This is a genomic window from Sphingomonas sp. Leaf5, assembly GCF_001421155.1.
In the GTDB taxonomy this organism is placed as follows: Bacteria; Pseudomonadota; Alphaproteobacteria; order Sphingomonadales; family Sphingomonadaceae; genus Sphingomonas.
Genome location: NZ_LMJZ01000001.1, coordinates 394699 through 624537 on the forward strand (window position 1 = coordinate 394699; position 229839 = coordinate 624537).

Annotated in this window: 210 protein-coding genes and 1 pseudogene (1 of these 211 only partly in view); 122 read left to right on the forward strand and 89 right to left on the reverse strand. The window is 66.6% G+C overall.

The window, feature by feature from the left end:
• The first annotated feature begins 51 nt into the window (after window positions 1-51).
• The 11 genes from hsdR to ASE50_RS01885 all read left to right on the forward strand — a co-directional run bounded on the left by hsdR (window position 52) and on the right by ASE50_RS01885 (window position 13609).
• Window positions 52-3453 carry a type I restriction-modification system endonuclease gene (gene hsdR, locus ASE50_RS01835; protein WP_200909440.1) on the forward strand — a complete coding sequence of 1134 codons (3402 nt, stop codon included), beginning with the start codon at window positions 52-54 and terminating at the stop codon, window positions 3451-3453.
• Window positions 3454-3486: 33 nt separating this feature from the next.
• Complete coding sequence (locus tag ASE50_RS01840; RefSeq protein ID WP_056394802.1) at window positions 3487-4968, forward strand: class I SAM-dependent DNA methyltransferase; 1482 nt, start codon at window positions 3487-3489, stop codon at window positions 4966-4968.
• Window positions 4965-6302 (forward strand): restriction endonuclease subunit S, encoded by a 1338-nt coding sequence (locus ASE50_RS18930; RefSeq protein WP_200909441.1) that lies wholly within the window; start codon window positions 4965-4967, stop codon window positions 6300-6302. The genes ASE50_RS01840 and ASE50_RS18930 overlap by 4 nt, the downstream gene beginning before the upstream one ends.
• A 15-nt stretch (window positions 6303-6317) precedes the next feature.
• On the forward strand, window positions 6318-7238 hold the full coding sequence (locus ASE50_RS01850; RefSeq protein WP_056394804.1) for a restriction endonuclease: 921 nt from the start codon (window positions 6318-6320) through the stop codon (window positions 7236-7238).
• Window positions 7239-7297: 59 nt separating this feature from the next.
• A complete protein-coding gene (locus ASE50_RS01855; protein WP_056394807.1) occupies window positions 7298-7621 on the forward strand; it encodes a helix-turn-helix transcriptional regulator in 324 nt (107 codons plus the stop codon).
• Window positions 7621-8868: a type II toxin-antitoxin system HipA family toxin gene (locus ASE50_RS01860; RefSeq protein ID WP_056394809.1), complete on the forward strand. Its 1248-nt coding sequence runs from the start codon at window positions 7621-7623 to the stop codon at window positions 8866-8868. The genes ASE50_RS01855 and ASE50_RS01860 overlap by 1 nt, the downstream gene beginning before the upstream one ends.
• Before the next feature lie 716 nt (window positions 8869-9584).
• On the forward strand, window positions 9585-9917 hold the full coding sequence (locus tag ASE50_RS01865; protein ID WP_056394811.1) for an ArsR/SmtB family transcription factor: 333 nt from the start codon (window positions 9585-9587) through the stop codon (window positions 9915-9917).
• An 11-nt stretch (window positions 9918-9928) separates the two neighbouring features.
• Window positions 9929-10357 (forward strand): arsenate reductase (glutaredoxin), encoded by a 429-nt coding sequence (arsC, locus tag ASE50_RS01870; protein WP_056394813.1) that lies wholly within the window; start codon window positions 9929-9931, stop codon window positions 10355-10357.
• Window positions 10357-11643: an arsenic transporter gene (locus ASE50_RS01875; protein WP_056394815.1), complete on the forward strand. Its 1287-nt coding sequence runs from the start codon at window positions 10357-10359 to the stop codon at window positions 11641-11643. Before arsC ends, ASE50_RS01875 begins: the two co-directional genes overlap by 1 nt.
• Window positions 11643-12383, forward strand: coding sequence for an arsenical resistance protein ArsH (arsH, locus tag ASE50_RS01880; RefSeq protein WP_056394817.1), 741 nt, complete (start codon window positions 11643-11645; stop codon window positions 12381-12383). The genes ASE50_RS01875 and arsH overlap by 1 nt, the downstream gene beginning before the upstream one ends.
• A gap of 359 nt (window positions 12384-12742) precedes the next feature.
• The gene (locus tag ASE50_RS01885; protein ID WP_327196511.1) at window positions 12743-13609 is read left to right on the forward strand and encodes a serine hydrolase; all 867 of its coding nucleotides are present in this window, start codon (window positions 12743-12745) and stop codon (window positions 13607-13609) included.
• 11 nt (window positions 13610-13620) lie between these two features.
• Here ASE50_RS01885 and ASE50_RS01890 read toward each other — a convergent pair whose 3' ends face one another.
• The gene (locus ASE50_RS01890; RefSeq protein WP_056394819.1) at window positions 13621-14514 is read right to left on the reverse strand and encodes a hypothetical protein; all 894 of its coding nucleotides are present in this window, start codon (window positions 14512-14514) and stop codon (window positions 13621-13623) included.
• Window positions 14515-14629: 115 nt separating this feature from the next.
• Between ASE50_RS01890 and ASE50_RS01895 the strand changes: the two genes are divergently transcribed.
• From ASE50_RS01895 to ASE50_RS01905, 3 genes are all read left to right on the forward strand, one after another.
• The gene (locus ASE50_RS01895; protein ID WP_056394821.1) at window positions 14630-15931 is read left to right on the forward strand and encodes an SLC13 family permease; all 1302 of its coding nucleotides are present in this window, start codon (window positions 14630-14632) and stop codon (window positions 15929-15931) included.
• Window positions 15932-16111: 180 nt separating this feature from the next.
• Window positions 16112-17047: an endonuclease/exonuclease/phosphatase family protein gene (locus ASE50_RS01900; protein WP_056394823.1), complete on the forward strand. Its 936-nt coding sequence runs from the start codon at window positions 16112-16114 to the stop codon at window positions 17045-17047.
• Window positions 17048-17155: 108 nt separating this feature from the next.
• Window positions 17156-18535 (forward strand): alginate export family protein, encoded by a 1380-nt coding sequence (locus ASE50_RS01905; protein WP_162236147.1) that lies wholly within the window; start codon window positions 17156-17158, stop codon window positions 18533-18535.
• A gap of 81 nt (window positions 18536-18616) precedes the next feature.
• Here the strand turns inward: ASE50_RS01905 and ASE50_RS01910 are convergent, their stop codons facing one another.
• Entirely contained in the window at window positions 18617-19486 is an 870-nt protein-coding gene (locus tag ASE50_RS01910; RefSeq protein ID WP_056394828.1) for an MBL fold metallo-hydrolase, read from the reverse strand.
• Between the two features lie 71 nt (window positions 19487-19557).
• Between ASE50_RS01910 and ASE50_RS01915 the strand changes: the two genes are divergently transcribed.
• The 3 genes from ASE50_RS01915 to ASE50_RS01925 are packed head-to-tail and all read left to right on the forward strand — an operon-like array spanning window position 19558 to window position 21182.
• Window positions 19558-19872: an ArsR/SmtB family transcription factor gene (locus tag ASE50_RS01915; protein WP_056395636.1), complete on the forward strand. Its 315-nt coding sequence runs from the start codon at window positions 19558-19560 to the stop codon at window positions 19870-19872.
• Between the two features lie 4 nt (window positions 19873-19876).
• A complete protein-coding gene (locus ASE50_RS01920; RefSeq protein WP_056394829.1) occupies window positions 19877-20395 on the forward strand; it encodes a rhodanese family protein in 519 nt (172 codons plus the stop codon).
• A 7-nt stretch (window positions 20396-20402) separates the two neighbouring features.
• Window positions 20403-21182: a sulfite exporter TauE/SafE family protein gene (locus ASE50_RS01925; RefSeq protein WP_056394831.1), complete on the forward strand. Its 780-nt coding sequence runs from the start codon at window positions 20403-20405 to the stop codon at window positions 21180-21182.
• Between the two features lie 709 nt (window positions 21183-21891).
• Here the strand turns inward: ASE50_RS01925 and ASE50_RS01930 are convergent.
• Together ASE50_RS01930 and ASE50_RS01935 are read right to left on the reverse strand one after the other, a co-directional pair.
• Complete coding sequence (locus ASE50_RS01930; RefSeq protein WP_056394833.1) at window positions 21892-23241, reverse strand: sigma-54-dependent transcriptional regulator; 1350 nt, start codon at window positions 23239-23241, stop codon at window positions 21892-21894.
• The gene (locus tag ASE50_RS01935) at window positions 23238-24980 is read right to left on the reverse strand and encodes a sensor histidine kinase (protein ID WP_056394834.1); all 1743 of its coding nucleotides are present in this window, start codon (window positions 24978-24980) and stop codon (window positions 23238-23240) included. Before ASE50_RS01935 ends, ASE50_RS01930 begins: the two co-directional genes overlap by 4 nt.
• Before the next feature lie 162 nt (window positions 24981-25142).
• Between ASE50_RS01935 and ASE50_RS01940 the strand changes: the two genes are divergently transcribed.
• The 5 genes from ASE50_RS01940 to ASE50_RS01960 are packed head-to-tail and all read left to right on the forward strand — an operon-like array spanning window position 25143 to window position 28148.
• Complete coding sequence (locus tag ASE50_RS01940) at window positions 25143-25466, forward strand: hypothetical protein (RefSeq protein WP_056394835.1); 324 nt, start codon at window positions 25143-25145, stop codon at window positions 25464-25466.
• Window positions 25467-25480: 14 nt separating this feature from the next.
• Complete coding sequence (locus ASE50_RS01945; protein ID WP_056394838.1) at window positions 25481-26758, forward strand: SDR family oxidoreductase; 1278 nt, start codon at window positions 25481-25483, stop codon at window positions 26756-26758.
• Window positions 26751-27224, forward strand: coding sequence for a DUF2269 family protein (locus ASE50_RS01950; RefSeq protein ID WP_056394840.1), 474 nt, complete (start codon window positions 26751-26753; stop codon window positions 27222-27224). The genes ASE50_RS01945 and ASE50_RS01950 overlap by 8 nt, the downstream gene beginning before the upstream one ends.
• The gene (locus tag ASE50_RS01955) at window positions 27218-27754 is read left to right on the forward strand and encodes a DUF4166 domain-containing protein (protein ID WP_056394842.1); all 537 of its coding nucleotides are present in this window, start codon (window positions 27218-27220) and stop codon (window positions 27752-27754) included. Before ASE50_RS01950 ends, ASE50_RS01955 begins: the two co-directional genes overlap by 7 nt.
• Complete coding sequence (locus ASE50_RS01960) at window positions 27747-28148, forward strand: thiol-disulfide oxidoreductase DCC family protein (RefSeq protein ID WP_056394844.1); 402 nt, start codon at window positions 27747-27749, stop codon at window positions 28146-28148. The genes ASE50_RS01955 and ASE50_RS01960 overlap by 8 nt, the downstream gene beginning before the upstream one ends.
• A 168-nt stretch (window positions 28149-28316) precedes the next feature.
• Here the strand turns inward: ASE50_RS01960 and rtcR are convergent, their stop codons facing one another.
• Window positions 28317-29903: an RNA repair transcriptional activator RtcR gene (gene rtcR, locus ASE50_RS01965; protein WP_056394846.1), complete on the reverse strand. Its 1587-nt coding sequence runs from the start codon at window positions 29901-29903 to the stop codon at window positions 28317-28319.
• Between the two features lie 337 nt (window positions 29904-30240).
• Here rtcR and ASE50_RS01970 point away from each other — a divergent pair, with 337 nt between their 5' ends.
• From ASE50_RS01970 to ASE50_RS01995, 6 genes are all read left to right on the forward strand, one after another.
• On the forward strand, window positions 30241-31776 hold the full coding sequence (locus ASE50_RS01970) for a vWA domain-containing protein (RefSeq protein ID WP_056394847.1): 1536 nt from the start codon (window positions 30241-30243) through the stop codon (window positions 31774-31776).
• Between the two features lie 408 nt (window positions 31777-32184).
• Window positions 32185-33411, forward strand: a complete 1227-nt coding sequence (locus ASE50_RS01975) for an RtcB family protein (RefSeq protein ID WP_056394849.1) — start codon at window positions 32185-32187, stop codon at window positions 33409-33411.
• A 134-nt stretch (window positions 33412-33545) separates the two neighbouring features.
• Window positions 33546-33995, forward strand: a complete 450-nt coding sequence (locus ASE50_RS01980) for a hypothetical protein (RefSeq protein ID WP_056394851.1) — start codon at window positions 33546-33548, stop codon at window positions 33993-33995.
• Window positions 33996-34013: 18 nt separating this feature from the next.
• Window positions 34014-35027 (forward strand): RNA 3'-terminal phosphate cyclase, encoded by a 1014-nt coding sequence (gene rtcA / locus ASE50_RS01985; protein WP_056394853.1) that lies wholly within the window; start codon window positions 34014-34016, stop codon window positions 35025-35027.
• A 150-nt stretch (window positions 35028-35177) separates the two neighbouring features.
• Entirely contained in the window at window positions 35178-35498 is a 321-nt protein-coding gene (locus ASE50_RS01990; RefSeq protein WP_056394855.1) for a hypothetical protein, read from the forward strand.
• A 90-nt stretch (window positions 35499-35588) separates the two neighbouring features.
• A complete protein-coding gene (locus ASE50_RS01995) occupies window positions 35589-35861 on the forward strand; it encodes a hypothetical protein (protein ID WP_056394857.1) in 273 nt (90 codons plus the stop codon).
• A gap of 131 nt (window positions 35862-35992) precedes the next feature.
• Here the strand turns inward: ASE50_RS01995 and ASE50_RS02000 are convergent, their stop codons facing one another.
• Window positions 35993-38992, reverse strand: coding sequence for a glycosyl hydrolase family 28-related protein (locus tag ASE50_RS02000; RefSeq protein ID WP_056394859.1), 3000 nt, complete (start codon window positions 38990-38992; stop codon window positions 35993-35995).
• 51 nt (window positions 38993-39043) lie between these two features.
• Window positions 39044-39289, reverse strand: a complete 246-nt coding sequence (locus ASE50_RS02005) for a helix-turn-helix domain-containing protein (RefSeq protein ID WP_056394861.1) — start codon at window positions 39287-39289, stop codon at window positions 39044-39046.
• Window positions 39290-39550: 261 nt separating this feature from the next.
• On the opposite strand from ASE50_RS02005, the gene ASE50_RS02010 reads away from it, so the two are divergent.
• Window positions 39551-40903 carry a gluconate:H+ symporter gene (locus ASE50_RS02010; protein ID WP_056394863.1) on the forward strand — a complete coding sequence of 451 codons (1353 nt, stop codon included), beginning with the start codon at window positions 39551-39553 and terminating at the stop codon, window positions 40901-40903.
• Window positions 40904-40935: 32 nt separating this feature from the next.
• A complete protein-coding gene (locus ASE50_RS02015; protein WP_056394865.1) occupies window positions 40936-41613 on the forward strand; it encodes a FadR/GntR family transcriptional regulator in 678 nt (225 codons plus the stop codon).
• A gap of 124 nt (window positions 41614-41737) precedes the next feature.
• Here the strand turns inward: ASE50_RS02015 and ASE50_RS02020 are convergent, their stop codons facing one another.
• Complete coding sequence (locus ASE50_RS02020; protein WP_200909442.1) at window positions 41738-42253, reverse strand: gluconokinase; 516 nt, start codon at window positions 42251-42253, stop codon at window positions 41738-41740.
• Window positions 42254-42526: 273 nt separating this feature from the next.
• Between ASE50_RS02020 and ASE50_RS02025 the strand changes: the two genes are divergently transcribed.
• Window positions 42527-45502, forward strand: coding sequence for a TonB-dependent receptor plug domain-containing protein (locus ASE50_RS02025; RefSeq protein ID WP_056394867.1), 2976 nt, complete (start codon window positions 42527-42529; stop codon window positions 45500-45502).
• Window positions 45503-45542: 40 nt separating this feature from the next.
• Here ASE50_RS02025 and cobA read toward each other — a convergent pair whose 3' ends face one another.
• From cobA to ASE50_RS02070, 9 genes are all read right to left on the reverse strand, one after another.
• Window positions 45543-46337, reverse strand: coding sequence for a uroporphyrinogen-III C-methyltransferase (gene cobA, locus ASE50_RS02030; RefSeq protein ID WP_056394870.1), 795 nt, complete (start codon window positions 46335-46337; stop codon window positions 45543-45545).
• Window positions 46327-48915: a nitrate reductase gene (locus tag ASE50_RS02035; protein ID WP_056394872.1), complete on the reverse strand. Its 2589-nt coding sequence runs from the start codon at window positions 48913-48915 to the stop codon at window positions 46327-46329. Before ASE50_RS02035 ends, cobA begins: the two co-directional genes overlap by 11 nt.
• 151 nt (window positions 48916-49066) lie before the next feature.
• Window positions 49067-49405: a nitrite reductase small subunit NirD gene (gene nirD, locus ASE50_RS02040; protein WP_200909443.1), complete on the reverse strand. Its 339-nt coding sequence runs from the start codon at window positions 49403-49405 to the stop codon at window positions 49067-49069.
• Entirely contained in the window at window positions 49402-51888 is a 2487-nt protein-coding gene (gene nirB / locus ASE50_RS02045) for a nitrite reductase large subunit NirB (RefSeq protein WP_056394874.1), read from the reverse strand. Before nirB ends, nirD begins: the two co-directional genes overlap by 4 nt.
• 29 nt (window positions 51889-51917) lie before the next feature.
• Window positions 51918-53156: a nitrate/nitrite transporter gene (locus tag ASE50_RS02050; RefSeq protein ID WP_056394876.1), complete on the reverse strand. Its 1239-nt coding sequence runs from the start codon at window positions 53154-53156 to the stop codon at window positions 51918-51920.
• A 332-nt stretch (window positions 53157-53488) separates the two neighbouring features.
• On the reverse strand, window positions 53489-54700 hold the full coding sequence (locus ASE50_RS02055) for a CmpA/NrtA family ABC transporter substrate-binding protein (protein WP_056394877.1): 1212 nt from the start codon (window positions 54698-54700) through the stop codon (window positions 53489-53491).
• Window positions 54700-55278, reverse strand: coding sequence for an ANTAR domain-containing response regulator (locus tag ASE50_RS02060; RefSeq protein WP_056394879.1), 579 nt, complete (start codon window positions 55276-55278; stop codon window positions 54700-54702). The genes ASE50_RS02055 and ASE50_RS02060 overlap by 1 nt, the downstream gene beginning before the upstream one ends.
• A gap of 61 nt (window positions 55279-55339) precedes the next feature.
• Window positions 55340-56899, reverse strand: a complete 1560-nt coding sequence (locus tag ASE50_RS02065; RefSeq protein WP_056394881.1) for a family 43 glycosylhydrolase — start codon at window positions 56897-56899, stop codon at window positions 55340-55342.
• Between the two features lie 23 nt (window positions 56900-56922).
• Window positions 56923-59766: a TonB-dependent receptor gene (locus tag ASE50_RS02070; protein WP_056394885.1), complete on the reverse strand. Its 2844-nt coding sequence runs from the start codon at window positions 59764-59766 to the stop codon at window positions 56923-56925.
• Between the two features lie 230 nt (window positions 59767-59996).
• Here ASE50_RS02070 and ASE50_RS02075 point away from each other — a divergent pair, with 230 nt between their 5' ends.
• The 3 genes and pseudogenes from ASE50_RS02075 (at window position 59997) to ASE50_RS19340 (ending at window position 62461) form a co-directional block, all read left to right on the forward strand.
• On the forward strand, window positions 59997-61376 hold the full coding sequence (locus ASE50_RS02075; RefSeq protein ID WP_156347247.1) for a pectate lyase: 1380 nt from the start codon (window positions 59997-59999) through the stop codon (window positions 61374-61376).
• A 41-nt stretch (window positions 61377-61417) separates the two neighbouring features.
• A pseudogene (locus tag ASE50_RS19335) lies at window positions 61418-62074 on the forward strand (ThuA domain-containing protein); the annotation flags it as partial.
• A gap of 144 nt (window positions 62075-62218) precedes the next feature.
• A complete protein-coding gene (locus ASE50_RS19340; protein WP_321163359.1) occupies window positions 62219-62461 on the forward strand; it encodes a cupin domain-containing protein in 243 nt (80 codons plus the stop codon).
• Here the strand turns inward: ASE50_RS19340 and ASE50_RS02090 are convergent.
• Together ASE50_RS02090 and ASE50_RS02095 are read right to left on the reverse strand one after the other, a co-directional pair.
• A complete protein-coding gene (locus tag ASE50_RS02090; protein WP_056394889.1) occupies window positions 62458-63990 on the reverse strand; it encodes a carboxylesterase/lipase family protein in 1533 nt (510 codons plus the stop codon). The two genes, ASE50_RS19340 and ASE50_RS02090, sit on opposite strands and share 4 nt — an antisense overlap.
• A 148-nt stretch (window positions 63991-64138) precedes the next feature.
• Window positions 64139-65176, reverse strand: coding sequence for a LacI family DNA-binding transcriptional regulator (locus tag ASE50_RS02095; RefSeq protein ID WP_056395648.1), 1038 nt, complete (start codon window positions 65174-65176; stop codon window positions 64139-64141).
• 118 nt (window positions 65177-65294) lie between these two features.
• Between ASE50_RS02095 and ASE50_RS02100 the strand changes: the two genes are divergently transcribed.
• Together ASE50_RS02100 and ASE50_RS02105 are read left to right on the forward strand one after the other, a co-directional pair.
• A complete protein-coding gene (locus tag ASE50_RS02100; protein ID WP_056394891.1) occupies window positions 65295-66083 on the forward strand; it encodes a 2-keto-4-pentenoate hydratase in 789 nt (262 codons plus the stop codon).
• 450 nt (window positions 66084-66533) lie between these two features.
• Window positions 66534-67814, forward strand: a complete 1281-nt coding sequence (locus ASE50_RS02105) for an MFS transporter (protein WP_056394893.1) — start codon at window positions 66534-66536, stop codon at window positions 67812-67814.
• 228 nt (window positions 67815-68042) lie between these two features.
• On the opposite strand, the gene ASE50_RS02110 is transcribed toward ASE50_RS02105, so the two are convergent.
• Window positions 68043-68441: an EVE domain-containing protein gene (locus ASE50_RS02110; protein ID WP_056394895.1), complete on the reverse strand. Its 399-nt coding sequence runs from the start codon at window positions 68439-68441 to the stop codon at window positions 68043-68045.
• Window positions 68442-68581: 140 nt separating this feature from the next.
• Here ASE50_RS02110 and ASE50_RS02115 point away from each other — a divergent pair, with 140 nt between their 5' ends.
• Window positions 68582-69028 (forward strand): hypothetical protein, encoded by a 447-nt coding sequence (locus tag ASE50_RS02115; protein ID WP_056394898.1) that lies wholly within the window; start codon window positions 68582-68584, stop codon window positions 69026-69028.
• A 75-nt stretch (window positions 69029-69103) separates the two neighbouring features.
• Window positions 69104-69394 (forward strand): DUF3297 family protein, encoded by a 291-nt coding sequence (locus ASE50_RS02120; RefSeq protein WP_056394900.1) that lies wholly within the window; start codon window positions 69104-69106, stop codon window positions 69392-69394.
• 118 nt (window positions 69395-69512) lie between these two features.
• On the opposite strand, the gene ASE50_RS02125 is transcribed toward ASE50_RS02120, so the two are convergent.
• The 6 genes from ASE50_RS02125 to ASE50_RS02150 all read right to left on the reverse strand — a co-directional run bounded on the left by ASE50_RS02125 (window position 69513) and on the right by ASE50_RS02150 (window position 79530).
• Entirely contained in the window at window positions 69513-70445 is a 933-nt protein-coding gene (locus ASE50_RS02125) for a rhodanese-related sulfurtransferase (RefSeq protein WP_056395651.1), read from the reverse strand.
• A gap of 137 nt (window positions 70446-70582) precedes the next feature.
• Entirely contained in the window at window positions 70583-71395 is an 813-nt protein-coding gene (locus ASE50_RS02130; RefSeq protein WP_056004324.1) for a LytR/AlgR family response regulator transcription factor, read from the reverse strand.
• Window positions 71392-72492, reverse strand: a complete 1101-nt coding sequence (locus tag ASE50_RS02135) for a sensor histidine kinase (RefSeq protein WP_056394902.1) — start codon at window positions 72490-72492, stop codon at window positions 71392-71394. The genes ASE50_RS02130 and ASE50_RS02135 overlap by 4 nt, the downstream gene beginning before the upstream one ends.
• A 146-nt stretch (window positions 72493-72638) precedes the next feature.
• Entirely contained in the window at window positions 72639-75131 is a 2493-nt protein-coding gene (locus tag ASE50_RS02140) for a TonB-dependent receptor (protein WP_056394904.1), read from the reverse strand.
• A 152-nt stretch (window positions 75132-75283) separates the two neighbouring features.
• Window positions 75284-77422, reverse strand: a complete 2139-nt coding sequence (ligA, locus tag ASE50_RS02145; protein ID WP_056394906.1) for an NAD-dependent DNA ligase LigA — start codon at window positions 77420-77422, stop codon at window positions 75284-75286.
• A 59-nt stretch (window positions 77423-77481) separates the two neighbouring features.
• The gene (locus ASE50_RS02150; RefSeq protein WP_162236148.1) at window positions 77482-79530 is read right to left on the reverse strand and encodes an EAL domain-containing protein; all 2049 of its coding nucleotides are present in this window, start codon (window positions 79528-79530) and stop codon (window positions 77482-77484) included.
• A gap of 117 nt (window positions 79531-79647) precedes the next feature.
• On the opposite strand from ASE50_RS02150, the gene ASE50_RS02155 reads away from it, so the two are divergent.
• A complete protein-coding gene (locus tag ASE50_RS02155; protein WP_056395654.1) occupies window positions 79648-81168 on the forward strand; it encodes a fumarate hydratase in 1521 nt (506 codons plus the stop codon).
• Between the two features lie 230 nt (window positions 81169-81398).
• On the opposite strand, the gene ASE50_RS02160 is transcribed toward ASE50_RS02155, so the two are convergent.
• Genes ASE50_RS02160 through otsB form a run of 3 tightly spaced genes read right to left on the reverse strand, consistent with a single transcriptional unit; the run spans window position 81399 to window position 85314 of the window.
• Window positions 81399-82781, reverse strand: a complete 1383-nt coding sequence (locus tag ASE50_RS02160; RefSeq protein WP_056394910.1) for an alpha,alpha-trehalose-phosphate synthase (UDP-forming) — start codon at window positions 82779-82781, stop codon at window positions 81399-81401.
• Window positions 82778-84574 (reverse strand): glycoside hydrolase family 15 protein, encoded by a 1797-nt coding sequence (locus tag ASE50_RS02165; protein WP_056394912.1) that lies wholly within the window; start codon window positions 84572-84574, stop codon window positions 82778-82780. The genes ASE50_RS02160 and ASE50_RS02165 overlap by 4 nt, the downstream gene beginning before the upstream one ends.
• Window positions 84571-85314 carry a trehalose-phosphatase gene (gene otsB / locus ASE50_RS02170; protein ID WP_056394914.1) on the reverse strand — a complete coding sequence of 248 codons (744 nt, stop codon included), beginning with the start codon at window positions 85312-85314 and terminating at the stop codon, window positions 84571-84573. The genes ASE50_RS02165 and otsB overlap by 4 nt, the downstream gene beginning before the upstream one ends.
• 175 nt (window positions 85315-85489) lie before the next feature.
• Between otsB and ASE50_RS02175 the strand changes: the two genes are divergently transcribed.
• The 6 genes from ASE50_RS02175 (at window position 85490) to ASE50_RS02200 (ending at window position 94186) form a co-directional block, all read left to right on the forward strand.
• On the forward strand, window positions 85490-85792 hold the full coding sequence (locus ASE50_RS02175; protein ID WP_056394916.1) for a GIY-YIG nuclease family protein: 303 nt from the start codon (window positions 85490-85492) through the stop codon (window positions 85790-85792).
• 105 nt (window positions 85793-85897) lie between these two features.
• Window positions 85898-86773 carry a bifunctional methylenetetrahydrofolate dehydrogenase/methenyltetrahydrofolate cyclohydrolase FolD gene (gene folD, locus ASE50_RS02180; protein WP_056394918.1) on the forward strand — a complete coding sequence of 292 codons (876 nt, stop codon included), beginning with the start codon at window positions 85898-85900 and terminating at the stop codon, window positions 86771-86773.
• Window positions 86770-87390 carry a MarC family protein gene (locus ASE50_RS02185; protein ID WP_056394923.1) on the forward strand — a complete coding sequence of 207 codons (621 nt, stop codon included), beginning with the start codon at window positions 86770-86772 and terminating at the stop codon, window positions 87388-87390. The genes folD and ASE50_RS02185 overlap by 4 nt, the downstream gene beginning before the upstream one ends.
• Before the next feature lie 171 nt (window positions 87391-87561).
• Complete coding sequence (locus tag ASE50_RS02190; protein ID WP_235512094.1) at window positions 87562-90573, forward strand: TonB-dependent receptor domain-containing protein; 3012 nt, start codon at window positions 87562-87564, stop codon at window positions 90571-90573.
• 458 nt (window positions 90574-91031) lie between these two features.
• A complete protein-coding gene (locus tag ASE50_RS02195; RefSeq protein ID WP_235512097.1) occupies window positions 91032-93911 on the forward strand; it encodes a TonB-dependent receptor plug domain-containing protein in 2880 nt (959 codons plus the stop codon).
• A 56-nt stretch (window positions 93912-93967) separates the two neighbouring features.
• Window positions 93968-94186: a hypothetical protein gene (locus tag ASE50_RS02200; protein WP_156347248.1), complete on the forward strand. Its 219-nt coding sequence runs from the start codon at window positions 93968-93970 to the stop codon at window positions 94184-94186.
• A 34-nt stretch (window positions 94187-94220) separates the two neighbouring features.
• Here the strand turns inward: ASE50_RS02200 and clpB are convergent, their stop codons facing one another.
• Window positions 94221-96797 carry an ATP-dependent chaperone ClpB gene (gene clpB, locus ASE50_RS02205; RefSeq protein ID WP_056394928.1) on the reverse strand — a complete coding sequence of 859 codons (2577 nt, stop codon included), beginning with the start codon at window positions 96795-96797 and terminating at the stop codon, window positions 94221-94223.
• Between the two features lie 95 nt (window positions 96798-96892).
• On the opposite strand from clpB, the gene ASE50_RS02210 reads away from it, so the two are divergent.
• From ASE50_RS02210 to ASE50_RS02240, 7 genes are all read left to right on the forward strand, one after another.
• Window positions 96893-98086, forward strand: coding sequence for an MBL fold metallo-hydrolase (locus ASE50_RS02210; protein WP_056394930.1), 1194 nt, complete (start codon window positions 96893-96895; stop codon window positions 98084-98086).
• Between the two features lie 200 nt (window positions 98087-98286).
• On the forward strand, window positions 98287-99447 hold the full coding sequence (locus ASE50_RS02215) for an acyl-CoA dehydrogenase family protein (RefSeq protein WP_056394932.1): 1161 nt from the start codon (window positions 98287-98289) through the stop codon (window positions 99445-99447).
• Complete coding sequence (locus tag ASE50_RS02220; protein ID WP_056394934.1) at window positions 99444-101039, forward strand: carboxyl transferase domain-containing protein; 1596 nt, start codon at window positions 99444-99446, stop codon at window positions 101037-101039. The genes ASE50_RS02215 and ASE50_RS02220 overlap by 4 nt, the downstream gene beginning before the upstream one ends.
• Before the next feature lie 682 nt (window positions 101040-101721).
• Complete coding sequence (locus tag ASE50_RS19345; RefSeq protein WP_235512098.1) at window positions 101722-102627, forward strand: DUF3088 domain-containing protein; 906 nt, start codon at window positions 101722-101724, stop codon at window positions 102625-102627.
• Between the two features lie 112 nt (window positions 102628-102739).
• Window positions 102740-104599 (forward strand): acetyl/propionyl/methylcrotonyl-CoA carboxylase subunit alpha, encoded by a 1860-nt coding sequence (locus ASE50_RS02230; RefSeq protein ID WP_056394936.1) that lies wholly within the window; start codon window positions 102740-102742, stop codon window positions 104597-104599.
• Window positions 104596-105045 carry a MaoC family dehydratase gene (locus ASE50_RS02235; protein WP_056394938.1) on the forward strand — a complete coding sequence of 150 codons (450 nt, stop codon included), beginning with the start codon at window positions 104596-104598 and terminating at the stop codon, window positions 105043-105045. The genes ASE50_RS02230 and ASE50_RS02235 overlap by 4 nt, the downstream gene beginning before the upstream one ends.
• Window positions 105042-105905: an HpcH/HpaI aldolase/citrate lyase family protein gene (locus ASE50_RS02240; RefSeq protein ID WP_056394939.1), complete on the forward strand. Its 864-nt coding sequence runs from the start codon at window positions 105042-105044 to the stop codon at window positions 105903-105905. The genes ASE50_RS02235 and ASE50_RS02240 overlap by 4 nt, the downstream gene beginning before the upstream one ends.
• A 12-nt stretch (window positions 105906-105917) precedes the next feature.
• Here ASE50_RS02240 and ASE50_RS02245 read toward each other — a convergent pair whose 3' ends face one another.
• The 8 genes from ASE50_RS02245 to ASE50_RS02280 all read right to left on the reverse strand — a co-directional run bounded on the left by ASE50_RS02245 (window position 105918) and on the right by ASE50_RS02280 (window position 114404).
• The gene (locus ASE50_RS02245) at window positions 105918-106586 is read right to left on the reverse strand and encodes a hypothetical protein (RefSeq protein WP_056394941.1); all 669 of its coding nucleotides are present in this window, start codon (window positions 106584-106586) and stop codon (window positions 105918-105920) included.
• 70 nt (window positions 106587-106656) lie between these two features.
• Window positions 106657-108423, reverse strand: coding sequence for a diguanylate cyclase (locus ASE50_RS02250; RefSeq protein WP_056394943.1), 1767 nt, complete (start codon window positions 108421-108423; stop codon window positions 106657-106659).
• 47 nt (window positions 108424-108470) lie between these two features.
• Entirely contained in the window at window positions 108471-109373 is a 903-nt protein-coding gene (locus ASE50_RS02255; protein WP_056394945.1) for an RDD family protein, read from the reverse strand.
• Window positions 109357-110343, reverse strand: a complete 987-nt coding sequence (locus tag ASE50_RS02260) for a stage II sporulation protein M (RefSeq protein ID WP_056394947.1) — start codon at window positions 110341-110343, stop codon at window positions 109357-109359. Before ASE50_RS02260 ends, ASE50_RS02255 begins: the two co-directional genes overlap by 17 nt.
• Window positions 110340-111569 carry a DUF58 domain-containing protein gene (locus tag ASE50_RS02265; RefSeq protein WP_056394948.1) on the reverse strand — a complete coding sequence of 410 codons (1230 nt, stop codon included), beginning with the start codon at window positions 111567-111569 and terminating at the stop codon, window positions 110340-110342. The genes ASE50_RS02260 and ASE50_RS02265 overlap by 4 nt, the downstream gene beginning before the upstream one ends.
• Window positions 111566-112522, reverse strand: coding sequence for an AAA family ATPase (locus ASE50_RS02270; RefSeq protein ID WP_056394951.1), 957 nt, complete (start codon window positions 112520-112522; stop codon window positions 111566-111568). The genes ASE50_RS02265 and ASE50_RS02270 overlap by 4 nt, the downstream gene beginning before the upstream one ends.
• Complete coding sequence (locus ASE50_RS02275) at window positions 112519-113730, reverse strand: hypothetical protein (RefSeq protein WP_056394953.1); 1212 nt, start codon at window positions 113728-113730, stop codon at window positions 112519-112521. Before ASE50_RS02275 ends, ASE50_RS02270 begins: the two co-directional genes overlap by 4 nt.
• Window positions 113727-114404, reverse strand: coding sequence for a DUF4129 domain-containing protein (locus tag ASE50_RS02280; RefSeq protein ID WP_056394955.1), 678 nt, complete (start codon window positions 114402-114404; stop codon window positions 113727-113729). Before ASE50_RS02280 ends, ASE50_RS02275 begins: the two co-directional genes overlap by 4 nt.
• A 127-nt stretch (window positions 114405-114531) precedes the next feature.
• On the opposite strand from ASE50_RS02280, the gene ASE50_RS02285 reads away from it, so the two are divergent.
• The 26 genes from ASE50_RS02285 to ASE50_RS02410 all read left to right on the forward strand — a co-directional run bounded on the left by ASE50_RS02285 (window position 114532) and on the right by ASE50_RS02410 (window position 133137).
• The gene (locus tag ASE50_RS02285) at window positions 114532-115356 is read left to right on the forward strand and encodes a hypothetical protein (protein WP_056394958.1); all 825 of its coding nucleotides are present in this window, start codon (window positions 114532-114534) and stop codon (window positions 115354-115356) included.
• 40 nt (window positions 115357-115396) lie between these two features.
• A complete protein-coding gene (locus tag ASE50_RS02290) occupies window positions 115397-116806 on the forward strand; it encodes an amidohydrolase (protein WP_056394960.1) in 1410 nt (469 codons plus the stop codon).
• Window positions 116803-118104 carry an amidohydrolase family protein gene (locus tag ASE50_RS02295; protein ID WP_056394962.1) on the forward strand — a complete coding sequence of 434 codons (1302 nt, stop codon included), beginning with the start codon at window positions 116803-116805 and terminating at the stop codon, window positions 118102-118104. Before ASE50_RS02290 ends, ASE50_RS02295 begins: the two co-directional genes overlap by 4 nt.
• 80 nt (window positions 118105-118184) lie before the next feature.
• A complete protein-coding gene (locus ASE50_RS02300; protein WP_056394964.1) occupies window positions 118185-118535 on the forward strand; it encodes a hypothetical protein in 351 nt (116 codons plus the stop codon).
• Between the two features lie 419 nt (window positions 118536-118954).
• Window positions 118955-119602 carry a flagellar hook-basal body protein gene (locus ASE50_RS02305; RefSeq protein WP_056394969.1) on the forward strand — a complete coding sequence of 216 codons (648 nt, stop codon included), beginning with the start codon at window positions 118955-118957 and terminating at the stop codon, window positions 119600-119602.
• The gene (locus ASE50_RS02310) at window positions 119599-120372 is read left to right on the forward strand and encodes a flagellar hook-basal body protein (RefSeq protein WP_056394970.1); all 774 of its coding nucleotides are present in this window, start codon (window positions 119599-119601) and stop codon (window positions 120370-120372) included. Before ASE50_RS02305 ends, ASE50_RS02310 begins: the two co-directional genes overlap by 4 nt.
• 21 nt (window positions 120373-120393) lie before the next feature.
• Window positions 120394-121338, forward strand: coding sequence for a flagellar basal body L-ring protein FlgH (locus ASE50_RS02315; RefSeq protein ID WP_056394973.1), 945 nt, complete (start codon window positions 120394-120396; stop codon window positions 121336-121338).
• Window positions 121338-122462: a flagellar basal body P-ring protein FlgI gene (gene flgI / locus ASE50_RS02320; RefSeq protein ID WP_082438731.1), complete on the forward strand. Its 1125-nt coding sequence runs from the start codon at window positions 121338-121340 to the stop codon at window positions 122460-122462. Before ASE50_RS02315 ends, flgI begins: the two co-directional genes overlap by 1 nt.
• Window positions 122463-122472: 10 nt before the next feature.
• Window positions 122473-122817: a flagellar basal body rod protein FlgB gene (locus ASE50_RS02325; protein ID WP_056394975.1), complete on the forward strand. Its 345-nt coding sequence runs from the start codon at window positions 122473-122475 to the stop codon at window positions 122815-122817.
• Entirely contained in the window at window positions 122817-123203 is a 387-nt protein-coding gene (locus tag ASE50_RS02330; RefSeq protein WP_056394977.1) for a flagellar basal body rod protein FlgC, read from the forward strand. The genes ASE50_RS02325 and ASE50_RS02330 overlap by 1 nt, the downstream gene beginning before the upstream one ends.
• Window positions 123200-123505: a flagellar hook-basal body complex protein FliE gene (locus ASE50_RS02335; RefSeq protein WP_056394980.1), complete on the forward strand. Its 306-nt coding sequence runs from the start codon at window positions 123200-123202 to the stop codon at window positions 123503-123505. Before ASE50_RS02330 ends, ASE50_RS02335 begins: the two co-directional genes overlap by 4 nt.
• A complete protein-coding gene (gene fliF, locus ASE50_RS02340) occupies window positions 123502-124692 on the forward strand; it encodes a flagellar basal-body MS-ring/collar protein FliF (RefSeq protein ID WP_056394981.1) in 1191 nt (396 codons plus the stop codon). The genes ASE50_RS02335 and fliF overlap by 4 nt, the downstream gene beginning before the upstream one ends.
• Entirely contained in the window at window positions 124679-124969 is a 291-nt protein-coding gene (locus ASE50_RS02345; RefSeq protein WP_056394983.1) for a hypothetical protein, read from the forward strand. Before fliF ends, ASE50_RS02345 begins: the two co-directional genes overlap by 14 nt.
• 1 nt (window position 124970) lies before the next feature.
• On the forward strand, window positions 124971-125588 hold the full coding sequence (locus ASE50_RS02350; RefSeq protein ID WP_056394985.1) for a hypothetical protein: 618 nt from the start codon (window positions 124971-124973) through the stop codon (window positions 125586-125588).
• Window positions 125585-126880, forward strand: coding sequence for a FliI/YscN family ATPase (locus ASE50_RS02355; protein WP_056394987.1), 1296 nt, complete (start codon window positions 125585-125587; stop codon window positions 126878-126880). The genes ASE50_RS02350 and ASE50_RS02355 overlap by 4 nt, the downstream gene beginning before the upstream one ends.
• The gene (locus tag ASE50_RS02360) at window positions 126873-127316 is read left to right on the forward strand and encodes a hypothetical protein (RefSeq protein WP_056394989.1); all 444 of its coding nucleotides are present in this window, start codon (window positions 126873-126875) and stop codon (window positions 127314-127316) included. Before ASE50_RS02355 ends, ASE50_RS02360 begins: the two co-directional genes overlap by 8 nt.
• Window positions 127313-128002, forward strand: coding sequence for a hypothetical protein (locus tag ASE50_RS02365; RefSeq protein WP_056394991.1), 690 nt, complete (start codon window positions 127313-127315; stop codon window positions 128000-128002). Before ASE50_RS02360 ends, ASE50_RS02365 begins: the two co-directional genes overlap by 4 nt.
• On the forward strand, window positions 128002-128436 hold the full coding sequence (locus ASE50_RS02370) for a flagellar hook assembly protein FlgD (RefSeq protein WP_056394993.1): 435 nt from the start codon (window positions 128002-128004) through the stop codon (window positions 128434-128436). The genes ASE50_RS02365 and ASE50_RS02370 overlap by 1 nt, the downstream gene beginning before the upstream one ends.
• The gene (locus ASE50_RS02375; protein ID WP_056394995.1) at window positions 128436-129602 is read left to right on the forward strand and encodes a flagellar hook-basal body complex protein; all 1167 of its coding nucleotides are present in this window, start codon (window positions 128436-128438) and stop codon (window positions 129600-129602) included. The genes ASE50_RS02370 and ASE50_RS02375 overlap by 1 nt, the downstream gene beginning before the upstream one ends.
• A 5-nt stretch (window positions 129603-129607) precedes the next feature.
• Window positions 129608-130306 carry a FliM/FliN family flagellar motor switch protein gene (locus ASE50_RS02380; protein WP_162236149.1) on the forward strand — a complete coding sequence of 233 codons (699 nt, stop codon included), beginning with the start codon at window positions 129608-129610 and terminating at the stop codon, window positions 130304-130306.
• A 2-nt stretch (window positions 130307-130308) separates the two neighbouring features.
• A complete protein-coding gene (locus ASE50_RS02385) occupies window positions 130309-130581 on the forward strand; it encodes a FliM/FliN family flagellar motor switch protein (protein WP_056394999.1) in 273 nt (90 codons plus the stop codon).
• Window positions 130569-130880, forward strand: coding sequence for a hypothetical protein (locus ASE50_RS02390; RefSeq protein WP_156347249.1), 312 nt, complete (start codon window positions 130569-130571; stop codon window positions 130878-130880). The genes ASE50_RS02385 and ASE50_RS02390 overlap by 13 nt, the downstream gene beginning before the upstream one ends.
• Entirely contained in the window at window positions 130877-131530 is a 654-nt protein-coding gene (fliP, locus tag ASE50_RS02395) for a flagellar type III secretion system pore protein FliP (RefSeq protein WP_056395003.1), read from the forward strand. Before ASE50_RS02390 ends, fliP begins: the two co-directional genes overlap by 4 nt.
• Window positions 131527-132258, forward strand: coding sequence for a sigma-70 family RNA polymerase sigma factor (locus tag ASE50_RS02400; RefSeq protein ID WP_056395005.1), 732 nt, complete (start codon window positions 131527-131529; stop codon window positions 132256-132258). Before fliP ends, ASE50_RS02400 begins: the two co-directional genes overlap by 4 nt.
• Before the next feature lies 1 nt (window position 132259).
• Entirely contained in the window at window positions 132260-132805 is a 546-nt protein-coding gene (locus ASE50_RS02405; RefSeq protein ID WP_056395008.1) for a hypothetical protein, read from the forward strand.
• On the forward strand, window positions 132802-133137 hold the full coding sequence (locus ASE50_RS02410; RefSeq protein ID WP_056395010.1) for a hypothetical protein: 336 nt from the start codon (window positions 132802-132804) through the stop codon (window positions 133135-133137). Before ASE50_RS02405 ends, ASE50_RS02410 begins: the two co-directional genes overlap by 4 nt.
• Window positions 133138-133187: 50 nt before the next feature.
• On the opposite strand, the gene ASE50_RS02415 is transcribed toward ASE50_RS02410, so the two are convergent.
• Genes ASE50_RS02415 through fliQ form a run of 5 tightly spaced genes read right to left on the reverse strand, consistent with a single transcriptional unit; the run spans window position 133188 to window position 138428 of the window.
• Window positions 133188-134288, reverse strand: a complete 1101-nt coding sequence (locus ASE50_RS02415; RefSeq protein ID WP_156347250.1) for a tetratricopeptide repeat protein — start codon at window positions 134286-134288, stop codon at window positions 133188-133190.
• The gene (locus tag ASE50_RS02420; protein ID WP_056395013.1) at window positions 134288-136333 is read right to left on the reverse strand and encodes a flagellar biosynthesis protein FlhA; all 2046 of its coding nucleotides are present in this window, start codon (window positions 136331-136333) and stop codon (window positions 134288-134290) included. The genes ASE50_RS02415 and ASE50_RS02420 overlap by 1 nt, the downstream gene beginning before the upstream one ends.
• A 6-nt stretch (window positions 136334-136339) precedes the next feature.
• Entirely contained in the window at window positions 136340-137404 is a 1065-nt protein-coding gene (locus tag ASE50_RS02425; RefSeq protein WP_056395015.1) for a flagellar biosynthesis protein FlhB, read from the reverse strand.
• A complete protein-coding gene (locus tag ASE50_RS02430; protein ID WP_056395017.1) occupies window positions 137404-138159 on the reverse strand; it encodes a flagellar biosynthetic protein FliR in 756 nt (251 codons plus the stop codon). The genes ASE50_RS02425 and ASE50_RS02430 overlap by 1 nt, the downstream gene beginning before the upstream one ends.
• Window positions 138159-138428 carry a flagellar biosynthesis protein FliQ gene (fliQ, locus tag ASE50_RS02435; protein ID WP_056395019.1) on the reverse strand — a complete coding sequence of 90 codons (270 nt, stop codon included), beginning with the start codon at window positions 138426-138428 and terminating at the stop codon, window positions 138159-138161. The genes ASE50_RS02430 and fliQ overlap by 1 nt, the downstream gene beginning before the upstream one ends.
• A gap of 177 nt (window positions 138429-138605) precedes the next feature.
• Between fliQ and ASE50_RS02440 the strand changes: the two genes are divergently transcribed.
• Window positions 138606-149906, forward strand: a complete 11301-nt coding sequence (locus tag ASE50_RS02440) for a LysM peptidoglycan-binding domain-containing protein (protein WP_162236150.1) — start codon at window positions 138606-138608, stop codon at window positions 149904-149906.
• Between the two features lie 5 nt (window positions 149907-149911).
• Window positions 149912-150370 carry an Imm30 family immunity protein gene (locus tag ASE50_RS02445; RefSeq protein ID WP_156347529.1) on the forward strand — a complete coding sequence of 153 codons (459 nt, stop codon included), beginning with the start codon at window positions 149912-149914 and terminating at the stop codon, window positions 150368-150370.
• Between the two features lie 858 nt (window positions 150371-151228).
• On the opposite strand, the gene mutS is transcribed toward ASE50_RS02445, so the two are convergent.
• Window positions 151229-153799 (reverse strand): DNA mismatch repair protein MutS, encoded by a 2571-nt coding sequence (gene mutS, locus ASE50_RS02450; RefSeq protein WP_056395026.1) that lies wholly within the window; start codon window positions 153797-153799, stop codon window positions 151229-151231.
• Between the two features lie 168 nt (window positions 153800-153967).
• On the opposite strand from mutS, the gene ASE50_RS02455 reads away from it, so the two are divergent.
• From ASE50_RS02455 to ASE50_RS02465, 3 genes are all read left to right on the forward strand, one after another.
• A complete protein-coding gene (locus tag ASE50_RS02455) occupies window positions 153968-156223 on the forward strand; it encodes an NADP-dependent malic enzyme (RefSeq protein WP_056395028.1) in 2256 nt (751 codons plus the stop codon).
• Window positions 156224-156260: 37 nt separating this feature from the next.
• The gene (locus tag ASE50_RS02460; RefSeq protein ID WP_056395030.1) at window positions 156261-157016 is read left to right on the forward strand and encodes a hypothetical protein; all 756 of its coding nucleotides are present in this window, start codon (window positions 156261-156263) and stop codon (window positions 157014-157016) included.
• Window positions 157017-157131: 115 nt separating this feature from the next.
• On the forward strand, window positions 157132-157842 hold the full coding sequence (locus ASE50_RS02465; RefSeq protein ID WP_056395032.1) for an SDR family NAD(P)-dependent oxidoreductase: 711 nt from the start codon (window positions 157132-157134) through the stop codon (window positions 157840-157842).
• Between the two features lie 141 nt (window positions 157843-157983).
• On the opposite strand, the gene ASE50_RS02470 is transcribed toward ASE50_RS02465, so the two are convergent.
• The 3 genes from ASE50_RS02470 to aceA form a co-directional block, all read right to left on the reverse strand.
• On the reverse strand, window positions 157984-158766 hold the full coding sequence (locus tag ASE50_RS02470; protein WP_056395034.1) for an SDR family oxidoreductase: 783 nt from the start codon (window positions 158764-158766) through the stop codon (window positions 157984-157986).
• A 126-nt stretch (window positions 158767-158892) separates the two neighbouring features.
• Window positions 158893-159042, reverse strand: a complete 150-nt coding sequence (locus ASE50_RS19085; RefSeq protein WP_200909444.1) for a hypothetical protein — start codon at window positions 159040-159042, stop codon at window positions 158893-158895.
• 23 nt (window positions 159043-159065) lie between these two features.
• On the reverse strand, window positions 159066-160346 hold the full coding sequence (aceA, locus tag ASE50_RS02475; RefSeq protein ID WP_056395035.1) for an isocitrate lyase: 1281 nt from the start codon (window positions 160344-160346) through the stop codon (window positions 159066-159068).
• Between the two features lie 145 nt (window positions 160347-160491).
• Here aceA and ASE50_RS02480 point away from each other — a divergent pair, with 145 nt between their 5' ends.
• From ASE50_RS02480 to ASE50_RS02490, 3 genes are read left to right on the forward strand one after another with little or no spacing between them, the layout of a single operon-like run.
• A complete protein-coding gene (locus ASE50_RS02480; RefSeq protein ID WP_056395037.1) occupies window positions 160492-161868 on the forward strand; it encodes a helix-turn-helix domain-containing protein in 1377 nt (458 codons plus the stop codon).
• A 56-nt stretch (window positions 161869-161924) separates the two neighbouring features.
• Entirely contained in the window at window positions 161925-163166 is a 1242-nt protein-coding gene (locus ASE50_RS02485) for a TIGR04063 family PEP-CTERM/XrtA system glycosyltransferase (RefSeq protein ID WP_056395040.1), read from the forward strand.
• Window positions 163163-164134 (forward strand): hypothetical protein, encoded by a 972-nt coding sequence (locus ASE50_RS02490; RefSeq protein WP_056395042.1) that lies wholly within the window; start codon window positions 163163-163165, stop codon window positions 164132-164134. The genes ASE50_RS02485 and ASE50_RS02490 overlap by 4 nt, the downstream gene beginning before the upstream one ends.
• Window positions 164135-164260: 126 nt before the next feature.
• On the opposite strand, the gene ASE50_RS02495 is transcribed toward ASE50_RS02490, so the two are convergent.
• The 23 genes from ASE50_RS02495 to ASE50_RS02605 form a co-directional block, all read right to left on the reverse strand.
• Window positions 164261-164587 (reverse strand): hypothetical protein, encoded by a 327-nt coding sequence (locus ASE50_RS02495; protein ID WP_235512101.1) that lies wholly within the window; start codon window positions 164585-164587, stop codon window positions 164261-164263.
• A 3-nt stretch (window positions 164588-164590) separates the two neighbouring features.
• Window positions 164591-164800, reverse strand: a complete 210-nt coding sequence (locus tag ASE50_RS02500) for a hypothetical protein (RefSeq protein WP_056395045.1) — start codon at window positions 164798-164800, stop codon at window positions 164591-164593.
• Window positions 164797-165150 (reverse strand): hypothetical protein, encoded by a 354-nt coding sequence (locus tag ASE50_RS02505; RefSeq protein WP_056395047.1) that lies wholly within the window; start codon window positions 165148-165150, stop codon window positions 164797-164799. Before ASE50_RS02505 ends, ASE50_RS02500 begins: the two co-directional genes overlap by 4 nt.
• Entirely contained in the window at window positions 165150-165575 is a 426-nt protein-coding gene (locus ASE50_RS02510) for a hypothetical protein (RefSeq protein WP_056395050.1), read from the reverse strand. The genes ASE50_RS02505 and ASE50_RS02510 overlap by 1 nt, the downstream gene beginning before the upstream one ends.
• Window positions 165572-166144, reverse strand: coding sequence for a glycoside hydrolase family 108 protein (locus ASE50_RS02515; protein WP_056395052.1), 573 nt, complete (start codon window positions 166142-166144; stop codon window positions 165572-165574). The genes ASE50_RS02510 and ASE50_RS02515 overlap by 4 nt, the downstream gene beginning before the upstream one ends.
• A 53-nt stretch (window positions 166145-166197) precedes the next feature.
• Window positions 166198-166959, reverse strand: coding sequence for a hypothetical protein (locus ASE50_RS02520; protein WP_056395054.1), 762 nt, complete (start codon window positions 166957-166959; stop codon window positions 166198-166200).
• Complete coding sequence (locus ASE50_RS02525; protein WP_056395055.1) at window positions 166959-167315, reverse strand: hypothetical protein; 357 nt, start codon at window positions 167313-167315, stop codon at window positions 166959-166961. The genes ASE50_RS02520 and ASE50_RS02525 overlap by 1 nt, the downstream gene beginning before the upstream one ends.
• A gap of 2 nt (window positions 167316-167317) precedes the next feature.
• Entirely contained in the window at window positions 167318-167779 is a 462-nt protein-coding gene (locus ASE50_RS02530; protein ID WP_056395057.1) for a hypothetical protein, read from the reverse strand.
• A complete protein-coding gene (locus ASE50_RS02535; protein ID WP_056395059.1) occupies window positions 167779-168210 on the reverse strand; it encodes a hypothetical protein in 432 nt (143 codons plus the stop codon). Before ASE50_RS02535 ends, ASE50_RS02530 begins: the two co-directional genes overlap by 1 nt.
• Window positions 168210-173165, reverse strand: a complete 4956-nt coding sequence (locus ASE50_RS02540; protein WP_056395061.1) for a hypothetical protein — start codon at window positions 173163-173165, stop codon at window positions 168210-168212. The genes ASE50_RS02535 and ASE50_RS02540 overlap by 1 nt, the downstream gene beginning before the upstream one ends.
• Window positions 173165-176866 (reverse strand): hypothetical protein, encoded by a 3702-nt coding sequence (locus tag ASE50_RS02545; protein ID WP_056395063.1) that lies wholly within the window; start codon window positions 176864-176866, stop codon window positions 173165-173167. Before ASE50_RS02545 ends, ASE50_RS02540 begins: the two co-directional genes overlap by 1 nt.
• Window positions 176863-177117: a DUF1799 domain-containing protein gene (locus tag ASE50_RS02550; RefSeq protein WP_056395065.1), complete on the reverse strand. Its 255-nt coding sequence runs from the start codon at window positions 177115-177117 to the stop codon at window positions 176863-176865. The genes ASE50_RS02545 and ASE50_RS02550 overlap by 4 nt, the downstream gene beginning before the upstream one ends.
• 80 nt (window positions 177118-177197) lie before the next feature.
• Window positions 177198-177659: a hypothetical protein gene (locus ASE50_RS02555; RefSeq protein WP_056395067.1), complete on the reverse strand. Its 462-nt coding sequence runs from the start codon at window positions 177657-177659 to the stop codon at window positions 177198-177200.
• A gap of 11 nt (window positions 177660-177670) precedes the next feature.
• Window positions 177671-178603: a hypothetical protein gene (locus tag ASE50_RS02560; RefSeq protein ID WP_056395069.1), complete on the reverse strand. Its 933-nt coding sequence runs from the start codon at window positions 178601-178603 to the stop codon at window positions 177671-177673.
• The gene (locus ASE50_RS02565; RefSeq protein ID WP_056395071.1) at window positions 178603-178818 is read right to left on the reverse strand and encodes a hypothetical protein; all 216 of its coding nucleotides are present in this window, start codon (window positions 178816-178818) and stop codon (window positions 178603-178605) included. Before ASE50_RS02565 ends, ASE50_RS02560 begins: the two co-directional genes overlap by 1 nt.
• Before the next feature lie 3 nt (window positions 178819-178821).
• The gene (locus tag ASE50_RS02570; RefSeq protein WP_056395073.1) at window positions 178822-179244 is read right to left on the reverse strand and encodes a hypothetical protein; all 423 of its coding nucleotides are present in this window, start codon (window positions 179242-179244) and stop codon (window positions 178822-178824) included.
• Entirely contained in the window at window positions 179241-179786 is a 546-nt protein-coding gene (locus ASE50_RS02575) for a phage virion morphogenesis protein (protein WP_056395074.1), read from the reverse strand. The genes ASE50_RS02570 and ASE50_RS02575 overlap by 4 nt, the downstream gene beginning before the upstream one ends.
• The gene (locus ASE50_RS02580; protein ID WP_056395076.1) at window positions 179786-180514 is read right to left on the reverse strand and encodes a DUF1320 domain-containing protein; all 729 of its coding nucleotides are present in this window, start codon (window positions 180512-180514) and stop codon (window positions 179786-179788) included. Before ASE50_RS02580 ends, ASE50_RS02575 begins: the two co-directional genes overlap by 1 nt.
• Window positions 180511-180693: a hypothetical protein gene (locus ASE50_RS02585; RefSeq protein ID WP_056395079.1), complete on the reverse strand. Its 183-nt coding sequence runs from the start codon at window positions 180691-180693 to the stop codon at window positions 180511-180513. The genes ASE50_RS02580 and ASE50_RS02585 overlap by 4 nt, the downstream gene beginning before the upstream one ends.
• Window positions 180690-181451: a hypothetical protein gene (locus ASE50_RS02590; protein WP_056395082.1), complete on the reverse strand. Its 762-nt coding sequence runs from the start codon at window positions 181449-181451 to the stop codon at window positions 180690-180692. Before ASE50_RS02590 ends, ASE50_RS02585 begins: the two co-directional genes overlap by 4 nt.
• Window positions 181452-181500: 49 nt before the next feature.
• Complete coding sequence (locus tag ASE50_RS02595; protein WP_056395083.1) at window positions 181501-182424, reverse strand: hypothetical protein; 924 nt, start codon at window positions 182422-182424, stop codon at window positions 181501-181503.
• Between the two features lie 36 nt (window positions 182425-182460).
• The gene (locus ASE50_RS02600; RefSeq protein WP_056395085.1) at window positions 182461-182805 is read right to left on the reverse strand and encodes a capsid cement protein; all 345 of its coding nucleotides are present in this window, start codon (window positions 182803-182805) and stop codon (window positions 182461-182463) included.
• A 27-nt stretch (window positions 182806-182832) separates the two neighbouring features.
• A complete protein-coding gene (locus ASE50_RS02605; protein ID WP_056395086.1) occupies window positions 182833-183777 on the reverse strand; it encodes a hypothetical protein in 945 nt (314 codons plus the stop codon).
• Window positions 183778-184152: 375 nt separating this feature from the next.
• Here ASE50_RS02605 and ASE50_RS18440 point away from each other — a divergent pair, with 375 nt between their 5' ends.
• Window positions 184153-184989, forward strand: coding sequence for a hypothetical protein (locus ASE50_RS18440; protein ID WP_156347251.1), 837 nt, complete (start codon window positions 184153-184155; stop codon window positions 184987-184989).
• Window positions 184990-185005: 16 nt separating this feature from the next.
• On the opposite strand, the gene ASE50_RS18100 is transcribed toward ASE50_RS18440, so the two are convergent.
• Window positions 185006-185320 (reverse strand): thermonuclease family protein, encoded by a 315-nt coding sequence (locus ASE50_RS18100; protein WP_082438732.1) that lies wholly within the window; start codon window positions 185318-185320, stop codon window positions 185006-185008.
• Window positions 185317-185817 (reverse strand): hypothetical protein, encoded by a 501-nt coding sequence (locus ASE50_RS02610; RefSeq protein WP_162236151.1) that lies wholly within the window; start codon window positions 185815-185817, stop codon window positions 185317-185319. The genes ASE50_RS18100 and ASE50_RS02610 overlap by 4 nt, the downstream gene beginning before the upstream one ends.
• A 39-nt stretch (window positions 185818-185856) precedes the next feature.
• Here ASE50_RS02610 and ASE50_RS02615 point away from each other — a divergent pair, with 39 nt between their 5' ends.
• Window positions 185857-186081 carry a hypothetical protein gene (locus ASE50_RS02615; RefSeq protein WP_056395090.1) on the forward strand — a complete coding sequence of 75 codons (225 nt, stop codon included), beginning with the start codon at window positions 185857-185859 and terminating at the stop codon, window positions 186079-186081.
• 47 nt (window positions 186082-186128) lie between these two features.
• Here ASE50_RS02615 and ASE50_RS18105 read toward each other — a convergent pair whose 3' ends face one another.
• Together ASE50_RS18105 and ASE50_RS02620 are read right to left on the reverse strand one after the other, a co-directional pair.
• On the reverse strand, window positions 186129-186848 hold the full coding sequence (locus ASE50_RS18105) for a DUF4145 domain-containing protein (protein WP_082438733.1): 720 nt from the start codon (window positions 186846-186848) through the stop codon (window positions 186129-186131).
• 34 nt (window positions 186849-186882) lie between these two features.
• Window positions 186883-187515 carry an XRE family transcriptional regulator gene (locus ASE50_RS02620; protein ID WP_056395094.1) on the reverse strand — a complete coding sequence of 211 codons (633 nt, stop codon included), beginning with the start codon at window positions 187513-187515 and terminating at the stop codon, window positions 186883-186885.
• 89 nt (window positions 187516-187604) lie between these two features.
• Here ASE50_RS02620 and ASE50_RS18110 point away from each other — a divergent pair, with 89 nt between their 5' ends.
• From ASE50_RS18110 to ASE50_RS02740, 26 genes are all read left to right on the forward strand, one after another.
• A complete protein-coding gene (locus ASE50_RS18110) occupies window positions 187605-187910 on the forward strand; it encodes a helix-turn-helix domain-containing protein (protein ID WP_082438734.1) in 306 nt (101 codons plus the stop codon).
• Window positions 187910-189715 (forward strand): Mu transposase C-terminal domain-containing protein, encoded by a 1806-nt coding sequence (locus tag ASE50_RS02625; protein WP_235512103.1) that lies wholly within the window; start codon window positions 187910-187912, stop codon window positions 189713-189715. Before ASE50_RS18110 ends, ASE50_RS02625 begins: the two co-directional genes overlap by 1 nt.
• The gene (locus ASE50_RS02630) at window positions 189712-190467 is read left to right on the forward strand and encodes an AAA family ATPase (RefSeq protein ID WP_056395098.1); all 756 of its coding nucleotides are present in this window, start codon (window positions 189712-189714) and stop codon (window positions 190465-190467) included. The genes ASE50_RS02625 and ASE50_RS02630 overlap by 4 nt, the downstream gene beginning before the upstream one ends.
• Complete coding sequence (locus ASE50_RS02635) at window positions 190467-191090, forward strand: hypothetical protein (protein WP_056395100.1); 624 nt, start codon at window positions 190467-190469, stop codon at window positions 191088-191090. The genes ASE50_RS02630 and ASE50_RS02635 overlap by 1 nt, the downstream gene beginning before the upstream one ends.
• A 2-nt stretch (window positions 191091-191092) precedes the next feature.
• Window positions 191093-191470, forward strand: coding sequence for a hypothetical protein (locus tag ASE50_RS02640; RefSeq protein WP_056395102.1), 378 nt, complete (start codon window positions 191093-191095; stop codon window positions 191468-191470).
• A gap of 1 nt (window position 191471) precedes the next feature.
• Entirely contained in the window at window positions 191472-191744 is a 273-nt protein-coding gene (locus tag ASE50_RS02645; RefSeq protein ID WP_056395104.1) for a hypothetical protein, read from the forward strand.
• On the forward strand, window positions 191744-192019 hold the full coding sequence (locus ASE50_RS02650; RefSeq protein ID WP_056395105.1) for a hypothetical protein: 276 nt from the start codon (window positions 191744-191746) through the stop codon (window positions 192017-192019). Before ASE50_RS02645 ends, ASE50_RS02650 begins: the two co-directional genes overlap by 1 nt.
• On the forward strand, window positions 192019-192291 hold the full coding sequence (locus ASE50_RS02655) for a hypothetical protein (protein WP_056395108.1): 273 nt from the start codon (window positions 192019-192021) through the stop codon (window positions 192289-192291). The genes ASE50_RS02650 and ASE50_RS02655 overlap by 1 nt, the downstream gene beginning before the upstream one ends.
• Window positions 192288-192479, forward strand: a complete 192-nt coding sequence (locus ASE50_RS02660) for a hypothetical protein (RefSeq protein WP_056395110.1) — start codon at window positions 192288-192290, stop codon at window positions 192477-192479. Before ASE50_RS02655 ends, ASE50_RS02660 begins: the two co-directional genes overlap by 4 nt.
• Before the next feature lie 3 nt (window positions 192480-192482).
• Window positions 192483-192743: a hypothetical protein gene (locus ASE50_RS02665; protein WP_056395113.1), complete on the forward strand. Its 261-nt coding sequence runs from the start codon at window positions 192483-192485 to the stop codon at window positions 192741-192743.
• Entirely contained in the window at window positions 192740-193138 is a 399-nt protein-coding gene (locus ASE50_RS02670; protein WP_056395114.1) for a helix-turn-helix domain-containing protein, read from the forward strand. The genes ASE50_RS02665 and ASE50_RS02670 overlap by 4 nt, the downstream gene beginning before the upstream one ends.
• A 153-nt stretch (window positions 193139-193291) precedes the next feature.
• Window positions 193292-193957, forward strand: coding sequence for a regulatory protein GemA (locus ASE50_RS02675; RefSeq protein ID WP_162236152.1), 666 nt, complete (start codon window positions 193292-193294; stop codon window positions 193955-193957).
• A complete protein-coding gene (locus tag ASE50_RS02680; RefSeq protein ID WP_056395118.1) occupies window positions 193950-194450 on the forward strand; it encodes a hypothetical protein in 501 nt (166 codons plus the stop codon). Before ASE50_RS02675 ends, ASE50_RS02680 begins: the two co-directional genes overlap by 8 nt.
• A gap of 107 nt (window positions 194451-194557) precedes the next feature.
• Window positions 194558-194944 carry a hypothetical protein gene (locus ASE50_RS02685; RefSeq protein WP_156347252.1) on the forward strand — a complete coding sequence of 129 codons (387 nt, stop codon included), beginning with the start codon at window positions 194558-194560 and terminating at the stop codon, window positions 194942-194944.
• Window positions 194941-195249 (forward strand): hypothetical protein, encoded by a 309-nt coding sequence (locus ASE50_RS02690; protein ID WP_056395122.1) that lies wholly within the window; start codon window positions 194941-194943, stop codon window positions 195247-195249. Before ASE50_RS02685 ends, ASE50_RS02690 begins: the two co-directional genes overlap by 4 nt.
• Window positions 195249-195791: a phage protein Gp27 family protein gene (locus ASE50_RS02695; RefSeq protein ID WP_056395124.1), complete on the forward strand. Its 543-nt coding sequence runs from the start codon at window positions 195249-195251 to the stop codon at window positions 195789-195791. Before ASE50_RS02690 ends, ASE50_RS02695 begins: the two co-directional genes overlap by 1 nt.
• A complete protein-coding gene (locus ASE50_RS02700) occupies window positions 195788-196159 on the forward strand; it encodes a hypothetical protein (RefSeq protein WP_056395126.1) in 372 nt (123 codons plus the stop codon). The genes ASE50_RS02695 and ASE50_RS02700 overlap by 4 nt, the downstream gene beginning before the upstream one ends.
• Window positions 196156-197757, forward strand: coding sequence for a hypothetical protein (locus ASE50_RS02705; protein ID WP_056395128.1), 1602 nt, complete (start codon window positions 196156-196158; stop codon window positions 197755-197757). The genes ASE50_RS02700 and ASE50_RS02705 overlap by 4 nt, the downstream gene beginning before the upstream one ends.
• Complete coding sequence (locus tag ASE50_RS02710; protein ID WP_056395660.1) at window positions 197757-199334, forward strand: DUF935 domain-containing protein; 1578 nt, start codon at window positions 197757-197759, stop codon at window positions 199332-199334. Before ASE50_RS02705 ends, ASE50_RS02710 begins: the two co-directional genes overlap by 1 nt.
• On the forward strand, window positions 199331-199501 hold the full coding sequence (locus ASE50_RS19090) for a hypothetical protein (RefSeq protein ID WP_200909445.1): 171 nt from the start codon (window positions 199331-199333) through the stop codon (window positions 199499-199501). The genes ASE50_RS02710 and ASE50_RS19090 overlap by 4 nt, the downstream gene beginning before the upstream one ends.
• Window positions 199501-199689, forward strand: a complete 189-nt coding sequence (locus ASE50_RS02715) for a conjugal transfer protein TraR (RefSeq protein WP_235512105.1) — start codon at window positions 199501-199503, stop codon at window positions 199687-199689. Before ASE50_RS19090 ends, ASE50_RS02715 begins: the two co-directional genes overlap by 1 nt.
• 118 nt (window positions 199690-199807) lie before the next feature.
• On the forward strand, window positions 199808-201109 hold the full coding sequence (locus ASE50_RS02720; protein WP_235512107.1) for a phage minor head protein: 1302 nt from the start codon (window positions 199808-199810) through the stop codon (window positions 201107-201109).
• A gap of 132 nt (window positions 201110-201241) precedes the next feature.
• The gene (gene dnaG, locus ASE50_RS02725; protein ID WP_056395132.1) at window positions 201242-202933 is read left to right on the forward strand and encodes a DNA primase; all 1692 of its coding nucleotides are present in this window, start codon (window positions 201242-201244) and stop codon (window positions 202931-202933) included.
• 2 nt (window positions 202934-202935) lie between these two features.
• Window positions 202936-203193, forward strand: coding sequence for a spike base protein, RCAP_Rcc01079 family (locus ASE50_RS02730; RefSeq protein WP_056395134.1), 258 nt, complete (start codon window positions 202936-202938; stop codon window positions 203191-203193).
• Window positions 203193-205100 carry a sialate O-acetylesterase gene (locus tag ASE50_RS02735; RefSeq protein ID WP_056395137.1) on the forward strand — a complete coding sequence of 636 codons (1908 nt, stop codon included), beginning with the start codon at window positions 203193-203195 and terminating at the stop codon, window positions 205098-205100. Before ASE50_RS02730 ends, ASE50_RS02735 begins: the two co-directional genes overlap by 1 nt.
• A 225-nt stretch (window positions 205101-205325) precedes the next feature.
• On the forward strand, window positions 205326-206087 hold the full coding sequence (locus tag ASE50_RS02740) for a hypothetical protein (protein WP_056395139.1): 762 nt from the start codon (window positions 205326-205328) through the stop codon (window positions 206085-206087).
• 2 nt (window positions 206088-206089) lie between these two features.
• On the opposite strand, the gene ASE50_RS02745 is transcribed toward ASE50_RS02740, so the two are convergent.
• Together ASE50_RS02745 and ASE50_RS02750 are read right to left on the reverse strand one after the other, a co-directional pair.
• On the reverse strand, window positions 206090-206269 hold the full coding sequence (locus ASE50_RS02745) for a hypothetical protein (protein WP_056395141.1): 180 nt from the start codon (window positions 206267-206269) through the stop codon (window positions 206090-206092).
• Window positions 206270-206716: 447 nt separating this feature from the next.
• On the reverse strand, window positions 206717-206902 hold the full coding sequence (locus ASE50_RS02750; protein WP_056395143.1) for a hypothetical protein: 186 nt from the start codon (window positions 206900-206902) through the stop codon (window positions 206717-206719).
• A 98-nt stretch (window positions 206903-207000) separates the two neighbouring features.
• Here ASE50_RS02750 and ASE50_RS02755 point away from each other — a divergent pair, with 98 nt between their 5' ends.
• Window positions 207001-207615: a helix-turn-helix transcriptional regulator gene (locus tag ASE50_RS02755; protein WP_056395146.1), complete on the forward strand. Its 615-nt coding sequence runs from the start codon at window positions 207001-207003 to the stop codon at window positions 207613-207615.
• Window positions 207616-207783: 168 nt separating this feature from the next.
• On the opposite strand, the gene ASE50_RS19095 is transcribed toward ASE50_RS02755, so the two are convergent.
• Window positions 207784-207954, reverse strand: a complete 171-nt coding sequence (locus ASE50_RS19095; RefSeq protein ID WP_200909446.1) for a hypothetical protein — start codon at window positions 207952-207954, stop codon at window positions 207784-207786.
• A gap of 168 nt (window positions 207955-208122) precedes the next feature.
• Here ASE50_RS19095 and ASE50_RS02760 point away from each other — a divergent pair, with 168 nt between their 5' ends.
• The 3 genes from ASE50_RS02760 to ASE50_RS02770 are packed head-to-tail and all read left to right on the forward strand — an operon-like array spanning window position 208123 to window position 214457.
• Window positions 208123-208347 (forward strand): hypothetical protein, encoded by a 225-nt coding sequence (locus ASE50_RS02760; protein ID WP_056395149.1) that lies wholly within the window; start codon window positions 208123-208125, stop codon window positions 208345-208347.
• A 45-nt stretch (window positions 208348-208392) separates the two neighbouring features.
• Window positions 208393-210312, forward strand: coding sequence for an autotransporter assembly complex protein TamA (locus ASE50_RS02765; protein WP_056395152.1), 1920 nt, complete (start codon window positions 208393-208395; stop codon window positions 210310-210312).
• Window positions 210309-214457 (forward strand): translocation/assembly module TamB domain-containing protein, encoded by a 4149-nt coding sequence (locus tag ASE50_RS02770; RefSeq protein WP_156347253.1) that lies wholly within the window; start codon window positions 210309-210311, stop codon window positions 214455-214457. The genes ASE50_RS02765 and ASE50_RS02770 overlap by 4 nt, the downstream gene beginning before the upstream one ends.
• A gap of 242 nt (window positions 214458-214699) precedes the next feature.
• Here ASE50_RS02770 and ASE50_RS02775 read toward each other — a convergent pair whose 3' ends face one another.
• The 4 genes from ASE50_RS02775 to map form a co-directional block, all read right to left on the reverse strand.
• Window positions 214700-215653, reverse strand: coding sequence for a metallophosphoesterase (locus ASE50_RS02775; RefSeq protein ID WP_056395153.1), 954 nt, complete (start codon window positions 215651-215653; stop codon window positions 214700-214702).
• A gap of 686 nt (window positions 215654-216339) precedes the next feature.
• Window positions 216340-217752 carry a type I glutamate--ammonia ligase gene (glnA, locus tag ASE50_RS02780; RefSeq protein WP_056004512.1) on the reverse strand — a complete coding sequence of 471 codons (1413 nt, stop codon included), beginning with the start codon at window positions 217750-217752 and terminating at the stop codon, window positions 216340-216342.
• Between the two features lie 90 nt (window positions 217753-217842).
• Window positions 217843-218181: a P-II family nitrogen regulator gene (locus ASE50_RS02785; RefSeq protein WP_055759592.1), complete on the reverse strand. Its 339-nt coding sequence runs from the start codon at window positions 218179-218181 to the stop codon at window positions 217843-217845.
• Window positions 218182-218377: 196 nt separating this feature from the next.
• Window positions 218378-219205 (reverse strand): type I methionyl aminopeptidase, encoded by an 828-nt coding sequence (map, locus tag ASE50_RS02790; protein ID WP_056395155.1) that lies wholly within the window; start codon window positions 219203-219205, stop codon window positions 218378-218380.
• Window positions 219206-219269: 64 nt separating this feature from the next.
• On the opposite strand from map, the gene ASE50_RS02795 reads away from it, so the two are divergent.
• Window positions 219270-220025: a competence/damage-inducible protein A gene (locus tag ASE50_RS02795; protein ID WP_082438766.1), complete on the forward strand. Its 756-nt coding sequence runs from the start codon at window positions 219270-219272 to the stop codon at window positions 220023-220025.
• A 68-nt stretch (window positions 220026-220093) separates the two neighbouring features.
• A complete protein-coding gene (locus tag ASE50_RS02800; RefSeq protein WP_082438737.1) occupies window positions 220094-221023 on the forward strand; it encodes a Gfo/Idh/MocA family protein in 930 nt (309 codons plus the stop codon).
• A 204-nt stretch (window positions 221024-221227) separates the two neighbouring features.
• Here the strand turns inward: ASE50_RS02800 and ASE50_RS02805 are convergent, their stop codons facing one another.
• From ASE50_RS02805 to ASE50_RS02835, 7 genes are all read right to left on the reverse strand, one after another.
• Window positions 221228-221983: a lysophospholipid acyltransferase family protein gene (locus ASE50_RS02805; protein WP_056395159.1), complete on the reverse strand. Its 756-nt coding sequence runs from the start codon at window positions 221981-221983 to the stop codon at window positions 221228-221230.
• A gap of 4 nt (window positions 221984-221987) precedes the next feature.
• A complete protein-coding gene (locus ASE50_RS02810; RefSeq protein WP_056395161.1) occupies window positions 221988-222410 on the reverse strand; it encodes a Fur family transcriptional regulator in 423 nt (140 codons plus the stop codon).
• 117 nt (window positions 222411-222527) lie between these two features.
• Window positions 222528-222941 carry a MucR family transcriptional regulator gene (locus ASE50_RS02815; RefSeq protein ID WP_056395163.1) on the reverse strand — a complete coding sequence of 138 codons (414 nt, stop codon included), beginning with the start codon at window positions 222939-222941 and terminating at the stop codon, window positions 222528-222530.
• A 103-nt stretch (window positions 222942-223044) separates the two neighbouring features.
• Window positions 223045-223557: a GNAT family N-acetyltransferase gene (locus ASE50_RS02820; protein WP_056395165.1), complete on the reverse strand. Its 513-nt coding sequence runs from the start codon at window positions 223555-223557 to the stop codon at window positions 223045-223047.
• Window positions 223554-224171: a tRNA (adenosine(37)-N6)-threonylcarbamoyltransferase complex dimerization subunit type 1 TsaB gene (gene tsaB / locus ASE50_RS02825; protein ID WP_056395167.1), complete on the reverse strand. Its 618-nt coding sequence runs from the start codon at window positions 224169-224171 to the stop codon at window positions 223554-223556. The genes ASE50_RS02820 and tsaB overlap by 4 nt, the downstream gene beginning before the upstream one ends.
• Before the next feature lie 7 nt (window positions 224172-224178).
• Entirely contained in the window at window positions 224179-224769 is a 591-nt protein-coding gene (locus ASE50_RS02830; RefSeq protein ID WP_056395169.1) for a malonic semialdehyde reductase, read from the reverse strand.
• Window positions 224769-225344 carry a NifU family protein gene (locus ASE50_RS02835; protein WP_056395667.1) on the reverse strand — a complete coding sequence of 192 codons (576 nt, stop codon included), beginning with the start codon at window positions 225342-225344 and terminating at the stop codon, window positions 224769-224771. Before ASE50_RS02835 ends, ASE50_RS02830 begins: the two co-directional genes overlap by 1 nt.
• Window positions 225345-225479: 135 nt before the next feature.
• Here ASE50_RS02835 and ASE50_RS02840 point away from each other — a divergent pair, with 135 nt between their 5' ends.
• Together ASE50_RS02840 and ASE50_RS02845 are read left to right on the forward strand one after the other, a co-directional pair.
• Window positions 225480-226199, forward strand: a complete 720-nt coding sequence (locus ASE50_RS02840; protein WP_056395669.1) for a Crp/Fnr family transcriptional regulator — start codon at window positions 225480-225482, stop codon at window positions 226197-226199.
• A 104-nt stretch (window positions 226200-226303) separates the two neighbouring features.
• Entirely contained in the window at window positions 226304-229207 is a 2904-nt protein-coding gene (locus ASE50_RS02845) for a M16 family metallopeptidase (protein WP_082438738.1), read from the forward strand.
• Between the two features lie 349 nt (window positions 229208-229556).
• Here the strand turns inward: ASE50_RS02845 and ASE50_RS02850 are convergent, their stop codons facing one another.
• Window positions 229557-229839 carry the end of an MFS transporter gene (locus ASE50_RS02850; RefSeq protein WP_156347255.1) on the reverse strand. 899 nt of this gene lie beyond the right edge of the window, so 283 of the gene's 1182 nt are visible here — the last part of the coding sequence; its start codon lies beyond the right edge, outside the window — the gene reads right to left on this strand; it ends in the stop codon at window positions 229557-229559.

Genomic DNA, 229839 nt, shown 5'->3' on the forward strand with positions numbered 1-229839 from the left:
TCGCATTTCGTTGATGATTGAAGACGATGCAGGCCATGCTAACAAGCGAGCGTGGATATTGAGCAGGGCGGCAATTTCGGCTTTCTGGCGGCGCGCGACAGCCAGTTGGCGCGGCTGGGCGCATTGGCCGAGAGCTATTTCCGTTCCGATCCGCCGGCCGCATTGCTAAAACTGCGACTGTTTGGCGAGGCGCTGTCGAAACAGGTTATGGCGCGGCATGGCCTGCCGTCTTCGTCGTCGGCAACCTTCGACGAGGTGCTGCGCGAAGGGAAGGCTCGCAATATATTCCCGCAACAGGTCGCGGACTTGCTGTTCCAGATCAAGCGTTGGGGAAATGCCGCCGCACATGAGGACCGAGGCTCCGCAAGTGATGCCCTGAACGCGCTGAAATTCGCAAGCGCGATCGGCGTCTGGTACCATCGCACCTATCGGAACGCGCCGTCGTTCGATCCCGGCCCCTTCGTACCGCCGATGGCTCCTGCCGATGCCGATATTGCCTTGCGCGAACAGCTTGAAAAACTGCGCAAGACGGTCGCCGACAGCCACGACGCGGAGGCGCAGGCCCGGCTGCGCGCGCAGGATGCCGAGGCGGCGCGCGAACGTCTGTCAGCGTCGATCGACGAGCAGCAGCGGCAACGCGCGTTCTGGGAAAACTATGCGGCGGAGACCGAAGCCGCGTTGGCGAAGGCTCGTGAAGAACTGGCCGCGATCCGCGTCGAGGCGCAGGCGGCACCGACCCAGGATCTGCAGTTGCTATCCGCTGCCGCATCGCGCGCGGCGGAGAAGGTCGAGCTGGACGAGGACGCCACCCGCGTCCTCATCGACGCGAAACTGCGCGCGGCGGGCTGGACCGTCGACAGCGACACGCTGACCCATGCCGCCGGCACCCGGCCCGCTTATGGCGAGGCGATGGCGATCGCTGAATGGCCGACGAAGAAAGGGCGGGTCGACTATGCGCTGTTCATCGATGGCCGTTGCGTCGGGGTGGTTGAGGCGAAGAGGAAGAAGATCGACGTTCCCGCCATGCTGGGACAGGCGCGGCGCTACGCCCAGGATATTACCCTGACGCCCGACGAATTGCCGGGTGGCGGTTCGTGGTTGGACGGCGGGCAGCGCTATCGCGTGCCGTTCCTGTTCGCGACCAATGGCCGCGCCTATGTAAAGCAGCTGGCGACGAAATCGGGTATCTGGTTCTGGGACGCCCGCACCCCGGGCGCGGTGCCGCGCGCGTTGCCCGAATGGTTCAGTCCGCGCGATCTGGAAGAGCGGCTGGCGCAGGCTATCCTGCCCATTGACGCGCATCTCGCCGAGCAGGAACTGGGCGTCGCCGGCCTGCGCCCCTATCAGCGCGACGCGATCGTAGCGGTCGAAGACGCGATCCGCGCCGGGCGGCGGGACATGCTGGTGGCGATGGCGACCGGCACTGGCAAGACCCGCCTCGCCATCGCGCTGATGTACGAGTTGCTGCGCGCCAATCGCTTCCGTCGCATCCTGTTCCTGGTCGATCGCAGCGCGCTGGGTCGCCAGACGCTTGACGCCATGAGCGTGACCGACACCAGCGGCTTCCTGAAATTCGACCAGGTGTTCGGCGTTGCCGATCTAGAGAAGAAGCTGCCAGAAGCCGTCGACCGGGTGCAGGTCGCGACCGTGCAGGCGATGATCCGCCGCCTGTTCGACGATCCCGATGCAGCGCGCCCGACGCCTGGCACCTATGACCTCATCATCGTCGACGAGGCCCATCGCGGCTACACGCTGGACGCCGAGCTGCGCGAAGAGGATCTCGGCTTCCGCAATCTCGACGATTATCTGTCCGCCTATCGCCGGGTGCTCGACTATTTCGACGCGGCGACGGTGGCGTTGACCGCGACGCCCGCGCTGCACACGACGCAGATCTTCGGCCTGCCGGTCTATCGCTATGGCTATCGGCAGGCGGTGATCGACGGATGGCTGATCGACCATCGTCCGCCGCGCCGGATCACCACCGCGCTCAGCCAGACCGGGATCCGCTTCGACGCGGGCGACGAGGTAGAGATCGTCGACCGCCAGACTGGCGAGATCGAGCTGATGACGCTGCCCGACCAAGTCGATTTCGAGGTCGCGGCGTTCAATCGCAAGGTGTTAACCCAGGCGTTCAACCGTGCAGTGGCGCAGGCGGTGGCGCAGGAATGCCCGCCCGACCAGCCGGGCAAGACGCTGATCTTTGCGGTCAGCAACGACCATGCCGACATCCTGGTCGACGAACTCGCCAAGGCGTTGACCGAGGAATATGGCGCGCTGCCCGGCGGGCTGGTCGAAAAGATCACCGGCACGGTCGATCGCCCGCTGGAGCGGATCAAGGCGTTCAAGAACGACCCGCGCCCCAAATATGTCGTCACCGTCGATCTGCTGACCACCGGCATCGACGTGCCCGCGATCACCAACCTGGTTTTCGTGCGGCGGGTGAACAGCCGTATCCTCTACGACCAGATGATCGGCCGGGCGACCCGGCGATGCGACGAGATCGGCAAGACCCATTTCCGCATCTTCGACGCGGTCGACATCTACACCGATCTTCAGGATGTGACCGACATGCGGCCGGTGGTGGTCGATCCGGCACTGAGCTTTGCCACGCTGCTGGGTGATCTGGCGCGCGCTACGCAGGAGGATCAGGCCTTCGTCCGCGACCAGATCGTGGTGAAGCTGCGCCAGCGGCTGCCTCGACTCGCTTCATCTGCGCGGGAGCGGATCGAGCAGTTGCTGGGGTCGCCAGACGCCTTGCCCAATCGCCTGCGCGACGCGACGCCCGCCGAGGCGCTGGCGCTGTTCGAGCGGCATCCCTTGCTGATCGACATTCTGGACCAAGGGCCACGCGAGCGAACCGATCCCGGCGTCTTCATCTCCGGCCATGACGACGAACCGGTCAGCGTCGAGGATGTCTTCCCCGACCATGCCAGCCCGGCCGATTATATCGAGAGTTTCGAGGCCTATGTCCGGTCCCAAATGAACGTCGTGCCCGCGTTGATCGCCGCGACGCAGCGGCCGCGCGACCTGACCCGCGCCGAGTTGAAGGAAATCGCGGTCCTGCTCGACGCGCACGGCTTTTCCGAAAGCCACCTGCGCGCCGCCTATGGCCGCGTCCGCAATGCCGACATTGCCGCGCATATCATCGGATTCGTGCGACAGGCGGCACTCGGCGATCCGCTGGTCCCATATGCCACGCGCGTCGAGAGCGGGGTCGAGCGTATCCTGGCGAGCCGCGACTGGACGCCGACCCAGCGGCGCTGGCTGCAGCGCATCGGCCGCGCGCTGAAGGAGCAGCCGGTCGGCGATCCCGCGATCTTGTCCGACCCGCTATTCGCCCAGAATGGCGGGTTCGATGCGATCGACCGTGAGTTCGACCATCACCTGCGCGATGTGCTGATGGACCTGAACGTCGCCATCTGGGATAGCCGCGATACCGACCAGGCGGCCTGATCCGCCCCAATTGACGACAAAGGACGACGCCCCGTGAACCCCTCCGCCGAACTGGTGAACAAGCTGTGGCGGCTCTGCGCCATGCTCCGCAAGGACGGCATCACCTATCAGCAGTACGTCACCGAACTGACCTACCTGCTGTTCCTGAAGATGGCGTCGGAGCAAAAGGACGAGAGCCGCATTCCCGAGGCCTATCGCTGGTCGCGGCTGAAGGCGGCGAACGAGGCGGAACTGCTGACCGTCTACAAGCGCGCCCTGATCGATCTGGGCGATCCCGCCAAGGTGCCCGATCGCTCGGTCGTCGCCATCTTCCAGAACGCGTCGACCATCGTGCGCGAGCCCGCCAATCTGCGCCGCTTGATCGACGCGATCGACGGGCTGCACTGGTTTTCCGCCGAGCGTGACGCATTCGGCGACGCCTATGAGGGCCTGCTCCAGAAGATGGCGGAGGAGACCAAGCGCGGGGCAGGGCAGTATTTTACCCCGCGCGTCCTGATCGACGTGATGGTTGCGCTGATGCAGCCGCAGCCGGGCGAGGTGATCCAGGACCCGGCGGCGGGCACCGGCGGCTTCCTGATCGCCGCCGACCGCCACATGCGCGAAGGCACCGACGACTATTTCGAGCTGTCGCCCAAGCAGCAGGCATTCCAGCTGCGCGAAGCGTTTCGCGGCGTCGAGAACGTCCCCGACACCTTCCGCCTGCTGCTGATGAACCTGCACCTCCATAAGATCGACCCGACCGATCTGGTGCTGGGCGACACGCTGTCGCCGCGCGGCGGCGAGGCGGCGTTCAAACGCGCCGACCTGATCCTGAGCAACCCGCCCTTCGGCCCGGCGGGCGGGCCGCCGACGCGCGACGACCTGACCATCACCGATCGAGTCTCGTCCTATCAGCTGCCCTTTGTCGAGCACATCATCCGCGCGCTCGCCCCCGGCGGCCGGGCGGCGGTGGTGGTGCCCGACAACGTCCTGTTCGACGATGGACGCGGCAAGGCGCTCCGGCGGATGCTGATGCACCGCTGTGACCTGCACACCATCCTGCGTCTGCCAACCGGCATCTTCTATGCACAGGGGGTCAAGACCAACGTCCTGTTCTTAACCCGATCCGCCGAAGCCGACCCGGCCGAGGACGCGACGCAGGCGGTATGGATCTACGACATGCGCGCGGGCGCGCCTGCCTATGGCAAGACCAACCCGCTGAAGCGCGCGGACTTCGCGGGCTTCGTGGCGGCGTTCGGCGACGATCCGCATGGCCGCGCGGAGCGCAAGGACGAAGGCGAAACCGGCCGCTTCCGCCGCTTCGACCGTGCCGCGCTGGAGGCGCGGGGCGACAATCTCGACATCAGCTGGCTCAAGGACACCATCGCCGAGGCCGAGGATGGTCTGGACACGCCCGAGGACATTGCAGCGGCGATCGAAGGCCATCTGATGGCCGCGCTGGAGGAAATCGGTGCTCTGGTGGCGGGATTGGGCAACGAGGCAGAAGAACCGATCTTGGCGGAGGCGGCGGAGTGACGTTGCCGAAGGGGTGGGTTGAGACGACGTTGGGGGAAGTCGTCACTACGAAGCTCGGCAAAATGCTCGATGCGAGCAAGAATAAGGGTGAGCTCGTTCCATATCTTCGCAACGTAAATGTGCGGTGGGGGGCGTTTGACCTCTCAGATTTGCTAGAGATACGCGTCACCGCTCAGGAACGTGAGGAATTGTCGATTCGCGACGGTGACTTATTAGTATGTGAAGGTGGTGAGCCAGGCCGGTGCGCTGTCTGGCGCGGAGGTGCGCGTGATCTGGTCTTTCAAAAGGCTATTCATCGAGTGCGGCCCCTCGATGGGATTGATACTGATTACGTAGCAGCGTTCTTTAATCATCTTGCCGTCGTGGATGGATTGTCTCATCTTTTTACCGGGACCACTATCAAGCACTTGCCGCAGATAGCACTTCAACGGATCACCCTTCCATTACCCCCTGCGGTCCAACAGCGTGGCATCGTAGCGAAGCTAGGCCGCCTGAATGCTCGACTTTTCTCAGCGCGCGCCGAACTGGAACGCGTGCCGAGCTTAGCGAAACAGCTTAAGTCCCAAATCCTCCGCGATGCGTTTGACGGTCGAACCCAAAGTTCACGCCTTCCGCGCGCGCAATGGGAATCGCATTCCGCCGCTAAAATCTGCGCAAAAGTACAGAGCGGCGGTACGCCCAGAGCCGGATTTGCGGAATCGGGCATCCCATTTTTGAAAGTCTACAATATCGTGGCGCAGCAAGTCGCCTTCGATCATAAGCCTCAATATGTCGCTGCGTCAGTGCATGAAAAAGAATTGAAGAAATCTATTACATGTCCCGGCGACGTTTTGATGAACATCGTTGGGCCCCCTTTGGGCAAGGTGGCGATCGTTCCGGACGCTATCGGCGAGTGTAATATCAACCAAGCCATTACGCTTTTTCGTCCCGGCGACCGCGTTGTATCGAAATGGCTGTATTATTTTCTTTGCAGTGGCCAGAGTGTGGCGAGCGTGGTGAACGACACGCGTGGCATAGCCGGACAAGTGAATATTTCTCTTTCACAATGTCGCGCCTTCCAGATTCCGATCCCCCCGGTTGACGAACAAGAGCGGATCATCGGCGACATCGAAGCAGCCTTTGCCCGCGCCGACCGCCTCGAAGCCGAGGCCGCCCACGCCCGCGCGCTGCTCGACCGGCTCGAAGCCGCGATCCTCGCCAAGGCGTTTCGCGGCGAGCTGGTGCCGCAGGACCCGAATGATGAGCCGGCGAGCGTGCTGCTCGACCGCATCCGCGCCGAACGCGCCGCCGCGCCGAAGCCGAAGCGCGGGCGTGCGCGCAAGGCCATGGGCTGAGCGAGGAGGGGACATATGGCCATTCCCGACTATCAGGCGCTGATGCTGCCTGTGCTGCGCCTCGCCGCCACCGGCGTCACACGCGTGCCCGATGCAGCGGCGGCGATCGCAGACCAACTCGGCCTGACCGAGGCGGAGCGCGAGGAGATGCTGCCCAGCGGGCGGCAGCGCGTGCTGCACAACCGCATCCACTGGGCGAAATTCTACATGGCTAAGGCGGGATTGATCGACAGTCCCGAACGCGGCCGCTTCGTCGCCAGCGCAGAAGGAAAGGCGCTGCTCGCGACCCAGCCGGCGACGATCACGGTCGAAACGCTGAAGGCCTATCCCGCCTTCGCGCAATTCTATGCGGGGGACGCGCAGGCCTCCCCCGCCGAGGCACAGGTCACCGAAGCCGCCGCCACCGCGACCGCCACGCCGGAGGAGCAGATCGACGCGGCGCACGGCGTCCTCCACGCGGCACTGAAGGCCGAACTGCTACAGCGCGTGCTGGCGCAGAGCCCGGCCTTTTTCGAACGCACGATCATCGATCTGCTGGTGGCGATGGGCTATGGTGGCAGCCATGAGGGCGCCGCGCTGAGCTTGGGGCGCAGCGGCGACGGCGGCGTAGACGGCGTGATCGACGAGGACCGCCTCGGCCTCGACCGAATCTACATCCAGGCGAAGCGCTATGCCCCGCATGTCGGGGTCGGGCGGCCAGACGTGCAGGGCTTCGTCGGCAGCCTGGTCGGCTTCGGCGCGACCAAGGGCGTGTTCGTCACCACCTCAAGCTTCAGCGCGCCAGCGATCGACTTCGTCCGACACCTTCCGCAGCGCGTGGTCCTGATCGACGGCGCGCGCCTCGCCGAACTGATGATCGAACATGGCGTCGGCGTTCGCGTGAGCCGGACGATCGCGGTGAAGCGGCTGGACGAGGACTTCTTCGCGGATGAGTGATGGATCAAATATGCGACATATCAGTAGATATGACGCATATTTGATGCTAAATATCCGGAATGGTAGCCCAGTCGCGATATGCCGAAAATGCGCTCAAGTTAATGGCCGACACGCTACGCGCCGCGCGAACAGAGCAGCGCCTATCGCAAGCAAACCTCGCCGGTCGGGCGGGAATATCAAGATCCCTGCTCGTGCGGGTCGAACGCGGGGAACCAGGTTGTGCGATCGGTACCGTGTTCGAACTGGCGGCGATTCTGAAGGTGCCGCTGTTCGGCCTCGACGAAAAGGAAGTGGCGCGCGAGGCTAACCGCGTGGCCGATCGGCTCGCTCTGCTGCCCGCCGCTGTTCACAGCCGCCGGATTCCCGTGGACGACGATTTCTGATGGCGGATCAGGCGTTCGTCTGGGTCTGGCTGCCCGGACACACCGAGCCGGTCGTGGCGGGCCGTATCTTTCGCGACGGGCAGCGGCTGTCGTTTAATTATGGCCGCAGCTATCTTGCGCGCGAGGACGCGGTCCCGCTGTACCTGCCGGAACTGCCGCTCGTCCCGGGCGCAATCGTGCCGTTGCCCGGTCTTTCGATGCCGAACAGCCTGCGCGACGCCGCACCGGATGCCTGGGGACGCCGGGTCATCCTCAACCGTTTGTTAGGGCGGCAGGCGCGGGATGGCGATGTCGATCGCATTGACGAGCTGAGCTATCTGCTCGAGTCCGGGTCCGACCGGATCGGCGCGCTCGATTTCCAGGCCTCGGCGACCGACTATGTTCCGCGCGCTGCGATCGGCGCGACGCTGGGCGAACTGATCCAGTCGGCTGAGCGGGTCGAAGCCGGCATCCCGCTGACGCCCGAACTGGACCGGGCGCTGCACCATGGTAGCTCGCTGGGCGGTGCACGGCCCAAGGCGCTGCTGACCGACGGGACGACGAAATATGTCGCCAAATTTCCCGCAGCCGGCGACGTCCATAATGTCGTGAAGGCCGAATATGTAGCGATGCGGCTCGCCGCCGAGGCCGGGTTGAACGTCGCGCCGGTACGGCTGGTGCAGACGCAGGGTAAGGACGTGCTGCTGGTCGAGCGCTTCGACCGTGTGGCAGTCGGTGAGGACTGGTCGCGCCGGGCGATGGTGTCGGCGCTGACGCTGCTCGAACTGGACGAGATGATGGCACGCTACGCCAGTTATGAGGTGCTGGCCGAGATCATCCGCCACCGCTTCGCCAGACCGCGCGAGACGTTGCGGGAGCTGTTCGGCCGCCTGATCTTCAACGTGTTGTGCGGCAACACCGACGACCACGCGCGCAACCACGCGGCGTTCTGGGACGGCGCTTCGCTGTCGTTGACGCCAGCCTACGACATCTGTCCGCAAGCTCGCGCGGGTGGTGAGGCGGGGCAGGCGATGCTGATCCATGGCGCGCGCCGCGACAGTCAGTTGGGGCTCTGCCTCGACGCGGCTGGCGCTTTCCTGCTGACCCGCGAAGCGGCCGACGCCATCATCGACCACCAGATCGCCATTATAGGTGAGCGCTATGACGCCGTCTGTGATGAGGCTGGCCTTTCCGTTGTCGGACGCGACCTGATGCGCGGGCGGCAGTTCCTCAATCCCTATGTCTTGCAGGACTATCGCAAAGCGTAGGGGCGACCACGCCCCGCCCGAGGCGGCGAAGCCGCAACCCCGCGTTAGCGCTGGCAACGCGTGAGCGGTGTCACCTCGGCGCGCAAGCGCCGATCCAAGCGGCGCCGAAGGCGACGCCGCATACAATCTTACGCGCTCCATAGCGCGTAAGATTGTAGGTATTGCGCCTAAAAAACCGATAACCCTAATTTCGGCGTTTTTTAAGGAAAGCAGCCTTTTCCTGGCAAAGTTCACAGGTCGCGGTCAAAATTTACCCGAAAACCCGAATAACTCTCGATAACGTAACTATATTCTAACAATAAAACACTAAATAATAAAAATTTTAGGCTTAAATTAATGAACTACGTGTTCTTTCAAGCTGATTTACCGCCACGGGAGAGGCAAAATTAGGGTTATCGGGGAAAATCCCTGCAATAATATTTCGCAAAAGAGCAACCTTAAGGCATAATGCTGCGTTCGCCATATCTATTCGGGTTTTCGGTTTTTTTAGTACGGAGGACTTCCTACCCGGCATCGGCGATGCCGACCTCCGGCACAAATGGCATTCGGGTAATTTGTGCTTCGGTGGGCTACGGAATCAGATGCGGCGCTGGTGGTTTCCGGCTTTACGGCCATCATTTTCATCATGCCCAGGTTCGTCATGCCCCGGCCGCAGGTCCGGTTGCGGCAGACAAATCAACCCTAGTTCTAGCCCGCATATCTACTATGCTGGATATATGGAAACCTATTCGGCTATCGCTGCGCTTGGTGCGCTAGCACAGGGAACGCGTCTCGATGTGTTTCGCTTGCTGGTCCGCCATGAACCAACCGGACTGGCGGCCGGTGAACTAGCCCGTCAGCTCGACGTGCCGCAAAACACCATGTCGGCGCACCTCGGCATTCTCGCCCGTGCCAGCCTGGTCCGCTCCGAACGCCATAGCCGGTCGATCATCTATCGCGCCGATCTGGACGGCCTGCGCGCGCTGACGCTGTTCCTCGTCAAAGACTGCTGCGCCGGCTCGCCCGACCTGTGTGCGCCGCTCCTCGCCGAACTCGCCCCCTGCTGCTGAAAGGACGCCCCGTGGCCGTCGATATCGTCATCTATCACAACCCCGCGTGCGGCACGTCCCGCAATACCGTCGCCATGATCCGCAATGCCGGCATCGAGCCGCATGTGGTCGAGTATCTTAAAACCCCACCCGCACGCGCGCTGCTGGTCGAGCTGATCGACCGCGCCGGCGTGACGCCCCGCGAGTTGCTGCGCGAGAAGGGGACGCCCTATGCGGAGCTGGGCCTGGGCAACACGTCGCTGTCCGACGAAGCGCTGATAGATGCGATGATGGCGCATCCCATCCTCATCAACCGACCGCTGGTCGTCTCGCCGCTCGGCGTGAAGCTGTGCCGCCCGTCCGAAGCTGTCCTCGATCTGCTGCCGAGCGGCCAGCTCGGCGCGTTCGCCAAGGAAGACGGCGAACAGGTGGTTGATGCTTCGGGCCAGCACGTCGCCTGATGCTTCTTACCGTCCTGATCTTCGTCGCGACGATCGCGCTCGTCATCTGGCAACCCAAAGGCCTTGGCATCGGGTGGAGCGCGATGGGCGGGGCCGTCGTGGCGCTGCTCGCGGGCGTCGTCACGCTGTCCGACGTGCCGGTGGTATGGGGCATCGTCTGGAACGCGACCGCCGCCTTCGTCGCGATCATCGTCATCAGCCTGTTGCTGGACGAAGCCGGGTTCTTCGAATGGGCGGCGCTGCATGTCGCCCGCTGGGGCGGGGGGCATGGTCGCCAACTGTTCGTCCTGATCGTGCTGCTCGGTGCGGCGGTATCCGCGCTGTTCGCCAACGATGGCGCGGCGTTGATCCTGACGCCGATCGTCATCGCTATGCTGCGAGCGCTCGGGTTCAAGGACAAGGCGACGCTGGCATTCGTCATGGCGGCGGGGTTCGTCGCTGACACCGCCAGTCTGCCGCTGGTCGTCTCGAACCTCGTCAACATCGTGTCGGCCGACTTTTTCAAAATTGGGTTCGGGCAATATGCGTCCGTGATGGTCCCGGTCGACCTGGTGTCAATCGCCGCTACGCTAGGGGCGCTGCTGATCTACTTCCGGCGCGATATACCGCAGGATTACGACGTGGCCGCGTTGCGCGCTCCCACTGCCGCGATCCGTGACGCCGCGACCTTCCGCGCCGGATGGATCGTCCTCGCGTTGCTGCTGGCAGGGTTCTTCCTGCTCGAACCGCTCGGCGTGCCGGTCAGCGCGGTCGCCGCTGCTGGCGCAATCCTGCTGCTGGTGATCGCCGGGCGGGGACAGGTGATCCAGACTGGCAAGGTGCTACGCGGCGCACCGTGGCAGGTCGTGATCTTCTCGCTCGGCATGTACCTGGTCGTCTATGGCCTACGGAACGCGGGCCTGACCGATCATCTGGCGGCGCTGCTCGATCGCACCGCGCAAGGCGGCGTGTGGGGTGCGGCGCTGGGAACGGGCGTAATCGCGGCCGTCCTGTCGTCGGTGATGAACAACATGCCTACCGTGCTGGTGGGCGCGCTGTCGATCGACACCACGCACGCGACGGGGGCCGTCAGGGAAGCGATGATCTACGCCAACGTAATCGGTTGCGACCTCGGCCCCAAGCTGACGCCGATTGGCTCGCTCGCAACCCTGCTGTGGCTCCACGTCCTCGGGCAAAAAGGCGTGCGGATCGGATGGGGCTATTATTTCCGGGTCGGGGTCACGCTCACCGTGCCCGTCCTGCTCATCACCCTTGCAGCGCTCGCGCTGCGGATCGGACTTACCTGATGCCCCTTCGCGACCTTGTCGACCCCGAATATTTGCCGGCGCTCAATACCGCCTATACCATTCAGCGGCCGGCGCTGGGGCTAGGCGCAATCGATCCGGCACCGCGTATTCTCCTGCTCTATGGCTCGCTGCGCGAACGATCCTATTCCCGTCTGTGCATCGAAGAGGCGGCGCGACTGCTCCGCTTTTTCGGCTGCGAGACGCGCATCTTCGATCCGTCCACCCTGCCGCTACCCGATCAGTACGCTGGCGACGATCATCCGGCCGTCCATGAACTGCGCGAGCTATCGATGTGGTCGGAGGGGCAGGTGTGGTGCAGCCCCGAACGCCATGGCCAGATTACCGGCATCATGAAGCTGCAGATCGATCATCTCCCGCTCAACATCGGCGGGCTGCGCCCGACGCAGGGCCGCACGCTGGCGGTCATGCAGGTGTCGGCCGGATCGCAGTCGTTCAACAGCGTCAATACGCTGCGCGTTCTCGGCCGCTGGATGCGAATGGTGACGATCCCCAACCAGTCGTCGGTCGCCAAGGCGTTCGCCGAGTTCGATGATGCAGGGCGCATGAAGCCGTCGAGCTATTACGACCGGATCGTCGACGTGATGGAGGAACTGGTGCGTTTCACCGTCCTGCTGCGCCCGCATACCGCCCAGCTGGTCGATCGTTATTCGGAGCGAAAGGAAGCCGGCACGGTGATCGACACCGCCACCGACCTGTCGAGTACCGCCACGAAACCTTGATGCGGGCGGCTGCGACCGGAACGGAACGAACCTTCCCTGCGCTGGACGGAGCGGCGGCTGCGTCGAAGGCGGCTTGAGCAGGTTTTCGCTTTATCGTCAGTTCGTTACAAGGCCGAAAAAGGGAAGCCCTGTTGACGATCCGATTGTTGTTTCGCTGCGCCAGTGCAGTTTCTGTCCTGGCGGTCCTGCCCGCCTGCGTTCCTGCCGGTCGACCTGCCGCCCCGCCGCCTCCTGTCCCGGTCGCCAATCGTACTCCCGCATCTGTCATTCCCGAAGCACCGTTGGTCGTCGCCCGGCCGCAGCCATCGGCGGACCTGCTGAACGCCGTGCAAGCACTGGGCGCAGGTTTCGAGGGCCAGGTGGGCATCAGCGTGCGCGATATCGACGAAAACTGGGTCGTCGACTGGCAGGGCGACACCCCGCGTCCACAGCAGAGCGTCAGCAAGCTATGGGTCGCCATCGGAGTCATGGATGCGGTCGATCAGGGGCGATTGTCGCTTGCCGATCCGGTGACCGTCACTCGCGCCGACCTGACCCTGTTCCACCAGCCGATCCGGACGCTGGTCGGAAAGACGGGCTACAAGACGACGGTCGGCGATCTGCTGCGCGGCGCCATGTCGCGCAGCGACAACACCGCCAACGACGTGCTCCTGTGGCGGATCGGCGGTCCTGCGGCCGTCAACCGGATGTTGAAGGACAAGGGTGTTGCCAGCGTCTGCTTCGGTCCCGGTGAGCGGCAGTTGCAGGCGCGTACCGCCGGACTGGCATGGCGTCTCGAATGGGCCGGTGGCTGGGGGTTCCTGCAAGCGCGCGCCGCGATGTCCTATGCAGCGCGCGACAAGGCGCTGCGCCGCTATCTCGACGCGCCGCTGGACGGCGCATCAGCCAATGGCGTGACGCTTGGGCTGTCGTTGCTGGCGCAGGGCAGGCTGCTGAGCGACCGGTCGACCGCATCACTGCTGACGCTGATGCGAGCCAGCAAGACCGGTCCGCTACGTCTCAAGTCCGGTCTGCGTCCCGGCTGGACGCTCGCCCACAAGACCGGGACCGGGCAGGATCTCGGCAGATTGTCGACCGGCTATAACGACGTCGGTCTGCTCGTGGCGCCGGACGGGCATCGTTATGCGCTCGCCGTGATGATCGCGAGCACGCGCCAGCCCATTCCGGCGCGGATGCGCCTGATGGGCGATGTCACGCGCGCGGTGATCGCCGCGGCCAGCCGGTAACCCGCGACGCCCTATCGATCGGGCAGGCTGGCCCGGTCGGCGCTCCAGGTGGCCAGCGTCTTGCCGGTTTCCGGGTTGTCGATCGCTACATCGTCGAGCGTCACCGCGATGATGCAGATCGGGCGTTGTTCGGGGCCGGCAGGCTGTCGGCAGGCCACGGGCGATCGATCCGCCGTTCCGCCGATCCTGCCGCGCAGGCGAAGCTGCAGGCCCTGATCGGCGGGCACCTCGTCCGGGGCCGCGCGCACCACGGTCTCGTAGGGCTTTCCATCGCGCAGCCCTTGCCCGGCTCCATCGGCAAATTGGGCGATGGCCAATGTCTGCCCTGGCAGGGTGACGGCATCGGCACCGGTGGGAGCAGCACTGTCCTGCGCAGCCGGACAGGTTTCGCTCACCGTCCACGGGCGGCGAATCCAGAACCCTTCCGCGATCGTGCCGGTCGCCGATCGATCCTCCGACGCGCCCAGATCCGCGCCGTTCCAGAGGACCGGCGCGACATGGACCCGCAGCGCCTTTGCCTCAGCATCGTAGCGCCAGCGCATCGGGCTGTCGCTGTCCGCATCGGAAGGCCCGCGACATCCGAAGGGAAGCCGCAATTCGAACCGCTGCCCCGCCAAATCGGCCGCCGCCTTCGGCAGGGACCGGCCCGATGCGAACGCATCCGCTGCCTGCGATGCCAGTGCGATCAGGTCGGCACGGGTTTTGACGATATCGCGCGGGTCGGGCAGCGAGGGCGCGGGTTGGACAACCGCAGGTGCCGTCGCGATCGGGGCAGCGGCGGGCGGCGCGACCTCGCGCGGGGATGTGCCCCGCCCGATCAGGAACCCCGTTCCGCCGACCGCCAGGGCAATCGCCAGACCGCCTGCCAGCGCAAGCCGGCTGTTCCGCAAGGTTGGCTCGTTCATACACCATCGATAGCAAAGCCCGCCAAATTGGCATACCCAAGGCCATGACATCCGACGATATAATCCCGGACGTGCTGCCCGATCGCGGTATGTCCTCTGCCCGGGCGATAGCCGCGTGACGTTCGATCAGGTGCTGACGCTGCTGGTGCTGGTGCTGGTCGTCGCGGCGCTGATCTGGGACAAGGTACGCTCGGACGTCGTTGCGCTCAGCGGTGCGGCCGTCCTGCTGATTGCCGGCGTCGTGCGGCCGATCGACGTCCAGAGCGCCTTCGCCAGTCCGGCGATCATCGCGCTCGCCTCGCTGTTCGTCATCGCTTATGCCCTCGAACTGTCGGGCCTGCTCGATCGCGCGATCGAGGCTGCGGTCAGGATGTGCAAGCGGCTGGGGTCGGCCGGTATCTGGCTGATGCTGGGTGCGATCGGGGTCGCATCCTGTTTCCTCAACAGCACGCCGATCGTCGTGCTGGGCGCGCCGGTCGTGCGCGATGTCGCGACCGCGCTCAAATTGCCGCCCAAACGCTATCTGATGCCGCTATCGTACATCACGGTGCTGACCGGCTGCTGCACCCTGATCGGGACGTCGACCAACCTGCTGGTCGACGACATGGCGCGAAATGCCGGGCAATCGCGCTTCGGCATCTTCGAGATTACTCCCGTGGGTCTGCCGATCGCGCTGGCGGGCGCGATCTACCTGTTCCTGTTCAGCGGAAAGCTGATGCGCGGCAGTATCGCAGATGACAGCCCGGTTCCCGACCGACGCGACGTCGACGTACCGAACGCCCAGGTCGGCGATCCGACATTGTTCGCGGAACATCGCGTCTTTCAACCTGCCAAGGCGGCGATTGCGTTCGCCGTCTTCGCCGGCGCGATCGCCGTGGCCGCCGCCGGCATTGCGCCGATCGCCGCATCGGCCTTTGCCGGGGCCGTGCTGCTGATCCTGCTGCGCGTCATCACCGCCGACGAAGCCTATGGCGGGCTGCGGCCGCAGATACTGATCCTGATCGCCGGCATGGTCGTCATCGGGCTGGCAATGGAGCAAAGCGGCCTCGCCGCGACGGCGACCGGGGCGCTGGTGGGATCGATGCAGGAGTTCGGACCGCTGACCGCGCTGATCGTCCTGTACGGCGTGACAATGGTGCTGACCGAGCTGCTGTCGAATGCGACCGTGGCCGTTCTGGTCACGCCGATCGCGGTCGCGCTGGCGGAGAGCCTTGGCGTCGGCCCCCGCCCGTTCCTGGTCGCGGTGATGATGGCGGGCAGCGCCGCGTTCGCGACGCCGTTCGGATACCAGACCAACGTCATCGTCTACCAGATGGGCGGCTATCGCTACATGGACTTTGTGAAGGTCGGCTTGCCCCTGAACCTCATCACCTTCGCCGTTGCGATCGTGACGATCCCGGTCTTCTTTCCGTTCTGAACGATGCTGCGGCCCGATCGCCGATCGACCGCGCCACCTCCTTGGAATCCTGCCATGCGCATTCTCGTCTATCTCGTCCGCGCCCTTGCCGGATTGCTGGTCCTGGTCACCGCGCTCAGCATCATCGAATCGAATGAATAGTGGATCAGGATCTGGGATTTCCCGCGGGTCCAGATCCTCGTGGCACTGCTGTTCGCCGGAGGGACGGCACTGTGGCTGGATCGACGGGTCGGGCGTTGGGTCGCGCTGTGCTGCGCGGTCGCGGCCGGGTGGCAACTCTATCGCATCTATCCCTATACGCCGCTCGCCCGAACGGAATTGGCGTTCGCGAAGGCCGGTTCCGCCTCAACGGATCGGTGCTTCAGCATACTCTCGCTGAACGTCCTCGAATCCAACCGCGACTATCGCCGGACGGCACAGCTGATCGATCGGGTCCGCCCCGACCTCCTGTTGCTGATGGAAACCGACAAGCGCTGGGCAGCGGCGCTGGCACCGCAACTGGCACGCTATCCGAACCGGCTCGAACGCCCTCTCGGCAACACCTATGGCATGATCCTGGCGACACGTTTGCCGATACGCGACGCCAACATCAAAACGATCGCCGAAAAGAACACACCATCGATGCATGCCGAACTGACAGCGGGGGACCCGTTCCGGTTGATCGCATTGCATCCCCGGCCGCCCTTGCCAGGACAGGATACCGAGGCACGCGACGCCGAAATAGCGATTGCGGCACGGCGCGCTGCCCGCACCAGACTGCCGGTTCTGGCGATCGGCGATTTCAACGATGTGGCGTGGTCGCACACGTCGCAGCTGTTCAAGCGTGTCGGCGGCTATCTCGACCCGCGTATCGGGCGCGGCACGTTCGCAACCTTTCCGGCGCGAACGCCGCTGCTCGGTTGGCCGCTCGATCACCTGTTCGTGACGCCGGAATTCGCCGTGCGCGATCTTGCGGTGCTGGAGGATGTCGGTTCCGACCATTTGCCGGTCCATGCCCGCCTGTGCCTGACCGGACGGCCTGCGGACAGCAAACGCCCCGAACCCGTATCGCGCGAGGACCGCCGCGATGTGCAGGAGGTGTTGCAGGAATATCGTGAGGAGCAACGTCGCCCCTGACATGCGCTGTACGGGGGATCGATCGGCCCGGTCGATATTTCAAGCCGGATGGCGGGGCGGGACTTCGAAGAAGCGCCGCATGGAACCAGCTCGCCGACGGGAGCAGGCGTGCGCAAACTGGCCAACATCACATCCTTTGCATTGCTGACGGTAGCCATGCCTTCCGCCGCGGTGGCGCAGATCACCGACGACGGATTGCTGCACAAAGCGGTCGGCGCGCCCGATAACTGGCGCCTGTCGGGCAGCGTCCGTGCCCGGTTCGAGGCGATCGATGGTCAGTTTCGCGAGGAGGCGGTCAACCGTGATCGGGTGGTGGCACTGCGCACGACACTGTTCGCCGAATATGACGCCGGGCCGGTGCGACTGGGCACGGAATTCCACGACGCGCGCGCCTATTTCCAGCGGCGCGGATCGTCGGTCGGGACCGATGTCGTCAACGTGCTCGAGTTTTCGCAATATTATGCCCAAGGCGACCTTGGCGAGGCATTGGGGAGCGACAGTGCCAGCTATCTGAAGGCCGGGCGGATGACGATGCAGTTGGGGTCCGAACGGCTCGTCGCGCGGCAGGGGTTTCGAACCTCGGTAACGTCGTTCACCGGGCTGCGGCTGACGCGCGAGGGAGACGACGATCGTGCCTTCGTCGCTTTCTGGACCATGCCTACCGTCCGGTTGCCGACCGGCACCATCGCGATCCGGCGCAACCGGCCGCAATGGGATCGTGAGAATACCAATCTGCAACTGTTCGGTGCCTTCAACCGCATGCCTCTCGGTGGAGAAACGCGTCTCGAAACCTACGTTTATGGCCTGATCGAACGCGGCAAAAGCCAGGCGGATCGCAGCGACCGGCGGCTGGTCACGCCGGGGGCGCGACTGTTCGTCCGTCCCGACCAGGGCATGACGTTCGAGGTCGAGGCGATGGCGCAATATGGACGTGGGCGCGATGGCAGCCCGGACAGCGGCAAACCGGTCGTACCGGTCGCGGCTTATGGTTTCCATGGCGATGTCGGCTATCGCTTCGCAGGCGGATGGAAATTCGAGCTGACCGCATTCTTCGACTATTATACCGGCAACAGGCGGGAGGATCGGATCGGCCGGTTCGACACGCTGTACGGCGCACGGCGGTTCGAATTCGGGCCGACCGAATTATTCGGCGCGGCGGACCGGTCGAACATGCTCTCCCCCGGCGTACGGCTGAAGGCTGCCCCTACAGGCGGGCTGTCGGTGATGGGCGATTACCGCCTGCTCCGCCTCGCCAGTGCGGTCGATCGTTTCAGCAACAGCGACGTGCGCGACGCCACCGGGCGTGCCGGGCGCAATGCCGGACAGCAGGTGCAGCTGCAGGTCGAATATGATCTGGTCGCGGATATCTTAGCGCTTGATCTCGGCTATGCGCGGCTGTTCAAAGGCCGGTTTCTGCGCGAGGCGCCGAATGCACCGGACCCGCGCGATGTCAGTTACGGCTACGTTTCGATCATGTTCTCCTTCTAGCCGCCAGCATATGGCTGCACGGGCAGGTAGCGCTTTTCCTTCCACCACTGATCCGCCGACGGGACACTGGATTGCGGAACCTCACCCCGCCTTCCACTTCACCGGTATACGCAGGTAAGTGATGCCGTTCGCCTCGGCCGGTTCGAAATGGCCCGCGCGGATATTGACTTGGATCGAGGGCAGCAGCAGCTTGGGCACGGATAGTCCGGCGTCGCGCTGCTCGCGCATGGCGACGAACTCGTCTTCGCTTACGGCGTCATGGACGTGGACACTCGACCGGCGCTGCTCACCCACGGTCGTCTCCCAGCGATAGTTGTCGCGACCCGGCGCCTTGTAGTCGTGGCAGAGGAACAGCCGCGTTGCGTCGGGTAGCGCCAGCAGGCGGCGGATTGAGCGATAGAGCGTCCGCGCGTCGCCGCCGGGGAAGTCAGCGCGGGCGGTACCATAGTCGGGCATGAACAACGTATCTCCGACGAACGCCGCATCACCGATTAGGTATGCGACATCGGCGGGGGTGTGGCCGGGGACGTGCAGCACCTCGACCTCTAGCGCGCCGATCGCGAAGCGGTCGCCATCCTCGAACAGTCGGTCGAAATCCGATCCGTCCGTCTTCAAGTCATCCATCGCGAAAACCGGGCGAAAAATCTTCTGCACGTCGCGGATATGCGCGCCGATTCCGATCCATGCGCCGGTATGCGCCTTGATGAAGGGGGCGGCCGACAGGTGATCGGCATGGGCGTGCGTTTCCAGCACCATCACGATTCGCCAGTCCTGCTCTCGGGCGAAGGCGACGATGCGTTCGGCCGAACGGGTATCGGCGACGCCGCTCGCCATGTCGAAATCGAGCACCGGATCGACCACCGCCGCGACCCGCGTCGCGGGATCGCCCACTAGGTAGCTAATCGTGTTCGTCGGTTCGTCGAAGAACGCCTCGATGAAGGGCTGGGTCATACTTTCCTCCGTTAGCGCTTGCTAATATATTAGAGGATGCTACATAAGCAAGACCTAATGGAGTGGCGACGATGCTCAAACCACCGATGGACCGGGCAACCTTCGAAGCGAAGGCCGGACAGGTCGCCGACACCCTGAAAGCGATCGGCAATGCGCGGCGGCTAATGCTGCTGTGCAAGCTGGTCGAGCATGGCGAGGTGACGGTCGGCGATCTGGCGCGCGATGTGGGACTGTCGCAATCGGCCTGCTCGCAGCACTTGGCCAAGATGCGCGACGAAGGCCTCGTCACCTACCGGCGGGAGAGCCAGACGCTCTGGTACGCGATCGCGGATGCGCGCGTCGAAACGCTGCTCGCCACCCTTTATCAGCTCTATTGCAAGGATTGATGCGATGACGCTTGCGACCCTTACCCCCGCCGATACCCGCGCCGCGATCGATGCGGGTGCGCGGCTGATCGACATTCGCGGTGCGGACGAACATGCTCGGGAGCGTATTCCGGGCGCGATCAACGTACCGCTCGATCGGATCGGCGATCTGGCGCGCGACGGCCGTCCGGTCGTCTTTCACTGCAAATCAGGGATGCGGACCGCCGCCAATGCCGCGCAGCTCGGCGCGGCAGCGGGTAGCGCAACGGCCTATATCCTGGGCGGTGGCATCGATGCTTGGCGACAGGCAGGACAGCCCGTTGTCGCCGATCGATCGCAGCCACTGGAAATCATGCGGCAGGTCCAGATTACTGCTGGCGCGCTAGTGCTGATCGGCGTGCTGCTCGGCTTGTTCGTTGCTCCCGGCTTCTTCGGGCTGTCGGCGTTCGTGGGGGCGGGGCTGATATTCGCGGGTGCGACGGGATGGTGCGGCATGGCAAACCTACTGCGCGTGATGCCGTGGAACCGGCGCGCGGCCGCCTGAGGCGATCATGGACACCGCCGCCATCGTTGCCGCGCTCGCATCGGGCGGCGTGATCGGCCTGATCCTCGGCCTTGTCGGCGGGGGCGGGTCGATCCTCGCCGTACCGCTCCTGATCTATGTCGTCGGGGTCGGATCGCCGCATGCCGCGATCGGGACGGCCGCTGTCGCCGTCACAGTGAATGCGCTTGCCAGCCTGATCGGCCATGCGCAGGCGGGCCGGGTGAAGTGGCGGTGCGCCGGTGTCTTCGCGGTGTCGGGGATGATCGGTGCGGCGCTGGGGGCGGAGTTGGGCAAGGCGTTCGACGGCAAGCGCCTGCTCGTCCTGTTCGGGCTGCTAATGATCGGCGTCGGAGCGTCGATGCTGCGCCAGCGCCGCACCGCGGAAGCGCCCGACGTGCGCCTGACCCGCGACAGCGCGGCGACGCTGCTGCCGCGTCTGGTGCCGATCGGGCTGGGCGTCGGGCTTGCCGCCGGCTTCTTCGGGATCGGAGGAGGGTTCCTGATCGTGCCAGGGCTGATCCTGGCGACCGCGATGCCGCTGCCCTTTGCCATCGGTACGTCGCTGGTCGTCGTCAGCGCGCTGGGGCTGACCACCGCCACCTCCTACGCCCTGTCGGGGCTGGTCGATTGGGGCGTGACGGCGCTGCTGGTCGTGGGTGGCGTCGTCGGGACGATCGGCGGTATTGCGCTGGGCAGGGTTCTCGGCACGCGCAAGGGCCTGCTCGAACGCGGTTTTGCCGCCGTGGTGATCGCAACCGGGACTTACATCATCACGTCATCCGCCTGAGCCGCACCCTTTTCGAGAACGACCATGCGAAGAGAAGGGTCACGTTTCAGTTGCGTCTGCTGCGTCCTGCCGGTTCCTGTTTCCCAAAATGCTTTTCCGGAAATGCTCCATGGACATGTAGTATCCAGAAACAGGCGGGTGACTCGAAGTCGAGCGCCGCTACGGAATGGCCTCGGCTGGGATCGGCCGGCAAGCGGGCAGGGTCGGCGAGAGCCAACGCGTTGGTATCAGCGGATCAGGTCAATTTTGAACAGTCGCCGGCCGCCGTGGATTTTTTAAGTCCGATGCCTTTCCATGCGACCAGTGCATGGTTATCCTGATTAACGAGCCTCAGATGATCCCACGATAAAACATGGGCTTAGATGGTTAGACTATTGGCGTGACGGTCCTGCCGCCCCAGCCAATCGCTGATTGCCCCAGCTAAGGGCACGTAGAACGACGGTTTTCCGTGGCTTGACGGGAGGTCGGCCATCGGAGCTGCGTAAGTCGACCCCAGTCGGTGCAGATAGTCCCCGATACTAGCCATCTAGAATGCCACCCCCCGCAGCGTGGTCTATTGGTGGCGTCGAAAACTGCGTTTGGCGTCAGCGAGAACAAATCCTGACCAGATGGTCGACCTTCTAACGAAGGACCAGCCGGTCGCGCGTCGATACCCCGTGGCAATGGCTGGGCGGAGCGAGACGGTACGGTTGGGGTCATTCGGCAGCGATCAGCGTAACCCCATCCGATCCATTTTCTTGAGCAGCCCGACGCGCGACAGGCCCAGTTCGCGGGCGGTATGGGTGTGGTTGTGTCCGGTACGCTGGAGCGCCTCGACGATACGGCGTCGCTCCAGCGCAGCGACTTCTTCTTCGAGGCTTTGCGGGGCGATGGCCGCGACGCTCTCCACGATCGACGGCGCGTCGCCGGCCGCGAAGGCGAGGTCGGCGGCGGTGACGACGATGCCCGCCGCGCTCGGGATCGCCAGGGCGGCGGCGCATTCGACGGCCGCGCGCAATTCGCGGACGTTGCCGGGCCATACCCGCGCCGCCAGCCAATCGACCGCATCGGGCGAGAAGCCGGCCCGACCTTCGCTCGTCCGACGCAGGAACAGTCGTGCCAGCAGCGGGACATCCGTCGCTCGCTCGGCCAGCGACGGCGTGCGTAACACGACGCCTTTCAAACGGTAGAACAGGTCTTCGCGGAAACTGCCGTCGACCACCGCAGCGGTCAGGTCTCGATGCGTCGCGGCGACGACCCGCACGTCCGCCTCGCGCGGGGCGCGGGCACCGACCGGCTGGTAGCTGCCGTCGTTGAGGAAACGCAGCAGCTTGACCTGCATGGCGGCCGGCATCTCGCCGATCTCGTCGAGGAACAGCGTGCCGCCATGCGCGGTTTCGATCAGGCCGGGGCGGTCGGCGGCGGCACCGGTGAAGCTGCCCTTCAGGTGCCCGAAAAACTCGCTCTCCAGCAACTCGGCCGGGACCGCGCCGCAATGGATCGGCACCAGCGGCCGGGCGGCGCGGGGCGAGGCGGCGTGGATCGCGCGCGCGACCAGTTCCTTGCCGGTGCCACTCGGCCCCAGGATCAGCGCGGGGAGCCGGGTCGGCGCGACGCGACGGATCAGGTCGCGCAAGCCCGCCATCGCGGGCGAGGTGCCGACCAGCCCCATATCCTCCTCTGCCCCGGCCTGTACGCGCAGCGTGGCGACCTCGCGTGCGAGCCGCGCCCGTTCCAGCGCGCGGGCGACGACGATGCGGAGCAGATCGGGGTCGACCGGCTTGGCGAGGAAATCCCACGCGCCAGCCTCGACCGCCTTCAGCGCCAGCGCATGGTCGGCATGGCCGGTCATCACCACCACGGCCGCAGGCGCGAACGACGGGATCAGCGCCAGTCCGGCCGCCGGATCATGGTGCGGCGGCATGGCGAGGTCGAGCAGGACCAGATCGGCAGGTCTGGCCCTGAACGCTGCGACCGCAGCGTCGCCATCGCCGACGACCTCGACGTTATAGCCCAGCCCGCGCAGCCACGCGCCGGTGAGCCGCTGGAACGCGGGTTCGTCATCGGCGAGCAGGATCATCGGGACGCTCCGAAGGTTAGGCGGAAACAGGTCGACCAGCCGGGCCGCTCGGTCAGCGTAACGGTGCCGCCATGCGCCTCCATGATCCGGCGGACGATGGCGAGGCCGAGGCCGGTGCCGCCCGGACGGCGCGAGACGAAGGGGCGGAACAGGCTGTCGCGGATCTCGGGCGCGATGCCGGGGCCGTCGTCGCAGATGTCGATCGTGACCGGCGGCCCGGCCTGCGCAACGATCACGACGCGGGTGCCGAGCGCGCGGGCATTGTCGACGAGGTTGGTCAGCGCGCGCAGCAGCGCGTGGCGATCCGCCGTCACCATCAGCCCATCGGGCATCTCCGCCTCTACGCCCAACGACGCGATAAGGTCGACCACGCGCAGCGGTTGCGGCGCGACCGTCCATGCGCGGGCATAATCGAGAATGTCGGTGACAAGATGGTTCATCCGCGCCACCTGCTCGCCGATCTCGCTGCGGACCTCGGGCGGAGCGCCGGTCGCGGCCATCTGGACGATGCCGAGCGGGTTGCGCAAATCGTGCGCGACCGTCGCCGCCAGCGCGCCCAGCTCGGCCAATCGCGCCTCGCGTTCGGCATCGACCATGCGACGGGCGGTGGTCAGGCGACGGGCGCTTTCCGCCACCAGACCTGCGAAGCGTTCGGCGACATGGCGGGTGGCGGCGGGGGCGTCGCCCCAGCCTTTCAGAGCGACCGTCTCGCCCGTGACGGCCAGGGTGGGACCATCGACGGGCAGGTTGAGCCGCTGGCGCAGCAACCCGCGCGCCACATCGCCCAGTGCAGCTTCGTCCGGTGCTTCCGCCAGCCGGTCGCGCCAGTCGGCCACGTCCGCCTCACTGATCCGGCCGCCGGGGAAGACGACGCGGTCGGCCAGCCGCTTGAGCGGGGTGAGGATGGCTAACCCTAGCGCCAGCGTCGCGGCCAACGCCGCCCACGTCGCGAATAACCCCGCCGGACGCCCCGCCAGCGTTAGCGGCAGCGACGCGATCAACGCGCTCGCCGCGCCTGCGCCGGCGACCAGCATCAGCCACACCAGCCCCCGCCGTGCCCATATATCCGCGGCCATGAACCGGTGCCGGACGATCCCATAGACCAGCGCGACCGAATAGAAGGGCAGCAGCAGGACCGGCCACGGATAGGCATCGATCCCGATCGCCGGAAAGGCGAAGCCGGTCAGCGCGACCAGCCCGATCAGGCTGGACACGAACACCGCCCCCGCCTGCCGCCGATGCGCGCCGTCCTGTTCGCGCCACGTCTGCGCCAGCCGCACATGCCCGGCGACCGACAACAGTCCCGCCAGTCCCAGCACGCACCAGCCGACGACCGACGGCACGAACATCCCCGGAAAGCCGTGCCACGGCACCACCACCCCGACGCCGAAGACCAGCCCGACCAGCGCCGCGAACGCCGCGGTCGCATAGCCCGCAATCGCCACCTGCCGCACCATGCCGCACAGTGCGAAAGCGAAGGCCAGATGCAGAAACCCCGCCGCGGGCAGCGGCGACAGCGCGATCAGCGTCGCCGTCACCGGTGTCGCCGCCGGCCCCAGCAGCGCGGGCAGCATCTGCGCCACGCTCCAAAAGCCGACGCCGAGCAGAAACGCGGCGAGCAGGCTCGACCCCGGCACCGCTCGCGCGCGAAGCGCGACGAACAGCGCCAGCGACGCGCTGGCGATCGCAGTCAGCGACAGCGCACCGACATAAGCAAAAAGACCGACAGCTATATCCATCGTTGACAGCATAGCAGCTTGTTCCGTTCACGGCGTTGACAATTGCGCGCTCCCCTATGGACGGAAAGCCACGCATTTCCGCCATCCGTGGCAATTGGCATGCCATTCGCAAAGCGTCTTCCAGGCCGGGCGATCATCGTCCGGCACCGAAGGAGACCAACCATGTTGTTGCCCATCGCAGCCCTGCTCGTAACCTATGCGCTGACCGCCCTGATCGCGCTGCTGGCCGTCGTGACGCTCTGGCGACCGCTGTCGATCCTGCTCGCCGAACTATGCGGCACCGAGGAGCGCTCGCGCTTCTGGACCGTGTGGTCGACGGTGATGATGGTCGCGACGCCGATGCTGTTCGTGTCGTGGCGCGGCATCGCCACCGATCCGACCGAACTGGTGCAGGGGACGATGACCAGCGCGCTGATCGGCGTGCTGATGGCGCTGGTCGGGATGGGCTTTGCGGTGTGGAGCCGCACCCCCCGCGCTGCCGCTTGACGGGAGCAGGGGCGATGCATGTCCTGATCGTCGGCGCGGGCGGCTTTATCGGGCGGCATCTCGCCGCCCGGCTGGTGGCGGAGGGCGTCCGCGTCACCGCCGCCGGCCGGTCGCCCGATCGCCTGCGGCAACGCTTGCCGGGGGCGGCGGCGATCCGCTGTAACCTCGCCACCGACTGCGCAGACGACTGGCGCGAGCGGTTGGCGGGTGTCGACGCGGTGGTCAACTGCGCCGGGCTGTTCGGCGACGACCGGGGCTATGCGGATGTCCATGCCGGTGGGCCGATCGCGTTGTTCGACGCCTGCCGCGCCGCCGGCGTTGGTCGCGTGCTCCAGATTTCCTCGCTGGGTGCGGTGGCCGATGCCGCGAGCGCCTATTACCGAAGCAAGGCCGCTGCCGACGATCATCTCGCAGCGCTCGATACCACCGGCTCTCGCATGGGCTGGGCGATCGTCCGGCCGTCCCTAGTCCTTGGCCATGGCGGGCAGAGCAGCGCATTGTTCACCACGCTCGCCGCCTTGCCGGTCATACCGGCCTTGGGTTCCGCCGATGGTCTGGTCCAGCCGATCCATGTCGATGATCTGGTCGAGATACTGGTTCGCCTGCTGCGCGCGCCGCTGCCACTGGCGGTGCGGATCGATGCGGTCGGCCCCGAGGCGATGACTACGGAAGGCGTGGTGACGATCCTGCGCGGCTGGCTTGGTCTTCCGGACACGATCCGGGTGGTGCTGCCGCGGTGGTGGATCGCCGTGGTCGCTCGACTTGGCATCGGACCGGTGACGAGGGAGGGACTGGCGATGTTAGCGGCGGGCAACACGGCCTGTGTCGAACCGCTTGTTGCCATCACCGGACACCGGCCAGCGCCGATCGCGCAGGCCCTGGCCCGTCGTCCGGCGACCGGCAGCGATTTGCGGACGGCGCGGCTTGCGCCCGTGGCCCCGATCCTTGCCGTCGCGCTTGCATTGGTCTGGTTCGCTGGTGGGGCGGTGCCGTTGTTGGTCACCCCGTCCGCGACGAACCTGGCGTGGCTGGCGCGGCTCGGCCTGTCGGGCGGTGCGGCGACGACCGTCTTATGGGCCGGCGCACTGGCCGACATCGCGATCGGAGCGGCGATCCTGTTGCGCATCCGTGGTGCCGCGCTCGCGGGGATCGGGTTGATGGCAAGCTATACGCTGATCCTGACCCATATCGCGCCCGAACTCTGGGCCGATCCCTTCGGCGCGCTCGCCAAGAACATCGCCGTCCTTGCCCTGTCGCTTGCCGTCCATGCGCTGGAGAACCGTCATGGCTGACTATCTGCTGCTGAAGACCGTCCATATCCTCAGCTCGACCTTGTTGTTCGGCACCGGGCTCGGCACCGCGTTCCACGGCTGGATGGCGAACCGCTCGGGGGACGCGGGGGCGCGGCGGGTGGTCAACCGCAATGTCGTTCTCGCCGACTGGCTGTTCACGACCCCCGCCGTCATCGTCCAGCCGGTGACCGGCGTGTGGCTGGCGCAGATTGCGGGCTTTCCGCTGACGACCGGCTGGCTGGCGGCGTCGATCGCGCTGTACCTGATGGTTGGCGCGTGCTGGCTACCGGTGGTCGGCATCCAGATCCGGATGCGCCGCATCGCCGATGCAACCCCGGCGGACATGCCGTTGCCCGCGCGCTATTTCCAGCTGTCGCGGACGTGGTTCCTCCTTGGCTGGCCCGCGTTTATCGGGGTGCTCGTCATCTTCTGGCTGATGGTGACCAAACCGGAGATCGCATGGTGACCCAGCCTCTGTTCCGCCGTCTGCTCGGGTCCGCGATCGATGATCTGCCACCGGTTCTGCGGGAGGCGCACGACAGCCCGATCGACCAGTGCTGGCGCGGCATGGCGCAGGTCGAGGCAAATATGAACCCGCTGGCGCGCCTGCTCTGTCGCATGATGCGCCTGCCCGCTGCCGGGACCGGCATCCCGGTGACGGTCCGGTTCGAGCGGCGGGGCACCGCCGAACACTGGCACCGCGATTTCGCCGGACGCCGCTATCGCAGCACGCTTGTCGATCGCGACGGGTTGATGGTCGAACGGATGGGCATGGCGACCAACATCTTCCGGGTGTCGGTGCAGGACGGCGCGCTCCGGCTGGACCTGATCGGCTTTCGGTTTCTGGGTCTCCCGCTGCCGTCCGGTCTTCGCCCGCACTGCCACGCTCGCGAAACCGAAGACGACGGCCGATATGTTTTCGACGTGCCCGTCGACCTCTGGCCCTTCGGCCGGATCATCCGCTACACCGGCCGCATGGAGCGGAGCGATGACTGACGGCCCGATCATCCTGTTCGACGCGCAGTGCGTCCTGTGCTCCGCCAACGCCCGCTTCATTCTCCGCCACGATCGCCTGCACCGATTCCGGCTGGCCGCGATGCAGGGTGAGGCCGGAACGGCGCTGTTCCAAGCGCACGGCATCGATCCGACCGACCCCGACACCATCCTCGTCGTCGATGGCGATCACGTTCTGCGCGACAGCGATGCGGTCATCGCGATCTATACCGGGCTTGGCTGGCCGTGGCGGATTGCGGGAGCGGCAAGCCTGATACCGCGCGCGGTTCGCGACCGGATCTATCGATGGATCGCCCGCAACCGGTATCGGCTGTTCGGCCGGCGGTCGACATGCTGGCTGCCAGCGCCGGAACATGCCAGCCGGGTTCTGCCTTGACCGCATGATCCACGCCGCTTCCCAAAGACGAGACCGCAGTGGCCATACGGCCAAGCTGCGAGCCCGACCAAGCATGCCGTCGCGCCGCGGCAAAGGCGAGCAGCGCGGTTCTGTTCACGCCGCAGACGGACGCGACGTCCAGTACGCAGCGACGGACGACGAGGAAGCTTACCCGGCGATCTGCGTCCAGCTGAGGTCGAAGCGCGCGAGATATTTGCGCAGCCGGTCGGCGTCGTTGGTCGAGCTGCGCTGGCGGCGCGAGGCGGCGAAGAGCGTGCGGCCGGCATCGGACAGCGAGCGGCTGGCGCGACAGGTGGCGACGACATGCGCCAGCTGGACCCGATCGAACGGGTCGAGCGTCTCGATCTGCGCGGGGGCGAGCAGCGTGGCAAGGTCGTCGCCCGCTTCCGTCCCGCCGCGCCACAGCCGTTTCAGCCGGGCGATCTCGGCGGCGACGCAAGCGAGGTTGATGCGGCCTTCCGGGCTGAACGTGGCCATGCGGGTGACGCTGGCGGCGAGATCGCGGAAATTACCCGACCACGGCGCATCGGGGCCGGTGGCGAAGGTGAGATACCGCTCGCGCGCCTCCTTGTTGAACGCGATGCGGTCGCCCTCCCGCTCGGCGTGACGGTCGAGTTCATAGTCGAGATTGGGGGCGATGTCCTCGCGCCGTTGGGCAAGGCCGGGCAGCGTGAAGGTCCACAGATTGAGGCGCGCGTACAAATCGTCGCGGAAGCTTCCTTCGGCAACGCAGGTGGCGAGGTCGCGGTTGGTGCCGGCGATCAGCTGGAAATCGCTCTCCACCTCCTTGTCCGCGCCGACGGGAAGGAAGCGCTTGTCCTCGATCGCGCGCAGGATCATCGCCTGCTCGTCGAGGCCGAGTTCGCCGATCTCGTCGAGGAACAGGACGCCGGTATCGGCGGTGCGCAGCAGGCCCGCACGGTCGGCGGCCGCGCCGGTGAAGGCGCCCTTGCGGTGGCCGAACAGGGCGGACATCGCGCTATCGCCCTTCAGCGTTGCGCAATTCACCTCGACCAGCGGCCCCTTCACCTGTCGTTTGACGCGTTTCAGTTCGTAGATGCGCCGGGCAAGCTGGCTCTTGCCCGCACCGGTCGGCCCCATCAGCAACAGCGGCGCACGGCTCCGGACCGCCACCTGCTCGATCTCGTCTATCATCGCGTTGAAAGCGGCGTTGCGGGTGTCGATGCCTGATTTCAGGAAGCTGGTGCTCTCGGCACTGTCGGCGGCGAAGCGGGTCGCGATACTGTCGTACCGCGACAGGTCGAGGTCGATGACGTTCCACCGTCCTGCGGCCCCACCGACCCCGCGCTCCGGCTGAGTCTGAAGCAGACGGCCGGGCAGGAAATGCGCCTCGGTCAGCAGGAACAGGCAGATTTGTGCAACGTGCGTGCCGGTGGTGATGTGGATCAGATACTCCTCCGCCTCCGGGTCGAAGGAGTAGGCGCGGGCGAAGTCGAGCAGCTTGCCGTAGACTTCCTCGAAGTCCCAAGGATCGGCAAAGTCGAGGAGCTGCGGTTCGACCCGCGTCTCGGGCGACACCGAGGCGACGTCCTCGACGATATAGTCTGCCAGCCGCTGATGCTGCGTCCCGTGGATCAGGACCAGCCGATCGACGCGGAGATCCGCGTGCATCGTCAGTCCTACGGTCGGTCGCCATTTCGACCAGCGAGACGGGCCGAATTTGCTGGCGTCCAGCGTAGAACCGAGAAAGCCGATGACGACGGTAGGGCGCATCCCTATCCTGTAGGATAAGATGCGATCTCTGTCGATCGTAAAATGACTTGAAGCCTTAAAGATCGATCGCGCCACCAGATTCGAGTTAATCCTATAAGTATATGTAAAGCTGTAGAATTATAGCTTCGCAACGTGGTGATCCAAAACTGGCACGCCTTTCGCAATGTATCTTGCATCGGATCGCCTGTGATGGTCGGTCCGATACGCGGCAGGGGCGGTCGGAATGGGCCGACCGTCCCGAAGCGAACAGGGATTGGCTCGGTCTGCACGGAGCGCTCGCCTTGAGCGGGAGGTCGCAGGTTCTGCTGTCCTGACCGGTTTTGGAAGGAGTTGGACGATGGCCAACAAGGGATTGTTCGCGAGCGCGGTGGCAAGGCTGTTGCCGCGCACCGATACGGTGAACCGCGAAGGCGCGGCGGCCTATGCCTATGGCCCCGAGGCGAAGCTCGCGCAGCTTGCCGCGACCGGTACGCTGGCCGACAGCGTCTACGCAGGTGCCGACACGCATCTCGTCGAGGCGCTGACGGCAACGCGGGCCTGCGATCCGGCGTTCGTCGCCAGGGCCGCGGTCTATGCGCGGCGGTCGGGGGCGATGAAGGATATGCCGGCGCTGCTCGCCGCCTATCTGACGGTCGCGGACCGGGACCTCGCGGTGCCGGTGTTCGGCCGGGTCATCGACACCGGGCGCATGCTGCGCAGCTATGTGCAGATCCTGCGTTCCGGACAGGTCGGGCGGACGTCGCTCGGCTCGCGTCCGAAGCGGCTGGTGACGCAGTGGCTGGAAGGGGCATCGATGCGCGACCTGATGGCGGCGGCAACGGGCAACGACCCCAGCCTCGCCGACATCGTCCGCATGGTCCACCCGAAGCCTGCCGACGCGTCGCGGCGTGCCTTTTATGGCTGGCTGATCGGCAAGCCATACGACCTCACGGCTTTGCCAGTCGAGATCTCCGCCTTCGAGGCGTGGAAGCGCGATACGTCGCTGCCGCTGCCGCCGGTGCCGTTCGAATGGCTCACCGCCTTTCCGCTGACTGCGGAGCAATGGGGCGAGCTGGCGACGCGGATGGGGTGGCAGGCGCTGCGGATCAACCTCAACACGCTGGCGCGCAACGGCGCGTTCGGGGTGGCGGGGGTGACCGAGGCGGTGGCGACCCGACTGGCGCAGCCGGCGCCGGGGGTGTTGCCCTATCAATTGCTGGTTGCGCTGCGATCGGTGGGGGACGGGGTGCCGCTCGCGGTACAGGCAGCGTTGGAGACGGCGCTCGAAGCATCGCTGGTCAAGGTGCCGGTCGTCGCGGGCCATGTCGTGATTTGCCCCGACGTCTCGGGTTCGATGCAGTCGCCGGTCACCGGCTACCGCAAGGGCGCGACGACGGCGGTGCGGTGCGTCGACGTGGCGGCCCTGGTCGCCTCGGCGATGCTGCGGACCAACCGTCAGGCGCGCGTGCTGCCCTTCGAGGTCGACGTCGTCGATCTCGCGCTCGATCCGCATGCCCGTCTCGCCGTCAATGCGGCCAGACTGGCGGCGGTGGGTGGGGGCGGCACCATGGTGTCGGCACCGCTCGCCCGGCTCAACCGGGAAGGCGCGAAGGTCGATCTGGTCGTCATCGTTTCCGACAATGAATCGTGGGTCGATGCGACGCGATACGGTGCGACGGCGACGATGCGCGAATGGGATCGGCTGAAGTGCCGCAACCCCAATGCGCGGCTCGTCTGCGTCGATATCCAGCCGCATGGGACCACCCAGGCGGCGGGGCGGCCGGAAATCCTGAATGTCGGGGGATTCTCCGACGCGGTGTTTGACACGATCGCGCGCTTTGCCGGTGGGGAAGTGCACGACTGGGTCGAACTGGTCAACGAAACGGAGGTTTGAAGGAAGGCCGTGGCGAATGCCGGCGGGACTACATCCCACAACAGACCGGCGAGTAGAGCACCCGGGCAACCGGGAGATGCGGGTTCAAATCCCGCCATGGGAGTGTAGCTCAAGGTCGTTTAACGTCTCGCCATTTCTCGTCGCCACGGCCCATTGCAACACGGCGAATGCCGACCGGACTACATGGACTGCTAATCCCCGTGTCGCGGGTTCGAATCCCGCTCCGGCTTCGGTCGGGTAGCTCAGCGGTAGAGCAGGAGACGTCCGGTCAATCCTCGTCGCCGTGACATATCAAGCTGGCGAATGCTGGCGGGACTACATCGGTACAGGTGGTTCGACTCCGCCCCGGGGCAACCCGGAAGTCTCGCCGATCCTCGTCGCCGGCAACAATATTCAAGGGAGGTCGAAATGACCGTAACGACGTACGAATATACCGACGTTCCCGGCGGTGTGCCGATCAAGAGCTGGACGCGTGGCGTGCCCGTCGAGGACGGTGCGCGGGCACAACTGGCCCGCGCGGCGCAGATGCCGTTCATCTTCAAGCATGTCGCCGCCATGCCCGACGTCCATATCGGCATCGGCGCGACGGTGGGGTCGGTGATCCCGACCAAGGGCGCGATCATTCCGGCGGCGGTCGGCGTCGATATCGGCTGCGGCATGATGGCGGCGCGCACCTCGCTGATGGCGAGCGACCTGCCCGACCATCTCGAGGGTGTGCGCTCGGCGATCGAGCAGGCGGTGCCGCACGGGCGCAGCGTCGGCCGAAGCAAGCGCGACAATGGCAGCTGGGGCTCGCCCCCACCGGCGATCGTCGCGGCGTGGTCCACGCTCGTCCAGCGCTTCGACCGGCTGTGCGAAAAGCATCCGCGGCTCACGAACACGAACAACCTCGTGCATCTGGGGACGCTGGGCACCGGCAATCACTTCATCGAGCTGTGCCTCGACGAAGCGGCGCGGGTGTGGGTGATGCTGCACTCGGGATCGCGCGGCGTGGGCAATGCGATCGGCACCCTCTTCATCGAACTGGCCAAGCAGGACATGCGCAAATGGCATCTGAACCTGCCCGACGAGGATCTGGCGTATTTCCCGGAAGGGACCGACCATTTCGACGATTATGTCGAGGCGGTCGGCTGGGCGCAGGATTATGCGGCGCTCAACCGGCGGATGATGATGACCAACGTCATCGCCGCCCTGCGCAAGGTTATGGCCAAGCCGTTCGAGGCGGAGCTGGAGGCGGTCAACTGCCACCACAATTATGTCACGCGCGAAAACCACTTTGGCGAGAATGTGCTGGTGACCCGCAAGGGGGCAGTGCGCGCGGCGAAGGGCGTGATGGGGATCATCCCCGGATCGATGGGCGCGAAGTCGTTCATCGTCCGCGGGCTGGGCAACCCGGACTCGTTCGACAGTTGCTCGCACGGTGCCGGCCGGGTGATGAGCCGGACGGCGGCCAAGAAGCTGGTGACGCTCGACGAACATATCGCCGACACGGCCGGCGTCGAATGCCGCAAGGACGAGGGCGTGATCGACGAGACACCCCGCGCCTACAAGCCGATCGAGGCGGTGATGGCGGCGCAGGCGGACCTCGTGGAGATCGTTCACACGTTGAAGCAGGTGGTGTGCGTCAAGGGGTGAAGACCAGTCGAGGCCCAATCGACCTTCGGCGGCAAGGTCCGTGAAGTTGCTACCATCCCTGGAAGGGAGGGGAATGGTCGAGCCGGTCCTTGAAGGTCGATTTCGCCTGATGCGTTGTGATGGGTGTAGGTATTATGGTGAAGGACTGGAAGCAGCGTGGTGCCATCTACCTCTGGGCATATCCACCGGGCCGCGCCAGACATGCGGGCTGGCACGTCTCCGCCGATCCGCTCGGTAGCGCGTCGATCGTAGACCTGATCGATCGCTTGGCCCGAGAAGGGCGGGAAGCGCACCGCACTTTGCGCCTTTCGCACCCGACCGATGCGTTGGTGGCCGTTCCCGGTTTTGGCAGGGCAGCGCACAGCGCACCGCACCGGCTGCGCATCGCCTACGTTCCCGATGAACAAAAAATGGAGGTGGTGCCTGAAAGCGACTTGCTGATCCTGCGGCTGGGCGACGCCCGGCTGCGGGATTTGCGGGCCGCGTTCGTCGAAGTCGGAATTGGCTGCGGCGATTTCGCGCTGAAAGCTCGTGACGGCACTGCGATTTGGTTTTGGTGGGCCGCCACTCCGGTAAATAATTGAATCGATGGTAACTGGGCTATGATCACGATCGATGGAGCAGAGGGCGAGGGCGGGGGACAGGTCGTACGCAATGCGTGCGCACTGTCGCTCGTCACCGGCGCGCCGGTCCGTATCAACAACGTCCGTGCCAAACGGTCGAAGCCGGGGCTGATGCGTCAGCATGTCACCGCGATCGAGGCGGCATGCGCGATCGGCAGCGCGACCTGCGAGGGGTTGGTCGTGGGGTCGTCCGAGCTGACCTTCCGTCCCGGCCGGGTAACGGCCGGCGACCATCGCTTTTCGGTCGGAACGGCGGGATCGACGGGGCTGGTGTTGCAGACGGTACTGATGCCGTTGCTGATCGCCGACGGTCCGTCGCGGCTGGTGCTGGAGGGTGGCACGCACAATATGCTGGCTCCGCCGTTCGAGTTCATCGACCGCTGCTTCCTGCCCATCGTCCGGCGGATGGGTGGACAGGTCGAGGCGCGGCTGATCCGGCACGGCTTCTACCCGCGCGGTGGCGGGCGGATCGAGGTGGATATCACCCCCGGCCCGCTCCAGCCGATCGAGTGCATGGCGCGGGGCGAAGGGCTGGGCGTGTCGGCCTGCGCCTTGTTCGCCGGGTTGCCGATTTCGATCGCCGAACGCGAGATCGCCATGGTCCGCAAGGCGTTCGACTGGTCGGAACGCGAATGCTTCATGCGGGAACTGCCGGTCGATCAGGGGCCGGGCAACATCCTGCTGCTGGAGGCGCGGTTCGAGTATGTCACCGAGATCGTCAGCGGCTTTGCGCGATTGGGCGTGACGGCAGAGCGGGTCGCCAAGACCGCCATCGGGCGGATGCGCGGCTATCTGGCATGCGACGCGTTTGCCGGGCCGTATCTTGCCGATCAACTGCTGTTGCCGCTGGCGCTGGCGGGCGGCGGTGCGTTCACCACCGTCAAGCCGAGCGAGCATGCCCGCACGGCGGCAACGGTGATCGAGCGTTTCCTCGGGCGGCGCATCCGGTTCGAACAGCAGGCGGGCGGTGCCCATGCGGTAACCATCGTCTGACGGTTTGCGGGCCTACCCCAGGACAGCCGTCGAACCCGCCGGGCTGTACGCGCATGGTCGCGAAGGCGGCGTCGGGACAGTGTCGATCGACGCTCTATGACAGTATCCGCGTCGGTGCCTCCGCGACGTTGCTGTGCTAGAGGCGCGGTCATGTCCAAATCCCGAATGAACGCCGGAACCGTGATCGTCGATGGCGTCGCATATGACTGGCACCTGCACAGCGAACCCCATCAGTCGGATGACGAGGGGTGGAAGGGCATGACGATCTCGCTCCTCCAGCAGGATGCCAAGCGCGAGGTGCTGGTCGAATTCCCCGCGCCCAAGCGGCTGCTGAAGGGGTTGCCGCGCGGTCGGCTCCAGCTGGACGACGCCATGATCGGGCGGTGCGTGCGCTCGGCCTTGTCGGCCGGTTGGGACCCGATGTCGCGCGGGAAGCCGGTGGTGGTCATGGTCGATGCCGAGGGCAATTGAGGCGCGCGGTGGCTGTCGGCGAGGATCGACAGTCAGGCAGCCGGAATTTGCCTTGTCAGCGGCGATGGCGCGAGCCACCCTTGGTACCGCATGACCATAGCACCCGTTTCCGACGAATATGCCCGCGGCCGACGCGATGGATTGCGCATGGCGCTGTCGATCCTCGAGGCGGAGGAAGCCAAATGGGAAGCTCGGCTGGGCGAAAGCCCGTCGGGGCGGACGAACGCGATGCGGGTGGTTCGCCACAAGGCGTATCAGGTCGCGCGCAAACGCGTGGAAACGGCGCTCCACCGACTGCTGCCGAAGTCGGAGGTCGCGCTGCCAAGCGAGATCGCCCAGCGGATCGATCAGGCCGGCCTGTAGATCGATCCGCTACCTTTCCAGCACCGGGAAGGGCAGGAACGTGATGTTGTGCCGTGTGCCGGGCGTGGCTCGACGAAATGTGGTTGGGGCCGGTCGGCCGACCCGATGATGCCAACCGGTCGATCCGCGTTTCAGATACCGACCGAATACAGGGCGTGGTGCGCAAGGATGTAGAGCGTGCGCCGGTCCGGTCCGCCGATCAGCAACTGGAGCGGACGCTCCGGCACGTCGATGCGGCGTAGCTCGCGACCGTCCTTGTCATAGACCCAGATCTGTCCGTTCGCGACGTAGAGTTCGCCATCGGCACCGCGTGCCACGCTTTCGCCGCCGCGTGGTGCGACGACGCGAAGATCGGTCAGCGCACCGCCGCGCGTCACCGCGCCGCTATAGGTCAGATTCTCGGACGCGTTGGTCAGGTACACACGCTCGCCCACGCGCGCGGTTACCAGCCCGTAGCTGTCGAGCGTATCGGACCAGCGCCAGCCCTGATGATCGTCCGGCCCCTGATTCCACACCCGGAATGCGGGAAACGCGACCGACCCGTCGGGCGATACATAGGCCTGACGCTTCGCCTCGCCCATCTTGTCGGTGAAGAAGGACGACAGCGGCGGGAAGGCATAGGTCTTGCGATCGATGCGGTCGGCGAATTCGCCGTTCGCCCAGACATTGACCGGCAACGCCATCGCGCTGCCCGCGCGCGGCGCGGTGGCGGCGATCGTGCGGACGGCGTCGGGTGCCTTGGGATCGATACTGTAGACGGTGCCGTCGCGCCCGGCCCCCGACAGCACCAGCAGCCGCCCCGACCGGTCGACGGTCAGGTTCACCGGGTCGAGGCTCGCCTGGCTGACCGTGGTCAATCCCTCGGACGGTGACCAGCCATGAATGCGTTGGTGAAAGCGGTCGATGAAATAGAGTTTACCCTGCGCATCGATCGCGCCTCCTGCGATCGAGTAGAACCCGTCCGCCAGCTTGCGCACACCGGTCGTTACCGGAACCCCGACGGCCGCAGCCGGGCGCGTGGCGACGGCGGGCACGTCCAGTTTCGCGAATTCGCGCTCGCGCACTTCCTGCCCGGTCGTCAGGTCCTTGATCGCGTTCTCGAACGGATATTTGCTCGCCCGGACGAACGTGCCGCAGCCTTCGGTGTCGCAATGGGCATAGGCGCTTTCGGCATTCACATGGACGTTGCGGAAGCGGATGTCGCCCGAATTGAACAGCCGGACGGCGGTGTCCATCGGCTTGGCGGTGCGGGTGACGCGATAGCCGTGATAGTTGGCGAACAGGATGTTGCGGCTGTCGTGGAATTCAGTCGACACCGCATAGACGCCGTCGCGGACTTCCTGTTCGGTCTGGGGGGCCAGAAACTCCCAATTCTCGACGTTGCGCAACACGATCTCGTTCTTGAAATGATGTTCGGCCGACAATTCGTAGACGTGGCCGGGGGTTTTCGTGTCGCTGACATAGAAGCCGGTGGAGGCGAGGCCGTTCGGGGTCCAGATCGCGTTGAACGTGCCGCCGCCGCCATCGGTGACCCAGATGCTGGCCTGCTGCCCGTCCCAGCGCGCTTGCGGGTCGATGCCGCCGCCGCTCGCCTTGCCCTGATTGTAGAGTACCGGGCCGTGGATGCGGACGTCGTTGACCATCGACCGTTCGCCCGCGCGCCAGATCAGGTTGGACGCACGCGGGTTCACGCCCCCGGCATAGAGACCGAGCCCATAGACGATCGCGCTGCCGCCGCGCGCACTCTCGACCATCGCTTTCGCGCCGCCGACACCCGCGAAACGGGGCGCGTTGTCGGGCAGATAGAGCTGCGTCTGGTTCGGATGGAGCGCGATCAGGACGCTGTCGGGGCGCAGCTTCAGCGTATCCGTGATGCGGTAGCGGCCGGTCGGCAGATAGACGACGCGGTGGGCATCGACCGCACGTTGCAGCGCGGCGGTGTCGTCGGTCTGGTCGTCGCCCTTGGCACCGAGCGTTCGGGCGTTGGCCCATTCGCGAACGGGCGGCAGCAGCGGCAATGCCGGCGCGGTGCGTGCCGGGGCGGTGGCGAGCGGCGTCATGGTGATGTCGGTCGCGGTCTTGCCCATCTCGCCGACTGTTGCGAGCTTCAGCCCGTGCGAAAAGTCGGCGACGCGCCACTGCGCGCCCTGCCCGCGGATCGTCCGGCCGCTCTCGCGGAACTGTGCGAAGACCGGCGTATTCACCCCGACCGCATTGTCGAACCCGATTTGGGTGAAGACGCTTTGTTCGCTGGAGATGACGACACCGGCGCGGCTGACATTCTCGAACCGGACGTTCTTGCCCCATAGCGAGTCCGAATAGCCGCGATCGATCTCGATCCCGACCGGCGTATCGCGGATTGCAACGTTCACCAGCGTCAGGTCGACCTCATGCTCGCGGATCGCGGCGTCGCGCTGGCCCGAAAACTCTGAATCGATCAGCGTGAACTGCCATGCCGGCGACGTCTTTTCGGTGACGATGCCGTAGCGGCCGCCGAAAAAGCGCAGATTGTCGGCTTCGTTGCCCGCCTGATAGACGCCGGCAAAGCCCGAGCCGAGGCGGAAATCGATATGGCGCAAAAACCCATGCTGCGCGACGCGGGAGCGTACCGCGACGGCACCGGCATTGCCGTTGCCGATCTCGAAATCGACATTCGCCAACGCAGAGTAGAAGGTGGTCGAGGTCGCATCGAACACTGCGTCATTGGCCGGAACGCTGGTGGGCGGCGGCACCGGCGGCTTGCCGGCGCGATACTGATCCTCGCCGGTGAAGCTCAGCATGGCCCCGATGCCGGTCGCATAGCCCGGCGTATTGTCGGCAAGGACGAAGACGGGACGCGTCGGCCCGATGCCGAACATCCGCACGCCCGACCGCAGGAACACGGTGCGCGAGATGCGATACCGGCCGGAGGGCAGGAAGACCACGCCGCCCCCGCCGCGCTGCCGGTCGGCGGCGACCGCATCGATCGCCTGCTGGATCGCGGCGGTGTCGTCCGCGCGTCCGTCGCCGACGCCCCGGACCGTCACCGCGCGCGGATCGTCGGGGGCGGTCAGGAATACCGAGGTCGACTGCGCGAGGGCAGGAACGGGCGCGAGCAGGGTCGCGGCGAACAGCAGGCCGTACACCTTCATGGGGGAGGCTCCGTCGATATGGGGTGCCGGGGCGGGTGCCCCGGACGAAGGTCAGGCGGGGTGCGGCACCAGCGACTGCGCCGCGATCGCGACCTGCGTGCGATTCTGCACGTTCAGCTTGCGCATCAACGCCGTCATGTGCGCCTTCACCGTCGCTTCGGCGATGCCGAGGTCGTGGGCGATCTGCTTGTTGAACTGTCCCGAACGGACGCCGCACAGGACCTTCACCTGTGTCGGCGTCAGTCGCACCGCCATGCCGACGTCGCAGCTTCGCGGCCTCGCCGTGCGGGCTTCCATGGTTGCCCCTGTCATCGCACTCTCCCAAGTGACATCGCCCCGTTATGCCGCGTCGGGCGGTCGCAGGGCGGGTGTGTTTCGTTCCGGTTTCCCCGGAATCGGTTGGACAGGTTTCAGTATGTTCGACTATGACGATCATATTCAAGCGATTTTTTCCGAAAAATCGGTATGATCTGTTGGACAACTCGCACGGCATGACCGCAGCGGGTGCGCTTTGGGGAGGGTGTCGATGCCGCAGCGAAACATGCATGGGGTTGCCCGATGACCGGTGGCAGCGACCTGCGGCTGGTCGGGGCCGCGATCGCCGGTATCGCGCTTGCGATCGTGATGATCGTGCGCGGCCGGCTGCACCCGTTCATGGGGTTGCTGTGCGGTGCCTTTGCCGTCGGGCTGCTCGCCGGACTGCCGCTGATCGACACTGCAAAGGCGGTGCAGAAGGGCGTCGGCGACATCATCGGCGGCACCGGGCTGGTCGTGGCCCTCGGCCTGTCGCTCGGCGCGATGCTGCATCTGTCGGGCGCGGCGTCGGCGCTGGCCAACAGCGCGCTGCGGCTGACCGGGCCACGCGCCGCGCCATGGGCGACGCTGGGCATCGCCATCGTGATCGGCCTGCCCCTGTTCTTCGAAACCGGGCTGGTCCTGCTGCTGCCGATCGTGGTCGCGGCGGCCAAGGCGATGGCAGGCGGGGCGACGCCGGAGGAGCGCGACGCGGCGAAGCTGCGGCTCATCATGCCCGCGCTCGCCGGGCTGGGCGTGGTCCATGCACTCGTCCCGCCGCACCCCGGGCCGTTGCTCGCGGTCGAGGCGCTGGGGGCCGATCTCGGCCTCACCATGCTGTATGGGGTCGTGATCGCCATCCCGATCGCGATCCTCGCCGGACCGGTGCTGGCGCGGTTCGTAACCCCCGGCATCCGCCTGACCGAGCCGGTGCTGAGCGATCCGATGATCGATCTGGACACGCCGTCGCGGGGGCGGGCGTTGTTCATCGTGCTGCTGCCGATCGTGCTGATCGCGTCGGGCGAACTGGCCAAGCTGGTGCCGGCCCTTGCCGACTCGGCGATCCTTGCCGCCGCCGCCAATCCGGTGCTGGCACTGCTGATCGCCAACCTGATGGCGCTGCCGCTCCTGTTCGGGCGGCGGTTGAGCGAGGCGGCGATCCAGGAATCGATCTGGCACGAAACGATGGGCGCGGCGGGCGCGATCCTGCTGGCGATCGGTGCGGGCGGCGCGTTGAAGCAGGTGCTGGTCAGCGCCGGACTCTCCGACCTGCTCGCACGGGTGGTCATGATGTATGCGATTTCGCCGCTGCTGCTTGGCTGGCTGGTCGCGGTGGGTATCCGGCTGGCCGCGGGATCGGCGACCGTCGCCACCATCACCGCCGTCGGCGTCATGCCCGGCGTCGTCGCCGCATCGGGGGCCTCGCCCGAACTGGTCGTGCTGGCGATCGGCGCGGGATCGGTGTTCTTCAGCCATGTGAACGATCCGGGCTTCTGGCTGGTAAAGGGCTATATGGGCACCAGCACCGCCGATACGTTCCGGACCTGGTCGCTGCTGGAAACGGTGATTTCGGTCGCCGGCCTCATCATGGTCGCGGGACTGAGCTACATCATCTGATTCGATCAACGTGACGGAGAGGACGTGCAGCCGTGACGGGCGAAAGACTGGCGGATCGCGCCTATACGGCGATCGTACGGATCATCGACGAAGAGGATCTGGCTGCCGGCGACCGGCTGCCGTCCGAAGCGCGGCTGGCAGAGATGTTCGGCATGTCGCGCACCATCGTGCGCGAGGCGCTGGTCCGCCTTGCCGCCGATGGCATTACCGAGGCGCGTCGCGGCGCCGGTTCCTATGTGAAGCGCCGCCCGTCCGAACGGCTCGGTGCGCATGTGCCGCTCGACGGGCTGGCGGCGACGCTCGGTACCTATGAGGTGCGTTTCGTGGTCGAGGCGGAGGCGGCGCGGCTGGCGGCGCAGCGCCGCTCGCACCATGACCTCGACGTGATCGAGAAGCGTCTGGCGGCGCTGCGCGGCGCATTGCTGTCGAGCGCCCCTGCGCATGACGAGGACTGGCTGCTGCATCGTGCGATTTCCGAAGCGACCGGCAACGACGCCTTTGTCGAGATTTTCGACAAGCTGCAGGAAGGGGTGATGCGGATTCTGCGCGCCGGGGTCGACATTTCGCGCGCCCGCCCGCCGCAGGTGATCGAGGCGATGATGGAGGAACATGACGCGATCGTCGACGCCATCCGCACGCAGGACGGCGACGGTGCGGCGCTGGCGATGCGCTGGCACCTGTCGCAGGGGCGCAAGCGGCTGATGCCGTAGCGATCGATCGCGGTCCGCAGGCGAATTTCCTCGGCACCCCGCATCAGGTCGGGACCTCTGCCAAACTCCTCCGCCGGGGTACGGCTCCGTTTGGTTTGGCGCGCGACGTTCGCACAGGTCTCGATCAGGTCCGGGGTAAAAGGGGGTGGCTGGCGGCGTCACCACCGACGTACTGCAGCACGGCCTCCGCCAGCCGTTCGACCGGCCAGCCACAGGGCAGCACCAGCGCGCACTCGTCCGGCGCGGGGCGTTCGAGCGTGGCGAACTGACTGTCGAGCAGGCTGGCGGGCATGTAATGTCCCGCGCGCGCGGCCAGCCGTTCGGCGATGGTTGCCCGTTCGCCGTCGAGCAGCACGAACAGCAGCGGCACACCGCTCACGCGGCCGAGGTGCTGGCGATAGTCCCGCTTCAGCGCCGAGCAGGCGGCGACGGCGATGCCATCGTCCCGCACCGCCGCCCCGATCGCCGCGCCGAGCCGATCCAGCCATGGCCAGCGATCCGCATCGTCGAGCGGATGACCGCCACGCATTTTGGCGACATTGGCGGCCCCGTGAAACGCGTCGCCCTCGAACGCGGCGCAGCCCAGCCGCGTGGCGAGGTGGTGCATCATGGTCGTCTTGCCGCAACCGCTCACCCCCATGGCGACGATCGCACGGCGGGCAAGGGCGGCGGGGGGCGATGGTACGGGCAGGGGGTTCGTCCTTGCTCCCGATCCGGTCGATGCGGCCGGGGCGGTTCCTGCGCGGTTTCTGCCCGGATCGGAACGTGCTGACCATCACGACCTTGGTCGTGGTCGCACCCATGAACCGCGACCATGGTCGTAGATGTTACCGCGAACATCATCCGCTATGACCGCTGCAACGGTTCGCACCCCGGACGGGTGACGGACTGATCAAAAAGCTTTGGGGGTTGGATGATGGATCGCTTTTCGCCTGATCGCTGCCGTCTGGGCACGAGCCTGCTCGCACTGGCCTGTGCGCTGGGTGCCGCGCCCGCCTCCGCGCAGACCACGCCAGCCGTGCCGGCCGCTGCGCCACAGGACGTGGCGCTCGAACGCGAGCAGACACCGGAACAGGATGCGGCGGACATCGTCGTCACCGGCAGCCGCATCGTCGCCAACGGCTTCAACGCGCCGACGCCCACGACGGTCATCGGCGAAGAGCAGATCGCCAACAACGCCCAGCCGAACATCTTCAACACGATCCAGCAATTGCCGTCCTTGCAGGGGTCGACCGGCGCGTCGACCGGAACCTTCAGCACGTCCAGCGGGACGCAGGGGCTCAGCTCCTTTTCGCTGCGCGGACTGCAACCGATCCGCACGCTGACGCTGCTCGACGGCCAGCGCGTCGTCGGTGCCAATGTGACCGGCGTGCCGGATATCAGCATGTTTCCGCAGCTGCTGGTCAAGCGTGTCGACATCGTCAACGGCGGCGCGTCGGCATCCTATGGATCGGACGCCGTCGGCGGCGTGGTCAACTTCATCACCGATACCCGGTTCAAGGGGTTCAAGGCCAACGTCCTTGGCAGCATCACCACCTATGGCGACGACGAGACCGCGCTGGTGCAGGCCGCCTATGGCACGTCGTTCATGGGCGACCGGCTGCACCTGATCGTCAGCGGCGAATATGATCATGAGGGCGGGGTCGGCCCCGGCAATTACGGCACCGACCTTGCCGGCCGCCGCGACTGGCACCGCGCGTCGACGCTGCTGAACTCCGGGATCACCAGCGGACCCGGACCGCAATTCACCTATTCCGATTTCGCACAGCCCTATCAGTACGCCAAATACGGCCTCATCAACAACGGCCCGTTGCAGGGCATCGCCTTTGATGCGAACGGTACGCCGGTCAATTTCAACTACGGATCGGGCGGCACGCCGCTCGGCAATGGCCGCGTGTCGAACTGCTATCCGGGCAATTCCTTCTGCGTCGGCGGTGACCTGTCCGGTGCGCCGGGGTCGAGCGCGTCGCTGAAATCGAAGCTGGAGCGCATGAACGGCTATGGCCGGATCGGCTTCGATCTCGATGCCAGCAACGAGATTTACGGCACGGTCAACATCGCGCAGGTGAAGACCAGCAACCAGCCGAGCCCGGGCTATAACCGCCCCAACCTGACCGTACAGTGTGCCAATCCGTTCCTACCGCAGCTGATCCGCGATCGTTGCGCCACCGCCGGCATCACCTCGTTCAACTTCGGGTCGAGCAACGGGCAACTGCCCAACCAGCTCGTCCAGACCGATCGCGACCAGTATCGCTTCGTCGTCGGGGCGAAGGGCAAGGTCGCGGTCGTCGGGACCGACTGGACCTATGACGCCTATTATCAGCACGGCACGACGAAGGTCGCGATCGATGTCGACCGCATCGTGCTGCAACCGCGCTATGTCGCCGCGACCAATGCGGTGGTGCTGAACGGCGCGATCGTGTGCGCCGATGCGCGCGCCCGGGCGCTGGGGTGTCAGCCGATCAATATCTTCGGCGATTTCCGCCCGAGCCAGGCTGCGCTCGACTATCTCATGCCGCAGGCCGGCCCGCTTCAGCGCACCACGCTGAAGCAGGATGTCGCCAGCCTCAACTTTTCCGGCCAGCCGGTCGATCTGTGGGCGGGGCCGCTGTCGGTCGCGTTCGGCGGCGAATATCGCCGCGAATATTACCGGGTCCGCGGCGACGCGTACGGCGCGGGCGTGGCCGACGTCAGTCCCAACAGCGCGCTGTACCCTGCCGATCCGCTGCTGAACGCGGCGCAGGGCAGCAACTGGGCGGCCGGCAACTACAAGAACGGGACGGGCAAATACGACGTCCTCGAAGGGTTCGTCGAGATCAATCTGCCGCTGGTGGACAGCGACGTCGCCGGTCGCGCCAATCTGAACGCTGCCGCGCGCCTCACCGATTACAGCACGTCGGGGACGATCTGGGCATGGAAGGTCGGCGGCACCTGGGCCACGCCGTTCGACGGGCTGACGCTGCGCGCGGTCACGTCGCGCGACGTGCGTGCCCCGAACCTGTCCGAACTGTTCGCCGCACCGACGGTCACCACGCTGCCGAGCTTCAACGATCCGTTCCGCAACGTCGCGGTACAGGTGTTCCAGAACACCGTCGGCAATCCGAACCTGCGGCCCGAAACCGCTCGCGATACCGAACTCGGTATCGTCTATGCGCGTCCGTCATGGCTGCCGGGGCTGAGCCTGTCGGTCGACTATTACCAGATCAAGCTGAACGGCGTCGTCTCCAGCCTGTCGCCCGACCAGATCGTGCGCTTCTGTTTCGAAGGGGATCAGACGTTCTGCGGCGGTTTCCAGCTCGACGGGCCGCAGGGCAGCAACTTCGTCAATGTGCAGCCGTTCAACCTCGCGTCGTGGAAAACCAGCGGGTTCAATCTGGAGGCCAGCTATCAATGGCGCCAGCCGCTAGGCCTGCCGGGCAATTTCACGATCCGCGCACTGGGTACCCATGTCCGCGAATTCATTGTCGATGCCGGGATCGCGGGCGTCGCCAAACGCGACGATGCCGGTGCCAACAGCGGTGCCATTCCCGACTGGAAATGGCTGGCAACGCAAACCTATGACAGCGGCCGGCTGACGCTGACCGTACAGGAACGCTGGTTTTCCGACGGTGTGTTCAACAACAATTATGTCGTCTGCCAGACCGACTGCCCTGTTTCGACCGGCAACTACAACACCGTGAATTTCAACCGGATGAAGGGCGAATTCTACCTCGACCTTGGCGCGTCGTTCAAGATTACCGATTATGCGGTCCTGTATGGCAAGGTCGACAACGTCATGGACAATGATCCGACCCCGTCGCCGCAGACCAACACCGGGCTCGACGTGAACCCGGCGCTCTACGACACGCTGGGCCGTACCTACCGGGCGGGCCTTCGCTTTACCTTCTGATCCGGGTCGGCGTCCGCAATCGTGCGTTCTATAGGCAGGATCAGTCCGACGACGTAACGCAGGACAGTCTGGTGGCCGTACCGGGCTGCGCGGCGACCGGCATCGGCGCGGCGACCGCCTCGCCGATCAGCAGCAGCGCAGGGTCGCTGTCGCTGATCGCGTCGACCAGAAAGGCGAGCGCCGACAGCCGGCCGCGGATGATGCGTTCGGTCGGCAGAGATACGTTGACCGCGACCATGACCGGCGTGTCGGCGGCGCGGCCGGCGGCGATCAGTTCGCGGGCGACCTCCTGCGCGGCGGCGCGGCCCATATAGATAGCGAGCGTCGCGTCGGCGGCGGCCAGCGTCTGCCAGTCGAGGTCGAGCGCCTCGCCGGCACGGGCATGGGCGGTGACGAAAGTCAGCTTGCGCGCAAGGCCGCGCAGCGTCAGCGAAACGCCGCCCGACGCCGCCGCCGCGCTGGCGGCGGTGATGCCGGGGCAGATGCGCGTCGCGACGCCGTGCGCGGCCAGATGCTCGATCTCTTCGGTCGACCGGCCGAAGATCGACGCATCGCCGCCTTTCAGCCGCACGACGCGCTGGCCCGCCAGTGCGGCGTCGGCGAGCAGGTCGTTGATCGATCGCTGATCCTTCGAATGGCGGCCCGACCGCTTGCCGACGGGCACGCGCGCGACCTGCGCCGGGATCAGGTCGAGGACGCCCGGCCCGACCAGCGCGTCGTAGAATACGATGTCGGCGGCGGCGATCAGCCGTTCGGCCTTGCGCGTCAGCAGGTCGGGGTCGCCGGGACCGGCCCCGACCAGCCAGACCATGCCGGGGGTGAAATCATGCGGCATGGGTCGATCCTTTCGATTGCAGCAGCTTGGCGAGCGCCGGGCGACACGACCCGCAATTGGTGCCCGCGCCGATCGCGTGGCCGATCGCGGCGACGTCGGTCAGCCGCTGGTCGGCGATGGTGGTCAGGATGGTGTTGAGGCCGATGTCGAAGCAGGCGCAGACGATCGGGCCACGCTCGACCTGTACCCCCGGCGCACGGCCGGCGAGCAGGGTCGGGGCCGCATTCGCCTCGGCGAGTTGCGCGACCAGCCAGTCGCGCGGCGGCAGCGATCCATCGCGGGTGACGAACAGCGCGGCGGCCAGCCGTCCGTCCTGCACGATCGCGGTGCGGCGCGTGCCGCGCGCGCTGTCGATCGCCTCGATCCGTTCGCCACGCGGGAGCAGCACGTCGAGCCGGGCGGCATCGCCGTCGCCAGCCAGATCCCAGACAGTGCCGCAGGGGACCGCGATGCGCGTCGCCCACAGGCAGTCGGGTCGCGGAGTTTCGTCGCGCACGATCAGAAAACCGCGCCAGCCGCACGCGACGGCGGTGATGCGCGCCGGGGTCGCCTTGAACCCCGGCTGACCCGAAACCGGATCGGCCAGCGGGCGGGGCAGGCGGCCCGAGCGGCCCCCGGTCGAGGTGCGGTCGGTCCAGTGGATCGGCACGAACAACTCGCCGGGCCGCTGGGTCGGCGTCACCTGCGCACGGTACAGGCTGTCGCCCTGCGGCGTTGCGACCCGGGCGAGGCCGCCATCGGCGATGCCGAGGCGTTGGGCATCGTCGGGATGGACCTCGACCAGCGGCTCCTCGCGGTGGCGCGCCAGTTTGGGGCTCAGGCCCGTGCGAGTCATGGTGTGCCACTGATCGCGATAGCGCCCGGTGTTCAGCGTCATCGGCCAGGCGTCGAGCGTCCCGGCGACCGGTTTCTGCGCGACCGACACCATGCGGGCGCGGCCGTCGGGGGTCGAGAAACGGCCATCGGCGAAGGGCGTCTCGTCCCAGCGGAACGGCTGCATCGCGTCATAGTCGGTGTTGCCGCGTGCGGCGTGCCCCGGCAGCGCGAAGCGGCGCGCGCCGTCATTCTGATAGGTCGACAGCCGGCAATGCTCGCGCCAGATGTCGGCGGGCCGGTCATAGGCAAAGGCACTGTTCCAGCCCATGCGCTGCGCGACCTGCGCGATGATCCACCAGTCGGGCTTGGCCTCGCCGGGCAGCGGCAGGAACGCGCGCTGGCGGCTGACGACGCGTTCCGAATTGGTGACGGTTCCGTCCTTTTCGCCCCATGCGGCGGCGGGCAGGCGGACATGGGCATAGGCCGACGTATCGGTATCGGCGATCACGTCGGACACGACGACGAACGGGCAGTCGGCCAGCGCGGCGCGGACGCGGTCGGCATCGGGCATCGACACGGCGGGGTTGGTCGCCATGATCCACACCGCCTTGACCCGACCCTCGCCGATGGCGCGGAACAAATCGACCGCCTTCAGCCCCGGCGCGGTCGCCATGGTCGGCGCGCCCCAGAAGCGGCCGACCCGCGCCACATTGTCGGGCGCAAAGTCCATATGCGCGGCGAGCGTGGTGGCGAGGCCGCCGACCTCGCGCCCGCCCATCGCGTTGGGCTGGCCGGTGATCGAAAAGGGCGCGGCACCGGGCTTGCCGATGCGGCCGGTGGCGAGGTGGACGTTGACGATTGCATTGACCTGATCGGTGCCGGTCAGCGACTGGTTGATGCCCTGGCTGAACATCGTGACGGTGCGCGGGGTGGCGGCGAACCATTCGTAGAAGCGGCGCAGATCGGCGGCGGGCAGGTCGCAGGTTTTCGCGACCGACCACAGGTCATAGCCGTCGGCCAGCTTGTCCCAAAAACCATCGGGCACCGCGACATGCGCGTCGAGATATGTCTGATCGAGCACGCCCGTATCGCGGCACCATGCCAGCAACCCGTTCATCAGGGCGACGTCGGTGCCGGGCTTTACGGGGAGGTGCAGGTCGGCTTCGTCGGCGGTTTCGGTCCGGCGCGGATCGATCACGACCAGCTTCGCCCCGGCGTCGCAGCGGGCGCGGATGCGCTGATACACGATCGGGTGGCACCAGGCGGTGTTCGACCCGACCAGCACGATCAGGTCGGCGACGTCGAGGTCGCTGTAATTGGCGGGAACGACGTCCTCGCCGAACGCGCGCAGATGTCCGGCGACCGCGCTCGACATGCACAGCCGCGAATTGGTGTCGATGTTCGCCGAACCGATGAAGCCCTTCATCAGCTTGTTGGCGACGTAATAGTCCTCGGTCAGCAACTGGCCGGAGACGTAGAAGGCGACGCTGTCGGGGCCATGCTGCGCGATGGTGTCGCGAAAGCGTCTGGCGACGAGGTCGAGCGCCTTGTCCCACGACGCTTGTTTGCGGCCGATCATGGGGTGGAGGAGCCGGCCCTCCAGCCCGATCGTCTCGCCGAGATGGGTGCCCTTGGAACACAGCCGTCCGGCATTGGCGGGATGGTCGGGGTCGCCGGCGATGGTGGCGGCGCGGGGGCCGGTGGGCGTGGCGACGATACCGCAGCCGACCCCGCAATAAGCGCAGGTGGTTTTGACTGTCATCAAATCCTCCCCGCTTTGCGGGGAGGGGGACCAGCCGCAGGCTGGTGGAGGGGCGTTGCCGCAGACGCAACCGCTGCGTACGCGGCGCTCCCCCTCCACCACGCCCTACGGGCGCGGTCCCCCTCCCCATATATGGGGAGGATTTTCCGGTTCACGCCGCCACCTTCAGCGCGCTGGCGCGGCAGATCAGCACCCGCCCGCCGCTGATCTTCACCGGCACCGTCGGCGTACAGCCCTTGTCCTCGCCCATCGCCTCGCCGGTCGCCAGCGCGATGCGCCAGTTGTGCAACGGGCAAGCGACCGCACCGCCATGGACGATGCCCTGGCTCAGCCGCCCGCCCTTGTGCGGGCAGCGATCGGCCAGCGCGAAAACCTTGCCCTCGCCGGTGCGGAACACCGCGATGTCGTCGCCGCCGGTGACCTGTACGGTGCGGCTGCCGCGCACCGGGATTTCATCGACCCAGCCGATATCGAGCCATTCGCCGATCATGCCATTTCCTCCGTCGCGCGGGTGGGGGTGAAGGTCGCCATCGGCGCGTGATGTTCGCGTTCGGCCCCGGCGACGCGTGCCGCCCACGGATCGTCCTGCATGAACTGCTGCGAGAACGCGAAGCGTTCGGCCAGCGCGTCGCGGCCCGCCGCATCGTCGGCGATGCGCGCGCGGACATACTCGACACCGACCCGCTCGATCCACGGCGCGGTCCGTTCCAGATAGCGCGCTTCCTCACGGTACAACTGGATGAAGGCGGCGCAATACTGCATCGCCTCTTCCTCGGTCGCGACCTTGCACAGGAAATCGGTCGCGCGGACCTTGATCCCGCCATTGCCGCCGACCGACAATTCGTAACCGCTGTCGACGCAGACGACGCCGAAGTCCTTGATCGTCGCCTCCGCACAATTGCGCGGGCAGCCGCTGACCGCGATCTTGAACTTGTGGGGCATCCACGACCCCCACGTCATCCGTTCGACCTTGACGCCCAAGCCGGTCGAATCCTGCGTGCCGAAGCGGCACCATTCGGAGCCGACACAGGTCTTCACCGTCCGCAACGACTTGCCATAGGCGTGGCCGCTGACCATGCCCGCCGCATTCAGATCGGCCCAGACGGCGGGCAGATCCTCACGCTTGATGCCGAAGATATCGAGCCGCTGGCCGCCCGTCACCTTCACCATCGGTGCGTCGTACTTCTCGACGACATCGGCGATCGCGCGCAGCTCGCGTGGGGAAGTCAGGCCGCCCCACATGCGCGGCACCACCGAATAGGTGCCGTCCTTCTGGATGTTGGCGTGGAGGCGTTCGTTGACGAAGCGGCTTTGCTGATCGTCCTTGTAGACACCGGGCAGGGCGCACAGCAGATAGTAATTGAGCGCCGGCCGGCACGACGAACAGCCATCGGGCGTCGACCAGTGCAGCTTCTGCATGACTTCGGGGATCGAGCGCATGTCCTGGCGGACGATCTCGCGCCGGACATCGTCATGGCCGAAGCTGGTGCATTTGCACATCGTCTTGGGGCCGGCCTGCACCTCGTCGCCCAGCGTCAGCGCGAGGATGGTTTCGACCAGCCCGGTGCACGATCCGCACGATGCCGACGCCTTGCACGTCGCGCGCACCGCGTCGAGGCTGTGCGCGCCCTTGGCGATGCAGCCGACCACCTGTCCCTTGGTCACGCCGTTGCAGCCGCAAATCTCCGCATTGTCGGAGAGCGCCGCAACGGCCGACTTAGGGTCCGCCTGCGCCCCTCCCGAAGCGAAGGCCTGTCCGAAAATCAACAGGTCGCGGATCGCGCCGATATCCTCGCCGCGCTTGAGCAGGTCGAAATACCAGTTGCCGTCGGCGGTATCGCCGTACAGCACCGCACCGACGATGCGGTCGTCCTTGACCACCACCCGCTTGTACACGCCACGGCTGGCGTCGCGCAGGACGATGTCCTCCGCGCCCGCGCCGCCCGAAAAGTCGCCGGCCGAAAAGACGTCGAGCCCGGCGACCTTCAGCTTGGTCGAGGTTACCGATCCGCGATAGCCGCTATGCGCGTCGGTCAGGCCATCGGCCAGCGCGCGGCACATGTCCCATAGCGGCGCGACGAGGCCATACACGTTGCCGTCATGCTCGACACATTCGCCGACAGCGAGGATCGCGGGATCGCTGGTGACCATATGGTCGTCGACCTGAATGCCACGCCCGACCGCAAGGCCGGCCGCGCGCGCCAGTGCCACCGACGGGCGGATGCCGACCGCCATCACGACGAGCGAGGCGGGAATCAGCGTCCCGTCCTTCAGCCGCACACCCTCCACCGCGTCGCTGCCGACGATCTCGGCGGTGTCAGCGCCGGTCAGGATCGTCTGGCCGCGCGCTTCCAGTGCGGACTTGAGCAGCCAGCCCGCCGCTTCATCGAGCTGCCGTTCCATCAGCGTCGGCATGATGTGCAGCACGGTCACCTTCATGCCGCGCAGCGACAGGCCGTGCGCCGCCTCCAGCCCAAGCAGGCCGCCGCCGATCACCACCGCGCTGCCACCCTTTTCGGCGGCGGCGAGCATGTGGTCGACATCCTTCATGTCGCGGAAACCGATGACGCCGGGCAGGTCCTTGCCGGGGACGGGGATGATGAACGGATCGGAGCCGGTCGCGATCAGCAGCCGGTCATAGCCGGTGACCCGGCCCGACCGCGCGGTCACGGTCCTATCCGCACGGTCGATCGCGACTACAGGATCGCCCGCGACCAGTTCGATCGCGTTCTGTGCGTACCAGTCGGCGTCGTTGATGACGATCTGTTCGAACGTCTTGTCTCCGGCAAGCACCGGCGACAGCATGATGCGGTTATAGTTCACATGCGGTTCGGCACCGAAGATGGTGACGCGGTACCGGGCAGGGTCGCGGGCCAGCAGTTCCTCGACCGCGCGGCATCCGGCCATGCCGTTGCCGATCACGACAAGGTGTTCGCGGGTGTCGACGCCGGGGGTGAGAGGTTCGTGTTTCATCGATGGGGTCCGTGGCAAGGGGATGGGGTTCAGATCCGGACGCCGTCGGCGGCGGTCCATTCGCGACGCCAGCGGCCCTTGACCATGGTCAGCGTGGCGAAGGCGATCAGGGCGAGCGTGGCGAAGATCAGGAACCCGCTCTGGAAGCTACCGGTCAGTTGCTTGGCGAGGCCGAGCGAGGAGGCGAGGTAGAAACCGCCGATCCCGCCGGCCATGCCGACCAGCCCGGTCATCACGCCGATTTCGGCGGCGAAACGCTGCGGCACCAGCTGGAACACCGCGCCGTTGCCGGTGCCGAGTGCCAGCATGGCGAGGACGAACAGGGTCAGCGCCGCTTCGACGCTATCGGCCTGACCGACGCCGGCCAGCGCGGCTGCGGCGACGACGAACACCACCGACAGCGCCTTCACGCCCCCGACCTTGTCGGCCAGCGCGCCCCCCATCGGTCGCACCAGCGATCCGGCAAAGACGCAGGCGGCGGTGCAATAGCCGGCGGTGATAGTGGTCAGCCCGAACCGGTCGGTGAAGTAGATCGGCAGCGAGGCGGCGAGGCCGACGAACCCGCCGAAGGTGACGGCGTAGAAGCCCATCAGCCACCACGCATCGCCCTGCTTCAACGGCAGGAAATACTCGGTCAGCTTGCGGGCGGGCGGCGCGTTCGGCGCGTCCTTCGCCATCACCATATAGGCGACGAACACCAGCGTCAGGGGCAAGCAGGCGAGGCCCAGCACCGCATTCCACCCGAACAGCTTGGCTAGCGTCGGCGCGAACAAGGCGGCCAGCACCGTGCCCGAATTGCCCATGCCGGCCAGACCCATCGCCTTGCCCTGATGCTCGGGCGGATACCAACGGCTGGCGAGCGGCAGGGCGATCGCGAAGCTGGCTCCTGCGAACCCCAGGATGACGCCCAGCGCGAGCGTGCCGGCAAAGCTGTTCACCCCCAGCGTCCATGCGCTGAACAGTCCGGCGATGACGATGATCTGGCTGATCGCGCCGGCGCGCTTCGGCCCGATGCGGTCGACCAGCAGGCCGTTGACGACGCGCAGCAGCGCCCCGGTCAGTGTCGGCACCGCGACCATCAGACCCTTTTGCGCCGGGGTCAGCAACAGCGTCTTGGCGATGTCGGGCGCGAGCGGGCCGAGCAGCACCCACACCATGAAGGCGAGGTCGAAATACAGGAACGCCGCGATCAGCGTCGGCGTATGTCCGCTGGACCAGAAGCTTTCCGGTTTGGCGGCGGTATCGTCTTTCCAATAGGCGGTAGCCATGGCAGTTCCCCGAATGCGATGGACAAAGAAAAAGCCGCCCCGACGCGGCCCTGTTCGGGCGCATCGGAGCGGCTTCGTTGCCGTGTGGCGATCATCGATCGCCCGACGCTATCGGTCCCGCCGTTGGAACCGGTTCGCGCTTATCTCGTGCCCGACGCCATTGCCGGACCCTGCGAAGATGACCGATTCGCTACGATCATGCAAGGCCTTTCGCAGTGCAGCATAATTTGCGACGAACGGAGTATGTACTCGGTTCGTCGCACTTCAAGCGCGCCGGCAAAACCCGATACGTGTAACCTTCGCCAACTTCCGCGCGCCGACGCCCGATATCGTCAGGGCAGCGCTCGCAAATACCCCGCGATATCGTCGGGATCGAACGACCGCCCATCGAAGAACGGATCGCTGCCGAGCATCAGCCGACCCTGGGTCGAACCGGCCGCGACGGTCCCGCCGATCGCGCCCTCCAGCTTCGAACTGGCACCGGGCAGGGGTGCGCCCGACCCGGCCAGCGCCGCCCGGTACAGATCGGGGCGGAACGTGTTTTGCGCAAACCGGGCTTCGTCTGCCGCGACCGGCGTGCCGTCCCACCGCGCCATCTGCGAATACAGCCACGCCGCCTGACTGCGCCACGGGAAATTGGCCGCCTCGCGATACTGGAACATGAAGTCGGGAACATGGAGCGGCTCGGCACCCGCCACCACCCGCACCCGATCGCCGATGGCGCGCGCGATCGGATCGACCGGCGCGTCGAGATAGTCGGGACGGGCGAGGATCGCCGCGCTGGCATCGCGCGTCGCCGGATCGATGAAGTGCGCGGCGGCGGCGTGGAGCGCGCGGATCAGCCGCTGCACCACCTCGCCGCGCTCGCCGACCGTCTCCTCGCGCAGCGCCAGCACCTTTTCGACGCCGCGCCGCCAGATCTGGGCGGTGACCAGCGCGATCCGCCCCACGCCGCGATCGACCGCGACGCTGTTCCACGGTTCGCCGACGCAGATGCCGTCGACTTCGCCCACCGCCAGCGCATCGGCGGCAAAGGTGGGGCCGATGGTGACGATCTCGACATCCATGTCGGGCCGGATGCCGACCGCCGCCAGCCAGTAGCGCAGCATGTAGTTATGGCTCGAATAGCGATGTACCACGCCGAAGCGCAGCCGGCGCCCCGCCGCGAGGCGCGCCGCCGCCACGACCTTCAGCCGCGCGCCGAGCGTCACCGGATCGCCCAGACCGTCGCCGTCCAGCACCTTTTCCGCAAGCGGCAGCGCCAGCGTGATCGCATTGCCGTTCAGCCCCAGCACGAACGGTACCGCCAGCGGCACCGCCGGCCGCCCGCGTCCCAGCGCGGTGGCGATGGCGAGCGGCGCGACCATGTGCGCGGCGTCGGTATGGCCGTAGAGCAGCCGGTCGCGCACCGTCGCCCACGTCGTGTCGCGGACCAGTTCGATCTCCAAGCCCTCGGCTTCGGCAAATCCCTGTTCGCGGGCGAGGATGGGGAGCGCGGCATCGACCAGCGGCAGGAAACCGATGCGGATCTTGTCGTGCGCCATCACAGCCCTCCCATCAATGCGTCGCTGGTCAGGATCGCGTCTGCAATCTCGGCGATCCGCCGGTTCGACCGCATCGCCTGTGCGCGCAGCAGCGCGTAGGCGGCGGGTTCGTCGATCCCGCGCCGTTTCATCAGGATCGCCTTCGCCTTGTCGATCGTCGTCCGGTCGGCCAGCGCGCTCTTCGCCTCGACCAGTTCGGCCTGTAGCCGCGCGAACGCCTGAAACCGGCGGATGGCGAGGTCGAGGACCGGCTTGATCCGCTGCTTGGCAAGGCCATCGACGATATAGGCCGATACGCCGGCATCGACGGCGGCGGCGGTCGATTCGGCATCGCTCTGATCGACGAACATCGCGATCGGACGCGATATCGCGCGCGACACCGCGAAGAATTCCTCCAGCTCGTCACGGCTGGGGTTTTCGAGGTTGATGAGGATCACCTCGGCCGCCGCCGCCTCGACATCGGCGACCAGCCGGCGGGTGCCGTCGATGACGACGATATCGTCCAGCCCCGCCTCGCGCAGGCCGTCCGAAATGATCGCGGCGCGTGTGGTGCTGGTGTCGATGATCGCGATCCGCATGATCCCGCTACCCCCGAAGCTGACGCGCGGCCTGTGCCCCGCGCCAGCCGGGCGCGTCAAGCTATAGCGCGGTGAAGCGGAAATCGCGGAAGCGCGCGGTGCCCTGTCCCGCCGAATAAAGGCCGGGGCGCAGCATCAGGAACCCGCCGCGCACATTGTGGTGATAGCCCGACACCTCCATGCCGCGGTCGAAGCGTTGCCACGTCCGGCCATCGTCGCCGCTGGTGTGATAGGCGACGATGTGCCGGTCGTTGGTGACGCGCATCCGCATCCGCGCCCCATGCGGATTGGCCGGCCGCCCGCGTTCGATGCCATATTGATGGGTGACGAAGCGTTGTTCGTCGAACCCCAGTCCGCAATACAGCTTGTCGTCATAGAACAGGATCAGCCCCGCCGTCCCGCCCGGCGCGATCTCGATATCGCATTCGAAGCGATAGCCGGTATCGCCCGCGATCAGCAGCAGCGGCGCGCCGTCCGACGGCGCCTTACCCTTCGCATCGAGCAGCAGCGCGCCGTCCCGCACCCGCACCCGGCGGCGATCATCGGGCGTGGGGCGGAAGAAATTCCATTTGGTGCCGAGCGCAAGGGTCGAAAAATCGTCCGACAGCGCCTGCCCATGGCGCACGGCTTGGCCGCCCTTCGGCTTGGCGATCGGCTGCGACAGGTCGCCCCCGGTCATGCGGAACCAGCCATCGGGCGTCCATTCGACCGGGTCGAGCAACGCCTGTCGCCCCAGCGTCCAATAGCCGTTCTCATACCCGTGATAGACCGACCACCAGCTGCCGTCCGGTCCCTCGACCAGCGTCGCATGGCCACGCGACCACCATTTTTCGGCGAGCGACGTGGTGCGGACGATCGGGTTGCCGGGATGATGCTCCCACGGGCCATGGATCGATTTCGACCGTGCCGCGATCACCATATGCCCGGTCGGTGGCCCCGCCGTGCCGCCCACCGCAGTGACGAGGTAGAAATAGTCGCCATGCCGCGTGACCTTCGGCCCCTCGGGACTGAACCCCTCGACATCCCAGGTGTCGGGATAGCGCCATGGATCATAGACATGCTCGACCTTGCCGACGGTGCGCAGACCATCGTCGGACAGGCGGATGCGGTCGCCGCCCGACAGGAACAGCCAGCGCGACCCGTCCTCGCCGACCGCATGGCCCGGATCGATATGATCGGGCAGCTTCAGGTCGATCGGTTCCGACCACGGCCCGTCGATATGATCGGCCCAGATCACCCAGCTGGTCGTCGGGTTCTTGGTGGGCACGTACAGGTAATAGCGACCCTTGTGCTTCGTCAGTTCGGGCGCCCATACCGCACCGATATTCGTCGTCAGCGCGGCGGTGCGCGGGGTCCAGTTCACCAGGTCGCGCGAATGCCAGATGACCAGCCCCGGATAGGAATCGAAGGTCGAGAAGGTCATGTAATAATCGCGACCATCCTTCAGGATCGTCGGGTCGGGATGATCGCCCGCCATCAACGGGTTGAGGAAGCGCCCGTCGCCCAGATCGGCGATGCGCTGATGGTCGAACCCGCGTCGATAGGGCGGGGCAGGGGCGGGGGCCGCCGCACCCGCCGTGGGCAGCGTGGCGAGCGCGCCGCCCAGCGCCGCCCCCGCCATCACCCCCCGGCGCGAGAAGCCGCTCACATCTTCACCCGCGCGCCGACCAGCAGCGTGCGCCCGAAATGGTTGTTCTCGTAATTGCGGCGCGCATCGACATCGACGATCCGGCGGCGATAGGCGTCGGTCAGGTTCGTGCCCTCGATCGACAGTTCGAGGAAGTCGGTGAGCTTGTAGCGGATCGACGCATCGACGTTCGCGATCGAGTCATAGCCCTCGAAGATGTTGCCCGTTCCCGACCCGCCATCGACATAGGGACCGCGATACGCGACCGACGTGCGCGCGCTGAACCGGTCGTCCTCGTAATAGAGCGTCGCGTTGAACTGGCGCTTCGACACATTGTACAGCGTCTCGGTCCGGGTGACGGTCGGTAGTGCGCCGCCGGGCGTCGTCGCCGGACCCTGCTGCGTATAATCCGCATCGGACCGGACGAAGGTCGCGTTCACGATCCCGCCGAAATTGCGCAGCACGCCCGGCAGGAAACGGAACGGGGCCTGCAACGCGATCTCGATCCCGTCGAGCGACGCGCCCGTGCCGTTGCCGGTGGTCGAGATCGTCCAGATATCCTGCGACTGGAGCGCGGGGTTCAGCGCAGCGGGCGACGACGACACCAGCACCGATGGCGACAGCCCGGTTTCGGTGAAGGTGCCGCTGCGCGCGACCGCGACCGGGAAGCTGGCCACGTCCTTGCGGAACACCGCGACCGAGAAGGCCGATTGTGGCGCGAAATACCATTCGGCGGCCAGATCGTAATTGGTCGCGCGGAACGGATCGAGGAACGGGTTGCCCGTCGTGACCCGGAAATTGAACCCGTCGGCCGATCCGCCCGGCGTCAGGTTGCCGAGCGACGGCCGGGTGATGACTTTGGCGATCGCGCCCCGGACGATGATGTCGCTGGTCGGGTACAGCGCGACGTTCATCGAGGGCAGCCAATCCTCGTAATCGCGCTTCACGGTCACGTTGACGCCGCTGTTGATGCCATAGGACGACTGGTCGGTCCGGACATAGCGGATGCCGGCATTGGCGGCATATTCGAGGCCGAATACCGTGCCCTTGGCATCGAACTGCAGATAGCCGCCCTTCGTCTCCTCGACCACGCCGCGATTATTGCCGACGTCGAGCGCGAGCGGGCGGTTATACAGGCCGGTAAAGTCGGTCACCGCGTCGAAATTGGGGATCAGCCATTGCAGCGACGTGCCCGACGGCGCGTTCGATCCCTTCAGCGTGAACAGGTCCGACAGGGCATCGGTTGCCTGGAACCCATAGACCGCGGTCGGGCCGAAGGCGGTGCTGGCAGAGCAGGTGATCGTGCCCAGCACCAGATCGCGCCCGCCATTGCCGCACACCGCCGTGTCGCGGGTGAAGGCGGTGATGTCATAGTCGTAGCGCCGCCACATGCCGCCAGCACGGACCTGAAACCCCTCCGCCACGTCCCATTCGGTGCGCAGCTGCGCGGTCTTGAACTGGTTTACCACATCCGATGGCCGGTCGCGGATTTCGGCGAGCTGGAAATTGGCCGGATCGGTCACGCTGGTGCCGAAGGCGAGCAGAGGAGAATCCCGGTTCGAATAATCGTAGCGATAGCCCTGCGAATCGCGATCGTCGAACACCAACGTCGTTTCGGCCGGCACGCTGGCGTCGGACTTCGAATAGCCGCCGAGCAGGGTGAAACGGAACTTGTCGCTCAGGTCCTGATCCCAGGTGCCACCGATCTGGTAGAATTCGGTCTGCGACTGGCGGAAATAATGCTCGGTGCGAACCCATGCGTCGTTCAGTGTCGCCGACACCATGTTGCCGGCATCGTCATAGGTCGGATTGAGGATGTCGGTCTGCCGCTCGTTCGACCGCAGCAGCACCTCGCCCCATTTCTCGCGACGGTCGGCGCGGAAGCGCGAATACAGGCCGTCGATCGACACCTTGGTCGCGTCGGTCGGCGACCATTGCACACTGCCGGTCAGGCCGAGGCGTTCGCGGCTATGCTCGACCTCGCCATAGCGCGGAATACGCGGGTGGAAGGCGAGCGCGGCACGGTCGCAGGCGGCCCCGGCGATATACGTCCCGCCGCGATTGGGGGCGGTCCAGCACGGCGTGCCGTCGACCGAATCGAACCGCGCCTGTGCCCAGCGAACGGTATTATTGCCGATCTCCTTGGTCCGCGTGTCCTGATATGCGGCGGAGATCGATGCGCCGAGCGTCCCGTCGGGTGATTTCCAGCCGACCAGCCCGGCAAAGCGCGGGCCGACCGTCTTCGACAAATCGTTGTAATTGGCGACCGCCGAAGCGGCGACGGTCAGCCCGGTCTTGCCCGCCAGCGGGTTGCCGGTGTTCAGGTCGACGACCGCGCCCAGCGACCCTTCGTCCAGATCGGCCGACGCCGTCTTGTGGACGACGATCGAGCTGAACAGTTCGGAAGCGAACACGTTGAAATCGAACGACCGGTCGCGGTTGGCCGAGGCACCGTCGCTCGACGTCGTGACCGTCTCCAGCCCGTTGACCCGGACGCGGGTGAATTGCGCGCCGAGACCGCGGACGGTGATCGCGCGGCCCTCGCCACCATCGCGCTGGATCGCGATGCCGGGAATGCGCTGCAGCGATTCGGCGAGGTTCTGATCGGGGAATTTGCCGATGTCTTCGGCGACGATTGCGTCGACCGCACCGACCGATTGGCGCTTCACGTTCAGCGCGGCGTTCAGCGACGCGCGAAAGCCGGTGACGACGATCTCGGCTTCGGCATCTTCGGTGGCGACCGGTGCCGGATCGGTTCCGGTCGGGGCAGCATCCTGCGCATGGCCGGTGCCGGTTAGCGTGACCAGCGAGGTGGCGGCCAGCAGTGCGCGGACGATCTGGCGGCGGTGACGAAATTGCATTGCGAACCCTCTCCCTATCGCGATGACACCGGGCGCAATCGTTTCACGCCTGATGTCATCCTCTGGTCGGCAAGGCGGAAAAATCGTTCCGCCGCGCCGTCGAACCCTTTCCGGGACGCCTGTCGGGTCCCGAAAATCCGGTTTTGCCGTTTTCGGCTTGAGAAACCGGTGTCAACGCGACATTGTGCCGACACGACGAAGCTGTCAAGAAGCGCGCGGAGAGGAAAATTATGAACCGACTGACCTGCTTGGCCCTTGGCAGCCTGCTGTCGATCGCGAGCGCGGTGCTGCCGGTGTCGGCGCAAACCGCACCGGCATCCGCGGCCATGACGGCCTTTCCGGGGGCGCAGGGTTGGGCGGCGGTGACCCCCGGCGGGCGCGGCGGACGCATTGTCCGGGTGACGACGCTGGCGGCGGACGGACCGGGATCGCTGAAGGCGGCGCTGGAGGCGAAGGGGCCGCGGATCGTCGTGTTCGAGGTCGGCGGGGTGATCGACCTCGGCCGTACGACGCTGACCATTACCGAACCGTATCTGACCATCGCCGGACAGACCGCGCCGTCGCCCGGCATCACGCTGATCCGCGGCGGTATCGACATTCGCGCGCATGACGTGATCGTCCGCCACCTGCGCGTGCGGCCGGGTCTGGACGGGCAACCCAAGCGATCGGGGTGGGAGGTCGATGCGATGAACACTGTGTCGGCGCACAATGTCATCGTCGATCACTGCACGATGACCTGGGCGCTCGACGAAAACCTCTCCGCCTCCGGCCCGCGCTTCGACGGGGCGACCCCCGACGACTGGCGGCGCGGCACCAGCCACGACATCACCTTCAGTTATAATCTGTTGGCCGAGGGGCTGGCCGATGCCAGCCATCCCAAGGGCGAGCATAGCAAGGGGTCGCTGATCCACGACAACGCGACGGGCATCCTGATCTGGCGCAACGTGTACGCCCATAATGTCGAGCGCAGCCCGCTGCTGAAGGGCGGGGTACAGGCGGCGGTGGTCAACAACCTGATCTACGACCCGGCCAAGCGCGCGGTGCATTACAACCTGATGGCGCTTGAATGGGCCGGCCATGCCTATCAGGAGGGCAAGTTGTCGGCGGTCGGCAACGTCATGCGCGGCGGGCCGTCGACCGACGAAGGGTTGCCGTTCCTGATGCTCGGCGGCGATGGCGACCTGCGCTATCACGGGCGCGACAATGTCGCGGTCGACCGGCATGGCAATCCGCTGCCGATGTTCGGGCGCTATGGCGTGACCCGCGCGAAGCTGATCGAGGCGAAGGCACCGCCGGTCTGGCCGGCGGGGCTGCCCGTACTGCCCGCGCAGGATGTCGAAACGCATGTGCTCGCCAATGCCGGCGCGCGGCCATGGGACCGCGATGCCGACGATATCCGCGTGCTGTTTTTCGTGGCCGAAGGGCGCGGAAAGGTGATCGACGACGAACGCGAAGTGAGTGAATATCCGCATCCGGTGCCGACCACGGCACCTTTTGTCGAAGCGGAATGGGATCTTGTGACGATGGAGCCGAAATCGGGACGCTATCCGGGGCAGAAGGGGCCGATCCAGGAGTCGCTGTCGGCGCGCGATCGGGCGATGCGGCAATGATCCGGCGGGTCGTCGTCGCGGTGGTGGCGCTGCTGTGCGCCATGCCCGCCATCGCCGCGCCGCGCGTGCTGCTGTTCCACCGGGCGACCGGGTTCGTGCACGATTCGATCCCGACCGCCGTCGCCGCGCTCGACCGGCTGGCGCGCGAGCGTGGGCTGGAACCGGTGGCGAGTGACGATCCGACGGTGCTCGACCAGCCTATGGACTATGCCGCGATCGTGCTGGTGTCGACGACGACCGATCCCAAGCGTCCCGAGACCGAATGGTTCGTCGGGCCGCGCCGCGATGCGCTGCAACGCTATATCGAGGGCGGCGGCGGGGTGGTCGCGATCCATGCCGCGGCGGACTCGCACTAAAACTGGCCATGGTATGCCAAGATGATCGGCGGCCGCTTCGCCCAGCATCCGCCGGGTGTGCCGGAGGCGGAGGTGAAGCGGTCGGCCGGGCGCCACCCGGCGATCGATGCGCTGCCCGACCGGTTCCGGATTCCCGACGAGTGGTATGGCTTTCGCGATTTGTCGACCGATCTCGATTCGCTGCTGACGTTCGATCCGCAGTCGATCGGCGCGAGCGACGTGAACCCCAAGCCGCTGGCATGGGCGCATCGTGTCGGACAGGGGCGCGTTTTCTATACCGGGCTGGGCCATCGCAAGGAAAACTGGGCCGATCCGCGGCTGCTGGCGCATGTCGGCGGCGCGCTGGACTGGGCGACCGGGCGGGCGAGGGCACCGGCGATGATCGTGATCGACGAAGCGTCGACGCGCGTGCGCGAGGCACCGCCGCATGGCGCGATCGGAACCGGCACGGCGTGGCGGATCACCGACCGGGTGCCGGGGCGGACGATGGAGTTCCGTCGCCGGACGCTAGACAAGGGCGCTGCGATCGGGCCGCACCGGATCGACCATGACGAGGTGTATCAGGTCGTAACCGGCGAAGGCGAGGTGACCAGCGACGGCGTTACCCGTCGGGTTGGCGCGGGGACTACGGTGTATCTGTACAGCGGGGCGTCGGTCGGGATCGCCCAGCGTGGTACCAGGCCATTGGCGCTGGTCGTCGCTTATCCGTTGGCAGCGCCGGTGCGTTAGGTCCCCGGCTGGATATAGGGGAACCGGGCGAAGAGTTCGCGTTCCCAGCCGCGGGGATTGTCGACGACGCGGCTGACGGTATCGAACAGCATCGTCTGGCGGCGGGGCAGGGTGTAGCGCGGCCAGTCTGCGCCCGGGTTGCCGTGCCGTGCCAGCGATACGAAGGCGGCCTGCATCCGCCGGGACAGCGCGCGGGCGGCGGGGCCGGTGCCGCTCATCGATCCGGGCGCGTCGAGCGTGCCGAAGACCAGCGGAATGTCGTCGGTATGCGCCGCGCGACCGCCGGGCCGGACGGGCGAGCTGTAATCGAGCTGATACACCCAGGCGGGGGCACCGGCGGCGGCGCGGGTCTCCGCCTCGATCACCTGCCCCGGCCAGCTGCGCCCGGCGGTGGTCGCGCGGTACAGGACGTCGTCCGGCGTCATCGCCGGGAATTGCGCGCGATACTGCGCCACGACCCATTCCGGCGGGGCGTCGACGCGCAGCTGTGGGGCGATGCGCGCCGCCAGACTGGTCCAGTTCAGGTCGGGCGGCGGCGCGATGAAAGCGCGGGTTTCCTCGCGGGTATTGCCCAGAATCAATGGAATAGCGCGACCTTGCGGGTGCGCGTCGGGCCAGAAGGGATGCCGGTGCAGCGACCGCATGTCGAGCACCGGCCCCATATATACGCTGCCGCCAAGGATCGGGTCTTCGGCATCCAGCGCGTCGATCAGGCGGGCCACGGGAAGGGTTGCGGCTTGTGCGGGTGTAGCTTTCAGGCGGGTCAGGAACGCTTCGGCGCGGCGGGTGGCGTTGAGGGGGCCGGAGGCGGTGACCTGTTGCCCGCTCATGGTCGCGGCGGCGTGGAACAGGCCGCGGGCATCGGGCATCGCCAAGAGGGTCGCGATCTTCGCGCCGCCGCCCGATTGGCCGAACAGCATCACGCGGTTCGGGTCGCCGCCGAAGTTGGCGATGTTGCCACGTATCCATTGGAGTGCGAGCAATTGATCGCGTTGTCCGACATTGCCGCTGTCGGGAAAGCGCGGGTCGAGCCGGGCGAGATAGAGGTAGCCGAGCGCATTCAGCCGGTGGTTGACCGTCACCACCACGACGTCGCCCGATGCCGCCAGATGGTGGCCGTAGACCTGCGGTTCGACGACGGTACCGTTCGAATAGGCACCGCCGTGAAGATAGACCATGACCGGCCGGTTCGCACCGGCGCGGGCGTCGGGCGTCCAGACGTTGAGGAACAGGCAGTCTTCGTTCTGGTCGCCGATGTTGGCACGTTGCGGACAGGAGGGGCCGAATGCCGTTGCCGCCTGTAGGTCGCGCAGGGGAGCGGGGGCGGTAACCGGCTGGAATCGCTGGCGACTGGCATCGGTGCCGTAGCGGATGCCGCGAAAGACGTGGACGCCAGCTTCGGTGCTGCCCCTCCAGCGGCCGGCGGGGGCGGTGACGACCGGGTCGGCGGGCGCGGCATGAGCGGGGCGGACCAGCGCGAGGGCGGCGGCGCCGGCGATTACGTCGCGGCGGGTGGTCGATGGGGTCATGATCCTCTCCCTTTCGTCCGATGCCGGTCCTTGCCGGTGATGGCGTCGGGCCGCGCTCTCGTGGAGAAAGGCCCCAGCCTTCGCCGGAGCGACGGTCTACGGCTACCGACAGGGCGTAATGGTAATCGGTGTCATCAGTCGCTGCAAGTCAGGCCTGCGGCTTGCCGACCGAGGCGCGGCGGATCAGGGTCGAGACGAACATCGTCGGTTCGGCGGGTTCGGTGGGTTCGGTGCCGTCCTCGTCGTCCTCGCCGATCAGTTTCAGGGCGGCGGCGCGGGCCATGGTCGCGATCGGCCAGCGGACGGTGGTCAGCGGCGGCCAGAGGTGCGAGGCGATCGAGGTGTCGTCGAAGCCGACGATCGACAGATCCTCGGGCACGTCCAGTCCGCGCTGGCGGGCGATATGCAGCGCGCCCGCCGCCATTTCGTCGTTGGAGGAAAAGATCGCGGTCGGGCGCGGCGACAGGTCGAGCAACCGTTCGGCGGCGCGCATCCCCGATTCGAACTGGTAATTGCCCTGCGCGATCCAGGTCCGCTGCACGCCGAGACCGGCGGCTTCCATCGCCTCTTCATAGCCCTGCTGCCGTTCGAACGCCGAGCGGAAGCCGTGCGGGCCGGCGATCATGCAGATGCGGCGATGGCCGGCGGCAAGCAGATGTTCGATCGCACCGCGCACTGCCTCGCGATCGTTCGACGACACCATGTGCGCGGGATCGTCGAACGCGGCCGAGCCCATGCGGACATAGCGACAGCCGATCTGCGTACAGAGTTCGGCCAGCGCATCGTTTTCGGAAATGGGCGGCAGCAGCATCACCCCGTACGGGCGTTGCCGTTCGAGGAAGCGGCGGATTTCGTCGCGCATGTCGGGCGCACCGCGATCGACCGGGTGGACCAGCAGTTCGAATTCGGTGTCGCGCAGCACCTCCAGCAACCCTTGCTGCACGCGCAGCACCATTTGCGCATTGGGATTGTCGTGGATCAGCGCGATCAGGAAGTTGCGGCGCAGCGCAAGGGCCCGCGCCTGCGGATTGGGGATGTACCCCAGTTCGGCGATGACCGCCTGTACCTTTTCGCGCGTGTCGTTGTTCAGCAGCGGCGACTGGTTGATGACGCGGCTGACCGTCTTTTTCGAGACACCGGCTAGTCGGGCGACGTCGTTGATCGTCGGTTGGCCGCTTTTCTTCATGGCGCAGCGATAGCGGGGGTCGGGGCATCCGCCAATGTCCCGCCCGGACGATTCTTCGCGCTTGTGACTGACACCGGTTTCCATTACGCTTTCGGCAGTAACAGGAGAGGCAAGTCGCATGGATAATCGCGATCGGATCGCGCACGCTTTCGTCGGCGCGCGGCAGCAGGCACGGGGCCTGCCGACCTATCCGGGCGAGCGGCCGACGACCCTGACCGATGCCTATGCCATTCAGGACCGCGCGATCGCACTCGATGGCCGGCAGATCGTCGGATGGAAAGTCGGACGGATCAACCCGCCGCTCGACGCGACGCTCGGCAGCAACCGGCTGGCCGGACCGATCTTTGCCGATCAGGTGGTCGGCACCGAGGCCGAGGCATTGCCGGTTATCGCCGATGGCTTTGCCGCGGCGGAGGCCGAATTTTGCGTGCGGATCGGGCGAAGCTCGGCGGGGCTGAGCGGGCTGACGCCCGAACAGGCGCTGGAACTGGTCGACGCGGTGCATGTCGGAATCGAAATCGCCAGCTCGCCCTATCCGGGGATCAACGCCGATGGGCCGTTGGTCACGATCAGCGATTATGGCAATAATTTCGGGCTGTTGGTCGGCGAGGAAGTGCCGGGATGGCGCGACCTGTCGTTCCTCGACTGGCCGGTGGAATCGCGGATCGACGGCGCGGTCGTCGGCCGCGCGACGGCGCGGACGATGCTCGACGGGCCGATCGGGGCGGTCGCGTTTCTGATCGATTGTCTGACGGCGCGCGGGCGGACGCTGGAGCCGGGACAGTGGGTGTCGTCTGGCGCGGTGACCGGCGTGCACGAGATCGCGCCGTGGCAGCGGTTCGAGGCGGATTTCGGGGCGATGCGCGTTGCGTGTGGTATCGTCGCGGCCGGGCCGGTGGCTGATTGACGGTGGACCTGCTCTTCGTACCCCCGGCCTTGCGCGAGACTTCTGCGAAAGTCGCTCGATTACTCGAAACCCGTCGTACCCCGGCGAAGGCCGGGGTCCAGTTGGGAAGGCTTTTGCGCACCTTGCCGACGGTCCCCCAACTGGGCGCCGGCCTTCGCCGGGGTACAGGAAGGGACGTTCGCGGAGGTTTCGCATTGGGCCGGGGTTCCGCTTCCCTGCTACGCTCGAAAAAGCGGCAGCCGGCGAGGAAGAAGCGGGACCCCGGGTCAAGCCCGGGGTGACGGTTGGGGGAGGGCGGTGATCCGTCCTTAGCGTTCCGCCTTTGGCGGGATATCGGGCGGCGCGGGCCGGCCCATGGTATGCGGGGCATACCCAAGCGAGACCTCCGAACAAGGGGGCGCGTGAACATCGGTCGGGAGGCCGATCGCAACAGGCAAGTGGAGGCGGATAATGGCTGAGGCTGACGGCATCGAACGCGCGGTGAGCCGCGCGGGGCGGTATCGCTGGGGGATCGTCGCGCTGTTGTTCATGGCGACGGTCATCAACTATGTCGACCGGCAGATGATCGGCGTGCTGAAGCCGACGCTGTCCGAGGATCTCGGCTGGACCGAGACCGACTTCGCCAACGTCATCTTCTTTTTCCAGATGGCCTATGCCATCGGCTATATCGGGTTCGGGCGGATCGTCGACGTGATCGGCGCGCGCATGGGCTATGCCGTCGCCTTCGTCGTCTGGCAGATCGCGCATATCGCCCATGGCGGGGCGTATAGCGTGACGCAGTTCGCGATGGCGCGGTTCGGGCTGGGCATCGGCGAGGCGGGGAATTTCCCGGCGGGGATCAAGGCGGTGACCGAATGGTTTCCGGCCAAGGAGCGCGCCTTTGCGATCGGGGTGTTCAACGCCGGCGCGAATGTCGGCGCGATCATCACCCCGCTGGCGGTGCCGGCGCTGACCGTCGCCTATGGCTGGCGCATGGCGTTCGTCGTGACGGGCGTCGTCAGCCTCGTCTGGCTGGTCGCGTGGCTGGCCTTCTATCGATCGCCGCGCGAGCATCGGACGGTGTCGTCGGGCGAGCTGGCGTGGATCGAACAGGACCCGGCCGATCCGGTGCAGCCGCTGCCGTGGCGGCGGCTGATCGCGAAGCGCGAGACCTGGGCCTATGCGCTCGGCAAATTCTGTATCGATCCGATCTGGTGGTTCTTCCTGTTCTGGCTGCCGGGCTATCTGGGCGATCGCTACGACCTCGACCTGCTGAGTTTCGGGCCGCCGCTGGTCGCGATCTATCTGTTGTCCGACCTGGGCAGCGTGGCCGGCGGGTGGCTGTCGTCGCGGCTGATCGCGCGCGGGCGGACCGTCAACTATGCGCGCAAGGTGACGATGCTGGTGTGCGCGTTCGCGGTGCTGCCGGTGCTGTTCGCACAGTCGATCGACAATCTGTGGGTGGCGGTGCTGGTCATCGGCATTGCGACGGCGGCGCATCAGGCGTTTTCGGCCAACCTCTACACGCTGCCGTCGGACCTGTTTCCGCGGGCGGCGGTCGGATCGGTGGTCGGGATCGGCGGGACGGTCGGCGCGGTCGGCGGCATGTTGATGGCGAAATATGCCGGCTATGTGCTCGACGGGATCGGGAGTTATGCGCCGTTGTTCTTCGTCGCCGGGTCGGCGTATTTCGTGGCGCTGGCGTTGGTGCATGTGTTGTCGCCACGGTTGGCGCGGGTGGAGGGGGCGTAACGATCCGCTGCGGATCAGCCCCATCCGTTCGTCCCGAGTAGCCGCTACTCAGCACGAACGGTCAGGGATGGTTTCTCCCCAACCATCCCGTTCGGTTCGAGCAGCCTCGAGCCTGTCGAGAAGCGACCGTCGAGAACTCGGCGTTTGGGGCAACCCGTTCTCGACGGACGTTTCTCGACTTCGCTCGAAACTGCTCGAACCGAACGGACGGGCAGGGGGTGAGCGGGCCTATTCCCCTGCCAATCCCATCACTACGTCCCATTCCGCATCCGTTACCGGCGACACCGACAGGCGCGACTGGCGCAGCATCGCCATGTCTTTCAGGTCCTCGGTGGCTTTCATCTTTGCCAGCGTCACCGGGCGGGGCAGGGGCTGGTCGGGTTCGACCCGCACCGACACCCAGCCTTCGTCGCCATCGGGTTGCGCCGCACGCGCGATGCGGGCGATGCCGACCGCCGCCTTGTCCTTGCCCGAATGGTAGAAGAGCGCGCGGTCGTCGACCGCCATTGCGCGCAGGTGCCTGGCGGCGGCATGGTTGCGCACGCCGTCCCATTCGGTGCCGCCGTCCTTGACCAGATCGTCCCAGCCATAGCTGTCGGGTTCGGATTTCAGCAGCCAGTACGCCATGTCGAACCCCCATGATAAACCGCGGGTGAATATAGCATTCCGCGTGCGTTCAGTCGCTGCCTGCCATGACCCGATCCTCGGCGCAGGTGCGTCGACGTGGACAGGGGCGGCACGGCCCCCACGCACTTGAGGAGATTGGCATGAAGACCTTGCTGACCAAGGCGGGCCTGGGGCTGTCGCTGGCGGCGACCGCGCTGACCGCCGCTGCTGCTCCGGCCGAGGCGCAGTGGCGTCGCGGATACGACCGGGGATGGGATCGCGGCTATGATCGCGGCCATGATCGCGGTTGGAACCGGGGCTGGAACCGCAATCGCGGCAATGGCGGTACGGCCGTCGTTGCGGGAATCGCCGGCCTGGCGATCGGCGCGGCGCTGGCATCGGGCGCGAACGACCGGCGCTATCGCGACCGTTATTATCGCGATCGCGGCTATGCCTATAATTACGACGATCGGTTCTATCAGCAGCGCGGATTCTATCCGAACGACGGTTATTATGCCCAACGCTACAACGACTATCAGCGGTGCTGGGTCGAACGGCGCTACGACCCCTATTACGACCAGATGGTTCGCGTCCGGGTCTGTAACTGATGGCGGGGGCGGGGGGCAGGTCCTTCCGCCCTTTGCACTTGGCGCGCGGGGCGTTTTGCGGCATGGGCCGCGCCCATGACTGATACGCCCCCCGATCGCCTCTCGATCAATCCGCGCAGCCCGCACTTCAACCAGCCCGTGCTGGAGCGCGGCATCGGCATCCGCTTCAAGGGTGCCGAGCGCACCGATGTCGAGGAATATTCGATCTCCGAAGGGTGGATCCGCGTCGGGCTGGGCAAGAAGGTCGACCGCAAGGGCCAGCCGCTGACCATCAAGCTGACCGGGCCGGTCGAAGCGTATTTCCAGACGCCGGCCGAAGGGGAAGAGGCTGTCGCGGACGAAGCCAAGGGCGACGAGGCGGAGTAAGCTATCCTGCTCCCCTCCCTGACAAGGGAGGGGCTGGGGGTGGGTAGGCTTGGGGTGGGCGTAACGCTCCCTCGCGGACCGACCCACCCCCGACCCCTCCCTTGTCAGGGAGGGGAGATTAAACGTCCCGTTCCATCCGCTTGCCGACATGCTGTTCGCCGCGTCGCGCTGCCAGTGTCACCTGCCGGTGGCGTTCCGCCTTGGCCGCGAGCGTCGCTGCGTCGCGGGTGCCGGCGCAGGCGGGGCATTGCACACCTTCCTCGAACAGCGGTGAGGTTCGGTCCTCCGGGCTGACCGGCATGCGGCAGCCGCGGCACAGGTCGTGGGTGCCCTGTGTCAGGCCGTGGCCGACGGCGACGCGTTCGTCGAACACGAAGCATTCGCCCTGCCACGCGCTGGCGTCGGCAGGGACCTCTTCCAGATATTTCAGGATGCCGCCGTCGAGGTGGTAGACTGCGCCCACGCCTTCGCTTTTCAGGAAGGCGGTCGATTTTTCGCAGCGGATGCCGCCGGTGCAGAACATCGCGACCTGCGTCTTGCCCGCCAGCAACGTGTCGCGATTGGCGCGGAACCAGTCGGGGAAGTCGCGGAAGCTGTCGGTCTGCGGATCGACCGCGCCGGCGAAGGTGCCGACCTTCACCTCATAGGCGTTGCGGGTGTCGATCACGACGGTCGATGGATCGGCGATCAGCGCGTTCCACTCGGCGGGTGCGACATAGGTGCCGACGATTCTGGTCGGATCGGTGCCGGGCACGCCCATCGTCACGATCTCGCGCTTTACGCGGACCTTCAGGCGGTGGAACGGCATGGTGTCGGCGGTGCTGAATTTCGGCATCAGGTCGGCGCAACCGGGCAAGGCGCGGATCGCGGCCAGTGCGGTGGCGATGCCGTCCGCGCTGCCGGCGATGGTGCCGTTGATCCCTTCGGGCGCGATCAGCAGCGTGCCGCGGATGCCCTGCGCCGCCAATAGCTGTTCCATCGCATCGCGAACGCTTGGCGGATCGGCAACGTCCGTGAAGCGGTAGAGCGCCGCTACGGTGATCTCAGCCATCAGGGTCTGATCCATTCCATCGGAAACGTCGCCCCAGCGAAGGCAGGGGTCTCGCGCGGCGAGCGGCGCGCTGCATTACCGGGAGATCCCAGCCTTCGCTGGGATGACGGCCAAGGGCGACGATCACGAACCAAATTTCAGTGGACGAAGCGCGCCACCACGTCGCGGTACGACCGGCTGACCTTCACCTGCGCGCCCGATTCGAGGATCAGGAAACATTCGCCATTGGTGTGCGGCTTGACCTGCTTGACGAGGTCGAGGTTGACGATGGTCGAACGGTGGACGCGCTGGAACCGGCGCGGGTCGAGCCGCTTTTCGAGGTCCTTCATCGTCTCGCGCAGCACCAGCGAATTGTCGCCGGTGTTGATGACCATGTAATCGCCCGCCGCCTCGATCATCTCGATCGTGTCGACATCGACGCGGAAGATCTGGCCGCGATCCTTGATGTTGATGAGCTTTTCGAAGCGATTGGCCCCGTGCGCATCGTCGCCGCCGCCATCGGCCGCTTCCATTTCCGCCGCGGTGTCGGGGGCGACTTCGGCGAGCACTTCCTTCAGCTTTTCGACCTCAGCCTGCCCGCGCTTTTCCGACAGGCGCTGGCGCACGCGGTCGAGCGTGTCGGCGAGGCGCGATTCCTCGACCGGCTTCATCAGATAATCGACCGCCTGCGCCTCGAACGCGCGGATCGCATGATCGCTATAGGCGGTGACGAAGACCACCAGCGGCGGTTCGACCTCCATCAACCCCTGCACCACCGAAAAGCCGTCGAAACCGGGCATCTGGATGTCGAGGAAGACGAGGTCGGGCTTGTGGGTCTTGATCGAACGGATCGCCTCGCGACCGTTCTGGCATTTGTCGATGATTTCGACATCGTCATGCGCCTGCAACCGCAGTTCGAGGCCCTGAATCGCCAACGATTCGTCGTCGACAAGGATGGTACGGATGGTCATGCAGCCTCTTTGGTAACGTCTTGCGTCTGGAACGGCAGTTCGATCTCGACCACGAATCCGCCCCCGCCTCCCGAACGGGTGTCGAACCGATGGTCGGGGCCATAGGCCTGCGCCAGCCGGTCCCGGATATTTTGTATGCCGACACCGGTGGACAGCGTCGGCCGCTTCGGTCCGTCGATCAAGCCGGGGCCGGTATCGGAAACGGCGATCTGCACCCGATCCCCGGCCAGTCGAGCGGTGATCGCGATATCGGCCCCATCCTCCTGCGGCGTCACCGCATATTTGATCGCGTTTTCGACCAGAGGCTGGAGCAGCAGCGAGGGCAGCCGCGCGTGCATGACACGGGCGTCGATATCGAATTCGGTGCGCAGGCGATGTTCGAACCGCATCTTTTCGATATCGAGATACAGTTTCAGCGTTTCAACCTCCTGTTCCAGCGTCACGTGCGCGGTCGGCTCGTTCGCCAGCGTGTAGCGCAGGAACGAGGCGAGCCGGCTGAGCATCACGTTCGCCTTCTCGGTCTGTTTGAGCAGCACCAGCGTCGAGATCGAATTGAGCGTGTTGAACAGGAAATGCGGGTTCAGCTGATAGCGCAGCATAGCCAGCTGTGCCGACGATGCCTGCATCTCCAGCATCCGCATTTCGTCGACCTGTTGTTCGACGACCAGATAGAAATTGATGCCGAAATAGGCGGCCGACCAGCCGGCCAGCACCGTGAAATTGATGAACAGCGTCCCCAGCACCAGCGAGAAGCTGACATCGGGCGACACGTTGCGGATGAAGGTGAAGACGAACGCGTCGATCAGCGAATAGGCGAAGGTCGCCGCCGACAGAGTACACAGCGTCAGGAAGATCGCCGGCACGCGCGGCAACGAGCGGTAATAGCCGTACAGCACGCTCATCAGCAGCGTCAGGCAATAGCCGACGATGACCTCGACGATATTCGCCAGCACGCTTTTGAGCGACGCGGCGTTCGACAGCGTCGAGACCGAGCGCAGGATCAGATAGCCGGTCCAGCCGGCGGCCTGCAGCAGCCAGAAGGCGCGGTTCTTCTGTTCGAAGAAGGGGCGCGAGAAAATGGCGGGCTTAAGCGTCATGCGCTCCGTCGCAACTATGGCCCCTTGTCGCCGTCATATCGCGGCGGGGCCGGGATGGAAACCGGGCTGTAGCGCAAAGCCGCCCCAAACGAAAACCGCCGCCCCGTTGCCGGGACGGCGGTTCGCGTCGGTTGGTCCGGTTGGCTTTAGAAGCCGAACTTGATCGAACCGATGACGGTGCGCGGATAGCCGACCGACAGGTTCGGGTTGCCCGACGACGCGTCGACCTGCGTGCTGATGTTGCCGAAATACCGCTCGTTGAAGAGGTTGCGGACGTTAAGCGACAGGTTGGTCTTGGCGAGGCCGTACTGTTCGAGGCTGAAGCGCGCGTCGAGATCGACGAGCGTATAGGCACCGACCACCACGTCGTTCAGGTCCGTCAGGAAGCGTTCGTCGACCCACTTGCCCTGTACGCCGACATTGACCGGACCGTAGTTGAATTCGGCGCGACCGCCGAACTGCCATTCCGGCATCTCCGGTACGGCCTTGCCCTTGGTCTGCGCAACGGCGGTACCGGTGGTCTGCACGTTCGAGAGCAACTCGGTGTGGGTGTACGATGCGATCGCCGTCAGGCCCAGCCAGTTGGTCGGACGCACGGTGACGGTGCCGTCGAAGCCATAGCTGTCCACGGCGCCGATGTTGCGGTCGAACGAGATGCCCTGATCGAAGTCGAAGGACGACACGATGCGGTTCTTGTATTTGATGTACCAGCCGGTCAGCTGCGACTGCACCATGCGGCTATTGTAACGCAGACCCAGATCGAACGAGTCGGTCTTTTCCGGCTGCACGTCGATGAATGGCGCACGATACAGGTTGTCCGTACGCGGCGCCGAGAAGCCCTTCGCATAGCTACCGAACATGCTGACGTTGGTATCGGCGAAGTTATAGGTGAAACCGGCGTTGGGCAGGATCGCATCGTATTTATAGGTCGTCGCGAACGGCGCATAATATGGCGTGGCACCGGTGGTCGGTACGACGGCGTTCGGCGCGATGATGCGCAGCGAGGTTAGCGGCTCGCTGGTGCAATAGGCGAAGCCCGAACCGCGTGCTTCGATCGGGCAGTTGGTCTGGAGGTCGCGCTTGAAGAATGGCGCACGCAAACCGACCTGCAGCGTGAAGGCGCGATCGAAGAAGCGACCGATATATTCGCCCGACACCTGATTCAGGAGCGCGGTCGATTCACGGTCACGCTGGCTAATAGTGAAGCCATCGGCGGTCAGTACCGGACGACCGTTACGACCCGAGAAGATGTCTTCGGGCATGCCGTTCGAGAAAAGGTTACCCCATTCTCCGGTCTGGCGGTGGTTGGCATTGTCGTAGGTATAGGCGACGCGGACGCGCTGGTCTTCGGTGATGTCGTAGCGCAGCGATGCGATGCCGGTGTAACGATTGGTGTTGGTGATGTTCGGCGAGAAGAAGCGGACGGTGTCGAGGACATCGCCGTCGCCGTTGAAATCGACGCCCGCCGACGTGGTCAGGCCGCCCTTTGCACGCGCCGAATTCTCGGCCAGCGTCGAGGTGCCACCGCCATGGGCCAGCGTATACTGGTACGAACCATCGAGCGTCAGCGTCAGCTTGTCGGACAATGTGAAGCGCGAGTTGGCGCGGATGTTGCCGGTGTTCGACGGGTTGACGCGAATGCCGTAATAATTCGAGCAGTTCGCGGCGTCGCCCTGCGCCTCGTTCTGGGCGGTACCGCGAACGGGGGTCGGACGGTTGCAGAACTCGTTGTTCTCGAAATTGTTGACGGTTTCGAACTGCTGTTCGTTCAGATCGATGCGGATCGGATTGGCGGGCGACGCGCTGGCGTTCGCCGGGATCACGCCGGTGCCGAACAGGGTGCGCATGTCACCCACCGATACCGCACGATAGAAGTTGTTGCGGTTCTCGTTGTAATGGCCCGACACCCGGATGAAGTCGCCATTGTCGCCGAGCGGCTGATAGATGCCGGCGTTGAACTGCTGCTTGCGGATTTCGCCGGGGCCACGGAACTTGTCGTTCGACGCCGTCGACGCGGACAGGAAGGCGCGGGTGCCGAACGAGGTCAGGTTGCCGGTTTCGATCAGGCCGAACACGCGGTGGAAATCGAAATCGCCGTACGAGGCGACCATCGTCGCCGACAGCGTTTCCGACGGGATCAGCGTGCGATAGTTGATCGTGCCGCCAGCCGCCGATGCGGTCGGGCTGTCGATGTCGGTCGCGCCGAGGTTCACGTTGATCTCGTCGACCAGTTCGGGATCGAGCTGCTGGTTCGAATAGATCGCGTAGTTGCCCGAATCGTTCAGCGGGAAACCGTCGAAGGTCAGCGAGACGCGGTTGCCGTCGAAGCCACGGATACGGATGTTACCGCCCGAAGAACCGAACGGATCGCTCTGCGTGAAGTTGACGCCGGGAACGATGTTCAGTGCGTCGAGCACCGTGTTGCCGGGGGTCTGCTTGGCAAGGAATTCCTGATCCAGCACGACGCGCGCCTTGGGGCTGTCGGGGATCTTGATGCCGTCGACGCCATTGTCGGCGCGCGTGCCGGTCACGACGATGTCGTCGGATTCGAAGTCGGTCGAACCGGTCGACTGCGCGAAGGCCGAGGCCGGGAGCAGGAGCGCGGCAAAGGCCACGCCGGCATAAAGCTTGGTGTTCATAGGTCCCTCTGGAATCGCAAATGGGTGGCGCGGCTCGTACGCTGGTTCAGGCGGTGTCTTTCACCGTCCCGGTGCCAATGAACGTCCCATATTTCTATTTTGCGACAACCGGAAGCGGGGGTGTCAGTCTGTTTTGATGCGTTGCAAAAACGTCACGTCGTCACACCGGATACGATCGCCGCCCATGCCGCTTCGTCGATCACCCGGACGCCCAGTTCCTCGGCCTTGGCGCGTTTCGATCCGGCATCGGCGCCGACGACGACCAGATCGGTCCTCTTCGACACCGACCCGGCGACGCGGGCACCCAGCGCGTCGGCCTGCGCCTTGGCCTCGTCGCGGCTCAGCGTTTCGAGCTTGCCGGTGAAGACGACGGTCTTGCCGGTCAGTTCGCTCTGCGTCGTCGTATGGGCGATGTCGTCGGGGCGGACTTCGCGCAGCAGGTCGGCGACGACGTCGCGATTATGTTTCTCGGCGAAGAAGGCGAGCAACGCGTCGGCGACTTCGGGGCCGATCCCCGCCGTCTCGACCGCGGCGACCAGCGCGCGGCCGCGGCGCAGCGTGAATTTCCGGTCGTTCTCGCCGATCGCCGGCTGGGTGATGCGGCGGACATGAAGCGCGCGGCGGATCATCGCGGCGAACCCGTTCGCCGAGGTCCAGCGGCGGGCGAGGTCGCGCGCGGTCACCTCGCCGACATGGCGGATGCCGAGCGCGAACAGGAACCGGTCGAGCCCGATCGTGCGACGCGCGTCGATCGCGGCGAGCAGCTTGGTCACGACAAGGTCGGACATACGCTCGCGCTGGACCAATGCTTCGCGGTGGGTGTGGAGGCGAAAGATGTCGGCGGGCGAGGCGATCAGCCCGTCGCGGAAAAACTCCTCGACCCGCACCAGCCCCAGCCCGGCGATGTCGAAGGCGTGACGCGAGACGAAATGGATCAGCCGTTCGACCCGCTGCGCCGGGCAGACGAGGCCGCCGGTGCAGCGCACCACGACTTCGCCCTCGCCGCGTTCGGCGAGCGAGCCGCATTCGGGGCATATGGTCGGGAACGCCCATGGATCGCGGACATCGTCGCGCATCAGGTTGTCGACGATCTGCGGGATGACGTCGCCGGCACGCTGCACGACGACGCGGTCGCCGGGACGCACGCCCAGTCGCTCGATCTCGTCGGCATTGTGCAGCGTGGCGTTGGTGACGACGACGCCGCCGACCGTCACCGGCTCCAGCCGTGCGACGGGGGTCAGCGCCCCGGTGCGGCCGACCTGGATATCGATCGCTTTCAACGTGGTCTGCGCGCGTTCGGCGGGGAATTTGTGCGCGATCGCCCAGCGCGGCGCGCGGCCGACGAAGCCCAGCCGCTCCTGCCAGTCGAGGCGGTCGAGCTTGTAGACGACGCCGTCGATATCGAACGGCAGGTCGGCACGTGCCGCCTCGATCGCGCGATACACGGTCAGCGCCTCGGTCGCTCCGTCGCAACGCTGGAACGCGTCGGCGATCGGGAACCCCCAGTCCTTGAGTGCCGCGACGACGCCGGCCTGGGTATCGGCGGGGAGGGCGGTAAACTCGCCCCAGCCATGCGCCAGGAATTTGAGCGGGCGCGCGGCGGTGACGCTGGCGTCCTTCTGGCGGAGCGATCCGGCGGCGGCGTTGCGCGGGTTGGCGAACTGGCGCGCCTTGGCCGGATCGATCGCATCGGCCAGCAGGCGGGCGTTGAGCGCCGCGAAATCGTCCTTCGCCATATAGACCTCGCCGCGGACCTCGAACACGTCGGGCGCGGTGGCGGGCAGCGTCTGGGGAATGTCGCCGATGGTCGCGACATTGGCGGTCACGTCCTCCCCGACAGCGCCGTCGCCGCGGGTCAGCGCGCGGACCAGCCGGCGACCTTCGTAGCGCAGGGATGCGGACAGGCCGTCGATCTTCGGCTCGGCGGTCAGCGATACGGCCTCGTCGTCGGACAGGCGCAGGAAGCGGCGGATGCTGGCGACGAATTCGGCGACGTCCGCATCGGCGAAGGCGTTGTTGAGGCTAAGCATCGGCCGGGCATGGGCGACCTTTGCCAGATGGCCCGACGGCGCGGTGCCGACGCGGAGCGAGGGGGAGTCGGTGCGGACCAGCGTCGGAAACGCCGCCTCGACCGCGCGATTGCGCCGGACCAGCGCGTCATACTCGGCATCGGTCAGCACCGGCGCGTCCGCCCCGTGATAGGCGGCATCGGCCTCGGCGATCCGTTCGGCCAGTTCGGCCAGTTCGGCGGCGGCTTCGGCTGGTGTGGCGGGCAGGGGGGGCGTGGTCATGTCCGGATCGCTACCCGGTCGGCGGGCCGGCGATCAAGGGGAAGGGCGGCGTCGGCGCTTCATTCCTTGCGGCGGATGGTCACGCGGCGTTCGACCACGATCGGGCGGTCGAAATGAAGGCCGGCGCGGCCGTCCTCCGCCCAGCGGATCGTTGCCGCCGCCCAGTGGCCGCCGCCGGTATCGATCCGGACGATCGATCCGATCGCCGCTTCGCCGAAATCGACGAGGTCGATCAGCGCACCGGTGGTCGACAGGTCGCGGATGCGCGCCGGACGGCTGCGGCCACCCAGTTCGATCGTGGTCGACCGCAGCATCCGCGTCCGTGCCGCGCGTTCGGCCTTCGGCCCCTGCGGGCTCAACGCGCCGCCATCGGCCGACAACCGCGCGGCGGCGGTGGCCCCGTCGAGCGGCGCGCCATAGACCGGCCCCTGTACGTCGGTACAGCCAAGGTCGCGCAGCACCGCCAGCTCGTCATGATATTCGATGCCCCGCGCCGTCGTCGCAATGCCGAGCTGTTCGGCAAGCGTCACGATCGAGCGGACCACGGCGGCGTTGCGCCCTTCGGGATCGCTGACGCCGCGCACGAACGAGCGGTCGATCTTGATCCGGTCGAAGGGCACGCGGCGCAGGCAGGTCATCGACGCCTGTCCCGCCCCGAAATCGTCGAGGGCGAGGCAGATGCCGATCCCCTGCAACGCCGCGAAGGTCGCGATGGCGGCGGGCAGGTCGCGCAGCACGCTCGCCTCCGCGATGCTCAGTTCCAGCCGCTCGGCGGGCAGGCCGGCGCGGGCGACGGCATTGGTCAGGATCGCGGTCAGCGCCGGATCGGCGAGCTGCGCGCCCGACAACGGGACCGACAGCCGCATGGCTTCCGGCCATGACGCCGCATCGTGACAGGCGGTGCGCAGGACCCATTCGCCGATCTGCCCGGTCAGCTTGCATTCCTCCGCCACGCCGAGGAAATCCTGCGGCGGCACGGTGCCGCGCGTCGGATGGTCCCAGCGTACCAGCGCCTCGAACCCGGTGATCCGCCCGTCCGCCAGCGCGACGACCGGTTGATAGACGATGCGCAATTGGTCGCGCGACAGCGCGACGCGCAGGTCGTCGGCCATCTGCTGGCGCGATCGGGCACCGTCCAATAGCGCATCGTGGAAGAAGCGGTGGACGCCGCGTCCGGCATCCTTGGCGGCATAGAGCGCGAGGTCGGCGTGGCTGACCAGCGCGTCGGGGGTCGCCCCGTCGTCGGGCGACACGGCGATGCCGATCGAACAGCCGATCGATACCGTATGGCCGCTCAGGAAATAGGGTTGCGACAGCGACGCGATGATCGCCTGCGCCAGCGTCGCCATCTGCGTCCGGTTGCCCATCCGCGGCAGGACGACCTGAAATTCGTCGCCGCCCAGCCGCCCGACCAGCCCGGCATCGTCGACGACGCGGAGCAGCCGTTCGGCGACCTGCTTCAGGAGAGCATCGCCGACCGGATGGCCGAGCGTATCGTTCACCGCCTTGAACCGGTCGAGATCGAGCAGGAACAGCGCGGTGCCGTCATAGCCCGGCTGCGCCAGCGTCTGTTCGAGCGAGATGTGCATCCGCTGGCGATTGGCGAGGCCGGTCAGGCTGTCGAACAGTGCGAGGCGCGTGATCTCCGCATCCGATTCGCGCACCGCCGCCATGTCGGTGCCGGTGCCGACGAACCCTTCGAACCGGCCGAACGGATCGGTGAACGGGCTGCCCGATACGCTCCAGCTCCAGTCGCGATCGCCGGGAATGGCCGGGGTGACGGCATAGTCGGTGAAGGCGGTACGCGCCGACAGGTGGAAGGCGAGCGTGCGTTCCGGATCGTCGCGTCCGGATTCGCCCCCGGCGATCCGCAACAGGTCGGCCAGCACGGCACCGACCGGGTCGATATCGGCCGCGGCGAATACGTTTGCGATCTTGTCGCTCAGATAGGCGACGCGGCCGTTGCGATCGGTCTGCCAGAACCAGTTCGGGCCGTGATCCTCCGCCTCGCGCAACAGCCGGACGGCACGCTCGGCGGACAGGCCGGTCGAATCGTCGGGCCGCTGTACCCACGATCGCAACGTCGCCTTCATTCCGCCGATCGCCAACTGCCCGTCCCTTGCTGTGTCGGGGCGATGATAGCGGCGCAACGTGAACGAATTCTTTGCACGCGGTCGCTTCCTGCCTGTAGGGCAGAATGGAAAACGAACGATATGGACCTGCAGATGACCGTCACCATCACCGAAGCCGATCTGATCGACAGCGTCGCCGATGCGCTGCAGTTCATCAGCTATTACCATCCGATGGATTACATCCGCGCGCTGGGGGAGGCTTATGCCGCCGAAACCTCGCCGGCCGCCAAGGACGCGATCGCGCAGATCCTGACCAACAGCCGGATGTGTGCCGAGGGGCATCGCCCGATCTGTCAGGATACCGGCATCGTCACCGTGTTCGTGAAGTGGGGGCAGGATTGTCGCCTCGACAGCGACCGGTCGTTGCAGGAGGTCGTCGACGAAGGCGTCCGCCGCGCCTATCTCCACCCCGAGAACAAGCTGCGCGCGTCGATCCTCGCCGATCCGGCGTTCACCCGGCGCAATACCAAGGACAATACCCCGTCGGTGCTGCACGTCGAAATGGTGCCGGGGACCAAGGTGCATGTTGATGTCGCGGCCAAGGGTGGCGGCTCGGAAAACAAGTCCAAGTTCAAGATGATGAACCCCAGCGATTCGATCGTCGACTGGGTATTGGAGATGATCCCGCAAATGGGCGCGGGCTGGTGTCCGCCGGGCATGATCGGCATCGGCATCGGCGGCACCGCCGAAAAGGCGATGCTGCTGGCCAAGGAATCGCTGATGGCCCCGATCGATATGGGCCAGTTGAAGGAACGTGGGGCCCAGACCGATATCGAGGCGCTGCGGATCGAGTTGATGGACAAGGTCAATGCGCTCGGCATCGGCGCACAGGGACTGGGTGGGCTGTCGACGGTGCTCGACGTGAAGATCCTCGACTGGCCGACGCACGCCGCGTCGAAGCCCGTCGCGATGATCCCCAACTGTGCCGCGACCCGCCACGCGCATTTCACGCTGGACGGCAGCGGCCCGGCCTATCTCGAACAGCCGAACCTTGCCGACTGGCCCGACGTCAACTGGACCCCGGACAAGGCGGCGATCCGCGTCGACCTCGATACGCTGACCCCCGACGTCGTTGCGACATGGAAGCATGGCGACCGGTTGCTGTTGAACGGCAAGATGCTGACCGGTCGCGATGCCGCACACAAGCGGATCGCCGACATGCTGGCGAAGGGCGAGGAGTTGCCCGTCGATTTCCGTGGGCGCGTGATCTATTATGTCGGGCCGGTCGATCCGGTCGGCGAGGAAGTGGTCGGCCCGGCCGGTCCCACCACCGCCACCCGCATGGACAAGTTCACCCGCATGATGCTCGATCAGGGGCTGCTGGCGATGGTCGGCAAGGCCGAACGCGGTGCCGATGCGACCAAGGCGATCGCCGAGCGCAAGTCGGCGTATCTGATGGCGGTCGGCGGCGCGGCCTATCTGGTCGCGCGCGCTATCAAGGGGTCGAAGGTCGTCGGGTTCGCGGACCTTGGCATGGAAGCGATCTACGAGTTCGAGGTGCAGGACTTCCCGGTCACGGTCGCGGTGGATAGCGAAGGGCAGAACGTCCACCATCTCGCCCCCTTGGTGTGGCGCGAGAAGATCGCGAAGGAGCGGTTGCTCGAAGGGGCGTGAGGTTTTTCTCCCCTCCCTGGAAGGGAGGGGGCGGGGGTGGGTCGGCCTGCGAGGGAATGGAAGCGCTCCACAACCGGCCAACCCACCCCCAACCCCTCCCTCGTCAGGGAGGGGAGCAAGTGGGCGCCGCCCCATCCCAAGACGTCACCCCGGACTTGATCCGGGGTCCCGCTTCTTCTGCGCAACGGCAGCAAAAAAGCGGGACGCCGGGTTAAACCAGAAAGGCCGGCTCAGGCGTCGTTCGTCTCCGCCGTCAGCGCATCGATGAACCGCTTGCGCCACCAGATCACATCCTCGTCGACGACATTGTCGATCATCGCCTGCCACCGCTCGATCCGTTCGGCGCGGGGCATGCGCAGCGCCTTGTCGATCGCATCGGCTACGTCCTCGGCGCTGTACGGGTTGACCATCAGCGCGCCGACCGACAGCTGCTGCGCCGCCCCGGCAAAGCGCGACAGGACCAGCACACCCGGATCGCGCGGGTCCTGTGCCGCGACATATTCCTTCGCGACCAGATTCATGCCGTCGCGCAAGGGAGTCACCAGCCCGATGCGGGCTGCACGATAGATGCCGGCCAGCACCTCGCGCGGATAGCCCTTGTTCACATAACGGATCGGCACCCAGTCGGTATCGGCATACGCGCCGTTGATCCGGCCCGATTGCTGTTCGAGCGTGTTGCGGATGTCGCGATACGTCTGCACCGCGGTCCGCGACGGTGGCGCGATCTGGAGCAGATAGACCAGTGCGCGGCGATCGGGATGGTTCTGCAGGAACCGTTCGTAGCCGGCGAAGCGTTCGGGCAGCCCCTTCGAATAATCGAGCCGGTCGACGCCGACGATCAGGCTGCGTCCGACCGCGCTTTCGAGCTGGTTCAGCTGCGCCGCGCGCGCCACCGGGCCGGAGGCACCGGCGATGAAGTCCTTCGCCTCGATCCCGATCGGGCAGCTGATCGCGCAGATGGTGCGTCCGCCGACGGTGACCCGGTTGCCGTCGATCGTCCCGTCCATCTCCTCGCGGACATAGTTGAAGAAGCTGTCGAGCCATTCCTCGTTCTGGAACCCGACCACGTCATAGGCGAACAGCGCCTCGACCATGCGGCGATGATCGGGCAGCGCGGTCAGCAGCCGGCGCGGCGGCCACGGAATGTGCAGGAAGAAGCCGATGCGGTTGGTGATCCCCTGTTGCCGCAACACCCAGCCCAGCGGGATCATGTGATAGTCATGGACCCAGATCAGGTCGTCGGGCTCGACATGCGGGCCGATGCGTTCACCGAACACCCGGTTGACGCGTTCGTATCCGCCCTGGAAATCGCGTTCGAACTCGGTCAGGTCGAGGCGGTAGTGGAACAGCGGCCACAGCGTGCGGTTCGCATAGCCGTCATAATATTCCTCGACGTCCTGTTCGGACAGATCCATCACCGCGCTGGTGACGCCGCCATAGGTCTGGAAGCGCAGCTCGCGATTGTCGCTGGTCTCGCCCGACCAGCCGAACCAGATGCCGTCCTCTTCCGCCAATGCGGCGTTGAGCGCGACGGCAAGGCCACCCTGCGCCCCGCCGCCGGTGCCGGGCTGGGGAGCCTGCACCCGGTTCGAGATGACGATCAATCGGCTCATCGTACGACATTCCATGACTTGCTCAGCAGGACGGCGGAATTGATCATGCCGACCAGCGAGTAGGTTTGCGGGTAATTGCCCCAGAGTTCGCCGGTTTCGGGGTCGATATCCTCCGACAACAGCCCGGCGGGGGTGCAGCGCGACAGCATCTCCTCCAGCAATTCGCGCGCATCCTCGTCGCGGCCGGTCGCGTGCAGCGCCTCGATCAGCCAGAAGGTGCAGACGTTGAACGCGGTGTGCGGCAGGCCGAAATCATCCTCGATCGCATAGCGCAGCATGTGGCTGCCGCGCCGCAGCCCCTTTTCCACCGCCTCCAGCGTACCGATGAAGCGCGGGTCGCTGGGTTCGAGAAAGCGCAGGTCGAGCAGCTGGATGATGCTGGCGTCGAGATCGTCGCCGCCGAAGGTCGCCGACATGCGGTTCGTCTCCGGCCGCCATGCCTCGCGCTCGATCTTGGTCCGCATCGCGGTCGCGCGGTCGCGCCAGAAGGTCTCGCGGTCGTGCAGGCCGAGCGTGCCCGCGACATTGGCCAGCCGGTCGCACGCCGCCCAGCACATCGCGGCGCTATAGGTGTGGACATGGCTCTTGGTGCGCAATTCCCACAGGCCGGCATCGGGCTTGTCATACGCGGCCCAGGCACGTTCGCCGATCGGCTCCAGCGCTTCGAAATCGGCTTGCTTGCCGACGCGGAACAGCCGCTGGTCGAAAAACCCCTGCGCGTTGGACAGGATGATCTGGCCGTATGCGTCGTGCTGAACTTGTTCATAGGCCTGGTTGCCGACGCGCACCGGCCCCATGCCGCGATAGCCGTCCAGCCCCTCGGCCTCGCGCTCGACCAGCGTCGCCTCGCCGCCAACGCCATAGAGTGGCTGGATCTGCCCGTCGGCGGCATTGTCGACGATGTTGCGCAGATATTCGAGATACCCCTCCAGCACGTCGAGCGCGCCGAGGCGGTTCAATGCCTGCACCGTATAATAGGCGTCGCGAATCCAGCAGTAGCGATAGTCCCAGTTGCGCCCGCTATCGGCATGTTCGGGGATCGACGTGGTCAGCGCGGCGACGATCGCGCCGGTTTCCTCATGCTGGCACAGCTTCAGCGTGATCGCGCTGCGGATCACCGCCTGCTGCCATTCGACCGGCGTGGCGAGGCCGCGGACCCAGTGACGCCATTCATCGATGGTGTTCTTCAGCATCCGTTCGATCGATGCCGGGATTTCGTCCGAAAAGCTCTCGTCCGGGCCGAGGAAGAAATGCAGCGTGCGTTCGACGCGGAACAGCCGTTCGTCCTCGATCCAGCCGACCGGTGCGCTGGTCGTCAGCCGGATCGCCTCGCCATCCAGCAGATAGCGGATGTGGTTCGACCCCCGGGTGCGCGGGGCGGGGGCGCTGCCCCAGTCGATCGACGGGCGCAGGCGCATTCGAATCCGCGGGGAGCCCGACAACGGCCGCACGATCCGGCAAAAGGCGACGGGGCGATACATCCGGTCGTGCCGTTTGAAGCGCGGACAGAAGTCGACGACCTCGACCGCATTGCCCGCCGCATCGGTATGGCGGGTGACCAGCACCGGCGTGTTGCGGATATAGCTCTGCTCGGTCTCGACACAGCCGTCGAGATCGACTTCCCAAAAGCCGTAAGCCCCGTCCGATCCGCGCCGCCGGTCGTCGAGCAGCGACGAAAACGCCGGATCACCATCGACGCGCGGCAGGCATCCCCATACGAACCGCCCGTTGCGGTCGACCAGCGCCGATACCTGACAATTCCCGATCGGCCACAGGTCCATCGTCGCGGTCATGCGTTATTCTCCAGCCAGTCGAGGAAGGAAGCGACATCGTCCAGTCGATAGGTCGCAGCGGTATCGCGCATGGCCCCGATCAGGATGCTGGCCCCGCCATGGTGCGCCGCAACGACCATGCCCGGTTCGTCGGTCAGGTCGTCGCCGACGAAGATCGGCGGATGCCCGGCAAATGGCGCATTCTCGCACAGCGTCGCGATCGCCGTGCCCTTGTCATGGCCGTCCATGCGCAATTCGATCATCATCTTGCCGGCCTGCGTCGTCAGCCCGTCGCGCTGGGCGAAGGCATCGACCAGCGCATGTGCCTCCTGTTCGACGTCGGGAGCGCCGCGATAATGGATCGCGACGCCTAAAGTCTTGATCTCAATCACGATGCGCGGGTCGTCGCCGAAGCGATCGGAAAATGCATGTTCGGCCGCAGTCAGACTGGCCGGGCGATCGGGCAGAAGGGTGGTGCCCCCGGCGGGCCGGATTTCGGCGCCATGGCTGCCGACTACCGCATAGTCGGCGATCGTCCGTCCCAGAAAGCCGTCAATCTGCTCAACCGACCGGCCACTGACGATTGCTACCCGCCCGTCCAGCCGTCGGGCCAGTCGCTGCAGCAGCGCGTGCAGATCGTCGCCGACCACCACCCCATCGGGGCGATCGGCCAGTTCGACCAGCGTGCCGTCGAAATCAAGGAACAGGCCGGCATCGTCGAGCAGGCCGGCGGGCGGAGCGGGAAGGTCTTGGTACGGCATCGTGCCGATGAACGCGGCGTGACCGTGAATCGTTTCGCAGGTGCGGTGTATTTTGCGTGGGAGAGGGTCACCCCAACCGCTACATCACCCCGGACCGGGAAACGAAAGGACCGACCCCCAGGCACTACGTTACCCCGGGCTTGACCCGGGGTCCCGCTTCTTCTTTCCTCGCACCATGGGGAAAGAACGGCAGGGCGGCTGGGTCTACATCATGGCCGACCGGTATCGCGGTGCTACCTATGTCGGCGTGACCACCGATCTCGCGACCCGCATCCACCAGCACCGCACCGGCGGCGGATCGATCCACTGCGCGCACTACGGCCTCAACCGCCTCGTATGGGCAGAGCGCGGCGATGACATCCTAAGCTGCATCGCCCATGAAAAGCGCATGAAACGCTGGCATCGCGACTGGAAATTCGACCTGATTGAGCAGGGCAATCCGGACTGGCGTGATCTTTCCCCAACGATCCTCGACTGAAGAAGCGGGACCCCGGATCAAGTCCGGGGTGACGTTGTGGGCAAGTGCTCCGAACACCCAATCCGGGACTGGCGAACCCCGCCGCCACCCACTACACACACCGCCATGACAGCCCGGATCATCGACGGAAAAGCCTTCGCCGCCCAGTTGCGCGCGCGCGTTGCCACCCATGCCGCTACCTTTGCGCAGAGCGCCGGGCGACCCGTCGGCCTCGCCGTCGTGCTGGTCGGCGAGGATGCCGCCTCCGCCGTCTATGTCCGGTCGAAGGGGAAGGCGACGCGCGAAGCGGGCATGGTCAGCTTCGAACATCGCCTGTCGGCGGACGTGTCGCAGGACGAACTGATCGCGCTGGTCGAGCAATTGAATGCCGATCCGGCGGTCGACGGCATTCTGGTGCAATTGCCGCTGCCAAGGCACCTCGACAGCGATGCCGTCCTGCTGACGATCGATCCCGACAAGGACGTCGATGGCTTTCACCCGGTCAATGCCGGACGGCTGGCGACGGGCCTGCCGGGGATGGTGCCCTGCACACCCTATGGCTGCCTGCTCTTGCTGCGCGACGAGCTGGGCGACCTGTCGGGCAAGGAAGCGGTGGTCGTCGGCCGGTCGAACATCGTCGGCAAGCCGATGGCGGCGTTGCTGACTGCCGAAAGCTGCACGGTCACCATCGCCCATTCGCGGACCCATGATCTGCCGGGCCATGTCGCGCGCGCCGATATCGTGGTCGCCGCGGTCGGACGCGCCAATTTCGTCGAGGGGGCATGGCTGAAGCCCGGTGCGACGGTGATCGACGTCGGCATCAACCGCACCGCAGACGGACTGGTCGGCGATGTCGACTTTGCGGCCGCGCTGTCGGTCGCGGGCGCGATCACGCCGGTGCCGGGCGGGGTCGGACCGATGACCATCGCCTGCCTGTTGCGCAATACGCTGGTCGCCGCGCACCGGCGCGAGGGCCTGCCGTTCGACGACAGCGTGCTATGATCGAGCTGTTCGTCTCGTCGCTGATCACCTTCTTCGTGGTGATCGATCCGCCGGGCTGCGCGCCGATCTATGCCGGGCTGACCACCGGCGCGTCCGACGTGCAGCGTCGCGCGATGGCGATCCGCGCGGTCGGCATCGCCACCGCGATCCTCGTCGTCTTCGCGCTGTTCGGACAGGCGCTGCTCAAGGCACTGGGCATCAGCCTCGACAGTTTCCGCATCGCGGGCGGCATCATGCTGTTCCTGATCGCGCTGGAAATGGTGTTCGAAAAACGCACCCAGCGCCGCGAGGACCGCGCGCAGAAGATCATCGAGACCGATGAGGTCGAGGATGTCTCGACCTTCCCCATGGCGATGCCGATGATCGCAGGGCCGGGATCGATCGCGTCGGTGATGCTGCTGATGAGTCAGGTCGGCGACTGGACCGCGCGGGCGGTGGTACTGGGCGCGCTGGCGTCGATCCTGCTGCTGACGCTGATCGCGTTGCTGGCGGCGGGACCGCTGATGAAACTGCTCGGCGCGCGGATCGAGGCGGTGATTACCCGGCTGCTCGGCGTGCTGCTGGCGGCACTCGCGGCGCAGTTCGTGATCGACGGCTTGCGGGCCAGCTTTCTGTAAAAACCAGAAAGTGTTGCGGAATAGTTACAGCTGATATGTAATTTCCAGATTGCGTATACCTGTATTTGCAAATCCTCTTGTATCGACGGATACTTGGCCATGTTCGAGCCGCCCGTTGCGCGGCGCGACTGATTGGAACGCCCGTCAGGGTTTAAGGGGATTGCTGCTTCCATGATTGCTTTGTCGATGCGCACGTCGTTGCGCCGCGGAACCGCTTTGTCCGCGCTCGCCGCTGCCAGTGCCGGTCTGTTCGCCGTGCCGGCTTCTGCACAGGAAGTCGCGCCGGCCGGTACCACCGTGCCGACCCCGGCGAATCCGGCCGAGGATACGTCGCAGGACATCATCGTCACCGGCTCGATCCTGCGCGGCACCGATAGCGGCATTTCGCCGGTCACCACGTTGACCACCGAAAACCTCGACGCGCGCGGCATCAACACCGTGCAGGACGCGATCCAGTTGCTGTCGTCGAACAACGGCCCGGCACTGACCAACTCGTTCACCGCCAACGGCGCGTTCGCCGGCGGTGCATCGGCCGTGTCGCTGCGCGGCCTGTCGACCAGTTCGACGCTGGTGCTGTTCGATGGCCTGCGTGCCGCTTACTATCCGCTTGCCGATGACGGTTCGCGCAACTTCGTCGATCTGAACACGATCCCCGACGACATCGTCGAGCGCGTCGACGTGCTTCGCGACGGTGCTTCGTCGAGCTACGGCGCCGATGCGATCGCCGGCGTGGTCAACATCATCACCAAGCGTTCGGTTAAAGGTGTCTCGGGTCGCGCCGAAGCCGGTATTGCCGAGGGTGGCTATGCCGCGAACCAGCGCCTGACGCTGACCGCCGGCACCGGTGATCTCGATGAACAGGGCTACAACGCCTATATCAGCGGTTTCTATTTCCGTAGCGAAGGCGTCGCGAACAAGGACCTTCGCGGTGTTTTCGCGACCGACGATCAGCGCAGCATCGGCGGCCCGAACGGGATTCTGAACGGCCGCAACGACGCCGGGGAGCTCAACGGCTTCGCGACCAATGGCAGCACCTTCTACTATCGCCCGGGGAACAGCGGCCGCTATCGCATCCTGAACCCGATTGCAGGCTGTTTCGGCGGACCGTCGGTCACGCCGACCGCCGCAGACCTCGCCCGCACCAACTCGACGGGTGCCCAGGTCAATCCGACCCTGCCGACCAGCAACGTCTGCCAGGAAGACCTTACCTACAATTACGGCAACGTGACGCCGGACATCGAACGCTTCGGCGGTTCGGCGCGCTTCACCGCGAAGCTGGGTGACACGTCGGAAGCGTATCTGTCGGTCAACTTCCAGCAGACCACGTCGAGCTATTATGGCGCACCCGGCACGATCCGCGGGAATGCGCCGACCGGCATCCTGTTCCCGCAGTTCTCGACCGCATCGAACGCTGCCCGGTTTGCGGCCGGTTCGGCGATCCTGACGCTGCCGGTGTTCGTCTGTGCCGCGCGTGTGAACTGCAATGCGACCAACGGCGTCCGCAACCCGAACAACCCGTTCGCATCGGTCGACCAGACGGTTGAGATCATCGGCCGCAATCAGGAGCGTCAGTATAACGAGACGCGCAGCCGCGTATATCGTGCGGCGTTCGGCTTGAACGGCACGATCTTCAACGATATCGACTATAACTTCAACGCGACGGCGATGCACACCGATCTGCGTCGTCTGCAGGATGGCTATGTCTATATCCAGAACCTGCTGAACGTCATTGCCGACGGGTCGTACAACTTCGTCAATCCCGGCCAGAATTCGCAGGCGGTGCGCGATTACGTGACGCCGGTGAACATCACCGACACGTCGTCGGATCTGTATCAGGCGCAGGTCACTTTCTCGAAGTCGCTGTTCAACCTGCCGGGTGGCCCCGTCCAGCTCGGCGTCGGCGGATCGGTCTTCTACGAAGCGGTCAACGCGCCCAGCGCCAACCCTGACACCAACGGCCCGACGCAGCGCTACTTCACGATCAATGCGTTCGGTACCGAAGGCAATCGCACCGTCAGCTCGGCTTTTGCCGAGGTTCAGGCACCGGTGTTCGATCAGCTCGATGTGAACCTGTCGGGACGCTATGACCATTATTCGACCGGTCAGGGCAATTTCTCGCCAAAGGCAGGTGCGCGGTTCACCCCGTTCCGCCAGCTGTCGATCCGCGGAACGTGGTCGCGCGGTTTCCGTATCCCGAGCTTCGCCGAAGCCAACGCGCTGCCGACGACGGGCTATGTCACCCAGTCGATCACCGCGGTCCCGGCCAACTTCCGCGCGCAGTATGGCGCGGCATGCGCCACCGACGCGACGGCACCGCAGGCCTGCCCGAACTATCTGACGACCTATTCGATCGGGTCGACGACGTTGGCTTCGCCGAATCTGGAACCCGAAAAGTCGCGCAGCTTCACCGCCGGCATTCAGTTGACGCCGATCCCGAACTTCACCTTCTCCGTCGACTATTTCAACATCAAGAAGACGGGCGCGATCACCTCGCCATCCAACGCCGCAGCGGTCGCCGCTTATTATGCGGGCCAGCCGATCCCGGCCGGGTTCAACGTCATTGCCGACGCTCCCGACGTCAACCTGCCCAACGGTCGGCCGCGTATCGCCTTCGTCGAATCGCAGCTGATCAATTCCGACACGATCACGTCGGAAGGCATCGATTTCGGGCTGACCGGCCGCGTCGATTTCGGCGGTTTCCAGTGGCGCACCGCCGCCAATGCCAGCCTGTTGCTGGAACTCAGCACGACGTTCCCGGACGGTTCGAAGGAAACCTATGTCGACACGCTCGGCAACTTCAACCTGACGGCGGGCAACGGCACGTTCAAATGGCGCGGCAACTGGGCGAACACCTTCTCGTTCGACAAGGTCGACGTCACCGGCACCGTGAACTACGTCTCGGGGTATGACCTGTCGGCAGAGGACCAGGGCGGCAGCTATCGCGACTGTTCGCTGGCACCTGAATATGTCGACTGCCGCGTGAAGAGCTACATCACGGCCGACCTGAACGTCAGCTTCAACGTCAACGACAAGTTCACCTTCTACGTGAACGCCCTGAACGTGTTCGATCGCCTGCCGCCGATCGACGTCGTCACCTATGGCGCGCACCTTTACAACCCGGTGCAGGGCGGCAACGGCATCTTCGGCCGCAGCTTCCGTGCCGGTGCGAAGTTCGGCTTCTAGTCGCTTTCAACCTGCGAAATGGGCCGCTTCCCTTCGGGGAGGCGGCCTTTTTTATGCCGTTGACATCGTAATGTGTGAGAATCGTCCGGCCTGGCTGCTGCTCGGGTTCCCCGATGGGATGTTCTGGTCGAGGAACCCCGCCGCAACCGGGTCGGCGTCGCGCTGGGCATGACTTTACAATGCCGGCGTGGTTTGCACGTGGCTTGTATAGTCGAATGTCGAACAATCTCTATCGTGACGATCAGAGCAGTATTGGCAGCTGCAATGTTCAGCAATGTATCAGAAACATTCAGTAAATAATTACCGTTGTATCGATATTAGAAGCACTGTAACTAAAATATCACGAATTTTGCATTTGTAACGGCAGCATCTTTGAATGGTTGCGAACGAAGTTTGTCGGCGATTACTCATGGTTCGTTACGCTGCTGTGGCAGCGTGTCCGAAAGACAGGGGAAATCATGAAGCAAACCGTCCGTACCGCCTTGTTGGCATCCACGCTGATCATGGGAATTGCTACCCCAGCAGTGGCACAGGTCGCGCCAGCGGCGGATTCGACCGCACAACAGCCAGAAGCCAATGATTCCGAACAGGAAATCACTGTTACCGGTTCGCGGATTCCGCGTCCGAACCTCGAAAGCTCCAATCCCGTATCGGTGATCGGTGCGGAGGAAATCGGGTTCCGGCAGCCGACGTCGGTCGAGGCGCTGCTGCGCGACTTGCCGGGCGCGGTGCCGAACATCGGGCCGGGCGTGAACAACGGATCGAACGGGTCGGCGCAGCTCGACATCCGGGGCCTCGGCCCCAACCGCAACCTAATTCTGATCGACGGACAGCGCACCGTTCCCGCCAGCCTGGGCGGCGTGACCGACCTGAACATCATTCCGATCGCGCTGTTGCAGCGGATCGAGACGCTGACCGGCGGTGCGTCGGTGGCGTACGGCGCGGACGCGGTGGCGGGCGTCACCAATTTCATCACCCGCACCGATTTTTCCGGGGTCGATATCGGCCTGAACAGCGGCATCACCGAACGCGGCGACGGGTTCAACATGCGCGCCGACCTGACGCTGGGTGCCAACCTTGCCGACGATCGCGGCAATGTGGTGCTCAGCCTCGGCTATACGAAGGCCGATGCGATCCAGCAGGGTGAGCGTCCCTATGGCCGCGCCAGCCTCAGCTCGGTTACCGGTCGCCCGCAGGGATCGGGAACCGCCACGCCGGCGAGCATCCTCGCACCATTCACCGGGCGTGTTAATGCCCAGGGCACCGCATTCGAAGTGGGGCCGCTGTCGGACTATAACTTCAACCCGCTGAACGTCTATCAGACGCCATTCGAACGCTATAACATCTTCGGCAAGGCGAATTACGAGATCAGCGATGCGGTCGAAGTCTTCGGGCAGGGCTTTTTCACCAAGACGATCGTCGATCAGATCATCGCGCCGTCCGGCACCTTCTTTTCGAACGTCCAGCTGCCGCTCAGCAATCCGTATCTGACGCAGGCGATGCGCAACCAGCTGTGCGCTTCGAGCAACATCAATGCAGTCGATTGCGCCGCAGCGAGCGCCGCGACGAGCACGACGGCACCGGGCTATCGCGAAATCACGGCATCGATCGGCCGTCGTTTCACCGAAGCGGGGCCGCGCACGACCAGCTTCGAAACCAACACCTTCCAGGTGCAGGGCGGTGCCCGCGGCGCGCTGACCTCGACGCTCGACTGGAACATCACCGGCATCTACGGCGAATCGGAACGCACCAACACGTCGCAGGGACAGGGGACGTTGCCGCGCCTGCAACAGGCGCTGCGCGCCTTCAACACGACCGCGTGTACCGTGACGACCGGTAATTGCGTGCCGATCAACCTGTTCGGGACCGAAGGAACGCTGACCCCGGCAATGTTCAATTTCCTGAACGTCACCACCTTCAACTTCATCCAGACGTCCTTCACCTCGATTCAAGGAACCGTCGCGGGCGACCTCGGCTTTTCTAGCCCGTTCGCCGCCGAGAATATCGGTGTCGCCGTCGGTGTCGAATATCGCCGCTATGCCGGTTCGAGCGGTGGTGACGGCATCTCGTCGCAGCCGGGTGCGGTGCTGGGTGCCGGTGCGCCCGCATTGCCGATCACCGGCGAATACGACACCCGCGAAGTGTTCGGCGAACTGAACGTTCCGCTGATTTCGGACCGTCCGTTCTTCGATTCGCTGACGCTCGAAGGCGGCTTCCGATATTCGGACTATTCGTTGTCGGGCGGCAACTGGGCCTATCGGGGCGGCCTCACCTGGGCACCGGTCAGCGAACTGAAGCTGCGCGGTTCCTACGCCCGGGCGGTGCGTGCGCCGAACCTCGGCGAATTGTTCCAGCCGCAGGTCACCTTCCTGACCAACCGCGCCATCGATCCCTGCCAGGGCGCGGTCACGAACCAGGGCGTCAGCGCACTGTGCGCCGCACAGCTGGCGCTGGTCGGTGCCCCGGCCTCGCTGCTGGGTAATATTCCGGCACCGGTCGCGGGGCAGATCAACGCGACGCAGGGCGGCAATCTGGGTCTGACGCCGGAATATGCCGACACCTTCACGGTAGGCGGTGTGTTGCAGCCGAAGCTGTTCGACGGCTTCGCGCTGACGGTCGACTATTACAAGATCAAGGTTACCGATGCGATCTCGACGCCGTCGCAGGCCGATATCATCGACGGTTGCTTCAATGGCACCAACGCGGCGGCCTGCGACCTCATCCGTCGCAATCCGCTGACTGGCGGTCTGAGCGGTCCGAACGACACGACCTTCGGGCCGTTCCTGGGTCTTTCGAACCTCGGCACGATCCGGACCTCGGGCATCGATGTCGGTGCGTCGCTGCGGCAGGAACTGGGCTTTGCCCGGCTCGACCTGAACTTCCTCGGCAACTACACCTTCGACAGCCAGTTCCAGGCGACGCCGACCAGCGTCAACCGCGACTGTGTCGGGCTGTACAGCGTGTCGTGTGCGTCGATCCAGCCGGAATATAGCTGGAACCTCCGGGGAACGCTTTCCTTCGAAGGCGGCACCGTGACGTCGCTGCGCTGGAAGCATCTGAGCGAGAGCAATGTCGAACCGGCCAGCTCCGGCGGTCCGGCATCGGTGTTCGCCGCGTATCGCCGGATCCCCGCGTTCAACTATCTCGATCTGACGCTGCAGCAGGCGGTGGGTGACACCATGACGTTCACCTTCACCGTGACCAACCTGCTCGACAAGGACCCGCCGATCGTCGGCAACACGATCGGTTCGACAGCCTTCAACAGCGGCAATACCTATCCGAGCACCTACGACCCGATCGGTCGACGCTTCAATGTGGGCGTAAACCTGCGGTTCTGATGGCATCGGGGGCGCGGCCGATCGGTCGCGTCCCATTTTTTCGGGAAGGTCATGCGATGCTCCTGTTTCTGCTGCTCCAGGCGGCACCCGTCGCCACCGCGACACCGGCGGCCGGTGATCCGGACAAGCTGATTTGCCGGCGGGAGGCGGTAACCGGCACCCATGCGCGTCGGCGTAAGGTTTGCCACACGCGTGCCGATTGGAATCGCATGGCGGAAACCGCGCGCACAGTCGGCAACGAATTGCGCACGGTGCCACAGTCGTCGCAAAATTGACCGGCGGGGGAGCGATCCCCCGCCGTCTTTGCACCTACGCGACCGACAACGTCAGCGCACCATCACCCTCATCGACATGCACCGTCGACCCGTCCTTCACGCCACCGCGCAGGATCAGGTCGGCCAGCGGGTCCTGAAGATACCGCTGCACCGCACGCTTCAACGGCCGCGCGCCGTACACCGGGTCATAACCGACGCGGCCCAGCCACGCCCGCGCGGCCTCGGTCAGTTCGACCTTCACCTTGCGCTCGGCCAGCAACTTGCCGACGCGGCCGACCTGGATGTCGACGATCGGGGCCATGTGATCGGCCGCAAGGCGGTGGAACAGGATGATCTCGTCCAGCCGGTTGAGGAATTCCGGCCGGAAATGCGCGCGGACGACGTCCATCACCTGCGGCTCGACCGTCTCGACACCCTCGCCATCGGGCAGGTTGGTCAGGAATTGCGAGCCGAGGTTCGACGTCAGGATGATGATCGTGTTCGAAAAATCGACCGTGCGCCCCTGTCCGTCGGTCAGGCGACCGTCGTCGAGCACCTGCAACAGGATGTTGAAGACGTCGCCATGCGCCTTCTCCACCTCGTCGAACAACACTACCTGATAGGGGCGGCGGCGCACCGCCTCGGTCAGCTTGCCGCCTTCCTCATAGCCGACATAGCCCGGCGGCGCACCGATCAGCCGCGCGACCGCGTGCTTTTCCATGAACTCGCTCATGTCGATGCGGACCATGGCATTGGGATCGTCGAACAGGAATTCGGCGAGCGCCTTGGTCAGCTCGGTCTTGCCGACGCCGGTCGGCCCGAGGAACAGGAAGCTGCCGAGCGGCCGGTTCGGGTCCTGCAGGCCCGCGCGCGAACGGCGCACGGCGGTGGCGACGGCACGCACCGCCTCGCTCTGGCCGATGACCCGCTTGCCCAGCGCGTCCTCCATCGCCAACAGCTTCTCGCGCTCGCCCTCCAGCATTCGGTCGACCGGCACCCCGGTCCAGCGGCTGACGACGCCGGCGATATCGTCGGCGGTCACTTCCTCGCGGAGCATCGCGCCGCCGGCATGTTGCTGCGCCGCCACCACCTGCTTTTCCAGCGTCGGAATCGTGCCATAGGTCAGCTCGGACATCTTCGCGAGGTCGCCCGACCGCTGCGCCTGTTCGAGCGCGACGCGGGCGGCATCGAGCTGTTCCTTCAGCTTCGCCTCCGACGCGATCTTGTCGCGCTCGCCCTGCCAACGCGTGGTCAGCTCGGACAATTGCTGTTCGAGATTGGCGAGTTCCTCCTCCAGCGTGTCGAGCCGGTCGATGCTGGCGGCGTCGCTTTCGCGGCGCAGCGCCTCGCGCTCGATCTTCATGCGCAGGATGCGGCGGTCGAGGCTCTCGATCGCTTCGGGCTTGCTCTCCACCTCCATGCGCAGCCGGCTGGCGGCCTCGTCCATCAGGTCGATCGCCTTGTCGGGCAGGAAGCGGTCGGTGATGTAGCGGTTCGACAGCGTCGCCGCCGACACCAGTGCGCCGTCGGTGATCCGCACGCCGTGATGGAGTTCGTACTTCTCCTTCAACCCGCGCAGGATGCTGATCGTATCCTCGACGGTCGGTTCGCCCACGAACACCGGCTGGAACCGCCGCTGGAGCGCGGGGTCCTTTTCGACATGCTTGCGATATTCGTCGAGCGTGGTCGCGCCAATGCAATGCAGTTCGCCACGCGCCAGCGCAGGCTTGAGCAGATTGCCCGCATCCATCGCCCCTTCGGATTTGCCCGCACCGATCAGCTGGTGCATCTCGTCGATGAACAGGATAATCTGCCCGTCGCCGGCCTTCACCTCGTCGAGCACGCCCTTCAGCCGCTCTTCGAACTCGCCGCGATATTTGGCCCCGGCGATCAGCGACCCCATGTCGAGCGACATCAGTGCGCGGTCCTTCAGCCCCTCCGGCACGTCGCCATTGGCGATGCGCAGCGCGAGGCCCTCGGCGATCGCGGTCTTGCCGACGCCGGGTTCGCCGATCAGCACCGGATTGTTCTTGGTCCGGCGCGCGAGGATCTGGATCGTGCGGCGGATCTCCTCGTCGCGGCCGATCACCGGATCGAGCTTGCCGTCGCGCGCCGCCGCGGTCAGGTCGCGGGCGAACTTCTTGAGTGCGTCGTACCGATCCTCGGCCCCGGCAGTGTCGGCGGTGCGGCCGCCACGCAGGCGGTCGATCGCCGCGTTCAGATTCTGCGCCGTCAGCCCGGCGGCGGTCAGCGCCTTGCCCGCCGGCCCCTGCGACAGGGTCAGCGCCAGCAGCATCCGTTCGACGGTGACGAAGCTGTCGCCCGCCTTGGTCGCGATCTGTTCGGCCTGGTCGAGCAGGCGGACGCTGTCATTGTCGAGACCCGGATTCTGCTGCGCACCCGATCCCGACACCGACGGCATCTTGGCCAGTGCCGCATCGATATCGGCGATCGCCCGGCGCGCGTCGCCGCCTGCTGCCGTAATCAGCCCGGCGGCCATGCCCTGTTCGTCATCGAGCAGCGCCTTCAGGATATGTTCGGGCGTCATCCGCTGATGCGAATTGCGGATCGCCACCGTCTGCGCGGCTTGCAGAAAACCCTTGGCGCGGTCGGTAAATTTTTCGAGGTTCATCGTGTTCCCCTGTGATGTTGCCGGCGATATGGTGTGGTAAAAGGGCAACACAAGAGGGCGTGCATCGTTTGGCCTGGCGCGGCGTTGGAAGCCGGATGGCAACGGGCGTTCGCAGGGTGGGATGGGGGCTGGTGTGGATCGTCGCGATCCTGTGCCTCGCCGTGACGATCGTGCCGCGCTTCCTCGACCGCATCTATTATCGCGGGGTGGCCGGCGACCATTTCGACGGTGCGCGCTTCTTCAACCCCGATGGCGACGATACGTCCGCGCCACCGGGCGGCAGCCGCAGCGGGTTCCTGTGGCGACAGGCGACCGGCAGCGACGGGCGACCGGCATGGCCGACACAGGTCCCGGTCACCCCCGCGCGACCCGCCGAACTCCTGCCCACCACGACCCGCCCGGCGCGTGATCCGGCGCAGACCCCGCTTCGCGTCACCTGGGTCGGCCACGCGTCGGCGCTGATCCAGACGCCCGGTCTCAACATCCTCACCGATCCGGTATGGAGCGAACGCGCCGGCCCGTTCGGCTTCGGTCCGAAACGGGTCGCGGCACCGGGCATCGCGCTGGACGACCTGCCGAAGATCGACCTGATCCTCATCAGCCACAATCATTACGATCATCTCGATCTGTCGACGCTCAAGCGGCTGTACGACCGCGACCGCCCGGCGATCGTCACTGCCCACGGCAACGATGCGATCCTGCGCAGCGCGGGGATGCAGGCGACCGCGCTCGACTGGCGACAGGCGGAGCGGGTCGGCGGGGTGACGGTTCATGTCGTGCGCAACCATCACTGGTCGAGCCGCTGGTTCGTCGACCGCAACCGTGCCTTGTGGTCGGCGTTCGTCGTCGAACTGCCCGGCGGCAATCTGTTCTTTGCGGGCGATACCGGCATGGGCGACGGCAAATGGGTCGAGGAGGCTAGGGCGCTCGGCCCGATCCGCCTCGCGCTGATCCCCATCGGCGCGTTCCGGTTTCAGCCGGGGCAGATGGCCAGCGGCGCGCATATCGGCCCGGTCGACGCGCTTGACGTGTTTCGGCGGCTGGGCGCGTCGCATGGCATGGCGATCCATTGGGGCACGTTCCGCCTGTCCTATGAAGGCTATACGACCCCGCCGAAATTGCTGAGCGCGGCAAAGGCCTGTGCCGGCGTCACCGATCGCCGGTTCGGTGCAGTGCCGATCGGCCGTCCGGTCGATATCGCACCGATGAGCGCGCCTGCGGCGGCGTCGTTCGATCGCAACGCCATCCTGCGCTGTCTCGACGGCCCGCCGGGTAGCGGCCTGCGGTGAGCGCGAACGACGACGCGCTATTCCCCTTCTTCGTCACCCCGGACTTGATCCGGGGTCCCGCTTTCTCTCGCCAGCAGCAGAAGAAGCGGGACCCCGGGCCAAGCCCGGGGTGACGAGGCTGTGCTTGCGCTGACCCTTCCAACCAGCCTATCGGTAACAACAGATACGATCCGGCAAAGACCGGACCATTGGAGAGAGACATGCTCGATTTCGCGCTCGGCGAGATGGCCGATGCCATTCGCGAGACCACGCAGCGCTTCGCGGCCGATCGCATCGCGCCGATCGCCGCTGCCATCGACGCCGACGATCGCTTCCCGATCGAGCTATGGCCCGAAATGGGCGCGCTCGGCCTGCACGGCATCACCGTCCAAGAGGACGATGGCGGCCTCGGCCTCGGCTATCTCGAACACGTCGTCGCGTGTGAGGAAGTCGCCCGCGCCTCCGCCTCGGTCGGCCTGTCCTATGGCGCGCATTCCAACCTGTGCGTCAACCAGATCGCGCGCTGGGGCAATGCCGAGCAGAAGGCGAAATACCTGCCCACGCTCATCAGCGGCGAGCATGTCGGATCGCTCGCCATGTCCGAAGCCGGGGCAGGGTCGGACGTCGTGTCGATGAAGCTGCGCGCCGACGCGGTCGATGGCGGCTATCGCCTGAACGGCACCAAATTCTGGATCACCAACGCGCCCTATGCGGCGACGCTGGTCGTCTATGCCAAGACCGCGCCGGATGCCGGATCGAAGGGCATTACCGCCTTCCTGATCGAACGGGATTTCGCCGGTTTTTCGATCGGGCAGAAGATCGACAAGATGGGGATGCGCGGATCGCCGACCGCCGAACTGGTCTTCGACGACTGTTTCGTTCCGGCGGAGAACGTCATGGGGCCGCTCAACGGCGGCGTCGGCGTGTTGATGTCGGGCCTCGATTACGAGCGCGTCGTGCTGTCGGGCATCCAGCTGGGCATCATGCAGGCGTGCCTCGACACCGTCCTGCCCTATGTCGCCGAACGCAAGCAGTTCGGCAAGCCGATCGGCGCGTTCCAGCTAATGCAGGGCAAGATCGCCGACATGTCGGTCGCGCTGAACAGCGCCCGTGCATACGTCTATGCGGTGGCACGCGCATGCGACGCCGGACGCACCACCCGCCACGATGCGGCGGGCGCGATCCTGCTGGCGTCGGAAAACGCGGTGAAGGTCGCCAACGATGCGATCCAGGCACTGGGCGGTGCCGGCTATACGAAGGACTGGCCGGTCGAGCGGTATTTCCGCGATGCGAAGCTGCTCGACATCGGGGCCGGGACCAACGAAGTTCGCCGGATGCTGATCGGTCGCGAATTGCTGGGCGAGGGGACGCGCGCACAATGACGGTGCTGCCGACGCTGATCGATCGCGGATCGGACGGGTTCGCCGCCAACGCCGCGCACAACGCCGCGCTGGCCGACGACCTGCGCGACCGGATCGCGAAGACCGCGCTCGGTGGAACGGAGCGCAGCCGCGAACGCCATGTCGCGCGCGGCAAGTTGCTGCCACGCGACCGTATCCACCGACTGCTCGACGCCGGATCGCCGTTCCTCGAAATCGGCGCGCTGGCGGCGGGCGGCATGTATGACGATCAGGCCCCGGCGGCGGGCGTCATCGCCGGCATCGGTCGCGTCCATGGCCGGCAGGTGATGATCGTCGCCAACGACCCGACGGTGAAGGGCGGCGCGTATTTCCCGATGACGGTAAAAAAGCATCTCCGCGCGCAGGAGATCGCGAGCGAAAACCATCTGCCTTGCATCTATCTGGTCGACAGCGGCGGCGCGAACCTGCCGCATCAGGCGGAGGTGTTCCCCGACCGCGACCATTTCGGCCGCATCTTCTTCAATCAGGCGCAGATGTCGGCCAAGGGCATTGCGCAGATCGCCTGCGTGCTCGGCAGTTGCACCGCCGGTGGCGCGTACGTCCCGGCCATGTCCGACGAGACGGTGATCGTGCGCGGGCAGGGGACGATCTTTCTCGCCGGCCCGCCGCTGGTCAAGGCCGCGACCGGGGAGGTCATCAGTGCCGAGGAACTGGGCGGGGCCGACACCCATGGCCGCAAATCGGGCGTGGTCGATCATGTGGCGGAAGATGACGAACAGGCGCTGCTGATCGTCCGCGACATCGTCGCCACGCTGCCGCCGCCGCGCCGCGCCGAAGTGGCGCTGACCGACCCGCGTCCGCCGCTCCACGATCCCGCCGACCTCGCCGGCATCGTGCCGACCGATGTCCGCGCGCCCTATGACGTGCGCGAGGTGATCGGGCGGCTGGTCGACGGCTCCGAATTGCACGAATTCAAGCCGCTCTACGGCACGACCCTGATCTGCGGCTTCGCCCGCATCTGGGGGATGCCGGTCGCGATCCTCGCGAACAATGGCGTGCTCTTCTCCGAAAGCGCGCAAAAGGGCGCGCATTTCGTCGAACTCGCCTGCCAGCGCCGTACCCCGCTGCTGTTCCTCCAGAACATCTCGGGCTTCATGGTCGGTGGCAAATATGAGGCGGAAGGCATTGCGAAACATGGCGCAAAGTTGGTCACCGCCGTCGCGACGGCACAGGTGCCCAAGCTGACCGTGCTGATCGGCGGCAGTTTCGGGGCCGGCAATTACGGCATGTGCGGTCGCGCCTATAGCCCACGGTTCCTGTTCACCTGGCCCAACAGCCGCATCTCGGTGATGGGCGGCGAACAGGCGGCGAGCGTGCTGGCGACGGTCCACCGCGATGCGGAGACGTGGACGCCGGAGGACGCCGAAGCGTTCAAGACCCCGATCCGCGACCGCTACGAGGCGGAGGGCAGCCCCTGGTACGCTACGGCGCGGCTGTGGGACGACGGCGTGATCCTCCCCGAACAGACCCGCGACGTGCTGGGGCTGGCGCTGTCGGCGACGTTGAACGCCCCGATCGCCGACCGTGCGCAGTTCGGCATCTTCCGGATGTGATGGGAGTGGTCGCGGACCCCCGCCCCCTGCCGTACCCCCGCGCAGGCGGGGATCCAGAGCCAAGCATGCTGACGGCTGCGACTGACAACGCTCGACCCCGGCCGACACGCGAATGCGCGGTTGCAGGGGGCAGCACGTCACGCAATCTACTGGACGTACCCCGGCGAAGGCCGGGGCCCAGTCGGGCGACGTCGCCGAATAACCGCACCCGACCCGTCGCTGGACCTCGCCCTTCGCGCGACTTCTGCGAAAGTCCCGACCCCCGCCCCCTGCCGCACCCGCGCGCAGGCGGGGGTCCAGAGCCAAGCAGAACAACGGCTTGCGCTTGGAACCCTGGACCCCCGCCTACGCGGGGGTACGGCGGGTTTCTGCCGAATCTCGCGATTTCCGCAAAGGTCGCGCCTTCGGCGGGTTACGGCAGCGCGCAGGTCGAGCAGGGCACCGTGCGGTCGAAGCGCCAACGACAGGACTCCCCTCCCTGGCAGAGCTTCGGGTCGGCCATGCCCCCGGCATGGCCTAAACAGTGTGGGGCACTGTTTACCCGAAGCTGGGCTGGGGGTGGGTTGGCCCATTGTGGCGCGTTTACCTTTCCTCTTGGGCCGACCCACCCCCGCCCCCTCCCTTTCAGGGAGGGTAAAGGCGAACGCGTGATCGGATGTCGATCCGCTGCGGGCGACGCCGCATGACCACCATCTCAAACCTCCCCCCCATCCGCCCGACGAGGCTCACCGAACCGGCCTTCACCCCGGCCAAGACGCCGGCCGCTCCCCCGTCCGGCTTCACCCCCGGTCCGAACACCGGCGTCGACAGCGTCGCCTATGACGCGATCCTCGCCATGGTCACCCGCGCCATCGCCAGCCTGCCGCCCGGCGCCGCGCTGTCGAATTTCCTCCACACCGTCGCCCGCGTAACCGCGGAGGTCGAGGCGCAACTCGCCGCCGCGCCGGCACCGATGCGCGACGGCGGCACCCTGTCGGCAGAGGCGAGGGCGACCACCGCCCATGCCGAGGTGATCGCCCAGCGGCTGGCCGCCGCCTTCGCCCCCGATCCCGTCGCCGCCCGCGCGGCGATCGCCGACGCGTTCCAGCCGCAACCCGTTTCGGCACCCGATGTCAGCGCCCGCGACCTCGCTTTCGCCGCCGCCGCCATGTTCGGCACCCGCGCCGATCCGGTGCTGCAACCGACCGATCCTTCGCCGACCAATGTCGATCCCGACGCCGACCCCCTGTTTTCGGAACATCCCATGCGCGACCGCCTGTACTTGCTCGACCCGCAGTTCGACGACCCGGCCTATCCCGGCCGCAGCTTCTATTGCCGCGACTGCATCACCGTCGACGGCCTGCTGGCGCGCTTCCCGGACAAGGCGTCGCTGATCGAGGTGGTCCGCATTCCCTATCCACGGCCCCGCGACGCCGTGATCGCGGTGGTGGGGGAGGCGCATCAGAACCTGCCGCTGCTGGTCCTCGGGGCCGGTGCCGATGCGGGCCTGTCGGACGGCCGGTATGGCGACATCCGCTTCGTCAGCGATTTCAAACGGCTGCTCCACGCACTTCACATCCGCCATGGCTTTCCGGAGGCGCATCCATGACGCTTTCCTACACCGCCGGCCCGACCTATCCTGTCCCGCCCGCCGGGCGCGATGCCGCCGGCCTGCGCAACGCATCGCTACGTGGCACCTTCGCCAACTTCCGGGACCGGCCATGATCGAATCGCTGCTGATCGCCAATCGCGGCGAGATCGCCCGCCGTATCCTGCGCACCGCCCGCCGCCTCGGCATCCGCACCATCGCCGTCCATAGCGACGTCGATGCCGGCCTGCCCTTCGTCACCGAGGCCGACGAAGCCGTCTGCATCGGCGCGGCCCCGGCGCGCGAAAGCTATCTCGACGGCGCGAAGATCCTCGCAGCCGCCCGCGCTACGGGAGCGACGGCGATCCATCCCGGCTATGGCTTCCTGTCCGAAAATGCCGAGTTCGCCGAAAGCGTTACCGCCGCCGGCCTGATCTGGGTCGGCGCCCCCGCGTCCGCGATCCGGGCGATGGGGCTGAAGGACGCGGCCAAGGCGCGGATGATCGCCGCCGGCGTGCCCGTCACCCCCGGCTATCTGGGCGAGGACCAGTCGCCCGACCGCCTCGCCGCCGAGGCCGACGCGATCGGCTATCCGGTGCTCATCAAGGCGGTGGCCGGCGGCGGCGGCAAGGGGATGCGCCGCGTCGACGCCCCCGCCGCCTTCGCCGAGGCACTCGACAGCTGCCGCCGCGAAGCAGCGGCCGCGTTCGGTGACGACCGGGTGCTGATCGAAAAATACATCCTGTCGCCCCGCCATATCGAGGTGCAGGTGTTCGGCGACACCCATGGCAACGCCGTCCACCTGTTCGAACGCGACTGCTCGCTGCAACGCCGCCACCAGAAGGTGATCGAGGAAGCACCCGCACCCGGCATGGACGCCGCGACCCGCGCCGCCGTCTGCGACGCCGCGGTCCGCGCGGCGCGCGCGGTCGACTATGTCGGGGCGGGAACGATCGAGTTCATCGCCGACGGATCGCAGGGTCTCTCCGCCGACCGCATCTGGTTCATGGAAATGAACACCCGGCTACAGGTCGAACACCCGGTGACCGAGGCGATCACCGGCACCGATCTGGTCGAATGGCAGCTGCGCGTCGCATCGGGCGAGCCCCTCCCGCTGCGGCAGGAACAGTTGTCGATCGACGGCTGGGCGATGGAGGCGCGCCTCTATGCCGAGAACCCGACCACCGGCTTCCTCCCGTCGACGGGCCAGCTCACGCACCTCAAGCTCCCCGACGACGTCCGTGTCGATGCCGGCGTGCGACAGGGCGATACGGTGACGCCGCATTACGACCCGATGATCGCCAAGCTGATCGTCCACCGCCCGACCCGCACCGCCGCCGCCGCCGCGCTGGCAAGGGCCGCCGCGTCGGTACAGGTGTGGCCGGTCCGCACCAACGCCGGCTTCCTCGCCCGCTGTGCCGGTCATGCGGATTTCGTCGCGGGCCGGATCGATACCGGCTTCATCGAACGGCATCTCGACGCGCTCGTCCCGACCGGTACCCCGCCCGAAACGGTGATCGGCGGGGCCGCGGCCGCGCTGATCGCCACCGCCCCCGCCGATCCTTGGCACGCGCTTGCCGGCTTCCGCCTCAACGCCGCCCCCGACCGGAACGTCGCTGTCGCGATCGGCGGCATCACCCGTCTGGCAGAGGTGCACCCCGCCGGCGAGGTCGCGCAGGTCGGCCCCGAACGCGTCCTGTTCGCGGACGGTGAGGCCTTTCCCTTCGCCGCGCCCGTCGCGGGACAGGGCGGGGCGGCGAGTGCCGGCGACGGCGCGATCCTGTCCCCCATGCCCGGCCGCATCGTCGCGGTGACGGTCATGGCGGGAGACCGCGTCATTGCCGGACAGCGGCTGGTGGTATTGGAGGCGATGAAAATGGAACAGGCGCTGCTCAGCCCGTTCGACGGCATCGTCGCCGACCTGTCCGCGCGCGAAGGCGCACAGGTTGCCGAAGGCGTGATACTCGTCCGCATCGCAAAGGCCGACGCATGATCGGCCGTTTCTACGACGACTGGCAGATCGGCGACCGGATCGACCATCCGATCCGCCGCACGGTGACCGAAACCGACAATCTGCTGTTCTCGGCGATGACCCACAATCCGCAACCGCTGCACATCGATGCCGAGGCGGCGAAGGCGTCGGAGTTCGGCCAGATCCTCGTCAACGGTACCTTCACCTTCGCGCTGATGGTCGGGCTATCGGTCGGGGAGACGACACTGGGGACGCTCGTCGCCAATCTCGGCTATGACCAGCTCGTCATGCCCAAGCCGGTATTTCTCGGCGACACGCTGCGCGCCACCACCGAAGTCACCGCACTGAAGGACAGTCGATCACGCCCCGATGCCGGCATCGTGACCTTCACCCATGAACTGCATAACCAGCGGGGCGAGATCGTCTGCCGCTGCCTGCGCAGCGCCCTGCTGAAGCGCCGGCCATGAGGCTGCGGTCGCTGCTGTTCGTACCCGGCGACCGGCCCGATCGCTTCGCCAAGGCGGCGGCGAGCGGAGCCGACGCGCTGATCCTCGATCTGGAGGATGCGGTCGCCGCGTCGGCCAAGGACAGCGCCCGCGCCGCCGTCGCCGACTGGCTGCGCGAACCGGCCCCGGTTCCGCGCTTCGTCCGGATCAATCCGGCCGATGGTCCGCTCGCGCTCGGCGATCTCGATGCGATGGTCGGCACCCGCCCCGACGGCATCGTCGTGCCCAAGGCGGAAGGAGTGGCAACGATCCTTTACATCAATGCGGTCCTCGCCGATCGCGGTCTGTCCGACGTGCCGTTGCTGCCGATCGCAACCGAAACCCCGGCGGCGATCTTTCAGCTCGGCAGCTATGGCACGGTCGCGCACCGCCTCGCCGGACTGACCTGGGGTGCCGAGGACCTACCCGCCGCGATCGGTGCGGCGACCTCGCGCGAGCCCGATGGGCGATATACCGCGCCCTATGAACTCGCCCGTTCGCTGACCCTGTTCGGGGCGCACGCCGCCGGGGTGGCGGCGATCGATACCGTCTATCCGGCGATCCGCGACGCGGCGGGCCTCGCCGCCTATGCCGCGCGTGCGGCGCGCGATGGCTTCACCGGCATGATGGCGATCCACCCGGCACAGGTCGCCACGATCAACGCCGCCTTCACCCCCGATGACGAGACGGTCGCGCGCGCACAAGCGATCGTCGATGCCTTTGCCGCGCAGCCCGATGCCGGGGCGCTGCAGGTCGATGGCCGCATGGTCGACGCGCCGCATCTGAAGCAGGCGCTGCGGGTGCTGGCGTTGCGGGACAGTATGGCCGACCGTTCGTCCTGAACGGCGGCGGTCCTATTCGACCGGAAGCGAGGGCGGCGGCGCGGCCAGCTTGCGCAGGGCGGCCCGCCGTTCGCGCTCGACCAGCGCCCGATCGGTCGTCAGCCGCTTGCGTACCGCCAGATAATGCAGCGCGGCGCGCCGGTCCTCTTCGGACAGTGGCGTCGAGGGCAGATCGGCAGCGGCTTCCTCCAACGCGGTCGCGCTCGGCGTCGGCGTCGCGTGCGGCAGGCCGGCATGGCCCTGCGACGCGATATCGTACCAATAGGCCGCCGAGCGCGAAAAGCCGGGTAGCGCCTGCGCCACCGCCGTGAACTGTTCGATCGCCATCGCGTGACGTACCAGCTCGGCCTCGATCGGGATTAGCGCGCGTTCGGCCAGCAACATGCGCAGCATCGTCGCGTCGCGATCGAACCTACCCCACGCCGCCTGATTGAAAGTCTGCTGGGCGTTCTGCAGCGTCAGTGCCTGCAATATCTCGCGCCGGTCGGGACGACGCCATAGCCAGCCGATCCCCTGGATCGCGAACCACCCCCATCCGATCAACGCGAACCCGGCCATCGCCAGCAACAGCACCCGCCACAGCGGTTCCGCCGTCGATCCGGCGGCGGTCCCGACCGCGATCGCCGCGATCGTCGCTGCCGCCAGTCCCCATCGCGGGTCGCGATACCATGTCTCGCGCACTCCGCGCCTCCTCTGCTCGCTCAACGTCGGCGACCCTATCACCAATGGCGTCGTCCCCGCCACCGCGCGGTCATGCCGCCAGTTGCAACCGGTCGCGGCCCTCTGCCTTTGCGGCGTATAGTGCGCGGTCGGCCGCGCGCAGCACCCCCGCCGCGCTGCTGCCGACGTCGATCGAAGCGATGCCGGCGCTGACCGTCAGTCGCACCGCAGCCTGCCCGTGGCGCAGCTGCGTTGCGGCCACCGTCGCGCGCAGCCGTTCGCTCAAGAATTGCGCATGGGCGATGTCCGCTCCGGGGAAGAGAATGGCGAATTCCTCACCGCCCAGCCGGGCGACGACATCCGTCTCGCGCAGCACGCCGCGCGCGATCCGGGCAAAGGATTGCAGGACATGGTCGCCGGCATCATGCCCGAACCGGTCGTTGACCGACTTGAAGTGATCGAGGTCGAAAATGGCGACGCAGCCGCCCCAGTCGCCTGCCGCGGCGGCATCGATCCGGCTGGCCAGTGCCGCGTCGAACGCGCGCCGGTTGGCAAGGCCGGTCAGCGGATCGGTCGATGCGGCACGCGACAATTCGGCCTCCAGCGCCTTGCGATGCGTCACGTCGCGGACCATCGATACCGTGCCCGACACCACGCCATGGTCGTCGGTTACCGCGCGGGTATGTGCTTCGAACCAGTGGAGCGCGCCGCCGGTCACCCGCATCCGGCATTCGACGATCTGCGTCCCCTGCGGCGCGCGTATCGCGTCGCGGTGTGCGACCAGCACGATATCGCGGTCGAGCGGATGCACCATCTCCAGCGCGCGCGATCCCAGCAGCGCGTCCGGTGTCTTGCCCAGGATCGGCTCGATCGACGGCGACAGATAACCGACCCGTCCGCTGCGATCGATGCTGAGCACGATGTCGGTCGAATGATCGGCCAGCACGCGATAGCGTGCCTCGCTCTCGCGCAACCGCCGGTACAGCGACTGGCGGCGGCTGAGGTCGGCGGCGACCGGAAAGGTGGTCAGTACCGTGCAGGCAATGTAGAATTGCAGGAATTCCAGCCGCAGATGCACGTTGTCGCTGACATAATTTGCCGGCCCCATGCCGTGCAGCGTGGCATAGCCGCCGATGATCGTCAGCACGATGATCGCGGCGGCTGCGCCGATCAGGCCAAGGCGGAAGGTCGTTAGCATGACCGGCAGGATCGGCAGGAACAGCAGCGGCAGCGTGTTCTGGCCAAAGACGCCCACGGCGATCACCGCCGTCGCGGTCAGCAGCACCATCGCCTCGCGGCGCGTCCGTCCGGTTGCGCCGCGCCACCAGCGCAGCGCGGCACCCGAAAACAGCAGCGATAGGAGCGGGGTCAGCGCGACCATGCTCAGTCCGTGACCGACGAACCATATCCGCCACTGCAAGGCAAAGGACAGATCGTAGCGGGTGGCCGTCACCGCCGCCGCGATCGTCGCGCCCAGCGCCGGGGCGACGATCCCGAACGCGAGGACATAGCGCCAGATGCGATCGAGCGAGCCGAACGACCCGCGCCGGACGTTCAGCCGGTTGAACAACCCGATCGCGACCACGACCTGCCCGATCTTCGCCACCGCCATCGGGATGGCGCTGACAACGCCGAAGCCGAACAGGCTCGACGCCAACAGACTGCCGATCGTCGCACCGATCAGGGTCGCATTCCATTTGCGACGTGATCGGGCGAGCAGAAGCGCCAGCAGAACCGGCGTGGCGGGCCAGAACGTCGCGACACCATTATGGACCGGACTGATGGCGATGGCGGCGAGGACGAAATAGAGCAGCCCGCTGAACAGTCCGATCCGAAGTCTGGAGGTGCCGATTGCCATCGGGCACCTTGTGGACGCCAACCGTTAATACGACGTATAGAATTACGTCAGTTTGATCCGATATGATCGAATTTGTCGCGTTTGCGATGCCCGAACAGCAATTTACGTTCGAGATGGCGGCGCAGATCGGCATAATATGCTTCGAGGAACGCAAGGTCCGCGCCGTCGTCGGCGCGGCCAAGCTTGCGACGGATGGCGTTCGCTACGGCGAACAGGTCGGCGCGGTCGTTGCGGCGCAGAACATCCTCCAGTCGCTGCAATTCGAACGCGCCATAGGCGTCGAGTTCGGCGGAGGTAAACGGTGCGATGTGGCCGCGATCCTGTTCATGGGCGGTCTGGATCAGCAGATCTTCGCCCAGTTTCCGCACCTCGCGCTCGACGACCCAGGTCCCGGCGATCAGGTCGCCCGCGCGCAGGCGGTCGCGATTGAACAGCGGCAGGAACAGCAGGATCAGCGCCCAGCCGAGCGCCAGCACGGCGGTCCAGCGCGACGCCATCCCTTCAGCAAAGGCGAAGCCGAGGAACATCAGCGGCAGGAACACCTCGATCTCGCGCATCAGGTTACGCGCCAGCACCGCCGCACCGGTCAGCCGCGCGCCGTCCCGCGACACGACGCGCAGCTTCATCAGCCGTTTGCCGGGCGTCGCCGCGCGCCGGCCGGCTTCGTGGAGGACGAAGTAGAAATTGCGCAGCATGAAAAAGCCGAGCAGCCAGACGATCGCGTAGAGCGATTGCGCCCCTTTCGGTCCCCCGATCGCCAGCGCGGCGATCAGCAGCGAGGTACCGATCAGGATCAGCAGCATGAGGATCGCGTCGATCGTGAACGCCCCCGCGCGCGCACCGGCCGACCCCAGCCGCAGGTTCAGCGGTACCCCCTCCGGCGTGACCAGTTGCCGGTCGAGCGTGCGCGGCTGGCGGGGCTTGCGCGGTCGTTTAGCCACGACGGCCACCGAAGCTGAAATAGATGATCCACAGCGCCAGCATCCCGCCGCCGATCGCCAGACGCGCGCTGTCGTCGTTGACCAACTGCCGGGCGAACCCCTCCAGCAGGCCGGCGATCAGCAGCATCAGGATGACGCCGATCATCACGATCGCACCGCGCTGCCCGGCCTCCGCCGCCGCGGCCATGCGCGAACGATCGCCGGGAAAGGCGACGGCGCGGCCGATATGGATACCGGCCGCGCTGGCAAGCGCGATCGCGGCGATTTCGGTCGTCCCATGGATCATCAGCCACGCGAAGAGTCCCCAGCCGAGACCGTGCGGCACGAACGCGGCGAACATCGCCCCGCCCATCGCGCCATTCTGCACGGCAAGGATGATCGTCGGGATGGCGAACAGAAAGCCGAGGGCGAAGGCGAGAATCGACACTTGCGAATTATGGGTGAACAGCGAGGTGGCGAATATTTCCAGCGGAGCCTCGCCCGGCTTGCCGTAGAGCGATTCGCGCAACGTCGCAGGCGTCGCGTTCATGTCGCGTCCACCGGCGAGTTCGGGCGAGATCATCGCCGAATACCATGCCGGATCGGACCGGACGAGGTGATAGGCGGCAAACGCGCTCAGCAGCAGCAGCGCGGTAGCCAGCAGCAATTCCCACGCGATCGCGCGGACCGCGCGCGGCCAATGCGTTGTGAAGAACGCCTTTACCTGCCGGCCCCAGGGTTCGCGGGCGGAATAGAGCGCGAAATACGCGCGGGTCGACAGCGCCTCCAGATAGCCGACCAGCGATGCGTCGAGCGAGGTGGCGCGGGCGATCGAAAGTGACGAAAGTGTCGCGCGGTAGAGTCTTGGGAGGTCGATCAGGTCGGTGTCGGAGAGGCGGCGGGGGGACTTTGCCTCAAGTTTGTCGAGGAGTTCCTCGAGGCGCGCCCAGTCGGCCTCGCGTTCGGTGCGGAAATGATGGGCGCCGAAGTTGACACTCATCGTCCGCGCTCCCGGTGGCTGACATAGCGTTCGACCAGCGCGAGCGGCATCGCGTCCGCCGCCGCCTCGATCACGTCGATGCCCATCCGCCGCAGCCGTTCGACGACGATTGCCCGGTCGCGCAGCAGCATATGCGCGACATTGGCGCGCACGAGGTCGTCGGCGGTGTCGGGCACGGCATCGCGCAGTTCCTCCAGTTCGAGGTCGCGGAACAGCACGAACAGCACGCGGTGGCGCTTCAACATCCGCTGCGCGGCGCTGAGCAACAGTTCGGCGCTGGTTGTGTCGGTGAATTCGGTGAACAGCACGACCAGCGCGCGCCGGTCGAGCTTCTGGTCGAGGGTGACGAGGCCGAGCGTGTAATTGCTTTCCTCCACCCCGTAATCGATGTCGGCGGCGGCGTGATGCAACCGTGCGAATCCGCGCGTGCCGCCGGCGATGCTGCCGCTGTCGACCTGCGGCCGGGCAGCGAAGGAATAGAGCCGCACCCGGTCGCCCGATTTGAGTGCGACGAAGGCGGCGAGCAGCGCCGACGATACCGCGCGGTCGATGCGCGGCATGTCGCCGACCGGATCGGTCATCGCGCGGCCGGCATCGACCGCGAAGACGATCATATTGTCGCGTTCGGTATGAAATTCGCGTGCCAGCAGCGATGCGTGGCGCGCCGACGCCTTCCAGTCGATCGAACGGCGTTCCATGCCCGCCTGAAAATCGGTCAGAACCTGAAAATCCTGTCCGTCGCCGTGATCGCGGCGCAGCCGGTTGCCGACCGAAATGCTGTTGAGATACTGGCGCATCCCCTGATCGCGGACCGGGCGGATGTCGGGCAGGATGGCGATGGTGCGATCGGTCTTGCGGCTGACCTGTCGCCATGCCAGCCCCAAGGGGCCGATGCGGCGCGTCCACAGGCGGTGCAGCCGCGCCCGGCCGCGCCGGACCGCGCGATATTCGCCGGGGCTGCTGCGTTCGACCGGACCGTCGATCGCGGCGGCAAGATCGGCGCTGGCCAGCCGGAACGTCTCGCCGATGTTCAGCGTCGCCGGCAGGTCGGGCAGGGTCGTCGCCGGCTGTTTCGCCAACCATGCGTCGGCGACGATCAGCGCCAGGACGCCGATGATCCAGACCGGCGCGGCGATCCACGCCGCCGGGGCCAGCACGCCCAATGCGAGGCCGACCGGCGCGGCGAGCGCGGTCAGCTGGATCGCACGGGGGCTGGGGACGATCATCGCGGTGCTTCGACCGATGCGATCAGCCCGGCGACGACGTCGTCGATGCGGCGGCCATCGATCTCCGCGCTGGGCGACAGGATCAGGCGGTGGCGCAGCAGCGCGGGGGCGAGCGTCTTCACATCGTCGGGCAGGACGTAATCGCGCCCGTCGAGCGCCGCGCCGGCACGCGCCGCCGCCGCCAGCGCCGATGCGGCGCGCGGCGAGGCACCCGACGACAGGTCGCCATGTTCGCGGGTCGCACGGATCAGGCGGACGATATAGTCGATGACCTCGTCGGCCAGCCGTACTTGTCCGACCGCATCGATCGCGGCGGCGATCGTCCCGGCGTCGGCGACCCGTTCGACGCCCGAATCCTGCGGGGCGGGGGTGCCGGTGCGCGTGCCATATTGGGCGACGATCGCGCGTTCGGCGTCGAGCGTCGGCCAGCCGATCGCGATCTTGAACAGGAACCGGTCGAGCTGCGCTTCCGGCAGGGGATAGACGCCCTGTTGCTCGATCGGGTTCTGCGTCGCGACGACGGTGAAACGGTCCGACAGCTGCTCGGTGCGACCGTCGATGGTGATGCGGCGTTCCTGCATCGCCTCCAGCAGCGCGGCCTGCGTCTTGGGCGGGGTGCGGTTGATCTCGTCCGCCAGCAGCACTTCGCAGAACACCGGCCCACGGGTCAGCGCGAATTGCGACGTCTGGAAATTGAACAGGTTGGAGCCGATGATATCACCGGGCATCAGGTCGGGCGTGAACTGGATGCGCCCGAAATCGAGGCCCAATGTCCGCGCGAAACTCTGCGCCAGCAGCGTCTTGGCGGTGCCCGGCGGTCCTTCGAGCAGGACGTGACCGGCGGAGAACAGCGCGATGGTGAGCAGGCGCACGGCGTCCGCCTGTCCCACCACCGCCTTGCTGATCTCCCGGTCGATCGCCGATCCCAGCGACCGTACCTCGTCGAGCGTCATGCGCCTGTTTCCTTCTTCCATATGTGCAGGTCCCTCGCCGCGGCCAATGCTTCGTGTTCGCTGCGGGCATCGCGCAGGCGGCGGTCGATGTCGGAATAGCCGGGGTGGATGCGGTCGAGCCGTTCGGGCGAGGGGATTTCCCCGGCCAGCAACCGCCGCGACGTCACCTCCAGCATCGTATCGGCATAGCGTTCGCCGGCCTGCGCGGTGCGCCGCGCCAGCCGGGACAGCGCGACGATATTGTCGATCAGCGCGCGCTTGCCGAGCGCCAGCCCGCGCGGATCGGCGACCGGCGGGCCGAAGCGCCCGGCAGCGGCGATGCCGGCAAGGATGGCAGCGGCGATCAGGGCAAGGGTGACGCCAAGGAACGGCGGCAGGAACAGCAGCTTGACCAGATTGCGGTCGCCGCGCGTGTAGTGCAGCGACCGGTCGAATACGGCGCGGCCATGATGTTCGGGATCGATCGCGCGCAGCATCGCCAGCGCGGCCTTCGCGTTGCGTTCGTCGGCCATGGCGCGGTTGTTGACCAGATCGGGATCGACCAGCACGAAGGTATCGCTGCTGCCGACCTGCCCCAGCACCGCTGCGCCGTCGCGGGCGACGATCAGCGGTTCGACGGTCTCGCCCTTTACCGCATATAACGGTCGGTCGGGGACGGCGAAGGAGCGGATTTCGGTATAGTCAGCGCTGACGCCGACATCTTCGCGGTCCTCGACATGCCAGTCGACGTCGGCCGGAACCAGTTTCTGGATGCGCGCCATGTCGACCGTGCCGGTGCGGCGGACCTTTCCACCCCCGAGCGGGATCGCCTCCGTCTGCCATTTCGGCAGGATGATGAGGGTCGGATAGCGGTCGAACGGTTCGTCGTCGCCGCTGTCTTCCATCGCTGCGTCGGCGAGCGAGATGCGACGGTCGACGATCGCCTTGACGTCTTCGGGACGGGTGGCGTTGGTCGGCGTCAGGATGACGATGGCGGGATTGTTCAGCGTATCGGCATCGTTGCGGCCGGGCGGCTGTACCGCATCGACCAGCCGCTTGAACGCGTGATAGCCGGCACCGTCCTTGCGATCGGCGGCCGGGGCATCGCCGACGGCGCGCGACAGTTCGTCGCCGAACCCCGACATCAGGATCGACGCGAGCAGCAGCAGCGCGCCGCCGATGACGAGGAGGATGACGGTACGGACCGCGAAGGGCGACGACGGGTTCACTTGGCCCCCCGCAGCGCGAAGCCGGCATAGTCGGCGCGGGCCTGATGCCAGTCGCCTTCGCCAAGAGCGCGGCCGCCGAACAGGCTGCGTTCTACCGCCGCGACGATGCCGGCGAACACCACGCGCGCCGCCGGGGGCAGCGCATCGGCGCGGGCGATGTCGCGGCTGGTATCGGCGGGGCGGACCACGTCGCCGCGCCATGCGGTGATATCGTCGATGCTGCGGAAGAGGAGCAGGTGGACCGCTTCGTCGAACCGCCCGGCGGCGGCGAGTGTGTCGGCATCCTCCAGCAGGGCGCGGGCGCGGGTTTCGGTCGGGGCCCATTGCGGTTCGTCCACCGTTGCGGCCGTGCGCCCGAAGCGTTCGCGCACCCAGTCGCGAAGGCCGGGGAACAGTGCGAAGACCAGCGTAACGACGATGACGATGCCGATGATCCACAGGATCAGCCGCCATCCGCCGCCGACCCACTCGATGAAATCACCGATCGCGCGCAGGACCGGTTCCAGCCAGCCGGGCGGCGGATCGCGCGGCTCGATCGCCTTTTCGGGCAGATTGAACTGGATCGACGGATCGGCGTGGATCGTCTTCCAAGCGGCGCTGACACGCTCGGAATCGATCGCGGGCGGTGCCGACGCGGCATTGTTCACGCTGTTCGCGATCTGCCCCCGCGCCACGTCCGTCCTTTCGGTACGCCCCCGCGGCGTGTGCCCTGCTTGGAGCAAATCGCCGATTTACATGCAACGCTTTTCCACCCAGACTTTGGGTCGACGCCGGGGGCGGCGTTGTGGGGGGATGTAACGAATGCTGGCATTCGGGGTGCTGATCTTATCGCTGCCGCTTATCTTGCTGGCGATCGCGCTGGGCGGGGCATGGATGGAGGGGCGGCGGTCGCCCTATAGTTTCGGCATCGGTCGGGTGATTTCGAACGCGTTCGGTGCGATCGGTGGTGCCCCATTGGCGCTGCTGGCGGCCAGCGCAGTGCTGAACGCGCCGATGCAGTTCCTCCTGCCGACGATGGCACAGCGCATGGGCGACGCGGCAGCAATTGAGGGGCTGTTCTATTCGATGGCGCCGCTATGGTTGATCTGGTTGTTCGTCTATCCCTTCATCAAGCTGTTCATGATGGGGATCGCCCTCGATACGCTAGCCGGCCGGCCGATTGAGTTCGGTGCGATGCTGCGCATGGCGTTGCGGCGGACGCTGCCGGCGCTGGCGCTGCTTATCCTGTTCGGCATCGCGCTGGCGGTCGGCTTCGTGTTGCTGGTGGTTCCGGGGATTATCCTCGGGCTGACGTGGTTCATCGTCCTGCCGGTCATGGCTGGCGAGGGGCGCGGCATCTTCGACTGTTTCGGACGGAGCGCCGACTTGCTGCGCGGGATGCGGTGGCGGCTGTTGCTGCTGATCCTGATCGCGGTCGTCCTGTGGATGATGGCCAGTGGCCTGATGCAGGGGATCGCGCTGGCGGCCGGGGGCGCGCAGAATCTGTGGCTGGTGGCCGGCGTGCAGGCGGTGTTCGCCACGTTGATCGGCGTACTGACGACGACCGGCACCGCCGCCGTCTATCACGAAGTGCGGACCGCCAAGGAGGGTATGGGCAGCCATGACCTCGAAGCGGTGTTCGCCTGACATATCAAAAGGGGAGTAAGGCGTGATCCGAACGTTGACGATGGTGGCGCTCGCCGCCGGGCTGGTCGCCTGTACCGGTGACAAGGGCGAGGTCCGCTCGGCTTCGGCCGATGCGCCGGCGGGCAAGGGCAAGGGGCCGGGCGCGGGCAAGGGATATGACCATGATCCCTATCCGTCGACCTATCACGCCTATCCGGGGCGGGCGACGCTGGTGACCAACGTCACCATCTATGACGGGGAAGGCGGGCGGATCGATCGCGGTTCGGTGCTGTTCCGCGACGGCAAGATCGTCGAGGTCGCTCAATCGATCGCCCCGGCCGAGGGCGTGAGCGTGATCGACGGGCAGGGCAAATGGGTGACCCCCGGCATCATCGACGTGCACAGCCATCTGGGCGATTATCCCAGCCCCGGCGTCGAGGCGCATAGCGACGGCAACGAGATGACCGGGCCGGTCACCGCCGATGTCTGGGCCGAACACAGTGTCTGGCCACAGGACCCCGGTTTCTCGCGCGCGCTGACCAATGGCGGGGTGACGACGCTGCAGGTGCTGCCGGGCTCGGCGAACCTGATGGGCGGTCGGTCGGTGACGCTGAAAAACGTCTATGGCCGCACGATGCAGGCGATGAAGTTCCCCGGCGCGCCCTATGGCCTGAAGATGGCATGCGGCGAGAATCCCAAGCGCGTCTATGGGTCGAAGGGGCGGATGCCGTCGACCCGGATGGGCAATCTGGCGGTCGATCGCGCGACGTGGCTGCGCGCAAAGGAATATGATCGCAAATGGGACAAGTATGAGGCCGATGGCGGCGAAGCGCCGTCCCGCGACCTTGCGATGGACACGCTGCGCGGGGTGCTCGACGGCGAGATCCTCGTCCACAACCACTGCTACCGCGCCGACGAAATGGCCATCGTCATGGATATGGCGCAGGAGATGGGGTACAAGGTCACCGCGTTCCACCATGCCGTCGAAAGCTACAAGATCGCCGACCTGTTGAAGGCGCGCGGCGTGTGTTCGGCGGTGTGGGCCGACTGGTATGGCTTCAAGATGGAAAGCTATGACGCGATCGGCGAAAATCTGCCGATCCTCGACCGGCAGGGCGCGTGCGCGATGATCCATTCGGACAGCGAAAACGGCATCCAGCGGCTCAATCAGGAAGTGGCCAAGGTCATGGCGTCGGCCAGGCGTGCCGGCATGGCGGTGACCCCCGAACATGCGTGGACGTGGCTGGGCATCAATCCGGCGCGGGCGCTGGGCATCGACAAGGTTACGGGCTCGCTGAAGGCGGGCAAGATGGCCGATGTCGTGCTGTGGAACGGCGATCCGTTCAGCGTCTATACCCGCCCGCAGATGGTGTGGGTCGACGGGGCGCTGCTGTACGATGCGAATAATCCGAGACTGCGGCCGGTGTCCGATTTCGAACTTGGCCAGCCCGGCGAAGGGGATGTGAAGTGAAGCGCCTGATCCTTGCCACGCTGCTGGCCGGCTGCACCGCTTTTCCCGCCGCTGCGCAGGACGTGACGATCACCAATGCCCGGCTGGTGCTGGGCGACGGATCGGCCCCGGTCGAGGGCGGCACCGTCGTCATTCGCGGCGGGCGGGTCGTGTCGGCCGGACGCGGGGCTGCCGCTGCCGGGGGCAAGACGATCGATGCCGGTGGGCGCTATGTCACGCCGGGCATCGTCGCGGGCTTCACCCGGCTGGGCATCGTCGAGGTCGACGGCGTGGGACCGACCAACGACGCTTCGGCGCGCGAGAGCGTGTTCAATGCCGGGCTGGACGTGACCGCCGGGCTGAACCCGCGCGCGACGCCGATCGCGATCAACCGCACCGACGGCGTTACCCGCGCGGTGGTCGCGCCCGACAATGGCGGGTCGATCTTCGCCGGGCAGGGCGCGGTGATCGATCTGGGCAACGACATGGACGCGGTCACGCGTCCGCGCGCCTTCCAGTTCATGGAATGGGGCGAGGCCGGCGCGCGTGCGGCGGGCGGCAGCCGGCCGGCGGCGATGGCCATGTTCCGCAATGCCTTGTTCGAGGCGCAGGCCTATGGCCGCAATCCGGCGGGCTTCGCCGATCGCGGCAAGGAAGCGTTGCTGACCCGTGCCGATGCGCTGGCGTTGCAGGACGTGCTGTCGGGGAAGGTGCCGCTGCTGATCCATGTCGAACGCGCGTCCGACATCCTCGGCGTGTTGGCGCTGAAGCGCGAGTTCGCGGGGCTGAAGCCGGTGCTGGTCGGCGCGGCCGAAGGCTGGACGGTCGCGCAGCAGATCGCGGCGGCGGGCGTGCCGGTGCTGGCGAGTGCGCTCGCCGACCTGCCGGCCAGCTTCGAGCAGCTGGCGGCGACCCAGTCCAACATCGGCCGGATGAAGGCGGCCGGCGTCACCGTCGGCATCGGCATGATCGGCGACGATGAATCGCGGCAGGCCCGGCTGGTGCGGCAATATGCCGGCAATCTGGTCGCGCTGTCGAAGATTCCGGGCGCGGCCGGGCTGGACTGGGGCGCGGCGTTCGCGACGATCACGTCGCTGCCGGCCCGCGCGATCGGCATGGACGGCGAGATCGGAACGCTGGGCGCCGGACGACGCGGCGACGTGGTGATCTGGGACGGCGATCCGCTGGAAATCGGGTCGGTCCCGACGCAGCTGTTCATCGACGGTGTCGAACAGCCGCTGACCAACCGCCAGACGCGCCTGCGCGACCGCTATCTGGTGCCGCAGGAACAGGGGCTGCCCAAGGCGTATCAGCGCTGAGCATGGGAACCGTCGGCGCGGTCGTCGATTGTCCGGAACGGACAGCGGCCGGGTTGGCGGTGCCTTTTGGGAGATGGACTATGCGTGCGTTGCTCGTGATGCTGGGTGGATCGCTGATGCTGGCGGCGTGCGGACCGAGCGCCGAGCAGCAGGCGGCCGCCAATCAGGCGGCGATCGCGAATTCGCAGGAAGCGCAGGAAATGACGGCGAAGGTCGATGCGCTGGCACCCGGCCAGCGCGAAGGCGTGTTCATCCGCGCGATCCGCGACGCCGGGTTGCCCTGCCAAGGCGTGACCGCGTCCGAACGCGGCGAAAAGCCGGGCAGCTGGGTCGCGACCTGTCAGGAAGGATCGCGGCATATCATCACCTTCGGTGCGAACGGGATGGCGAACGTGACGAGCTTTACGCCGCAACCAGCGGCGGCGCGGTAGTTCTGGCTGACGTAGTGGCGTTGTCTTTGCCGGGGACCCCGGAACAGGTCGTCCGTCGGCGAAAGTCGCGCGCTTAACCAAAGAATGATCGTACCCCCGCGCAGGCGGGGGGGCCAGAGCCAAACAGAACAAGGACTTGCGCTTGGAACCCTGGACCCCCGCCTGCGCGGGGGTACGGCAAGGGGAGGGGGTCGGGACTTTTGTGAGGTCTCAGGCAAGTCCGGGGTGACGGTGATGAAACGGGCTTCGGTTCCACAAGCACAACGGCTCCGCAGGACCAGCGGACCGGCTCGTAACCACCGCCCGCCCGCATCGCATCCGGTTCGGAGGTAACGCTACTCCGAAAGGGACGCGGTTGTCCTGTTCCAACGCTAAACGCTGCGGCATCAGCGTCGCATCGCGGGCTGGTGGGAACGGGCATGACGGGGTTGGTGGATTCGGCGACGGCGGTAATGCGGATGGCGCAGGCCCGGCTGGACGTTGCGGCGCATAATATCGCGAACGTGGCGACGCCGGGGTATAAGCGGCGGATCGGCTTTGCCGATACCGTCGCGGCGCGCAGCGAAGTCGCGCTGGCGACGCGGATCGATGGTGCGCAGGCGTCGCTGACCGAAACCGGCAATCCGTTCGATCTCGCGATCAGCGGCGACGGATATTTCCGGGTCCGCGACGGTGAGCGCACCCTTTATACGCGGCAGGGGCAGTTCCGCCGCGATGTCGACGGGCTGCTGGTCACGCCGCAAGGCTATGTCCTGCAACAGGCGGGCGGCGGCGATCTGGTGCTCGACGGCGCGAAGATCGACCTTGCCCGCATCGCCGTCGAACGCTGCGACGATCCGGTGGGGCTGACGGCGGTCGGCGAAAGCTTCTTTGCCGGGCAGGCGATGATCGAGACCGACGGTGCCGAGGTGCGGTCGGGGATGCTCGAACCGTCGAACGTCACGCTGGGCGACGAAATGACCCAGACGATGGTCGCGATGCGACAGGCGGAAAGCGGCGCGCGGCTGATCCAGCTATACGACGAATTGATGGGCCGCGCCGCCGCCACCTTCGGAGGCAAAGGATGAGCGACGCCTATCAGATCGGCGCGATCGGGTTGCGCACCCAGCAATTGGCGCTGGACGCGATCGCCAACAATATCTCGAACATCAACACGCCTGCGTTCAAGCGGTCGGAAGTGCGCTTTGCCGATGTCGTCGCCAGCCGGCCCGACGCGACGTTGCTGCCCGCCGATCTGCAATCGGCGGCACCGACCCTGGCCGGGGTGGCGCTGGATTTGCAATTCATGCTGAACGATCCGGGCGAGTTGCAACGGACCGGCGCGGCGATGGACGTGGCGATCGACGGTGCGGGCTTCATCGAATTGATGGGGCCAGAGGGGCAGAGTGTGCTGTGGCGCGGTGGCCGGCTGAAGGTCGGCGACGATGGCGCGCTGATAGGGGCAGGCGGGTTTGCGCTGAAGGCCAACATCACCGTGCCCGACGATGTGACCGCCCTGTCGATCGCCGCTGACGGTACCGTGCGCGCGCAGGGAGCGGACGGGGCCGCCCCGGTCGAACTGGGGCAGATACGGCTGGTCCGGCTGAACGACGCGGATGGCGTTACCCGGTTGGACGGCGGACTGTACCGAGTCGCCGACGGCGCGCGGCCGGAGGAACTGGTGCCGGGCGAGGATGGTGTCGGACAGGTGGTTCAGGGCGCGGTCGAGCGGTCGAACGTGCAACTGACCGAGGAGATGGTGCGCATGATGCTGGTCCAGCGCGCCTATGCGGCGAATGCGCAGATCCTGCAGGCGGCCGACCAGATGATGGGGATCGCGAACACGCTGCGGCGCTGACGCGGACACGGGGAACAGACAATGCTGATGACGGTGGCGGCCGGGCTGATGCTCGTAGCCGAAGCGAAGGTGCGCGTGCGCGAGGTGACGCTGGCCGATCTGGTGCAGGGTGCCGGAGAGGCGGGCCGGCAGGTCGTGCTGCGCCTGCCGGTCGGGCGGCGGCAGTTGACGCTGCCGGTGGCAACGGTCGCGGCGATGGTGCGGCGCGTGACCGGAGTACAGGTCGGCGGGACCGGGAACGTCGCCATCACCTTGTCTGCGCCTGCGCCGGTGCGGCGCGACTGGACGCCCGAGCCGGCCCTGCCGCGCGGTAGCGAACTGACGCTGCGATCGGTGGCGGGGCCGGTCGCGATCGAGCGGCCGGTGACGACGCTGCAACCCGGGCGGTCGAGGCGCTCGGTGTTCGTGCGCGACGGGCAGGGACAGGTATTTGCCGCGCCGCTCGCGATCGGCGACGACCTCTATCGCCCCGGCGGCTGGGGCGCGCTCGCCACCGATCAGCGCGCGGCACAGGTCGGCGATGCGCTGACCATCGTCGTCTACCAGAGCGCCGATGCCAGCAACTCGGCCCAGAATGCGACGCGCAAGGCGACCGACCTGTCGGCATCGATCGACGCGGGACCGGTCGGCGAGGGTGGTCGCGCGGCATTGGGCGGCGGCTTTACCGGGCGCGGCGAAGCGCGACGCAGCGAGCGGCTGGTCACGCGGCTGAGCGCGACGGTCAGCGCGGTGCTGCCCAATGGCGACCTGATCGTGACCGGGCGGCAACGCATGGCGATCAACGGCGAGCGGACCGAGGTCAGGGTGCGCGGGCGGATCCGTGTGGCCGATATCGGGCCGGACAACAGCATATTGTCGTCGCGCATTGCCGATGCCGAGATCGATTATGGCGGGCGCGGCTTCGTGTCGCGGGGTAGCCGGCCGGGGCTGCTCAACCGCCTGTTCGGCGCGCTGGGGCTCGGCTGATGCGGTTCGCTTGTCTTCTTGCGCCGTTGTTGCTGCTGGCCGGGCCGGCGAGCGCGCAGTCGGTACCGATCAAGGCACTCGGCCGGTTCGATGGCTGGCGGCAGAATGCGCTGGTCGGATACGGGCTGGTCGTCGGTCTGTCGGGATCGGGCGATACGCGGCGCAGCGTGGTGACGCGGCAGGCGCTGCGCAACGTCCTCAACCGGCTGGGCACCAATGTTGCCGAGGCGGAGATCAGCAGCCGCAACGTCGCGGTGGTGATGGTGACCGGCATGTTGCCACCATCGGCCAATGTCGGCGACCGCATCGACGCGACGATCGCGTCGATCGGCGATGCGCGCAGTCTGGCCGGCGGTACGCTGGTGATGACGCCGCTGCTGGGGCCGGATGGCAAGCCCTATGCGCTGGCGCAGGGGCCGCTCTTCGTCGGCGGGCATCGCTTCGACAGCGATCTGAACCGTGAGCAGCGCAACTATCCGACTTCCGCGATCCTCGAAGGCGGGGCGACGATCGAAATGGCGGTCGACAGCAACATCCTGAAGCCCGGCGGGGAAGTGTCGTTCCTGCTGGCCGACCCCAGTTTCGAAACCGCCGAGCGCGTGGCGGCGGGGATCGTGCGGCGCTTCGGCGCGGGGGTCGCGTGGGCGCGGAATGCCGATGAGGTGCGGGTGCGCTATGGCGGCGGTGCCGCGGGGCTGACCGGGTTTCTGGCGGCGATCGAGAATGTCGGGGTAGAACCGGCGGCGACGCGGCGGGTGGTCATCAACGAACGCACCGGCACCGTCGTGGCGGGCGGCGACGTAACGCTGTCGTCGGTCGTGATCGCGCAGGGCGACATCAAGGTGTCGGTCGTCGCCGACAATTTCGCGTCGCAGCCCGATTTTTATGCCGGCTTCGCGAGCGATGTCGAGGCGGGTGCGGGCGTGCGCAGCCTGATCGTCACCAATACCAAGCTGGACGTGCGGCAGGGCAGCGGCGACGCGACGATCCGCTTCGGCAACACCACCATCGCCGATCTGGTGCAAGGCCTGTCGCGCGCGCGCGTCGATACCCAGCGGATGATCGGCATCCTGCAGGCCATCAAGGCCGCGGGCGCGCTGCACGCCGACCTGATCGTAAAGTGAGGAAGCTGAAATGGATGCGCTGACATCGGTCATCATCGCCACGGCGCTCGACGGGCTGACCGCCCGGGCCGAGGCGACCGCGGCGAATATCGCCAACGCCAATTCGCCGGGATATCGGCCGATGCGGGTCGATTTCGAAACCGCGCTGCGCAGTGCCGCCGGGCGCGGTGCCGATGCGGTCGCGGGGGTGCGGCCGGCAACGTCGTGGGACGTGACGCCTGCGTTCGGGACCGAGGCGCGGCTCGACCTCGAACTCGCCACCGCGTCGGAGACGTCGCTGCGCTTCGCCGCGCTGATCGACGTGCTGGGGCGCGAAATGGGGTTGATGCGCGCCGCGATCGCGGGAGGACGCTGATGGACGCCGCCCGGATCAGCCGCACCGGCCTCGACGTCGAATGGCAGCGGTTGCAGGTCATCGCCGCGAACATCGCGAACGCCAACACCACCGGGTACCGCGCGCAGCGGCTGCTCAGCGGACCGGCGGCGGGCTTCGGGTCGCTGGTGCGATCGGGTGTCGGCGTGACGGGGCTGCAACCGGTCGCCAACGGCGTGCGCCGCGTGCACGAACCCGGGCATCCGCAGGCCGATGCCGAGGGGTTCGTTGAATATCCCGATCTCGATCAGGCCGGCGAGATGGCGCTGATGATCCGTACCGCCCGCGCATACGAGGCGAACCTGACCGCGATGAGCATCGCGCACCAGCTATATGCCCGCGCGCTCGACCTGGGGAAGCAGGCATGAGCGGGGCGATACCACCGCTGGCCGGTGTGACCGCCGAGCCGCTGGCGCTGCAATTGGGGCCGGTCGCCGCGCCGCCGCCGGCACAGGGCTTCGGGGCGTTGCTGTTGTCGGGGCTGAAGGGGCTGAACGCGCAGCTCGATCATGCCGATGCGCTGGTGCGGCGCTTCGCGGTCGATGACAGTGTGCCGATCCATCAGGTGACGATGGCGCTGGAGGAAGCGCGGCTGTCGGTCGAACTGGCGATGCAGGTCCGCGGCCGATTGGTCGAGGGCTATCGCGACCTGATGAACATGCAGCTATGAGCGACGCCGTTCCCTCGCCGCGCCGGCAATGGCTGTTGATCGGTGGCGTGTTTGTCTTCGTGCTCGCGCTGCTGGCCGGAGCCTATTGGACGTTCCTGCGCGACGGCTATGCGACGCTGGCCGACCATGTCCGGCCGGGCGAGGCGGCGGCGATCGTCGCCGAACTCGACAAGCGCGGTACGCCCTATGAACTGCGCGATGGCGGGACGACGGTGCTGGTGCCGAGCGGCGAGGTCGACAATACGCGACTGGCGCTGGTCCGTACCGATGTCGGTGAGGTCGGGTTCGAACTGTTCAACAAGTCGGACATGGGGCTTACCAATTTCGCCCAGAAAATCAATTACCAACGCGCGTTGCAAGGGGAGCTGGTCCGGACCATCGCGTTGATGGACGGGGTGGAAAGCGCGCGCGTCCACCTCGCGCTGCCCGAACGGACGCTGTTCCGCGACGACCGGATCGAGCCGAGCGCGGCGGTGACGGTGCAGATGCGCGGGAGCGTGGTGCCAGATGCGGCACGGGTCGCGGGGATCCAGCGGCTGGTCGCGGCCGCCGTGCCCGACCTGCCGGCCGAACGGGTCGTCGTGCTCGACGCCGATGGCCGGGTCGTCAGCGCCAGCGCCGCGCCGCAGCCGGCCGAAGGCGACGCCACGACGGCGGTCGAGAATTATTACAAGGCCCGCGCCCTTGCCGCAATCGAGGGCGTCCGGCCCGGATCGCGCTACGACCTGCGCGTCGAAGCGGTGGCGCAGGGCGATGCGATCGTCGATCCGGCGAACTGGACGCCGGGCGAGGCGGAGGGTGCGCGCAATTTCCGGCTGCGCATGACGCTGGTGACGCCGCAGCCGCTGGATGCGGCGGAGCAGGCGGCGCTGGCGGCGGCGATCCGTACGGCGGTCGGGCTGGACGATGCGCAGGGCGATCTGCTGTCGTTCGAAACGGGTACGTCTGCGCCACGAGTCGTGCCGGCAGTGCCGACCTATGTGCCGCCGATCATGGTCAGCGAGCCGGCGGTGGCTGCGCCGTCGTGGTGGCCTTGGGCGCTGGCGGCGCTGGGCGTCGTTGCGCTGCTGGTCGTGGCGATGCGCCGGGCGCGGGCGACGCGACTGTCGGGTGAAGAACAGGAAGCGTTCGCGGCGCTGCTGCGGCGGCGGATCGGGCAGGATGGGGGCGAGCATGTCGTCGGCTGACGATCCGATCGCCCAGTTGCGGGCGTTGCCGCCGGCCGATCGCCGCGCGGTGCTGGCGCGGCTGACCCCGGCGGAGCGGCGACGGGTCGAGGCGGCACCGACGACGCCGCCGTTCGCGGCCGATATCGCCGCACGGCTGGCCGATCCGGGCGAGGCGATGACCCCGGCCGGGCGCGCGGCGCTGGTGAAGGCAGGGGAAGCGTTCGCCGCGCCGGTCGTGGCGGGGCCGGGGCCGTCGCTGCTCGGCCGGTTGCGCGGCGCGATGGGAGGGCGCTGACATGGCGGTGCTCAAACAGACGGCGGCGACAGCCGTCCGTGCGCTGGTCGCGCCGCCGATGCCGGTCGCGGTGGACGAAGCCGAACGGTTGCGCGCGGACCTCATGGCGTTGCACGCAGATGCGGTCCGGGCGGCGGAGGCGGCCAAAATCGCCATTGCGAAGGCACGCGACGAAGGTCTGGCCGAAGGGCGCAAGGCGGGGATCGCGTCGGTCGAACGCAGCGAACGCAAGCGGTTCGACCTGCTCGCCAAGGGGCTGACCGAGGAAGCCGCGCGGCTGGCCGATCGGTTGCAGGCGCTGGACGGGCTGGCGGCGGCACTGGCACGTGCCTGTCTCGACCGCGTGTTCGCGCGGCCGGAAGCGATGGCGGCGATGGTCAGCAATGCGCTCGACCATCGGCTGGCGATGCTGCGCGACCGGACCGGGTTGACGGTGCGGGTCAGTGGCAAGGATTTTGCCGATGCGGCGGCGCTGGCTGGACCGGGGAAGATTACGATCGATCCCGACCTGCCATCGGGCGCGTGCCGGATCGGCGTGCGGCTGGGGCAGATCGACCTCGACGTGCCCGGCCAATGGGCAGCGATCGCGCGGGCGCTGGACGAAATGGCCGGCGCATGACGGTGCACCCGTTTCTGACCCGGATCGCCGACCTCGATCTCGCCTTGCCCTATGGCGAGGTGCGGCGGGTCATGCCCGGCCGGATCGAGGCGAGCGGACCGATGGCGACGGTTGGCGACCTGTGCCGGGTCGGCGGGCAACTGGCCGAGGTCGCGGCGGTCGATGCCGATACGCTGGTGCTGGTGCCGGTCGAGGAGGGTGCCGCCATCGCGATCGGCACGCGGGTCGAGCCGGTGATGCATGATGGCGTCGGGGTCGGCGACGGCTATGGCGGCCGCGCGATCGATGCGCTGGGGCGACCGATCGATGGCGGGGCCGCGATCCGACCCGACCAGCGCGTCGCCCTGCGCGGGGTAGCGCCGGGGCCGCTCGACCGCGTCGCGCCGACTGTGCTGCTCGAAACCGGCGTGCGGGCGATCGACGGGCTGCTGACGCTGGGGGAGGGACAGCGCATCGGCGTGTTCGCGGCGAGCGGGGTCGGCAAGACCAGCCTGATCGAACAGATCGTCGCCCAGACCGCCGCGACGCGCCGCATCGTCTGTCTGGTCGGCGAGCGCGGGCGCGAGGTGTCGGGCTTCTGGCAGGCGTTGTCGTCGCGCGGCGAGGCGGCAACGCTGGTCGCCGCGACGTCGGACGAGAGCGCGGCGATGCGCGCACGGGCGGTGTCGACTGCCTTGTGCCTGGCCGAACATTGGCGTGACCGGGGCGAGCATGTGCTGCTGGTGGTGGATTCGGTCACCCGGCTGGCGATGGCGCTGCGTGAAATCGGGCTGGCGGCGGGTGAGCCGCCGACGGTGCGCGCCTATACCCCCAACGTCTTCGCCGCCCTGCCGCGGATCGTCGAGCGGTGCGGCGCGGTGTGTGGCGGCGGCGCGATCACTGCGGTGCTGACCGTCTTGAGCGAGACCGACGAGATCGACGACCCGATCGTGGAAACGATGAAGGCGTTGCTCGACGGGCATATCCTGTTGTCGCGCACGCTGGCCGATCGCGGGCATTTCCCGGCGATCGATCCGATCCGCAGCATCAGCCGACAGGCGGTTCGGCTGATGACGCCGGCCCATGCAGCGGCGGCGCGCGCGGTGACCGCGCACCTCGCCACCTATGACGAAGCGCGGGTGATGATCGACAGCGGGCTGTATCAGGCGGGGGCCAATCCCGCGATCGATGCGGCGATCGGAGCGCGCGACGCCATCAACGCGCTGTTGCGACAGGAACAGGGCGTGTCGGTGCCCTTTGCCGAGACGCTGCGACAACTGACGGCGCTGGCACAGGGGATGCGGCATGGCTGATCCGACGGGACGGGCGTGGCGGGCGTTGCGGACGATCGGCGCGTTGCGGGTCGACCGGGCGCAGGCCGGGCATCGCCGGGCGGTGTTGGCCGAACGCGACACCGAGCATGCGTTGGCGGCAGCCGATACGGCATTGGTCGAGGCAGCGGATGCGTGGCAGCGGCAGGTGATCGAACGCTTCGATCCTGCGCTGGGCAGTGCCTATGCGGCGGTGCTGACCCGGCGAGCCGATGCGCTGGTGGCGGCAACCGAAGCGCACCGGTCGGCGGCGCATGATACCGAAGGCGCGGCGGCGATGGCGCGCCGGGAGCAGGCGAGGGGCGAGGCGGTCGCGACGCAGGCCACCGCCGCGATGCGCCTTACGCGCCGCCATGCCGACGAACGCGCGCTGATGGCGATTGCCGATCGCGCGGCGCTGAACTGGATGCGGCGATGATCCCGCCGCTGACCGACCTGCCGACCGGTTTTGCCGGCGGTGAACCGCTGGTGGCGGGCGTGCCGATGGCGGCGACCCCGACCCTGCGCTTCGCCGATCTGCTGGCGGTGGAACCGTTGCCGGCGGCGAAGATCGAGACGCAGGCCGATCGGTTCAATCAGGACGGGTTCTTCGGCACCTCCGTCGCTATGCCGGCGGCAGCAGTTGCGGCGGTTTTGCCGATGACTTCGGCCGAGCCGGTTGTGGAGGCTCCGGTCGCGTCCGCGGTCGACGCGCCCGCCGCTTCGTCCGCCGCGCCGGTCGCTAGCGCGAAACCCGCAGCAGTCGTCCCGGCGCTGATGCCGTCGACCTTGGCAAAGCCTACTGCGCCACAGCCGATCGCTCCCATGCCGGTGACGGCGTTCGCCGCCGCGCCGCGACCGCAATCGTCGCGCTCGGCTGTTGCCGCGCCAGCCCAGCCCCGGCCGCCGGTCCGTCAGCGTCCCGTGCCGACCGGGTCGTTCGTGGCCGTCGCGGTGCAGGCCGTCGCGCACGGCATCGAGGTCGTCGCGCAGGTCGCCGGCCTGGACGATCGCGATCGCGCCGCATTGGCCGACGACGTCGCCGCACTGCTCGCCGCGCATGGCTATGCGCCCGCGCACATCACCATCACCGCCACGTCCGGCACCCGACAGGAAACCCGCTGATGCAGACCGCCCCCGTTTCGTCCGTCACCCAGGGCAGCGAGGCCAGCCCCGCGCAGACCGCGACCAACGCCTTCGGCCTCAGCTTCGATGCGCTGCTCAAGATCATCCTGACGCAGCTGACTTATCAGGACCCGTTGAAGCCGATGGACAATTTCCAGTTCGTCTCGCAGCTCGCGCAATTCTCGCAGGTGCAACAGGGGCAGACTGCGAACGAACGGTTGCAGGCGCTGGCCGCGATGCAGGCGACCAATCAGGCGACCGGGCTGCTCGGCAAACGCGTCGATATCGCCGCCGGGTCGGCGACTCTGTCGGGCATGGTCACCGCCATCGCCCTGTCGGGTGGGTCGCCCAGCATCACCATCGAAACCGACGACAAGCGCACCGTCGCCGGCGTCGCCATCGGCAATATCGTCCAGATCCGGGAGAAGAATTGATGTTCGGCGCGATCTACATCGGCCTGAGCGGCCTCAACGCCTATTCGAAGGGGTTGCAGCAGGTCAGCAACAACGTGTCGAACCTGAACACGACCGGGTTCAAGGGGTCGACGGTCAGTTTCCACAATCTGTACGCGACCCCCGATCGCGGCGGCATGTCGCTGACCGGGCAGGGCGGCAGCGACGGTTACGGCGTGGCGGTCGATGACGGCACGCTGAACTTCAAACAGGGCGAGTTGCGCAGCACCGACCGCGATCTCGACCTGTCGGTCGATGGCAACGGCTTCATGGTGCTGCTCGACGGCGACCGGACGCTGTACGCGCGGACCGGCAGTTTCGAGGTCGATCCCGCCGGGTTCATCGTGCTGAGCGGCACCAGTCATCGGCTGGCGACGCTGGATGCAAATGGGCGGGCGGTCAGCCTGTCGGTCGATGCGCGCCGGACCAGCGCGCCCAAGGCGACGACGGCCGTGACCTTTGCCGACAACCTGTCGTCGACCGCGACCAGCTATACCGTCAGCGACCTTCGCGTGTTCGACGCGAGTGGTGCTGCGCATGTGTGGAAGGCCGGTTTCGCCAAGGGCAGCGACGGGTGGAGCGTCACCGTCACCGACGACAAGGCCGCGACGGTCGGTACGCAGATGCTGAAGTTCAACGCCGGCATCATCGATCCGACGACCGCGAAGCTCGACTTCACCGATGCCGCATCGGGCCTGACCGTGCAGTTCGATTTCTCGAGCGGCGTCACGTCGTTTTCAGGGGGCGAGGTGTCGACGCTGCGCGCGGCGAAGGTCGACGGCTATGCGGCGGGCACGATCACCGGCATCGCCGCCGACAGCGCGGGCAAGCTGCAACTGACCTATTCGAACGGGCAGAAGGTCGATGGCGGCGCGATCGCGCTGGCCGATTTCCGCGATCCGGCGCGGCTGGAACAGCGCGACGGGCTGTTCGTCGAGCGCGAGCCAGGCCAGTCGATGCTGCTCGCCAGCGACGATCCGCGCGTGGGGCAGGTGCGCTCGAAACGGCTGGAGGCGTCGAACGTCGACCTGTCGCAGCAATTCGGCGACCTGATCCTGATCCAGCGCGGCTTTCAGGCATCGTCGCAGATCGTCAGCGTGTCGAACGACATGATCCAGCAGCTGTTCGGCATCCGGGGGCAAGGATGAGCGCGGTGGCTTGGCTGCCGGCGGATACGCAGCCGCCCGCAGCGCTCGATGCCCTGTTCGCGGGGGTGGTTGCGGCGTGGGGGGCGCAGTGGTTCGTCGGCGCGGCGGGGCAGGCGCCCCGGTTGCGGCGCGGTGGCGGAGCGGGCTGGCGGCGGAATGCGGCCGGGCTGGCGATCGGGACCGCGGCGGATACCGCGCTTCGTGTCGGCGCACGGATCGTCGGGGTGTCGGCGGACGGGCGCGATGGTGCGGACCGGGCGGTGCTGGAAGGGGTTGCCGAACCGTGCCTGCTCGATCTTCGCGCGCGCTTAGTCGCTGTTGCGGGCGGCGATGATGGGTTTGTGCCTGCGTCCGCATCCGACTGGGTGGCAATGCTCGGCGACGGACTGGCGTTCGGTCTGTCCGACGCGCTGTTCGCGGTGCTGGTCCGGCGCGTGCTGCCGCCGGTCGTGCTGCCGAGACCGGGGTCGGGAGCGCAGGCGCTGGCGGCGATTTCGGTCGAGGTCGGCGCGGCGGTCGGGCGGGCGGCGATGCGGTTGGCCGACCTGCGCGCGCTGGAGGTCGGCGATGTCGTGGTGCTCGACCGGGCGCTCGCCGATCCGGTGCCGATCGCGCTGAATGGGCGGCCCCTGCCGCGCGGGCGGGTGCGGGTCGTGCCCGCCGAACCGATCCCGTCCCTGCAAATCGTCGATATCGCTGCGTGAGAATGTCCATGTCCGAAACCAAGCCTGCCCCGCGCGTCAGCACGACGCTGATCGATAGCGTCGCGGTCGAACTTGAAGCATTGCTGGGTCAGGCGAAGATGACCGTCGGCGCGCTGACCGCGCTGAAACCCGGTGCGGTCGTCCCGCTGGAGGCGGCGCTGAACCGTCCGGTCGACTTGCGACTGGGCGAGGTGATCGTCGCGCGCGGCGAACTGGTCGCGGTCGATGACAGGTTCGGGGTGCGGTTGACGGAGATCGCGGCGTGGCCGGAATGATCCTTGCCGCCGCACCCGCCCGGCTGGGTGGCGGTGCGGCACTCGACGTGTCGTTGACGCGGATCGTCGTCGCGCTGCTGCTGTGCCTCACGCTGGCGGTGCTGGCGGTGGTGCTGGTCAGGCGCGGCGGCGGGCGGCTGACGCTGCCCATCCGGGCCGAACGGCGCATCGCGGTGATCGAGAGCCGCCGGATCAGCCCGCATGCCGATCTGTGCCTGCTGCGCTGCGACGGGCAGGAATATGTGATCCTGTCGTCCGCCGCCGGGCAGCAGGTGCTGCGACAGGGGCCGGTGGCATGAATGCGATGCTGGCCGGCGGCGCGATCGGCAATGATGTCGTACGCACCGCGCTAATCCTGACGCTGCTGGCGGTGATCCCGGCGGTGGTCATCAGCATGACCAGTTTCGTGCGGACCGTCATCGTGCTGTCGATGGTGCGCCACGCGTTCGGCATGCCCGAAACGCCGCCGACCCCGGTGCTGGTGGCACTGTCGATGTTCCTGACCGCGTTCACGATGGCCCCGACCATGACCCGGATCAATGCCGACGCGCTGCAACCCCTGCTCGCCGGGCGGATCGGGGTGGAGCAGGCGATGACCGCCGGTGCCGCGCCGCTGCGCCGCTTCATGCTGGCGCAGACGCGCGACGCCGATCTCGAATCGATCTACGCGATCAGCCGCACGCCGCTCCCCCGCCGGGCGGAGGAGGTCGAGACGCTGAAGCTGGCCCCCGCCTTCATCCTCAACGAACTGCGCGTGTCGTTCACGATCGGCTTCGTGATCCTGTTGCCGTTCCTGCTGATCGACCTGGTGGTCGCCAGCATCCTGCTGGCGCTGGGCATGATGATGGTACCGCCCGCGACGATATCGCTGCCGATCAAGATATTGATGTTCGTGCTGATCGATGGCTGGGGGCTGGTCCTGCAAGGGGTGCTCGGCAGTTTCCGATGATGCGCCGGGTGGGGTTCGACCTGTTGCTCGTACCGCCGCGCGTCGAGGCGTCGCTGTGGCGGCGGCTGCGCTACGAGAACGAGAAGCGTTGTCGCGAGCAGATCTTCACCCGCTATCGCCTGCTCGCCCGCGCCATCGCCCGGCGGCAGCATGGCCGACGCCCGAAACATGGCGCGGATCTGGGCGACATGGAGCAGTTCGCCTATGAGGGGCTGTTGCAGGCGATCGATCGCTATGATCCGCTGCGCGGCATTCCGTTCGGGGCCTATGCCCGGCGGCGGATCGTCGGCAGCATCGCCGACGGTTCGGCGCGGATGAGCGAGAGCGACGCGACCTTTTCGCAGCGTCGCCGGGCGGAGACCGATCGCGTCCGCTCGCTTCGGCGGGGCGAAGAGGACGATCCGGTTGCGGCGCTAGCGGCACTGGTATCGGGCCTTGCCATCGGATTGATGCTGGAGGGCAGCGCACTGGTCGTGGGCGCGGACGGCATCGATCCGCGGCCCAATGCGTATCAGAGCCTCGAATGGCGCGAACTCCATGCGCTGCTGGCCGGCGGCATCGCCGAGTTGCCCGAGCGCGAGGCGGTGATTATCCGCCAACATTATGAAGCGGGCGTCAGTTTCGCCCAGATCGCGGACCTGCTGAACCTGTCGAAGGGGCGGGTGTCGCAACTGCACGCCGCCGCGCTCGGCCGGTTGCGGCGACGGCTGCACGGCTATCGGAGATAGGATGATGTGCGACGACGATAATATCCGGCAGCTGCTGGCCGTGGCGGCGGCTTCCCCCGGCGACGCGCTGCCGCTCGCTGACCGATTGATCGCGGCGCATCCAGACGACGCGCGGCTGCACTTCTTTCGCGGGTCGCTGCTGGCCGGTAGTGCCCGCCCGATCGAGGCGCATGCGGCGCTGTCGCGCGCGGTGGCGCTGGCACCCGACTTTGCGCTGGCGCGGTTCCAGTTGGGGTTTTTCGAGCTGACCTCGGGCGAGCCGGCGCGGGCGCAGGCGACGTGGGAGAATCTGTCGACGCTGCCCGACGACCATTATCTGCGGCAGTTCGTGACCGGGCTGACCCACTTGATCCACGACCGGTTCGCGGAGGCGATTGCCGCGCTGGACGGCGGGATCGCCGCCAATGCCGAGACGCCGCCGTTGAATGACGACATGCAGCTCATCATCGACCAGTGCCGGCCACTGCTGAACCCCGCCGCCGAAGCGGAGGAAGCGTCGCCGACCTCGTTCCTGCTGGGGCAGTTGGGGCGGGGCTGCCTGCATTGAAGGTCGCGGGCGCCGACCATGTCCTGTTGCTGTTGCGCGCGAAACTGGCGCGATTGGCGCGCGAACGGGCGGATCGGTCGAGCCGGGCGCCGGGCAGGGGCGATCCGCGTCCGGTCGACCGGTTGCGGGCGATGGCCGGGTTCGACGCGCTCGGCGAGGATGAGCGCCGCCGCGCGGTGGTCCACGGCCTGCTGACCGAGGAACTGGGCGAAGCGGTCGCCAACGACGCGGCATTCGGCGCAGTGCTCGACGACGTCTTGCGGATCGTCGGCGAGATGCCCGGCGGGCACGAACTGATCGACCGTGCGGCGGCGGCGATGCGGGGGCGATAGGGGCGACGACCCATCGCCGTCGCCCCGGCAACGGCTGGGGGTATCGGCCGCTACCCCCGCCCGCCCATCCGGGCTAGCGCCTGCGCGATCGTCGTACCCCGATCGTCGAGCGGGGTGGACAGCGCGAGCTTCACGATCCGTTCGGCCGTGGCGGCGTCGCCATCGCCCGCCGCCAGCATCGCCGCCGCCAGTCCGCCGGCGAAACTCTCCCGGTCGAGCCGTAGTGCCACCGCCGTGCGCCGCCGGGCGGCGTCGAGGTCGCCGGCGAGCAGGTCGAGCACCGCCAGCGATCCATGCCCTTCCGCAAAACCGTCGTCGATCGCCAGCGCCCGGTCGAACCGCAACCGCGCGGTCGCCGCATCGCCCGCCAGCAAATGCGCCCAGCCGGCGGCGATCCACGATCCCAGATGCGATCCGAACCCCTCTGCCCCGCGATCGAGATCGGCGGTGGCGGCGGCGGCATCCTGCCCCGATAGCGCCAGCAGCCCGCGCCCGACCCGCGCGCGCGGATGGTCCGGCTGCACCGCCAGCACCCGGTCGAACAGTGCCGCCGCTGCCGGATCGTTATCCTCTATCGCCAGCGTCGCCTGCGTCACCAGCGCCTCCGGGTGATCGCCCGCGCGCCCGGCGGCAGCGCGGGCAAGGTTGAGGTCTTCGAGATCGATCGCCAGCGTCGAGATCACGGCGTTGACGCCCGCATGGTCGGGGAAGCGGTCGAACGCCATGCGCGCGACCGTCCCGGCGCGGTCCATCTCGCCGCGATCATGGAGCAGGCCGATCAGCAACTGCGCCGCCTGTGGCAGTTCGGCGGCGAGGTCATCGTCGAGCAGCACCAGCGCCTCGTCGGTCTCGCCCTGCATCGCCAGCGACCGGGCGAGATTATAGCGGACGCCCGGCGCATCGACGCCCGCCCCGGTCAGCGTGCGGAATGCGGTGGCGGCCCCGGCCCAATCCCGTTCCGCCATCGCCGCCAGTCCGGTCAGGTGGTCGATCGCCGGCGACGGCCCCTCGATCGCGCGCAACCGTTCGATCAGCACGCGCGCCTCGGCCGGACGGCCGGCGGCGATGGCGGCGTGGGCGGTGTCGGTCAGCAGCGCGACATTGGCGGGATCGACGGCGAGGAAGCCGGCAAGCTGGTCGTATTCGGTCATCATGTCCCCTGGTCCAACCGGACGATATCGAAGGATTTGAGCGTGATCCGCATCGGAATTTCGGCGACCGACAGGACCGACAGCGTCGGCAGGCTTCGCCGCGTCAACGCCTTCAGGTGCCGGCGCAGTTCCGCCCCGCACAGCAGCACCGGCGCGCGGCCCTGCCGGAACATCGCCTCGGTCAATGGCATCAACCGGCGGATCAGTTGTTCGGCAAGGCGCGGTTCGACCGCCATCGACCCGCCGCCGCTCGCCGCGCCGATGCTGGCCGCCAGCTGGTTTTCGAGGCGCGGGTCGAGGCTCAGGACCGCGAGATCGGCATGGCGGCCGCGCAACTGATGGCAGATCGCATAGCTCATCCGCTGGCGGATCAGTTCGGTCAATTCGATCGGATCCTTTTGCGTGCGGGCAAGGTCGGTCAGATGCTCGACGATCAGGTCGAGATTGGCGATCGACACCCCTTCGGCCAGCAACGCCTGCAACACCCGCTGGACGTCGGATACCGATAGCGTCTGCGGCACCAGTTCCTCGACCAGTCCCGGCTGACGCCGCCGGACCCCGTCGAGCAGGCCGACGACGGTGGCGCGCGTCAGCAGCGTGCCGACCTCGCCGCGCACGATCTCGCCGAAATGGGTGGCGAGCACCGTCAGCGGATCGATGATCGTGCAGCCCGCCGCCTTGGCCGCATCCGCCTGTTCGGGCGCGATCCACCATGCCGGCAGGCCGAAGGCGGGGTCGGTGGTGGCAATGCCGTCGATCGCCGGCTTCTGCCCTTGCCCGGCCACCGCCAGCACCTGATCGGGATGGATGTCGCCCGCGCCATAGCGTGCACCGAACAGGCGGATTTCATAGCCATGGCTGCCAAGCCCCGCGCCATCCTCCAGCCGCACGGCGGGAAAGGGCAGGCCGAACTGTTCATCATGCACCCGGCGCAGTCCGGCGATCCGGTCCATGACCAGCGCGCCTTCGCCGGCCCATGCGCTCGACAGCGCCTCGCCCAGCCGGATTTCGAGCGCGGGGGAGGCGGTCGATTCCGTGGCGACCTCTTCATCGACCGGCTCCGCCGCCGCATCCGCTGCCGCTTTACGGATGCGTCGCCACGCGACGAAGGCGAGCGTTCCGATGACGATGATCGGCCATTTCGGCATGCCGGGCAGCAGCAACAAGGCACTCAACACGGCGGTGACGATCAACGGGATGCGCGGCACCGATCCCAGCTGGCGGAATACCTCGGTCGACAATTCGCGGTCGGAGGCGGAGCGGGTGACGATGATCCCGGTCGCGATCGAGATGATAAGCGCGGGCAGCTGCGTCGCGATGCCGTCGCCGATGGTCAGCAGGGTGAAATGGCCGAGCGCGTCGCTCCATTCCATGCCCATCTGCGTCACGCCGACGATCCAGCCGGCGATGATGTTGATCAACAGGATGATGATCCCGGCGATCGCGTCGCCCTTCACGAATTTCGACGCACCATCCATCGCGCCGTAGAAGGACGCTTCCTTTTCCAGCCCCTTGCGCCGCGCCACCGCTTCGTCGCGGTCGATCAGGCCCATGTTCAGGTCGGCGTCGATGCTCATCTGCTGGCCGGGCATCGAGTCGAGTGTAAAGCGTGCGGCAACTTCGGACACGCGCTGCGCGCCGCTGGTGATGACGACATATTGCACGACGACGAGGATCGCGAACACGACCAGCCCGACGACGAAATTGCCGCGCACCGCGAACGCGCCGATCGACCCGATCACCGCCCCGGCATCGCCACCGGTCAGGATCAGGCGGGTCGCGGCGACGTTGAGCGACAGGCGGTAGAGCGTCGCCACCAGCAGCAGCGACGGGAAGGTCGAGAACTCGACCGGCTTGCCGACGTAGAAGGTCAGCAGCATGATCGTCAGCGCCAGCCCGAAATTGGCGATGATCGCCAGGTCGAGCAGCGCCGGCGGGATCGGCGCGAACAGGATGACGAGGATGCCGATCGTCGCGGCGACGAGCGCCAGATCACGATTGGCGGCGGGGAATGCGGAGAGGCGCGGCAGGATGCCGGTCGACATAGCGGGTCAGCCCAGTGAGGCCGCGCGGGCGCGGCGAAGGTCGATGTAGAGGTCGGCGACCGCGGCGTAGCGGTCGGGCGGAATGGCGCTGCCCACCGTACCGGCGCGGAACAGCGCGCGGGCGAGCGGCGGGTCGGCGATGATCGGCAGGCCCCGGCGGATGGCGTCCTCGCGCAGCCGCAGCGCGTGCAGGTTGCGACCCTTGGCGGCGACTTCGGGCGCGATCATCGCGCTGTCGTCATAGCGCAGCGCCACCGCGAAATGTTCGGGGTTCACCACCAGTAGGTCGGCCCCGTCCAAACTGCCCTTGCCCTGCGCCGCCATCTCGCGGTGCAGTTCCTTGCGGCGCTGTTTCTGGCGCGGTTCGCCCTCGCGTTCGCGGGCCTCGCGCGTCACCTCGCGGCGGCTCATCCGCATCTGCCGGGTGAATTCGCCGCGCGCGAGGATCTGATCGAGGATCGCGATGGCGATCGCGACGATCAGGAACGCGAACACCAGCCGCAGTCCGGCGGCCTCCATCGTCGCGACCAGCCGGTCGCCATCGGTCGCATTCTGCGCCAGATGCGCCACCGCCCAGCGCACGACCATCCACGTCGCGGCCGCATAGAGCACGAATTTCAGCATGCTCTTCAGCGTTTCCTTGAGCAGCTTGAGCGAGAACAGCCGCTTGATTCCCTTGGCCGGGTTCAGCCGGCTCCAATCGGGTTTGAGCGGGTGGAAGGTCAGCAGGAAGCCGCGCAGCTGGATGAGTTCGAGCAGGATGACGATCCCCGCCATCGTGCCGCCCAGCAATGCGACCGGGGCGATCGTCCTGCGGCCGAGCGTGCCGAGCATCTCGGCGGCGCCACCCGGCTCGCTCGCACCGGCAAATCCGCCGGCAAGGGCAATCCGCATCGCCTGCGCCAGCGTCGCCATCAACGCCGGTCCGGCGATCATTGCATAGGCGGCGAGCGTCAACAGGCTGGCGAGGAATCCCAGTTCGATGCTGCGCGCGACATTGCCCTTCTCGCGCGCCTTTTGCAGCTTGAACGGGGTCGGTGCCTCGCCGCGATTCTGGTCCTGTTCGGCCATCAGCCGATCCGGGCCATGGTGTCGAACGCACTCGACAGGATGGTGACGAACAGCGACCCCGACAGCGCCAGCGCGATCGGCAGGACGATCATCGTCGCCAGCGTCTTCACCTGAAAGCCGAGCAGCAGCACGTTCATCTGCGGCAGGGTGCGCGACATGAAGGCGATGGCGAGGTCGAGCACCAGCAGCACGACGAGCAACAACCCCGCCAGCCCCAGCGCGATCAGGAACACGCCCGAGACATAGCCGATCAGGATCTGCGGATCGGTTGCCGTTAGCGCGCTGCCCATCGGTGCCCGTTCGAGCGACGCCGCCCAGATCGCCAGCAACCGCGCCGGGCCGTCGGTGGCGAAGAAGATCGCGCCCGCGGCATAGGCGAAGATCGTGCCGACCAACGGCAATTGCGCGCGGGTCGCCGGATCGACCAACACGGCAAGGCCGTACCCCGCCTGGATATCGATCGTCCGCCCGGCGACCAGCAACGCCGCGAACGCCAGTTGCAACGCCAGCGCCAGCGCGGTGCCGAACAGCAATTCGCCCGCCGCCAGCGCGATCAGCCCGCCGGCCGGCGGCGCGGCCCGCCACGTTGCCGCCGGATTACCCGCGACCAGCCATGCAGAAAGAGCGATGGCAAGGCCGACCCGCACGATCGCCGGAATCCGGATCAGCGTGAACGGTTGCGCAAAGGCGAGCGTCGGCACGATGCGCAGCGACAGCAGCAACGTCGCCACCGCCTGCGGGACCAGCAGCTGCATCAGTTCGCCAGCGCCGGGATGGCAAGGTACAGGCCGCGCGCGAAATCGGTCATGCGCGTCATCATCCAAGGGCCCAGCAGGATCAGCAGCCCGGCCGCGACCAGCAGCTTCGGCACATAGCTGAGCGTCGCTTCCTGGATCTGCGTCGCGACCTGAAACACGCTGACGACGATGCCGATCGCCAGCGTCGCGATCAGGATCGGCGCGGCCACCATCAGCGACTGCCACAGCATGTCGTCGAGCAGATTGAGCGCCCGGTCGGCTTCCATCGATCATCCCGCCTGTCGGCGAAGCCCCGGCTCCGCCCCCGCCGTCCATCTATCGCGACGCCGTCGATCGTGCCCGTCGAACTTAGTCCTAAACGAACGAAAAACCTCCCCGACAAGGATCAGGACAGCGGCATGGCGCAGGCGCCGGCCGCGGGAATTCTTGGGGGATTTGCGACCATGGTGGCCATTTTCACGGGCGCGGGAACGGGGTTCGAGCGCGGGTCGGGCAATGTGCTGGGCGGGGCGGGAACGCTGGGGCAGGCGGCGCTCGGCCGCTCGGGAGAACAGCTGTTGCTGAACGCCGCCAACGGCAATCTGATGCTGATGCAGCAGGACGAATTGCTGCTGGGCCGGGGTCCCGATGCGGCGATCAGCCGGACCTATAACAGTCAGGGCGATCTTTCCGACGAAAATGGAGATAATTGGCGCCAGAGCACCGATCGCAGCCTGTACGGGCTGACCGGAACGGTCAATACCTACGGCTCGACCGTGAAGCGCGCCTCTGCCGACGGTTCGGTGTTCACCTATGTCTGGAACGGCACCGCCTATCGCACCACCGATGGCGCGGGCGCGCACGACACCATCACCTATAGCACCGCCGAGGGGTGGAAATGGACCGACGGCGACAGCCAGGTCGTCGAAACCTATGGCTATAACTACCGCAACCACAGCTATATTTCCGAACAGCGCGACCCGAGCGGCAACGCGCTGACCTTCACCTATGCCGATGGTAAGCTGACCGACCTGCGCACCGCCAACGGCGAACGCATCCAATATGGATACAGCGGCAATGCGATCACCGATATCCGCACCTTCACGACGCAGGGCGGAGTCGAGCGGATGCAGACCCGCACCCGCTACGCCTATGACAGCCTCGGCCGGTTGGGTAGCGCAACGGTCGATCTGACCCCGGCCGACAACAGCGTCGCCGACGGCAAGAGCTATGGTAGCGCCTATACCTATATCGGCGATACCCGCCTGATCGCTTCGGTCGCGCAGACCGACGGTACGCGCGTCGATTTCGAATATGACAAGTACCAGCGGGTTATCGCGGTCACGCAGACTGTCGACGGTTCGGCAACGCGCGTGACGCGATTGAGCTATAACGCGGACAATACCACTATAATCGATCCCGCGGGGCAGTTCACGCGGCTGGATTTCGCAGGCGGCGACTTCGCGCTTGCTGGCGGGACGTGGGACAGCGGCAATCTGACCCGGCAAGCCGACACCATCAACGGGGGGGCGGCCACGCGCTATACGGTCCAGACTGGCGGTCAATGGGCTGGTATCTCACAAGGTTTCCCCGTTACCGCCGGGGAAACGATGACCTTCGGCATCAGCCTGAAGGCAGTTGGCGACATCACTACCCAGAATTTGGGTTTGTATTCGGACCAGAATGGCTGGGGTGGTCCGGGCATTTCGGTAGCGCGTATCGTATCGGGTCCAGGGACGATCGAACATATCAATGGCGGCTTTTGGCGCGTCGTCGGTCTGTCGACGACGGAAGGTACGCGCGTCGAGATCACGCGGACCTATGACAAGACCGGATCGGGCGGCGCTTATTTCTACGTCGACGAAGGCAGCAATTTCCGCGCCGGAACCTCGCTGATCGCCGGCGGCCAGACGCTGGTCCGCAGTACAGAGGCATCGTCGCTCGACCGGATGAACGCGACCAAATGGACCGCGAGCAACCTGAACCGCGCGACCGAACCCGCCATCAACGGCGCGGCGGCGTATAAATTCACCGTCAAGACCGCAAGCACCGCCGCAAACCTGCAACGCACTTTCACCGCCAAGGCGGGCGAGACCTACAGCTTCGTCATCACGTTGAAGGCGACCGGTTTCGATCAAGGCCATCATCTGGGGCTGGGCGGTTCCGCGTCGGGGTGGGGGCCGGACGACCTGTCCAGTGCGCGGGTGCTGTCGGGGCCGGGCGCGCTCGATCCGCTGTCCGGCGGCTTCTATTCGGTGCGGGGCCTGTCGGCGACCGAGGCGACCACCATCCTGGTCACCCGCACCTATGCCCGCGACGATGCCGGCTTTGCCCGGCTGTTCGTCGCGCTGGGGGCCGATGAGCCGGCCGGGGCCGGGGTCATCGTGGCCGGCGTCAACCTGATCGGTCCGGTCGACGAGCCCGAAACGTCGCGACTGCTGACGAAGATCACTGCCCCTGCGACCGAAGCGGGCGCAGCGCAACAGGTGACGCAGTTCAGCTACACCAGCACCGGCAACGTGGCGACGGTCACCGATCCGTCGGGCGGCATCACCAGGATGACGTATGACACGGCAGGCAATCTGCTGACCACCACCGACCGGCTCGGCAACGTCGTCACCCGCACCTATGACGCGAAGAACCAGTTGCTGCGCACCTCCGCCAGCGCCGTGTCGGCGGGTGCCGCCGAAACGGTCGCGAGCAACAACGTCTACGACAGCGCCAATCGCCTGCGATACACGGTCTCGGCCGAACGGCGGGTCACGCGCTACACCTACAACGCCAGCGGGTTGCTGATCCGCACCGACAGCTTCACCGCCGATATCCCGTCCACGTCGGTGGCGATGACCGAAGCTGGGCTGAACGGCTGGGTAAGCGGACTGTCGGCCAAATCGGCGCGGATGATCGTCCGCTACGACTATGACGCGCGCGGCGAAGTGTCGCGGATCGTGCGCGACGGTGCGGCGGATGCCAGTGGCGAGCCGCTGACGACGCAGGGCTATTCCGAAACCGTGTTCGTCCGCGATGCGTCGGGCCGGTTGCTCGAACGCGTCACCGGCGGGCAGCGCGAGCTGTTCGTCTATGACGGGCTGGGGCGGATGATCGGGTCGACCGACGTGCGCGGCGGTCAGACGTCGATCGCGTTCAACGATGCAGGCGCGCAGACGGTCGTGACGCTGGCCAGCGGCGCGGTGCAGACCTTGACGTACAACCGCGCGGGCGATCTGGTTTCGGCCAGCGAAGCGGGCAGCTATAGCGGTACCGGCACCACCGGCTATCGCTACGACCGTACCGGCCGGGTGCGGATCGCGACCGACAGTTTTGGCCAGAACCGCTACGTCGTTTACGACCGGACCGGGCGAAAGACGGGCGAGGTCGACCCGCTCGGCCAGCTGACCGAATATCGGTATGACCAGAACGACCGGCTGGCGGCGACGATCGGCTGGAACGCCGCGCTGTCCGCCGAACAGATGGCACGGCTGGCCGATCCGGCGGTCGATATCGATGTCGCCACCATCCGCCCGGCGGCGGGCCCGGCCGATCGCTGGAACTGGATCGTCTATGACCGCGAAGGCCGCGTGTTGCAGCGGATCGACGCCACCGGGGCGAGCGTCGTCTTTGACTATGATGCGTCCGGCCGGTTGTTGCGGGAAACCGGCTATGCCAACCGGGTCGCGGTCGATGCGCTGAAGACGACGCTGCCGACCACCGTCACCCGTCCCACCGCCGATACCGCGCGCGACAGCGTCAGCCGCACCTTCTACGACCGCGACGGCAACGTCATCGGCGCGCTCGACGGGGAGGGGTATCTCAGCCGGTCGACCTATGACGCCGCCGGGAACCGCGTGTCGGCGACCAGCTTCGCCAGGCGCGTGACCGATACGCTGCGCGCGTCCGCCAGTTTGACCGCGCTGCTGTCCGATGTCGGCACCAATGCGAACGATCGCACCGTCCGCTATGTCTATGACGGGCAGGGGCTGCTGCGCTTCACCGTCGACACCGTCCAACGCGTCACCGAATATGTCTATGCCGGCGCTCGCGCGGGCGATGCGACCGGCAAGGTCCGCCAGACGATCGTCTATGCGCGGCCGATCGCGGTACTGGGCAGCTACAACGTCGCTACGGTCACGCAGGGCTTGGCCACTGCCGGCGCGGCGAGCGACCCCGCCAATCGCAGCAGCTTCGCGGTCCATGACGACCGCGGCAACCTGACCTTCGCGATCGACGCCGCCGGGTCGGTCACCGGCTATGGCTATGACGGCAGCGGCAATGTCGTGAAGACGACGCGCTTCGTCACAAGCTACGCCACCACTACCCTGCCGACGCACGAGACGATGGCCGCGTGGGCGACGTCAACTGGCGGTCATGGCGATACCCGCATTACCCGCAGCTATTATGCTGCACGCGGCGAACTGCGCTTCACCATCGATCCGGTGGGCTATGTCAGCCGCTATGATTACGACGCCGGCGGGCGGGTCGTCGCGGTCGTCCGGTTCGACACGGCGATGGCCAGCGCCACCGATGCGACGACGATCGCCAACGTCGCCGCGTGGCAAACCGGTACCAGCGTCGTCACCACCACCAGCTATGACGCGGCCGGGCGCGTGTTCGAAACGACCGATGCCGCCGGCACGGTCACCCGCTACACCTACAACGTCAATGGCACCGTCCAGTCGACGACCGAGGCCTATGGCACGGTCGATCAGGTCCGCACCCAGCTCGGCTACGACGCGGCCGGCCGGGTCGTCACCCGGATCGCCGATGCCGATGGTCTCCAGTCGACCACGCGCTATACCTATGACGGGTTCGGCAACCTGCTGACCCAGGTCGCGCCCGACGGGACCGGCACCACCAGCTTCACCTATGATCGCGAAGGGCGGATGCTGACGCGTACCGACGCGCTGGGGCAGGTCCAGTCCTACGACTATGACCCGTTCGGACAGCAGGTGCGGATCGTCGACGAGCGCGGCGGGGCGACCTACCGCTATTACGATGCCGCCGGCCGCGTCGTCGCCGTCCGCGATGCCGAACATTACGTTACCGAAACCAGCTACACCGCGTTCGACCAGATCGCGACCGTCACCCGCCGCAAACAGCGCGCAGGCAACGCCGCCGCGATTGGGACGCTGCCGATCGTCGCGGCCGATGCGAAGGACGCGGTGGTCCAGTTCGTTTACGACAAGCTCGGCCGCGTCGTGCGAACGATCGATGCGGAGGGGTTCAGCGAGAACAACCGCTACAACAGCTTCGGCGAAGTGGTGCAGGCCACGAACAAGCTGGGCGGCGTCACCTTCCGCTTCTACGACCGCCGTGGACAGGTATTTTCGGAGAACGTAGCGAAGACGGCATCGGATGCCACCGGCTTTGCCCGGGCCAAGACAGCGAAGATTTCCGAATTCGATCCGGTATATTACGCAAATACCTATGACGATCTGGCAGGAATCGCCAATGATCCGGTAGCGCTGCGCGCGCATTGGCAAAATTCGGGTTGGCGGGCAGGCCGCAATCCGAACGTCGATTTCGACACGCGCTATTATCTGGCGAACAATCCCGACGTCGCCGCTGCCGGCATCGATCCGCTGGAACATTACGCCAATTATGGCGCGGGCGAGGGACGTGCGCCCAACGACCAACTCGTTGCCGGTGCCCAGGAGGCGGGCGGCGTTGTCACCCGCTACGAATATGACGCGCGCGGCAATCGTACACGGATGATAGAGGCGTGGAGCCTGACCGAACAGCGGACCACCGACTATAGCTATGACGCCCTCGACCGCCTGATCGAAAAGCGCGGCATGGCTGTCGACTACGGCGTGCCCGGCTCCAGCACGAACGCCGGCACCGGACAGCCGACCGAGAAATATCTCTACGACCGCCACGGCAATCTTACCCGCCGTACCGACGCCCAGGGGCGTCACAGCTGGTTCTATTACGACGCGCTCGACCGCAAGAATGGCGAGGTCGATGCGGCAGGGGCGTATGTCACCTATGCCTACGACAAGAATGGCGGCCTGATCCGCACCCGCGCCTATGCGACCGCGGTCACCACGTCGCAATTGACCACCGAAACCCGGCCGGTCGCGACCGGCGACTATCGCGAGACGACCTACGCCAACGACGCGCTCGGACGGCGGGTGTCGAGCAGCATGGCCAATATCCGCACCGGCGCGTGGGATGCGACCAGCGGCACCTATGTCTACGGCTTCGGCACGGTGACGCAGAGCGTCGCCTATGATGCGACCGGCAATGCCGTGCGCAGCACCGATGCGACCGGCGTATCGATCCTGTCCTACTACGACGCGCTGGGCCGCAAGACCGCGCAGGTCGATCAGCAAGGGTTTCTGACCGAATGGACCCTCGATGCCGAGGGTAACGCGCTTGCCGAACGCCGGTACGCGGTGGCGGTCACCGGCACGACCGAGGCCAGCCGGCCGCAGGGGACCGTCAACGCCGACGACCGCGTGACCGAGTTCAGCTATGACCGTAACGGCCGCCGCCTGACCGAAACCCGCAAGGGCGTCGCGGCGTGGAGCGTCGATCCGACCACCGGCGCGCTGACCGATGTCAGCGGCGATGCGCGGATCACCTACAGCTATAACGGTCTCGGCCTCGTCACCTCGAAGCGCGAGGCGACCGGCGATACTACCCTGTACGCCTATGACCGTGCCGGCCGGTTGATCGGGGAACAACGCCCCAACCTGATCAATAGCACCACCGACGAAGCGATCCCGCAGGTCGCCTATTTCTACGACGGCAACGACAATCTGGTCCGCACCGTCGAGGGCGTCGTCGGCAGCACCGATCGCGTCACCACCAACCGGTATGACGCGGTGGGTCGCAAGGTCGCGATGACCGACGCGATGGGATCGACGCGCTTCTATTTCTACGACCGGGTCGGCAACATGGTCGCGGAGGCGTATTCGCGCCGCAACAGTGCCGGGTCGGTTTTGCGCGAAGGCGCGATCTATCGCTACGACAATGTCGGTCGACTGCGTGGACAGGTTTCCGCCACCAACTGGACGCAGTCGAGCGCCGGTTTCACCAGCCTGACCACGGCCGGCGCGCCGCCGGAAACCACGTTCAGCTACAACGTGTTCGGCGAACTCGTCTCCCGCTCGATCGGCGGGTCGGTGCAGGAGCAGCATGAATATGATGATGCCGGCCGCGCATGGCGCAGCACCGGTGGCGACGGGACGTGGCGGTATTTCTTGTATGACGGTGCCGGCCGCCAGACGCTGACGCTCGAAAGCGACGGCAGCACCAATATCCAGAACCTGTCGCTCGGCAATGTCCTGCGCATCTCGACCCTCGAAGGACGTGCGCTTGGCGATCCCGCCAACGGCATCGTAGCGACGATTGCGCAATATGATGCGCGGGGACAGGTGGCCCGCGTCCACAGCCTGCAACGCGAACTGGCCAGCGGTGTAACCGGCGGTACCGATCTGCGCACGTCGCGCAGCTACACCGCGTTCGGCGAAGTCGCGAGTGAGACCGACGCGCGCGGCGCCGTGACCTATTACGGCTATAACCGGATGGGGCGGGTAACCTCGATCGCGCGCCCGGTCGTGCTGGGTGCCGATGTTAACGAAACCGGCATTTTCGAATATCGCTATTACGACCTGTCGGGGCGGTTGGCCGGCACGAAGGACGGCAACGGCAACATCGCGACCCGGCGGCTGGCGGGGGGCACGGGTTATGGCGGTGCCGCCGAACTGGTCACCGCCGAATATCACGCCGATGGCGGCCGCGTCTTTCAACTATACGACGATGCCGGCAATCTGGTGAAGCGGACCGACGAACTCGGTCGCGCGACCTATATGAGCTATGACAAGCTCGGGCGTCTGCTGAACACCAGCAACGTCGACAGCCGCGACATCGCCCACAGCTATACCTATGACTCGCTCGGCCGCCGCCTGACGCATGGCCAGACCGGCCGCGCCACGACCGACCGCGAGACCACCGATTACGACGTCGCCGGACGGGTCACGACCAGCCGCGCCTTTGGCGGCGACGTGACGACCAACGCCTATGCGTGGGACAGTGCCGTCAACAGCGGTCTGGGCGTCACCGGCGGCTGGCGGCAAACCACCACCTTCGCCAACGGCAAGCAGACGATCGAGGCCAAGGACACGTTCGGCCGCCTGACGTCGCGCACCGACATGGGCGGCAACGTCGCGACCACCACCTACGATCAGGCCGGGCGCGTGGCGACGATCGCCGGTCTCGAAAAACAGACCTTCGTCTGGCTCAACACCGGTCTGCTCGCCACGCAGACCAGCGACATGGGGTCGGGCACCGTCCGCTCCGTCGCCACCTTCGGCTACGATCAGGTCGGCAACCGGCTGACCGAGACCTTCACCCGCGACAATGTGGTGTACCGCCGGTCGGAAGCGATCTTCGACACGCAGAACCGGATGCGCAGCTGGGCGGATACCAGCGATGCGCTGCCCGCTGCATCGATGGGCTGGACCTACGACCGGAACGGGAACATCCTGCAGACGATCGCGACGCGCGCGACGCTTGGTCCATCGGGCAATACGACGGCGACCATTACCGAAGACCGCCGGTTCCGGTACGATTCGATGAACAGGGTTACGCTCGACGGCGGGCGATTGGGCGCGAACGGGGTCGAGCGGGGGGCCGGGACGGAGATAACCTATCGCGTCGACGGCAGCCGGGCGACCGCGCTCACGAGCTTCACCGCCTACGCCTTCGTCCGAAACCCATATTACGATGACGGCGGGGTTAGCCCGCGGTTCGTTGCTTCGGAGGGAAGCTACGACGACGATGTAAGCCCGCAGTACAAAGCCTATGCGCCAGGAAATGGCGATCCAATTATCCGCGTGTCCTATGCTGCCGAACGACGCGAAACCTATACATGGCGTAATGACGGGCAGCTTGCGACGGTTTCATCGGAACAGACCGGCTATTACGACAACGACGATGGTACGGCGTCGTCCGACAACATCTTCACGATGGTCGGTTCGGCCAACTACGAATATGACGTGCTTGGCCGGTCAACCCGTCAGACCGATCGAGGTGCAGGCGCCGCGGCGGTTTATGACCGCGTCCTGACCTATGACGGCAATGGCCGTGGCCAGATCGTCGCTGAAACGACGGTGACCAAGCAGGGATCGGACACGGTCACTACCAGGACGAGCACCGACTATGGCACCGGGACCGACTATGCGCTGGGCGCGATAAAGAAGGTAACGGCAACCACGACCGTCAACGGCGGCAGCAGCACGACGACCACGACCACCAACAGCTACGAATGGCGCGATGCGGCGCAGCTGACCGGTACCGTCACCACCAAGACCAACGCCAACACCGCCTACACCAGCTATACCTATAGCGGTGTCGGCCAGCTCGATATGGTGTCGATCGGCGGCGATCGTGCGCGCACGGTGACCTTCGTCAATGATCTCGCCGGACAGGTCATCAAGCGCGACGAGGCGGACAGTAACGCCACCACCGGCGACCCGCACGAAATCTGGTACCGCCATGGCGGCCGCGAGATGGGCTATGTCGGCAATAACGGCAGCGCATCCGACAGTTATTTCGACTCCATCGGCCGCCGCGCAACCAAGCCGAGCGAAACCTCGACCTTCTCCCCTCTTGGTGGCCAGTCGCACGGACGCGACTTTGCCGAGACGATCGACCGCATCAACAGCTATGAGACCGGCAGCGCCGGGCGCGGCTATACCGTGCAGGCCGGTGATACGCTCAGCGGCATCGCCGACCAGATCTGGGGCGATGCATCGCTCTGGTACAAGCTCGCGACGGCCAACGGGCTGGGTGCCGACAGCACGCTGGTGGCCGGTCAGGTCCTGACGATCCCGGCAGGCGTGGTCCGCTCGACATACAATGCGGATACGTACCGGCCCTATGATCCAACGGACGTCCTCGGCGATCTGAACCCGAACCCCAAGGCGAAGAGCAACAAGTGCGGCGGGTTCGGGCGCATTCTGCTTGCCGCGGTTGCGATCGCCGTCGCCGCGGTGGCCACGGCCGGTATCGGCGCGCTCGCGACGGGGGCGTCGTTCGCCGGATCGCTGGGCGCGCTTGGTACCGGGAGTCTGGCGACGTTGGCGGCGTCGAGTGGTGCGACGCTGGGCGTAACCGGTACCATCGCTGCCGGCGTCGCGGGAGCGATGGCAGGCTCGGCAGCGAGCCAGGGGCTCGCCATCGGCATAGGATTGCAGGACAAGTTCAGCTGGGGCGGTGTTGCCCTGGCGGGTCTGAGTGCAGCGGTCGGCGGTAGCCTTGGGGCGCTTCCGCTGGGCAGCGGTGTCGGCGGAGCAGCCGCCCGCGGCATTCTCGGCAACGCGGTGATGCAGGGCGTTGCGATCGCGACGAAGCAACAGAGCCGGTTCGACTGGGCCGGGCTCGCAGCGGCGGGCGTAACCGCCGGTGTCGGTCAGGGCATCGCCGGCAGCAGTACGGCGGCCTGGCGTCAGAACCTTGCCGGCTATGCGTCCAGCGCCGCGGGAGCGGCAACCCGCAGCATCCTGACGGGTACCAGCTTCGGCGACAATATCATGGCGGTGCTGCCTGATGTGATCGGCGCGACCATCGGGCGATTGGTAACGAGAGGGATTGCCAGCATCGGCAGGTCCGGCGGCAGCGAATCAATGGAGGCGTCTGCTTCGGGCCGATATTCGGACCTTCAAGACGGTTCCGATGCCATGCGCGCTGCAGGTGCGGGCAGCGACGACGGTCCATCGGGTTCGCCGACGGGTGGTGTCGAAGCTGGGGCTGGCCGATACATTCCACGCATCGCCCAAGATGCCGTACCGATTTACGGACCTCGCGAACCGGGTGTCGTCTATGGTGTCGATAACGGTGACGAGATCGTCGTAACCGGCGACTTGAGCAAACGTACCGTCCCGTCCGGTTTCGATTACAGTCAGATTAGCTGGCTACGACAGCCCGAAAATTACCAACCCACGTTCTCGTTGAGTAGCAGGCTGGGTTCCTACGTCAGTTCGTTCTCACCAGCCCTGTGGTTGTATAATTCAGGATATCAGTACGCCGGACGAGATTTCAGTTCGCGGCAGGCCGCAATTTCTGGCGGAATGCAAATCGTAACCAACCCACCTAGTCTCGCCTCCGTCAACGCCATGCGACGTGATGTCGCATTTCTGCAAGCACTGAACGTTGCAGATCAGGTTACCGTAAACGCTGGAATAATCGCATATGATCTCGGTGCGGATGCTGACGTAATCAACTCCAGCACAAGCGCCGATTTCATCCTAGGTGGACTGCTTCAGGGTGCCTCAATGAGGCCGATCGGAAGGATAGCCCCTGTAGATATCCGTCGTCCGGTGTCGAGCCTCGTGTTCGGACGTCTGCCAGAAGTCGCAGAGAGCGCGGCCGTCAGCGGCGGACCCAAGCTGCTTCCTGGCGAGGGCATGGTCGGAACTTACAATGACTTGATCGCAGCGGGCACGAAGGGCGACAACATAACACCCCACCACATTCCTTCCCGCGCTCGAATGAAACTCGAAGGCGTTTCGAGGGGTGACGGTATCGCAATAAACATGGAGCAGCCAGTTCCAGGCGTTGGTGGTCGGCATAGGGCCACGTTCACCTATGGAACCCAAGCTGACATTGCTATGACGCCGCGTGAAGCGTTGGCAGCGGGTATATGGGACGCGCGGCAGATATACCGGGGCGACGGGCTTTACACTCCTCAAATCCGGTCTAGTCTGCAAGACGTGATACGGATGAATAAGACCAACCATCCCACCACTTTCGTGAAGTGAAGATCATGAACGAAACCTACGAACAATGCCTTGCCAGTTTAAGGTGTGAGATAGAAACAGATGGGGGGCGTCCTGCTATAATCGACGCCGCTGTTAACAAGCTTTTGGCAAAGGGTGATGAACGTCTGACAAGCGATCTGCTGTCATTTTTAACCGATAACGCGGAGTACGATGAAGGCATGTTCTCCCTCGTCCATGCTGCGGAAGCATGTGATGATCGCACTTACGTTCGCGCACTGCTCGCTGTTTTCCCGGGCCTTGTGGCATCGTCGCCGCGCTGGGCGTCGATCGTTCTCATGAGGGTGTTGAATAGCCCATCGGCGCAAGCCGAGTTAGTGAGACAACTACGCAACGCTCCCAATTTTGCCAAGGAAGCGATGCGGGCAATGTGTGAGCGCATCAACTCGGTTAGCCCGCAGTTCTTGAGTAAGACCGTGCCGGTGACAGTCGCTGCATCGGAGTGATGTCAGCGTTGTTTTGGACAATGTTCCTGAGGGGGCGCACGGTGAATGCACTGTGGGTGCTTGCCTGAAGCGGTAAGCCCAGCCGCGGATCCGCGTCGTGTCCAGCGAGTGCGCTGATCGGGTTGCCGTCTCTGACGCCAAGGGCTTCAGTAGGGGAGGTAAAAATGGCATCGTGTCGCGTGCGACTGATGGCGATATCGACAGGGCGTGCATCGACGGTGTTGGCGTGGAAGCTCTCCAGGTGTCCGATGACCCGATCGCACGTCGCGCCTTGGGCGGAATGGATGGTCCGCGCCCATTCCGGCCAGAGATGCCGTTCCTAAAGTTGTCGCAGATAAGTATTTCCGAGCAGCAACTGTGCATTAGCTATGGCGTCAAGCAACGCAGCCACACCAGTGTAATCGCTGATTTGCCGTGCGGTCCTGACGAATCTTAAAGTGCGGCCGTTCGCGTAGGCGACGAAATGGAGATTGGTTTTCATGCCGCCTTTAGTGCACCCAATCAGCCGGCAGAAAACTTTTTTTTACTCGCAGTCGTTCTATCCGATCATCCATCAACCAAAACTAGGGCGCTCCTTGCGGAGCCTGAATCGACCGTCTTGCTTGCATTAACGGGCCTTGATTCGAGGATTGAACGAGACGTTTTTTGACGACGAATTTATTAATGAAACCGTCGACATGCTGGCAATGTATCGGCTACGAAAGCGGCGGGTATATGTTTTAGCACGAGCTGATCGCCCTTCGTTGCAAGGGGGCGGGGATGTATATAAGTGCAAAACATCGCATCTTTATTGCCGCTGAAAGCGCAGATGTTTGCAGTAGTGCGGCAAATAAACGCAGACACTCGAATTTAATGCCGTCAAACCAACCCCTTCAACCGATACAACGCCTCCATCGCCTCCCGTGGCGACATCGCATCCACGTCCATCCCGCCCAGCGTCTCGCGCAATGCATCGACCGGCACCTCCTCCACCGCCGCGACGGCGGCGAACAGGGGCAGGTCGTCCAGTCCGGCGGCGATCCCGCCGGTCTTGGCCTTGCCGGCTTCCAGCTTCGCCAGCACCGCCTTGGCGCGGTGCAGCGTTGCGGGGGGCAGGCCCGCGAGGCGCGCGACGGCGATGCCGTAGCTGCGGTCGGCCGGGCCGTCGGCCAGTTCGTGGAGCAGAACCAGATCGCCCTTCCACTCGCGCGCGCGAACATGGTGCAGCGACAGCGCGTCGCAACGTTCCGCCAGCCGGGTAAGCTCATGATAATGCGTCGCGAACAGGCAGCGGCAGCGATTGTCCTCATGAATCGCCTCGACCACCGCCCATGCGATGGCGAGGCCGTCATAGGTCGAGGTGCCGCGCCCGACTTCGTCGAGGATGACGAACGATCGCGGCGTCGCCTGCGCAAGGATCGCGGCCGTCTCGACCATCTCGACCATGAAGGTCGATCGCCCGCGCGCCAGATTGTCCGACGCACCGACGCGGCTGAACAACCGGTCGACCATCCCCAGCGTCGCCGACGTCGCCGGCACGAAACTGCCCGCCTGTGCCAGCACGACGATCAGCGCATTCTGTCGCAGGAAGGTCGACTTGCCGCCCATGTTCGGCCCCGTGACCAGCCATAGCCGCGAGCGTTCCGACAGGCGGCAGTCATTGGCGACGAACCGCCCACCGCTCTTCGCCACCGCGCTTTGGACCACCGGATGCCGCCCGCCGACGATCTCCAGACAGGCATGATCGACCAGCACCGGCCGCGCCCAGCCGCCCTCCGCCGAGCGTTCGGCCAGCGCGGTCGTCACGTCGATCCGCGCGAGCGCATCGGCGGTCGCGGCGATGGCTTCCCGGTTCGCCAACGCAGCCTCGGTGAACGCCTCCAGATGCGCGGCCTCGGCGGCGAGCGCGTGGGCACCGGCCTGCGTCACCTTCAGCGCCGCCTCGTGCAGGTCGGGCGCGTTGAAGCGCACGACCCCGGCCAGCGTCTGGCGATGGGTGAAGCCGCTGTCGGCCGACATCAGTCTGTCGGCGGAGCGCGCCGGCACCTCGACATGATAGCCGAGCACGCCGTTATGCCGGATTTTCAGCGCCGCGATGCCGGTACGCTCGCGATACTGCGCCTCCAGCGCGGCGATCGCCCGCCGTCCGCCCGCGCCGGTATCGCGCAACGTATCGAGCGCCGCGTCGAACCCGCTGGCGATATAGCCGCCCGCGCCGGCATCGATCGGCGGCATCGGCACCAGCCCGCGCGTGAGCAGGTCGATCAGTTCGTCATGGCCGCGCAGCCCGGGGGCCAGTTCGGCGATCAGCGGCGGTACGTCCGCCAGCTTGTCGAGCCGTTGGCCAAGGGTCCACGCCGCGCTCAACCCGTCGCGCAACTGGCCGAGATCGCGGGGCGACCCGCGCCCCGCCGCGATCCGCCCCAGCGCCCGCCCGATATCGGGCAGCGCGCGCAGCGTCGTGCGCAGTTCATCGCGCAAACCCGGATCGTCATGCGCCCAGCCGACCGCTGTATGACGGCCCTCGATCGCCGCCCGGTCCATCAGCGGCGCGGCGATATCCCCCTCCAGCATCCGCGCGCCCGCGCCGGTCACCGTCCGGTCGACCTCGGCGAGCAAGCTCCCCGCCCGCATCCCGGCGGCGGTGCGGGTCAGTTCGAGGCTCTCGCGCGTCGCCGCATCGATCGCCATGCACTGGCCATCGGCGGCGCAGACCGGCGGGCGCAGGAACGGCATCTGCCCGCGCGCATTATGGTCGAGATAGGCGATCAGCCCGCCCGCCGCCGCCAGCGCGGCGCGCGAAAACTGTCCGAACCCGTCGAGCGTGGCGACGCCGTGCAGCGCCCTCAACCGCGCCTCGCCGCCCGCGCTGTCGAAATCGGCCTTGGCGCGCAGCAACGTCGCCACCTCGGCAAAGGCGCTGGTCTCGGCAGCGACCACCTCGACCGGCTGCAACCGGGCGAGCGTGGCGGTCAGGCCGGCGGCGTCGGTTTCGATCAACTCGAACCGTCCGGTCGACACGTCGGCGGCGGCGATGGCGACGCCGCCCGCCGCCTCGCCGATGCCGACGCACCAGTTGGCGGCATGCGCGTCGAGCAGTGCTTCCTCGGTCAGCGTGCCCGCCGTTACCACCCGGACGATCGCGCGCGCCACCAACGCCTTGGAACCCCTTGCCCGTTTCGCTTCTTCGGGGCTTTCGACCTGTTCGGCGATGGCGACGCGGTGCCCCGCCTTGATCAGCCGCGCAAGATAGCCCTCGGCGGCATGGATCGGCACGCCGCACATCGGGATCTTCGCGCCCTCATGCTCGCCGCGCGCGGTCAGCGCGATGTCGAGACAGGCGGCGGCGATCTTCGCATCGTCGTGGAACAGTTCGAAGAAATCGCCCATCCGGTAAAAGAGCAGGCAATCGTCGGCCTCCGCCTTCAACGCCAGATATTGCTGCATCATCGGGGTGGGGGCGGGGGAATCGTCCGCCCGAGCCTTGGTTGCCATCGCGCGGCGATACCGCTCGGCGACTGCCCGGCGCAAGCGGGTCAAAGCGGTTCCGCCCTGACCTTCACCCTTGCCCGACCCTGCTTCCCCTGCGTAAAGCCGGTCGAAACGGGAGAAGCGCCAGTGTCCGAAACCACCGACCAGTTTTCCGAGCGCGAGGCGCTGCTGTTCCATTCGGAAGGGCGTCCGGGCAAGATCGAGATCATCGCGTCGAAACCGATGGCGACGCAGCGCGACCTGGCGCTCGCCTATTCGCCCGGCGTCGCGGTGCCGGTGAAGGCGATCTACGACGACCCCGCCTGCGCCTATGACTATACCGCCAAGGGCAATCTGGTCGCGGTCATCTCCAACGGTACCGCCATCTTGGGGCTGGGCAATCTCGGCGCGCTGGCGTCGAAGCCGGTGATGGAGGGCAAGGCGGTCCTGTTCAAACGTTTCGCCGACGTCGATTCGATCGATATCGAATTGAAGACCGAGGATGTCGACCGTTTCATCGACGCGGTCGAACTGATGGAGCCGAGCTTCGGCGGCATCAACCTCGAAGACATCAAGTCGCCCGAATGCTTTATCATCGAACAGACGCTGCGCGAGCGGATGAACATCCCGGTGTTCCATGACGATCAGCACGGCACCGCGATCATCTGCGCCGCGGGCCTCATCAACGCCTGCCTGCTGACCAACCGCAAGCTGTCGGAGGTGAAGGTCGTGGTGAACGGCGCCGGGGCCGCCGCCATCGCCTGCACCGAATTGATGAAGGCGATGGGCGTCGCCCACGACAACGTCATCATGTGCGACCGTACCGGCGTGATCTATCAGGGGCGCGCCGATGTGAACCAGTGGCAGTCGGCCCACGCCGCCGCCACCGACCGCCGCACCCTGACCGAGGCGCTGCACGGGGCCGATGTGTTCCTCGGGCTGTCGGCCGCTGGCGCGTTGCAGCCCGAAATGGTCAAGGACATGGCGGCGTCGCCGATCATCTTCGCGATGGCCAATCCCGAGCCCGAAATCCGCCCCGAACTGGCCAAGGCCGCGCGCCCCGACGCGATCGTCGCCACCGGCCGTTCGGACTATCCGAACCAGGTCAACAACGTCATCGGCTTCCCCTTCATCTTCCGCGGTGCGCTCGACGTACGCGCGACCGGCATCAACGACGAGATGAAGATCGCCGCCGCCAACGCCATCGCCGAACTGGCGCGGCAGCGTGTGCCCGAGGAAGTGGCGCTGGCATACGGCACGCAGCACAGCTTCGGCCCCGAATATATCATCCCCGCGCCGTTCGATCCGCGCCTGATGGAACTGGTGCCGTCGGCGGTGGCCAAGGCGGCGATGGATTCGGGCGTGGCGACGCGCCCGATCCTCGACATGGATGCCTATCGCCAGCAGCTGCGCGCACGGCTCAATCCGACCACCTCGGTCCTGACCATGGCCTATGAAGGCGCGCGCGCCCATCCGAAGCGCGTGCTGTTCGCCGAGGGCGAAGAGGAAGTGGTGCTGCGCGCCGCGATCGCGTTCAAGGAAGGCGGGTACGGCATCCCGGTGCTGGTCGGCCGCGAGGATGTGCACGACCGGCTGCGCGCGCTGGGCGTTGCGAACCCCGCGGATTACGAAGTCCATAACAGCCGCACCAGCGAGATGGTGCCGCAGATGGTCGACTTCCTCTACGAACGGCTCCAGCGTCGCGGCTTCTTGAAGCGCGATGCCGAACGGATGATCAACCAGGATCGCAACACCTTCGGCGCGGTGCTGCTGCAACTGGGCGTCGCCGATGCGATGATCACCGGCATCACCCGCACCTATGCGCAGACGTTCCGCGACGTTCGCCGCGTGATCGATCCGGTCGATGGCAAGGTGCCGTTCGGCATCCACTTGCTGGTCGGGCAGAGCCACACCGTGTTCATGGCCGACACCACCATCAACGAACGGCCGAGCGCCGAGGAACTGGCCGACATCGCCGAACGCACCGCCGCCGTCGCCCGCCGCATGGGCCACGAACCGCGCGTCGCGTTCCTCAGCTATTCGACCTTCGGCAATCCGTCGGGCCAGTGGATCGACAATGTCCGCGACGGCGTAGCCGCGCTCGACAAGCGGCAGGTCGGCTTCGAATATGAAGGCGAAATGGCCCCCGACGTCGCGCTCAACCCCAAGCAGATGGCGAATTTCCCCTTCGCCCGCCTGTCGGGTCCGGCCAATGTGCTGGTGATGCCGGGGCTGCAATCGGCCAATATCTCGGCCAAGCTGCTGCGCGAACTGGGCGGCGACGACGTGATCGGCCCGATGCTGATCGGCATGGAAAAGCCGGTGCAGATCGCGCCGATGACCAGCACCGCGAACGAACTGGTGACGCTGGCGGTCCTCGCCGCCGGTGGCATGGTGGGGTGATCGAAGGCCGGGGAGACGGGCTGCGCAGGCGTTCGACATGAGCGTCATCGCGAGCCGTTTCCCCTGGCCGGCGGACTTTCCCGACGTCGTCGTCCACACCACCGTTGCGCAACGCGACGGTCACCCGGGATATGCCGCTGCCAAATCCGGTGACGCCGAGGCGGCACTTACGCTCGCCGGCGATTTGTTGGCACCTGAGGCCGTCGCAATCCTGCAAACCGTCACCGCCGGCTGCAAGCCGTTGCTCCTGCCCGTCATCGCGGATGAAACGCTTGGGTTCAACGCGATCCCCGATGCGATGGCACAGATACTGGCCCGTCGCCTCGACCTGTCGGTCGTAGCCGGCGAAATTGTTCAGACCAACAAGGTCGGTCATACCCGTGCCCCGGCTTTTCAGCGGCTGGTGACCCCGGCGACGTTCGATGGCGATGTGCAGCGCGGCGCAGCCTATGTGCTGGTCGACGATCATGTCGGTCTTGGCGGGACGCTGGCCAATCTGCGTGGCCATGTCGAAGCGAGCGGCGGTCAAATCGTTGCCATCACGACACTGACCGAAAGCCGCGATGCGCGGCACATTTCATTGCGACCGCAAACCCGCAATCTGCTATGGCAGCGCCATGGCGAAGAACTGGACCAACTCTGGCGCGCCCAATTCGGGCACGGAATCGACTGTCTCACCGAAGTCGAAGCACTCCAGCTATGCCGTCAGCCAACCGTTGCCGGCATCGAGGATTTCCTGGCTAAGGCTTCAGTCGAAGCACGTGGCCGCGGTCTCGCACCAACGATTCAGTGACGCCGACATCGAATAGCCATCGCGACCGGGCGACGATTGCTGCGCAATTGCGTGACGCCCGGAACCATCGCCTGACCTTCCTGTTGCCCGATCGATCGTAAAACAGCGGGGCAGCGTGGCACAGGCTCTTGTCATCGGCGCAAATGGCGGCATCGGCGCGGCGTTGGTTGCCACGCTCGCTGTTTCCGACCGCTACGACCGCGTCATCGCCGCCGCCCGTAGCGAGCCGTCGTCGCTGCCCGGCAACGTCGAATATTGCCCGATCGATATCGCCGACCCGGCGTCGATCGAAGCCGCCGCAACTGAAATCGACGCGCCGCTGACCCGCGTCATCGTCGCCACCGGCATCCTGCACGACGAAGACGGCGGCCCCGAACGGTCGCTGCGCGATCTCGACGCCGATCGCCTCGCGCATCTGTTCGCGATCAACACCATCGGCCCGGCGCTGGCGCTCAGACATTTCGCGCCGCTGCTCGCAAAGGACCAGCCGTCGACCATCGCCTGCATTTCCGCCCGCGTCGGCAGCATCTCCGACAACCGACTCGGCGGCTGGTACGGCTATCGTGCGTCAAAGGCGGCACTCAACCAGATCGTCCGTACCGCCGCGATCGAGCTGGCACGCAGCCGGCCGCAGGCGGTGTGCGTCGCGCTGCATCCCGGCACGGTTGATACCGGCCTGAGCAAACCGTTCCAGCGCGGCGTCCCGGCGGAAAAGCTGTTCACCCCCGCCTATAGCGCCGAACGCCTGCTCACCGTTCTCGACACGCTGACCCCGGCGCAGAGCGGTCGCATCTTTGCGTGGGACGGGGCGGAAATCACCCCCTGACTTTCCTACACCAATGCTGCCTGTCAGGGTCGGTCCGTTCTTTCGCATCGTCCGCCGCGCCCGCGATCGCCGTCCGGTATGGGCGTTGCGACAGGCCGAATGCACGTTGCCCGCGAGTGTGACTTTCGTGACCTTTGGCGGTTATCCGTCGATCGCCCCGCCCATCGACGCGTTCACCAGCCCGCCATCGACGGTGATCGTTTCCCCCACGACATAATCCCCGCCGCGCGACGCGAGGTAGATCGCCGCCGCCGCCATATCCTCGTCCACCCCGATCCGCCCGGCCGGGATGCGCTTCGCCACCCCGTCGCCATGGTCGCGCGCCGCCTTGTTCATCTCGCTGGCAAACGCCCCCGGCGCGATCGAGGTGACGTGGATCGCATCCGCCACCAGCCGCGCCGCCATCCGCCGCGTCAGGTGGATCAGCGCCGCCTTCGACGCCTGATAGCTATAGGTTTCCCACGGATTGACCCGCTGCCCGTCGATCGAGGTGATGTTGATGACCTTGGCCGGCCTCGCGCGCGATGCCGCCGCCTTCAGCATCGGGTGCAGCGCCTGTGTCAGGAAAAAGGGCGACTTGACGTTCAGGTCCATGACCTTGTCCCACCCGGCTTCGGGGAACGTCTCGAACGCCTCGCCCCATGCCGCGCCGGCATTGTTGACCAGGATGTCCAGCCGGTCGGTCTGCGCCGCCAGCCGGTCGGCCAGCGCCCGGCAACCGTCAATGGTCGATACGTCCTGCGGCAGCGCGGTCGCGCCGATCGCCGCCGCCGTTTCGATACAGGCATCTGCCTTGCGCGCCGAGATGAACACGCGTGCCCCTTGCGCCACGAACCCCGCCGCGATCATCCGCCCGATCCCCCGCGACCCGCCGGTCACGAGCGCAACACGTCCGTCGAGGCGGAACAGGCTAGTGGTGTCCATAAACGCTCCTGCGGCAAACCGGATCTTCGAATCGTCCGGTTCGTCAGGATGGCAGGCGATACCCGATCACGCAATCGGGCGCGCCGCTCGCAAGCGACGCGCCCGTCCGCGCTTAGGGAGCGTGGATCAGATCCGGCCGAGCCGGTGGTACAGATGGGCGAATTTGCTCGATTGCGGCTGGTCGGCGATCGTCTGGATGTGCGTGGCCAGTGCTTCCTTGAGCAACCGGAAATCCTCGGTCGAGAAAACGGCGCGGCTGCGGGTCGGTTCGGGCATCGTGTATCTCCTCTAAGTATCAATCAGGCGGCCTTGTCGAACTGGGCCGTTTCGGTGGATTCGTCGAGCGCAGTGGTCGAGCTGCTGCCGCCGGCCAAGGTCGTCGAGACCAGATCGAAATAGCCGGTACCCACCTCGCGCTGGTGGCGGGTCGCGGTATAGCCATTGGCTTCGGCGGCGAATTCGGCCTGCTGCAGCTCGCTATAGGCCGCCATCCCCCGGTCGCGATAACCGCGCGCCAGCTCGAACATGCCGTAATTCAGCTGGTGGAACCCGGCCAGCGTCACGAACTGGAACTTATACCCCATCGCCCCGATCTCGCGCTGGAACCGGGCGATATCGTCCTTGTCGAGATTCTTCTCCCAGTTGAACGACGGCGAACAGTTATAGGCGAGCAGCTTGTTCGGATATTTCGCCTTGATCGCTTCGGCAAACCGCCGCGCATCGTCGAGGTTCGGCTTGCTCGTCTCCCACCACAACAGGTCGGCATGTTCGGCAAAGGCAAGGCCGCGCGCGATACAGTGATCGACCCCGGTCCCGTCCTTCAGCCGGAAGAAACCCTCGTGCGTCCGTTCCCCGGTCAGGAACGGATGGTCGCGCTCATCGATGTCCGACGTGATGAGCCGCGCGCTTTCGGCATCGGTCCGCGCGCAGATGATCGTCGGCACCCCCGCCACATCCGCCGCCAGCCGCGCCGCATCGAGGTTGCGGATATGCGCAGCGCAAGGGATCAGCACTTTCCCGCCCAGATGCCCGCACTTCTTCTCCGACGCCAGTTGGTCCTCATAATGCACGCCCGCCACGCCGGCGGCGATATAGGCCTTCATGATCTCGAAGCAGTTGAGCGGCCCGCCAAAGCCAGCCTCGGCATCGGCGACGATCGGCGCATACCAGTCGCGGGTCGCGCCGCCCTCCATATGCTCGATCTGGTCGGCGCGGGCCAACGTCGCGTTGATCCGCTTGGCCAGTTCCGGCCCGGCGTTCGACGGATAGAGCGACTGGTCGGGATACATTTGCCCGGCGGTATTGGCATCGGCCGCGACCTGCCAGCCCGACAGATAGATCGCCTTCAACCCGGCGCGCACCATCTGCATCGCCTGATTGCCCGACAGCGCACCCAGCGCATGGACATAATCCTCGCTGTGCAGCAATTCCCACAACCGGTTCGCGCCACGCCGCGCCAGCGTATGTTCGACCGCGACCGACCCGCGCAATTTCGCCACGTCGGCGGCGGTGTAGGGCCGGGCGATCCCGTCGAAGCGGCCGGGCGGGGCGGGGACCAGATCGGCGATGTCCATTGTCATGTCCTTTACAGCATGGGTTCCGTTGACACCGATATGCCGCCGACAATCCGCTATCGTCAGCCCCTACGTGCGAACATTACAGTTGCAATGTCGCGCCCGCCGATGTTCTGGTTGTGCGGTTGTCAATTCGTGACAAGGGTCGCCGATGGAATCTAAGCTGTTCGCCGGCCACGCCGTCCGCCGCCTGCGTCGCGGACAGGCGTTGACGCAAGCGGCGATGGCCGAGCTGCTCGGCGTCTCGCCCAGTTACCTGAACCTGATCGAACGTAACCAGCGTCCGTTGACCGCGACGCTGCTGGTGGCGCTGGCCGAACGCTTCGGCTTCGACGCGCGCACGCTGGCGGCGAGCGAGCCGGCGGGCGGGGCCGATGCGCTGCGGCGGCGGCTCGCCGACCCGATGTTCGCCGACCTCGCGCTCGACCGCGGCGACATCGCCGAATGGCTGGCCAGCGCGCCGGGCGGTGCCGAAGCCTTTGCCCGCGCTTTCGATCGATTGGGGAGCGGGGCAGGGGAGACGATCACCGCAGATCCTGCCGTCGAAGCCCGCGCCGCGATCGAACGCTGGCGCAACCACTTCCCCGATCTCGACGCGCAGGCCGAGGCGCTTGCCGACGATTTGCGCCAGAGCGGCGGCGATGCGGCGGCGGCGATGGCCGATCGCCTGCGCGTCCGCCACCACCTCTCGGTCCGGCTCTTGCCGGTCGAGGCGATGCCCGACCGCTTGCACCGCACCGATCTCCACGCTCGCCAGCTGCAACTGTCGGAACGCCTCGACCCCGCCTCGCGCAGCTTCGCGCTGGCCCGCGCGCTGGGGCATACCGAGGCGCGGGCGGAGGTCGACGCGGTCGTGCGCGGCGCGGGCCTGACCGATCGCACCGCGGAATTGTGGCTCCGCCGCCATCTCCACGGCTATTTCGCCGCCGCCGTCATGATGCCCTATGCCCGCTTCCTGCGCGCATGCGAGGCGACCGGATACGACATCGCGCTGCTCGGCCGCCGCTTCGGCGCAGGGTTCGAACATGTCGCCCACCGCCTCACCACGCTCCACCGGGTCGGCGCGCGGGGGCTGTCCTTCTGCCTGCTCCGCATCGACCGCGCCGGCCAGATTTCGAAACGCTTCGCCGGGGCCAGCCAGTCGCCGCTGGTCGAGGGCGCGCCATGCCCGCTGCTCGGCGCGTTCGACGCCTTCGCCCGCAGTGGCGAGGCGATCGTGCAACTGGTCGAACCCGAAGCCGGCGGTCGCTGGCTGACCATCGCCCGCACCGTCACGCCCCCCGGCGCGCTCGCCGGGGAAGTCCGCGCACGCTTCGTCGTCATGCTCGGCATCGCTGCGGAGCAAGCCGGCGGCCTTGCCGCCGCCCGCGGGCTCGACCTGACCGCGCGCGGCATGGCGGTGGGGGCGGGGTGCCGCGCCTGCACCCGCGGCGACTGCTCGCAACGCTCGGCCCCGCCCGCCGGCCGCGCCATGCGGCTCGACGATCGCGACGGCGGCCTGACCCCCTTCGCCTTTGCTGGCGATTAGCGGTAGGATATCGGGCGATTACATCTCCGTTAACCAAGTTCGGGCATAGATCGGCCATGCGAGTCCTCCATATCCTCGATCATGGTCTGCCGCTGCACAGTGGGTACACCTTTCGCACCCGCGCGATCCTGACCGCGCAGATGGCGCGCGGGTGGAGCGTCGCGGCAGTGACCGGCGCGCGACAGGGGGCATGCGAAGCGGCGCGCGAAACGGTCGACGGCATCGATTTCCACCGTACCGTGCCGCCGCGCAGCCTGCCCGCGCCCTTGGGCGAACTGGCCGAAATCCGCGCCTTCGCCGCCCGCATCGATCAGGTCGTCGCTGATTTCAGGCCCGATATCCTCCACGCCCATTCGCCGGTGCTCGACGCGCTGGCCGCGCTGAAGGTCGCCCGCAAACGCGCCTTGCCGCTGGTCTATGAGATCCGCGCTTTCTGGGAAGACGCCGCGGTCGGCAACGGTACCGGCAGCGAAGGCTCGCCCCGTTACCGCGCGACTCGCGCGCTTGAAACCTGGGCGGTGCGCCGCGCCGATGGCGTTGCGGTCATCTGCGAAGGCCTGCGCCGCGACCTGATCGCGCGCGGCATCGATCCAGCCAAGATCATGGTCTCGCCCAACGGCGTCGACCTTACGCTGTTCGGCGATCCGCCCGCGCCCGACGCCGCACTCGCCGCCGAACTCGACCTCGTGGACAAGGACGTGCTGGGCTATCTCGGCAGCTTCTACGACTATGAAGGGCTCGACACGCTGATCGCGGCGATGCCCACGTTGGTCGCCGCGCGCCCGAATGTCCGCCTGCTCTTGGTCGGCGGCGGCCCGATGGAGGCGACCCTGCGTGCACAGGCTGCGGCGTCGAGCGCGGCGCATGCGATCCGCTTCATCGGTCGCGTGTCGCATCACGAAGTCGAACGCTACTATGGACTCGTCGATCTACTCGTATATCCCCGTAAGGCGATGCGCCTGACCGATCTCGTCACCCCGCTCAAACCGCTCGAAGCGATGGCCCAGCGCCGGCTGGTCGTCGCATCGGACGTCGGCGGCCATCGCGAGCTGATCCGCGACGGCGATACCGGCATGCTCTTCCCCCCCGACGATCCCGCCGCGCTGGCGACGCGGGTCGCCGCGCTGCTCGCCCACCGGTCGGGCTGGGATGCGATGCGCGACCGCGCGCGCGCCTTTGTCGAGGCGGAGCGCAACTGGGCATCGAACGTCGCCCGCTATCAGCCGCTGTATCAGCGCCTGATCGGCCGCGCCGCGACGACACCCGCCGCGTCCGTCCGGCCGTTGGTCGACGCATGAAGCGCACCCACGCCCCGATCGTCGCGATCTTCACCGCGCTGACGGTCGCGCTCGTCATCGCGCTGTTGCCGGTCTGGCGGATCGAGGCGGCGGTGGAGGCGAGCGGCCTGCCCGCGCTGCTGCCCGCCGCCGCCCCGCCGCTGGGCATGACCGCCCGCGTCGCGCTGATGCTCGCCGCCGCGACACTGATCGCCGGGCCGCTGTGGATCGGTCTGTGGCTGCTGCTGCCTGCGAAGCGCAAGCGTCGCCGCGCCGATGCCGAACCCAGCGTCCGCCGGGCTGACGCGCATCCCGATGCGCCGCCGCGCCCGCCGGTGCGCGCCGCGCGCGATCTCGGCAAGCCGTTCCTCGATCCGCTCGACCCGGTGGAAACCGAGATGGATTTGCCGCGGGACCTGAACATCCCGATGGCGGTCTTCGATCCCGCTGCCGTGCCGCAAGTCCCCGCCGCCCCGGCACAGGCGGTCCGCCCACTGTTCCGCCCGACGCCCGCCCCCGCCGACGACGCCACCGTCGATCCCGCCGCCTTCTTCGAACCCCCGGTCGCGGCCGCCGCTGAACAGGAGGCACCTGTGCCGCCGACCCCGATCGAGCCGGCCGCTCCGGCCAAACCGACCGTCGAACTGCCCGAAGACGTCGCGCCGCCTGCGCCACCGGTCGTGGCGGTCGAACCCGAGCCGGCAGCCAATATCGAACCGGAGCGCGAACCGGAGCCGGAGGTTGCCTCCGAACCGGAAATCGCTCCCGAACCCGAAGCCGTCACCCACCAACCCGACATTGCTCCCGCCGAAAAGCGTCCGGTCGAACCGGCCCCGCTGCCCAGCCTCGACGCGTTGCTCGATCGCCTCGACGAAGGCCTGCAACGTCGCCGCACCGCCGAGACCGCGCGACAGGAAGCCGCCAAGGCCCAATCGACCGGTCTCGCCTCGGCGCTGGGCGCGCTGCGCCGCATGGCCGGCGGCGAATAACCCCACAACCCTCTCCCCGGACAGGGGAGAGGGATACCGAAGCTTGCCAGCGTGCTGGCTAGCGCAGGTTGGGAGAGAGGCGAGCGAGCCGCATGCTCTCCCCTCCCGGGATGAGCGAACCAACCGTCACCGCTCCTCGACCGTCAGCACCTCCAACACCACATCTGCCCCCATCCGCGCCACCACCGCGACATCGGCGACCAGATGCCCGCGCAGCGGCAGGTCCGCCTCGGGCAACGCCGCCAGCCACGCATCGAACGCGCCCCCCGATCCGCTGACCGTCAGGCGATGCCGCGCCCCGACAAAGGTCGCGCTTGCCCAGCGCGTCCAGTCGGCTTCACCCACCGCGACCACGGCCCCCGCCGCCTCGGCCGCGATCCGCAACCGCCGTTCGAGCAGCGTCGCCGCATCGGGACCGCGGCTCAATTGTAGCCGGACAAAAATTTCGGACAAAAATTAGCGATCCGAGCGCGTAGTCATTGCCTGAACGTCTCGATGCAACGCGTCCGACCGTTCACACGCCGACGCAAACTCCCGGTCGAGCGCCTCGCGGGTCGCTGTATCGGCCATCGCTTTGAACCCATCGAGCAGCGCCCGTCCGGCCTCGCTGGCTTTCCCGACGATCTGGATCGCACGGAGAATCGTGGGAAGGTCGACCCCGGTCATAGCGCCAGCAACTTCTCGATCGCGCGGCGAGCCGCACGCTGGGCGTTGCGATAGGCGATGGCGTCGCCGGACCGCAGCGCGGCGCGAACGTCCCGAACCGAGTCGAACGCCACCTGACCGCAACGCTTCACCTCGGTCAGATCGATCGTACCGGCATCGTCGGCCACCCGCGACACCACCGCCAACGCCGCCGCCTGATACGCCAGTTCGATCGACAGCGCGCCTTCGGCATCGAGGCGCGATACGCTCGCGCCGATCGCCGGTTCGAACGACGCGCCGACGCACCCGGCGGCCAACGGACAGCCTGCAAGCACGATGAAAGCGGTTTGCAGCGACAACAGCCGACGCATCACGACGCCTTTCCCACACGCTTTTCGATCGTCTTAGCCAGCCCGTAACCGCCGGCCAGAAAGCCGATCAGTGCGACGATATCGCCGGGGATGCCGACAAGGAAACGGGTCGACGCCTCTGCCATCGCCAGCGCCCGGTCGGGCGCGACGATCGCGACCAGTCCGACGCTGGCGGGGCCGAGCGTCGGGATAGCCATCAGCGCACCGACGCACAGCGGACGGATCATGCGGGCGACGGCGACCAGGCGCGGCGACAGGCCGCCGACGTCGAACGGGTCGAGGATGTCGCGGACCGGCGCGACCAGTTCGGGAACACCCGCCGCCACCGGATCGAAAGCGGTCGGTTCGGGCAGGCCGTCGTCCGGCTGGTGCGTGCCGGCTGCGATTGCCGATGGCAGGCCATGGGTGCGCAGGTTCGGGGTCATGCGGCTACCTCCAGCTTGCCATTGTCGGGGACGATCAGGCGTTCCGCCCAACCGAACAGGAAATCCTCATTCGCCAGGCGGCCTTCCGCCAGATCGATGTACCGCGCGCCTTGCAAGGCGTTCAGATACGCCAGCACCACGTCGCGCCCCCGGCACCCGCGCAGCCGCAGCAATGCCCGCAGCGCCCGACCGGTCGCCGGTCCCGCATTCCCGTCGACGGTCAGGTCGGGATAGTCGCGCGCTTGCCGGTTCAGGGCGTTCAGCACCCGTTGCAGCCACCGGATCGGCACGCCGACGCCCATGTTGACGCCGGTGTCGAAGCATTCGGCCGCGACCAACGGGTCGACCGCCGCGATCCAGTCCAGCCCGATCCGGTCCCAGTAAAGGCGGCGGTAGATGTCGAGCGCGCGCGCTTTGGGCAGCGCCTTCATCGGCCCCGCAAAGCCGTCCTCCCGCGCGACCGCTTCGGTAATGCCCCAATTCGTGCGCCCGCCCCGGTCGGACGGGTGGTCGCTGTATCCGCCCTCGATGCCGAGGGTGTGGGCGACGGATGATTCGAACGGTGTCATAAGCGAAGGGGTAGCGCTCGTCAGACCATCGCTTGCCCCTTGCCGGCAGCGGGTCATGCCCAATCCTGTAGCTGGAAACCCCAGCGCGACAGCGCGACCTCATCGCGCACGTAAGGCTCGATCGATCGCAGCAACGACCAATGGAAAACACGTGCGTTGGTCGCGGCAGCGGCGACGTCCTCGCATACCAGCACGGTCTTGCTCTCGCCGATATCGAGGAGCAGATCGTGCAAGCGGTCGGTTTCGTCCACCGACAATTCGGCAAGCGTCCAGTTCCATGTTGCTGCCCGCGCACCGCGCTGGATACCGAAGCCGCCATCGCGTCGACGCGTGGCGCTGCCGGTGTCGATCACTCCGCGACCATGGCCGAATTCATAGCCCTGCTGGCTGCGAAACGCCCGCCCGGCGGCGAAGACGCCCAGTTGAATCCCCGCCGGCACGCTACCCGGACTGGCGTTGACCAACGTCAACGTATCGGTCGGCACCGGCGCGGCGACGTGAAGCAACGCGTGGCCGCGCGTCCAGCCCGGACGCGCGACCGGATTGAGGAACCCGAGGAAGATCGCCTCGCGTCCTTCCTTGTTACTCCACACCTGCAAGCTGTTGACCGGCGGCGGCGTGGTGAAACCCAGAAAGACCGTATCGACCGACGAACCGGCCGGGGGGCGATAGATGATGTAGGTCTCGCCGCCGGTGGTCACGGCGACTTCCTTCGGCTCGGGCGACAGCGTCCGGTCACCGCCGGTCGCGCCCGCCGCTCCGACATAGGCCAGCGGCAACGGGTTCAGCAGCAGCCAAGGCGAATAGTCGGCCATCAAAGCCTCCGCAGCACCGTCAGGACGGTATCGGTTTCGCGTTCCTCCGCGCCGATCACGAACACGGGCACCGGCTCGCCATAGCCAAGGTCGCCGGTTGCGATGCGGATGCGGCGGGCGCGGCCGACCAGATCGCGACGCTGGCCGGCCACGACGACCTGATCGCGCACCGTCGGGCCATAGAGGAAATCGGCAAGCCGATACGCCTCCGGTTCCGCCGCCGCACGGGTGGCGAACGGCGTTATCGCTTTCACCTCGACGCCGCGCCCGGCCCAAGCGGGCGCGGATGCGGTGGCAAGGCCAAGGTACAGCGCGTCGCTGCGCAGGACCGCCGCGAAACCGGAGTCGACCGTCATGGTCAGCCTTCCGCCGCCGGTTCGTCGACCGGGTCGCTGCGGACCATCTCGCGCTTTGGCGTAGGGTCCGTGTCGGCGACGGGCCAGTCGGTGCCGGCCGGCGGTTCGACGCCCAGTTCGCGCGCCATCGCCTGGGCGATGCGTCCGCCGCGATTGTCGGTGGCAAGGCCGTGCCAGCCATTGATTGCGGCGAAACTGGCAAGCTGCGCCACCAGCACCTTGCCGGCGTCGTCCAGTTCGACCGGGCGGGCATAAAGCAATTCGGCAGCGCCGACGATGACGTCGACGGGCGACGGGGAGTCGGCCAGCTTCTCCAGCTTGTCGAACGTGTCGGCTGGCAAGGTATCTTCGCCGACGACCAGATAACGGCGGACGGCGCGGTTGGCTTCGGTGATGCTGGCGATGGGGGTAATGACGGTCACGTTCTTCTCCTGGTTGACCGGGTTGGGAAAGATCGGCGGCATCAGCGTGCACCCTGCCGCAGCTCGCACACCTTGATGAGGGAGCCGGCCTGCACGTCGAGCGGGTAGTTGGATGCGCGGTTCTTGATCCGCAGCGACACGGTATGGGCACCGGCCGACACGCCTTCGCGGATCGCAACGACAGTCATCGTCCCCGATGCCCGGCTTGGATTTCCGTCATAGCCGGCGTTCGTGGTGCCGACCTGGATCAGCTCGTCGTCGATGAAGAGATACGCCGAATAGCGAAGATCGTCCGTCGAATAGAGGTTCAGATAACAGGTGATGTCCAAGGCACTGTCGCCATCCACCTTGTTGATCGCCTGATTGAAGATCAGCGTGCCATAGCTGCTCGCTGGCGGCGGGGTATAACCACCGCCGCCGCCATCGCCGGGATCGTCGGGATCATCGGGAAGGAAGATGTCTTCGCGGGCCATCAGTTACCTACCGCGCATTGGATGTTCTGCGGCAGCACGGTGTAGGCGATGCGCTGCACCGATCCGGCCGCGAGGTCGCCGGCACCAGCCTGCGATTTGGTCGCGAACGACCCCTGTCCGGCGATTGCCGCCGCGACGCCGTACTGGGTGATCGCAAGGTTCTCGGTGACGACGCTGACCCCGTCCGAACGGGTGATCGAGTAGTCGAGCTTGAACGCCGAAAAATTATAGTAGCTGGCGACGTTCCACGACCCGATCTGCGGCGCGGTGGCGAACGCGCCCTGGCCGCTGATCGCGGCGGCGGTCCGGGCTTCGGTACGGTTCGCGCCAGCCTCGCCGGGGCGCAGGCTTTCGGTCGTCTCGCCGGCCGCAAACGCCACGGCACCCGCCGCAAGGTATCCGTCACCATGCTGCGGCGATGGCCCCAACCGCGCCGGATAATTGGTGGCGAGGTACGACTGGCCCGCGATCGCGCCGGCCGTGCGCGTTTCGGTGACATTTGCGCCAGCCTCGCCCGGCTTCAACTGCTGCACGGTCCCGCCGGTGACGTCCCACGCCATCCGGCTGGCGGCCAGATACCGCCCGTCAAAGGCATAGGGCGACAACCGCTGGGCCACTTCGCCACTAAGCTGGCTATCGCCGCCGATCGTGTTCGCCGTCGCCAGCGCACCTTGACCCGCGATGCCGCCGGCCGTGCGCGTCTCGGTGACGTTCGCCCCCGGCTCGCCCGGCTTCCATTCCTGCACCGTCCCGCCGGTCCCGAAGCCCCACGCGACGTTCGACGCCTGGAACCACTGCGCGCCATAGCTCGCAGCCGCAAACCGGCCATCGGCGGCGAAGTAGGCGGTGTTGGTCAGCGACAGATGGCTTTGCGTCGCGAAGGTGCCCTGACCGTAGAACCCGGCGGCGGTGCGTCCCTCCGTGACGTTCGCGCCAGCCTCTCCCGGCTTCAGCTGCTGCACGGTCCCGCCCGTTACGTCCCATGCCATCCGGCTGGCCGCGAGATAGCGACCGTCGCCGGCATAGGGGGCCAATCGCTGGGCGACTTCGCCACTAAGCTGGCTATCGCCTCCGATCGTGTTCGCCGTCGCCAGCGCACCCTGCCCGAACAGGGCAGCGGCGGTACGACCTTCCGTGACGTTCGCACCGGCCTCCTGCGGCCAGTACGACGCGATCGCACCGAACCCCGGTCGGTACACATAAGCGGCTTGAATATTGCCGTCGTCCTGAAGGTTCGACGTCCGCGCGGCCATAAGCGTCGGCGCGATCGTCGACCACGTCGCCCATGCCGACTGCCCGGCAATGCCCGCTGCGGTATTGTCCTTGGTGCGGTCCGCCATCGCGTCGGCCGGGCCGGGTGCGTAGGGCGGCAGAACCGTCTGTCCGGCCGCCAGCTTGCCCTGCCACGGCTCGCTGATGAAAAGGTACGGGTCATCCCATGCTTGGGTCGTGCCCTCACCCCGGACCATAAGGCAGAAATAGGCCGCATTGGGATAGTCGCACGTCCAGATGATCTCGCGCGACTGCATATTCTCGCCGTTCAGACCACCGCCGACGCTCGTGGGGTATGAACTGCTGTGCGCAACGATCAGGTTCTGCTCTCGATCGAATACCAGCAAGAACAGCGCCGCGTCGCAGCGGTGGGGAGCGGCCAGGGCGCGAACACCAACGCGATCCCCGAGTGCAATCGGCGTGCAATACCGGCGCATGTTTTCGAGGTTCCCGCGCTGCCCCCACCTGCCGAGCGGCGCGAAATCCATTTCCTGACCGATCGCCAACGAGGTCGCGTGCAGATATGCAACCTGACGTTTGCCCCAATAGCCGCCTGGCCCGGCGTCAAACAGATTCAGGCCCAGCGACAGCCCCGGCGCTGCACCGGCGTAATCGAACATGTCCAAACCGCGCGCGAAGCCGCTGTCGATGACCATATTGACGCCGGTCGCCACGCGCACGTTGCTGGCGGCGGCCTCGCTCGCGGTCGCGCCCCAGCCTTGCCCGAAGATCGCGGCGGCAACGCGGGCCTCGGTCACGTTCGCGCCAGCTTCGCCCGGCTTCAAATCCTGCACCGTGCCGCCGGTGACGTCCCATGCCATCCGGCTGGCGGCGAGATACCGCACGTCGCCGGCATAGGGCAGCAGTCGAAGGCCGATCAGGCCGCTCAACTGGCTGTCCGACCCGATCGTGTCGGTCGTCGCCAACGCGCCTTGCCCGAAGATACCGGATGCAACGCCGAGCGCGGTCTTGAACCCGCTATCGGTCGCGATATTGCCGACTTCGTCGACGAAGCCGGCGACATTGCCCGACTCGCCGCCGAACCGGATGCCGAAAAAGCGCGAGAGGTCGCCGAAGCCGGTCAGATGCGGACCGCCGTTCGCCAGCGTATCCTTCGTCGCCAGTGCGCCCTGTCCGAACAGTGCGGCGGCGGTGCGCCCTTCAGTGATGTTCGCACCAGCTTCCTGCGGCCAGTAGGACGCAATCGCGCCGAACCCCGGCCGATATACGAACGCTGCCTGGAGGTTGCCGTCGTCCTGAAGGTTCGACGTCCGCGCAGCCATGAGCGTCGGCGCGATCGTCGACCACGTCGCCCATGCCGACTGACCGGCAATGCCCGCCGCGGTATTGTCCTTGGTGCGGTCCGCCATCGCATCGGCCGGGCCGGGCGAATAGGGCGGCAGAACCGTCTGACCGGTCGCCAGCTTGCCCTGCCAAAGTTCGCTGAAGAACAGGTGGGCATCGGGCCAATCGCGCGTCGTGGCGTGGGCGCGCAACATGATGCAGGCATACGCCGCGTCGCTGCGATCACAGGTCCAGATGATCTCCCGGCTTTGGAACCCGTCACCCAGCCACCCGCCGCCGGTGTCCGCTTCGTACGAAACGCTCGGGGCGAACAGCAGCGTTCCGTCGCGATCGAACACCAGCAGGAACAAGGTAGCGTCGCAGCGATGCGGCGCGGCCAGCGCGCGGACCGCGATCCGATCACCAACCGCCACCGGCAGTAGGTAGCGGCGCATATTATCGACGTTTCCGCGCTGGCCCCACCGGCCCAGTGGGGCGACGTCCATCACCTGACCAACGGTCAGGGACGGTGCCCGGATATAGCCGACTTGTCGCTTTCCCCAAAATCCTTCGCCGGTTGCCCCAAGATTGAGACCGAACGTCGTGCCCGCCACGTAAGAGACGAAGTCGAACATGTCCAAACCGCGCGCGAAGCCGCTGTCGATGACCATATTGACGCCGGTAGCAACGCGTACGTTGCTGGCGGCATCCTCGCTGGCGGTCGCGCCCCAGCCTTGTCCGAAGATCGCGGAAGCGATGCCCAGCGCCGTCTTGAACCCGCTATCCGTGGCGATATTGCCGACCTCGTCGAAGAAGCCGGCGAAACCGTTCGATTCGCCGCCGAAGCGGATGCCAGTGAACCGCGACAGCGCGCCGAAGCCCGTCAGAAACGGGCTACCGTTCGCCAGCGAATTGAGGGTCGCCAGCAGCCCTTGTCCGAAGATGCCGGCAGCGGTCCCTAGCAGGGTCCGGTAGCCGGCGTCGGTCGTGATCGTCCCGTCCTCGCCGTAAAGGCCGGCGAAATTCCCCGACTCGCCGCCGAACCGGATGCCGAAAAAGCGCGAGAGATCGCCGAAGCCGGTCAGATGCGGACCGCCGTTCGCCAACGTGTCCTTCGTCGCCAGCGCGCCCTGCCCGAACAGCGCGGCGGCGGTGTTGTTGCCGGTGACGTCCGCCCCGCGTTGCGCCGGCCGCAGTTCCTCGATCGGCGTTCCGTCGGCATAGGTGCCACCACCACCCTCCGGCACCGTCGCCGAAATCTCACCGTCGTTGTGCACGCGGTGATTTCGACGATAGCCCAGCACCAGACGGGTGACCGGCTTGTAGCTGGCTTCGCGCGCCGCCTCGATCGCCTCGACGATCGGCGCACCCGTCGCATAGCCGATCGGTGCGAGCCGCACCGCGCCGGCCGGCTCCAGCAACCACAACAGCGACGCGCGCAAAAGCAGCCGGTCGAGCGCCTGGGCGAAAGTCTCGCCGTCACCGTCCACATGCAGCCCGGCCTGCCCCGGCCGGATCGCGGTCGCCGCAGAAACGTCGACCGTCGGCAAGCCGGCTTCGGCCGCGATCCGCTCGGCGATCTCGGCAACGGTATCGACATAGTCGGTGCCGATCTCGCCGCGCAGGTCGACGGTCAGCGGCGCGGACGGCTGTGTGTACCATTTGAGACAGGCGATCGACGGCGCGACCGCCGCGCCATCTTGCGGTGCAACCGCCGTCTTCAACGCTTCGAACGTCGCGACAATGCTGCCGGCCCAGCCGACGACGGTCAGCGGGCCGGACCGGCCGCGATCCTTGACGGCATCGATGGCGGACAGTGGTCGTGCCGGATCGCCGACCTCATAGATATTCGCCGCCTTGTCGATCAGGCGCGCTTCTACCCCCCAGCACGCCCCGAAGCTGCGCCGCTTGATTCGCTCGCGCGCCTCGGCCCCGCCTTCGATCCCGCCGCTGCCGGCGAACCGGCCGGTAGCGATCGGGCCGTTCAACCGGTTCGACAGGTCGGCCACGGTGATCGTCATCGATCCATCCCGCACCGTCACCCCGGCAACGGTCCCCGCCAGTTCGGTGGTCCAGACCGGATCGGCCAGCGCATCGTCGCCCGTCCAGATCGTGATCTCGGCATCGGTCCAGACCAGCCCGGCCAGCGCATCGATCCGGGCGCGATCGGACGGTGAGAACGTAATCGCGCCGGTCGTCGGGATCGCGCCGCCGGTCCAGCCGCGCTGCCCGAAACCCAGAAGGGAGGTAAAGCGCGGCGCGGCCACGACACCGGCCCACCAATCGTGGACATTGGCATGGGTGTAGGCACGCGACCCCAGCCCGGCGAGGTGGACGACGACCGGCACGCCGCTGTCGGCCCGCATCGGCCTGGCTTCGACAAGGACGGTAAGCGCCATCAGATCAGTTCCGATCGGCGCAGGGTCAGGCTGTAGTCGACCGGACGATCCGCAATATCGGTCCCGCCGCTACCGGCGATCTGCCCCAACCGGGCGTTCGACACCGCAAGCTGGTCCGAGATTTCGTTCAGCAATTTATTCCCGCTTTCGACGGCGCTGGTCGTCTTGGCCTGTGCTACCGAAGCGGCGTTGATGCGGTCGGTCTCGGCCTTGATGACTGCCGCCGCACCGTCGCCCGCCAACTTCCGGTCGGCCGATAATTCGCCACCGGCCGTGCCATAGGCTTCCTTGCTGGTCTCGATCAGCAGCCGGTACAATTCGGCCAGACGATCGCCCGCCCCGTCGACACCCGCATCGGCATCCTGCCGGGCATCGGTGATTTCGGCGAGGATTTGCGCGCGACGGGTCGAGGCATCCCCCTCGAACATATCGCCATATTCCATGTCCTTCAGCAGTTGCTTGAGCGACCCGACCCGACTGGTCAGCGTCTGTTCGACCAGCTTCGAGCGCTCCTCGGCATTCTTCTTTTCGACCGCCAGCAAATCGAGGCCGTAGGTGTTGGCCAACCGCACGCGTTCGGCCGCGACCCCGTCGAATTCGCGGAACATCGCGTTCAACTGACCGCCGACACCACCGATCAGCGTTTCAAGCTGCTTGACCTGCAACGCCTCCGCAACGGCCTTGTCGATGTCCGTGCTGGACCCCAGCGCCTTGCGCACCGCGTCGGACAGCCCTTCGACCGCGCCCTTGCCAAGCGCGGCCGACATGGCGGCGCTGACCGCTTCCTCGATCGTGCCGAACTTCTGCCCGGCCTGCGCGCCCGCGCCGTCGGGATCGAACACGAACTTGTCGCCCTGGCTACCGATCGTGCCAAGGTCGAGACCCGACCCCAACCGACCGCCCAGTCCGGAAGCGATCTTGTCCAACCCGTCCAGCACCGCGTCGGCATAGGTCAGCGCGTCTTTCTTGCGCCCTTCCGAATTGCGCCCGCCCGCGACCGACGACGCGCCGTTGCCGGCGGCGTCGGTGGTGATCGCGGCATAGCCCGAACGGGTCGGCCCCTTGACCAGGCCGCCGATCAGGCCGCCAGCGATCGACCCGATGATCTTGCCACCGGGAATGGGCAGGAAACTGCCGATCGCACCGCCGATCTGTGCGCCGGTCCCGCTGAACGACTTGCCCATGCCCAGCATCTGCGCGAAACCCGCGATCTGGGAACCGGTCGCGACACCGGCCATCGCCTTGCCGCCATATTCGCCGATCTTGCTACCGATCTTCTGCGCCGTTTCTTTCGATGTGAATATGCCGGTGACCTCCGTCGCGATCTTGGTCAGGCTGTCGCGCATGACGCTGTCGGCGGTGATCTTCTCCGGCGGCTTGCCGGTGATGACCGTTTCGCCGGTGTCCGCCGGCTGGCCCGTCATGATTTCGGTCGCGCTGCCATTGGCGGCATTGGTGAAACGGCGGACGGCGGCGGTCGCGCCGTCCATCTCGCCGGCCATCCGGCGGGAAGCCTTTTCGACCGGCCCTTCGGTCAACGCGCGCTCGAGCTGCGCGAACGCATCACCGAACAGCCCCTCGAACAGTTCGCGGCCCTTCAACTGCTGGTACGCTTCGAACAGCTTTTTCGGCGTCTTGACGAATTCGCGCAGATCGCCGCGCACCCACGCCTGCGTCGCATCCTCGATCGCGCCGCGCACGTCGCGGACGCTTTGCAGATACATATCCTGCCGGCGATAGACGCGATCGAGCGCCGCCGCTTCGTCCCGGCGGGCACGAACCCCGGCAAGAATGGCGTCGTAATTGTCCCACGCGGACGCACCGACCAGTCGCGCCTGCCGCAGGACTTCGGCGGTCGCTTCGGCCTCGTCGACCTTGCCGGCGATCAACAGTTGCTGGACCTGCGACGCATCGTCCTGCTGCTGCTGCCACTGGACGAACGGTTCTTGGAGTGCGTCGGCAATTTTGCCCTTGGCGCGCTCGGCCTCCGCGACCGACCGTTCCCAGTCGACCGGTTTCTTGGTCCGCAAATCGGCGATCACCGTGTCGAGGTCGGACAGCGCGGCCGATGCCTTTTCGCCCAGCGTGCGCGGCTTGTCGAACGCGTCGCCGATCGTCGCGATCAGGCCGTTGCGGACGACGGATTTCGCGGCCTCGGCCGACTTGGCGAGATCCTCGAACCCCGGCGGCTTGCGCCGGCGCAGGTCCTCGATCAGGTCGTCCAGTTCGCGGACCTTGGCGTTGGTCCGTTCGATGATGTCGGGCGCGTCGACGAACTGGCCGACGATGCCGGCGATCCTGTCCGCCGCGTCGCGACCGAATTCGTCGTTGGCAACGGTCGATTTCGGTTTGGGCGGGGTCTTGGCGCGGCCATCCTGCCGCAGACCGGTGTCGAGGACGCCGCTATCCAGCGACCGGTCGATCCGGTCGGCGATGTCGGTTTTCGACCGGGCCGAGGCGCGATCCCCGATCGCCTTCAGCACGTCTGCCTTGGAAAGGCCCGACCCCTTGAAATCGACATCTTCGGCGATGTCGATCAGGTCTTCGAACCGCTTCGTCCGGGCGGCACCGGTCAGCTTGTCGGCATCGCGCAACTGGCGGCCGAGGTTGCGAACCGCGCGGCTGCCCGACGCCATCGACACGCTTTGCCGCGCGCTGCCGCCGGTCAGGACGTTGGCGACACCCAGACCGATCTGCAACGCACCGGGCTGGCCCGCCTTGTCGAACGCCTCCTTCGAACTTTTGGCCTCGGCCGCCGCCTCGACCCGCAGGTTGACGGCGGTCAGCCTCGCGTTGATCCGCAACTGCTCGTTCTGCGACGCCAGCGCCGACGTCTGCGATTTCAGCTTGCCGGTCGTCAGGTCGAAGATTTCGCCCAGCGCCGATTGTGCCGACGACAGCGCGTTCGCCTGTATCTCGACGTTCTGCATCGCCTCCTTGGCGGTGACGAGCTCGACGATCATCGGCCCGAGAATGGCCGTCGCGGTCAGGACGACCGCGCCGTACGGCCCGGCGAGGAACGCGGCCAGACGGCCGCCAGCACCCTTCACGCCGATCATGTCGACGGCAGTGGCAAGCTGTCCGCCCTGCATCGCCATGATTCGCATCAGGTCGGTGCCCATCGACATCTGAACGCCGACATCCTGCATGTTCTGGCCAAGCGAGAAATAGCCGGCCTTCACCTGCCCGGCGGACCGCGCGTTGGCGTCCATCGCCTTCGCATTGTCGTTCGCCGCCTTGCCGCCACCGCGCTGCGCGTTCGCCAGCCGGTCGATTTCGGTGCGCAGCGTCGCCATTTCGCCCTGCAACTGGTCGACGACAGCCTTGGCCTGGCGCAGTTCGGTCGCCATCGCGTCGGATGCCGCGCCCACCTCGCGCGATGCCGCGCCGTAGCTCGACATCGAGGCGCGCGCGGTGCCGCTGATCGTTGCCATGGTGCCGAACGCCGCGCCGGCCTGACGCGTCTCGTTGGCAAGCGTCGCCGCGACCGCCGCCGCCTGACGGCCGGCACTGGCCGCGCCACTGGTCGCGGTCGCGGCGGTAGTGGTTGCGCCGGCCATCCCGCGCGCGGCGGCGGCGGCGGCGGTCGTGGCGTTCCTGACGTCGTCGATCGCGGCGACGGCCGGGCGGGTCTGCCCGACCAGTCCCGATCCGTCGGCCATCAGGCGAACCTTGACGACCAGATCGCGGGCGGCGCTCACGGACGCGGGAACGCGGCCAGCGCCGCGCCCTCCATCACCCGCAGATCGGCAAAGGTCGCCGCCGTCATTTCGATCCCCATCAGCGCGGCGGTCGGACCGATCGCCGCATATTCAAAGCCCATGCGCCCGCCCATCGGATGGACCCGCCACTGCGACGACAGGGCGTGGAACAGCGCGACGGCGTCGGTTTCGTCCGGTCCGATTTCCGCGCCGCGCTCGCGGTTCTCGCGACGGGCAGCGCGGGCGGCCAAGGCATCGGCGGCGGCATCGGTGGCCGGGTCGGACGATGCCGCCGCGTCGCGACCTTTTGCCCACGCGGTCGCGACGGCGATCAGTTTCCCGCGCGGATATCCTTGCGCGCGCCGAGGCAGGCGCGAAACGCGTGGATGATCGCGGTGAACAGCCCCGGTTCGTTCAGCAACAGGCACAGGTTCGGCCCCGGCCGGCCGGCGTCGATATCGGCGACGGTCGCACCATCGCGACCGGCGGCGGCGATGGCTTCCAGACCGCGCCCGTCCCAGCGAAGCGGCTCGCCATTTTCCGCCTCGACCCCGCGCCAGTCACTGGCGATGCGTTGGACCAGCCCGGCGTAGAGCGCCGAATGGTCGACACCTTCCTCCGCTTCGCGATCCTGCGCGTCGTTGACGTCGCGGATGAACGCCATGCCGGCGTCGACCTTCAGCAGATAGAAGCGCAGTTCGATGCGGTTGGTGACGATCGTCCCGTCGTCGGTGACGCCGTCCCATTCGACCGGCCACCACGCCTGCGCGCGCTTGACGATGCGATATCCCATATGCGCGGCCCTTACTTGGCGGTGATGATGAGGTCGTCGGGCACCGTGCCGACGTTCAGGGCGAACCCGATCGAAATCATCAGTTCGTCCTGATCCTCCGGCGTCTCGATCGACGTGACCTGCAACCGGTCGGACTTCATCTCGACGATATTGCCGGCCGTGACGCCGTGGGTCAGGACGAACGGGATTTCCGCGCCCGACAGCAACGACGCGAAATAGTTCTTTTCGGCGATCGTCGGGCATTTGCCCATGATGGTGCCGGTGATCGCCTGATCGCTGATCTTGACGTAGCGTTGGTTGACCAGATTGCGGACCGACACCTGCGATCCCGACTGGCCGGTCATCGACTGGAGTTTCAGCGCATAGCCGCCGAGCAGGAAATCGGTGTTGGCGTCGTTGACCTCCAGCGGATCGATCCAGCGGGAAAGGTCGGTGCCGGCACCCGGCGCGACGTCGTCGACCGCGCCGGCCGAATGCAGCAGCAGGGTCAGCGCGATCGAGAAGACCGGATCGCGACCGGCGGTGAAATCGAAATTGAAGCTGCCCCGGCCGCCGACGCCGCGCCGCCGCTGTCCGTTGATCCAGTGATAGGCGGTCAGCGACGACAGCGCGGCATTGGTCGCAGCAAAGCGCTGTTCGGCCGACGCCCCGGCGGTGACGACCGGCGCGGCCATCCCGCACGCTTCCAGATGTTCCATCCACGCGGGCGCGGTGCCGGCGGCACCCGATCCGGCGATTTCCAGATCATAGGTGATCGTCTGGCGCGCGTTGCTGGGCGCGTCCTTCGACCGGCCGCGCACGACGCGGTCACGGTTGCGTTCGATCCGGTCGACCTCGATCGGGCGGCCCTGCAAATTGCGGGTCAGTACCGCGTTGGCGGCGGCGGTTGGCGCGGCGTCGGTCCCCGACGTCGCCTCCTTCTTGGCGTGAAAGACCTTGTACATCAGTCGGCATCCTCGGCGGCGTCGGCAGGCGGAACGTCGACTTCGACGGCGTCGCGCGGGTCGGGGTTGCCGGCTAGGGCGGCGATGCGCGCGGGGCCGTTCAGCGGCAGGCCGAAGCCGTCGACCGGGCGGCCGGCGTCGTCGGTCGGCGGCGACCGGGTCGGTTCGGCTTGGGTGGTGCCGGCTGTATTGGTGCCGGCGGGGCGACGTGCCATGGGTCAGCTTGCCTTTCGAAAACGATAGGGCGACGTAAACCGAAGCTGCCAGACGATTGTCCCCGCGTCGGCAGAGGCCAGCCGACCGCCGTCATAGTCGACAGGGCCGGTTCCCCCCGGATGCGTCCAACCCGCCAGCGCGGTGACGATCGTCGTGCATTCGCGTTGCAGGTCCTCGGCAATCGCATCCCGATCGCGGCGCGCACTGTCGAGGACGAGGAACACCGACCAACCGGCGGTCAGCTTCTGCGAATGCCCGCCGGTCGCCAGTTCGTTCGGCCGCGCGCCGTCGGCCATCGGCACCACGAACAGCGCGGGCAGCGCGCGCGGGGTCTCGCGCTGCACCGCGAATTCCAGCAGGCCGGCGACGTTACGATAGCCGGCACCGCGCAGCTGCTCGACGATCGGGGTCAGGGCAAGCATCATGCGGCCGGCACCTCGGCAAAGCTGGCGACGAGGTGGTCGCCGATCGCGCCGACGACATAGTCGGCGTTCGTGTCGTTGAAGCCGAGATAGCGCCGCGCCGGGATGGTGACCGACGCGAGCATCCGCCCGCCGAACGACAGCGCCTTGCCGTTCTTCGGGGTGATCGTGCCGCCTTCCTGATGGATGCGGGCATAGACACCGGCACCCCCCGATTTTTCCGGGCCGGCCTCGGCAAAGTCCTTGCCCCAATTCTCGACGATCGAATTCATCAGGTCGCCCGACAGGACCAGGGTCTTGCCGCTCAACTGGAACGGGCCATGGCCTTCGCGGCTACCGTCCAGCCCCAGCACCCGGCGCGACGGCTTCCACGGCACGCCGTCCGGGTCGGTCGACGTCTCGAACCGTTCGCGCGTCGTGTCGGCAAGGTGGCCGGCGATATCGCCCATCACCGGCGACAGGTCGCCGCCGGCCGCGACCAGCCGCCCGATCGCGGCGGTCACGTCCTCGCGGATCGTGATGTCGATCGCGATCCCGTCGGTCATCAGTAATCGGCCAGCCCATCGGGATAGGCACGGCGGCCGGCGACGAACACGACCGGCGCGTCGGTGACTTCGGCGGCCGGGGGCATCGACGCGGCCGGCACGCCCAGCCGCAATCCGCCCGACTGGATGCGTTCGAGCGTCTTGAGCGCCGCCTTGCCGGCATCGGCGATGCCTTCGGGCGCACCGCGTGGATACAGCCGGGCGCGGGCACGATCGGTCAATGCGGTCAGCACCAGCGGCGGGACCGGCGACGCGATCGGCAGGGCGTAGCGTTCCGCCAGATGGGCGTCGACTTCTGCCTGCGCCGCGACCAGTGCGCGGACCAGCAACCCGCGATCGATGCGGCCGGTGCCGTCGTCGGTCTGTGCCAGCACCTCGTCGAAACCGATCGATTCGACGAACGCGGCGATCGACACATAGGGCACGCCGCCATCCGGCATCGCCCAAGCGCCATCGACGACCGCGATCTCGACCTCGCGTTCGACCATCCCGCCGCCCGCCGCCTCGACGACGACCGTGGCGAGGTAGCGTTCGCCGTCGCTGCCTCCCGACAGGCCGAGGTCGATCCCGCCGACCGGACCGGCGACGATCGTCGCCACGATCGCCAGCGCCACCGCACCGGGCACCAGTCCGCGTGCGACGACGCGGCTGGACACCAGCCGGACCGGCGACGCGATCGGCACCGACACGTGCAGCGTTTCCGCCGGTTGCTTCAACTGGACGATCATTCGTGCCGCCCACGCCAACGGATGAAGCGCGGCCAGAACAGCGCGCGCCAGACATAGACGCCAACGATGGTCCGGCGCGGCTGCAAGCGTTCAGCGCCGAACCACGCGACCGCGCCGCCGCCCCACAGGAACAACAGCGCCGCCAGCGCATGAATCAGCCACCACGACAGCGGCGTCATTCGACGATTCGCTTGGCGCGGATGGCTTCGACCAGTTCGGGCTTGGTCATGCCGGTGTCGAAAGTCGCCGACACGCGCGCCGCCTCGGCGAGCAATTGCCCCTTGGTCATGGTTGCCAGTACGTCGTCATCGGCAGGGACGATCACGACCGGCGGCACGGCTTGGCCGTCGCCATCGGTCGCGCCTTCCAATTGGAACCCCTCGCCGGTGCCCACTAGCAACTGGTCCGTGACGTCCATCCCGACCGTCGCGACCGACCGGGCGGTCACCGACGTGACGATGCCGCTTTCCTCATCCGGCGACAGCAACACCAGCCCGCCCAGTTCGGCGGCCGCGCTGTCGCTGAACACGAGATAGGTCAGGTCGTCGAGGTCACGCAGCGCGTCGAGGTGATGACGGCGGATGGTCGCTTCGTCCGCGTCGGCCAACGGATCGACGTCGAGGAACGGCTGGATTGCGCTCACGCCGCCCGGTCCGACCTTCATGATGTAATCGCCTTCCGAACTGGGGGCGACCACGACCATCAGGCCGGCGTCGACACCGGACACATCGGCAAGTTGACCCAGCAGGTCTTGGCGACGCGCTTCGCGATCGACGTCGGTCGATGCCGGCGCGATCTCGGCGGCTTCGGCCGGGATCGCCGCACCCAGCCGCATCAATGCCTCGCCATCGTCCCACGACAGCGGAACGACCGTGCCGACCGGGATCGGCTCGCCGCCGCCCCGCCGCAGCGGGGTCAGGAGTTCGTACATCTGCATTGCAACCTCCATGCAAGGCCGCCGGGCGGGGTCGCCGCCCGGCGACCAATCAACCCGCGTTCTGGAACAGGACGCCCGCATCGGGGCCGACCAGTTCCGCCGAATATTCGTCGAACACGTCGTTCAGCCACGACCGGACCGACCGGTCCCAATGCGGCTGTTCGACGACCGGGTGGTTGCGAAGCTGATAGGTGTAGCCATAGCCCGGCAGGCGCATGTTGCGGGCACCGACCGGCGGCACGAACGCGAGGATCGCGTCGCCGCCCCAGACGTCGACGGCGTTGCCGTTGTCGTCGTCATAGATCGCGTCGCCGATCGCGATGTCGTCCAGTTCGAAATAGGCGCGCAGCATTTCGGTGGTGATCGCCGAACTGGTCGTATGCTTGTAATGCTCGCGCAGTTTGGGGTGCCGCTTCAGCCCGGCGGCGGCGACCGCGCCCAGCGCCAGCGTGTTCGGCCGGCGACCGGTCCGGCGGCGAACGACTTCCTTATAGTCCGACACCATCGCCAGCGGGTCGCTGTCGGGATCGATCCACCGGTCGTCACCGACCAGCGCGATCTTGTTCGTGTTGGCGTAGAGCGCCGGGTTGCGGGCCTGCGTCGCCTGCGCGATCTCCTTTTCCTGCGCAATCACGTACAGGACCAGATCGACATTCTCGCGCTGGATATCGATGTGCGGGACTTCGCTGGCCTCGTCCTGATGCTCGATCGGGGTCTTGGCCGACAGCGCGTGCTGGACCAGCGACACCGGCTTGCCTTCATAGCCGAAGCTGATCTGGCCGATCGCCGCGCCGGGCGCGCGGATCGTGCGATAGCGGCGAAAGGATTCGCGGCCGAACTCGATCCGCTTGGCGGCGCGGGTCGGCATGTCGACGGTCGGGAACAGCCGGCCGCCGATGAAATCGCCGTTCGAATAGCCGCGCGCGTGTTCGGTCAGGATCGGATCGACGACCCGTGCTTGGTCGGTGGACATTGCCATTTCGGTAGGTGCCTTTCAGGGTACGGGGGATCAGACGCGGCTGGGCAGCAGCAGGACTTCGACGACCGCGCCGATGCCGCCCGACGGGGTGATCGCGCGGGCAAGGACTTCACCGGCCCCGCCCTGCGCGATGCCGCGTCCCAGCGCGTCGGTCTTCAGGACCGCATCGGCGGCGAACGCCGCGCCGGCCTCCAGCTTGGTGGTGCCGATGACATCGACCGGGACCAGCTTGCCGGGACCACTGGCGGGCTGATCGGCCACGCCGAACGCCTTGCCACCGGCGGCCGGGACGTTGCCGTCGAGCGTAACGAAACGGTTGGCGACGAGCGCCACGGCCGAAGTGACCGTCAGGGTGAGAACGGGAATTTTCTGCATGGGATGTCCTGTCGGGTACGAAGGGGATCAGGCCGCCGCTTCGGCGCGGGCCTTCTGGAAAGCGGGCCAGAATGCGCCGCCGTCGGTCGCCTGAATGACCTTGGCGCGGGCGTGCAGCCGTGCCTGTCCGTCGTCGACCGAATAGCCCGGCGGGGCCGAGAAGCTGATCGGGGCATCGTCGGCGTCCCGATCGGCCGGGGCGTGTTCGCCGAAACTGACCACCGGCTGCACGCCGTCGAACAGCTTTTTGAAGGCATCGGCGGGCGTCAGTTCGCCATTGGCCTCGCCGAAGCTGACCACCGCCAGCGGTGCCAGCGTGTCCAGCAGGCCGACGACCAAATCCTGTCCGGCCGCCGCCAGCGTGCCGGCGGTCACCAGCGCTTCGGCAAAGGCGACGTTGCCATCGTGGACCGCCCTGGTCTCGGCGGCGGCGATAGCGGCTTCGCGGGCGGCCAGTTCGGCTTCGCGAGTGGTCAGGGCGGTCTCGCGTTCGGCGAACGCAACTTCTGCGTCGGGGTCCATGATAGTCTCCGGGGGAATGATCGTGATCGACGCGTCGGCCGCGTCGGAGAAAGCGACGGTGCCCAGCCCCTTGATCGAGGGCGCGGCGGCACCGAGGAACCCGACATGCTTCAGGCTCCATTTGCCGGGGGTCGGGTTCGCGGGATTGTTGGGCGGGTAGAAGCTGGGCGAAATCTTGCGGTAGCGGCCGGCGCGGACCGTCTCGGCAAAGGCCGGCTCGACATCGGCCGGGGCGACGACCAGCGTGTCGCCATCAATCCGCACCCCGCCGACCCAACCCCAGGCGGGATCGTCGGTCTTGGGGTGGCCGATCACTAAAGGCGCGGGATTGGCCGCGTCATAGGACGCGACGATCTGCTCCATTTCCGCCCGGCCGAAGGACACGACGACGCCGTTGATGTCGGTGTAGGTGCCGGGCCGCAGGATCGCGATGTCGGGTGGGGTTGCCATGCCGACCGTCCTACCGGAGCGGCGGACCGGATATGTCCTGCGCCGGCATAGGGCAGGATCGGCGAACTCCCTTTTACTGGCCGATCACCGGTCGGCGCGCAACCCCGGCGGCTATCGGTTATGGAATGGCGTCTGAATCGCCATGGGCGGCCCGCACAGCGCGATTCTGATCATACATGGGCAACGGCGGCACGATGGCGACCGTCGCGCGTCTACGGACCTCGGCGGCGCAAGTCGCTGTTACTATGAGGCACAACGGCTTGGAATGGGTTGCTCAGCAGGTGATACTGTGTCCGGCCACGCTTCGTTGGCCTCGAATCAACGTCACAGGTTGCTATGAGCGGTAAGCAAAAAATTGGATTGATAGCGATCGGCGTGGCGATCGCCGCCATCTGTTCATACGTCATCATGAGTGGCGCGCTGTCGGATTCGGCATATTATCAGCAACAAGCTCACAGTAATGCCTTACGATATAAGGCATACGCCGAGCAGCAGATCCGTGCGGAATGTAACTCAGAAACGGGGTTCAAACGGATAAAGTGTGTTGAAGAAATTCGACACCAGCAGCGTGCATATTATCGTGACGAATACGACCTTGCATCCCAGCGTCAGGCAGCACTTTGGGGATATACTACAGCTGCCACCGCTGTAATTGGCTTATTTCTAAGCATTCTCGGTGTCGTTTTGGTATGGATTACATTCCGGGCAACCAAGGAGGCGAATGATATAACCCGACAGTCTATTCGCCCTTGGATAGATATTTCCGTCAGATTAACGCCACTATGGGTCGAAGGAACTGATCTGCTTGGATCGTTTGAAATCGTTCTCAAGAATTATGGCCAAACGCTAGCAGAAAACGTCATGGTACTTGAGGATTGCAAACATTACCGGAAGGACATTCCGCAGCCATTTGACATTGAAAAATTTAATTGGGAATGGCCAATACCAATGGATTTTGGGTCAATCCCTCTTGGACGAGAGATATATACCGAAGGTGGCTTTCAAATATCTACCGATACTGAAGATAGTATCTATTTGGTCATAGTGGTGAAAGTAACATACGATATCGGCGATTGCAAAACCGGCGAAATAATCCGAGCGTTTAACGTCAGGCCAACAGCTAAAGAGGTCGCAGGCTACGAATATTTAAACGCTTCTACTGCGGATGGAACGCAACTAACCGCCTACGAGATATATTCTGTGATAAGATAACCGCAGCGAATTCACGTTATGCGTGCCAACGCTGTGCAGCCCCGGTGCGAAGCTGGTAATCCGACAGGTCAACGCCGTTCACCCGCACCCTAGCCAGCGTTCGCCCGTACCGATCGCGCGCCACGCGGGCGATTTCCGCCCGACCGGAAAGCATCTCGGCGAGTGAACGGGTCGAGGCGTAGGGATCGCCGGGAACGCAGCGCCGGCCGCGTCGGCAATGCCCCGGCAGTTCGGGCGCATCGATCGCCAGCAACCGGATGCGCTCTCGATCGCATCGAAGGGTATCGCCATCGATCGCGACCAGCTGACAGGCAAGCGCTACCCAAATCATCGCGACCTCTCCAGCAGCCCCTCGATGTAGCCATTGGTCAAAGGCGTATCGGTCCCGCCATCACTGGCGGTTTCCGTACCCCGCCACCAGCGCGCGATTGACCAAGGCGCGGTCGTCGCGCACGCAACCCCCCATGTCCTGTCGAATACGCGACGGCCTTCGGCGAGGATCTGCTCACCGCGCCGGTCGCCCGCCACGACCATTTCGTGTAGCTCGATCGCGCCGTCCGGCTTCGGGGTATTGAGGAAGAACATGTAGCGCAGGCGTTCGCGTTCCTGCCGCAGCCGCCCCGGCGCTTCGATCTCGCCGCATATCATCATCGGCGGTTCGCCATTCGAATACCACATCGCTTCGAATCGGACCGGCAACGGCTCCTGCTGCTTTCTGACGAACCGTTCGACGCGGTCCCGATCGGTGCCGGTGACCGGTACCGGACTCGAACAGCCGGCCAGCGCCAAAACGGATACGATCAGCAATTGAGAACAAATGCGGAACATACTATTCTGGCCTTCAGTCAGTGAACGGAGGTTGCGATCATGGAAACGACGGAAACGGTACGACCGGCTTTTGGCGGATGGCTGACGAGCCGATCGCCGCAGGGGGACTGGATCGATGACCTCGTCGCCGTTGCGGCCAATGATCGCAGCTTTCCCCGGCGCGGCGACCCTGAAACGGTGCGCCACTATCTGGGCGGACGTGGAGCAACCGGCGACATGTTCGAACGGCTGGACGACGCTGAGCTGGAATGGCTCGGCTATTAACCGGACGTTGCGCCACCGCCCGTACCAGGCGGGCGGTGGTAGAAAAGTCATTGTTTGGCTTTATCCCGGTTAGCAATTCCCGCTAGTTTCGAAGGCGGCAGACCGGCAAAGATCGCGGCCACTTCTTTAGGCTCGGTGATAGCCTTTTCGACAATAAAGTTTACTAGTTTGAATAGGGATACGGCAGTGTTCTGATCGTCCTTCAAGTCCATTACCCCCGGATGAACCGCTTCATTGCCGATGACCCGAACGCTATCCAGCGCCTGTTGAATTGCGCTGCTGATTGTTCCCTTCCGAACAAGTTCGCCAATCATTTTATTGATATCATCCTCTTGTGCCCCAATAAGAGGCAATAGCTTTTGAACGATCAACCGTAACAGAGCGGCAGCACCGCGTGGCGATAGAGGAAGTATCGAGCGGGCTTCCTCAAAATCTTCCGCCAATTCAGATGGTAGATCAGGAGACGGGGCAGGCGCTTGACTTACCGCCGGTAAAATCATTTTCCCATTATGGAAAACAGCTTCGCGTTTACATACGGTACAGCTTGCGCAAACCAACTTTGTATCGCTTGCGATCTCTCGGTTTCGCATACCGCCGCCTGATGGATAAACAAGCAGCGTAGACACTATACCCCAGAAATGTTGAGCGTAGGCAGCGCACTCGGGATAGGGACATACAAACGGAGACGTTGCCGACCTTGGATCTCCGTCCAAGTCGGCAACCAACGCCAAACCTTCCATTGCCGTTTTCAGTTGAATGGTCGACATCTGTTGCCCTTTTACGGTCGGTATCTCGAAGGTTTTATAGGGACTTGCCCGCCCAGACTGCCCTGCCAACAACGGCGAACGTATCTGCTGCCGTGGGGAGATCGACGATAATATCGTCGTAGCGATCGTTCGCAGATTTCAGCCGGACCCGCGCCCCTTCAAGCTGGACGCGCTTAATCATCAGCACGTCATCGAGGCGGACGATGTGCATCCCTTCCGCGAGTTGGTTGCGCGACAGGTCGACCAACACCGAATCGCCATCGCGCAGTTCGGGCTCCTGACTGTCGCCCGACACTTTGACCAGGCGCAGTTTCGCCGGGTAGCGGAACTCCTGTTCGATCCAGTCGCGCGGGAACGGCCACGCGCCAAGCCGCCGCTCGTGATCGGCGGCAAGTGCGCCCGGCCCGGCGCTGACACGGATATCGGCGACGGGAACATGGAACACGCCCGCCTCGCCCGATGATCCGCCGGTCAGCGCATCGACCGGCACATCAAGCACATCGCAAATCTTCTGCAACCGCTCCGGCGTCGGGTCGGCCTTGCCGGCAAGAATGCGTTGCAACGTCGCAATCGGAATGTCGGTCGCCGTGGCGAACGCCGCCTGCGTTCCCCATTCGCGCGATCGGATGCGGAGCCGGGCGGCGGCGGCCGGCGACCAATCAGTCATGATGTAAAAACATCATTCTGGGGGTTGCGTTGTTGGATTTGCCCCGCCATGATGTTTTTACATCATGTAATGAGGCTAAAACATCAGCCATGGCTACCGACTGGCATCCCGAGGACATCAAAGCAGCCGTGCGAAAGTCGGGCACCAGCCTTGCCGCGCTGGCGCGGGACGCTGGCATGTCTCCGAACGCCTTCACCCATGTGCTTCGCTTCCCCCGCGCGACGGCGGAGCGCGTCATCGCGCACGCGCTAGGCGTACATCCCAAGGTCATATGGCCCTCACGCTATTTTCGGGATGGCAATCGGAAGAATCCCCAACCGGTAGTTAACTACCAGTTCGCCTCACCACAACGCAACAGTTTGATGTCTTTGCATCATACTGGGGCATCGCAGTGATGCTTCTGCATCGCACCCACCTTAGCGCGCAGGAGATCGCCAGCCTCGAACTGGACGGTCTGCCCGCAACCCGTGACGGCGTCCGTCAGCGCGCCGATCGCGAAGGCTGGACGTTCGTCGCCCGGTCGGGGCGTGGTGGCGGTCGGGTCTATGCCGTCGCCGATCTGCCGGCCGTTGCCCGGCGCGATCTGGACGACCGCATCGCCTTGCTGCCCGCGCCGATCCGCCCGGTCGGTCGACCGAAGGGCGCGACGTGGTTCGCCGCGCATCCCGACGTCGCCGATGCGATCGAATCCTACATCGCCAGCCGGCAACTGTCGGCAACCGCGATCCACGGTCTGCTCGCGCCACGCTTCACCGACCTGCCCAGCGTCCGCACCATCAAGCGATTCATCAACGCACTGGAGGCAAGCAAGCCGGCCGTGCTGGCGTCGATGCGCGACCCGGACGCCTACAAGTCCCGTTATCGTTTGGCGATCGGCCGGGCGGACGCCGCGCTGACCCATGCCCATCAGCTGTGGGAAATCGACACGACGCAGGCCGACGTGATGTGCGTCGAGGGGCGGCGCTCGATCCTTGGCATCATCGACGTGTGGTCGCGCCGCGCCTTCTACTTGGTCGTCCCCAGCGAGAGCGCGCAATCGGTCCGCCGGACCTTGGTCGCCTGCATGACCGCGTGGGGCGTGAAGCCCGAACGCATCAAGACCGACCAAGGGTCGGGCTACATCAACGCGACGATCCGCACCGCCTTGCCATTGGCCGGGATCGACCTCGACCCGTGCCCGCCGGGGTCGCCCGAACGCAAGCCGCACGTCGAACGGCTGTTCGGCACCTTCACCCGCGAACGCGCCGAATTGCTGGCCGGCTATGTCGGGCACAACGTCGCCGAGGCAACCAAGCTGCGCGCCGTCGCCCGCAAGCAGACCGGCCGCGCCGTCATCGTGCCCGAACTGACCGAAGTCGAATTGCAGTCCGTGATCGATGGCTGGCTCGACGGCGTCTATCACCAGCGCCGCCATTCGACGACCGGCGCTACCCCCTTTGCCCGGTGGACCAATTCGCCGGTGCCGCCCCGCGCCGCGCCAAGCGCCGACGTCCTGAAACTCGTACTGTCGGCTTCGGTCGGGTCGGCGGTCGTCGGCAAGCAGGGCATCCGGTGGAAGCACGGCCGCTATTGGTCGCCCGCCTTGGTGCCGTTCATCGGCCGCGCGGTGCAGCTGCGCCGCGACGAGGACGATCTGGGCGCGCTGTTCGTGTTCGACGATCAGGACCGGTACATCGACACCGCCGTCAACGCCGAGCGCGCCGGCCTGTCCGATCAGGATTTCGCCCGGCAGGCACGCCGCCAGCAGGCGGAACTGGAAAAGGTCTCGCGCGCCGAAATCCGCGCCAAACAAGCGAAATACCGGATCGAGGATGCGGTGCGCGACCGCCTGATCGCCGACGCGCAGGAAGCCGGGAAGCTGGTATCGCTGCCGGTTCGCACCGAAGCGCACAGCACCCCGACCATCGACAGCATCACCGCGCGACCCGCGCCGGTGCAGCCGGAACCCGTCGTCGCGGCCATTGCCGACACGCTGCTGGCCCGGCCGCGCGGTCCCGCACAGACCTTCGAACAGCGCCGCGACCATACCGATCGCGTGCTGGCGGATCACGCCGCCGGCCGTCCGGTCGACCCCGATCTGCTGCGCGCCGCGCGGCTGTTCGCCCGGTCGCCGGAATACGAGGCGGACAAAATCCTGACCGGCAATTTCGCGCGCGCCGCCGCGACCGCCGCCCACACCCCCAAGGAGCAACGTGCATGACCGACCACGCATTCCCGTCAACCCAGCCGGCGTCGTCGCCCGCGCAGCTAACGAACATGCGTCTCGCCATGACGACGCTGTTGTCGTGCGAACGCGCGGCCGAGGGTTTGCCGCGCATGGCGCTGTTCTACGGCCCCAGCGGCTACGGCAAGTCCGTCGCCGCCGCCTATGTCGCCGCGCATTTCGACGCGGCCTATGTCGAGGCGACGCCGATCTCGACGGTCCGGTCGCTGCTCGAATCCTTCGCGATCGAACTGGGCATCTCCAAACGCGAACGCACCGCGCCCCGGCTGCTGACGCAGGTGATCGACCATCTGGTCTATCAGCCGACGCCGCTGGTGATCGACGAAATGGATCACCTTGTCCGGGGCAATCTGGTCGAGGTGATCCGCACCCTGCACGACAAGGCGCGGGTGCCGATCATGATGGTCGGAGAAGAAGCGCTGCCCGCCAAGTTGAAGGCGTGGGAGCGGTTCGATAACCGCCTGCTGGTATCCACCCCGGCGCAACCGTCGAACCTGCAGGACGCGTTGTTGCTGCGGGATCGCTACTGCACGCAAATCCGCGTCGCCGACGATCTGGTCGCGGCGATCCTGCAAGCGGCCAAGGGCGTCACCCGCCGCATCGTCATCAATCTGGAAAACGCGCAGACCGCCGCGCTGGACGAAGGCGTCGACACGATCGACTGCCGCATCTGGGGAAAGCGCAGGTTTTCGACCGATGCCCTGCCGACCCGTCGGCGGGCCGCGTGATGGCCGCCCGCCGCAAACGTCGCGCCGGCCGCGCCACACCGCGATCGGTGGCGCGGCCGGTCTGGGCCGCGCTGATCCGCGCCGCCGTACCGCTGTCCGCCCCCGACCTCCAACGCTGCACCGGCCTTGCGCTTTGCGCGATCCACAAGCGGCTCGCCGCGTGGCGCGATGCCGGACTGCTGACCGAAACCCCGGAAAGGCCCCACCGCTACGCCATGACCGACCTCGCCATTGACGCGCCCTGCGCGCCGATCACGACCAACGACAACCGCGTCCTGTTTCGACCGCGCACCACGCGCGACCGCATCTGGGCGGCGATGCGGGTTCTCAAGACCTTCGACATGCCGACGTTGCTGATCGTCGCCGAAGTCGAACAGACGTATTTGCGCAGCTACTTCAATGCGCTGCTGCGTGCCGGCTACGTCGAGACCGTCCCGTCGGCCGCGACCCAGCGCTACCGCCTGCTGCTGAACACCGGACCCAAGGCACCGTCGTTGGTCAACCAGCGCGGCGGCGGGCGGATCGTCCGTGACCGCAACACCGGTCGCACTACGCCCGCGCCCCCCGCGCGCACCTACCGGAGAAGCAGCACCGCGCCCCTCGCGGACGGGGGGGTAAGTTAACCATGTCTGTTAAGATTTCGACCAATCTGGAGAAGGCGTCCGGGGCGTGGGGAAGCGACCTGCCCGAATGGGTGTCGCTGCTCGCCAACGCCTGCGACCGGACCAGCCAGCGCGCCGTCGCCGAGCAGCTGGGCAAATCCGGCGGCTATGTCAGCCGCCTCATCAACCGCGCCTATGCCGGCAGCTATCCCGAGGCCGAACAACAGGTGCGCGCGCGCTTCGGTTCGGACCGGGTCGCCTGCCCGCTGTGGGGGGAAATCCCCCTTTCAAGCTGCATTCGCCAGCGCCGCCGCACCGACCCCCCGAACAATCACATGCGCCATGCCGCCGCGCGCACGTGCCCGACCTGCCCGAACAACACCGACCAGAAGGATATCTGACATGACCGTTGCAACCGACCTGCAAAACGTTCTGGCGGACCTGTCCGTCGCCATTGCCGAGAACCGCACGCTGGGCCGCGTGGATCTCGAAAGGATGCGCCGCAGCGTATCGGCCATCGCCAACGACGCACGCGCCGACCAGCGCCGCCTGGCCGAGGGCCGGCGTTCGGTCCTGAACCTGGTCGACGCGATCGACGCGTCGATCGTCGACCTGCCCGGTCTGTCGCGCCGGACGCGCGAACGCCTCGACGCCCTGCGGGTGGAGGCCAACTGATGCCGTACATCGCCGAGGACGTGGATATCCTGATCCCGCTGATCCAGTCGTCGACCGCCGCCATCGACCGCCACGCGGCCGACGCGGGCGATCTGGGCATCGCCGTGCTGGTCCACGACGTGCCGGGTCACGGCCCGCACATCATGGTCATGATCGCGGCCACCCACGCGACGAATGCCGCCGTCCTGACCGAAGAACAGGCCGAGCAATTCGCACTGCAACTGGCTTCGGCACGCGTCCAGCTTGCCGACGGCGTCACCGCGAGGCCGAACTGATGGGCAACCCGATCCATGGCGGCCCGCGTCGCCTGTCCGACGACGCCTACGGCCTGCTGCCGCAGGAAGCCGCAATCCTCGAACAGACCGATGCCGGCGTCGAACCCGGCGCGGTCGCCCGCGCCCTTGGGGTGTCGCTCGCCACGGTGATGAAGATCGCCGAACGCTACAGCTTCGGCCTCAAGGCGCAGGAACAGCGCGAACGCCTGATCCGGGCCGGCTCGCGCCGCCTCGTCGCCGCCATCCGCGCAACCGGAGGGAAGTTCGCATGAGCGATTACTGGATGATCTCGGGCGAGAGAACAGGATCGCGCGTCAAAAGCTACAGTACCAGCGGCAGAGCCGGGAAGACGACCATCCGCGTCGAGATCGAAGTTTCCGACGCGTGGTCGCTCCATGACGTGTTGCGCCACCTGCATGACGCGCAGTCGTCACCCGCCACTCCCAATTCGAAGGATTGATCCATGGTTGAACGCATCCCGACCATGCGCGGGTTCTCGGCGGCCGTCGGCATGTCCGTCGGCGATCTGCCCGGCCTGCCGGCCGGCGGCATCGCCGTGGGTATGACCGGCGACGGCACCGAACGCATTCTGGCGCTGGCCCTGCGTCACCGCGACGGCACGGTGTTGACCACCTATCTGCCCGACGCGATGCTCGGCCGGCTTGGCGAATTGATCGACCGGCTGAACGAGGAAGCTGGCCCTTACATCACGGTGGCGGGATGAGCGCGGCGCTCGAACGGCGCGTCGCCCGGATCGAAGCCGCCCTCGGCCTCGATCCGGCGGCGACCGACGCCCCGCCCTTGATCGCGACGATCGTCGCGACCACCGCCGCCACATTCGATGTCTCGGCCGATCGCATCCGGGGGGTCGCGCGGGATCGCGATACGGTCCGGGCGCGGTTCGCCGCGATCTGGACGATCCGTCACCTGAACCCCAACCTGTCGCTGCGACAGATCGCCGAAGCCCTCGGCCGCCGCGATCACAATTCGATCCTGCACGCCCTGGCGCGCGCGAAAGCATGGCGGCGCGACGACGCCGCGTTCCGGGTAAATCTCGACCGGGTCGCCCGGATCGCCGCCGGGAAGCTGTCGGCATCGGTCGGGGGGAGCGCGCCATGATCGTCCTGCCCGTAGCGCCGATCAAATTGTACCGGCCCGGCGATACTTGCGCTGGCTGTGGGTCAACGGCGTGGCATGTCGGCCGGCGCACCGCCCAGTGCGCCCGCTGCGCCATGGCCTATCCGATCGGACCCCGGCCGTTCGGAGGTGAACGTGGCTAAGGTCGTAGCAATTCAGCGCGCCCGCCGCGCCGGGCAGACGCACGAAAGCCGGACGCGGTTGATGCGGGCGATCCGCGCCGCGTGCCAGCGCGTCGGGCTGGACGACGATGCCCGCCGCGAGATGCAGGTCGGCCTGGTCGAACGCGGTGTCGTCCAGCACGCGTCGATGGCGACGATGTCGATCGGCGATCTGGGCAAGCTGCTCGATCACCTCAATCAGGAATGGAAGGGTCCGGCCAGCCACCGCGCGCATATCGGCAAAATCCGGGCATTGTGGTGGAGCCTCTACTGGCTGGCCGCGCTCAACGACCCGTCCGACAGGGCGATCGATACGTTCGTCCGGCGACAGACCGGCGTGTCGGCGCTTCGCTTCCTCGATCACCGCAGCGCGGCGGCGGTGATCGAAGCCCTCAAGTCCTGGGCAAAGCGCGAAGGCGTCATCTGGACGAAAAGCGCGGATGCACTGACCGATCGATTCACCGTGTATCGCGAATTGCGGTTCCGGTTGGACCGTGACCTTGGCGACGCGGCGATCTCGCCCCTGCGCCTGTCCTCGCCGGACACGGCATGGCAGACGCACGAACTGGACGCCGCGATCAAGGCGCTGGGCAAGGCATGGCGGCGCGTGTCGGGCGCGCGGGCGGCGCGCGATGCGTAAGGACCTGCCGCGCCTTCACGACCTGCCGATCCCGGCCGACGTGAAACCCGACAAGCGCTGGTCGCCGCTGATGCTGGAAATGGCGGCGCATATCGGGCCGGCGGCGACGCTGCGGTTCTGCGACGCGCTGGGCGGGCAGGAAATCCGCGTGTCGCCGTTCACCGCCCGCCGCCAGTTCGAAGGGGTGTTGAGCGACGAAGAGGCGGCGATCTTCGTCCACGCGTTCAGCCGCGAACGGCTGAACGTGCCGGTCGCGACCAACGCCCTGATCGCCGCGCGCCGCGCCGGGGTGCTGGCGGCGGTGCGTGCGAATAAATTGACGGTCGCCGAGGCCGCTGTCATCTGTCGCACGCCACGCAATTACATCACCGAATTGGTGAACCGCACCCTTGAGGGCACCGACGCCGCCCCGATCGTCGCGTTGCCATCGGTCCGCGATCCCCGGCAACTGGACCTGCTGACCCTTCTGGATGATGCGTCCCCCGCCGACTGAGGGCCGTTTTCGCGCGCGCGTGGCGCATCGCTGCCCCTCCCTTGTTCAAGGCTGGGCGCAACGCGGTGGCATTTCTCGATATTTTCAAGATCGCTTGGCCGATCGCGGTGACCCTAGTCCCGATCATCCTGACGGCAGGCATCCTGTGGCTGCGCTCGCAATTCCCGACCAAGGGCGAACTGGAGGCGGTGCGGGTCGATGTCGCGACGAAGATCGCCGGCTCGGAGCGGCGGCTGACGGACAAGCTCGAAGAACATGAGGCCCGGCTGGAAGCCGGTTCCCGGAAGATGGCCGAACTCGACAAGCGGACCGCGCTGGTCGAGGAGGAATGCAAGCAGGTCCCCAGCCGGAATACCCTGCAATCCGAATTGTCGCACCTCGCCCAGCGCATTCGCGGGGTCGAGGTGCAGGGACAGGCGGCCAACGATCAGCTATCGACCCAGAACACCTATCTCCATACGCTGATCGAGCGCGGGTTGGGGCTGCGCCTGTGATCGCGCCCGCCATCCTGCCGACGGTCCGCCGCGCCATTCTCGACCTGCTCGATGCGATCGGCGGCGAACAGTCCGACGATACCCTCGCGTTGCAGCTTCTTGAACTGGGCCACCGCGTCGCCCGGCGTGACGTGGCCGAGCAACTGACGTGGTTGGGCGAACAGGGGCTGATCGAGGCCGAAGACCTTGGCCCCTATCGCATCGGCCGGATGCTGCCCGACGGCATCGATGCGGCGGGTGGTCGGCTGACCGTGGATGGCCTTGGTCGACACAAGACCGGCCGCCGGGCCGGGACGGCGCGGTGATGGCGCGTTCCTCGATCGACGCGCTGCCCGATCCGATCCGCTTCGCGGTCGACGATGCGATCAAGAACGGTGCGACCATCGACGCGATCGTCGACACGGTTCGCACGCTGGGCGGTGACGTCTCGCGCTCGGCGGTCGGCCGCTATTCGAAGAGTTTCGCCGAAATCGCCAAGCGCCAGCGGGACATGACGTCGGTGGCGACCGCATTCGGCAGCGAATTCGGCGGGTCCGACGACATGCAGGGACGGCTGATGGTCCAGCTGCTGACCAGCGTCGTGACCCGCCAGATCATGCCGCACGCCGCCGGGGAAGCGGAGGAAGACCTCGACCTGTTGAACCTGTCGCGCCTCGCCAAGACGGTGAAGGACACGATGGGCGCGTCGAAACTGGACATCGATCGCGAAGCCAAAATCCGCGAGGAAGAGGGCAAGCGCGCCCGCGCCGCCGCCGCCGAGGCCGCCGATGCCGAGGGCCGCGCCGCCGGTGCCAGCGACGAGACGATCGAACGCATCAAACGCCGTATTCTGGGGCTCGGCGCGTGAGCCGTTCGGCCCGCATCCATGCCGGTGCCGGCGACTGTCGCGAGGCGCTGATCGCCGGCCTCGCCGTCCGCCTGCGCGATGCCGCGAAGGCGCTGGGGTTCCGCGTCTCGCACGTCCTGTGCAGCCGGTCGCCCGGATCGCCGTCGCGCTACATCAAGCTGCACGACGCCCATGGCCGGCTGTGGTTCGTCCGCGTGTCGAACCACCGCCGGCCCTGGCACAGTGCCGACCGGCAGGACCCGCATCTCGATTTCGTCAGCTTCGACGGGACCAGCGGGTTCGAACAGGCGGTCGACTGGCTGACGCGCGTCTGGACCGGCGGCGTCGACTGGTTCGATCCGCGCCGCAAGTATCCGCGTAGCCGATGACCGACACCCCGGCGATCCTGCTGACCTATCAGACGGAGGCGATCGAACTTTCGCAGGCCAATCAGCTATTCGTCTGCGAGAAGTCGCGCCGTACCGGTCTGACCTATGGCTTTGCAGCCAATGCCGTGCTGGTCGGATCGCCCCGGCTGCGGCCGCGCAACACCTATTACATCGGTTACAAGCTGGACATGGCGCGCGAATTCATCACCTATTGCGGTGATTTCGCGAAGGCGTTCGACGAAGTCGCCAGCGCGGAACAGGAATTCCTGTTCGATGACGGCAGCGACGAGGGCATCCTTGCCCTGCGCGTGAACTTCCCGTCGGGCAAATCGATCGTCGCGCTGTCGTCGACCCCCCGGTCGCTGCGCGGGATGCAGGGCGACGTCATCATCGACGAGGCCGCGTTCCACGACAATCTGATGGAGGTGCTGAAGGCGGCGCTGGCGCTGCTGATGTGGGGCGGCCGGGTCATCGTCATTTCCACGCATGACGGTGCCGACAACCCGTTCAACGAACTGATCGAGGAAATCCGTGCGGGCAAGCGCAAGGGCGTCGTCCAGCGCGTCACCCTCGAACGGGCGATGGCCGAGGGACTGTATCAACGCATCTGCCTGCGCACCGGCAAGGAATGGACGGAACAGGGCGAGGCGGAATTCGAAGCCGATCTGCGCGCGACCTATGGCGACGCCGCCGACGAGGAACTGGACGTCGTGCCCGCCAAGGGCAGCGGCGTGTACCTGCCACGCGCGACGATCGACGCCTGCGCCACACCCGACTATCCCGTCCTGCGCCTGTTCCCGCCCAAGGAATTCGAGACGGCCGGCGGCCTGATCGATCCGGCCGCCGACGACCAACGGCTGGGCCACAATATCCGCGAGGCGATCCGCGCGTGGCGGGAGAAGTGGATCGACGAATGGCTCGACACCAACGTCCGGCCGGTGCTGGCGACCTTCGACCCGCACCAGCGGTCGTTTTTCGGACAGGATTTCGCGCGCACCAACGACCTGTCGGTGATCGCCTGCGGGCAGGAGGACGCGCGGACGATCCTGCATAACCGGCTGGGGATCGAGATGCGCAACGTGCCCTTCTGGGCGCAATATCGCATCCTGCTGTACGTCTGCACCAACATGCCGAACTGGGCGTGCGGCAAGATGGACGGGCGCGGCAACGGTCAGCAGCTTGCCGAGGACATGCAGGAGAAGTTCGGCGCAAGCCGGATCGAGGCGGTCATGGCGACCGAGGCGATCTACCTTGCCCGGATGCCGCGCGTGAAAGCCCGGTTCGAGGATCGCACGATCGCCATCCCGCGCGATCAGGGCGTTACCGACGACCTGCGCATGGTCAAATTGGTGCGCGGCATCCCGAAAATCCCCGATCGCAAGGTCGACAAATCGGACGGGGCCAAGGGCCAGCGCCACGGCGACTATGCCATCGCGATCATGAACCTCGTCGGTGCGGCGGACGAGGACGTCCAGCCGATCGACGCGCACGTCCTTGCCGCCCTGCGCCATGAAATCGGCGAATTTTCGATAACCGGGACCGGCTTCGGCACGGTCCGTCGCCGCGACGATTTCGCGGCCAGCCAATGGAGCCACTGATGCCGCGTCCGAAATCATGGGGGGCGGGGTTCAACGGCGCGGGCGGTCGCGCGCCGCGCCTGCCCGCCGAACTGACCGCGCCGATCGCCACCACCGGCGACGGGCGCGACATCACCCGTGCCTATATCGGCGAACTGGAACAGCCGCGCGATCCGCGCCTGTCGCAGTCGGTCGATTGGGGCGTGTACGAACGCATCCTGATGGACGATCAGGTCAAGTCGTGCATGGAACAGCGCATCCGCGCCGTCGTGTCGCGCGACTGGTCGGTCACGCCGGGTAACGAAGACGATGCCCGGTCGGTTCACGCCGCCGAACGGATGGAGGCGCAGCTGCGCCGCATCGGTTGGGATCAGCGCACCGAACGGATGTTGTGGGCGGTATTCTACGGCTATTCGGTCGCCGAGGCGCTGTGGTCGCCGCGCCGCGACGAGGGGCGGCTCGAACAGCAATGGGATCAGCTTCGCGTGCGCCACGCCCGCCGGTTCCGCTGGGATCGCGACGGCCGGCTGCGGTTGCTGACGCGGAGCAACCTGCTGGGCGAGGTCCTGCCGGACCGCAAATTCTGGGTCGTGATGTCGGGCGGCACCAACGACGACGAACCCTATGGCCGGGGGCTGGCCGAATGGCTGTATTTCCCGACCTGGTTCAAGCGCAACGGCGTCCGCTTCTGGAATATCTTTCTCGATAAATTCAGCGTTCCGACCGCCAAGGGCACCTATCCGCGCGGCGCGACGCGGGGTGAGATCGACAAGCTGCTCGAAGCGATGATGGCCATCGCCAACGACAGCGGGTTTGCGATCCCGGAGGGGATGAACGTCGAGCTGCTGCACCTTGCCCAGTCGGGTGCCGATTTCGGCGCGGTCTGCCGCTACATGGACGGCTGTATCGCCAAGATCATCCTGTCGCAGACGATGACGACCGACAACGGATCGTCGCGGTCGCAGGGCGAGGTTCATGCCGACGTCAAACTAGAGATCATCAAGGCCGACACCGACCTGCTGACCGACAGTTTCACCACCGGCCCGGCGCGCTGGTGGACCGACCTGAATTACGGCGCGGACGTCGCCGCGCCGAACGTCTCGCGACTGGTCGAGGAAGAGGACGACCTGAAGGAGGCGGCGGATACCGACGCGGTGCTGCACGGCCTCGGCTGGCGGCGCACCGACGAGAGTATGAAGGATCGCTACGGCGACGGGTACGAGCGCATCCCCGAACCGAAGACCCCGCCCGTCGTCGAACCCGATGCCGCGCCCGGTGCGGACGCCGAGGGCGACGACGAAGCCCGGCAGCCCGACAATGTCGTTCCCCTGCGCGCACCCGCCTTTGCCGAACCGGCGCATGGCGACCGGGTCGACGAAGCGGTCGCCGCGATCATGGAGGATGAGGGCTTCGCGCTCGACATGGCGGCGATGATCGACCCGCTGCTGGACGATCTGCGCGCGGCCGACGGTCCCGATGCCGTGACCGCGATCCTCGCCCGGCAGGCCGGCTTCGACACCACCGCCTTTGCCGAACGGCTGGCCCGCGCCGGCTTTGCCCTGCGCCTCGACGCGCTGACGGGGGAAAGCGACGCATGAAACGCAATCCCGGCCACCTTCCCGACGACGCGATCGGGAAGCGGATCGACGGCAAGCTGGTCAACGGCAACCCTTTCACGAATTGGGCGGCGGACGGGCGCGGTGCCTGCTGCTGGGAACGGCGCGGCAGTGGCTTCGATATCGACCAGTACGAGGTCCGCGCCTGATGGACGACGTCGACATCGCCACCGAATGGCACGACCGCGCCCTGGCCGCATGGATCGCCGCCGCCCGCGTGCCGGTCCCGGCCGGTCAGCCCGGCCTGTGCCGCCAGTGCCACGATCATTCGCAGCGGTTGGTGTACGGTCGCTGCGCGCCGTGCCGCGACCGCCAGCGCCGGCCGAATCGGCCGTGAAGTTCTTCTGCATCGCCCTTGCATCGGTGCTGATCGCCGGCTGCACGCCGCGTGATGCGACCGACCGCGCCGTCGCCGCCTGCCAGCGCCACGCCGCCGGTCCGGTCGCGGAGGCGGAATGTCGCGTGAGGCAACGATGACCGTCCGCATCGCCAGCGTCATCAACCTGCCCGCCGACGATACCGTCCGCGCGTTCGAAGCGCGCGACGACGTGCGCGCGACGGTCCGCTGGCATGAAATGTGGCAGGAGGATCACGCCCGCGCCTTCACCGTCGCCAAGATCGCGCGGCTGGACCTGCTGAACAGCGTGCGAAAGTCGCTGGCGACGATGCTGCGCGACGGCGGCACCTTCGAACAATGGCGCGCGTCGATCGAACCCGACCTGCAAAAGGCCGGCTGGATCGGCAAGGTTTCCGACCCGGCGCTGACCGGGGCGGATCACGATATCTATGTCGGCACCCGTCGACTGCGGACGATCTACGATACCAATCTTCGGTCGTCGCGCGCGGCGGGCCGGTGGCAGCGCATTCAGGCGCTGAAGGCATCGCGCCCGTTCCTGATGTACGTCGCGATCGGCGACGGTCACACCCGGCCGCTGCATCGACGCTGGGGCGGACTCGATCCAGCCTTTCCCCGGCGGATCATCCTTCCCGTCGATCATCCGGCGTGGTCGATCTACTACCCGCCGAATGATTGGGGGTGCCGGTGTACGGTCCGCCAATTGTCGCAACGCGACCTCGACCGGCTGGGGCTGCGCGTCACCACCGACGACGAACTGCGCGCGATTGGCTGGCTGAACGCGGCCGGTGAACCCCGCGGGGGTCGGCAGATGGTCTATCGCGCCGCCGGCCGCGCCGACCCGCAAGTCGTCCCCGAGGGCATCGGCCCCGGCTGGGCCTTCAATCCGGGCCGGGCTTCGATCGCGCCGGTCGCCGACAAGCTGCGCCGGTCGCTGGAGGAAGCGGCGTTCGACGACCTGGCCGTGGCCCAGACGATCCTTGACGACATCGTCCAGTCGCCGGTCTTCCTCGATGCGCTGAACGAACCGCGCGTCGATATGCCGGTGATGGTGATCGCCCCCGATCTCAAGGCCGCGATGGGCGCGACCAATTCGGTTGTGACATTCTCGTCGGACAGCTTCCAAAAGCAGCGGGGGCAGACGGGGCGCAGTTCCGGGCACCCCGAACTGACGGTCGACGACTATCGCAACGTGCCCGCGCTTGGTTCGCCCGACCATGTCTTTGCCGATCCGAAGCCGGGCCGGTTCAACGTGTTTCGCTTCGTCGACGGGCGGTGGCGAATGGCGACGGTCAAGGTCCTGCCCGAGCGGAACGAGATGTTCCTGCTGAGTTTCCGCTACGCCCGGCCGCGCGAACTGAATTCGCGGCTGCGCAACGAAACGGATTTGCTGAATGGGTAAGCGGCGCACGGTGGGGGCTGCCGGCTCCCCACAAGCGACCCCGGTCTCGCGACCGGTCCTACGGCAGGCAGTTTCACCGTGTATCGTGCGCCACGCCCTCGAAATAGGCGGCCTGACCGCGCGGTGCAACCCATGACCCTGTCACCCCAGTTTCTCGACCAGCTACGCACCCGCACGACGCTGTCGGCGCTGATCGGCAAGACCGTGAAGCTGCAACGCGCCGGCAACGAATTTCGGGCGTGCTGTCCGTTCCACACCGAAAAGACGCCGAGCTTCTGGGTGAACGACGAAAAGGCGTTCTACCATTGCTTCGGATGCGGCGCGCACGGCGATGCGATCCGCTGGCTGACCGACAGTCAAGGTCTGCCCTTCCTCGATGCCGTCCGCGAACTGGCCGTCGCCGCCGGCATGGACATGCCGGCGCAGGACGCGTCGACCGTCCGCAATGCCGGGCGGGCGAAAGGCCTGCATGACGCCGTAGCCGACGCCCAATGCTGGTTCGCCGAGCGGCTGGCCGATGCGGGCAGCAGCGCGCGGGCGGCGCTATCGGCGCGTGGGATCACCCCCGACACCGCGCGCGACTTCGGCCTGGGGTTCGCCCCGGCTTCGCGCGGCCGGTTGCGCGCGGCGCTGGCCGGCCATGGCGACGCGATGCTGGTCGATGCGGGCCTGCTGATTTCGATCGACGGAAAGGAACCGTACGACCGGTTTCGCCGCCGGTTGATGATCCCGATCCGCGACGCGCGGGGCCGGACGATCGCGTTCGGTGGGCGGATCATCGGCGAGGGCGAGCCGAAATATCTGAATTCGCCCGAGACGCCGTTATTCGCCAAGGGGCGAACCCTGTTCAACATCGACCGCGCCCCCGCCGCCGCCCGCAAGGCCGGCCGGTTGATCGCCGTCGAAGGGTATCTGGACGTCATTTCGCTGGCACAGGCCGGCATTGCCGAGGTCGTCGCGCCGCTGGGCACCGCATTGACCGACGATCAATTCGCCCTGCTGTGGCGGATGGCCGACGTGCCGATCCTGTGTTTCGATGGCGACGCGGCCGGCATCGAGGCCGCCCGCCGTGCCGCCAAGCGGGCGTTGCCGTTGCTGCAACCGGGAAAGAGCATCGCGATCGTCCGCCTGCCGGGCGGCATGGACCCCGACGATCTGGTCCGGGCACAGGGCGTAGGCGCGTTCGAGGCCGCCCTGCACGATCGCCAGCCGCTCGCCGATTTCGTGGCCGACGCGCTCCTCGCCGATTATCCAACGACCGCCGGTCCCGACGATCGCGCCGCCGTCCGGCATCGTTGCGATGAACTGGCGGCGACGATCGTGCATCCGGGGATCGCGCGCGAATATGCCCGGACGTTGCGCGACCGGTGCTGGCGGCATTTCAGCCGTTCCGCGCCTGCCAGACCCGCGCCCCGGCCCGCCCCCGATCCGACCGCCGCGCTCCATCATGCGGTACTGGTCGGCCTGACCCGCAATCCGGGCGTGCTCAACGCCCATTGTGAAAGCGTAGCGGTACTACCCATCACCCGGCCTGATCTGATCGCGTGGCGCGACGAACTGGTCGACGCCACGATTTCCGGGGCGGCGCTGCCGCCATCGCCGGTGACGACCCCGCCGCTGGCGTTCACCTTCTGCCGAGCCGCTTCGGACGAGGCCGCCGAAGAATTGCTGCGCGCGATCGACGTCCTGCTGACCGAGGACCGCACGCGACGAGCGTTGCGCGACGCCGCCGATCGGGCCGCGCACGACGACGCGGCCCTTGCCGACGTACGCCGCCTGTCGGCCGACCGCTCGGCTATCGGTCGGCTTTATCCCGAGGACTGACCATGGACCGTTTCGCCAACGTCTCCGACACGCCCGATTCGCCGGCCAGGCGCTGGGCGGTCATCACACCGTCGAACAGCGCGGATTTGCCGGAATTGCCGAAGGCGTTGCGCTTTAACGTCGGCGGAACGGTCGTCCTGCGCGGGGAAGACGGCAAGGACGTGTCGTTCACGGTCTCGGATGGTGAAACCTTGCCCGTCCGTCCGCTGCGCATTCTCGCGACCGGCACCACCGCAACCGGTATCGTGGCGTTTTACTGATGGCGGCGTTCAGCCTTACCGCGCGGACGCCGGGCGCGATGACAGCGCCTGCGATAGCGCGGGCGTTGCTGTCGCGCGGCAAGACGGATGCGGAGGTCCGTGCAGCGATCAGCCAAGCGTCCGATCTGGTAACAGGATTGGATTCGATCCTTTCACTACCCCGGCCCGTCGTGCGAACCGCGCACATCATCCTGTCGATCGGTCAGAGCAATGGCCCCGGTCGCGAACGCTACGATCCCGCGATCGACACCGAACAGGCGAACATTATCCAGTTTTGCGACATCCGAACGCGCACGTCGACCTATCAGACGCTTCGCGCCAGTGTCTTCCCGCTATACTTCCCCGAAAACAAGATCAGTGAAGGATATGTCAGCCCGATCAATTACGCGGCCAAGGCTGTCGCAGCGACACTACCGGCCGACGATGTTGTATGTATCGTGCCGGCAAACGTCGGGGCAACCTCGCTGCTCAGCGCGTCCGCATACGGGTGGTCGGACGCACCGCACTGGAGCGTCGGCCGCGTTCTCCAGCTAAACGCGATCTCGCAGACCAAGGCGGCTATCAACGCTCTGGTCGCGGCCGGCTACCGGGTCGTCATCCATTCGATCATCGACGCCCAGGGCGAGGCCGATAACCGCGACGTCAGCGCCGCAGACTATCGTGCGGCGAAAATTGCGCAGATGTTCGACTTGCGCGGGCAAATTCCCGGAGCGGACGATGCGCGGATCGTGCTGTCCGGTTTTGTACCGGAGCGTTTGAAGACGCTCGCGACCCTTCAGGACATCGAAGATGCCCGCAAATCGGCCGTCGCGGCACTGACTAACGCCGTTTTCGTTCGAGGCCCCAGCGGCTATCTGCTGAACGACGGCATGGACGTGCATTACAATGCAGCCGGTTCGCGCGTACTTGGCCGCAATATCGGCATGGCGCTGACCGGCATTGCACTGCCGCCGATGGTTACCTTCGTTTCGGACGTGACGGTAGCAGAGGGAACCGGGGCGGCCGGCGCGACGACACTCGTGAAATTGCCGGTCTACCGGTCGGACTATGGTGACGCGGTATCTATTCCCGTCGACGTCGTGCTCGGATCGTTCACGGCGGACGATTTCTCGAACGGTGCCGTCCCCACGAACCTTGTCGCGGCATTCGCGGCCGGCAGCGACAGCACGACGGTTACCGTCCCGATCGCGGCGGACACCATCGCAGAGGGTGCAGAGTCGTTCGCCTTAGCGTTGAGGGCGGCGGCAGGGTATCTGGTCGGTGCGAAGGGTAGCGCCAACGTCATCGTCTCCAACGATGACAGCGGAGGAGCGCCGGTTTGGCTTAGCACGTCGTTCGATGTCCCGAATGGAACGGCGCTCACCGCCCACACGACGCCGAGCGGTCACGCCTTCAGCGGCGGCACGCACATCATCAACGAACGAGGCGCATATTCGACAGGTAGCAGCACGTCGCTGCCCATTTGCGACTGGATACCGCCCGGTGGTGCCTACGGCGTTCGGGTCCCCTTCAATTTCAAAACGACCCCCGGCGGTCAGTTCGTCGTTTGGCGCGTAAAGGACGCCTCGAACTACTATTTTGCGGGCAAGGAGTCCGGCGGGTCCAAATGGGGCTCGTTCAAAATGGTCAACGGATCGCCGTTCAGAATTGCAACCGACGTTCAGCCACCCGATGGGCTTGTCGCCGGCACCTTGGCGACATTGGAAGTACGGCACGCGGCGGACGGCACGTTGACCGTTACCGTCGATGGCTACTCGATCCTTCGAAAGACCGTCGACGGCCAGATCACGAACGATCCGGTCATCGACAACACTTTTACCGCAGGCGGCGTCGGCTTGCGCCAGTCCGGTGCAATGGGTGCAACCGCCGGTACGCATGTGAAGGGCATCGAGACCTTCGCGCTATGAACGGTGAATTCCCGTCGTCGCCGCTGGACCGCGCCCCGGCACGGCAGAAACCAGCGTCAGTCACGTTATCAAGAGACACGTCCGCCGGCCTCACGGCCGAGCGGGGGTGCCGTGCGTCAACACGGCAACCGGCGGGTAGTTGGAACTTCCCCGTCACTAGCGGCCGGCCAGCCGCATCGCCCCGCACCCGCGCGACGGGCGGGGCTCCTGTGAGCAATCTTGTTGATGGAGTCGAATCCTATTCCCGCCCCGACCTTCGGTGGCGGTTCGGCTGGCGAACATGCCGGCTATCTTTTCGATGCGAACCAGCCGGACCGGCCGACCATCGGTTTCGGCGACCCGGCTTTCTATGTCGCGTTACTGGATCGCCGGGAGGCGAACCGGATCATCATCGCCAACCATTACAGCCGCCGCGTCTACAACGGCACGACGCTGCACCTTGGCATCTGGATCGACGGCCGGATGCTGGGCGTCCTGCAATATGGCTACGCCATGAACCCCGCGTCGGCAGGGTCCATCGTACCGGGAACTGCCATGGACGAGTATCTCGAACTGAACCGCATGTGGCTGGACGACATCGCCCCCCGCAACAGCGAAAGCCGCGCGCTGGCGGCGTCGATCCGGTTGATCCGACGCATCCGACCAGCCGTGAAGTGGATACAGAGCTTCGCGGACGAACGCTGCGGCCTGTTCGGGACGGTCTATCAGGCCGCCGGCTTCACCTATCACGGGGAACATCGCGGCATCTTCTGGGAACTGGACGGGGACTGGTTCCACAACACGCTCATGACCGCGCGGGGTCGGCGAGCCGAAGGCCCCCGCGCGGCGCATCTGCTATCCAACCGCGACCGGGCGACAAAACACATTTTGCGCCAGTTCCGGTATCTTCGATTCCTGAAACCTCGCTTCGCACGGGGTTGCCGCTACCCGCCGCTACCGTTCCCGAAGCCGTCATACAGTCACCGCCCGGTATCACCGGGCGAGTGACGTCAGGCGTTGAAGGTTTGCCCCATCTTCGACAGGGTCTCTTCAAGCACGCGATTATACTCGGCGACGTCGCTCACTTTCAGAACGCCCTTCTCGACGAGGACGCCGATCAGAACGCCTACGGCCGTGGTCGCGTACAAGGGGTGGTCGCTCGAAAGCGGTCGTTTCGGGTTATCAGCCATTTTTCTACCTTCCGGATAACGAAATCAACGTACGCATCTGCGGCCAATTCGCTCCCCCCCGCTTGCAACGGGCACTGACGAGATTCATGAGCCGAGCGCGGCCCGTCCAGCGGACGAGCGCGGTTCCCCCGCGTGCGAGGACGGTGCGACCCCGTCGGGCCGCTCCATTTCATCTATTTTTGTCCAACGACGCGGCGTCTCGCAGTTGCCCGAGAACGTCCGACGACGATCTGCGAGATAGGGGGGACAACGAACGCGTTTCCGCCGATTCGTTCGCGGGAAACGACACCGAACTGCGAAATCGATCTGCGAAGTGGACAAAAACCCTGCCAACGCCCCTTTAACGGTGTTGAACGACGGTTTTCCGCCGGTTTCATCCCATCGAATCCCAATCGATCCCGCCCAATCCCGCCGCCCCACGACCACAACCATTAATGTCCATCCACATCAATGCCGTTGCTCCTGCGCGTCGATATAGGCCTCGATCTTGGCGAGCAGCGGCGGGCGCGGCTGCCGCCCGTTGCGCAAATCGCCCACCAGTCGCGGATCGCCCGCCGCGCGCCGGCCGAACAGCGTTTCCGGCGTGCCGGTCGCCTCCAGATGCCGGCTGATCCGCTGCAAAATCGTATGCATCCATACCTCCCGTCTGCCCCTTCGACTCAAATTACGTTCCTGATCTGTTCTTTCAAATCCAACTTGTCTAGGAAAAATCCTATGGCTATGTTTTGACGATGGAATCGAACGACATCCGGTCCGCGATCACGCGGTTGGCGGGGGGGCGGGGCGTCAGCCTGTCCGAGCTTTCGCGCGCGTTGGGCCGTAACCCTGCGTATTTACAGCAATTTATCGAACGTGGTTCGCCGCGACGGTTGGCGGAGGGGGACCGGGCAACGCTCGCCCGCTATCTCGGCGTCGCCGAATCGCTGCTCGGCGGCCCGCCCGAAAACCCGCTGATCGCGATTCCCCGCATCGATGCGGCTGCGTCGGCCGGGCCGGGGGGGCTGGTCGACGATGACCGCGGTGACGGCGCGTTGCGCATCGATGGCGCGTTGCTTCGCCAATTGCGGGTCCGCCCCGACAATGCGTCGATGATCACCGTGGCGGGCGATTCGATGCTGCCGACCCTATCGGACGGCGACGCGATCCTCGTCGATCGCGGCGACCGGCGCGGCGTGTCGGGGGCGATCCATGTCGTGCGTCACGACGGCGTCCTGCTCGTCAAACGCCTCGCCCGCACCCGCGACGGCGTCGAACTGGTCAGCGACAACCCTGCCTACCCGCCGATCGTGCTGACCGCCCCGCCCGATATCATCGGCCGGGTCGTCTGGCTGTCGCGCTCGCTGTAACATTTCCTACAGGCGCAGTATTTGCGAAGGTCGCGGCGTTCCGTGAAGTGTCCGAAATCGAAAAGGCGCCGCGTGTCACCTTATCCGCTGGCAACCCTGCCTAACCCATTGCAAACAGGCCGATCCACCCGCCACACGATCATGACGTAGTGTAACCTTCGCCAACTTTCAGACCTGTTCGCGCCGCCAGATCCACACGGCAATTCCGACCCCTAACGCCAGCCCGACCAGCAACCCGATCGTCGCCTCGCCCAACACCGCGCCGATGATGGCACCGCCCAGCGTGCCGAGCGCGATCGGCATCCCGCCCGCCTTGGGATTCTGCGAAGGTCTGTTCATCGCCGATCTCTGCCACAGTCGCGGCACCCGCGCCACCGCGTCCCGCCCGTACCGTTCCGGCACGGACGCTCGTCCTGCGCCGGGACCGGGCATGGCATGGTAACCATCGTCCCCCGCCGCCACCGCGCTCGGTACGGTTCCGGCACGAACCGTGTTACAGACGGGATCATGCTCGATTCGATCGCCTTGCCGCCCTATATTTCCGACGCATCCGATCTGGCGACGGCGCATGAACTGATCTCCGATTTCGGCACCCGCGCCGCCGACGAAGCCGTTTCGCGTGCCGCCGATGCCCGCGACAACGACAATGTGATCCAGTTCTGTCGCTGGCGACAGGTCGCGCGGCTCGTCACATTGCTCGCGCGGCCCGGCGTTTGGGGCACGATTCACTAAGCTTGGCCCTTGGCGGGGGACGTGCTGCTCCGCTAGGACCATGTCATGTCGAGCTGCCGGCTTGCTGTGCTGTTGAGCGCCGGATGGCTCGCTTTTGCGGGCCCGGCGGCGTTCGCACAGGAAACGTCGCTCGATCCGACCTCGCCGATGGCCGACCTGCCCGATATCGGCGTCGCGTGGCCCGACCTGTCGACTGCTCCCGCCGATCCCGATGCGACCGCCGGACCGCAGCGGGCCGGCGGCGAATTTCGCTATAATTACCGCATCACCGGCATCGATGGCATCAATGCCGATCTGTCTCGACAGCGGTTCAACGAATTGTCGACGCTGCGCGCCAACGAAGGCGACCCCGCCAATGCCGCGCAGATCGATCGCCGCGCCCGCGAAGACGCGCGGCTCCTCGACGAACTGCTCCGCAATGAAGGCTATTTCGACGCGCGCATCGCGACCAGCGTCCGTCCCGAAGGCGACCGGCTGATCGTCTATCTCGAGGTCGAACCCGGCCAGCTCTACCGCTTCGCACAGGTCCGCACCCCCGGCATCGCCGCGGCGGGCGACAAGGCTCCCGACCTGCGCGACGCCTTCGCGGTCAAGCCCGAAACCCCGGTACAGGGCGATACGATCGTCGCCGCACAGGACAAGCTGACCGAAACGATCGGGCGTGAGGGCTTTCCCTTCGCCAAGGTCGGCGAACCCGAAATCACCGTCGACCACGCCACCCGCACCGCGACGCTCGATATCGCCGTCGCGCCGGGTGGCGAGCGTCGCTTCGGCCGGATCGTCACCGCGCCCAACCGCATCTTCGACGGCGACCATGCGCAGGATATCGCCCGGTTCAAACCCGGCGAGACCTATGATTCGACCCTGGTCGACGATCTGCGCCGCGCCATCGTCCAGACCAGCCTCGTCTCGCAGGTCCGCCTGACCCCGGCCGAGGGGACGACGCCCGGCACCGTCGACCTCGACCTCGCCATGGAGCCCGCCCCGCCGCGCACCATCGCCGGCGAACTCGGCTATGGCACCGGCGAAGGCGCGCGGGTCGAGGCGAGCTGGACCCACCGCAACCTGTTCCCGCCCGAAGGGGCGCTGACGCTGCGCGGCGTGCTCGGCACCCTCGAACAGGTCGCGGCGGTGACCTTCCGCCGCAACAATTTCCATGGCCGCGACCGGGTGCTCACCGCGCAGGTCGCCGCGACCCACCTCGTCCGCAACGCCTTCGAAGCGAACACCGTCTCGCTGTCGGCTGGGCTGGAGCGGCAGACCAACATCTTCTTCCAGAAAACCTGGACCTGGTCGCTGGGCGGCGAACTGGTCGCGACCGACGAACGCGACGTGATCGTCGCCACCGGCGAACCCCGCCGCCGCACCTATTTCATCGGCGCGCTGCCCAGCAGCCTGAACTATGACGGATCGGACGATCTGCTAAATCCGACGAAGGGATTTCGGCTGGGCGGCCGCATCAGCCCCGAATTGTCGCTACAGGGACAGGTGTTCGGCTATACCCGAGCCCAGATCGACGCGAGCGTCTATCGCCCGGTCACCGGCCGCGTCGTCCTCGCCGGGCGTACCCGCATCGGCTCGATCCTCGGCGCGCCGCGCGATGCGGTCGCGCCTTCGCGGCGTTTCTATGCCGGTGGCGGCGCATCGGTGCGCGGCTACGGCTTTCAGGATATCGGCCCGCGCGATCCGAACAACGATCCGATCGGCGGCCGCAGCCTCGCCGAATTCTCGCTGGAGGCTCGTGTCCGCGCCTTCGGCAATTTCGGGGTCGTGCCGTTCCTCGACGCAGGCAACATCTATACCTCGACGCTGCCGCGCTTCACCGGCATGCGCTACGGCGCGGGCATCGGGGTGCGCTATTACAGCAACTTCGGCCCGATCCGCATCGACGTCGGCACGCCCGTAAACCCGCAGCGCGGCGACCCGCGCATCGCGGTCTATGTCTCGCTGGGGCAGGCCTTTTGACGGAAGCGGCACCCGAACCCGTCTCCAAACGCCGGATCGGCTGGGGCCGCCGCCTTGCGCAGCTGGTGGCGGCGATCGTCATCGCCATCGCCGGGTTGCTGGTCGCGATCGACACCGGCCCCGGCCACCGGCTGATCGCGAACCGGATCGCGACGCTCAAACCCGCCAACGGCATGCGGTATCGCATCGGGCGGATCGACGGGTCGATCTACAATCGTGCGCGGCTGATCGACGTCCGCATCTATGATCCCAAGGGGCTGGTGCTGCGCGCACCCATCGCCGAACTCGACTGGCGACCATGGGAATTCTGGTCGAACCGGCTGTCGATCACCAGCCTGCACCTCCCGCGGGCGATCCTCGCCAAGCTGCCGCAGCCCGCCCCCACCGGCCGGCGAGGCCCGATCTTGCCCCGCTTCGACATCCGCATCGGCCGGTTGAGCGTCGAGCGGCTCGAACTGGCCAAGGGGGTGACCGGAACCGCGCGGGTCGGTCGCCTCGCCGGACAGGCCGATATCCGCTCGGGCCGGGCGCTGGTCGACCTCGCGCTCGATATCGCCGACAGCGACCGGCTCCGCCTGCACCTCGACAGCGAGCCCGATCGCGACCGGTTCGACGTCGATCTCCGCGCACGCAGCGCCGCCGACGGGTTGCTCGCGACCGCCAGCGGCATCCGCCGTCCGCTGGCGATCGAAGTCGCGGGCGATGGCCGCTGGTCGGCATGGGACGGTCGCGCCGTCGCCGATGCCGGCCGCGCCCGCCTCCTCGACCTGACGCTGGGTGTCCGCGCCGGCCGCTATACGCTGGGCGGGACGCTCGCCCCGTCCGCCTTGTTGCAGGGCAAGCTGCAACGGCTGACCAGCCCGCAGGTCCGCGTCACCGGCAGCGCGACCTTCGCCGATCGCCGTATCGACGGCATGCTCGCCCTGCGCAGCCCGGCGCTGGCGCTGGAAGCCGACGGCATCGTCGATCTCGGCACCAGCGCGTTTCGCGACCTGCGGCTCCGCGCCCGCCTGCTGCGCCCCGCTGCGCTGTTCCCCAACATGACCGGCCGCGACATCGAACTGCGCGCGATCCTCGACGGTGAATTTCCGACCGCGCGCTTCGACTACCGCCTGCGCGCCACCCGGCTCGCCTTCGACCAGACCGGCTTCGAACAAGTCGTCGCGGCCGGGCAGGGGCGTTTCTCGAAGGCACCGGTGATCGTCCCGATCCGGCTGACGGCGGCGCGGGTCACCGGGGTCGGCGATGTCGCCGGCGGCATCCTGCGCAACCTGTCGGTCACCGGCAAGCTGGCGGTCGGCACGCGCACCCTCGTCGGCAACGACCTGATCGTCCGGTCGGACAAGCTGAACGGCCGGATCATGCTGACGCTCGAACTGGCGACCGGGCGGTACGAGGTCGGGATCAGCGGCGCGCTGCAACGCTATCTCATCCCCGGACTCGGGCTGGTCGACGTCCAGACCCGCCTGACCGCCGTCCCCATTCCCGGAGGCGGCACCCGCATCGTCGGGCGGGGGCTGGCGCAGGTCCGCCGGCTCGACAACGGCTTCTTCCGGTCGCTGACCCAAGGGCTGCCGCGCATCGAAACCGGGCTGGAGCGCGGCCGCGACGGCATCTTGTATCTGCGCGGGGCTCGGCTGACCTCGCCCGGCCTGACGCTCACCGGCAACGGCTATCGTCGCCGCGACGGCACCTTCCATTTCGAAGGCAGCGGGCGACAGGCGACCTATGGCCCGGTGCAACTGGTCCTCGACGGCAACATCTCGAAACCCACGCTCGACCTGCGGTTCGCGTCGCCCAACGCGACCCTCGGCCTTGCCGACGTGGTCGCCCATCTCGACCCGACGCCCGACGGCTTCGCCTATCGTGCCGCCGGTGGTTCGCGGCTGGGGCCCTTCACCGCCAATGGTCGCATCCTGCTGCCCAACGGCGGCACCGCGCGCATTGCCGTCGACGCACTTGAGGTCAGCGGCACCCGCGCCAATGGCGCGATCGACATCGTCGAGGACGGCTTTCTGGGGCAATTGAACGTCGATGGCGGCGGCATCACCGGCACCATCGCCTTCCGTCCGCAGGGCAGCGACCAGCGCATCGACATCGTCCTCGACGCCGTCCGTGCCCGGCTGGGCGCCGTGGGTACGGTCCGGCGCGCCCGGCTGGAGGCGGGGATCGTGCTGGCGGAAACCGGCAGCACGCTCGACGCGACCGTCACCGCCCAGGGCTTCCGTCGCGGCCAGTTGTCGATCGCACGGCTGGCCGGCAGTGCGAAGCTGGTCGACGGGGTCGGCGAGGTCCGCGCCGCGATCGCCGGATCGCGCGGCCGTGCCTTCTCGATCCAGAGCGTGACGCAGGTCGCCGCCGACAGCTACACGGTCAATGCCGAAGGGACGCTCGACCGCCGCCCGCTCAAGCTCGAAACCCCGGCGGTGCTGCGACGCGAAGGCGAGGGCTGGCGCCTTGCCCCGACCCGGTTCAGCTTTGCCGGCGGTACCGCCACCGTCGGCGGGGCGTTCGGCGCGGGTGCCAGCGAACTGACCCTCGACGTCGCGCGGATGCCGCTGGCGGTGCTCGACATCGGCTATCCCGGCCTCGGGCTCGGCGGCACCGCATCGGGCAAGATCGCCTATGCGCTGACCGGCGACACGCCCAGCGGCCGGGTCGACATGACGATCCGCGGCCTCAGCCGGTCCGGCCTCGTGCTGTCGTCGACCCCGATCGATGTCGGCATCGCCGCCGTGCTCGACGCCAATCGTGCCGGGATGCGCGCGGTGATGGCCAGCGGCGGCAAGACGATCGGTCGCGCGCAGGCGCGGCTCGCGCCGCTCGGGCAGGGGGACCTCGCCACGCGCATCGCCAACGCGCCGCTGATCGCGCAGCTTCGCTATGGCGGCCCCGCCGATACGCTGTGGCGGCTGACGGGTATCGAATTGTTCGACCTGTCCGGCCCGGTGGCGGTCGGTGCCGACGTGACCGGACGCCTTGCCGACCCCCGCATCCGCGGCGTCCTTCGTTCCAGCGGCGCACGGATCGAAAGCGCGATCACCGGCACCGTCCTGACCGGCGTCGAGGCGCAGGGCCGATTCGACGGGTCGCGGCTGGTCATCGATCGGTTCGCCGCCAGCGACGGACGACAGGGGCGAGTGACCGGCACCGGCGCGTTCGAATTCGCCTCGGTGCGCGGCTTCGGCATCGACCTGTCGCTCAATGCCGAGCGTGCACGGCTCATCAACACCGATTCGATCGGCGCGACCGTCACCGGTCCGATCGCGGTGCGCAGCGACGGCGCGGGCGGCACGATTTCGGGGCAGGTGCGGATGGACGGCAGCCGCTACCGCCTCGGCCGCGCCACCGCCACCGCGCCGCTGCCACGCCTCAAGATCCGCGAGATCAACCGTCCCGATGGCGACGACGAAGCCGCCACCACCGTCGTGCCGTGGAAGCTCGACCTGAAGGCGCGTGCGCCGGGCGGGCTGATCGTTACCGGCCTCGGCCTGACCAGCGAATGGTCGGCCGACCTCGCCATCACCGGGGAGCCGACCAATCCGATCATCAACGGCCGCGCCGATCTGGTCCGCGGCGATTACGAGTTCGCCGGCCGCGAATTCCGCGTCGATCGCGGTGCGTTGCGCTTCAACGGCGAAAGCCCCGCCGACCCCGCGCTCGATATCGTCGCCGCCGCCGACACGCAGGGGCTGAACGCGACGATCCGCGTCGCCGGCACCGCGACACGGCCCGAGATCAGCTTCCAGAGCGTACCGGCCTTGCCCGAGGACGAACTATTGTCACGGCTGTTGTTCGGCACCTCGATCACCAACCTGTCGGCTCCCGAGGCGCTGCAACTCGCGGCCGCCGTCGCCGCGCTCCAGAATGGCGAGGGCGGGCTGAACCCGATCAACGCCGTCCGCCGCGCCGCCGGCCTCGACCGCCTGCGCATCCTGCCCGCCGATCCGCAGACGGGGCAGGGCACCTCGGTCGCCGCCGGAAAATATCTGACCCGGCGTTTCTATGCAGAAATCGTCACCGACGGGCAGGGCTATTCCGCGACCCGCATCGAATTCCAGGTAACCCGCTGGCTGTCGCTCCTCGCCTCGATCTCGACGATCGGCCGCCAGAGCACCAACGTCCGCGTTTCGCGCGATTATTGAGGCGGCCCCCAAAACCCGCTCGGTTCGAGCAGCGTCGAGCGAAGTCGAGAAGCGTTCGTCGAGAACGCCCGCCCCGGATCGCAACGGCGCTTTCCTACACGCCGCGAACGGGTCAGGATGCCCCGCGCTCCTTGACAGGTTCACACCAACCGCCACACCCTCCCGGTGCCGTTCGAAACAACCGGCAGGCGCGCAACACGCACAACACCGCGCAAGTGTGACCTTCGTGACCTTTGGCGGATTTACGCCACCGCGCGCACGGGTACCGATGCATTGTAGAGGCTCTTGCCCGCCTCATCGCGCAGGTCGAACGACAGCAGGTCGCCCGCCACCTGCACCATGCCGAAGCCGGCGGCGGCGCGGCAGAAGCGGGTGCCTTCGACCGCCTGCACCGGGCGGGCCTCCATGCCGCCGCCGCACTGGATCATGTCGATCCCGTCACGGCGAATATGCTGCAGATCATGGTCGTGGCCGGCGATATACGCCTGCACGCCGTGCCGGTTCAGGATCGGCAGCACCTGCGCGATGATCTCCGGCTGGTCGCCATGGCCGCTGCCGCCCGACCGGATCGGATGATGGCCGGTGACCAGCTTCCACTTCGCCCGCGACTGCGACAGCGCATGGTCCAGCCACGCCAGCTGCTGCTTCGTGTCCTGCGACAGGGTATTGCGGCCGATCGGCTTGTCGGCATCGGCGCGATAGCGTTCGACGAAGGGCGACGTGTCGATCGCGAACAGGTCGGCGTCGGCCCGCGTCAGCGCGGCATCGGCGACCTGATAATAGCGCGCCGGCATCCGCCACCGCGCGCTGCGCGCCGCATAGTCGATCTGCGCCTGCGGATTGCCGCGATAGTCGTGATTACCGAGCAGCGCATACCACGGCACCTGCAACGCCGGATGGGTATAGACCCCTTCGAACACCGACTGCCACAGCGGGTCGTCGACCGACGCCACCCCGTCGCTGTAGAAATTGTCACCGATCGCCAGCACGAAGTCGCTCCGCGCCGCCGCCGCCGCCCGCCCCATCGCCGCCGCGACATGATGCTGTTCGGGCGTGTCGCGGCCCCAGTCGCCCAGGACGGCGAAGGTACAGCCGCCCCGCTGCTCCTCGCGCGCCGCCGCCGGCGGCACCGTCAGCCCCGCCGCGCCAACGGCGAACCCGCCCAGCAACGTCCGGCGATTGAGAAGGATGGTCATGGGCGCGGTGTTCCTGATGGCAAGCGGGTGTCGTGGCTTGAGCATGGCGATGTGACGATCGTGTGGCGGTGAAGGTATCGCTACGGTGGGTCGTCGCACCCGCCTGCACGATCAGGATGTAACCTGTGATGCCGGCTCGGGTCCACCTTGGCAGGCGCGACGGGCCGTTAGCGCGAAATGCCGGCTTCCGCTGAAACGACGCCGGTAGTGGCCAGTGCCCCACTCACCCGTCACCCCGGGCTCGACCCGGGGTGACGCTTCTTCTCCGCCGCGGGTGAAAAGGCGGGACCTCGGATCAAGTCGAGACTTCCGCAAAAGTCGCAGGCTTCGGCGAAACACGCCGTACTGCAGCGCAGGCAGGGGTCCAGAGCCAAGCAAAACAACGACGTGCGCTTGGGACTCTCCCCCCTCGCGGCGGTACGGCAGGGGGATCCGTACTACCGCAAAGGTCCCGATCAAATCCGGGGGGGGGACGGCGATGGCGTTGGCTTTTCCCCGCGCAATGCAGCCCAACCACAGCAGCAATCGCCCGATCCACCCCCAAAGGAAAAGGCGCCGGGATCACTCCCGACGCCTTCCCAATCCAGCGCGACGTGGCAAAGCCACGTCGTCGGCCCTCGACGAGCGAGGCCGGCCGACAGCGCGGATGCGCCCATTGGGCGCACCGGCGCGGTCGTCGCCGCGCCTTACGCGCTGTAGTACATATCATACTCGACCGGGCTCGGGGTCATTTCCCACCGCGCCACTTCGCCATACTTGATCTCGACATAGGCCTCGATCTGATCCTTCGAGAACACGTCGCCCTTCAGCAGGAAGTCATGGTCGGCGGTCAGCGCCTCGAGGGCCTCGCGCAGCGACGCGCAGACGGTCGGGACCTGCGCGAGTTCCGCCGGCGGCAGGTCGTACAGGTTCTTGTCCATCGCCTCGCCCGGATGGAGCTTGTTCTGGATACCGTCGAGGCCGGCCATCATCAGCGCCGCATAAGCGAGATACGGGTTGGCCATCGCGTCGGGGAAGCGGATTTCGACGCGCTTCGCCTTGGGACCAGTGCCGTACGGGATGCGGCACGACGCCGACCGGTTGCGCGCCGAATAGGCGAGCAGCACCGGCGCCTCATAGCCCGGGACCAGACGCTTGTAGCTGTTGGTCGACGGGTTGGTGAACGCGTTCAGCGCCTTGGCATGCTTGATGACGCCGCCGATGAAATACAGGCACATGTCCGATAGCCCGGCATAACCGTCGCCGGCGAACAGCGGGGTCTTGCCGTTCCAGATCGAGAAGTGCGTATGCATCCCCGAACCGTTATCTTCCTTGATCGGCTTCGGCATGAACGTCGCGGTCTTGCCATAGGCGTGCGCGACCTGATGCACGACATACTTGTAGATCTGCATGCGATCGGCGGTCGTGGTCAGCGTGCCGAAGGTCAGGCCCAGCTCGTGCTGCGCAGCGGCGACTTCGTGGTGATGCTTGTCGCAGGGCAGGCCCATTTCGATCATCGTCGAAACCATCTCGCCACGGATGTCGACGGCGCTGTCGACCGGCGCGACCGGGAAGTAGCCGCCCTTGGCGCGCGGGCGGTGGCCCATGTTGCCGGCTTCATATTCGCGGCCCGAATTGCCCGGCAGCTCGATGTCGTCGATCTTGTAATAGCTGGTCGAATAGCTGTTTTCGAACCGGACGTCGTCGAACATGAAGAATTCGGCTTCCGGCCCGACATAGACGGTGTCGCCGATGCCGGTGGTCTTCAGATAGGCCTCGGCGCGCTTCGCGGTCGAGCGCGGGTCGCGGGCATAGAGTTCGCCGGTCACCGGATCGACCACGTCGCAGAACACGACCAGCATCGGCGTCGCCGAGAACGGGTCGGTATAGACCGCATCCAGATCGGGGCGCAGCGTCATGTCCGACTCGTTGATCGCCTTCCAGCCCTCGATCGAGCTGCCGTCGAACATCAGGCCGTCGGTGAACTCGTCTTCACCCAGCAGCGACGCGACCATGGTCAGGTGCTGCCATTTGCCCTTGGGATCGGTGAAGCGCAGGTCGACCCACTCGATCTCTTCTTCCTTGATCCGCTTCAGGATGGTGCTGGCGGTAGTAGCCATCGGAAACTGCCCTTTCTGGATGAAACTCCACGTTCCGGCGCAATCAATCGCCCCGGCACGCCCCATGATTCGAAATAATGCTGCGTTGCGTCAGATCGCGTCGTCGTTGCGCTCACCGGTGCGGATGCGCAAGGCGGTCTCGACCGGAATGACGAAAATCTTTCCGTCGCCGATCCGGCCGGTCTGTGCCGCGGCCGCGATCGCCTCGACCACCCGCTCGGCAAGGCCGTCCTCGACCACGACTTCCAGCTTCACCTTCGGCAGGAAGTCGACGACATATTCCGCGCCGCGATACAGTTCGGTATGGCCCTTCTGCCGGCCGAACCCCTTGGCTTCGGTCACGGTGATGCCGCTTACGCCTACTTCGTGCAGCGCCTCTTTCACCTCATCCAGCTTGAACGGCTTGATGATGGCCTCGATCTTCTTCATGCGCCCTGCCGATCCCCTCGGACGTGACGACCCGGACGGGTCGTTATCATCTCGTTAAACAATTACCGTGCCAAACGGCGATTCGCCTTGGATACGATCATCGGGGATTTGGCCGGGACTGTCGATATTGCCCGGCTAAGGGGCAGGGTGCCGGTTTTTCGGGCAGTTTGCGTCATTCCCCGATAGGGGGCTGAACTCAAAGATAGGGCGGCTTGGTGAACCCCTTGGGGCTGAGCGTGAAGATCTCGCAGCCATCCTCGGTGATCCCGATCGAATGCTCGAACTGCGCCGACAGCGACCGGTCGCGGGTCACCGCCGTCCAGCCATCGTCGAGCATCTTCACGTCGGGCCGACCGATATTGATCATCGGCTCGATCGTGAAGAACATGCCGGGCCGCAATTCGGGGCCGGTACCGGGACGACCGGCATGGATCACTTCCGGCGCGTCATGGAACAACCGCCCGAGGCCATGCCCGCAGAAATCGCGGACGACGCCATAGCGATGCGATTCGGCATGGCGCTGGATCGCGTTTGCCACATCGCCCATGCGGTTGCCGGGTTTGGCATGGTCGATGCCGATCATCAGGCATTCATAGGTCACATCGACCAGCTTGCGCGCCTTGATCGGGACATTGCCGACCAGATAGGTACGGCTGCTGTCGCCATGCCAGCCGTCCAGCAGGGGCGTCACGTCGATATTGGCGATGTCGCCGTCCTTCAGTGTCCGGTCGGACGGGATGCCGTGGCAGACGACATGATTGATCGAGATGCAGGTCGAATGGGCATAGCCGCGATAGCCGAGCGTCGCCGGCACCGCACCGCCCTCCCGCATCAGGCGAAAGATGATCGCGTCCAGTTCGGCGGTCGTGACGCCGGGCACGACATGCGGCGTGATTTCGTCGAGGATATGCGCGGCCAGCCGTCCGGCGCGGCGCATCCCTTCGAACCCGGCGGCATCGTGCAGCTTGATCGCGCCGGTCCGGGCCAGCGGCATGTCGGTGGTGACGGTCTGATATTCGGTCATAACCTGCATATAAGCGAGGAAGTGGTGCTAGGCGAGGGCGGGGCGTCACGCTATGTCCGCGGCCATGACCGACCGTATCTGGACCGCCGCATTGATCGTCATCGGTGACGAAATCCTCTCCGGCCGGACGCAGGACAAGAATATCGCCCAGCTGGCCGCATGGCTGAACGTGCAGGGCATTCGGCTGGGCGAGGTCCGCGTCGTCGCCGATCGCGAGGAAGCGATTGTCGAGGCGGTCAACATCCTGCGCGCGCGCAACGACTATGTCTTCACCACCGGCGGTATCGGCCCGACCCATGACGACATCACCGTCGATTCGATCGCGGCGGCGCTGGGCGTGCCGGTGATCGTCCATCCCAAGGCGCGGGCGATCCTCGAATCCTATTACGAGACGCGCGGCGGACTGACCGATGCCCGGCTGCGCATGGCGCGGGTGCCGGAGGGCGGCGAGCTGATCGAAAACCGGATGTCGGGCGCGCCGGGCATCCGCATCGGCAACATCTTCATCATGGCGGGCGTGCCCCATATCGCCGCAGCGATGCTCGACAGCTTGACGGGTACGCTGGAGGGTGGCCTGCCGGTAGTGTCGGCGACGCTCGGCTGCTGGGTCGGTGAGAGCGAGGTCGCCGACATCCTTGGCGAGGTCGAACGCGCGCACGATGGTGTAGCGATCGGCAGCTATCCGTTTTTCCGCGAAGGTCGCACCGGTGCCAATTTCGTCGTGCGCGCCACCGACACGGCGGTCGTCGACGCCTGTATCGCCGACTTGGCCGACCGCCTGCGGGCGACGGGGCGGGAACCGGTGACCGGCGGGATCTGACGCAAGCCCGGTTGCAACGTGCCGGTCCGGTTGATATGTCGGACTAATAATCAATCAGGAGAGCGACGTTGGCTAACGCCCCGACCCGCATCGCGTTGGCCGGTATCGGCAAGATCGCGCGCGACCAGCATATCCCGCATATTGCCGCCAGCCCCGATTTCGAACTGGTCGCGGCCGTCACCGGCCATAGCGCGCCCGACGGTGTGCCGGGGTTCGGGACGATCGCCGACATGATGGCCGCCGTCCCCGATGTGCAGGCGATTTCGATCTGCACGCCGCCACGCGGTCGTTTGTCGCTGATCCAGCAGGCGCTCGACCACGGCCTCGACGTCATGATCGAAAAGCCGCCGGCCGCGACGCTGTCCGAGGCGCAGGCCTTTGCCCGCGCCGCCGACGCCGCCGGCAAGGTGCTGTTCGCGACGTGGCATTCGCGCGAAGCCGCCGCCGTCGAGCCGGCGCGCGCGTGGTTGGCGGAGCGCAATATCCGCCGCGTCGAGGTGAACTGGAAGGAAGACGTCCGCGTCTGGCATCCCGGACAGGCATGGATCTGGGAGCCGGGCATCGGCGTGTTCGATCCGGGGATCAACGCGCTGTCGGTCATCACCCGCATCCTGCCGCGTCCGCTGCTGCTCGATACTGCCGAACTGCGCTTCCCATCGAACCGCGACGCGCCGATCGCCGCCGATCTCGACTTCACCGACACCGCCGGGGTGCCGGTGCGCGTCGAATTCGACTTCGATCAGACCGGGCCGCAAACCTGGGACATCGATGTCGAAACGGATAACGGCCATCTGAAGCTATCGATGGGCGCATCGCAAATGGCGGTCGACGGGGTTGCGGTCGATGTCGGCGACGAAGCCGAATATGCGCGGCTGTATCGCCGCTTCGCCGAATGCCTGCGTGACCGGGTTAGTGACGTCGACCTGTCGCCGTTCGTCCATGTCAACGACGCGTTCCTGCTGGGACGTCGCACGACCGTCGGTGAATTCAGCGAATAGCTGTTCAGGCCAACAGTCCATCGTCACCCGGACTTGATCGGGACTTCTGCGAAAGTCGCAAGCTTCGCCAAAAGCGCACCGTACCCCCGCGTAGGCGGGGGTCCAGAGCCAAGCAGAACAACGGCTAGCGCTGGGAACCCTAGACCCCCGCCTGCGCGGGGTACGCCAAAGGGCCAGAAATCAGTACTTTCGTAGAGGTCTCGATTAAGTCCCGGGTGACGGTACCAGCGACACCGATGCGCCCATCGCCGCCGCGATCGCGTCCCGCGCCCGCGCGGCCACCGCCTTGCGTCCCAGACCCGCCGGATCGAAGGCCGGCAGGAAATGGATGGTCAGGCCGATCTGCCCCGACCGCGCAAGGACCCGCGCCGCATTCGCCGTCCCCGCTTCGTCCCCGACCCACGCCACATCGCGTGCGTCGCCGTAATCGAGATAGACCGGCTGTACGCGCAAGCCCGGCGGCGGCGGATCGATCGCGCCGAGCAGCGCCGCCTTGAACGGCAGCAATTCCCCCGGTCGTGCGGTCGTGCCCTCCGGAAACACCGTCACCGGATGATCGGCGAGCAGCGCCTGCCGCAGCGTATCGATCTGCCGCGCCACGCCCAGCCGGTCGCCGCGATCGACGAACAGCGTATGGTTGAGCGTACACAGCCATCCGACAAGTGGCGCATCGCGCAATTCGCCCTTGGCGACGAACGCGCTGCCGCTGGCTCCGGCGATGGCGAGGATGTCGATCCAGTTCTGATGGTTGGCAAGGTACAGCACGTCGCGCGTGACCGGCGTGCCGACCACCGTCGTCCGTACCCCGACCGCCCGTGCCAATGCGCCCAGAAACCGCGGCGGCCAGGGGGATCGCAGCCGGACCAGTCGCCACAATCCGTGCAGAAGCAGATAGCGCAGCAGCGTCGCGAGCATCGCCGCCGCACGCACCGTCAATCGCAGGCGCGCACCAAGCGGCATCGGATCAGCCCTTGCGTTCGAGGCTGACGCCGTAGAGTTCCATGCGGTGATCGACGAGGCGGAAGCCAAGCCGTTCGGCGATCTGCTTCTGCAACAATTCCAGTTCAGGATCGACGAACTCGATTACCCGGCCGCTTTCGACATCGATCAGATGGTCGTGATGCGCCTCTGGGGCAGGTTCATAGCGGGCGCGCCCGTCGCCGAAATCATGCCGATCGAGAATGCCGGCCTCTTCGAACAGGCGGACCGTGCGATAGACCGTGGCGATCGAGATACCCGGATCGATCGCCGATGCGCGCTCATACACTTTTTCGACATCGGGATGGTCATCGGCTTCGGACAGGACGCGCGCGATCACGCGGCGTTGTTCGGTGATGCGCAGCCCTTTTTGGTGGCAAAGTGCTTCTAGGTCGATCTTGCGGGGCATGCGGTCCTGTACGTCCTGAGGATATGGTCCGACACTAACGCGCCCTGCCGCCGAACGAAAGCCGCTAAGTGGCGCGGGTACCGCCATCGATGCGAGCCGACGCCGGCACCCGCACCGTCAACGGACGCGGCGCTGGGTGCCCAGACCGATCTTCTTGGCCAGCGTCCGGCGCTGTTCGGCATAATTGGGGGCGACCATCGGATAGTCGGCGGGCAGGTTCCACTTGGCGCGATACTGTTCGGGCGTCAGATTGTAATGCGTCATCAGGTGACGCTTGAGCATCTTGAGCTTCCGCCCATCCTCGAGACATACGATATAGTCGGGCTTCACCGACGACCGCACCGGCACCGCCGGTTCGGCGGGCGGGGCGGCGGGTTCGGCCGGCGTGCCCAGATCGTTCAACGCGTCATGTACGCTGCGGATCAGGACGGCGATATCGCCGACCTCGACATGATTATTCCCGACATGGGCGGCCACGATATCCGCCGTCAGGGTAATGAGCGTGTCGTCGCGCTCCGCAAGAATGGTCATGCTCTTCCCTCGTTACACGACCGCACCGGCGGCCGCCGTTGCTATCGGACCAGAATGGGGGCGGTGCAACAATATTCCCGGCTTTTTTAGAATATCGCCGACGTCATTCGACCCGTATCGGCGTCGCTGCCGGAACGGGCGCGGGAAACGACCGGACATAGGTATGGGCATCGAAACGCTCGCCGCTGCGCCCGGCATAATAGTTGCGGCGCTCCCCGCATTTGACGAACCCGGCATTGGTGTAGAGCCGGGTCGCGTCATTGCCCGCCCGCATTTCGAGGCACAGACGCGCGGCACCCCGCACCTGCGCATCGGCCATCGCACGTTGCAGCAGCGCCCGCCCGATGCCGCGTCCGCGCTCCTCTGGCTGTACCGCCAGCAGCAGCAGTTCGGCATCGTCGGCGACCGCGCGGGTCAGTGCGAAGCCGATCACCGGCCCCGTCTCCCTTGCCAGGGTCAGCCAGACGCCCGGCAGCGACAACATGCCCAGGCATTGCGACGGGGTCCAAGCCTCTCCGAAACGCGGATCGAATGCTGCCCGCATCACCCGGTCGACCGAGTTGATATCGGCGGCGGTTCCGGTCGCCAGCGCGATGTCGCTACGGACGTCGCTCATGCGCGCGCACTCGGCACCGCATCGGGCGCGCGACCATAGAGCGGGGCGGGGGGCAGGCTGCGCTGATCGACGCTCAGCAAGACCGCATCGGCGGCGTCGGGCAGGCGGTCGCAATCGGGCAGGGCGGGGTCGGCCGTGCGGAGCCGGGCAAGGCCCTGACCGACGACGCGCCGTCCCCGCAACGCCGCGACTGCATCGGCGGGCTTGCGTGACACGGCTGGCCCATCGGCGACGAGCGCCCCGTCGAACCCCTGTTGGAACACCTCGCCATGGCCGCCGTCGAGCACTGCGACGATCGCTTCGCCCGGGTGTTCGGACAGTGCGGCGGCGGCGATCGACGCCAGCGACGAATATCCGTGCACCGGCACGCCCCAGCCGATGCCGAGCCCGCGTGCCGCCGCCAGCCCGACCCGGACGCCGGTAAAGCTGCCCGGCCCGCAATCGACGAGGATCGCATCGGCCCGACCTTGTTCGGGCAGGGCGGCGATCATCGGCACCAACCGCTCGGCATGACCGCGCCCGACGACGACATGATTGCGGGCGATCACCACGCCGTCGTCGATCAACGCGACCGAACAGGCGGCAGTGGCGGTTTCGATGACGAGCGTTCGCACGTGGTGGTCAGACGACCCGGTTGAACTTGGCGAAATCCGGACGCGGCGAACGCGGATACAGCGTCTCGCGGTCGCCATAGCCCAGCGTGGTGATGAAATTGGCATGGACCGCCGGCGTGTCGGCGAAAAACGCCTTGTCGACCGCGCCGGCATCGAAGCCCGACATCGGTCCGGTATCGAGGCCCAGCGCGCGCGCCGCGAGGATCAGATACGCGCCCTGCAACGATGAATTGCGGAACGCCGATGCCTGTCGCAGGTCGGCTTTGCCGTCGAACCACGCCTTGGCGTCGGCATGTGGGAACAGCTCGGGCAGGTGCTCGTGGAATTCGGTGTCCATGCCGATGATCGCGGTCACCGGTGCGGCGCGGATCTTGTCGGGGTTGGTACCGGTGGCACAGGCCGCCAGCTTTTCCTTGGACTCGGTCGACGTGCACCACAGGATCCGTGCCGGTAGCTGGTTGGCGCTGGTCGGACCCCATTTCATCAGGTCCCAGATCGCGGCCAGATCGGCTTCGGCCACCGGCTGGTCGGTATAATGATTGAACGTGCGCGCGCTGCGGAACAGCGTGTCGAGCGCCTGATCATCGAGCTTTGGCATCAGACTGCACGAACCTCCGTGACTTCGGGAACATAATATTTGAGCAACTGCTCGATCCCGTTCTTCAGCGTCGCGCTGGAGGACGGGCAGCCCGAACAGGCCCCCTGCAACTGCAGATAGACCTTGCCCTGATCGAACCCGCGATAGACGATGTCGCCGCCGTCATTGGCGACCGCCGGGCGGACGCGGGTCTCGATCAGTTCCTTGATCTGTTCGACGATGTCGGCATCGGCGGGATCGTCGGTGAAGCTAGGCTCGTCGGACGCGACCGAAAAGCCTGCGCTGCCCGTCGGGTTGAACAACGGCATCCGCCCGCCGAAGTGATCCAGCATCAACGCCAGCACGTCGGGTTTCAGGTCGGCCCATTCGCTGCCCGGTGCCTTGGTCACCGACACGAAATCGCGGCCGAAGAACACGCCGACGACATCGCCCAGCGCGAACAGCTGCGTGGCGAGCGGCGACGCCTCGGCCTCTTCGGGACTGGCGAAATCGCGGGTGCCCGCGTCCATCACGACCTGCCCGGGCAGGAATTTCAGCGTCGCCGGATTGGGCGTCGATTCCGTTTCGATCAACATGCCGCCCATTTGGCGACCGGCGGACGGGGGATCAAGGGCGTACCGCGAAACGCTGCGTTCACGGTTGCCACCGCGCGTTGCCTCGATTGTTACGCTCCTGTACGACCCCGGCAACGACAAAAGGGGACAGTGCCGGTGATCGAGACGCATTTGGCGAAATTGCGCGCGCGCGACACGATCTCGGCGGAAGAAGAGCGGGTTATCTATGACTCGCTCGGCGAGGTGCGGTCGCTGGCGGCGCATCATACCTGCATCCATGCCGGCGAACGTCTGCACTCCAGCACGCTGCTGCTCGAAGGATTGATGTGCCGGTACAAGGATTTGCCGGGTGGCGAGCGGCAGATCACCGAACTGCACGTCGCCGGCGACTTTCTCGACCTGCACAGCTTCTCGCTCAAGCAGCTCGACCATAATGTCATGACGCTGACGCCGTGCCGCGTCGTGCTGGTCCCCCATGCCAAGCTGAAGGACATCACCGAAACCCAGCCGCATCTGGCGCGGGTCTACTGGTTCCTGACCGCGCTCGACGCCGCGATCCACCGCGAATGGGAATTGTCGCTCGGCAGGCGCAACGCGATCCAGCGCATCGCCCATCTGATCTGCGAACTTCATGTCCGGCTGACGTTGATCGCGCAGGCCGACGACACCGGCTTCGCCCTGCCGCTGACTCAGGCCGACCTGTCCGACTGTACCGGGCTGACCCCGGTGCACGTGAACCGCACGCTGCGTGAATTGCGCGAACGCGGGCTGGTCGACCTGCGCGGCAAACGCGTGACAATCAATGATCTGCCCGGCCTGAAGGCGACCGCCGAGTTCGACGATTCGTATTTGTATCTCCGGCGCGAGGATCGCTGACGGCAAGCTGACCCGAAGCTGAACCGGGCGACCCGAACAGCTTTATCTTTCGCGTCGTGTGTCGATACTGGTCGGGGCGTTGCAACGACGCTACACCTCGACGCATGGTATCTTCGTTCCGTCTGGCCACGGGCGCGTTCACGACCCTGGCCCTGATCGCCGCGCCGCTTGCGGCGCAGACCCCTCCCGCATCGCCGGCACCGGTCCGCCAGCTTCCCCCGCTCGAACCGGTGGCGCAGGGACCCGACACCCCGTGGCTGTTCAAGGGCAGCGACATTCCGCCCGACCGGACATGGACGTACGGCGTCCTGTCCAACGGCCTGAAATATGCCGTGCGCAAGAACGGCGTACCGCCGGGGCAGGTGGCGATCCGGGTCGCGATCGGTGCGGGATCGCTGATGGAAACCGACGGCGAACGCGGCTTCGCCCATCTGATCGAGCATTTGTCGTTCCGCGGTTCGGTCCACGTCCCCGACGGCGAATCGAAACGGGTGTGGCAGCGTCTGGGCGTCACCTTCGGGTCGGACAGCAACGCGTCGACCAGCTTTACCCAGACCGTCTACAAGCTCGACCTGCCGTCCGCGACGCCGACCGGCCTCGATGAAAGCATGAAGATCCTGTCGGGGATGATGACCGAACCGACGCTTAGCCAGGCGGCGCTCGATGCCGAGCGCCCGGTCGTCCTGTCCGAACAGCGCGAGCAGCCCGGGCCGCAGGTGCGGCTGGGCGACGCGACCCGCGCACTGTTCTTCGCGGGACAGCCAATCGCCGACCGTTCGCCGATCGGCAACGTCGAAACGCTGCAATCCGCCACCGCCGCCAGCGTGAAGGCGTTCCACGACCGCTGGTACCGGCCCGACCGGGCGATCGTCGTCATCGCCGGCGACGCCGATCCCGCGATCCTCGAAGCGATGGTCAAGAAGCATTTTTCCGCATGGGGCGGCACCGGTCCGGCCCCCGCCGAACCGAAATTCGGATCACCGAAGGCCAACGAACCGGTCGCGGCGACGGTCAGCGAACCGACCATCCCGACGCTGTTGCAAATGGCGGTGCTGCGGCCGTGGACCGTTGGCGACGATACGATCCTGTTCAATCAGGAGCGGATGATCGACCAGATCGCACTGCGCATCCTCAACCGGCGGCTGGAGAGCCGGGCGCGCAGCGGGGGGAGTTTCATCTCCGCCGGTGCCAATCTCGACGACGTATCGCGGTCGGCGAACATCACGCAGGTGTCGATCCTGCCGCTGGGCGACGACTGGGCGGCGGCGCTGCGCGACGTTCGGCAGGCGATCGCCGACGCCATTCGCACCGCCCCGACCCAGGCCGAGATCGACCGCGAGGTCGCCGAAATCCGCGCCGGTATGGAAAACGAGGTCCGCACCGCACCGGTGACGGCGGGGGCGTTGCTGGCCGACAATCTGATCGCCGCGACCGACATTCGCGAAACGGTCGCCGGGCCGGAAACGTCGCTGCGCATCTTCGAGGGCGCGGTCACCAGGAAGTTCTTCACCCCCGCCCGCGTGCAGGCAGCGGCGAAGAAGGTGTTCGAGGGCACCGCGACTCGCGCGCTGGTCAACACCCGCACCCCCGATCCGACGACGCAGGCGAAGCTGACCGCCGCGCTGACCGAAAAGGTCGCCGGCACCGCCGCGCGGCGTAGCGGACAGGCCGCGATCGGGTTCGACCGGCTCGGCTCCTTCGGCAAGCCCGGCACGATCACCACGCGCAGCATGGCGCTGCCCGACCCCCCGGTCGAGCGCGTCGATTTCGCCAATGGATCGTCGCTGCTGCTGTTCCCCAATGAATCGGAGACGGGCAAGGTCTATGTCCGCGTCCGATTCGGCCGGGGGTTGAACGCGCTGCCGACCGATCGCCGCACCCCGGCCTTCGCCGCCGATCTTGCGCTGGTCGCCTCGGGCATCCAGACGCCGAAGGGCGTGTTGGGGCAGGAGGAACTCGACCGGCTGACCGGCGGGCGGCAGATGGGATTGTCGTTCGGCATCGACGACGACGCGTTCATCCTTGCCGGCACCACCACCGCCGCCGACCTTTCCGATCAGTTGAAGCTGATCGCCGCCAAGCTGCAATCGCCGGCATGGGACCCCAAGCCGGTGGCACGGGCGCGCGCGGTGATGCTGGCCAGCTACGACGCGCTCGGCGCTTCGCCCGACGGCGTCATGGGTCGCGATCTCGAAGGACTGCTGCACGCTGGCGACGCGCGCTGGGTCAGCCCCGACCGCAAGGATATCGAGGCGCTGACCCCGGCCAGCTTCAAGGCGTTCTGGCAGCCGCTGCTCGCCACCGGCCCGGTCGAGGTGCAGGTGTTCGGCGACGTGCCGCAACAGGCGGCGATAGACGCGGTCGCGGCGACGATCGGGGCGATGGCGAAGCGCACGGCGGAAACCACCCCGCCGCCGCCGGTCCGCTTTCCCGCGCATGTCGCGCAACCGGTGACGCGCACCCATGGCGGCCAGCCCAATCAGGCGGCGGCGGCGATCGCCTGGCCGACCGGCGGCGGCAGCGCCGGCCTGACCGAAAGCCGCAAGCTGGAAGTGCTGGCCGCGGTGTTCCGCGACCGGCTGCTCGACCGGCTGCGCAGCCAGGCGGGGGTCAGCTATTCGCCGAACGTCGACAATAACTGGCCGGTCGGCCTGCCCGGCGGCGGGCGGATCATGGCGATCGGTCTGGTGCCGCCCGATCGCACCGGCTTCTTCTTCGACCTCGCCCGCGAACTCGCCGCCGATCTGGTCAGGACGCCGGTCCCCGCCGACGAACTCGACCGCGCCAAGCTGCCGGTGATCCAGTTGATCGCCCGTATGTCGAGCGGCAACATGTTCTGGATGAACCAGACGCAGGGCGGCACGGTCGACCCGGCGCGGCTGGCGGCGATCCCCGGCATCATCAACGACATTCGCGGCACTACGCCCGAGGAGTTGCAGGCGCTGGCAGCGAAATATCTGGTGCCGTCGAAGGACTGGTCGATGCAGGTCCTGCCCGAGAAGAAATAAAAATCCTCCCCGGCACGGAGCATCGGGTCGGATCGTCCCCCGGACGATCCTTGACCATGCGGGGCATGGTCAACCCGATGCTGGGGACCGCCGCGAAGCGGTGGTGGAGGGGGGTGTCAACGGACGCTCCCCCCTCGAAAGAAGAACCGGTTCACGGGAAGGCGCAAAGAAGAATGGGTTCACGCGGAGGCGCGGAGACGCGGAGGAGTTGCTTCCGTTGCTCGATCAACCGCGTCAGCGGCCTCGGCACTTCGCTGTCCCGTCGCGCACGGTCTCCCGATCGGGAAAGGGCCGCCAAGGTCACAGCCTCTCCGCGCCTCCGCGCCTACGCGCGAACCAATCCTTCTTCTTAAACAGCCGTCGCCCGCATCCGAACCGGCGCGCCGGCCATCACCGCCAACCCCCAGATCGCAAACCCGCCCAACGCCAGCGCCGCGCCGACCAACCCGGTCGACGTCCAGCCATAGCCCGCCGCGATCGCCAGCCCGCCGGCCCATGGCCCGATCGCATTGGCGGTATTAAACGCCGAATGGTTGAGCGATGCGGCAAGGCTCTGACCGTGTTCGGCAATGTCCATCAACCGCGTCTGGAGCACGGTGCCGAGCGCACCGCCGATCCCGATCAGAAACACG

What these genes read in the sequence shown, in the direction of transcription:
- mutS (WP_056395026.1), bottom strand. Translation starts at nt 153,799, where the DNA reads ATGATGCAGCAATATCTGGCGTTGAAGGCGGAGGCCGACGATTGCCTG.
- ASE50_RS02805 (WP_056395159.1), bottom strand. Translation starts at nt 221,983, where the DNA reads ATGCCGCTTGGTGCGCGCCTGCGATTGACGGTGCGTGCGGCGGCGATG.
- fliF (WP_056394981.1), top strand. Translation starts at nt 123,502, where the DNA reads ATGAGCGACGCCGTTCCCTCGCCGCGCCGGCAATGGCTGTTGATCGGT.
- ASE50_RS02480 (WP_056395037.1), top strand. Translation starts at nt 160,492, where the DNA reads ATGGAATCTAAGCTGTTCGCCGGCCACGCCGTCCGCCGCCTGCGTCGC.
- ASE50_RS02440 (WP_162236150.1), top strand. Translation starts at nt 138,606, where the DNA reads ATGGTGGCCATTTTCACGGGCGCGGGAACGGGGTTCGAGCGCGGGTCG.
- ASE50_RS02670 (WP_056395114.1), top strand. Translation starts at nt 192,740, where the DNA reads ATGAGCGCGGCGCTCGAACGGCGCGTCGCCCGGATCGAAGCCGCCCTC.
- ASE50_RS02050 (WP_056394876.1), bottom strand. Translation starts at nt 53,156, where the DNA reads ATGGCTACCGCCTATTGGAAAGACGATACCGCCGCCAAACCGGAAAGC.
- ASE50_RS02665 (WP_056395113.1), top strand. Translation starts at nt 192,483, where the DNA reads ATGGTTGAACGCATCCCGACCATGCGCGGGTTCTCGGCGGCCGTCGGC.
- ASE50_RS02425 (WP_056395015.1), bottom strand. Translation starts at nt 137,404, where the DNA reads ATGGCCGAACAGGACCAGAATCGCGGCGAGGCACCGACCCCGTTCAAG.
- ASE50_RS01935 (WP_056394834.1), bottom strand. Translation starts at nt 24,980, where the DNA reads ATGGATATAGCTGTCGGTCTTTTTGCTTATGTCGGTGCGCTGTCGCTG.
- ASE50_RS02165 (WP_056394912.1), bottom strand. Translation starts at nt 84,574, where the DNA reads ATGACCGCGACGATGGACCTGTGGCCGATCGGGAATTGTCAGGTATCG.
- ASE50_RS02160 (WP_056394910.1), bottom strand. Translation starts at nt 82,781, where the DNA reads ATGAGCCGATTGATCGTCATCTCGAACCGGGTGCAGGCTCCCCAGCCC.
- ASE50_RS02525 (WP_056395055.1), bottom strand. Translation starts at nt 167,315, where the DNA reads ATGACGGTCGACTCCGGTTTCGCGGCGGTCCTGCGCAGCGACGCGCTG.
- ASE50_RS02315 (WP_056394973.1), top strand. Translation starts at nt 120,394, where the DNA reads ATGCTGATGACGGTGGCGGCCGGGCTGATGCTCGTAGCCGAAGCGAAG.
- ASE50_RS02680 (WP_056395118.1), top strand. Translation starts at nt 193,950, where the DNA reads ATGCGTAAGGACCTGCCGCGCCTTCACGACCTGCCGATCCCGGCCGAC.
- ASE50_RS02220 (WP_056394934.1), top strand. Translation starts at nt 99,444, where the DNA reads ATGACGGTGCTGCCGACGCTGATCGATCGCGGATCGGACGGGTTCGCC.
- ASE50_RS02560 (WP_056395069.1), bottom strand. Translation starts at nt 178,603, where the DNA reads ATGTACAAGGTCTTTCACGCCAAGAAGGAGGCGACGTCGGGGACCGAC.
- ASE50_RS02810 (WP_056395161.1), bottom strand. Translation starts at nt 222,410, where the DNA reads ATGCCCCGCAAGATCGACCTAGAAGCACTTTGCCACCAAAAAGGGCTG.
- ASE50_RS02755 (WP_056395146.1), top strand. Translation starts at nt 207,001, where the DNA reads ATGGAATCGAACGACATCCGGTCCGCGATCACGCGGTTGGCGGGGGGG.
- ASE50_RS02820 (WP_056395165.1), bottom strand. Translation starts at nt 223,557, where the DNA reads ATGAGCGACGTCCGTAGCGACATCGCGCTGGCGACCGGAACCGCCGCC.
- ASE50_RS02460 (WP_056395030.1), top strand. Translation starts at nt 156,261, where the DNA reads ATGAGCGTCATCGCGAGCCGTTTCCCCTGGCCGGCGGACTTTCCCGAC.
- ASE50_RS02325 (WP_056394975.1), top strand. Translation starts at nt 122,473, where the DNA reads ATGGATGCGCTGACATCGGTCATCATCGCCACGGCGCTCGACGGGCTG.
- ASE50_RS02420 (WP_056395013.1), bottom strand. Translation starts at nt 136,333, where the DNA reads ATGTCGACCGGCATCCTGCCGCGCCTCTCCGCATTCCCCGCCGCCAAT.
- cobA (WP_056394870.1), bottom strand. Translation starts at nt 46,337, where the DNA reads ATGCCGCATGATTTCACCCCCGGCATGGTCTGGCTGGTCGGGGCCGGT.
- ASE50_RS02005 (WP_056394861.1), bottom strand. Translation starts at nt 39,289, where the DNA reads ATGGAAGCCCGCACGGCGAGGCCGCGAAGCTGCGACGTCGGCATGGCG.
- ASE50_RS02580 (WP_056395076.1), bottom strand. Translation starts at nt 180,514, where the DNA reads ATGATCGTCCAGTTGAAGCAACCGGCGGAAACGCTGCACGTGTCGGTG.
- ASE50_RS02310 (WP_056394970.1), top strand. Translation starts at nt 119,599, where the DNA reads ATGAGCGACGCCTATCAGATCGGCGCGATCGGGTTGCGCACCCAGCAA.
- ASE50_RS02660 (WP_056395110.1), top strand. Translation starts at nt 192,288, where the DNA reads ATGAGCGATTACTGGATGATCTCGGGCGAGAGAACAGGATCGCGCGTC.
- ASE50_RS01875 (WP_056394815.1), top strand. Translation starts at nt 10,357, where the DNA reads ATGCTTCTTACCGTCCTGATCTTCGTCGCGACGATCGCGCTCGTCATC.
- ASE50_RS02130 (WP_056004324.1), bottom strand. Translation starts at nt 71,395, where the DNA reads ATGACCATCCGTACCATCCTTGTCGACGACGAATCGTTGGCGATTCAG.
- aceA (WP_056395035.1), bottom strand. Translation starts at nt 160,346, where the DNA reads ATGACAATGGACATCGCCGATCTGGTCCCCGCCCCGCCCGGCCGCTTC.
- ASE50_RS02190 (WP_235512094.1), top strand. Translation starts at nt 87,562, where the DNA reads ATGATTGCTTTGTCGATGCGCACGTCGTTGCGCCGCGGAACCGCTTTG.
- ASE50_RS02385 (WP_056394999.1), top strand. Translation starts at nt 130,309, where the DNA reads ATGTCCATGTCCGAAACCAAGCCTGCCCCGCGCGTCAGCACGACGCTG.
- ASE50_RS18105 (WP_082438733.1), bottom strand. Translation starts at nt 186,848, where the DNA reads ATGTCGACCATTCAACTGAAAACGGCAATGGAAGGTTTGGCGTTGGTT.
- ASE50_RS02715 (WP_235512105.1), top strand. Translation starts at nt 199,501, where the DNA reads ATGGACGACGTCGACATCGCCACCGAATGGCACGACCGCGCCCTGGCC.
- ASE50_RS19095 (WP_200909446.1), bottom strand. Translation starts at nt 207,954, where the DNA reads ATGAACAGACCTTCGCAGAATCCCAAGGCGGGCGGGATGCCGATCGCG.
- ASE50_RS02470 (WP_056395034.1), bottom strand. Translation starts at nt 158,766, where the DNA reads ATGGACACCACTAGCCTGTTCCGCCTCGACGGACGTGTTGCGCTCGTG.
- ASE50_RS02585 (WP_056395079.1), bottom strand. Translation starts at nt 180,693, where the DNA reads ATGACGCCGCTGTCGTGGTGGCTGATTCATGCGCTGGCGGCGCTGTTG.
- ASE50_RS02500 (WP_056395045.1), bottom strand. Translation starts at nt 164,800, where the DNA reads ATGACCGGGGTCGACCTTCCCACGATTCTCCGTGCGATCCAGATCGTC.
- ASE50_RS02400 (WP_056395005.1), top strand. Translation starts at nt 131,527, where the DNA reads ATGATGCGCCGGGTGGGGTTCGACCTGTTGCTCGTACCGCCGCGCGTC.
- ASE50_RS02540 (WP_056395061.1), bottom strand. Translation starts at nt 173,165, where the DNA reads ATGGCGCTTACCGTCCTTGTCGAAGCCAGGCCGATGCGGGCCGACAGC.
- ASE50_RS02185 (WP_056394923.1), top strand. Translation starts at nt 86,770, where the DNA reads ATGATCGAGCTGTTCGTCTCGTCGCTGATCACCTTCTTCGTGGTGATC.
- ASE50_RS02750 (WP_056395143.1), bottom strand. Translation starts at nt 206,902, where the DNA reads ATGCATACGATTTTGCAGCGGATCAGCCGGCATCTGGAGGCGACCGGC.
- ASE50_RS02250 (WP_056394943.1), bottom strand. Translation starts at nt 108,423, where the DNA reads ATGGCAATCGGCACCTCCAGACTTCGGATCGGACTGTTCAGCGGGCTG.
- ASE50_RS02090 (WP_056394889.1), bottom strand. Translation starts at nt 63,990, where the DNA reads ATGACCCCATCGACCACCCGCCGCGACGTAATCGCCGGCGCCGCCGCC.
- ASE50_RS02070 (WP_056394885.1), bottom strand. Translation starts at nt 59,766, where the DNA reads ATGCAATTTCGTCACCGCCGCCAGATCGTCCGCGCACTGCTGGCCGCC.
- ASE50_RS19090 (WP_200909445.1), top strand. Translation starts at nt 199,331, where the DNA reads ATGAAACGCAATCCCGGCCACCTTCCCGACGACGCGATCGGGAAGCGG.
- ASE50_RS02610 (WP_162236151.1), bottom strand. Translation starts at nt 185,817, where the DNA reads ATGTTCCGCATTTGTTCTCAATTGCTGATCGTATCCGTTTTGGCGCTG.
- ASE50_RS01980 (WP_056394851.1), top strand. Translation starts at nt 33,546, where the DNA reads ATGGTGAAGGACTGGAAGCAGCGTGGTGCCATCTACCTCTGGGCATAT.
- ASE50_RS02575 (WP_056395074.1), bottom strand. Translation starts at nt 179,786, where the DNA reads ATGACCGACGGGATCGCGATCGACATCACGATCCGCGAGGACGTGACC.
- ASE50_RS02730 (WP_056395134.1), top strand. Translation starts at nt 202,936, where the DNA reads ATGGACCGTTTCGCCAACGTCTCCGACACGCCCGATTCGCCGGCCAGG.
- ASE50_RS01915 (WP_056395636.1), top strand. Translation starts at nt 19,558, where the DNA reads ATGCTCAAACCACCGATGGACCGGGCAACCTTCGAAGCGAAGGCCGGA.
- glnA (WP_056004512.1), bottom strand. Translation starts at nt 217,752, where the DNA reads ATGGCTACTACCGCCAGCACCATCCTGAAGCGGATCAAGGAAGAAGAG.
- ASE50_RS02345 (WP_056394983.1), top strand. Translation starts at nt 124,679, where the DNA reads ATGTCGTCGGCTGACGATCCGATCGCCCAGTTGCGGGCGTTGCCGCCG.
- ASE50_RS02105 (WP_056394893.1), top strand. Translation starts at nt 66,534, where the DNA reads ATGGCTGAGGCTGACGGCATCGAACGCGCGGTGAGCCGCGCGGGGCGG.
- ASE50_RS02720 (WP_235512107.1), top strand. Translation starts at nt 199,808, where the DNA reads ATGTCGCGTGAGGCAACGATGACCGTCCGCATCGCCAGCGTCATCAAC.
- ASE50_RS02100 (WP_056394891.1), top strand. Translation starts at nt 65,295, where the DNA reads ATGGATAATCGCGATCGGATCGCGCACGCTTTCGTCGGCGCGCGGCAG.
- ASE50_RS19340 (WP_321163359.1), top strand. Translation starts at nt 62,219, where the DNA reads ATGGAGTTCCGTCGCCGGACGCTAGACAAGGGCGCTGCGATCGGGCCG.
- ASE50_RS02075 (WP_156347247.1), top strand. Translation starts at nt 59,997, where the DNA reads ATGAACCGACTGACCTGCTTGGCCCTTGGCAGCCTGCTGTCGATCGCG.
- clpB (WP_056394928.1), bottom strand. Translation starts at nt 96,797, where the DNA reads ATGAACCTCGAAAAATTTACCGACCGCGCCAAGGGTTTTCTGCAAGCC.
- ASE50_RS02135 (WP_056394902.1), bottom strand. Translation starts at nt 72,492, where the DNA reads ATGACGCTTAAGCCCGCCATTTTCTCGCGCCCCTTCTTCGAACAGAAG.
- nirD (WP_200909443.1), bottom strand. Translation starts at nt 49,405, where the DNA reads ATGATCGGCGAATGGCTCGATATCGGCTGGGTCGATGAAATCCCGGTG.
- ASE50_RS01865 (WP_056394811.1), top strand. Translation starts at nt 9,585, where the DNA reads ATGGAAACCTATTCGGCTATCGCTGCGCTTGGTGCGCTAGCACAGGGA.
- ASE50_RS02510 (WP_056395050.1), bottom strand. Translation starts at nt 165,575, where the DNA reads ATGACCCCGAACCTGCGCACCCATGGCCTGCCATCGGCAATCGCAGCC.
- ASE50_RS02830 (WP_056395169.1), bottom strand. Translation starts at nt 224,769, where the DNA reads ATGCCAAAGCTCGATGATCAGGCGCTCGACACGCTGTTCCGCAGCGCG.
- ASE50_RS02785 (WP_055759592.1), bottom strand. Translation starts at nt 218,181, where the DNA reads ATGAAGAAGATCGAGGCCATCATCAAGCCGTTCAAGCTGGATGAGGTG.
- ASE50_RS02845 (WP_082438738.1), top strand. Translation starts at nt 226,304, where the DNA reads ATGGTATCTTCGTTCCGTCTGGCCACGGGCGCGTTCACGACCCTGGCC.
- ASE50_RS01925 (WP_056394831.1), top strand. Translation starts at nt 20,403, where the DNA reads ATGGACACCGCCGCCATCGTTGCCGCGCTCGCATCGGGCGGCGTGATC.
- ASE50_RS02095 (WP_056395648.1), bottom strand. Translation starts at nt 65,176, where the DNA reads ATGAAGAAAAGCGGCCAACCGACGATCAACGACGTCGCCCGACTAGCC.
- ASE50_RS02650 (WP_056395105.1), top strand. Translation starts at nt 191,744, where the DNA reads ATGCCGTACATCGCCGAGGACGTGGATATCCTGATCCCGCTGATCCAG.
- ASE50_RS02155 (WP_056395654.1), top strand. Translation starts at nt 79,648, where the DNA reads ATGACCGTCACCATCACCGAAGCCGATCTGATCGACAGCGTCGCCGAT.
- ASE50_RS02125 (WP_056395651.1), bottom strand. Translation starts at nt 70,445, where the DNA reads ATGGCTGAGATCACCGTAGCGGCGCTCTACCGCTTCACGGACGTTGCC.
- ASE50_RS02335 (WP_056394980.1), top strand. Translation starts at nt 123,200, where the DNA reads ATGAGCGGGGCGATACCACCGCTGGCCGGTGTGACCGCCGAGCCGCTG.
- ASE50_RS02595 (WP_056395083.1), bottom strand. Translation starts at nt 182,424, where the DNA reads ATGTCCACCGACCAAGCACGGGTCGTCGATCCGATCCTGACCGAACAC.
- ASE50_RS02235 (WP_056394938.1), top strand. Translation starts at nt 104,596, where the DNA reads ATGATCGGCCGTTTCTACGACGACTGGCAGATCGGCGACCGGATCGAC.
- ASE50_RS02760 (WP_056395149.1), top strand. Translation starts at nt 208,123, where the DNA reads ATGCTCGATTCGATCGCCTTGCCGCCCTATATTTCCGACGCATCCGAT.
- ASE50_RS02115 (WP_056394898.1), top strand. Translation starts at nt 68,582, where the DNA reads ATGAAGACCTTGCTGACCAAGGCGGGCCTGGGGCTGTCGCTGGCGGCG.
- ASE50_RS02505 (WP_056395047.1), bottom strand. Translation starts at nt 165,150, where the DNA reads ATGCGTCGGCTGTTGTCGCTGCAAACCGCTTTCATCGTGCTTGCAGGC.
- ASE50_RS02120 (WP_056394900.1), top strand. Translation starts at nt 69,104, where the DNA reads ATGACTGATACGCCCCCCGATCGCCTCTCGATCAATCCGCGCAGCCCG.
- ASE50_RS02640 (WP_056395102.1), top strand. Translation starts at nt 191,093, where the DNA reads ATGTCTGTTAAGATTTCGACCAATCTGGAGAAGGCGTCCGGGGCGTGG.
- ASE50_RS02485 (WP_056395040.1), top strand. Translation starts at nt 161,925, where the DNA reads ATGCGAGTCCTCCATATCCTCGATCATGGTCTGCCGCTGCACAGTGGG.
- ASE50_RS02530 (WP_056395057.1), bottom strand. Translation starts at nt 167,779, where the DNA reads ATGCCGCCGATCTTTCCCAACCCGGTCAACCAGGAGAAGAACGTGACC.
- ASE50_RS02060 (WP_056394879.1), bottom strand. Translation starts at nt 55,278, where the DNA reads ATGCGGATCGCGATCATCGACACCAGCACCACACGCGCCGCGATCATT.
- ASE50_RS01970 (WP_056394847.1), top strand. Translation starts at nt 30,241, where the DNA reads ATGGCCAACAAGGGATTGTTCGCGAGCGCGGTGGCAAGGCTGTTGCCG.
- ASE50_RS01890 (WP_056394819.1), bottom strand. Translation starts at nt 14,514, where the DNA reads ATGAACGAGCCAACCTTGCGGAACAGCCGGCTTGCGCTGGCAGGCGGT.
- ASE50_RS02615 (WP_056395090.1), top strand. Translation starts at nt 185,857, where the DNA reads ATGGAAACGACGGAAACGGTACGACCGGCTTTTGGCGGATGGCTGACG.
- ASE50_RS02200 (WP_156347248.1), top strand. Translation starts at nt 93,968, where the DNA reads ATGCTCCTGTTTCTGCTGCTCCAGGCGGCACCCGTCGCCACCGCGACA.
- ligA (WP_056394906.1), bottom strand. Translation starts at nt 77,422, where the DNA reads ATGACCACGCCCCCCCTGCCCGCCACACCAGCCGAAGCCGCCGCCGAA.
- ASE50_RS02110 (WP_056394895.1), bottom strand. Translation starts at nt 68,441, where the DNA reads ATGGCGTACTGGCTGCTGAAATCCGAACCCGACAGCTATGGCTGGGAC.
- ASE50_RS02520 (WP_056395054.1), bottom strand. Translation starts at nt 166,959, where the DNA reads ATGGCCGACTATTCGCCTTGGCTGCTGCTGAACCCGTTGCCGCTGGCC.
- ASE50_RS02365 (WP_056394991.1), top strand. Translation starts at nt 127,313, where the DNA reads ATGATCCCGCCGCTGACCGACCTGCCGACCGGTTTTGCCGGCGGTGAA.
- ASE50_RS19085 (WP_200909444.1), bottom strand. Translation starts at nt 159,042, where the DNA reads ATGCCCGAACCGACCCGCAGCCGCGCCGTTTTCTCGACCGAGGATTTC.
- ASE50_RS02290 (WP_056394960.1), top strand. Translation starts at nt 115,397, where the DNA reads ATGGTGGCGCTCGCCGCCGGGCTGGTCGCCTGTACCGGTGACAAGGGC.
- fliQ (WP_056395019.1), bottom strand. Translation starts at nt 138,428, where the DNA reads ATGGAAGCCGACCGGGCGCTCAATCTGCTCGACGACATGCTGTGGCAG.
- ASE50_RS02210 (WP_056394930.1), top strand. Translation starts at nt 96,893, where the DNA reads ATGGCAACGGGCGTTCGCAGGGTGGGATGGGGGCTGGTGTGGATCGTC.
- ASE50_RS02635 (WP_056395100.1), top strand. Translation starts at nt 190,467, where the DNA reads ATGGCCGCCCGCCGCAAACGTCGCGCCGGCCGCGCCACACCGCGATCG.
- ASE50_RS02815 (WP_056395163.1), bottom strand. Translation starts at nt 222,941, where the DNA reads ATGACCATTCTTGCGGAGCGCGACGACACGCTCATTACCCTGACGGCG.
- ASE50_RS01955 (WP_056394842.1), top strand. Translation starts at nt 27,218, where the DNA reads ATGGTGACCCAGCCTCTGTTCCGCCGTCTGCTCGGGTCCGCGATCGAT.
- ASE50_RS02515 (WP_056395052.1), bottom strand. Translation starts at nt 166,144, where the DNA reads ATGACACCGTTCGAATCATCCGTCGCCCACACCCTCGGCATCGAGGGC.
- ASE50_RS02285 (WP_056394958.1), top strand. Translation starts at nt 114,532, where the DNA reads ATGCTGGCATTCGGGGTGCTGATCTTATCGCTGCCGCTTATCTTGCTG.
- ASE50_RS01850 (WP_056394804.1), top strand. Translation starts at nt 6,318, where the DNA reads ATGGCCATTCCCGACTATCAGGCGCTGATGCTGCCTGTGCTGCGCCTC.
- ASE50_RS02025 (WP_056394867.1), top strand. Translation starts at nt 42,527, where the DNA reads ATGATGGATCGCTTTTCGCCTGATCGCTGCCGTCTGGGCACGAGCCTG.
- ASE50_RS02260 (WP_056394947.1), bottom strand. Translation starts at nt 110,343, where the DNA reads ATGAGTGTCAACTTCGGCGCCCATCATTTCCGCACCGAACGCGAGGCC.
- ASE50_RS02215 (WP_056394932.1), top strand. Translation starts at nt 98,287, where the DNA reads ATGCTCGATTTCGCGCTCGGCGAGATGGCCGATGCCATTCGCGAGACC.
- ASE50_RS19345 (WP_235512098.1), top strand. Translation starts at nt 101,722, where the DNA reads ATGACCACCATCTCAAACCTCCCCCCCATCCGCCCGACGAGGCTCACC.
- ASE50_RS02565 (WP_056395071.1), bottom strand. Translation starts at nt 178,818, where the DNA reads ATGGCACGTCGCCCCGCCGGCACCAATACAGCCGGCACCACCCAAGCC.
- flgI (WP_082438731.1), top strand. Translation starts at nt 121,338, where the DNA reads ATGCGGTTCGCTTGTCTTCTTGCGCCGTTGTTGCTGCTGGCCGGGCCG.
- ASE50_RS02620 (WP_056395094.1), bottom strand. Translation starts at nt 187,515, where the DNA reads ATGACTGATTGGTCGCCGGCCGCCGCCGCCCGGCTCCGCATCCGATCG.
- arsH (WP_056394817.1), top strand. Translation starts at nt 11,643, where the DNA reads ATGCCCCTTCGCGACCTTGTCGACCCCGAATATTTGCCGGCGCTCAAT.
- ASE50_RS02535 (WP_056395059.1), bottom strand. Translation starts at nt 168,210, where the DNA reads ATGGCCCGCGAAGACATCTTCCTTCCCGATGATCCCGACGATCCCGGC.
- ASE50_RS02625 (WP_235512103.1), top strand. Translation starts at nt 187,910, where the DNA reads ATGCTTCTGCATCGCACCCACCTTAGCGCGCAGGAGATCGCCAGCCTC.
- ASE50_RS01990 (WP_056394855.1), top strand. Translation starts at nt 35,178, where the DNA reads ATGTCCAAATCCCGAATGAACGCCGGAACCGTGATCGTCGATGGCGTC.
- ASE50_RS01910 (WP_056394828.1), bottom strand. Translation starts at nt 19,486, where the DNA reads ATGACCCAGCCCTTCATCGAGGCGTTCTTCGACGAACCGACGAACACG.
- ASE50_RS02600 (WP_056395085.1), bottom strand. Translation starts at nt 182,805, where the DNA reads ATGCAGAAAATTCCCGTTCTCACCCTGACGGTCACTTCGGCCGTGGCG.
- ASE50_RS02240 (WP_056394939.1), top strand. Translation starts at nt 105,042, where the DNA reads ATGAGGCTGCGGTCGCTGCTGTTCGTACCCGGCGACCGGCCCGATCGC.
- ASE50_RS01995 (WP_056394857.1), top strand. Translation starts at nt 35,589, where the DNA reads ATGACCATAGCACCCGTTTCCGACGAATATGCCCGCGGCCGACGCGAT.
- ASE50_RS02775 (WP_056395153.1), bottom strand. Translation starts at nt 215,653, where the DNA reads ATGACCATCCTTCTCAATCGCCGGACGTTGCTGGGCGGGTTCGCCGTT.
- ASE50_RS01855 (WP_056394807.1), top strand. Translation starts at nt 7,298, where the DNA reads ATGGTAGCCCAGTCGCGATATGCCGAAAATGCGCTCAAGTTAATGGCC.
- ASE50_RS02270 (WP_056394951.1), bottom strand. Translation starts at nt 112,522, where the DNA reads ATGACGCTCGACGAGGTACGGTCGCTGGGATCGGCGATCGACCGGGAG.
- ASE50_RS02355 (WP_056394987.1), top strand. Translation starts at nt 125,585, where the DNA reads ATGACGGTGCACCCGTTTCTGACCCGGATCGCCGACCTCGATCTCGCC.
- ASE50_RS02745 (WP_056395141.1), bottom strand. Translation starts at nt 206,269, where the DNA reads ATGGCTGATAACCCGAAACGACCGCTTTCGAGCGACCACCCCTTGTAC.
- nirB (WP_056394874.1), bottom strand. Translation starts at nt 51,888, where the DNA reads ATGAAACACGAACCTCTCACCCCCGGCGTCGACACCCGCGAACACCTT.
- ASE50_RS02415 (WP_156347250.1), bottom strand. Translation starts at nt 134,288, where the DNA reads ATGACCGAATACGACCAGCTTGCCGGCTTCCTCGCCGTCGATCCCGCC.
- ASE50_RS02695 (WP_056395124.1), top strand. Translation starts at nt 195,249, where the DNA reads ATGGCGCGTTCCTCGATCGACGCGCTGCCCGATCCGATCCGCTTCGCG.
- ASE50_RS01950 (WP_056394840.1), top strand. Translation starts at nt 26,751, where the DNA reads ATGGCTGACTATCTGCTGCTGAAGACCGTCCATATCCTCAGCTCGACC.
- ASE50_RS02795 (WP_082438766.1), top strand. Translation starts at nt 219,270, where the DNA reads ATGACCGACCGTATCTGGACCGCCGCATTGATCGTCATCGGTGACGAA.
- ASE50_RS02175 (WP_056394916.1), top strand. Translation starts at nt 85,490, where the DNA reads ATGGGGAAAGAACGGCAGGGCGGCTGGGTCTACATCATGGCCGACCGG.
- ASE50_RS18100 (WP_082438732.1), bottom strand. Translation starts at nt 185,320, where the DNA reads ATGATTTGGGTAGCGCTTGCCTGTCAGCTGGTCGCGATCGATGGCGAT.
- ASE50_RS02330 (WP_056394977.1), top strand. Translation starts at nt 122,817, where the DNA reads ATGGACGCCGCCCGGATCAGCCGCACCGGCCTCGACGTCGAATGGCAG.
- ASE50_RS02645 (WP_056395104.1), top strand. Translation starts at nt 191,472, where the DNA reads ATGACCGTTGCAACCGACCTGCAAAACGTTCTGGCGGACCTGTCCGTC.
- ASE50_RS02010 (WP_056394863.1), top strand. Translation starts at nt 39,551, where the DNA reads ATGACCGGTGGCAGCGACCTGCGGCTGGTCGGGGCCGCGATCGCCGGT.
- ASE50_RS01945 (WP_056394838.1), top strand. Translation starts at nt 25,481, where the DNA reads ATGCATGTCCTGATCGTCGGCGCGGGCGGCTTTATCGGGCGGCATCTC.
- ASE50_RS02630 (WP_056395098.1), top strand. Translation starts at nt 189,712, where the DNA reads ATGACCGACCACGCATTCCCGTCAACCCAGCCGGCGTCGTCGCCCGCG.
- folD (WP_056394918.1), top strand. Translation starts at nt 85,898, where the DNA reads ATGACAGCCCGGATCATCGACGGAAAAGCCTTCGCCGCCCAGTTGCGC.
- ASE50_RS02305 (WP_056394969.1), top strand. Translation starts at nt 118,955, where the DNA reads ATGACGGGGTTGGTGGATTCGGCGACGGCGGTAATGCGGATGGCGCAG.
- ASE50_RS18110 (WP_082438734.1), top strand. Translation starts at nt 187,605, where the DNA reads ATGGCTACCGACTGGCATCCCGAGGACATCAAAGCAGCCGTGCGAAAG.
- otsB (WP_056394914.1), bottom strand. Translation starts at nt 85,314, where the DNA reads ATGCCGTACCAAGACCTTCCCGCTCCGCCCGCCGGCCTGCTCGACGAT.
- ASE50_RS02655 (WP_056395108.1), top strand. Translation starts at nt 192,019, where the DNA reads ATGGGCAACCCGATCCATGGCGGCCCGCGTCGCCTGTCCGACGACGCC.
- ASE50_RS02735 (WP_056395137.1), top strand. Translation starts at nt 203,193, where the DNA reads ATGGCGGCGTTCAGCCTTACCGCGCGGACGCCGGGCGCGATGACAGCG.
- ASE50_RS02350 (WP_056394985.1), top strand. Translation starts at nt 124,971, where the DNA reads ATGGCGGTGCTCAAACAGACGGCGGCGACAGCCGTCCGTGCGCTGGTC.
- ASE50_RS02590 (WP_056395082.1), bottom strand. Translation starts at nt 181,451, where the DNA reads ATGCAGATGTACGAACTCCTGACCCCGCTGCGGCGGGGCGGCGGCGAG.
- ASE50_RS02705 (WP_056395128.1), top strand. Translation starts at nt 196,156, where the DNA reads ATGACCGACACCCCGGCGATCCTGCTGACCTATCAGACGGAGGCGATC.
- ASE50_RS01860 (WP_056394809.1), top strand. Translation starts at nt 7,621, where the DNA reads ATGGCGGATCAGGCGTTCGTCTGGGTCTGGCTGCCCGGACACACCGAG.
- ASE50_RS02195 (WP_235512097.1), top strand. Translation starts at nt 91,032, where the DNA reads ATGAAGCAAACCGTCCGTACCGCCTTGTTGGCATCCACGCTGATCATG.
- rtcA (WP_056394853.1), top strand. Translation starts at nt 34,014, where the DNA reads ATGATCACGATCGATGGAGCAGAGGGCGAGGGCGGGGGACAGGTCGTA.
- ASE50_RS02360 (WP_056394989.1), top strand. Translation starts at nt 126,873, where the DNA reads ATGGCTGATCCGACGGGACGGGCGTGGCGGGCGTTGCGGACGATCGGC.
- dnaG (WP_056395132.1), top strand. Translation starts at nt 201,242, where the DNA reads ATGACCCTGTCACCCCAGTTTCTCGACCAGCTACGCACCCGCACGACG.
- ASE50_RS01920 (WP_056394829.1), top strand. Translation starts at nt 19,877, where the DNA reads ATGACGCTTGCGACCCTTACCCCCGCCGATACCCGCGCCGCGATCGAT.
- ASE50_RS02140 (WP_056394904.1), bottom strand. Translation starts at nt 75,131, where the DNA reads ATGAACACCAAGCTTTATGCCGGCGTGGCCTTTGCCGCGCTCCTGCTC.
- ASE50_RS02370 (WP_056394993.1), top strand. Translation starts at nt 128,002, where the DNA reads ATGCAGACCGCCCCCGTTTCGTCCGTCACCCAGGGCAGCGAGGCCAGC.
- ASE50_RS02000 (WP_056394859.1), bottom strand. Translation starts at nt 38,992, where the DNA reads ATGAAGGTGTACGGCCTGCTGTTCGCCGCGACCCTGCTCGCGCCCGTT.
- ASE50_RS02375 (WP_056394995.1), top strand. Translation starts at nt 128,436, where the DNA reads ATGTTCGGCGCGATCTACATCGGCCTGAGCGGCCTCAACGCCTATTCG.
- ASE50_RS02765 (WP_056395152.1), top strand. Translation starts at nt 208,393, where the DNA reads ATGTCGAGCTGCCGGCTTGCTGTGCTGTTGAGCGCCGGATGGCTCGCT.
- ASE50_RS02055 (WP_056394877.1), bottom strand. Translation starts at nt 54,700, where the DNA reads ATGGCGCACGACAAGATCCGCATCGGTTTCCTGCCGCTGGTCGATGCC.
- ASE50_RS02740 (WP_056395139.1), top strand. Translation starts at nt 205,326, where the DNA reads ATGGAGTCGAATCCTATTCCCGCCCCGACCTTCGGTGGCGGTTCGGCT.
- ASE50_RS02035 (WP_056394872.1), bottom strand. Translation starts at nt 48,915, where the DNA reads ATGACAGTCAAAACCACCTGCGCTTATTGCGGGGTCGGCTGCGGTATC.
- ASE50_RS02570 (WP_056395073.1), bottom strand. Translation starts at nt 179,244, where the DNA reads ATGATGCTTGCCCTGACCCCGATCGTCGAGCAGCTGCGCGGTGCCGGC.
- ASE50_RS01940 (WP_056394835.1), top strand. Translation starts at nt 25,143, where the DNA reads ATGTTGTTGCCCATCGCAGCCCTGCTCGTAACCTATGCGCTGACCGCC.
- ASE50_RS02710 (WP_056395660.1), top strand. Translation starts at nt 197,757, where the DNA reads ATGCCGCGTCCGAAATCATGGGGGGCGGGGTTCAACGGCGCGGGCGGT.
- rtcR (WP_056394846.1), bottom strand. Translation starts at nt 29,903, where the DNA reads ATGCGCCCTACCGTCGTCATCGGCTTTCTCGGTTCTACGCTGGACGCC.
- ASE50_RS02265 (WP_056394948.1), bottom strand. Translation starts at nt 111,569, where the DNA reads ATGATCGTCCCCAGCCCCCGTGCGATCCAGCTGACCGCGCTCGCCGCG.
- map (WP_056395155.1), bottom strand. Translation starts at nt 219,205, where the DNA reads ATGACCGAATATCAGACCGTCACCACCGACATGCCGCTGGCCCGGACC.
- ASE50_RS02555 (WP_056395067.1), bottom strand. Translation starts at nt 177,659, where the DNA reads ATGGGATATCGCATCGTCAAGCGCGCGCAGGCGTGGTGGCCGGTCGAA.
- ASE50_RS02490 (WP_056395042.1), top strand. Translation starts at nt 163,163, where the DNA reads ATGAAGCGCACCCACGCCCCGATCGTCGCGATCTTCACCGCGCTGACG.
- ASE50_RS02430 (WP_056395017.1), bottom strand. Translation starts at nt 138,159, where the DNA reads ATGCAGCTGCTGGTCCCGCAGGCGGTGGCGACGTTGCTGCTGTCGCTG.
- ASE50_RS02230 (WP_056394936.1), top strand. Translation starts at nt 102,740, where the DNA reads ATGATCGAATCGCTGCTGATCGCCAATCGCGGCGAGATCGCCCGCCGT.
- ASE50_RS02300 (WP_056394964.1), top strand. Translation starts at nt 118,185, where the DNA reads ATGCGTGCGTTGCTCGTGATGCTGGGTGGATCGCTGATGCTGGCGGCG.
- ASE50_RS02445 (WP_156347529.1), top strand. Translation starts at nt 149,912, where the DNA reads ATGAACGAAACCTACGAACAATGCCTTGCCAGTTTAAGGTGTGAGATA.
- ASE50_RS02405 (WP_056395008.1), top strand. Translation starts at nt 132,260, where the DNA reads ATGATGTGCGACGACGATAATATCCGGCAGCTGCTGGCCGTGGCGGCG.
- ASE50_RS02605 (WP_056395086.1), bottom strand. Translation starts at nt 183,777, where the DNA reads ATGGCAACCCCACCCGACATCGCGATCCTGCGGCCCGGCACCTACACC.
- ASE50_RS01975 (WP_056394849.1), top strand. Translation starts at nt 32,185, where the DNA reads ATGACCGTAACGACGTACGAATATACCGACGTTCCCGGCGGTGTGCCG.
- ASE50_RS02065 (WP_056394881.1), bottom strand. Translation starts at nt 56,899, where the DNA reads ATGGCGGGGGCGGCGCTGGGCGGCGCGCTCGCCACGCTGCCCACGGCG.
- ASE50_RS01960 (WP_056394844.1), top strand. Translation starts at nt 27,747, where the DNA reads ATGACTGACGGCCCGATCATCCTGTTCGACGCGCAGTGCGTCCTGTGC.
- ASE50_RS02020 (WP_200909442.1), bottom strand. Translation starts at nt 42,253, where the DNA reads ATGGGGGTGAGCGGTTGCGGCAAGACGACCATGATGCACCACCTCGCC.
- fliP (WP_056395003.1), top strand. Translation starts at nt 130,877, where the DNA reads ATGAATGCGATGCTGGCCGGCGGCGCGATCGGCAATGATGTCGTACGC.
- ASE50_RS01930 (WP_056394833.1), bottom strand. Translation starts at nt 23,241, where the DNA reads ATGATCCTGCTCGCCGATGACGAACCCGCGTTCCAGCGGCTCACCGGC.
- ASE50_RS02835 (WP_056395667.1), bottom strand. Translation starts at nt 225,344, where the DNA reads ATGTTGATCGAAACGGAATCGACGCCCAATCCGGCGACGCTGAAATTC.